Below are 230,686 nucleotides of genomic sequence, written 5' to 3'. Positions count from 1 at the left end.
TCAACCACGTTTGATGGGTTGTTCCCCGTGATTGTCGTATATATGATTCTCTATATGCCCACATTGGCGTTGGTTAATTCTATTTCGTTTCGCCAGATGAAGGATCCGAGCAGGGAATTTTCCAGTATCCGGGTATTAGGTACGATTGGGTGGATTATTGCAGGACTGATCATTGGTTGGTTGGGCTGGGAACAAGCTAACCAACTTGCATTGACTTTTAAGATGGCAAGTGTGGCTTCTCTTATCTTAGGTCTATTCAGCTTTACGTTGCCGTCTACACCCCCGGTTAAAAAAGGTGAAAAAACTTCCATAAGTGAAATCCTGGGATTGGATGCGCTCCGCTTGCTTACGCATCGATCGTACCTGCTTTTCTTTCTCTCCTCCATCGCAATTTGCATCCCACTTCAATTCTATTATACATTCGCTAATCAGTTCTTCAATGAGGCCGGTATGAAAGCTGCGGCTGGCGTTCAATCGCTGGGGCAGGTTTCCGAAACATTGTTCATGTTGTTAATTCCGGTATTTTTTATCCGGTTAGGGGTAAAGAAAATGTTAGCCATAGGAATGCTTGCATGGGTACTTCGTTATGTGCTCTTTGCTTATGGCGATGCCGGCGCAAACTATTGGATGTTGATTACGGGAATTGCTTTACACGGAATTTGTTATGACTTTTTCTTTGTTACCGGTCAAATTTATACCGATAACCTGGCGGGTGAGAAGTTTAAATCTGCAGCACAGGGGTTGGTTACGTTAGCCACGTATGGAGTGGGTATGATGATCGGAGCTTTTGTGTCCGGTCCAATTGTGGATGCCTATACGATTGCTGGCGGCCATGACTGGAAGACGATTTGGCTAATTCCGGCAGGAATTGCATTGTTGGTGACCATTTTGTTCTTGCTTCTCTTTAGAGATAGCCAGCAAAACGGGAAAGTTATTCAACAAGCTTAATTCCGCAAAGTAACAATAAAAATTGAACAATAACGTCATTAATAGTACCTTTAATAAGCTAAAGGAAACAAATAAAGTAACTAAACAAAACTATAACAAACTATGGCAGATAATGTATATGATGCGATTGTTATCGGATCAGGAATTAGTGGCGGTTGGGCTGCGAAAGAATTAACGCAGAAGGGATTAAAGACCATTATGTTGGAACGTGGGCGAAATGTGGAACACGTAAAAGATTACCCGGCGGCAACGAAACATCCTTGGGAGTTTCCACACCGTGGTGGGCGCACGCAGCAGATGATCGAAGATTATCCGGTTTTGAGCAGAGATTATCCGCTTAATGAGAAAAATCTAGATTTTTGGGTCAATGAAAAAGAAAGCCCTTACGTAGAAGTAAAGCGTTTCGATTGGTATCGCGGATATCACGTCGGCGGTCGTTCGCTGATGTGGGGTCGGCAAAGCTACCGGTTTAGCGATTTGGATTTCGAAGCTAATCTGAAAGACGGACATGGCACCGACTGGCCTATCCGGTATAAAGACATTGCCCCATGGTACAGCTATGCGGAAAAGTGGGCCGGTATTAGTGGTAATCGTGACGGGTTGGATGTGCTCCCCGACGGCGATTTTCTTCCGCCCATGCAGATGAATGTGGTTGAAAAGGATCTCGCAGCCAGGATCAAAGAGCATTACAAAGGAAAACGCCATTTTATTATGGGGCGCGTAGCTAACCTCACTGCGCCTCACGAGGGACGGGTTAATTGCCAATACCAGAACCAATGCTGGTTGGGGTGTAATTTTGGCGCATATTTCAGCACACAATCGTCTACGTTGCCGGCAGCTGTGGCAACAGGCAACCTCACGCTTCGCCCATTTTCGATCGTTACACGTATCCTATATGATAAGGACACCAAGAAAGCCAAAGGAGTAGAAATACTGGATGCGGAAACCAATCAAACGTACGAGTATTTCGCAAAAATCGTATTCGTTTGTGCTTCTGCTTTTAATTCAACGTGGGTTTTAATGAATTCGGCCACCGACGTGTGGGAAGGCGGATTAGGTAGCAGCAGTGGCGAACTGGGACACAATGCCATGGACCATCATTTCCGCTGTGGCGCGAGAGGGCGGGTTGAAGGATACGAAGACAAATACTATTATGGCCGAAGAGCCAATGGACTTTACATTCCCAGATTCCGTAACGTTGGTGATGACAAACGCGATTACGTCCGCGGATTCGGTTATCAAGGATCTGCCAGTAGGGGCCGTTGGAGCGGAGAGGTCGCAGAGATGAGCATCGGGGGTGAATGGAAAGACGCGATGTGCGAACCAGGGGACTGGTCGGTAGGCTTTACAGCCTTTGGAGAAACCCTGCCATATCACGAAAATCGTATCTTCCTAGATAAAGAAGTGAAAGACAAATGGGGGTTGCCTGTGCTTGCAATGGATATGGAGATCAAGGAAAATGAGCATAAAATGCGTAAAGATATGATGGACGATTGCGCTGAGATGCTGGAAGTGGCTGGTGTAAAGGATGTTGCTACCTATGATAACGGATATGGTTTTGGTCAGGGTATTCACGAAATGGGTACGGCACGGATGGGAAGAGACCCCAAAACTTCGGTACTGAATGTCAATAATCAAGTGTGGGATGCGCCGAATGTCTTTGTGACAGACGGTGCTTGCATGACATCTGCAGCGTGCGTTAATCCGTCGCTTACTTATATGGCGCTAACCGCCCGGGCAGTGAATTTTGCAACACAAGAATTGAAAAAGGGAAACCTGTGATGCGTACGATATAACGCATGATAAAATTAGACATTAAAAATAAACAAGCATGAATAGAAGAGAAGCTTTGGCAAGGGTGGCATGGATCATGGGAGGAGCCGTTGTCGGTGCCAATTTATTTTTGGAAGGATGCACCCGCACCGCCACCAAAAATGTAGAGAGTCTATTTGATCCAGAAACCGTGGATTTTCTTGGTGATGTAGCTGACACCATACTACCCCCTACAAGCAGCCCGGGAGCAAAAGAGGCAGGCGTAGGGGCGTTTATTCCCGTTATGGTAAGAGATTGCTACACCAAAAAGGAACAAGATACCTTTATCAATGGCCTTAATAAAATAGAAGAAGCTGCTAATGAGAAATTTAGTAAGAAGTTTCAGGAATTGAATAAAACCGAACGTACTGAACTGTTGAATTCCATTGATAAGGAAGCAAAGGAATATCAGAAAAGTAAGGACGAAAAAGATCCCAATCATTATTTTAACTTGTTTAAACAGTTGACATTGCTTGGGTTTTTTACATCAGAATTAGGTGCCACCAAAGCGTTGCGTTATGTGCAGGTTCCAGGCAAATACGATGGTGATTATCCTTATAAAAAGGGAGATAAGGCTTGGGCAACTTAAAAAAAAGAGTGCTAAAGCAGATATCATGTAACTGCAATTTTTCACGTCCTTGATTGTAATTCAGCAAGTATTTTAGTAGTATTGTTGATCGAAATCAACAATCAATATGATAGGTGCAGAATTAATACCCAAGGAAGATATCCCGAAGTATAAATTGACACGGGCATCGGAGGATCATTCAATGGAATTGCTAGATAAATTGAGAGGCGCACTGCGCTTGGGAAATGAATTTAAATCAAAAGCAACCATCACATTCCAGACGCTGGATGGACCCAAATGTGTAGAAACAACCGTTTGGACCCTTACAGAAGATGCATTGCAGATTAAAAATGGCGTAGTATTGCCCTTGGGTAGCCTATTGGATATCGATTATTGACAGCGATGTATTCGTTGATACCTCGTAAAAAAATAAGGTAAACCCTATACAACAAATCGAACGTGAATGCGTTAAAGAGTTAGGTTTAGGTTGATAAAAAACATTTTGTTTTTACCGCGCTTCCCAAAGGCGCGGTTTTTTTTGTTTATGTCGTTCATATACATTTTTTTGTTGTTTGCATGCAATCGTTTTTCGATCCCTGTTTAACCGCGTAATTTTGAACCAAAAGCAGATTTTGAACCAGAAGCAGATTGATAACGGGGTGGAATTAGCATACATGAAACAGAATATTTTTTTGACGTATTGCCATGAAATCGTCGGCATTGCTATGAAATGGTTGGTGCAGCAGCATTTTCCCCTGTCGGCCATCAGCGAAGCCCAGAGTTTTCAGACGGCGCTCAATGATCTACCCAAAAAGCCGTACGACTTGGTTGTCTTAGACGCAGAAATTGGAGATAGCGTGCATGTATTAGGCACAGTCAAGCATATCAAATCTATTAGTCCAGCAACCCGCATACTTATTTTTTCCGAATTGGACGAAGCTGTATACGGTCCGAAATACCTAGCGTTTGGTACAAATGGTTTTTTGGCTAAAAAGGCCGATATCGGGAGCATCATTTTAGCGATAAAGACAGCACTTAGCGGTGGTATCTTTTTTGAAAATCAACGGGATATTCCATTATTTGCCACAGAAGCAGAGCTGGGCAGAGATAACCCGTTGGACATATTGTCAAAGCGTGAGACCCAAATTGTCGAACGACTCGTCCGAGGAGTGTCCTTGACTGAAATAGGCAGGAAGATGAATCTCAAAGAAACGACCATCAGTACCTATAAAAAACGAATCTTTGAGAAAGCAGGTGTTAAGACACTTTCTGACCTCATTGCGATTTGGAAGATCTATCGATAGCATCCTGTTGTAGTTTTTCTTCTACGAAAACTTCTGTTCACATACATTTTCCTGTCGTTCATATACACTTGGTTGCCTATCGTCCGGTAAATATTTCTCTTTGTGCGTCGAAAGAAAGCAGCATTGCTACCTGGAGACACGCAGGCATCTATTGATTATTCTTAACGAGATAGACTTAGAGTTTCGGAAAATGATCAGCCATAAAGTATTGGCTGTCAGGGTAATTTATGAGTATTGGATAATTGTAAATCGATATGAGAGATATTTTACGTATTAGTAATAGCAAACTTTTGGGTATATTTATACTGTTGGGATTGCTTCTTGGAGCTACCCAGAGTTTTTCCCAAACACCGAGCTTGGGTGACCCCCTTTTTTTTGAAGATTTTGGCACAGCAACAACCGGATCGGGGGGGAATGGAACGACCTATTCATTTAACGGCTATAACGGTGAAAATACAGTTACTTTTAAAAATGAAAGTATCGATTACATCCAATCCTTGCTGTTCTATACACCAGCTCACGTGCCACCTGAATACGGTACTTGGGGGGATCCGAACTGGGGGCCACGATTCATCGATTATAACGCTAGAAAGGGTTCGTATTCGATTGCGACCAATTCTTCTGGATATAAAAATTCTTACTTTTATACCGGCTATGATCACACGACGAACACCGGCAAAGGGTATATGCTCTTAGTAGATGCTCACTCGTCGACAACCTTGTATTTTGATCGTGTCGTTGAAAACCTGTGCGCCGGTACTAAGTTCCAATTTTCGGTATGGATCAAGGATATCAATAGGGAAAATAATTTACCAAAGCCCAAAATCACCCTGGATATTTTCGATAACGATGCCTATGAGCAAAGTGGAGGTGCGGTTTCTCCGATCGCAACGCATACCACGGATGATTCCGATATATTAAAAAAGAACACTTGGTATGAATTGAAAATGGACTTTGATATGCCGGCAAATGTCAGCACGGTTCGATTGCAAATCAGGAATGCCGTTGAGGAATATCGTGGGAATGATTTGGCAATGGATGATATTACTTTCAGGCCAATGGGGCCACCGATTACCCTTGTAAGCAATTATTCTGAAGCGGTTTGTGTCGGATATGAGGTGGCGTATGATGTTGAAGTAAGTCAGGGTGCTTATAATCGTTATTATTATCAATTGCAACGTCGTAAAATCAATGCCGAGGGAAACGATCTGGAGGGCAATGATTTTGAGAATGTCGGAAATGCCGTGGGACCGATCGCTGACAACCAACAGACCTTTACCTTTCCTGCTGCTTTAGCGGACGATAATTATGAGTATCGCGTGATTGCAGCAGGCGATCCTTTGACGCTTACGAACAAAAATTGCCGGACGGTGTCCAATGCAATTTTATTGCGTGTACACGATCATCTTCCAGTCATTGCAGCTGTACCACTTACGGTATGCGCGGGCGATGCATCTGCGCTCGAAGCGTCTATCATAAACGGAACGGATGCAGGAGATTATGAATATCTCTGGCAATATGAGAATATTTCTACCCACGGAGAATGGGTGACCATTGAAAACGAGTCGAGTTTCACATTGAATACCGGGCCATTGCAAGAGACAACCCGGTACCGCGTACAAGCCATTAAAGATAATTGTGTGGGACAAGGGTTTTCGGATCCGGTCGAGGTAACAGTAACCGTCGCACCTCCACCGACTGCTTCCGAACAAGTTCAGACCTTTTGTGCGATGGAAGCTCCTACGGTCGCCGATTTGATGGCTAATGGAGCGGATATCCGGTGGTACGATGCTTCCGGCACTGTGCTGGCTCTCACTGAAGCGCTGCTTGACGGCGAATTATATTATGCCACACAAACCATTGACGGTTGTGAGAGTGTGGAACGCCTTGCTGTAACTGTGAAAATCAATGATGTGAATGCCGGTACCATAGGCGGTAATCAAACCACTTGCCTAGGTGCCGTTCCCGCGATCCTTGCGTCTACTGTGGATGCAAGCGGGGCTGGTATCGTAGGCTACCGTTGGGAAAGCAGCATAGATGAGACAGCCTGGGAGGTTATTGACGGAGCTACAGACGCCTCATATGCACCCGCGGCTGTAGACCAAAATACATTTTTCAGGCGGGTAGCCGTTTCTACGCTAAATGGATTGGAATGTGAGGGGTATACGGAACCTGTTTCCGTTTTGATTGCGGACGACTGCGATTTGACCAGTCAAAAAACCGTTGTAGATAAAAACAACGACGGATTGGCGCAGGCGGGCGAACAATTAACCTATAGCATTCAGATTAGTAATGCCTACGATCGGGATATCGTGGCGACAATAACCGATGAAATTCCGCAGCATACCGTGTTCTTCAGCAGCGAAGGTAATTACGATGGTGTTAGCTTGATTACTTGGAAGGACATAAAAGTTCCAGCCCATTCGCAGGTAGCTGTTGACTTCGTTGTAGTAGTTACGGATAACTTGACAGGTATCGATCAAATTGAGAATGTAGCCACCGTTACAAGTGCCGAATTAACTGATCCGCAGCGACCTTCTGTACGTATCGATACAGACCCGGCGAAGTCATTCACAGCTACCAAGGCGGCCAACAAGGAATCCGTGAAAGCAGGCGAGGAGCTGACCTACACGATTACGGTTACCAACACGGGCGACGTGGATTATGCGGGTATCACGGTGGAAGATGATGTTCCGACGGGAACAACCTACAAGGAAGGCAGTGCGAGCGAGGGTGCCACAGTTACCGGTAACACATTGACCTGGACAATTGATGCCCCCTTCGGCGAAAGCCGGGAGGTGAGCTTCACGGTTGTGGTGGGCGATAACCTGACGGATATTGCCAGTATCCGCAACGTAGCAAAGGTAACGGGCGAAGATCCGGAGACCCCGGAAGAACCGGAAACCGAAACACCGACGGACCCTGCGAAATCATTCGCGGCGGACAAGGCGGCGGACAAGCAATCCGTGAAGGCAGGCGAGGAGCTGACCTACATGATTACGGTTACCAACACGGGTGATGTGGACTACGCGGGCATCACGGTGGAAGATGATGTTCCAACGGGAACCACCTATAAGGAAGGCAGTGCAAGCGAGGGTGCCACGGTTACAGGCAACACATTGACCTGGACAATTGACGTTCCCTTCGGCGAATCACGTAAAGTCAGCTTCACCGTAGTGGTGGGCGATGACCTGACCGGCATGGAAAGTATCCGCAACGTGGCGAAGGTAACGGGCGAAGATCCGGAAACCCCAGAAGAACCGGAAACCGAAACACCGACAAATTCCGGAAAGCAATTTGAATCCGTTAAAACCGTGTCAGACGCAACAGGAGACGGCAACGCACAAGCGGGCGAGGAACTGACTTATCGCATCAGCGTAAAAAATACAGGCGCTGAAGACTACAAAGGAATCACCATTGAAGATGAAATTCCTGCTCATACGACCTATGTAGCAGGCAGTGCAACCCATGGCGGCGAATTTGCTAGCGGTACACTGAGCTGGACAATCGATGTCCCATTTGGAAAAGAAGTAGCGGTGACTTTCAACGTACAGGTAGTCGAAGAACTCGAGGGTGTGGACGCAATAAGGAACGTAGCTGTAGTAACGGGGGGCGACCCGGAAAATCCAGAAATAGAGCATCCGGAATCCCCCGAAGTTCCTGTGATTACTGGCCCGACAGCCAATGATGACCAAGGCAATACCAATCAAGGTGAGCCGATAACGATCGCGGTATTAACAAACGATACCGAGGGTAGTAGTCCATTGGTTCCGGGGTCTGTCCGCCTGATTGATCCAATAACTGGTGATCAGGTAACCACGGTGACGCTGGCAGGAGAAGGCACGTATACGGTAGACACGGACGGAAAAGTAACCTTCACACCGGATGCGGATTACGTCGGAAATAGCTCGGTAAATTATGTCGTCGAGGATGAAAACGGACAGGAGTCAAACGAAGCGGCGATCGCAATCATCGTTGAGGGTGTGGCCGCTGAAATCGCACCGACCGCGGTAGATGATCATGCCTCTACACCCTATGGACAAGCTGTAACCATTCCGGTACTAAGCAACGATCAAGCGGGCAGTAGTCCAATCGTTCCGTCTACGGTCAAATTGATTGATGAAGCCGGCAACCGGGTAAGTACGGTTACCATCGCGGGAGAAGGACGGTATTCCGTAAATGCCCAAGGAGCGGTCACGTTCGAGCCTGCGGAAAGTTTTACGGGCACTAGCACATTAACGTATGAGGTAAGCGATGAAAATGGTTTGGTGTCAAATGTGGCAACGATCACCGTTGAAGTAAATGCCCGCCAATTTAAGATTCCGAATGTGTTTACACCCAATGGTGATGGACGTAACGATGTCTTTGAAATTGTAGGAATTGAAGGCTTTGATCGGGTAGAAATCACGGTGGTGAACCGTTGGGGCAATGAGGTGTACCGCAATCGCGATTACCGGAATGACTGGGATGGCCAAGGGCTGAATGAAGGTACTTATTATTACGTGATCATCACCCACGACGGTGGAACCCGGGAACGGCACGCAGGATGGGTATTAATCAAACGGCAATAACATCGATTTGCATAAATAAGGATTCGATTCTAAAAACAAAGCTATGAAGCACATTATAAAATCGGTAGTGTTCGCAATTGGTATCAGTGCAGCGTGGAAGGCGCATGCCCAGCAAAACATCCAATTTACGCAATACATATTCAATTCGATGAGTGTCAATCCCGCGTACACGGGATACAAGGAAGAGTGGTTTGGTCAATTAGGACTGCGGAGCCAATGGGTGGGGCTTGAAGGCGCCCCCCAAACGGGGCTGCTATCGATAGACGGAGTTGCCGATCCGATAAACAAACGACATGGTGTCGGGATGCAGATCACGGCAGACAGACTGGGACCGCAATCTGCGACTTCGGCCTATGCAAATTATGCCTTTCGCTTGCGATTAAATGAAGAGGATACCCAGCGGTTGAGTTTTGGTGTCGCTGCTGGTGTGACGCAATACAGCCTCGATGGTTCACTGCTTGATCCCGTCGAGGGAGGAGATCAGGTACTGCCAGCAGGTAAAATAAGCAACTGGGTTCCGGATGTCCGTTTCGGAGTGTATTATTATAATCCGAAATGGTATGCGGGTGTTTCCGTAATGGACCTGCTTTCGGGCGACCAAAGCAATAATATTTTCCGGTGGGACAATACAACCACGGACAATATACGTCGCAAGCGGCACCTGTATTTCATCGGTGGAGCACTGTTTGATCTTTCTAAGGGACTCAAGCTAAGGCCGAGCTTGTTGGTGAAAGAGGATTTCAATGGGCCAACAAGCTTAGACCTCAATGCAATGTTTATTTTCGGTGACCGTTTTTGGCTGGGGGCTGGATGGCGAACCGGCGTGACAGTTTTCGAACGCGAATATAACCGTGTGAGTGGAAATAGCCTCAATGGTCGTAACTCGTTTTCCGCGATCACTCAGATTTATGTGACAGACGTACTACGCATTGGGTATTCATACGATCATATTGTTAGCCGTCTTTCGAACGTCCAGAACGGATCGCATGAAATCACGCTGGGAATCACTTTCGGTCCGAAAGCACAGCGGGTACTAAGTCCACGATTTTTCTAAAGCAATTGATGGGACATTTTCTTTTAATCCATAAAGATATGAACAAGAGATACTCAGGGATGATAATCGGTATGCTGATGCTGTTCGCTGGCATCGTTGTTGCTCAGGAGCAACCCAGCCTGCGGGATCGAGCGGACGAATTATATAGTCGCTATGAATACGCAAATGCGGTGAAACTGTATACCAAACTTGTCGATATTCGCAAACCTCGTTTACACGACCTTGAACGGTTGGCAGATAGTTATTCGAAAATGAATGATTACGAATCGGCCGAAAATTGGTACGCCCGCGTTGTACAACACGCCGATGGCTCACCCGAAAATCTACTCCGGTATGGAGAGATTCTCAAAATGAACGGAAAGTACGCAGAGGCAAAAAAACAACTGGAGAAGTACGCAAGTCAAACGGGTAACGCTCCATTTGTTGCGGTGCAGCTAGCAGGATGTGATTCGGCATTGCGCTGGATGTCATCGCCTACATTGCATCGGTTACAGAATGAAGCGTTGGTGAACACCGTAAATGCTGAGTTTTCTGTTTTTCCCGTGGGAAATCAAGTGTATTATACCGGGGAACCCATGGATGAAGCCGTTGGAAAAACCTACGGCTGGACGGGCAACGCATTTTTACGGGTGTATACGGCACCGCTTTCATCGGAAGGCAATCTCGGACGTCCTTCGTTTGCTGATTCAGACCTCAATAACGGAAAATACCACATCGGACCGGTTGTTGCCGAACAAGACGGTAAAACATTGTATGTAACACGGACGTATACCGGCAAAGAAGGTGAACAACAGAAAGTAGCGGGACATAGATACCGTACTCAGCTATTGGAGTTGTATCGCTATCAACTGGAAAATGGAACATGGGTTTCCGAACCGTTTGCGTATAACAACGTAAAGAACTATTCGGTAGGTCACGCTGCTCTTTCAACCGATGCAAGCATATTGTATTTTTCAAGTGATATGCCCGGAGGCCATGGTGGCACAGATATCTGGTATAGCGAACGGCAGGCTAACGGGACGTGGGGTGATCCCGTCAATGCGGGAACAATAATCAATAGTGCGGGTGACGAGCTGTTTCCCAGTATAGGGCCAGATGGAACACTCTATTACTCAAGTGATGGTTTCCCGGGTATGGGCGGTCTTGATGTTTTTCGGTCGATGGGCAGTAAAAGCCAATGGAGTAGCCCTGAAAATCTAAAGTATCCGGTCAATAGCGCCTCCGACGATTTCGCCTATCTGGTTTACGAGGAAGATGAAGCCGGTTTCCGTGGATTCCTCGCTTCCGATAGAAAAGGTGGTAAGGGAGGCGATGATATCTATTCATTTTCGTTCTCCAAACCAAAGATTATCATTATTCTAAAAGGTACCACATCAGATAAAGCCACTGGTAATCGGTTGCCTGCCACAACAGTAACACTGTACGATGGTGCGCGAGCGATCGTAGCCAAACAGCGGAGCAGCGGTAACGGAACATTTGAATTTGTTCTTGACCGTGACAGGGATTACACGGTGCTGGGACAGAAGGAAGGATATCATGCGGATTCCTCGAAAGTGAGCACACAGGGAATTACGCAATCCGACACATTGGAAGTCGCGCTCTTGTTAGAACCAATATTCCAAGTAGGACAGACATTTGAACTGGAAAATATTTATTATGATTTTGATAAATACAACATCCGTCGCGACGCGGCAGTGATATTGGACGAACTGGTCCGTACACTGCGCGATAACCCAACCTTGAAGATTGAGCTTTCCAGTCACACCGACAGTCGTGGCAGTCATGCCTACAATGAAATATTGTCGCAACGGCGGGCACAATCGGCAGTAGATTATTTGGTAAGCCGGGGAATAGAACGCGCTCGGATGGTGGCCAAAGGATATGGGGAAACGCGGTTGGTAAACCGGTGTGCGGATGGAGTTGAGTGTTCGGCGGCCGAGCACCAAGCCAATCGAAGAACCGAGGTAACGATATTGGAATATTGATATTCCCGTTTAACCTGAAAATGAAGAAGTCGTCTCAAGCCAGTTGAGGCGACTTCTCTTTGTAAAATACATCCGTCTTATTTGAGAATTCTGCGGATTTTGTTCGATTTCTTAATCAATTTGTGGAAGGCTTCATAGTCTTCCTCGCTGAGTGCTTGTTGGATATTCTGTAATTGTTTGATGTGTTCCTGCAGGACTTCAAGTACGTTATCTCGATTCTGTTTGAAAATAGGGGTCCACATATCCGGCGAACTTTTGGCGAGCCTAACCGTGGATTCGAATCCAGAACCTGCTAATTCAAAAATTCGGCCCTGAGACTTTTCCTTTTCCAATACGGTAAGTGCCAATGCAAATGACGTAATATGTGAAATATGAGATACGTAAGCGGTATGTACATCGTGTTCATGTGCCTCCATAAATGCGGTACGCATCTCCAATTGTTCAGTAATGGCATCCACCGTATCAAAGGCATCTTCATCACTATGCATAACGTCGACATAAACCATCATCTTACCCTTAAATAATTCGGGAATGGCTGCTTCCGGACCGGAATATTCGGTGCCGGCCATCGGGTGGGCAGCCACTAATCGTCCGCGGTTGGGATGGTTAGCAACGGCTTGTAAGATTCCCTCTTTGGTTGATCCCATATCGACAACCACTTGGTGTGTGATGCGGTCCAGAATAGAAGGCAATAACTGAAGGATGGCATCTACCGGTATCGTGAGAAAAATAACGTCACTCCGATTGATTGCTTCCTCAAGCGTAGTCTCCTCATCAATGAGTCCCAATTGGAGTGCTTTTTTTAAGTTGGTGTCGCTTTTGTCGACGCCAATAATCTTAGAAACGGCTTTTTTTTCTTTCAGAGTGATGGCGACAGACCCTCCAATGAGTCCGACGCCAACAATGGCTATGTTCATTGTCACTTATATTATGAAATGGATGAATCGTTGTCAGCCGCAGCGGCGAGGACAACACGTTTGTAAGCTTGGTCCAAGGTGGACTCCGCCGCACAAAGGCTTACGCGGATATACGACATGCCAGCGTCCCCAAAGATACCACCAGGAGTGATAAACACCCTTGATCGATGAAGCACTTCGTCACTCAGTGCATATCCGTCTGCATACGATTTCGGTATTTTGGCCCATACAAACAGACCGACCTGTCCTTTGTCATAGCTGCACCCCAACGTATCCAATAACTGGTATACTTTTTCCCTTCGATTTCGATACGTGCGGTTCAGTTCGCTGTACCATTCGGGGCCTAACGACAGCGCCTTAGCCGCTGCCATTTGAGCGGGAAGAAACATGCCGGAATCCATGTTGCTTTTAAAACGGATAATCTCCTTAATACGTGCTTCTGCGCCAACGAGCATCCCGATACGCCATCCTGCCATATTAGCGGACTTGCTCAGCGAATTAAGTTCGATTGCTACATCAAAGGCCCCTTCAAGCGCCATGATGCTTTGCGGATGGTCGTTAAGTATAAAGCTATACGGATTGTCATGGCAAAGCAAGATATTGTGTTGTTTGGCGAAAGCAACAGCTTCCCCGAAAAAAGTTCCGGTAGCTACAGTTCCTGTAGGCATATGCGGATAGTTGAGCCACATGATTTTTACACGACTCAGATCTGTTTTTGCCAACGCATCCAAATTGGGTAGCCAATTGTTCTCAGGGGTCAAGGTATATGGAATACCAGTAGCCCCGCTTAGGCGTATGGCTGCTGAATAGGCCGGATATCCCGGATTCGGAAAAAGTGCTTCGTCTCCGTCAGCTAGATAAGTCATACAGATGTGTACAATTCCTTCTTTTGAGCCAATAAGTGGCAGTACATTTTTGTTCGGATCTAAAGACACCTCATAATACCGAGCGTACCAGTTGGCAATTGCTTCTCGAAGCGGCAAAATCCCCTGATAGTTTTGATAAGCGTGAGTATGGGGAAGCAGTGCATATTCGTGCAGTGTTTCTACCACGGAAGGATGGGGGGGCAAATCAGGGCTTCCAATGCCTAAATTGATAACTTTTTCGCCCGACTGATTCAGTGCTTCAATTTCACGTAGTTTTCTTGAAAAATAATATTCTTCGGTATGCTGTAACCGTTTGGCAACCTGTATTTGCATTTTTTTACGTTTAGGCGACTAAATTAAGTAAAACCGAGCAATATTTAGCTTCGTATTTTTCGGGTGGCCTTTCTTTTTTTGGTAACTTTGCCGCTTGCTTAGTGCTTGATGAAGACATACTTTAGATTACTTTCGTACGCCAAACCTATCGAAAAATTTGCCATTCCCTACGTTTTTACTACGTTATTGAGTGTTGTATTCAGTGTTTTAAACCTCGCATTGGTTATGCCGCTATTGCAAACATTGTTTAATACCGGAGAGGGATTGACCGAAGTAGCAAAGCCAGCGCACTGGTATGACATGAAAGATAGCTTCAATTACTACGCTACACAAGCGGGGCTAATTTATGGTCCGTACGAAGCATTGAAAAGAGTGTGTATTATTATCGTCATATCTGTGTTCCTCAGTAATCTTTTCCGTTATCTATCACAGCGTATTATGGAAAACCTCCGTATTCACACCTTATTGAATCTGCGTAAGGCGGTGTTCGATAACGTGATGGATTTACATGTTGGCTATTTCAATAATCAGCGTAAAGGTGATATCATCTCAAAGATTGCGTCCGATGTACAAGTCGTACAATTCTCGGTTACGGGGACGTTGCAAGTCGTGTTTAAGGAGCCGCTTACGCTGATTTTTTACATCATTGCACTGTTCCTAATTTCCACTGAATTGACCCTGTTTGCCGTAGCGGTGATTCCAGTCTCCGCATTCGTAATTTCTCGGATCGTAAAGCGCCTCAAGGCACAGGCTATTCGGGCACAACAAGTTTATGGCAATATGATCAGCTACCTGGATGAGGCACTGTCAGGAGTGAAGATCATCAAAGCCTTCAACGCAACTGACTTCATCAAGAAAAAATTCAACGATGAAAACGTTTTGCTGGCAAAGATCAGTCGACGGATGGTGCGTCGGCAACAGTTGGGATCGCCCGTATCCGAGTTGCTGGGGGTGGCGATGGTAGCCGTTGTGTTACTTTATGGAGGCAATTTAGTGTTAAGCGGTTCTGGCGAATTATCTGCAGCAGCCTTTATTACCTATATTGCGCTGTTCTCGCAAGTCATGCGTCCGGCGAAGGCGCTGACCGATTCGTTCGCCAATATCCATTCAGGAATAGCCGCCGGCGAACGGGTACTGGATCTCATCGATCAGAGAAATGAGATGCCCGATGCACCCGATGCACAATCACTTACCGAGTTCAACCAGGGTGTTTCACTTGCCAATGTCAGCTTTGCATACGGCGATAGGCAGGTGCTCAAACACGTCAACTTCCATATTCCTAAAGGCAAAACGGTCGCACTGGTAGGGCCGTCGGGCGGTGGTAAGTCTACATTGATGGATTTGATACCCCGATTTATTGAAGCCCAGGAAGGCGAAGTCCTGGTTGATCATATCAATGTAAAGCAACTAAAAACAACTGATTTGAGAGAGTTGATTGGTTTGGTCAATCAAGATTCCTTTTTATTCAATGATACGATCTATAACAACATTGCTTTTGCAACGAAAGATGTAACCGAAGAAGACGTCATAACAGCGGCAAAAATTGCAAACGCGCACCAATTTATTCTTGAAACAGAGGCTGGCTATCAAACCTATATTGGTGATCGTGGAATTAAATTATCAGGAGGGCAGCGCCAACGGATTTGCATAGCGCGGGCTGTCCTGAAAAATCCTCCCATTTTGTTGTTAGATGAGGCAACGTCCGCATTGGATACCGAGTCTGAAAAGCTAGTACAGGAGGCGTTAGCCAAACTGATGCAAAACCGGACAACCCTTGTTATCGCCCATCGCCTTAGCACCATCCAAAATGCGGACCAGATCATCGTACTTGATGCTGGGGTGATCGTAGAACAAGGTACTCATCAACAGTTGCTGGCCCGCGATGGTCTATACAAAAAATTGATTGATATGCAGCAGTTTGGCGAATGAAGCGTATGATAAAAACTACCTATAATTGCAATTGAGGGCAAGTTTAGCTAAATTTGCTCACTAAGAGTTCAGGATATGGATGCCGAAAAAAAACTCACTTTCCTTCTTGAAAACAAGAATCTGGACGAGGAACTGAAAACCATCGCTACGAAGGTTTACCACGGACAGCGGATCTCCGAAGCGGAAGGAGTGGCGCTGTATGAACGCGGTGAACTGGGCTATCTCGGCGTATTGGCAAATTTTATACGGGAAAGGCTCCATGGTGACAAGACGTACTTTAACCGGAATTTTCACATCGAGCCAACCAATCTGTGTGTATACGATTGCAAGTTTTGTTCGTATTCACGGCTGATTAAACAGCGCGAAGATGGGTGGGAAGCGACAATGGACGAAATGCTCAGTCAAGTGAAATCGTATGACAATGAGCCGGTAACAGAGGTGCATATCGTAGGAGGGGTGCTGCCGCAATACAACATGGCATTTTACATGGATTTATTCAGCGCCATCAAACGTCATCGTCCAAGCCTTCATGTCAAAGCACTTACACCTGTCGAGTACCATTATATTTTTAAGAAGGCTAAAGTGGATTATGCCACCGGCATGGCCATGATGAAAGACGCTGGCTTGGAGTCCATGCCAGGAGGGGGAGCAGAGATTTTTCACCCGGAAATCCGCGAACAGATCGCGAAAGACAAGTGCAACGCGGAGCAATGGTTGCAAATCCACGAAGAATGGCATAAACTGGGGATGCACTCCAATGCGACCATGTTGTACGGCCATATCGAACAGTATTGGCACCGCGTGGATCACATGGAACGATTACGGCAATTACAGGATAAAACGGGAGGTTTCCAGACCTTTATTCCGCTTAAATTCAGGAATAAGGATAACCAGATGTCGTACGTGGCTGAATCAACCGTGGTGGAAGATTTGCGAAACTATGCCATCAGTCGCATTTACCTTGATAACTTTCCGCACATAAAAGCCTATTGGGCAATGATTTCCCGCCAAACTGCTCAACTGGCGCTTGGATTCGGAGTGAACGACATCGATGGAACACTTGACGACACGACGAAAATTTATTCCATGGCTGGAGCCGAGGAACAGCATCCGGCAATGACGACAAGGGAGTTGGTTGAATTAATCCGTAACACCGGCAGACATCCCATAGAACGGGACACCCTTTATCGGGTCATTACGGACTATAAGGATGTAACCTTTGCGGATGAACATGCCGATAAACAACCGAAATATTACCAGTTACCCGTACTAAACGACAAATAGCAGCATACGTTCTTGAAAAAATTACTCTATATCATTCGCCATGGCCAAACGGATCTGAACCTCAAAGGAATCGTGCAGGGGCGCGGGGTGGATGCTCCTTTGAATGAAATGGGCACGATGCAGGCCGGGGCCTTTTATGCCCATTATAAAGACGAACAGTTCGATAAAATCTATACATCTACGTTGCTGCGGACTCACCAAACGGTAGCCCCATTTCTTCAGGCCGGCTTGCCGATGGAACAACTGCAGGGACTTGACGAGATCGGGTGGGGGATTTACGAAGGCAAGGAGCAAACTCCTGAAGTGATGGAAGGTTTCTCCAATCTGATAACCCGATGGCGCAATGGCGAACTGGACATATGTGTAGAAGGAGGAGAAACCCCTAATCAATTGGCCATACGGCAGCGGGATGCACTCAACTACATCCTTTCCAAAAAAGAGGAGGAAAAAATTCTGATTTGCATGCATGGCCGGGCTATGCGTGTATTCTTATCCATACTCATCGATCGCGACATCGCACTAATGGACGATTTCCCGCATACCAATACGGCTTTGTACAGAGTTCGATACGATGGACACGCATTTTCTATTGAAGATGCATACAACATTCAACACCTGGAAGGGTTATATACAGACTAATAAGCATGGAAAAAGTTCGTGTATCCGCGGTATCTTATACCAATACGCTACCGTTTATCTACGGATTACAGCATTCACCCGTCATCAGCCAGATCGAATTGAGCCTGGATGTGCCAAGCAGTTGTGCACACAAGCTAATTCACAACGAGGCGGATTTAGGTATTGTGCCGGTAGCAGCGTTGCTGGAGATTCCCCAAGCGGAAGTTGTTTCAGACTATTGTTTAGGTGCCTCGGGGGCGGTTAATTCGGTGTTTATTTTCAGCGAAAAGCCGATTGAAGATATCGAGTCGCTCCGGTTGGACGGTCAATCCCGAACATCAAATGGATTGGCGCAGATTTTACTGCGGGATTATTGGAACCTTGAGGTGCAGGTAGTAAAGGAAGGAAAAGCCGATGCATACGTGGAAATCGGCGATCGGACATTTGGAAAGCAATATGCGCATCCATATGCCTATGATTTGTCGTGGTATTGGCAGAAACTGACGGGACTTCCGTTTGCTTTCGCCGCTTGGGTTGCCAATAAACCATTGGAGGTTTCATTCATCGAATCATTTAATGGTGCATTGGCTTATGGATTGACCCAGCGTGATGTGCTCATCAACCAGTTGCCCAAACGACTTGATTTTGATTATCGCCAGTACCTGATGGAAAGTATTGACTATCGGTACGACGAAGGAAAGAAAAAAGCGGTAACAGAATTTTTGAGATTGATGAAAACATTACATCGCGAACCAATAAATCCGTGATGCCTGTTCCATTGGTAAAAAATGTTTACTTTTGAGCCGAATCTACTAAATTGTTAGCTTATAGTTACTTAATTTGTCTTCGGAGAAATGATGATTCGAGTGACAACAACTAACAAGCAGTTCGACGAATACAGGAAAACTAAATAACTATACGGATGAGGATCGAAGACGAAATACAAACACGTAAGTTTCGCAACGAACAACATAAGGCAACCGTAAATATCGTCTTTACCAGTAATTGGATTACCGGTATTCTGGAAAAACGTGCCAATTTGGAGCAAATTACGTTGCAGCAATTCAATGTGCTGCGCATATTGAGGGGGCAGTATCCGAAGCCGGCTACCAACAGTTTGGTTAAGGAACGTATGCTGGACAAAATGCCCGATGTTTCGCGTATTATTGATCGTTTAGTTGCCAAGGAACTGGTGTCTAGAGGTAAATGCAGTACAGATCGACGGGCTGTGGATGTGATGATTACGCAAAAAGGACTGGAAAGGCTGGAAGCGCTTGAGGAAAGTATGATGATGATGGATATACTTCAAAAAAATATAACCGACGATGAATGCCGTATTCTTAATGGATTGCTGGACAAGCTCCGCGGGTATCAGCCGTTGGCGGCCGATGATCACTGAGAATAATTTCTCAGTGCGTATGTGCATCAAATAAAAAATTCAGCAATGAAACCGCGATGCCTAATCCGACAGCCACCATTTTCTTCTTGTTAAATTTATGATGATCGGCTGAACCGGATTCAAATAAGATCGTCGTGGATATATGGAGAAAAATACCAATAACCACAGCCATAATCCGATCGAAATACTGCTCGATATGACCAATCTCCCCTTTGCTGATGGCCCTGCTGAATAAATAACCCAAGGGAGTCATAAATGCAAATACGGCCAACAGCAGGACAATGTAACGCTTCGATAGCGATGTATGGAGTAACAAACTGCCGAGCGCAAAGGCTGCCGGAACATGGTGAAGTGCGATACCGAATGTGAGCTGGGTTTGATGGTGCGCAGCCAAGGGCATCCCTTCCAATAGGGCATGAAGACATAAACTAAACATGATGCCAAACGGAAAAATAGTAGTTCCTGATTGATGCATGTGATGGATATGTCCATGTTCAATTCCGTGCGAAAACTGCTCCAGAATCAGTTGAAACAAGAAGCCAAGTAATACAAATAGACCAATCGACTCGTCCGTAGTATCGTGGGTATGATACACGTGCGGAATCAAATGCAATACTGTGATAGCAAACAAATAAGATCCACTGAAGGAAAGTATAAGTTTAAGTGCGTTCGCATTATCCCGTTTCACAAAAAATACGGAAATTCCACTTGCAAACGCCGAAACAAATAAGATTGTAATAATTACCGTGGAACTCATGATACGCCTTTTACAGGTGCAAAATCAGGAACAATCACGCGGAAAACCAAACCGGTTGTGTAACCGATCGCGCAGCCCAATAACGCTCCGGCGATAATGTCTAACGGATAGTGAACCCCTACATATACCTGTGCAATGCTGACAAGTGCTGCCCAAATAAGCGCTAACCAAAGGATATGCTTCCAGCGCCTGTAAAAGATCATGATCAGCACCGTCGAAATCGCAAAATGGTTAGCCGCATGCGACGACGTAAAACTATAACCGCTGCCGCATCTAACCCGTACAGCAACTTCCTCTTTAAACTCAATATCATTGCACGGCCGGATACGCTTGACCGATTTTTTGATTACCGACGACGACAACGCATCGGCAATACCGAAGGTGATCAATATAAAGAGTACGATAAGCAACCCTTTATTCCGGTAATTCCTGATGCAAAAAACAATGATGAAAAGATATAAAGGCGCCCATGTGTAGGGATTACGCAAAACAGGCATCAGCCAATCGAAGAAGACATTGCTTAATCCCTGGTTAATCGCCAGAAATGCCTCCTGATCTAATGAAACGAGTTGATCGATCATGTAAATTAAACAAAGTTGCAACAAAAATAAGAATAAATCCGAATTTTCAATTCGAATGGGTGAATTTAATTATCCAGAACAATATTCCTATTTTTACCGCTTCGAAGATAGCAATATAAAAGTAGTTGACCATTTAGCAATCAAAAATAACGACATGACGTTAATTAAATCCATCTCAGGTATTCGGGGTACCATAGGGGGTAGGCCAGGAAAAGCGCTTACACCGGTTGATATCGTTAAATTTACGGCAGCATTCGGACGCTTCATCCAAAACAAAACCGGAATCAATAAGATGGTCTTAGGACGGGATGCCCGTATTTCGGGTGATATGGTCCGTAACCTGGTCGTCGGTACGTTACAAAGCATCGGAATGGATGTGGTAGACCTTGGGTTATCCACCACGCCAACGGTAGAAATAGCGGTGCCCGGCGAACAAGCCGGAGGGGGCATTATCCTTACAGCCAGTCATAACCCTGCGCAGTGGAATGCATTGAAACTGCTGAACGATAAGGGGGAATTTATCAGCGATTCCGAAGGGAGGCAAGTGTTGGACATTGCAGAAAACCTGGATTTTGATTTTTCGGATGTCGATGCATTGGGCAGGGTAACCTTTACGGATAGCTACCTGCAAAAGCACATAGACCAGATATTGGCACTTCCATTGGTGGATACCGAAGCCATACGGAAAGCCAATTTTAAAATTGCCTTGGATGCTGTCAATTCAACGGGTGGTATTTTTGTGCCGGCGCTGCTGGAAGCCCTAGGTGTTCAGACGATTTATAAGATTCATTGTGAACCGGATGGCCATTTTCCGCACAATCCGGAACCACTCGCAGAAAACCTAACCGATTTATCCGCATTAGTTATCGCGCAACAGGCAGACCTGGGAATTGCCGTGGATCCCGATGTCGACCGGCTTTGCTTCGTTATGGAAAATGGCGAGATGTTTGGAGAGGAATATACCTTAGTAGCGGTTAGCGATTACGTACTCCGCCATACACCGGGAAACACCGTTTCCAATCTCTCATCTACAAGAGCGTTGCGCGATGTGACGGTCGCCAGTGGTTCCCAATACCACGCCGCCGCAGTAGGCGAGGTGAATGTGGTGACCAAAATGAAGGAGGTGAATGCGGTAATCGGTGGAGAAGGTAACGGCGGCGTGATTTATCCAGACAGTCATTACGGAAGGGATGCATTGGTCGGGATTGCGCTTTTCCTCACGCATTTAGCCGGAAGCGGTAAACGCATTTCGGAATTGCGCACGGGCTATCCTTCGTACTTCATGTCCAAGAATAAAATCACACTGACGCCAGCGTTAGACATCGATGGATTGCTGAAAACGATGGAACAACGGTATGACCAGGTGCCTCATAGCACCATCGACGGACTGAAGATCGATTTTGAGCACGGATGGGTGCATCTTCGTAAATCCAACACCGAGCCGATCATCCGCATTTATTCAGAAGCACCTACTCCGGAACAAGCCTCGGAAATTGCGTTGAATATTATGGAAGAAATCAATGACATTATCGGCAGACAACCGGATTAACGTTTCCTCGGAAGTAGGAAAACTGCGGAAGGTACTTATACACAGTCCCGACAGCGGTTTGGGGAAAGTAGTGCCCTCCAAAGCGCAGGATTGGTTGTTTGAAGACATCGTACATTTAAATACCATCCGGGCGAACGAGTACGACTATTATGTCAAGCTTCTACTGTATTTCCTGGATGAAACGAAAATAAAGGGCCGATTGACCCAGATCGATGCACCTGCACATTACCGAAACTTTTATAAACCCGATCACCCGGATTTCTACCACTCACAACAGGTCGTGGAGTTGCAGGTATTACTCATGGATATCCTGGAAGATAGGGCGATCAAAAACCAGTTGGTTGCGTCGGTGTGCGCCATAGAGGCCTGCAGTTATGAGGTGCAACGCCGGTTGATGGAATATTCACCCGCGGTGTTGGCCCGGGTATTCTTCAGCGGAACGTCCGACGAAAGTGAATTGATCTTTCCGCCGATCCCGAATTTTATCTTCACCCGTGACATTGGCATTGTCATCAACGACCATATTCTACTCAATAAACCAAGAAAGGAAGCTCGCAAACGAGAGGCACTAATCGCCAAGTACATATTTTTCCACCATCCGCTCTTTGCCCACTATCGGGACAACATCATCGAGCTGACGGATACGCAGCACCACTTTTTACTGCCCAATGATTCGGAAACAGAGAAAGTGACCTTGGAAGGCGGCGACGTCATGGTGGTCAGCAAAAACCATGTGCTGATAGGCATCAGTGAACGCACGAATTCGGAAGCCGCTGCTCAGGCGGTAAAAAAACTTTTCGAAAAGAACGTAGTCGATAAGATCACCGTGATTAAAATCCCCAACAAGCGGGACTATATGCATATCGATACCGTATTTACACAGGTAAAGGACGAGGTGTGGGTGATGCTCGGCGTTTTTTCCAATAAACATATGAAGGGATTGCAGACCGATGAAGTCCACCGTGTTTTAGGTGTGCAGCCCCGTACCGCCCAGGAACTGCAGATTTTCCAATTCAGGAAAGAGGACCCTGCAACGACGCGTTTTTTTGCTTCGTTGGAAGATCTCTTGATAGACATCAGTGTCGTCGACTTTGGATGCGATCCCGAGCATGTACGCATCCTTTTGTCAGGCAATAACCAATTTCCGTATGACGCACGTGAGCAGTGGACCGATAGCTGCAATTTACTGGCGCTTGGCAACGGGGTAGTACTGGGTTACGACCGGAATGATAAAACGATCGAGGCATTCCGTGAGACCGGGTTCAGCGTGATGGATGTAACGGAATTGCTGGTGCAACTTGAGGAAGGGAGTATACGGGCAAACGAATTGAAAGATACACTTGTGCTCATGCCTTCCGCCGAATTGTCTCGTGCTCGGGGCGGCTTCCATTGCATGAGTATGCCCCTGCTGAGAGACTGAAGTTACAGGAGCTGCCGATTAACTGAACAAAGTTGCTATGACGCTATTAATGATCCGACCGGTGCTTTTCGGCTACAATGCGCAGACAGCGGTAAACAACGCGTTCCAGGTGCCCGAAGCAGGTGATAACGTGGAAATACAACAGCATGCGGTCAGGGAATTCGACGCATTTGTTGAAAAACTGCGCAGCAACGACATGGATGTCCACGTTGTGCAGGATACAGAAATGCCCCATACTCCGGACAGTGTGTTTCCGAACAACTGGATATCGTTTCATGAAGACGGTTCACTGGTTTTATATCCGATGTTTGCCGAAAATCGACGCTTGGAACGTAAACCGGCAGTGTTTGAATCCATCCAAAAACGTTTTGTTATTCACCGTACGTTGGATTATACCCCTAATGAGGCAGAAGGAAAATTTCTGGAGGGAACGGGAAGTTTTGTGCTGGATCGTGTCAACAAAATAGCTTATGCATGCCGCTCGCCACGCACGGATGAATCGCTTTTCCGGTTATTCTGTAAACAAATGGGTTATCAACCCGTGGTGTTTGATGCTTTTGACGAGCGGGGACAGGCTATTTATCATACCAATGTAATGATGTGTATAGCGGATCGGTATGCCGTAATTGCGCTGGACAGCATTGCCCCATCCGACCGATCGTCCGTATCCCAAATACTCGAAACGTCGGGAAAAATACAGATACCTATCTCGATGCGTCAGATGAAGGCATTTGCTGGCAACATGCTGCAGGTCAAAAACAGACCGGGTAAACGGTTTCTGATCATGTCGACGCAGGCGTACCGTTCATTGCACACCGAGCAGCTTGAACAATTGACGGCATTCAATCCCATTCTTCATACATCGCTGGATACGATTGAGCGGAATGGAGGGGGGAGTGCACGCTGCATGATAGCTGAAGTTTTCCTCCCGGAACGTGCGGGATAAAATGGTTACCTTTGTTTAAAGATACCTTTGTTATGGATCGTAAGCTTTATATGTTATTAGTGGGATGCAAGCCGGAAGGTCGGCACACCGAGCAACATGATATCTTCTTCGGTATCGGGACTTCATTGAAGGAGTTGGTGCCGGAAATTCTTGATTTTTGGCCCGAAGCCGGTGGCAGAATACATATCGACGCTTGGCGGGAAGTGACGGTCGTGGATGGCTACACGATACGCGTGAAACAGCGGAAAGATTGGAATAGAAGCCAAAAAGACCGTAAGCTGTTTTTTGTCAATCTGGGAGGTTATAAAGAAAATGATTTCGAGGAATACCATTATAAATGTCTGTCTGTAGCCGCTGATGCGGCGGAAGCCGTCCGGCAGTCGAAAGATCAGGCATTTTGGAAGCATACTATCTCATCCCATATCGACGATAAATATGGGGTTGATGTGGATGATATTTATGAAATTGACGATGTGCTCACGCCGGGAGCGAAAGAACAATTTGTCATTGTGATTGAAAAAGCAGAACGGGCAGTTGCCGACGAACTGCATCCCGGGTACCTTAAACTAAGCAAGCTTATGCATGAATCCACTTGAAGCGATAATGCTGTTCCGGCATTTTCATCCGGTCGGCCAGTCGTAAAAGGCGGTCCGGCAGTCGTACCAAGTAATCTCTGGCGCGTTCACCGGCTTCATTCAGCTCCTTAATCGATTCAACGTTCCATTCACGCAACAGTTCTTTCAGGATATCCACATAGTCAATAGCTGTGTATACACCCAGTCGTTGTGCCGCATCCGAGAAATGAGTAAAGGCTTCACCTTGTGGTTCGCCTGATTCCCTTAGTAAATGAGCTGGCATGACGATCTTTTTACGCATCATGTCTTCAAACGCCACCATCACCTCGCTGGCGTCAACTTCCATTGCCTTGGAAATAAATGACATGTACGCTTTGGCATGTCTCGCCTCGTCAGATGCAATGACACCACACATTTTGGCCAACAGTTTATCGCCATCTTTTTTTGCTAATCCGGCTACCCTTCTATGGGAAACGTTGGTGGCCAATTCTTGGAATGAAGTATAAATAAAGTTGCGGTAGGGATCATTTCCCGTACCAATCTCAATGCCATCTTGAAGCAGATATTGCGTAGATATTTCCATCTCCCGCATGTTTACGCGCCCCGAGAGATAAAGATATTTGTTGAGTAAATCACCGTGCCGATTTTCTTCGGCGGTCCAGGCACGTACCCATTTCATCCAGCCACCTTGTTCATTTTTGTTGACATTTTCAACCATGGTGAGCCACGATTCATACGTAGGCAACGCTTCTTCGGTAATCGTATCACCGATCAATACAGCTACAAGGTCATAGGACAACTCGCGTGCACTCTCTTGCAAATCTTTAATTTCGTTAAAAAAGGTGTCGCGTGAAGCGTCGGGCAGAAGATCGGCGGGCTGCCACATTTCTTCCACCGGCTTCAAGTATTCGCTCATTTCGTTCAACATAAATGGCTCTAGGTAAGCCATTACCTCTTTTCTCGACCCTTCCGGAATTTGTTGTGTTAACGCTTGCATATTTCCACAAAGGTAGTTAAATGCACCGAAAAAATTTTTTTAACCAACCGATTATATTTAAAATATGACAAGAATCATATTTTTACGCCTATTCTTCGGCAGCGAATATACAGCAATAACCGTCGAAGCTTTTGTATTGTTTTAAATTCACCATCAAGAAATGGATGTATTCACGCTACGCGTATATGGATTTTTGGTTAACCATAACAATGAAGTACTCGTTAGTGACGAACGGGAGTTGGGGTTGGAGTTCTCTAAATTTCCGGGGGGTGGCCTGGAGTATGGAGAAGGCCTGCTGGAAGGCCTCAAACGCGAGTTCAACGAGGAGTGCGGTGTAGCAATCGAAATTTTGTACCATATCCATACCACCGATTTTTTCGTGAAATCGGCGTTCAATGACAGTCAGGTGGTTGGCGTATATTACCTGGTTCGGAACAAAGGGCCGTTGCAAGGACGGTTTAGCAGAAAGCGTTTTGATTTTGAAGATGGGAAGGACCTCGACCAGGTATTTCGTTGGGTGCCTGTAGATCAGTTACAGGTACAGGACCTTACTTTTGAAATGGATCGGGCCGCTTGGCGTGCATTTCTGTCGGAAAAGAGCCACGGTTTGGAATTTTGATAACCAATCGGCTGATGCCACAGGCTAAAATGAGCGGTAAATACCTACATTCGTGCCGGGATTTTTGTCGATAACCATGGAATTTCTGTTTTGGATCAGCTTGTTAATTATCTTTTACACGTTCATTGGATACGGAGTCGTACTATATACATTGGTGTTGGGTAAGCGCTTAATCGCGAAACACCAACAAATTTCTCAGGTAGATTACAGAACCTTACCATCCTGTACAGTAATCGTAGCAGCTTACAACGAGGCATCTATTATCCGGCAAAAGATAGATAATACCCTCGGTCTGCGGTATCCGTCGGATAAGATCCACTATGTTTTTGTGACAGACGGTTCTACAGATGAAACGCCGGCGCTTGTGGGCGAATATCCGGCAATCTCGTTATTGCACCAGCCGGAGCGCACTGGCAAGATCGCCGCTGTGCATCGCGCCATGCGTGGCGCAACTACCGAGGTGGTCGTTTTTACCGATGCAAATACATTGCTCAATGCCGATGCACTGTTGGAGTTATGCAAGCACTATGATGACAAGCGGATCGGAGCTGTTGCCGGAGAAAAGCGTGTTTATGCGGGAAAAGAGGCTGACGCGAGTGCAGCAGGAGAGGGGTTCTACTGGAAGTACGAGTCGGCACTCAAAAAATGGGATTCGGAACTGTATACCGTCGTCGGAACGGCGGGAGAGCTGTTCAGCATCCGGCGCAGCTTATACGAAAGCGTGCCATTGGATACCGTTTTGGACGATTTTATGATATCAATGCGCATTGCCGGAAAAGGATATCGTGTTCGATACGAACTCCAAGCCTTTGCCACGGAAATGGCTTCTGAAAACGTAAAGGAAGAGTTGAAACGGAAAATCCGGATTGCAGCGGGAGGAATCCAGTCTATCATTCGTCTTAGGCAGCTGTTGAATCCCTTTGCCTACCCAGTTCTCGCGTTCCAGTACATCAGCCACCGGGTACTGCGGTGGACCGTTACGCCGATATTGCTCCCCATTGTGTTGGTTATCAATGTGTTATTGCACCTTAGCCATGCTGGGGCCATTTATACCGGTTTGTTATACGGACAGTTGGCTTTTTATGGACTGGCCTTCCTAGGCTTTTTGCTGGAGCGCCGGGCACTAAAAATAAAAGTTACGTTTATCCCGTATTACTTCTGCATAATGAATTATGCAGTCATCGCTGGCATGTTTCGCTATTTCAAGGGCGGACAAAGTGCGGTTTGGGAACGGTCAAGCCGGAAACAAGCATTGAAAGCGGACTATAACCGATAAAAGGAGCAACGAGTGATCGGCGTGGGGCTGGCAAAACACCCGATGAAGCCCTCCGTCACGGAAAAAGAGTAAAGGTAAACGGTATCAGGAGGTTGTCCGCCGATGACTCGCTTTTCAGCGTGGCGCACGCCATCCAGCACTTCGAAATAAGGGAGGTGTTCGCCAATGCCTTCACCGGTAAGTTTCAGGATGGCTTCTTTCCGTGTCCACAATGTAAAAAAACGCCGATGTACTTCCCTTTTTTCTGCGGAGATAAATGCGATCTCATTTGTTGAAAAACAAGCTTCTACCATAGTTTCAATATCCAACGGTCGCTGCGACCATTCGATGTCAACCCCGATGGGCTGGCCCGAGCTTAATCCAATCATCGCCCGATTTTCTGTGTATGACAGGTTGAATTGAATATCGGTATTCGCGGGTACTACCAATTTGGGCTTGTTATGATGGCCCTTTTCGAACCGAAGAGCTGACGGGTCCGAAACGGTTGCGTAGCTTAAAAGTAATCTCAATGCAGTGTGCGCAGCGCTAAAACGAAGTTTGTGATCCGTTTGGTGGAAGCGCTCAGCCTTAGCGGTTTCGTCGTCGCTTAGCAGTTGCCCGTCGTGTTTCGGCAATCGATTAAGAAATGGCTTGGGATCGATTACCCACAGGCTCGGTCGTTGGATGTCTATGCCTTCTTTCATCGCCTTCCATCCGTCAGACCACTGTATGCTGGGTAACCAAGTGGAGATGATTAGGGTATGGTCCATATCCAGGGGCTAAGGGTGGGTTTCGATAGAAGCTATTAACGTATCAAAATACTTCTCGAATGCAACGTGCGCAATGCCCTTGGCACCCGCTTCGGCACCGAGCTCTGAAAGCGCCACATTAGCCATATTCTTAAGCTGCGTCATGCAATACGTATTAATGGCCTGCTGAATGGGAATGGTAATATATTGGTTTGCTTCAGCGATTTTTCCGCTCAAAATAATCAATTCCGGGTTGAAAAGTTGCACAAGAGTGGCAATCCCTTTTCCAAGTTTTTCGCCGATGAAAGAAAGGATGCTGATGGCGTATTGGTCACCTTTATTAGCAGCTTCAATCACTTGGTGAGGCTCGATGTTTTCGATTTCCTGTTCAGACAGCTCGTTGAGTAAGGAGTCCTGGCCAGATTGGATCCCTTCTTTGGCCATTCTTACCAGCGCAATTCCCGAAGCGACGGTTTCCAGACAACCTTTTTTTCCGCAATAACACAATGTCCCGTCCTCCACAAACGGCATATGGCCCATTTCACCTGAAAATCCGGCTGTGCCATTCCGTAGTTGCCCATCCATAATCACTCCCAACCCGATACCCCAATCCATCAAAATAACCAATACGTCTTTTCGCCCCTTTGCCAAACCAAACTTCAATTCGGCTATTGCCGCACTTTTAACATCGTTGATGAGGAAGGTGGGTTTGCCAAATTGAGTTGAAATGTACGCTTCTAAGGGCATGTGTTCGTCCTGGTTCATCATGTAGGTATGATTACGGCCGCTGTTGGTGTTTATAAGTCCCGGCATACTGATACCAATGGCGAGTATGGACGACCAGGCAATTCCCGATAACTGAATGAAATCCGCAAGCAGGCGGTTTAATTCGATAGCAGATGACCAGTCTTTGGTAAGCAAAAATGAAGAAGAGCTTGCATATACAAAGGTGTTCGTGTTGTCGACGATTGTCATTTTTATTCTGAATAGTTCGACTTCTACACACAGAATAAAAAACGTATTGCTTTTTAACTTATTTAAGATCGGTTTTCTGCCACCGATAGAGCTCCCTTTTTCGTTTTGCTCCAATATACCCGATTCCGCTAATGTATTTATCAGTTCAAGGGTCTTCGGCGCACTGATTTTAAGATGTTTGCAGATTGCAGCATTGGTCATTCCATTGGCGGCAATCAAGGCTTTAACCAGTTTCAGTTTGAAACCTTGGTTTTTTCGCTCAATCTTTGACTTGTTTTTAACGTGGTCTTTACTTAAAAACGGCGGCGGCATAATGATTTTAATTAGCATACAAAAATAGATATATTATTACTAATTGTTGTACATTTTGCTACATATTTGCACATCTGGTATTTCTTTTGAAAAAAAATACAAAAAGTTTTTGCGTTGAATAGGGAAATAATAAATTTGTGACTGCAAGACCGATTTGGAATTCAAATTAAATCATGGAAGAAAAAAACACATCCCGTCGGGAATTTATTAAAAAAGCGGCGATTGGGGCAGCAGCGTTTAGCATCGTGCCTCGTTTCGTATTGGGAGGACAGGGTTATCTGGCTCCTAGTGACCACCTTACAAAGGGAGTAATTGGCGTCGGTGGAATGGGCCGTGGCCATTTTGCTTATGCTGGAACAAAGACGGTCGCAATCTGTGACGTAGACACGCGTCATTTAGCCTTGGCGATGAAGCAGCTCGGTGACAGCGGCGTTAAACAACTTTCGGATTTCCGCGAGTTGATCCAGTTGCCGGAAGTAGACATTGTTCATATCGCTACCCCTCCGCATTGGCATGGTCTAATGGCGGCAGAAGCTGCACGTATGGGTAAGGATATTTGGTGTGAAAAGCCAATGACACGCACAATAGGCGAAGGAAAACGAGTGGTGGAAGCTGTAAAACAACACGGGAACATTTTTCGATTGAATACGTGGTTCCGGTTTAAGGATAATTTTTACGGGATGAACGTGCCGGTAAAGCGGATTAAAAAGCTGGTAGATTCTGGCATGTTGGGTTGGCCGCTTAAGGTAACCATCAGCAAGCACACCGGATTCGATTGGAAGTTCTATTGGGTAGGTCATGAAAATCTTCCCGTTGAGCAGGTTCCGAAAGAACTCGATTATAACATGTGGCTGGGCCCAGCACCTTATAAACCTTATAGTACGCACCGTGTACATACCACATTCAGGGGGTATTGGGATTACGATGGCGGTGGGCTAGGAGATATGGGGCAGCATTACATAGATCCTGTTCAATATTTTTTGAATAAAGACGATGAAAGCCCGATCTCGGTGGAAGTGGATGCGCCCCAGCAACATAGTGACGCAGTAGGCACCTGGCGCCGTATAACCTACACCTATGCCGATGGTTGCCAGATTGTTCTCGATGGCGAAGGAAAGGATGTTGGGATGCCTTATATCGAGGGACCCAATGGCAAGCTCTTCCGCGGCTTCAAGTCGGATATCCCTAACCTGGAACGCAAGCTTGCCGCTTTTCCGGATCCGGAGCCACAGGTAACCGATTTTGTCGACGCCGTGAAAACCCGTAAGAAATTTGCGCTCAATGAGCAAAACGGTTACCGTTCCTGTACGATTGTCAATATGGGATCGACGGCACTGCGTTTGGGACGGTCGCTCAAATTTGATCCGGAAAAACAGCTGTTCATCGACGACGAGGCAGCCAACCGACTGGTTGATCAACCGATGCGCGGACCTTGGGCAATATAAAGACAATTAATGATAATTATTTCTGATGAAAAGATTGATATATGCGCTTTTAGCGTTGCTTATACAACAAATGCCCGTATCGGCTCAACAGAGCGATGTTCGGACTACGACGACCAAGATAGCCGACCTGCTGGCGTTGCAACCTTCCGAAACTTCCGTACGCTTTCGAGAAGCGATGGGCCAGATAGAGCGGTTTACCGCGTCGGATATTGCAGCACTTCTTAAGCAGCTAACTCCTCCGGGCGAAGGCAATAATGCAGGAATCGAATATGCTGCCAACAGCTACAGCTATCACGTGGTATTACCAGGTAAGACCAGCCAACGCGCTACGTTTATACAGGGAGCCATCGAAGCATTGAAGGCATTGGACAATAGAGACAATAAGGGATTTGTAATCCAGCTATTGCAGAACGCGGGAGATGACAGTGCGGTGGATGCACTAAGCTTCTATCTTACCGATGCATACCTCAGCGAGAAGGCCGCCCGTGCGCTTTCCCGGATCGGAACAGAACGTGCAGGTGCTGCATTGCTGCAGGCGCTAGAAAGATCTGAAGGAATTGCAGCGGTTAACATCGTCGATGGACTGGGCTTTATGTCCTATTCGCCGGCGGAACAGGTAGTTTTGGCCAAAGCAAATACGTCGGATAGAGCGCTTCGTAGGATCTCTTTGTATGCACTTTCACAGCTGGGAGGAGCCGCTTCGCAAACGTTATTGGCAGATGCCGCAAAATCGGCCGACTATAAATACGACCCGACTGAAGCGACGGCTGCATATATTAACTACCTGCACAAACAGATTGCTAACGGTGAAACTGCGGCCGCGAGCAAGGCCGCTTCGAAGTTAGTTAAGGAGGCCGAGCAAGCAGATCAGGTTCATACACGCATTGCGGCTTTGAGCTTGCTAACCGAAATCAACAAGGAGCAGCAGGTGAAAATGCTACTGAAAGCGTCACGGGACGAAAACCCCGTGTACCGAAATGCCGCTTTAGGGTTGCTTTCACCCTACCTGAACAGTACGGTTTCAAGCAAACTGGTAAAACGACTGGATAAGGCTGAGGAACAAGTGCAAGTGGACGTACTGCGATATGTTGCAAATCACAAGCAAACAGAAACACTCCCTGTGGTACGGAAAGCGTTGGGATCGGCCGCGCCCGCAGTGCGCGTCGCTGCTGTCAACGCACTGCACCAACTGGATCCGGATGCTGCAGATGGCGAACTGATTGCCTTATTATCCGGAAGCGACGACCAAACCCGCCAGGCTATCAAGCAAGTGTTTCTTACTTCAAAAAACAAGCAGCTTACGCAGCAGGTTATCACTGCGTTAAAAAATGAAAAGAATGCAGACGTGCAAGTCCTGTTGATCGACTTCCTCGGGCAGCGGGGAGCAGGAGAAAGTATGCCAGCGACACTCGATATCATTGGAAGCAATGCATCGAAAGAGGTTAAAGCCGCAGCTTTCAATGCGTTGCCGCAGATTGCTCGTTCCGAAGATCTGGATAAGCTGCTGGATTTGTTGACGGATGAAAATAAAGAATATGCAGGGGCCATACAGGCAGCCGCTGTAGCCGCTGTTGAGTTTGGTGAAAACCAAGAGACGAAAACACAATCCGTAATTTCTCGTCTTCAGGCTGCGGACGCAACGCAAAAGCCGTTCTTTTTTCCGGTACTATCAGGAATAGGTGGAAAAGACGCCTTGCAGGTTGTGGCAGGTTATACGGACCAAGGAGACCCATTATTACGTGGCGCCGCTACTTCTGCGCTCGCAAACTGGACCGGAGAAGAGGCTTTGCCTCAATTAATTGCATTAAGCCGTAAAAAGGTGACAGACTCGGGTCAACTGGACGCAATAATCAATGGATTGGTCCGGCTAATCGATGGAGCTGATATTCCTGCGGATCAGAAAGTGCTATACCTAAGGGATGCGTTTGAAGCCGCACAGACGGTCGAACAAAAAAAGTCTGTATTACGGGCGTTGGACGCCAACAAGACGTACAATGCCTTACTATTTGCAGGTAAATTTCTAGACGACGAGCAATTGAAGTCGACAGCTGCCAATACGGTGATGAATATCGCATTGGAAAACAAAGGTTTCTATGGCGCAGACGTAGTCCGTCTGTTGAATCGAGTAATTGAACTGCTTTCGGGCAGTGAAAGTAGTTACCTTCGTGAAGCAATCCAAAAGCATCTCAACGAACTACCAAAAGGACCCGGATTCGTTTCGTTATTCAACGGCAAAGATTTGACAGGCTGGAAAGGATTGGTTGCCAATCCCATTAAACGCGCAGCTATGGATGCCAATACATTGGCTGAAGCACAAGTCAAGGCCGATGAAACGATGCGCGGTGGCTGGTCTGTACAGAATGGTGAATTGTTTTTCAACGGGCATGGCGATAACATCGCAACGGTAAAGCAATATGGTGATTTCGAAATGCTGGTCGACTGGAAACTGGCCAAAGATGGAAAAGATGGTGACGCGGGGATTTACCTGCGAGGTACTCCACAGGTGCAAATCTGGGATACATCACGTGTGAACGTAGGCGCCCAAGTTGGTTCTGGCGGACTATATAATAACCAGAAACACGAAAGTAAGCCGCTAAAAGTTGCTGACAATCCGCTGGGGGAATGGAATACGTTCCGTATCCGGATGGTTGGCGATCGTGTAACCGTATACCTTAACGGTGAATTGGTGACAGACAGTGTCGTGCTCGAAAACTATTGGGATCGCAGCCTTCCAATATTCCCCAAAGAGCAGATTGAATTGCAGGCTCATGGAACGCACGTTTTTTATCGGGATGTCTACATCCGTGAATTGCCCCGCAAAGAAGTGTTTACACTGCCAGAAAATGAGAAACGAGAAGGCTTTAACGTGTTATTCGATGGGACGAACCTGGACGCTTGGAGAGGCAACACCGACGCTTACAGTATAAATGACGAAGGTGCCCTCGCGGTCGTTCCAACCGAGGGATCTGGGGGAAATCTGTTTACGAAGGAGGAGTTCTCCGACTTTGTATACCGCTTTGAATTCAGGCTAACACCGGGGGCAAACAACGGGATCGGAATCCGCGCTCCCTTGGAAGGTGACGCAGCGTACGCAGGCATGGAAATTCAAGTCTTGGATGATGGGGCGGAGATGTATAAAGACATCGCTGAATACCAACACCATGGTTCTGTTTACGGCGTTATACCGGCTAAACAGGGGCATTTGAGACCGGTTGGAGAATGGAACGAAGAAGAGATCTACCTAAAAGGCAACAAGATCCGCGTGACACTGAATGGTACGGTAATCGTGGACGGCGACCTGGCAGAGGCTTCTAAAAATGGAACGCTTGATCACAAGCAACATCCGGGATTGACCCGTAAATCCGGCCATATTGGTTTCCTTGGACATGGGTCGGAAGTGTATTTCCGGAATATCCGGGTGAAACGTTTATAGTCAGTTCAGAGAAATAACCGCAGTAAGGCCGGTATTCGTAAACAGATACGATACCGGCCTTACTTATTTACTTACAATTCGTTATGGAAACGTTCAATAGTTTGTATGTTTGTTAAATGGATTTGTTCGGTCAAAAAACAGAATCACCAAAGTAACTATTGACACGATATGGATTTCTCTACAATTTTGGGACTGACGGGTGGCCTGGCATGGACGCTGGCATACATTGAAGCGATTCGTTTGGGCTTTATACAAAAGACTTTTGCGATTCCGTTTTGGGCATTAGCACTCAATTTTTCTTGGGAATTTATGCAGTCTGCGTATAGTGTACGTTACAATAGTTTTAGTCCGCAGTCCTATATCAACATCGTTTGGCTACTATTCGATATACTTATATTGATCACCTATTTTTTATATGGCAAAAAAAGTTTTAAGAACTATGTAAATCCGGCTTATTTTATGCCGTATAGCATGATTGTGCTCCTTATTTCGATGTTCATAGAGTTTGCGTTTGTTAAGGAATTTGGAGGTACCGATGGTGCGATTTATTCGGCTTTTTTACAAAATGTATTAATGTCGGTATTGTTTATATTGATGTTAATTGAGCGAAAAAGCAAGCGTGGCCAAAGTCTTTTACTGGCAATAAGTAAGGGCATCGGAACCGCTGCCAATACCGTTTTATTTGGTGTCATAGGTCATGCTGATCTGACTAATTTGGTGCTCGTCCTTGGAGCCATCTGCTTCTTTTTGGATGTAATCTATAGCTATATGCTATTTAAAATAAAAACTCCAAAGTTTCAATCAACATAGTAAGCCGAATACATATTGCTTTTGTCGATCAACCAACTACCTTTTTTCCATAAAACGGCCCATAATGTCCGGTTATCATTCGCTATAACTGACTCGGTTACCGCTGTCAAGATGAAGTTTGCATTGTAGTGGATTCGCTACAAATGAATTGATTTGCAGGTTTTTTTGTCTTTTTTTATGAAAAATCATAGAGATTTGTTCCCGAAATATAGCTTCTGAATTCCCTTTAACGCATGAAGAAAAAAATACTATTAGTAGAAGACGAGCCAACCATACAGCGACTGCTTCATTTCATATTATCGAAGGAGTTTGATGTTCAGGCCACTGCCAATGGCTATGAGGCGTTTCTTTGGTTAGAAAAGCAAGAAATTCCGGATTTAATCATCATGGATTGGGTAATGCCACAGATGGATGGTAAATCATTCCTCAAGTGTCTTAAGGTAAGCGGACTATATTGTGAAATCCCAGTGATTGTGCTGTCCGCTTCCGAAAATATTATTGAGGAAGTGGGGGGGCTGCCTTACACCGTCAATCAATGTCTTCATAAACCCTTTGATCCACTCGTACTAAAGGAAACTATCGTAAGCATATTTAAAACGCCGACTTATGGATTTGTTAACTGAGACTCGTCAGGAGAATAAATTTTTAACAATTTCAATAGCCTACTTAGGCAGCAAATTTATAGGGGAGTTAGATAAGACGCTGCATAAAGACATCGATATTATCCAATTTGATAAATTGGAAGTCTTAGCAGGATATTTAAAGAAACAATCGTTATTATCGATTCCAGATATTCTATTATTGGAAATTGAAGATAATATTGGCCCGTTGTTTTCTTTTGTATCCGAATTGCGTAACAGTTCGGCAAATAAAGGTATAAGTATCATCTTGCTTGCTTTTAAGAATAATAAGGAAGCCATCTTGAAGACTTTTTTTTCCCGCGTCAACGATATCTACTTTTACCCATTTAATGTCGTAAATATTCAGGAACGCCTTAGGTTTATTGTCAAATTTAAGCTATTGGATGATAAGTCAAGAACAATAACAACTAATAAGGTTCATGAGGAATACCGGATGCCATTGTCTAAGCGTTTGTTTGATATACTGGTTGCTGGTAGTTTGTTGCTGGCCGCGTGTCCGATTATGATATTGGTTGCGATTTTAATCAAATTGGATTCTCCAGGACCTGTTTTTTACGTTAGCAAACGGGCCGGATCCGGTTATAAAGTGTTTAATTTTTTTAAGTTTCGGTCAATGCGTGTAGACGCAGATAAGAAATTGGCGGAACTTGCTTCGTTAAATCAATATGCCAACAACGGATCGCCAACGGCATTTGTAAAGATCAAAGATGATCCACGCGTAACAAAGCTTGGCTCTTTTCTGCGGAACACCAGCTTAGACGAGCTCCCGCAGCTACTTAATGTACTAAAAGGCGACATGTCCCTGGTTGGTAATCGCCCATTACCTTTATATGAGGCGCAAATGCTTACTTCGGACGAGTGGTCAATGCGATTTTTGGGACCTGCAGGTATTACCGGACTATGGCAAGTGACCAAGCGGGGAAAAAGCGATATGTCGGATGAAGAACGAAGAAAATTAGACAATTATTACGTTAATAATTTTTCGTTCTGGATGGATTTTAAGGTTTTCATGAAAACCATTCCCGCGCTCATTCAAAAAGAAAAAGTATAATTAGCTATTCGTCGCCGTTGTTTAAAATAAACTGATCAATAGCGTCCAATATTTTGGCGTCGTGAAGGGAATTAAACTTCCTTGCGTATAGTTTATCCGAATTAACTAATGCATCCAAGTCCTTATGGGTTAATGTTTCAGGACTTGACTTTCCATCTACCCATTCAATATACCTTAAGTTATCGTTTATAATTTCGTTTCGATAGCGGGAGCTGAACAAGATGGTTTGAAAAAAAAACTCATCGGGTCCCCAAGTATGTTTGAAAAACCGGATGATTTTTGGATTTTCAGCTACAAATGACATAATATATTTCACGTGTTCAGCGGATAGCGTCATCCATTGAGAACGCCCGGTAAATACCAAGCCCGAGGGAATCGTTCGCCTAGGGGTAATCGCATTTATTAATCGTTCTGCTAGGTATTTACCTGGGAAGCGGTAGTTAACAAGGTGGTATTTTGCGATTTTCACCTGGGCCTCTTCCCACCAGGGCGAACCCATGAAATGCAGTTCCATAAATGATCTTCCTAAGTGGTGCTTAAAGAAGCGATGTATAGCAGGTGCACTTTTCAACGGATAATCGGATTCGCTTAATAGATTAATGAAATCACAACGCGGACAAAGAGAAAGAATTTCGGTTATGGCGTTTAACGTAGCCTGTACCATACTATAGCCGCCCCAAACGACCGGTATACGTTTTTTAACAAACCTAACAGGAGGATAGGGCGCTAATTCACGAAGAAACTCATCAAGCGCGGATCTCTTATCAATATGAATGAAAATTACGGCGTCCGGATGGATAATATTTCGTACTAATCTAGCCAATTGGTTTGGTCGGCAATGTCCAAGAATCAGGTGAGCAATGGTTGGCATGGCACGAAACGGGTTGTCATTTTTTTTCTACAAAACCAAAAATGTAAACTGTTTTCCAGTACGGATAATGTAATTTATATTAATCTTTGCAAAGATACAGTATAATACTTGTTTCGCCTATGTTTTCTTTCAGTGTGTGTTGTGCCCTTTAAATAGAGGGAGTTTGGATAAGTTGTCGTATCTAGAATTTACAATTTTACAAATAATTGATGTTTCGTACCAAGCTTGCTTACTATCTCGGTCGGTTTTCTGATCTAAGGTTCGGCAGAACGCTAAAATTAGTATGGTCCATAGCACCCGGTATGACGGTGATGGTCATCTGTTTGATGGTTGCATCTACCGGACTGCTATTTGTGTCGCTATATGCGTTAAAAGTATTGGTGGATGTCGTGTCAAGTTTTGAAATTGGATCGGCAGTATATAGGCAACGTATCATCGAGCAGGTAATTATAGCCGGTGGTGCATCCGTACTCCATGGCATAGTCAATTCGTTTTCTACCTATTTTTCGGAATTGCAATCGACTACGATCTCCGAAAAAATAGACGATAGGATTCATCGCCATACAGTTGGTCTAGATATGGCTTACTACGAAAATCCGGAATATTTCAATACCCTGAAACTAGCGAAAGAGGCTGGCGGTAGTCGGCCCAATGCAATTATTATGGGACTGATCAATGCGATGAACGGTGGGCTCAAAATCGTTGCGGCATCTACGGTCATTATCACGATCGACTGGCGGCTCCTTCCGATCCTTATCGCATTTATTGTCCCCATGTTCTTAGTTCGCATTTATTTCTCAGAAAAGCAAAATGCACTTCGTATAAAGAATACACCGCTTGAACGTCAGGCTTCTTATTATGGGCAGCTCATTACATCAGAGGTTTCCGCAAAAGAGGTCAGAAGTTACAATTTAGGTGACTACTTCAAAGATAAGTATTTCGGTATCAGAAAGAAGCTGGTCGCAGAGCGATTGCGGATTAGTCTGCAAAGTACTTTTTCAGAAGCCGGCCTGGGCTCCCTAACCAGCTTGAGTTTTTTTATCTGTATCTATTTCATTGCAATGGGTGCAATCGACGGCCGTGTTTCGTCTGGCGATATTGCTATTTTTCTGTTGATGTTCCCCATGTTTTTTGGTTACCTCCAAGAAGTAATGGGAAGCATTACCACCGTGTATACGAATAATATTTATGTCAAATATATCTTTGATTTGTTTGATTTGAAAAGCGAGCTGCCTGAGCCGGAATCGCCACAACCTATACCGGATGTAAAAGACGGTGAAGGGGTACTACAGGTAGAAAACCTGAATTTCAAGTATCCACATGCAGACAAGGATGTATTGAAAGACGTTTCCCTAGTTATTCCGCAGGGTAAAGTCGTGGCGTTGGTGGGCTTAAACGGTTCCGGAAAATCAACCTTGATTAAATTACTTGCCCGGCTGTATGATCCTAACTTCGGAACGGTCCGGCTCAACGGTGTTGATATCACCAACTTTTCACTAGCGGAATACCGGCGGCAGATCAGTATCGTATTTCAGGATTTTTACAAATACAACGTAACGGCCTCGGAGAATATTTTCCTCGGCGACATAAGACGGCACCAGCACGACCACAGCGATATTGTTCAAGCGGCAAAGCAAGCGGGCGCACATCAATTCGTTGAGGAGTTTGAAAGTAAATACGACACGATGATGGGGAGAGTGTTCGAGGGGGGACATGAGATCAGTATTGGGCAATGGCAGAAGCTGGCTACTGCAAGGGCCTTTTATAGTCCGGCCCGCTTCTTCATATTGGATGAAGCCACCAGCGCGTTGGATGCCCGCTCCGAACATAGTCTCTTTGACGCGCTTAAAGCAAACCTTGGGAACAGGGGGGCGCTGATCATTAGCCACCGGTATTCGACGGTTAAGCATGCCGATTATATTTATGTCCTATCCGATGGCGAAATCGTCCAAGAGGGGGCTCCCGAGCTGCTGGCTAAGATTAACGGTGCGTATGCTGAATTATTTAAAATTGACATGTTGCAAGAAAGTGTTTAACGAATAACCATACTATTGACCAGCTTTTGGATCTAAACTATGAGTGTTGATAATCAGAAAGATACCGTTGTTATTGTCTCTACCATCTTAACAGCGTGGGGCGGATGTGAAGATTTGTGGTCAGCGACCGTTCCGCTGTTGCAAAACCGGGGATATCACGTGGTTGTTTGTAAGCAACAAATTGATGACGACCATCCAAAAATAGTTTCACATATCCAACAAGGTGTCGAGTTCCTGGCAACATACCGAAGGAAATCGCTGGTAATGCGGGCCTGTCAAAAGGTGGTTCGGAAGATGAAGCAGGTATTACACATCGGAACCGCACCTGCCAAATATAGTTTCGGCTACTCCGACGAGGCGTTGACCTTTGCAAATTACCTTAAGGCTTACCGTGTTAAGCTTGTACTGATATCGCAGGGAGCAAATTTTGAAGGATTGGGATACGCGTATGCCTGTATGGTCAAAAAAATACCCTATGTTGTTGTTTCCCATAAAGCAATAGATTTTTATTGGCCGCCCGTTGACCATCGTATAGGCATGCGTGAGGTGTTGGTCAATGCGCGCGGGTGCTATTTCGTATCGCAACATAACAAACAGCTTACCGAAGAACAGTTCGGGATTCGTTTACCGGATAGTCGGGTAATCTTCAACCCCGTTAAGCCAACGGAATATATTCCCTATCCGGCTACGGAGGGCACTTTTCAACTCTGCTGCATCGGTCGGCTATTTCTGGTCGAAAAAGGACAGGATATCCTCATCAGAGCATTAAGTCAAGCGAAATGGAAAAACCGTCCGTTGCGTGTGGTGATAGTAGGATCCGGCCCGGACGAATTGGTGCTGAAACAGATGGTGGAGCTGTTGGGAGTTGAGCAGCTATCGTTTTTGGGAGAGGTGAACAATATTTACGAAGTCTGGAGAGAGTCGCATGCACTAGTGCTTCCGTCTCGCACAGAGGGCTTGCCATTGGTTATTGTGGAAGCCATGATGGCCGGCCGACCGGTTATTACAACAGATGTGGGTGGCAACAAAGAATTTCTTGAAGAAGGCGTTACGGGGTTCCTCGGTTATGCGAGTGACAGGTCATTCGAAGAAACCTTAGAACGGGCCTGGCAGCATCGGGAGCGGTGGCGCGAGATGGGTAAGCAGGCAGCGGTGTCCATCCGGAATAGAGTTCCCGGCTCGCCTGAACGGATTTTTGCAGATTTATTGGAACAACACATATATGGGTAAGCAACTTGTATCGGTAATTATACCGACCTATAACAGAGCAAGTTTGATTTTAAAAGCTATTCACAGCGTGTGGAACCAAACTTATCCGCATGTACAGTTGATCGTGGTGGACGACGGTTCCGAAGACAATACAAACGCATTGATCGGCAATCTGGAGGGATTGGAATACGTCTTAATACCGCACGGGGGGCATTCTGTTGCAAGAAATACCGGCTTGGCCCGTGCCAAAGGCTCGTTAATTGCCACGTTAGATTCCGACGATACCTGGCACCCTGATTTTCTGGAAAAATGCGTGGGTGCGATCGAACAATATAATGCTGATTTCGTATTTGCCAATTGGTATCAGGGTTGTCGAGATGGAAACCCACAGGATTTCTTGTTAGGCGATCCGTTTATCAGTCCTTTTATAAAACCGCACCTAAAATTAAATACCAGTTCCTCATGGGTCGTCCTATCGGAAAATAAGCTGAGACGCTTGTATCTGTTATCGTGCCCTTCTCCCTCGTCGGCGGTCGTGATGAAGCGGTCGTCCATTTTGACCGGTTGGAATAAGAAGTTGCGAATAGGTGAGGACTGGAGCTTATATCTTGATATGATATTCAAGAAAAAAGGATGCCGCGCCGCGTTTACAATGGAAAAACTGTGGAACAAACATGTTCATGAGCACAATATATTTGATGGTAAAAAACGGGAAGAAGTATTGGATACGGTGGTGGAGGATGATCTGGAACTGATTCATATATATCGTGAATTCTTGACGGTTGAAGAGTTGAAGATACTCAGAAAGAAATACGTATTGGATGCGATGGAACTGGCTAAGTATGCGCTCATCCGGAACTGGAATGTGAAGAAAACATGGAAATTTGTTCGGCTATCGTTTGCTGAAATGCCGTTTCAAGCATTTAAAGAGATTTTTAGGTTATTGGGAGTAGCGATAGCCAATCGCTGGCGTGCAATTAAATGGAGAGTAATCAGTGCAGTTTCCACTACCAAGATGCAGCAGGAAGGAACATGATTAAAAATACACAAACGTCATGGATTTGAAAGGAAGAATCGATCATTCATTGGGGGCAATACGCGCACATGACTGGTGGGATCACAAGCTGCCCGTACTGCTATTTCCCGCTTATGCAACCACTTTTGTGTATGGAATCCCACTTTATGCAGTTGCCCCTTATTGCCTTTTTCTACTCATGGCTTTAGCGGTCGGTGCCGCTTACGTCAGTTTAATTAATGATATTACCGACATTGATGAAGACTTGGCAATTGGTAAGCCTAATAGGATGGCCAAAATCCACCGGAACGTGCGCTGGATGTTTCCCATTGTATGTATTGCGCTGGGTGTGATAGCCATGGTACTTTTAAAAATGGATACGATATCCATTATTTTTTATTCAATGTCTTGGCTCGTCTTCAGTTTGTATTCCCTACGTCCGTTCCGATGGAAGACAAAAGGTGTGTTGGGCGTATTGTGTGATGCATCTGGTGCCCACATGTTTCCCTCTTTGCTAATGGTTACAATGGTTTGCCACGTCGCCAACGTACAAATTAATTATACATGGCTTATATCGGTTGCCATTTGGTCGTTCGCCTTTGGCCTTAGGGGCATTTTGTGGCATCAGTTTATGGACAAAGCCAACGATATACAGACGAATACCCGGACCTTTGCTAGTAAAGTGGATACAGCTGGATTTCGTCCGGTTGCCACAATTATTGTAATCACCGAGTTGGTTGCTTTTGCCGTGGTGCTCGTGTATATTTCACAACCGATTTTGTTCTTCCTTCTTCCTGTATATTTTGCATTGGTTGGCATACGATTCAAAAAATACGAGCAGTACCCCATCTTCATACTCGCTCCACAGAATAAGCCCTGGCAAATAACGATGCTTGACTTTTATCAGTTTTTCTTGCCGGTGGGATTATTGGTTTCGGCGGCATATACGCAGCCATGGGCATGGGTAGTGTTGGTTATACATACCTTACTGTTTCATAAAATCGCATTCATAGCCATACGAGATTTCTCTATGACAGTAAGATGGGGATATTTTAAATTGCTGGTCGCGATAAAACGTATCGCATAACACATAGGTTGGCGTTACTTTTTCTGGTCTCTACGAAATTAGGAGTTTCGGTTGCCGTCAATTTTACCCTTCCGTTTACACAAATTTGCAGCACTATCGTGGAGAAGAAAAGATGGCAACCTCGTAATGTCGGATTTGACCGTTACAGGTTGACAAACCTACGTAAAATGCTCATTAATTTCTAATTGCGTGAATAAAATCAAACCGAATACATCGCCAATAAATGATTTTGGCGCCATCCACGCTACATGTAGTTGTTCTGCTACATAATTAAATAAAGAGGCTGTAAGGTTCGACTATATTTTTTGATTAGCTATACTTTTGCGTGTCTATGAATTTATAGTCATGTACTTAGCAAAACAAATCACTATTAATTTAAGTGTATCTCTGAAGCGGATATTAAGAAATCAAACTATGACAAAGCGAATATTGATATTATTACCACTGTACCTTCTCTGTTTTGGGAGTCAAGCCCAGGAATCTCTTATTAGAACGTTGGATTATGCGATGTTAGATAAATTGATTGAATTGGCAAAGACTAACTATCCCAAGCGGAAAATTAGCCAAGAGAATGAGAAAATGGCAAAATCTACAGTCACCATGGAAGCCTTGGGCTACTTGGATTTGGTTAACGCGAGCTATATTTATCGGCCGAATAACAGACCTTCGATCAATCCAATAAATCCCTATGTGTACAACGGGTTTCAGGTAGGTGTCGGACTAAATTTAGGTAGTTTCATTGCCAGGCCATTCCGTATCCGTCAAGCTAAGCAGCAGTTGAGGATCGCACGTTTAGAGAACGAAGATTTTGATAACATACTCGAGAATGATGTAAAGGCCAAGTACTATTTATATGTTCAACTGACCAGTGAGTTAAAGAATAAGACTTCTGCTGCCCAAGATGCGAAAAGTCTGTTTGATAGGTTACAGGGCCAATTTGAATTGGGAGAACTCGATCTCGATACCTATTCGACGGCCCGGGCTAATGTCGCAAGCACTAACTCTGCCTTGATTCAGACAGAGGTAAACTACTTGATGGCTAAAGATGCCCTTGAGGAGCTCGTCGGCGTGAAATTAGAAGAAGTTAAGTGATCTTTAAGTGATATAGTTATGTTTGATATTCCCAAATTGCTCCGTTATTACAAACGCTATAGCTGGCTGATTATATTAGTTCCGGCGGTTGCGGTTGCGGTTACTTACTATTTCGTTAAGGATTTGCCAGACGTTTACCAGGCACAGACCGTAATATCCACGGGAATGACCGATGCGGCCAAATACGGCGGATCGGAATTAGCCAGTCAGTCGCGGCAAACTTATTCGAATATGATGGGTATGGTACGCATGAAACGGGTTATGGACAAGGTGTCTTACCGGCTGGCGTTGCATGATCTAGAAAATGAAAGTAATCGATTCAGACGCGAAAATCCTGTGTTAGAAACGATGACTGCTTCAGAGAAACAGGCACTCATTTCAACGATCAGGAAGTGCCTGGCAGAAAATATTCCATTGGTGCCGAGCGATCCCGATGTTAAACCGGTTTTTGATTTTATCTCCGCTACGGGCTATGATCGGGGGTTTCTTACCAATAGCATGCAGGTGAACCGATACGGAGAAAGCGATTTTCTGGGGATTACCTTCTTCGCTGAGCAGCCGGAACTTGCTGCGTTTGCCGCCAATACGTTAGCTTCCGAGTTTATCAATTATTACGAACACGTAACGTTTCAGAGCAGCCATCAGTCGGTTTCGATGCTCGACTCTTTGCTGAAAGAAAAGGAACGCGTCATGCAGGAAAAAAACGACCAGCTACGGGACTATCGGGTAAACAGTGGAGTACTGAACTCCTCCACACACTCGGGTATGCTTTACCAGCAAGTATCCTCGATGGAGGCAAAAAGATCGGACAAATTAGCGGAAATTGAATCCATTCAGGGGGCGATCGCAGATATTAATAGGCGACTGAATGACCCAAATGGTGGATATTCGCTATCAAATACTGTTGAATATAACAATGAGATCATTGGATTGGATAGGCAGCTTGACCTCGCCAATAAGCGGTATATCGATAACAATTTCCAGGAACGTGATAAGCAGCGGATAGATTCCTTGCAGGAAGCCAAAAGACGTGTAGTAGCTAATGCGGCAGCAAGCGGATCATTCGGAAATCCGCGCGAGAGCCGACAGGTGCTTCAACAGCAAGTCATGGAACTGCAAACGCAGCTGTCTTCGGCTCGAAGTAGTATCCGGACAATCGATGCTGGACTTACTTCCGCTCGGGCTCGATATAGTGCAATGGTCCCAACGGACGCAAGCTTGCAAAATTACGAGCGCGCAGCCGAGTTGGCCACAAGCGAATATATGGAAGCATTGAACCGTTACAATCAGGCGGGCTTCGTATCAGACGTTGGTACCCGTTTAAACATTGTTGAACTTGGGTTGCCTGGACAGGCCAGTAAATCGAAAAAAATAATGTATATGGGGTTGTCGGGCGTATCAACACTTTTCTTCTGTTTGGCAGTGCTGACGTTGCTTTGTCTTCTTAATCGGCGTATACACAATTCGGATGACCTCAAGCTGATAAGTGGTATTGATACCATCGTATCTCTAAATCGTGTGAAAACCAAACGGACGAACATCCGGCGCATTTGGGAAGAGGCGGCGTCGAATCCCCAATATGAATTTTACAGAGACCAATTACGCACGTTACGGTTTGACTTGAATAAGGAACTGGAAAAAGGGAAATGTGGCATTTTGGCGATCACAAGCCTGGGGGTTGGAGAAGGCAAGTCATTTGTGGCAGGCAGTCTCGCTTATGCGTTTGCAATGATCGGCAAAAAGGTGTTATTGATCGGTGAAGATACAAAAGTGTTGCATGACGTAAACGATCCATCGGATAAGCCCAAGAGCAATGAATCGCCCGCCGAACAACAGTTTGAAACTTTTTTGATCGAGCGTAAGATTCAAACGGAGGATTTAATAACGAATTTGCAGCGTAATCGGAATAATAGTTCTATTCTTGAAAGACAAGACAATGAAAATCTGGTTGCAGGTTTCAAGCTATTACGGGAGCAATTCGATTTGATCATTATCGATGTTGGTAGTTTCACCAGTATCAATCAAGTAAAAGAATGGCTGATGTTTTCAGATGTGAGCTTAGCCGTTTTTGAGGCTGGGCGGACAATAGATAATTCTGCCATAGGTTATTTAGGGTATTTGAAGCAATATCCGGGCTTTAAAGGATGGGTGTTGAATAAGGTAGAGACGGATTTCTCACCGAAAAGCGCTTAATTAAACCCATTATTGTATAATATTATGAGGCAGGTTTCAGATAGTAGAACCGATTCTCTATTCTATAAGATAACCTTCTGCGGTGTACTGTTATCCGGTGCGATAGCCGTCGGCTACTTGACTGCTTATGTTGGTGAATTAGTGCCACTCTTGACCATATTCATTTCGGTAGCAGTGGTGTTCTTGACGGTTTTGTTTCGTAGGCCGATAACTGGTTTGTTTTTTTTGCTAGGGTACGGTTTCACATTGTTTTTTTTTTCGAGGGAATTAGGTTTAAATATCCAATGGGGTATCGGTCAGGAACTGTTGCTTTTATTGACATGGATAGCTACTGTCTTCTATCGCGATAAAAATGAATGGACGGTTTTGTCCAGTGATATTGTTTGGTTGACGGTTGCTTGGTTTGGACTAAGTGTGCTTCAAATCGCCAATCCATCGGGCGTTAGTGTAATGGGGTGGCTTAATGAAATCAGAACAACTGCGTTGGTTCCTTTGTTAACCATTCCACTCACAATGTTACTTTTCCGTAGCCAGAAACATTTGAATACATTTCTTAAAATTGGTATCATTTTTTCGCTATTAGCAACATTAAATGGTATCAAGCAACTCTATTTTACATTGTCGCCTGGCGAAATGGAGTTTTTGACCGAGAACGCTCGAACCCATATGATTTTTGGTCAGCTCAGGGTATTCTCGTTTTTTTCAGATGCCGGTCAGTTCGGCGCTTCTCAAGCGCATTTTGTGTTGATTTGTTTTATCCTAGCCATCGGGCCATTTGCATATTGGAAACGTGCCCTCCTGGTAATAGCAGGTGTCGTCTTGTTTTATGGAATGATGATCTCCGGAACACGGGGTGCTTTTTTTGTGTTAAGTGGCGTATTAGTTGGTCTTCTACTGACCAAAAATTTTAAGATCTTAGCAGTTGGGTTGGTGATGTTGCTGTGTTTGATAATGTTTCTAAAGTATACATCATTTGGTCAGGGTAATTATCATGTTAGAAGGTTGCGGACTGCTTTGAATCCGACAGAGGATGCTTCCTTTCAGGTGCGTATGAATTCACAATTGGCGCTACGGGATTATTTGCAGGACAAGCCATTTGGCGGTGGATTAGGCTCAATTGGTGCAAATGGGAAGATCTATAATCCAGGAACATTTCTAGCCAATGTCGAGCCGGATAGTTATTGGGTGAAAGTATGGGCCATGTATGGTCTGGTAGGGCTTACTTTGTGGTTTTGTATGATGCTATATATCATTGGCAAATGCTGTGGCATCATATGGAACATCAGAGACCCAATATTAAAGATTAAGTTGATTGCGCTCGTTTCCGGTGCGCTAGGGGTATTTATCTCAAGCTACGGCAATGAAGTCATCAATCGAGTACCGGCTTCATTAGTTGTATTGATGTCATGTGCTATTGTCTATATAGCCCCTAGGTGGGACATGAAGCCAGATGAAACAGGTAGTATAACATCTGTAATTAAACAGTGATATTTTTACAACATGCCGTTTGAGTATTTTATTTTGCCAGGAATAGTAGCTTTTATCCTGGGGATTTATAACGGACGAAAATCCGGAGAAAGTAATCGCAGAAAATCGGGACATTCAGGTCAATGATGTGTAATCGAAATATCGTTATTGTCGGACAGCAATCTTGGGATACAACGCTTGGAAGTAATTGTAAGGATATAGCAATGGAGTTCAGCAAGCAAAATAAAGTATTGTATGTCAATTCGCCATTAGACCGGTATACGTCGGTCTCGCTTGGAAAAACCCCCTGGGTGCAACAGCGCTTACAGATTATAAAAGGCAAGGAATCAGGTTTTTTTCAGGTAAAGGACAATTTATGGACATTATATCCAGATTGCATCGTGGAGTCCGTTAATTGGTTAGACAATGTGCCCATCTTTAATGCAATTAATCGGATAAACAATAAACGTTTTGCAAGGGTCATCAACTGGTATCTCAAGAAATTGGGCTTTGACGATTTTATTCTTTTTAATGACAATGAAGTTATTAAATGCCATTACTTACAAGAATACCTAAATCCTAGCCAGAGCGTATATTACTCGCGTGATTTCATCGTTGCGGCACCTTACTGGAATAAGCACGGCAGCCGTCTCGAACCACTTGTTATCAAAAACGCGGATCTATGCGTGGCCAACTCCGTGTTTTTGACAAATTATTGCAAACAGTATAATGACCATTCGTATTTTGTTGGTCAAGGCTTTAATGATGATTTGTATGTGAGTTTTGATCGAGAAAAACCTGCTGAGCTGAAAAAAGTGACTGGTAAGATTATCGGGTATGTGGGGGTACTGCATAGCAGTCGACTGGATATCGAAGCGATGGAATATATCGCAAAGAAAAGGCCCGATTGGACGCTGGTTTTGGTGGGACCTGAAGATTCCGAATTTGTACGAAGCAAACTCCATAACCTACCTAACGTCTTGTTTTTAGGAATGAAGAGCAGTTCCGATTTGCCGCGTTATATTAACTGTTTTGACGTATGCCTAAATCCCCAATTTCTGACGCCATTAACCGTCGGTAATTATCCTCGGAAAGTCGATGAATACCTGGCAATGGGTAAACCAGTGGTTGCGCTACAGACGCATGCTATGGAGATGTTTTCATCGGTTACCTACTTAGCAAACAGCAATGAAGACTATCTCAATCTGATTGACTTGGCCATTCGCGAGGACTGTAACACACTGCAGGAAGAACGTAAGGCATTTGCTCGTGAGCATACTTGGGAAAATTCTGTTAGCGCTATCTATCAGGCACTTGAAAAAGTAAGAAAATGAATATCGATAACATACTGCAATACGAACGAGATTTGTCAAACGCAACAAACGGATTGCTTATGCGAATCATGGCGCTATCAATGCAAAAAAACAAATAGAGAGAAATAGAACGAGTAAATACAGATCGTAACAAACCTGTTTTATGCGATGACAAGAAGGAGAATTATCATCATCTTACTGTTATTGGCAGCCTCGCTGATGTGTTGGCTTGCTAGCAAATGGTGGCTACTTACAAGGCGAGGGCCGACGGATCTGGCGTCCTTACAGCAAAGTGGTAATGCCATAGCTGCATTAGCCGAGACCATACTACCCCGTACAGATACACCTGGCGCGAAAGATGTACACGTAGAAAAATTTATCATAGATATGGTGATTTACTGTATGTCTGACACCGAGCAATATACTTTTATTAAGGGTTTGGAACGGGTTCAACAACACAGTTTGAATTGGTTTAATCGGTCCATTCCTGTCTGCTCTGACGACGAATGTGTTAAATTGATGCGGTGGTTGGAACAGCAGGACAGCTCATTGATAGACATACCATTGCTCAACAAAGTTAGGAGAAAACTATTCGGGAGAACATTCTTTCAACTATTGAAATCGCTAACTGTAGAAGGGTACTGCACATCGGAGATTGGTGCTACTCAAGGGTTGGCATTTGATGCAATACCTGGCAACTATACACCGTGCCTTACGATCAATAAAGGTCAGAAAGCGTGGGCGACAACTTGAACGATAATAGGAATGTATAAAAAATATAACGATGAGGTTAGATTTTGTGTTTGTAAGTCTGCAACGGATTAATACCGATCGGGAGTCGACTTCGACCAGTATTGCTAAGGAGTTATCACGACACCATCGTGTACTCTATGTCAACCCGCCGATAGATCGTAGGACGTACCTTTTTGGTACGTCTGACAAGTTTGTGAATGATCATCTTCAGTCTGTTAAAAAGCATAAGCGGAGCCAGCTGTTGCAGGTTACTGAAAATTTATGGACGTTATATCCTGGAAAGGTGATCGAATCGATCAACTGGATTCCTAACACGACGATTTTCCAATTTTTTAATCGGCGGAACAACCGCAAGTTTGCCAAAGAAATTAGGCAGGCAATAGACGAACTTGGCTTTGAGGATGTTATCTTGATTAACGATAAAGACATCTACCGGAGCTTCTTTCTTAAAGAATTACTTAAACCATCCGTAAATGGGTACCTTGACCGGGACTACATTATCGCAATGGATTATTGGAAGCGACACGGTAGCGTATTGGAACCATTACTGATGGCTAAATCAGATTTGATCCTATGCAACTCACCCGGATTTACCAAACGTGCTTCGCAATACAATACCCATGCATATTACATTGGTAATGGATGTGATATTACGTTGTTTGACGCCAACGTATCGCATCCAATCCCAGATGACCTTTCGCAGATTCGTTCAAAACCCATTGTCGGTTATATCGGGGCGCTTATAGCGTTGCGACTAAATGTTGATTTATTGGTTTATTTAGCACAAAACAAACCGGAATGGAATTTTGTATTTATCGGCCCTGAAGACGAGGCGTTCCAACAGAGTAAACTTCATACACTCAATAATGTCCATTTTCTTGGAAAAAAGGACTCCATGCTGGTTCCCGCTTATGTGCAGCATTTCGACGTTTGTATCAATCCACAGCAAGTCAACGAGATTACCGATGACAACTATCCATTGAAAATCGATGAGTACCTCGCTATGGGGAAGCCTATAGTGGCCACAGCTACGACCATTATGCAAGAGGTTTTTCATCAAGTCGTTGGTTTGGCAACATCCAAGGAAGAATTTTTAGCTAAATTGGAGGAAGCACTGGAAAGCGATACGGATGAAAAACGGAAACAACGCATAGCGGTGGCAGAGACGCACAGTTGGCCAACGATCACGCAGCACATGCTTGGTATCACCAAAGAATATATTCGTCAATCGTAGCATGTCAATAGATCAGCATACAGCAAGGCAAGCGCGTAATTACGACGCAATTGTCATAGGATCTGGTATTAGTGGGGGATGGGCAGCTAAAGAGCTCTGTGATAAGGGCTTGAAAACATTGCTGTTGGACAGGGGAAGGGACGTACGTCATATTTTGGATTATCCTACTGCAAACCTCCAACCCTGGGATTTCCGGTTTCGCACCAATACCACACGGGAAGAGTGGGCAGCCGACCCCGTACAAAGTTCTGGCTACGACGAAGGGAATCGGCATTTTTATGCGCGGGATGCCGAAAGTCCTTATGTGCAGCAGCGGCCATTCAGTTGGTTTCAAGGAAATCAGGTTGGAGGCCGATCGCTGACGTGGGGTCGACAGTGTTACCGGTTGAGCGATCTTGATTTCGAAGCGAATGCAAAGGAAGGAGTGGGGGTAGATTGGCCTATCCGGTACAAAGAGATCGCACCATGGTACGATTATGTGGAACGTTACATCGGCGTGAGTGGCCGCAACGAAGGACTTGCTCACCTTCCGGATGGTGTGTTTCTTCCACCTATGGAGTTGAACTGTATAGAACAACACCTACGCAATCGTATACAGCAGGATTTTGGCCGAACGCTTACCATAGCAAGGGTAGCTAATCTTACCAAAGGATGGAAGGGAAGAGGCCCTTGTCTATATCGTAATTTATGCTCACGTGGCTGTCCATTCGGTGGATATTTCAGTAGTAACAGCGCTACCATACCGCAGGCTATGGCTACTGGTAACCTCACCTTGCGACCGTTTTCGTTGGTTAAGGAGGTCATCTTTGATGAGCGTTCGGGTCGGGCTACCGGTGTCCGTGTGATTGATACGGTAACGTTAGATGACACTGAATTCAATGCACCGCTTATATTTATCAACGCTTCTACCATTGCTACAGCGGCGATCCTGCTTCGGTCTACGTCTAGCAGGTTTCCTAATGGGTTGGGCAATGATAGTGGGCAGGTAGGGCTCAACCTGATGGATCATCATTCATCTGCAGGTGCTGCAGGTGTACACGATGGCTATGAAGATCGGTATTACCGCGGTAGACGTCCATGCGGCTTTTTGATTCCCCGGTTTCGTAATGTCGGCAATGATAAGCAAACACAGTTTACAAGAGGTTATCAAGTACAAGGCATTGGAAAGCGTATGGGTTGGCAGGAGCAGAAGGATAGCCTTGCGGGTTTTGGAAGATCATTTAAGAACGCAGTACTTTCGCCCGGTCCGTGGACAGTGTGGATGGGAGGATGGGGAGAGTGCTTACCATCGGCCACGAATCGGGTGTACTTGGACACCTCGCTTACCGATAAATGGGGGCTGCCAATGACGGTGGTCGATTTCGCCTTCGGGAGGAACGAAGAAAATATGCAAGTCGATATCCAGGACAGTTGTGCCGAGATGTTGCATAGCGCTGGATTTAAGCAGGTAAATACATTCAATTATTCGAAACCGGGAGGAAGTACCGTGCATGAAATGGGAACGGCACGGATGGGACATGACCCGAATACATCTGTATTAAATGCATTTAATCAACTGCATGCGGTGAAAAATGTATTTATCACCGATGGAAGTTGTATGACTTCTTCGGCCTGTCAGAATCCCTCGTTAACGTATATGGCTCTCACTGCGCGCGCTTGTGCGTATGCTGTGGATCAGTTGAAAAAAGGAGAACTTAGATGAAGTATAAACCATTGGAATTACCCCTGTACTTGCGCGATTATCACCGTTATCGTCATCCGTTGGTCAAACATAAATTGGTTTGGTTCCGCAAATTTCGGGGGCGGAGATGGATATATGGGCAGAATTTCGGTGATTATCTCTCGATCGTGGTGGTCGGTGAACTGTTGAGGCGGGCGAGTACATTGAATACGTTGCCTCCTGTAGACGGACGAATGCTTGCAATCGGTTCGATTATCCATTTTGCACAAGACAACGATATCATCTGGGGAAGTGGTGTAAACGGTAAAATGGATCGTGCGGATCATCGATTTAGCAACCTGGACATCCGTATGCTCAGGGGGCCCCGGACCAAACATTTTTTAGAAGAGATGGGTATCCGGGTCGATTGCAATGTCTTCGGTGACCCAGCACTGTTGATCCCTCATCTTTTTCCTAAGCTTAAGTATCGGCCAAAAAAAGACAAACATATTGTGATACCAAACTTAAACGAACTTGAACAGGTACAGAAGTTGGTGCCGAGCGAAGTCAGATTGGTCTCACCCGTTGGCTATTGGAGGAAAATTACTGAAGAGATCTTGACGAGCGAGTCAGTCATCACATCTTCGTTGCATGGGCTCATCTTGGCGGAAGTCTTTGGAGTTCCTGTACGATTTGTCCATCCGATAGGCGGCGAAACCCTTTTTAAGTACGAAGATTACCTCGAGGGTACAGGAAGGGTGATGTCAACAGTTCCTCCATCGTTTGAGAATGGGTTCTCCTTGGAAATGGGGGTGTCATTTCCCAAGCCCCAGGTCGATATTACGCGGATGTTGGAGTCTTTCCCGTTTTTATAATTGGTCCGGTTTTGTTATCAGCACAGATCATGAAAGTTGCTTTTTATCCCGAGGCTTTGAATGAAAACCCTTACCTGGATTTGATTCGTAAGGCGCTGGATGGCCAAAATGTTGAGTTTATTAAGGTGAATCAAGTATTCCGTGACGTAAAAACCTTTAAGTCTGTCACAGCGGTACACTTTAACTGGTATGAGAACATCTCTGAAAGGAAACGTTTCAAGGCGTTTACTGAGTTTCTCTGGAAATGCTCGGTATTACTGGCGTTGCGGATCTCGGGAAAACGTATCGTGTGGACCATGCACAATAAACAGGTGCATGATAGCGTTTTTAACGGGTATAACAAGTTGATTACCTGGCTTTTTATACGATTATCTGCTGTTATTGTTATTCATTCTAAATTGAGTAGTCAGTTACTGATTGATCAATATGGTAAGCGCATCACAAAAAAAATACATCATATTCCCCATCCCCACTACATAAATGTCTACGGGAAGACAGTGCCTGAGTTGCGAAAGGCTGAAGCCATGCCTTTACGCTTGCTGTTTTTGGGAGCTGTCAGACCCTATAAAAATATCGAGTTGCTCATCGATGTCATCCAAAATTTAGGCGACAATGTCTCCTTCACGGTTGCCGGAAAGCCGTTGAATGTCAACTATGGAAAAGCGATAACCGATCGCTGCACTCACTTGCAAACTGTTGAATTGCGGTTGGATTTTATTGAAGATGAGGATATTCCTCAGTTAATGGGATCGCACGATCTGTTGGTGTTACCTTATGATATCAATAGCAGCCTGAATTCGGGTTCGGTAATTTTGGCGGCTTCCTATGGAAGATCGGTCATTTGTCCCGAAATCGGTACCATTTTGGATTTTGAAGATCAGTCCTGTCTGTTGACGTATCAGTATTCGGATCCAAACGATCATTTTGATAAACTGACCCAGGCCATTTTGAAGGCCATTGTCCTGAAGCGAGAACAATCTGATGTTTTCGTCGAATGGGGTAAAGCATTGTATGATGACGTGCGACGGAATCACGATGAGGGGTTAATTTCAGCTCGTTTACATGATGTTTATAGCGGAAAAACGCAAGGAGCCAAAGTTGATGATTTTGTAAAATTAGATTAAAAATGCGTTGTTATGATTAGTTTTGTTATACCTTCCTATAATAGGAATGCCTATTTGATACAGTTACTCGATTCCATTTTGGCCCAAGACTACAAAGATGTCGAAATTATCGTGATAGACGATAACTCATCCGATAACACCCCGGATACTATGCGGGTGTATACCCAACGATACCCCTTTGTTAGGTATTTCCGGAATCAGCAGAATATGGGCTGCGGATACAACCGGGGGTTCGGTTTTAACCAAAGCAACGGTCAATACGTGATTTTTGCCGACGATGATGATTATTATACCGACCCTCTTTTTTTAACCAAGGCCGTGCATCTGTTTGACCAATATCCTGCACTCGCATTCGTCGGAGCAAACGCCGATATAAAGATGGAAAAAAACAATATCTTCAGGCCATTCAAAATGAATGTAAGTGGATATTTGGATAAGAAAGACTACTTGGATAACTTCAATTTCAAGTATGATAAACCGGTATCTACATTTCCTACGGTATTCAGGCGAAGTGCCTTGGTCGATAGCCAAATCGGTAGCATGAAAATGGTAAATGACGCCGCGATATATATGCGGTCGTTGTTATACGGCGATGTCTATCTAATGAATGAATCCATAGGCGTTTACCGGGTACATGATAGTAATATCACTAAATCGCTTTCATCCGATTTCATTATTGAAAACATGGAGGAAAAAAAATACATCAACAACCAAGCGGTCCGTTTAGGTATTTTGACCGAACCCGATTGGCTGAAAAAACAATGGATGCTGACGGTCAACTACTATTTCCGGTCATCAAAGTCTACCTTGGGGGACCTCATTAAACTGGTAAGCTGGGCGAAAGCAAACGGCATATCCGATGGTACTCCAGAAACCGTAAGGCATTTCATAAGTGGTAACTACAAGCGATTCAAAGCATATGTAAAATCGCTTTTGAAACCACACTAACTTTCAGCTGAACCGGAAGGACATCCAGATGGATCACAGATCACATCATGCCGGGGCACTATGGCTTGTGATTGACTTTAGTTTTCTATACGTCGACAAGACGAAAGGAAAAAATCTAATTAATAGAATTTTTAGTTGGTGTTTTTTTGTAAACGTCCAATAATCAAGTTTTACTTCCTGTTTAATCTTGTCGGGAATCTGGCGTAGGTGCACAATGTCTAAAATGAAAAATAAAGTTCTCATCTTTCGCTTATACGTCACATCATACAGCGTGTCCAACCCGTGTCGTTTACTGAATTTTAGTCGGACTCCTTCTGCTTCCAACAGGTCGGTTTTCCGCTTCAATAGCATATCGCCCTTTGAAGTCATAATACTGTTTTCCCTTCGGAAATAATAGTACAAAGGGAGCTTTATCCTGCATATTTTTTTGGCTGAATAAAATACTAAATGGAAGACAAACTCATCTTCGTGGTATTTTCCCTTTGGATATCTCAAATTCTGCCAGATTTCTTTTTTATATAGTTTATTCCAAGCAACGATGTATTCTATGTTATATGAGCCGTTTAAAAGGTCTGTGCCTGCATAAGAATATACTTCATGGCTGGAGAAATCTGTTTTTATTTCGCTTTCTTCGGAGAAACTTTGAAATCCGCAGACAGCAAAATCGCTGCCGGTTTGTACGATTCCCTTATATAACGATTCTATAAATTGGGGATGTACAGCATCATCGCTATCAACGAATGAAATGAATTCACCTTTTGCGACATCCAAACCACTGTTTCTGGCTTCCGACAATCCACCATTTTCACGATGTATTACCCGTATCCGGTTATCTTTTCTAGTATATTCATCGCAAATAATAGGACAGTTGTCTGGCGATCCGTCATCAACCAAAATAATCTCCAGATTTCTATAGGTTTGGATGAGAATCGAATCGACGCATCTTTCCAAATAATCTTCTACTTTGTAGACGGGAACAATAACAGATATTAACGGGTTAGCTTGCACGAATGACATCAATTAATGGTTGGTACTTAAATTTCAGTGTATCGGAAGAATATGATTCATAGGATGGCAGTTCTTTCAATTCTTCAAAAGCACTTTTGGCTTGCTCGAAGGTATCGACAAATTTTATATATGGTAAATCTTTAATCCAACGATGAGTTCCAGATACTTTCTGGTTATAGTTGGAAAATACGATACAAGGTGTCCCGGTTACGGTTGCGAATACCATGCCGTGCAATCGATCGGTGATCGCAAGTTTTGCCCGGGCAAATTGCCGGAATTTGTTTTCGACAATTGGTGCACGCTGCTTGCTCGTATACGCCTTACCATAATTTTCTATGTGCATATCAGAAACGATGACTTCTTCAAAATTATCTTCCAACAAAGTATGGATTTCATCTTTCGCTCGATTGCTCAAAATAGACTCTTGGTCCGCACGAATAACTTCTAATCCATATTGTCGTTCGAAAAGATAATTTTTCGATAGATATAAGACAATGTCAGGCGTGAGGATTACCTTGTTGGTAGGGAAATACGTTTTCATCAAATCGTAAGAAACCTGCTCCCTTGCCGTCAATATGAGCTTTTTATGGTTAATGAATAGTTCTTTTGTTTTTTTCAATTCCGATTTGCCTAGTTCATCTTCTGAATAATAAATCGTTTGAGGGAAAATAACAATCTTGTTTTCTGGAAATTCACTCACAACCATTCTTCGTAGGTTTTCCTCCCTCATGTATTCGTTTCCAAAATTTCCGCCACCATGCAAAACAAGTATATCGGAGGCCCTGATGAATTGCTTATATTTTTTAATAAATTCAGGCATAAGCGTCTGGTTTATCTCAATATAACAGTAGTCGGGGAAATTATCGGAAATAAATAGATACTGTGCTTCGGCGATGGCATGGTCCCCGATATTGGAATGGGTCGGGGTTTGGAAAACAATGATCCGTTTTTCTGGCGTTTTTTTAAACTGCTCAACGACATCACCTGTCCAACGTTTTATTTTTAGCGGGAAAAGGATCTTCTTCCTAAGTTCTTCGCGTATGAAATTTAACATATACTTTTTTTTAATTTTTTTCAACATAAACGATTACGAGCACTGACAGTTATGATAGTAAATGGTACAACTGTCGAGCTAACGTTTGAATTTTGAAATACGTTTCAAAACGGCTTGCTTTTCTTGTTTATCCAATAGTATCAATACCATAATAACAACAGAAATTAAACCAATTGAAACTGCAAGAATAATGAAATCAAACCAACTATCAGGGATAACATTAAACCAATACTTAACGAGGTAACATAATGACATCACGACGATACTACCTAACAACGCTTTCGATATATTTCTGTAAAAAGTATGCCATTTTAGGTTGAGGCACCGGGCTGCATAGATCGGCGTGAAAATTAAGTTACGAAGCAATCCTGTAGCTAAGCCTACAATGGGTATGACAAAAATGCCCCAATCCGTCGTTTTAAAGGCAAATAAAACCAATAGCGTATTGATGGTGCCAACGGTAACCCATACCAATGCAGGTATTTTCAATTTATTTGTAACCGTATATACGTTGAAAAGTGTGTTGATGCTTCCGGTAACCAACATGGGAATCAATGCAAGATTTGAAAGCTTATGCAATAGCTCGGTATTTTCATTTGGAACCCATAATCGGAAAAAAGAGTCGCCATAAACAATAAGGAAACTAATAGGTATAAGTGCAAACATACCAACTAGTTTTATCGAAAAGAAAACCTCCTTTAAAAGTTCTTTGGTTTTTCCTTGGCCAAATAATATGACGAAAGTTGGAACAAATACAGAGACTACAGTGCCAATCAACATTTGAATAAAATTTGGGATGATTTTAGTCAGAGAAAATTCACCCATGGCATGTGCGTTCAGGAATATGTTTACCAGCATTAAATCCAATTGCGTAAGCAAAACGACACTTAGTTGGTTGACAGAATTCCAAACACCTGAAGATAAAATTTCTTTCACCGCTTTTTTGTCAAACAAGCGGATGTTGAGTTGCATTTGCGGTAAAAACCGCTTGGTTAACCTAAAATTGGCAATTGCTAAATATATTGCGGAGACGATGCTTGATATACCTAAGTAATAGAGCTTCGGAATAAAAAAATAAAATAGCCCAAATATGGTGGAAACACGCAATACATTACTTATGATTGCCCTTAAGGCCGCCGCATCCTGTCTATTAACGGCAAAGGTGCAAACACTAAAGACAGAAAACACCAAACCGATCAACATGCTGATAAACGTAAACGTAAATAACAAACGTACATCAACATATAGATTGTTTGGTATATCAAAAATACGATCAAGAAAGAATAAAAAGCCTGTACATACGATCAGTAGGATACTTGAAAGAATAATATTCGCCACAAATACGCTATTGAAATACACGTTGGCTTTGTCAATATTCTTCCGTTCAAGTTCAATCGTAATAAAGCGGCTCGCCAATGCATTTAATGCAACTGTAGCAATGGATATATAACTGATAAAATTTGCGGACAACGGGAAGAAACCATACGCGGTTGCTCCCAATGTTCTTACAATATATGGTGTCAGCAGAAAAGATATCCCTAAACCAACGGCGCTAGCGAATAACGTAGATGCAAAATTTAATACAAATTGTTTTTTCCCCATTTTAGTTGATAGTCACTATGTAATTTGTGTTGTCGGGGAAAGCCTTGCAGATATGCCTCATCTTCGAATTTCATTAGCGGAATTAACGGTGTCAAAAGTAAGGAAAGATGCGGAGGTCGTAAACGTAATCTACTCCAAAATACCTATTTGTAGAGTTCCTACTACACCTCCTTAAGAAGTTACCGCGGAAATTGTATTACATTTGCCGCCAGAAAATTACGTTTGGTTATGCTATCCAAAATAGGGTTATTAGCGTTACTTAAACTTATTCGCTTACTTTTATTCAGGACGGGATTGATCTTAAGTTATGTTTAATAGGGAAATGATGAATGTGTTGTTTTATATATTGTTATTGGTGCAATTGTGCCTAATGTTGCAACTCCTCATGCCTTTGTTTCTCTTTATCCTAAGTTTGTTTAAGAATAGAAGAAACAATCAAGATGTCCGGGCGTTATCATCACCTGATTATGCCATAATTGTAACTGCCTACCAGCAAACCGAACAGTTGCCCGATGTAGTGGATTCCATATTAAAGCTCAATTATGATAATTATTTGGTGTATGTTGTCGCAGATAATTGTGACGTATCAGCGTTAAACTTCAACAGCAATAAAGTTATCCTTTTGCGCCCCCCGGAGACACTGGCCAGTAACATCAAATCGCATTTTTATGCAATCAGGAATTTCAGAAGACATCATGAGCTGCTTACCATTATTGATAGTGATAATTTGGTTGACGAAGAATACCTCAATGAATTGAATGTTTTTTTCGACAACGGTTATGAAGCCGTCCAAGGTGTAAGGAAAGCAAAAAATCTGGACACACGGTATGCTTGTTTAGACGAAGCTGGCGACATTTACTATCGGCTCATCGATCGTAAATTATTGTTCGAAGCAGGATCCTCGGCAGCGTTGTCCGGATCTGGGATGGCTTTTAATACGGATTTATATCGGCAATGTCTCGAAAAAGAGGAACTTGCGGGGGCTGGGTTTGATAAATTGCTTCAGTATCAGCTACTGATTCGTGATACGACCATAGCATTTGCGGAACATGCCATTGTTTACGACGAAAAGACATCCAGGACGAACCAGTTGGTAAAGCAGCGATCCAGATGGATAAATACGTGGTTTAAATTTGCTTATCTGGGACTTAAAATGCTGTTTTCGTCTATCTTTCCGCCAAATTTGAACCGCTTTTTGTTTAGTCTGATGTTATTGCGTCTGCCGCTGTTTCTATTGCTGGGATTGTCTTTTATTTGTTTAGTGGTCGATGTACTCGTGAATCCCTGGCTTGCCGTCGGCTGGGTATGTGTTTTTCTGGTTTTTGTGATTTTTTTTGTATACAGCCTTATCTATTTCAAAGCAGATTCAAGGATTTTTCGATCTTTATTATCAGCGCCGAGATTTGTTTTTTTCCAGGTATTGGCACTACTAACTTCCAGAAAAGCGAACAGGATATCGGTCGCGACAGAGCATTACCATGGCGGTAAACAGGCTGAGATCAAATAGTCTAAAAAGATTATGCGAATGGTATTTTCGAAAATGTAGATTAAAAAGATGGGGAAAAGGATTGGCATAGAAGTTCAACGATTGTTTCGGCCTAAAAAACACGGGATGGAGGTTGTTGCATTGGAGTTGATTAAGGAGCTGCAACAGGCTGAAACGCCGCATGAATATGTGGTTTTCGTAAAAAAAGACAAGGATTATTGCATAACGCCATCACACAATCTGCAAATCAAGGATCTGGGGAGTTGGCCATATCCCATTTGGGAGCAAGTCGTTTTCCCCTTGGCCATCAAGAATATGCGGCTCGATCTTTTACATTCGACTTGCAATACGTCGATGTTGTTTCCCTCACTGCCGTTGGTGCTGACGTTACATGACATTATCTATTTGGAAAAATTGGATATGGCAGGTACACTGTATCAAAATTTTGGTAATATCTATCGAAAATATGTGGTGCCGACTGTCGTAAAGAAAGCCAAAGCAATCATAACGGTATCAGAATTTGAGAAGAAAGTGATGATGGATAAGTTAAACATACCGGACCACAAGATTCAGGTTATTTACAACGCTGTAGGAAAGCAGTTCAATAATCGCTATTCCCATGAGCATGTTGAGGCGTTCCGAACATCGATTGCTCTGCCAAATGAATATATACTTTTCTTAGGAAACACTGCGCCCAAGAAAAACACAAAGAACACGATTTTGGCGTATGTAAATTATGCGAGTAAAGCTAAATCACCGCTTCCTTTAATTGTTTTGGATTATTCTCGTGACCTCGTGCTTGATCAGTTACGTGCAATGGGGGAAGAGCGGCTGATCAGCAATTTTGTTTTTCCTGGATATATCCGGGCTCAGGATATGCCATTGATGTATAATGCTGCTTCATTATTTCTCTATCCTTCAATCCGTGAAAGTTTTGGACTCCCCATTTTAGAAGCCATGGCTTGCGGGGTGCCCGTCATTACTTCGAATACTTCTTCGATGCCAGAAGTTGCAGCAGGAGCGGCATGGCTTGTTGATCCGTTGGATGTGACCGACTTGGGAGATGCCATAACGAGCTTGTCAAGCGATCAGGAGAAAAGAGCCGTTTTGATGGAAAAGGGATTAAAACGTGCGGAATATTTTAGCTGGAAGAACGCTGCGGAACAATTGATAAATGTTTACGAAAGTGTGTGTTAGCCGGTAATCGGTAAATCGATGGGACAATATATGAAATTGAACAAAATCATGTTTGTAGAATTATTTATTTATCTTCTGGTGATTTGTGTAAACTTTTCAAACTGCACGGGGAACCCAACCTCCAAGTCGACAGATGATGGAAATATTGAAGTCCTGTCCAGTACAGACAGCATTCCATTTAGGAACATGATTGGGATTAATGGTTTTGATTGGGAATATACCAATGGTACTGCATTCAATCAGCAAAAATTCGAATTGATTAAGACGTTTACCGGGTTTAGACAATACTTGGATTGGGATCGTATAGAGGTACGGGAAGGGTTCTACCGGTTCAGCTACGATGATATCTATCGGAAAAATAAACAGCAGGGTATCGTAACGTTGACCTGTTTGCAAACTATTCCGCGCTGGTTCAGAGAAAAGTATTATTCCGACGAGTATGACCGTAAAAAAGCGTATGGCAGTTTAAGAGATTATATAATGGTACCTAAGGGGGCTGACAAACGCGATCCCGCCTCTTATGTTGATTTTGCTAAATTGGGGTTTCAAGTTGCGGCCAGATATGGTAAAAACGCAAATATAAATCCTACTCTGGTGAAAGCAGTCACATGGGGCGACGTGCCAGATGTCAAAATAGGTTTGGGCACATTGGAATATATAGAATGTGGCAATGAACCTAATAAAGACTGGTCAGGCCCCAATGCCCAGCAAACACCAGAGGAATATGCCGCCCAATTGTCTGCTTTCTACGATGGCCATATGGGTACACTCGGGGAAGGTGTGGGTGTGAAAAGTGCAGATCCATCCATGAAGGTAGTTATGGCTGGAATCGCATCTCCAGATCTAAAATGGGTGGATAGGATGATTACATGGTGCAAAGAAAATCGAGCAAAAGATGGCAGCTATACCTTGTGTTTTGATGTAATCAACTACCACCAGTATTCTTCCGTACGAGCTGGGCAATATTGGGGGAATAACCCCGATCTGAGCAAAAACCATGGTGTAGCTCCCGAACTTTCGAGTGTCGGAAAAGCGGCAATCGATTTCATTAACCTGAGTCGTGAAAAAGCCGATGGCATTGAGGTGTGGGTTACCGAATGTGGGTTTGATGTCAATGAAAGAAGCATAAAGCGAGCATTGCCGATTGGAAATAAAACTACCATTGACACACAAGCTGACTGGATTTTGCGTACGGCGCTCCTGTATTCCCGCGTGGGGATAAATAGAGTGTTCTTTTATATGCTTAACGATGTAAGTAAAAATAGTCAGGTCCAATACAATTCGTCAGGGTTAATTGAGGCCGGACGTAGGAGACCATCAGCTGACTTTTTACTACAAGCTAGAAACTTAATAGGTGATTATTTTTATAGTGGTACAATCAATAACGATCCCATCGTAGATGTTTATTCCTTGGAGGACGAAAAAATATACGTGTTGACCGTTCCAGATCAAATAGGGAGAGAAGAGGATTATACCTTAAAGCTTCCAGGCATCTCCGAAGTAAGGATCCATCATCCCCAACAAGGATCGAATGAGATGATGACTGAAAGTAGAGCGATCGGCGATGATGGTCTCCAATTGAAAGTAACAGAAACCCCTGTTTTTGTAGAAGTGGTGCGATAATAATACGATACTTTACCTAAAAGGCTCCTATTCCCTGAATCTTCGATTTAAAATCAGAGATATTGTTTACAGCTTCTTGTTGCGAACTAGCGTAATGGTTGTTTTTTTTGACAATAGGAGTCTTGCTCATGTTGTTAATCATATCTGCAATAACATTGCTGCTAACTAACTCAAATCCGAGGTTATTATAATATTCAAGGGAACCGCCCCGCAAATCATATAGATCCAATAATTGCCCGTCCCAATCGTTGGATGTGTTCATCCTACCAACTGTGTTATTGTATACTTTCGCGTTGACATACGTTGTTTTCCCCGGAATGATATTCCGGTCAAATGTCTGAATTTCAAATGCACCGTACTTTCGCGTATTGTAGCATATGTTATGGTGGATTTCCACGGTTTGTGGTGAAGTCCCCCTGGAAAATGCCCACATTCGTATGGCATTCCCTTGGTAGTTGGTCAGTTTATTGTTGTGGAATTTACCGCTGCCCACCATGTAGAACACACCATTGTGGTTATTGTTGGTTTGGTTGACATTATTAACTGTATTATGGTTTATGTTGTAGTTTTCGACATTAAGAAATTCGCATATTGTACCAATGTTCATATTAATGAACGTATTATACGCAATTTCTACATTTCTAAAATAACCTCGATCAGTACTTTTATCAATCGCCCCTCCAAAAGAAATCTTTCCAACATTATCAAACTCACAGTTTACTATTTTAAAGCCATCAGTTAGGGTGCTATTTGTACCGTCATATACTTGGGCTTTGTTTACGCCATGCCCCGTTATGCAGTAGTAATTACTAGAATTTTTGAACTGCATATTTTGCAGTACCACACCATTTAACTGACCGGCCATATCAATAGCACTAAAACGAAAATTCAAAAATACGAATCCATATTTTGTATTTGAATCACCATTCCCAATGATATGAATGTGATTGAGGTTTTCCGTCTTCATATTTCCCTTTACCATTACTACCTTGTTGTTCCGGATAATAATCGGTTTGTCTTTAGAACCGCTCATATTGCGGATTGTAATGGAATTGTAGGTGCCTCCTACTATGCTGATCAGTATACCTTCCTTGATGTCCAGTGCTTTGCCGTCAATAATTAAATCGCCGCCGTTGCTTGATCCTACGACGATATCCGCTTGTTTTTGTTCCTGTTTGTTTTGGTCAGTCTGCTTTTCTGCAGCTATGCTAGTTCCTGGGGCGTCAACATTTGAATAAATGTCTTTTTTGCATCCCGAAACGAGAAACGTGATAAATAATAATACAAGTAGACAATCTTTGGTGACCCTTACGGTTATCAGGTGTTTCATAGGCGAATTAAGACGTACCTTTTCTCGATGGCGATGATTGTAATGCAGTCGTAAAGCTGGCGGGTGCCAGCTTGGCTGCTTTCAATGACAAGAATAGCTTTTTTTTATAAGAAAAAAAGCACGACATCAAACTTACCAATAGTGGCAACAATCGAAGTTCTGGCAACATTTTGCTTTATCATGAGGTAGAAAAAACTTTTTTGTAGTAAATGCGCTACAAAAAAAACAAAATATTGCTGCTAATGCAAATTTTTATTGTTTTTTATTATAATAATACCGATACGTTAACTTCTTTGAGATTTTGATTTTTGATCCTAAGCGATTAGGCTACTCCGCTGCGTGTTGTCTGTCGAATTGTTGTTAATGACTATAATCTCATGCGGAATGCTTGTTTCAAGTGCAGACAAGCTGGAGATGCAGTTCAATATATTTACCTCCTCGTTCCACACAGTAATCAGAATGGAGACCACCGCACCATACCAATCTCGAGAAAGATTGAGGCTGCCATAGGTGTTGTGGTAGACTTTTACATTCGCGTAGGTTTGTTTTTTTCGGGATCATGAAACGCTCGAAAGATTGAGTTTCGAAAGCAGAATACTTCCCCGCGATTCGACAACAATATTATTGAATATCTCTACGGATTTCGGAGTATCGCCTACACTAACCACCCAATCCCGGAGGGCGTTGCCTTGGTGGTTGTTAATGCGGTTGTTGTAGAATTTGCCGTTGCCAACGAGAAAAAACATACTATTATGTTCGTTGTTTTCCGTATTTATGTGCGAAAATGTGTTGTCGTGTACATCGTAATCTTGCACCATGCCCACGGAAACTCCTTCGTAAGCAAGATAACCAAACGTATCGACAATTCAGAGCACAGACGCTCTCTGACATATTGGAATTTCAACTTCCATTCGATAAATATGTAATTTTATTACTTAGTTATTTTAATAAAGACCGGTATTTCCGTACATTCAATGGTATAGCTAGATGCTAACGGTAAGTTAGTACCGCTAACCACGGTGGTGTCCGTCAATGTATATAAAGTAGCGGAGCTATGTATAGGTAGGCTATCCAGTACATAATTAATAGTATCGCTCTGTTCTATTGGTAGCCAAAGAGCATAAATTTCCTCATTGTCTTTAACTAACCTAATGACTCTAACAGGGTCTACATCTTTGTCTCCATCATATAGAAAGCCATTTACAATAGGTCTTAATTGCATAAAATATTTTGTTATTAACCTGGGACTTTGATCTGTCTTTTCATTCATACCACTTGTTTGGTATGTAGTACTGGTGCCATCGTCATCTACAATTTCATAGAAAGTTACCCAATCTATCCCTACTCTTATAGCTTCCAAGGCCGTCCTAAGCATCCACATGGCTTGTATTTGAGGAATAGTGTAGCTTCCCCAAGGTACAGGGGCTTGTTGGCTATTAGGATGCCAATCATAACCTGTCTCACCTAATATCATGGGCATATCCCCTAAATATTGGTAAGCTAATTGCCTTAATCTAAGTATATCGTTATAAAACCCTGATGGTTCTGGGGCCATTCCTTTTCTAGTAGCGCCGGAATGTTGTTCAGAGCCTTCAGTATTTCTGTAACTATGAAAATTAATGAAATCAAATGGTAAATCTACGGAACCATCTTCCTTAAAACCCCTATGTTCCATACACCAGTAAATTATCCCCATAAAATAATTATAATGCAAACCGGCTAATCCGGATGTGGTTACCAACATATTGGGGTCTGCATTTTTCACACCAACACCCGGGCCCATTGTTCCTTTATGACCATCATAAAAGGCACTTAAATTGGCGGCATGTTCCCGCGGCCCCTGATAGCCCTTTTTACCTTTCCAATTTTTATTGTTTTCATTTCCGCATTCGATTATATTAAGCGTATTTTCTCCTATTTTAACTGAATTTAACACATCGTTTGTCCATCTTTGATGTACTCTTACTTTCACCAATTCCTGCCATTCACCGTCTTTCCAAGTAAACGCTTTGGAATTAACGGTTTGATTATTATTGCCCAATACTTCTTGAAGATAATAAGTGTCATTCTCGTTGGCGGAAACAGGTAAATTAGCGATATCTGTTATTGTATCTATTAGGTTGAATGCAGCTCCGGTACCGTATCTCGCTGCTAGCTGATATCCCATTCTAGCTTGTTCGACGTATCCCCATATGTTTGTGGGATTTGAACCATATCGATTGGGTCTATTTTCCCTATCCCGCTGTCCTTCTGGCCATTCGTTTCGCATCCAATTGGGAATAACCTGCAAACAAAGTATAGATTGTATTCCGGAATCTTTTACCGTCGCTAAATAGGTATCTAATCTCCAGCTTCCTCCATTTGTTGGATTAAATGTATAAAGCCCCTCTTGGTGCTCCAATTCGTTCCAGTCGGCATATACTCTTACTACATTATACCGCTCAAACATCGCTTTTTTACCAGCAGGCACCGTCATTTGCGGTATGTCAAAGAGATACCAGATATGGGTATTCGTTCCCATCATATTTGTTAAGGGGACTGGCTTTGCAGGAACGTTTACAGGCGGTAAATTTAAATTAACATATTTCCCATACACTTCAAATTCAGTGGTCCTATTGGTAAAACCAACATACCCGCCCGTGAATATGAGATACTTCACCTTTATTGGGGGAAATGTTAGTGTTTTCCATACATTATAACCGGATGTAACGAAAGCACCTAGGTAAGTCCTACTGTAATATTCATCCACGCCATAAACATTTATTGTGATTTCTCCTGCCATGTCTCTCACCCTCATTCGTGAAATCACAACATCATCATAACCTCTGAAATCATACACCGTACGCCTGTCTGCATTATCTAATACGGATACACCATATTCAGGAGGGTCGAACGTGTTTAAATCTCCGTCTACCCATAAATAAGGTATTTGATTAGAGCCATCTAATCGTATGAAATTTTCTGCCTTCAAAGGTATTATTACCTCATTTTCAACGGACTCTGTTGGCTTATCTATCTTTAAATTTACGAATACTTCCATTATTCAGGTATAGCAGTAAATGTTATTAATTTGTCTGAATTCATAAGCACATCCATGGAGCTAGGGGTAAATGTATAACCTGCTAATACAGGCGTTATATCATTAACTTGGGTATTTGCTGGAAAGGACATGGTATTGTTAGGTTGTACCTCTTCATTATATACGATATCGGGATTTTCTGAAGTACCGTTTATCTGAATGGTAAGGTTAAAATTGCCTTGTTCAACAATAGCAATAGTTATAATATAATAATCTGATGCATAACCATCTTGTGTATACCTAATATAAACTGGTACCGCAGCAACCGGATTATCTGTGTTAGGTGGCCCAAATGAAAATGAATCGGTACCTTCGTATATAAATACACCTGTGCCCTCAGGTCCTCCCGCATACCATTGTGACATTGCTCCTTGTGGATGGTTAGTTAATTCGATAGTTTCTGTACCACCAACGTTCACGATGTATTCGGTTTGCGATGATATTGGTGTGGGCAAATCCGGCTCCGGTTGTGATAGCGGCTCGTACGCACCGATTGTAGGTGGACTTGCTCTTTCTGTACCAGCTATATCTGATAATACGGGGTAGCTAATGTTTTGTACCCCTTGCCCAACAATAGGGCTATCGGAATAGGGAATGCCCTGTGGATTAATTTTTGCTGCAAAGCGATCGGCAAACGTTTGATTATACAGATTAGTGGTGGCGGCTGCCCCCCAAATTAATGAAGTATTACCTGTATTGGGGAGCACATTGACTCCGAGGTTGTTTTCAAAATAAACATTTGCCCCCCCAATACCATAATTGTCCAACACGATAGCTTGCCAGAAATCAGGATCTTCCCATGCTCCAAAATTAATGGCAGTGTTAAAGAAACAATAATAATCAGAAGCTACCCAATTTGCTGCGCCACTCATACCCGAAGTAACCTGACATTCAAGCAATGAATACTTAAAACAGTCTTTACCTAAATTATTATATGAATAGGTAGCACGTCCAGATTCTTTAGCATACAACCATTGCCTCCCAAGCTGTCCTCTATATTTTTCAGCTCTATTATTTCTAATAAGCCCCCAACCGCTAGCAAAAATCATCGCGGTATGATTTTCCGGCCGCATAATTTTATAAAACGTATTTCCATCAAAGTCGTAGTTTTCGGCGTTAGTCACATTGATAAAATAGTTAGGGGCAACAGAAGAACCATCCGGTGCTTCTCCATCCAACCAATCATAGTTACCATTCCTGTTACGGCAGATATTATTTTTAAAAACTAGATTAATAACCCTCCCCGTGTCGTCATTTGGGCTTCCCCCGAGTTGAAACTGGGGGCAGTTTACAAATTCATTGCTATCAAATGTGATATTTTGTAAGGCGGTAGCGTCAGGATTAGATGGATTATACACTTGGGGGTTCTGATGTCTAACAGAAAATGACGTAGCACCCGTAAAGGATAGACCTCTAAAAATAATATTTTTATAAGGTAGTGCTGATGAGCCTCCGAATCTAATATTACTTTGTCCTCCTCCAACTAAATCTATATTTTCAATTATTGCCCCTATTAATCTGTAGGGCGCGATACTGGCTGCCGTTATTCGCCCTGTTTGGGGTCTAACTGTGGCAAATCCTGAAATTATATTGAAATCCTGTATAGTAATAACATTATAAGTCCCAGGAACTATTTCCACAACGTCATCAGCTAATAAGCCTCCGCCTATAACAGAACCATTAATAGTTAAGTTTCCACTCCCGGTGCCTACTTGAAATATTCTGCCCAAAACATGACTTGAATTATCAGCGTTTTTATTAGCAACTGATCTGATTTCGTTAAGTCCTTCCTTTGTAAAGCTATTTCCGGTTTGTTTTACAGGTGTACTTTCGATCTTTGTCATTTTAGTGATAGGTTTTAAAGGTAAGGTATATTTTGCCTCTTCTTATATTTTTTGAAGGCGCCGTTTACCTAATTGATTCCACTTTTAAGCGTTGATAGTGCTTTTCGCACCGAGAAATTGGTCAATAAATTAGTTTTGACTAAAATAAAGTCAGTTGTTTTGATATTGCAAATTTATTTTGTAACTTTTTAATGAGTATTACAGTATTCGCCAATTTACGAATCTCCTTGTGTTGCATTTAGTTTTGACAGATGACAACGATCGATTCTGCTCTACTGTTCTAAAAGATGGGGCGGATTCACCGCCCCCTAAAAAATGCATCCGCGCCTCACTTGTTTCCAATAGTGGAATCAAAGCACACTGATCTGCCATGTCCAAACAGAAAGTAGCCCGTAAGACCCGGATGCACGAAGCACGGCAACTGGAAAAGCTTGCGTGAGCGTTAGGCAAACTCAGTTTCTGCAATCCGTTCAATATATTTTTTCCAACTGTCGTCGATTCCCTGTTGTATTTTTTCCGCAACATCGGAGACAGACTCGGGAAAAAATAATTGAGTGTGCACATGTTTAATGGGGATGACGGTTAGCTGATCACCGATTACCGGTCCCCATCCGTTGGTATCGTAATCCGCAAGGCCCGACACGCCGGGCTCGTCCGGACTTCTGAATAAGTACGCATTCGCTCGGTAGGGAGTTGCGTTGTATTTCCGCTGAGCCAACGCGTGGATAAGCTGTGCTTTGCTTCGCCAGTAATCGGCTGGGAACAGCCTTTTATACCGCCGCTGATTGACTTTGCCGAGGGTGTTTTTTAACAACGCATCCACCAAAAGCAAACCGGCGAATAGGAAAGCCAGTTTCGCAGTATACTGCTTGATCCCCTCTTTGATCACCACGGAATAGAAGCCGAACCAGCTCGTGAACCCGCCAAATTGGAGCTTCGGCGTAAACGTATCGATCAGTCCTAAAAAATGTACCTGTTTACCGAGACCTTCGAGCTGTTTGGTCATTTCAAACGCCAATAAGCCGCCCGATGAGAAGCCGGCAAGTGCATAAGGACCCTCCGGATTTTGTGCTAGGATTGCCTTCACATAATGTGCAGCTATTTTTTCCACGGTGCCGGCCGCTTCGCTTTTTCCGCTAAGCCCCATGCCCTGTATGCCATACAGCGGCTGGGCAGGGTCGAGGTAGGGGAGTAAGTTTCGTACATAGAGAATGTCCAAGAGCGCACCATGCACAAAATACAGCGGCGGTTTATTTCCTTCTTTTCGTATCGGTATCACGCAATCCCATTGCATGGGATCTTGTTTTTCATCAATCAGCTTCGCTTGCTGTTCAATAGTTGAGTTTTCGAAAAGACTGCCTAAAGGGAATTTAATTCCGAAGTTCCGATGGATCTGCGACATCAGCTTCACGGCGACAAGCGAATGACCACCCAATTCAAAGAAATCATCCCGGATCCCGATGTCTGTCGCATTCAGGCAGCTGCGCCATAGCTGAACCAATTTTTGCTGCGTGTCTGTTTGCGCCGCAATCTTGTCGTCCGCATGCGGTTTTTCCACGGATGGCGCGAAAGCTCCCAGCGCTTTTCGGTCAACTTTTCCACTTTTCGTAAGTGGCACAGCTGGAATGATTGCCCAGACCGTTGGTATCATGTAGTCGGGCAATTCTGTTTTTAGCTGTGCGATAACCGCTTGCCGTTCAAATACGCCGTCGGACTGCAATACCAGGTAGGCGGCGAGCTGTTTGGTACCTGTGTCTTCACGCAGCATGACCACGGCCTCCTGTATCCCTGGTTGTTTGGTTAACACATGTTCGATTTCGCCCAATTCGATGCGAAAGCCGCGTAACTTGATCTGGGAGTCCTTCCTGCCAATGAATTCGATGTTGCCATCCGGCATCCGGCGGGCCAGATCCCCGGTTTTATAGATGCGCATAGCCGGATCGGAAGCCGCCCCACGAAATGCTTTAAATCGCTCCGCCGTTTTCGACGGTGCATTCAGGTAGCCGTCGGCGAGCGCCGCTCCTGCAACACAAAGTTCCCCGATAACACCCGGCGGCTCTTCAACGAGCTGCTCATTTAAGATAAATATAGGTGTATGGGGAATAGGCCGCCCAATAGGAGGGAGCACTGGCCATTTATCCGGATCTTCGGGCAACCGAAATTGGGTGACCACATGCGTCTCCGTTGGGCCATATTGGTTAAAAAGGGTAGCCCCGGTAGTTTTGAAAAACGAAGCAATCTGCGGGGTTATTTTCAACTGTTCGCCAGCGGTCATCACCTCTTTCAACGACGATGGAACCGGGTTGAAGGTCATGGCATGGTCTGCCAGCGATTGCAAGGCTACAAACGGAAGAAACAGGCGATGGATGGAATGGTTGTGGATGTGTTGAAGCAGTTGACCGGGATCCATGCGTGCTTCGTCAGCAATGAGTGACAGCGTACCTCCGGTAAGAAGTGTTGAAAAAATCTCCTGAAAGGATACATCGAACGTAAGCGGCGAAAACTGCAGCGTATTGAATCCAGCGGTGGCCGCGGATGCTTCCATTTGCCATTTCAATAGATTGACAAGTGCACGTTGACCCATGCAGACACCTTTGGGCGTGCCGGTCGAGCCGGAGGTATGCAGGATGTAGACGATTCGATCCGGGTCCGAAGGTACGTGGGGAGCCGCAGCATCAACCGCTGTGCATTGAGCTAGCAATGATTCGATGGTAACGTGCTTTTCCACGGTCGGAAACGTAAATGGACCCTGTTTTTCCGCAATAACCACCTTCAGCAATGCTCCGCTCACGATCTGATTGATCCGTTCCTGTGGATAGCGGAGGTCAAGCGGGAGATAGGCCGCGCCGGATTTGACGATGGCAACGAGGGCAACAATCGCATCGATCGATCGGTTCAAGGCCATGCCTACCGCCTCTCCTGGCTTTATTCCATTTTTTATCAATACGTTTGCGAGCCGGTTGCTTCGCAAATCCAGCTCCCTGTAGGTGATTTTTTCACGCGTTGATGAGAGTGCGATTTGATCGGCATGCCGATCAACCGCTGCTTTCAGCAGTGTTTCCAGACGGTCGTCATTCCGGTAAGGGGAGGGTAGGGCGCTGCCATTTCGCTCCGTTGGCAATAACAGCGATACCTGGTCAATTTTGAGGCCCTCGTCTGCCCCCAGTTGGGAGATGACCTGCTCGAATCGATGCTGAAAGGCCGCGATGGTTTCTGGTTTGAACAGTGCGGTATGGTAGTCCCACCTCATCCGCATACCATCGGCATGCTCAATCGCATCCAATACGATTTCAAAATTTTCAAAGGATTTCGGAGCATCTTTTAAGTCATTTCGCAGGCCGTGGAACAGGGTGGTACCGTCATCCAACCAGACGCCGGTATTCATCACTACCGAGATCAATGGGGGACGGGATTTATCCCTGGAGATATTCAACCGCGGCAGTAAGGTGCTAAATGTTATTTTCTGGTGACTGAATTCTTCCAACAATTGGGCTTTCCTTGTCTTCAGATAGTCCGGAAAGGATGTATTTCCATCAATCTGCGTGCGTACCGGTAGCATGTTTACACAGTGCCCGATCAGATGCTCTCGGTTTGTTAGCAACTGGCCCGCAACCGGCATTCCGGTAATGATATCGACTTGCCCCGTCATCCGATATAAAAACACCTCCAGTATGGACCGGAGGACCATCGCCACGCTGCAGTTTGCTTTCTTGCTGATTTGCTTCAGCATATCAAACCTTTCTGCGGATAGGGAAAACGAGGCCCGGCTGCTGTGATACGTACGTTGTTTAGGACGTGGGTAGTCCGTGGGTAATTCAACGGGCACGAGCGCTCCGTCAAGCCTTGACAACCAGAATTTCACGACCGCCTCGTGCTCGCTGCTCTGGTAATAGGCATGCTCTTCCGATGCGTAGTCACTAAATTTGGGTGCTATACCGATTTTTGGTGCCGTGTTGGTAACAAAGGCGGAATAAAATGCCCCCAATTCCGTCATGGCAGCATTATACGACCAACCATCGAAAACAATATGATGTGTGGTGAGGATAAGGTGATGCTGTTCCTCAGCCACTCGGTACAGTGAAACGGTGAAAAGCACATCGTTTTTGAGGTCGAAGACCCTATTGGCCTGTTTTTGGACTTCTTTTTCGATGAACGCAGCCTGCTCGTCCGCGGTCCTATCAGATAAGTCCCGGAAGGTCCAATCCACCGCCGCACGATGCTTTATGATCAGTTCACTGCCATCGTCGCTGAAATTAGCACGAAGCGTCTCATGCCGATCGACGAGCTGCTGCGCGGCCTTACGTAACGCCTCCGGATGAAGCGGCCCAACCAATTCTTGGTCAAACGTAATGGTGTAGGCATTGTTCGCGTTGTCGCCGCCCAGCTCGCAGGCCAGCCAGATTTCCCGCTGGGGTTCAATAGTCGGTATGATACGGAAGGGAGCATGTGCTGCTATCGCCGACATGTCGTTCGGTTGCATGGATGCTGTTTGCTCCTGCTGTTCTTCGGGGTTATCATCGATCAATCGGGCAAGTTTTTCGATCGTCGAATTTTCAAACAGCGAGGTAATGGGAAGCCGCTTTCCCGTTTCGCGTTCGATAGCGAGCATTACTTTGACAGCAATCAATGAGTGTCCGCCCAATTCGAAGAAATTGCTCGTCGTACTGATATCTTTCACCAGTAGCAAGTCCGACCATATCGTCGACAAGAGACGCTCCGCATGGGTTTGCGGAGCTTTATAGCTTTCTGTTACCGCATTTTCCAGCGCCTCCGCAGGCTTGGGTAGTTTTGTTCGGTCTATTTTTCCGTTTGCAGATAGCGGAATCCGGTTCAGCACCATGTAAAAAGCCGGAACCATGTAGTCGGGCAGGGTAGCCTGCAAGGCACTTTTCCACCGCTTAATTTGGTGTTCCGGGAACCTCACCACCTGAACGGCTTCCTCGGACTGCCAAGCATGCGTGCGGGCTGGTGAAGTTTCCGAAAGCTGTGGTTTTTCGGGGATCACAGCCAATCCTTTCGGGATGAATACCGCTTCAATGCAGCCGTCGGAACCATCGGAAGACCACCTGACGTGCGCGGCATATCCCTGTTGTTCGCCGATGGCCCACAGATCAGACGGATTGAAGCCGGACACGGGTATCGATTGCATCCGATCCTTTAATGCCTGGATGTGCGTATGATTTTCCGATTGGTTGATCAATTGCTGCAAGGCAAAATCCCGGCTCAACCGGCTGTTCGGTATCTGTGTAACACGGACGATCTGGTCAGGATACGTAGTGAGCTGTTGCTGTAGCCACTGTGCATCCGAAGCGGAGTCCCATGTGAGTTCAATATGGGGGGCGGCGGCCTTTGGCGCCGTATCTCCCACGTACAACCAGATGTCATAGTGGCATTTCGTCCCTTCATTGAGGTAGTTTCCGCCCCGTATCTGGACGTCGACACTGCTTATGGCAGGAATTATCGCTGGCAGGTTATAAAAAAACTCCGGATCAACGCTCAGTTCTTCTTCTTTCTTTATCCGCAGCTCGGTCACCTCCCTGAATGTTTCAATCGGGGTTTGATCGCTCGTAATAGCGAGCTGATCGAGGTAGAAGTGCATCGCAACCGCGCCGAGCGTCTGCATGTCGCCGATGTAAATGCAACCGCCCGCTTTCAGCGCCGAAGTGGCTTTCCGGATCACGTTCTCCAGGTATTGCAGGCTGGGAAAATACTGGGCAACCCCGTGCAGGAAAACCAGATCATAGGCCAGGGGTTCAATTCCCGTGAAATCGTCGGCCATCGCGGTATATGCCTTGACGTGCTGCCATTTTTCGGGATGGATGCTTAGTTTTTCTTTCAGCTTGTTGATGGCAACCTCAGAATAATCAGTTGCTACGTATGCTTCAACATCAGCCCCCAGGGCAAACAGCAGGTGTCCGCCACCCGTTCCCAGTTCGACGATTTTTTTTGCGTTCAGCGCTTTCAGACGTTTCAGGCCTTCCTGGGTCCACTCGACTCCTTGTTCTTCGATGTCCGCTCCCTGGTAATATTGGGACACAATGGCCAGGTCTAAATTCTGGTCCAGTAGGGGAAGCGTTTCTTCACTTTTCACACCCAGTGTATATAAGTCTTCCCAGCGATCTTTCCAAAGCGATGCGTCGTTTGCATCCGGGACAATGTATCCAACCAGGGTTTTGTCGCCCTTTTGGTCGTCTACCGCGTGTACCACCGCATCTTTTACTCCGCTTTGTTGAAGCAGACATTGCTCGATTTCCTGCAACTCGATCCGATGACCCCGGAGTTTGACCTGCTGGTCCATTCTACCTACGTACTGGATTTCGCCATTTGGCAGGTATTTCCCCAAATCGCCGCTTTTATACATCATCGCGTGCGATTCAGCGGCATGGGGGGCGGGTACAAATGCATGGGCGGTAAGCGCGGGATCGCCGTAGTATCCCTCACTCACGCAGTCGCCGGAGATGCACAGTTCACCAACTTGGCCAATGGGCACGTTGTTTCCATGGCTGTCAAGCAGCTGAATTTTAGTATTTTTTAGCGGCTTTCCCAACGTAATGGGTGCATCGGCAGTCACGATCTGCTTGTTTAAAACCGCAATAGTGGTTTCGGTCGGACCGTAGACGTTCCACAGCGACGTACAGCGTTCCAGCAATTGGGCCGCCAGTGCCTGACCGAGCGGCTCGCCGCCACTTTGAACGATCATGTCCAGGCGGGTATCCCATCCCGAATCCAGGATCATTTTCCATACAGTGGGGGTGGTAGCCATCCAACTTACCTGATGGGCGATCATCATTTCATGGATACGGCGCCCATCGCGGATCGCCTCATCATCTGCGATGATCAGCGCTGCCCCGGCAATCAGGGGCAGGAATAACAGCATGGCGGCATCAAATGATATCGGCGTGATAAACAGGAACCGGTCATCTGCCGTCATACCCGGCTCTTCCTGGGTGCTGATGAGGAAATTAACCAGGTTGGAATGCGTTACTTTCACACCTTTGGGGGTTCCGGTTGAGCCTGAGGTAAAAATGATATAAAGCAAATCTCCGCCCGCAATCTCCGCAGTTATCGCTTCTTCGTGGTAATGCCGCGAAGCTGCCGCAATCTGTGCGGTCGTAAGGGTCTCGCCAGCCGTATAGCTGAAGGGCTCGTTGACAATCGCCAGCTTAGCTTCGACCGTATTCAGGATTTGCTCGATCCTCGCCTGCGGCAAATGCGGATCGATGGGCACGAACACGCCCCCCGCCTTCATGGTCGCTAGCAGTGAAACAATCAGGTCGATGTTTCGGAAAAGCACGATGCCAATCCGGTCACCTTTTTTTACACCACGATCAATAAGATACCGTGCATACTGGTTTGATTGCCATTCCAGCTCGGCATAGTCCATACGCCTGTCCTCGAATACGATCGCCGTTTTCCCGGCATGCCGCGCAGCGGCTTTTTGGAACATCCCGTGTACCGTCTGCGACTTGTCGTACGTAAATGTGGTATCGTTCAGATGGTCGATAACCGCCTGCTGATGTGCATCAATCTGTGTATACGTACGGATGGTATCGTGTGGATGCTTCAATACGTCCTTCAGTAGGTGCAGAAATCCATTAGCCATCCGGTCGATGCTGTCGGGATCAAACAGCCCCGTATTGTATGACCATTCCAACACATATTCGCCTAATGACTGGGTAAGGTTTACGGAAAAATCGAACACATCAAATTTTCTGGGGTTTGATACGATCGCATAATCCAATCCCTGGAAAATTATCTTTTCGCTAATGCCGAGGTCTACATTGAAAATCGTGGAAATCAGCGGCAGCGTGGATTTTTGCCGCTTGATCTTTAAGGCTTTTAAAATTGCACCATACCCGACGAGCTGATGGTCGTAGTCATTCAGCAACTCATCCTTTCTTTTCGCCAGGTAGGTCGAAAACGACTGTGCTGGATTTACCGTGCTTCTGATCGGCAATAAGTTGACACAATGCCCCACCAGGTTGAAGTTCCCGGTAGCCAGTTGGCCGGAAGTCGGCAACCCGAAAGCGAATTCCTGCTGGCCGGTTAATTTATGGAGGTAAACTTCAAACAGGGCAATTAATACATTCACCATACTGGTGTTGGTCGATTGCCCGAGTTCCTTTATTTTTTTGACGATAGCTTGGTCAAGGCGGCTATCTTTTCGGAAGCTGGCATAGCTGCGGCTGGCAGCGCGCGGGTGGTCGAGCGGAAGGTTAATTTCAGGAATTTCATCCGTGTATTTTTCAACCCAATACGACAACGATTCGTTATACGCCGCGGTGCGTTCATATGCGCTTGTTTCCGATGCATACGCACTGAAACCGATTGCGGGTTCAAGCGCTGCGGGTTCACCTGTCACATATGCGGTATACAGCGCACCCAGGTCTTCCAGGATAATGCCAAAAGACCATCCGTCGCAAACGATATGATGTGCCGTCAACCGGATATGGTGTTCCTTTTCGCCCAATTTGAAAATGGCAACTCTGAATAGAGGGGCATTTTTCAGGTCAAAGGGCGTCTCTGCATCACGGATTCCATAATTTTCGAGGGATACCGCTTGTTCAGCGGCAGGGAGTGAAGATAGATCTTCGCGGTGTAACTCGATACGGTGTTCCGCATGAATGCAAAGGTGCTCGCCATTCGCACTGATTGTGGCGCGTAGCGCCTCGTGCCGGTTGACAACGGCTTGCAATGCGTGGAGCATCGCCTCGTGCTGGAAATCTCCGCGAAGAATCAGCGACAGCGATTCGTTGTAGGAGCAATTGGCCTCGGTACCCCCGATGATACATGCCGTCCAGATTTCCTCCTGTGACTCGGTTAGGTGTATCGTTTTTTCAATCTCGCCTTGTGCGAAAGGGTCAAAGTCGACGGCAATGGTGGTGTAGTTATGTGGTTTCACGCGATGTAATCTAATCCGTTATGACTTGTAAATATTTCCCCGGATTCTTTTCATCGGCCACAAACCAGGCCGGATTGCCATCCCGGTCTTTGCCCAGCCGTGCGTTGGGCGTAGGAGGTACAGGCGTTTCGATGTCATCTTCCGGGGTAGGAATAAAACCCGCTTCAACTAGCTCTTTGACACTTGCTTCAAACGCCTGTGCGATCGCTTCGATATCGCCATCGGTATGGGCAGTGGTCAAAAAGCATGGAAACCCATCCTGGATATGGATACCCTGCAGTCGCATAGCGGCAAATAGCAGTTCGCTGTAGGGGTACTCTTCCCGATATTTTACCTTCCACAACGATCCAAAATGAGCAATGTATAGTGGTGTGCGGTAACGTTCGCATATCCGGTTAAGATGATCCACCAGCGTTTTTGTGCGCTTATTAACAGTCTCCTGCAGTTGCGGCCCTTGTTCTTTCAGGTATTCGAGCGATGCTTTGGTGGTGGCCAGCGCCAATGGATGCCGCACAAACGTGCCGGCAAAATACGTTACACCAGCTTCCGGCGCAGAATCATCGCCAAAAGACCAAAAACCGCCATCCAATGCATCCATATAGGGGGTAGTGCCAGCGATAATCCCAATGGAAATGCCAGCGCCGGCTACCTTGCCATACGTAGCAATATCTGCTTGGATGTCAAACAGGCCCTGGGCACCCTGTGGGTGGAACCGGAACCCGGATATGACCTCGTCGAATATCAGTGCCGTGCCCGCATGGGCCGTGATCTCCCGCAGCTCCCGCAGGAATTCAACAGGTACAAATTCAGGCCTCCGGCTTTGGATGGGTTCTACCAGCACAGCCGCCAGTTCATGCGCCCGTTCCCGGATAATCTGAAGCGACTCTTCCGTACCGTAATCAAGAATCAGCATGTTTTGTACCGCTTCGGGCATAATGCCGGGCGCAGCCGGAAAAGTCTTCAGCTTCTTGGTACCCCGAGCGATCACTTCATCCATGATTCCATGGTACGAGTTCGTAAAAGCCACGATGGTCGACCGGCCGGTAACCGTCCGCGCGATACGCATGGCACCCAAAACGGCCTCCGACCCCGTATTACATAATGCGGCCCTATCAAATCCGGTAAATTCACATATTAACTTGCAAACTTCGCCCGACTTCTCGTGCTGCGGACCGATTTCGTACCCTTCTTCTACCTGCTGTATCAGAGCCTGTTTGATTGCTTCGGGTTGATAGCCCAGGAAGTTGGAACCAAACCCATTCAGGGCGTCGATATACACATTGCCGTCAATATCCCACAGTCGGCAATCCTTGGATTTGTTCACCACGATGGGGTAGACGATTTCCTTGGTTTCAGGTTTGAAACCCGATACGACACGGGGATCAGCCATGTGTTGGCGGTGCTCCTGAGTATAAGATTTACTTTTGCCGGTTTTCTCGGTATAGCGTGCTACGAAGCTGTCCAGATAGGCTTGTTGGCCCGAGGTAAGCATGGAAGCTTTTTTTTCAATCCGGGCCGTGGCTCCAAATGGTTTTTTCAATTCGGAGGTTTCCTCGGCAGTGAGGTCACTCCAAGGGCTTGGTTGACCCGGTTGCTCAACACGCGGCCGGCTGTCGGCGGGCACCGCGTTAACGACGGGTGGTGTTCCCTGCTGGAGCAAAGAGACCTGCTGAGACAACAACGCGATCTGCTGGGAAATCAGTTGGATGGCGTTCAAGTCAGTGGCTCCCTGAGCCCCCTGTTGCTGTACGGGTAACACAACCCGGTCGGCGGCTATCGTGTTCGTAACGCGATACGCATCGGGCTCCAGGGTCTGGTCCAAGTATTCGGCAAGCGAATCCAGCGTTGCGTAGGTTTGGCTCAGTCCCCTGAACGTAACGGGTACGCCAAATTCCCTTTTCATGCTGAGGGCAACTTGGGTCAGAAGTAACGAATCAAGGCCAAGCTCAGCGAAGTTGGAGTGGGTTGCTTCCGGATTGATCTCGATGCCTGCGGCATCTTCAAGCAAGGTCCTTACCTTATCAATGAGTACGGTTTTTCTATTCATATGGACTGCTGTCATATTTTCTTTGTAGCTGCCGTTGTTTGCCGTTTCCACAGGCGCTTCGATTGCGGGCATCTTGGGTGATAACCAATGCCGCTTTCGGTCAAAAGCATACGTGGGAAGCCCGGCCAGTTTGCCCTGTCTCCGGTTCACACGGTCCCAATCCGGCTGTATGCCTGCAATCCATAGTTTGCCAATTGCGGCATACAGGTTGCGAAGCGCATCAACCGGTTGTATACCGCTGATAACGTTCGGCGCAATAAGGCTGCCGTGCTGTCTCGCCAAGGTTGCGGTGACTGCGCCGGGGCCCACCTCCAGAAAAATCGGATTCAGCTCCTCCTCGATAAAGAGCAACGCATCGGAAAACCGTACGGTAGCCTGCACATGGCGTACCCAGTAATCGGCATCGGTGGCTTCCTCATCCTTCAGCCAGGTGCCGGTCACCGTAGAGACGATCGGCTTGTTGGGCGTGCGGAGTGTGATCCCTTCAAAAACATTTCTGAACGCTTCCAATACCGGCTCCATCATGTCCGAATGGAACGCATGGCTGGTCTCCAACAGCTTGTTGGCGATTCCTTGGGCATCGAGATCAATAGAAAAATCCCGGATTGCCGGTGTTTCGCCTGCTACCACGCATAGAGATGGTGCGTTTATCGCCGCCATGGATATACCCGTTGGCATCAACTGGGCGATATGGCTCGCATCGCCTCTTACCGAAAGCATGCTTCCCGGGCGGAGGCCAGCGATCAGGCGTCCGCGGATCGCTACCAATTTCAGTGCATCGGCCAAGGAGAAAACTCCGGCCAGATGCGCAGCGACGAATTCGCCGATGCTATGCCCGATGAAAGCGGTAGGCAGCACCCCCCAGCTCATCCATAATTTGGCTAAGGCGTATTCCGTGATAAACAGGGCCGGTTGCGCATATTTTGTATTCCTTAGCTTTTCCTGGGTATCCGGATCAATGGTTTCCACAAAAATTACCTTCCGAATATCTTCTCCGAGTATATCAAACAGTATCGTACTGCATTCATCGATTGCTTCCCGGTATACGTTTTCAAGGGCATACAGTTCCTTTCCCATGTTTGGAAATTGGGAACCCTGTCCCGGAAACAGGAACGCGACCGCTTCCCGGTCTCTGCTGGCTTTGTGTATTTGCAGCGGATAGGTGCGTAGGCTGTTAACCAGCTCACTGGCGCTGGAAACGATCGTAACACTCCGGTAGTCCAAGTCTTCCCGCCGTTGCTGCAAGGTGTAAGCGATATCTGTGATCGTTATGCCGGGATGACGATCGAGAAACACCGCTAATTTGTGAGCATATTGCTGCAGGGACGTTTCGCTTTTGGCCGATAGGTTGATCACGTGGAGGCCGGAAGTACCCTTGCCTGATTCCGCCGGGATGATGGCATCCGTAGGGGTGTCGTGTTCTTCCAGAACGACATGCACATTGGTCCCACCTACGCCAAAGGAGCTTACTCCGGCGATCCGTCTTTCCCGTCGGGGTAGCCAATCGCTCAGTTGGTCGTTCACGACGAAGGGGCTTTCTTCAAAATTGATTTCCGGATTCGGCCTGCGGTAGTTAATGGAAGGCGGGAGCTTCTTGTGATAGAGAGACATCGCTACCTTAATTAATCCCGCAACACCGGCAGCGTGCGTCAGGTGGCCCAGATTACTTTTTATCGAACCAATTTTGCAGTATTGATGTTCTGCTTGATCTCCAAAGGCCAACCGGAGTCCCTCAATTTCTATCGGATCTCCCAATGGCGTTGCGGTTCCATGCGTTTCTACATAGGAGATGTCTGCGGGATCCACTTGTGCATCCCGGATAGCCATCTCAATACAATGCGCTTGACCCCCGGCGTTTGGAGCGGTAAAACTTCCTTTTACACGGCCATCGTTGCTGATGCCGACACCTTTGATCACCGCGTAGATCACGTCGCCGTCTTCTTCTGCCTGTTTTTTGTCTTTCAGCACCACTACGCCGGCACCGTCGCTGAACAGGGTACCCCGGGCGTCCCGGTCAAACGGACGGCAATGGCCGTCGTTGCTCAGCATGGCGCCTTCCTCATACAGGTGCCCGCTGTTGATGGGGCAGGTGATCGATACGCCACCGGCCAGTGCAAGGTCGCACTGACCGCTTCGGATACTTTCCGCGGCTTGCGCCACGGCGAGCAACGACGTGGAACAGGCAGACAGCACGGTAACGGCCGGCCCTTTCAGATCCAGCGAATAAGCCACCCTGCTGGATAGGTAATCCTTGTCGTTTGCTGTCAGCACTTGCATCCCGCCGGATTTCTCCAGCAATTCACCATTCGCCCGCACATGGTTGGTGAAGTACGTATTTTGGGCACAGCCCGCATACACCCCGATAAATCCGTCGAATTTCTGGGGCACATACCCCGTTTTTTCGAGCGCCTCCCAGCAGATCTCCAGAAAAACCCGGTGCTGGGGATCCATTAATTCGGCTTGTGCGGCATGTATGCCAAAAAAAGAAGCGTCGAAGTCGGTTGCATGGTCAATGACGCCACGGGCTTTGACATAATCGGGTGACATCCGGTCTGCCAGGGGAATAGATGGGTCCAGTTCCTCCTCGCTGAAGAATCGGATGGTTTCCTTCCCGTTGACGAGGATATCCCATAATTCCTCACTTGTATTGGCGCCGGGAAAACGGCCCGCCATACCGATGATGGCGACATCCTTATCCCGGTGTATTACCGGATTCGTGTTCCTGATTTTTCCGCCCGGGGAGGAGCTGTTCTTTCCATCCAGAAAACGAGCCAGTTCCCGCACGGTAGGATATCGGTATAGGTTAATCACCGTACTATCGATACCGGCCTTTCTTAATTCAATGGTTGTTTTTTGTGCCAAGAGGGAGTTGCCCCCAAGTTCAAAGAAATTGTCATCCCGGCCGATCCGTTCGATAGTTAGCACGGTTTTCCAGCAGGTAGCGATCGTACGCTCGGTTTTGTGTTTCAACGCCACATAGGTACGGGTTGACAATTGAGACCCATCCGGGATGGGCAATGCTTTTTTGTCCACCTTGCCGTTGCTTGTCAAGGGAATATGGTCGACTTCCACGAGCAATGGAGGTACCATGTACTCCGGTAGCCGGCCGCGCAGGAACTCGTTTATGGATGATTTGCGCAGCGGTTGTTTGGCTACATAGTAACCAATAAGTTGGGTGTCGCCATTCTCCCTTTTTGCCGCAACGACAACGCCGTGTACAACTTCCGGAATTTGCTGCATGGCGTGTTCAATTTCCCCGAGCTCTATCCTGAACCCTCGTACCTTCACTTGTTCGTCTATACGGCCCAGGTATTCCAATGTGCCGTCATCCGCTTGCTTCACCAAATCACCGGTACGGTAAAGTTTAGCTCCATCGCTACGGTAGGGGTCCGCAATAAAACGTTCGGCCGTAAGTTGTTCGAGGTTCAGATAGCCCCTGGCTAAGCCATCGCCACCGACAAAGAGTTCACCGGCCGTATTCGCCGGCACCGCGCGGAGGCTCTCGTCCAAAATGTAGGCGTAAAGCGTAGGGATAGGCTTTCCGATGACGCTGGTCGTTTCATCCAGGTGGTTTTTTTCGATCTCCTGATAGGTTACGTGTACGGTCGTTTCCGTGATTCCGTACATATTGATCAGGCGGCAATCGGGGTAGCGTTCATGCCAGGCTGTTAATTTGGCGGGATTGAGCGCTTCGCCGCCGAAGATCACATACCTGACGTGCAGCGGTAAAGGCAGCGTTAAGGAGGAAATCTGGTCTTGCAGGATGTAGAACGCAGACGGTGTTTGGTTTAATATAGTAACACCTTCATCTGCCAATAATTGGCAAAATAAGCTTGCATCACGCGCTACGTTTTTCGGAACAATCACCAGCTTCCCGCCGAACAGCAACGCACCATACATCTCCCAGACTGAAAAATCAAAGCAAAACGAATGGAACATCGTCCATACGTCCCTTTCATCGAAATCAAAAAGCGGAGTGTCATTTACAAACAGCCTGACGACATTCCGATGGCTGATCATCACCCCTTTGGGGCGCCCTGTCGACCCCGAAGTATAAATGATGTAGGCCAGGTTATCCCCGGATAATAAGTTTGCCGACTCGGGCAAGGTGATTGGCTGGCCAACGTAGGAGTCCGGCTGCGATAGGTTTAAGATTGTGAATGCCTGATCACTTGCTTTACTAATGGATTCGAAGAGTCCGATGCTTTCATCGGCGGTCAATACAACGCTGGCGTTTATGTCTTTCAGCACATAGGTTATGCGGTCTTCGGGATACGCTGGATCGATGGGAACGTACGCACCACCGGCTTTTAAGATAGCCAGCATACCGACAATCATTTCCAAAGACTTTTCGAGGCATATCGCAACAAGCGTTTCTTGGGTTACACCTTTTGCGATCAGCAAGTGGGCTACCTGGTTCGCCCGTTCGTCCAATTCGCGGTACGACAACGACTGATGGTTAAACACCACCGCTGTGCGGGATGGCGTTTTTTCCACCTGTTGGCGAAACAGATCGACGAGGGTAGCAAATTTCCGTTTACCTAGCATTTGTAAATGCTTCAAAATTACACCTGATAGTTAATATGTACCGCTAAATCCGCCGCCATATTTTACGTTTGTAGCGTATATGCTACAGGTAATTGTAGGATAAGGCCTACAAGCTTTACCATTATTAGGGATAGCGATTCAGGTTATCGGGAAAAAAGATAGTTTTGCAGCACAATTTACAAACAGATGGAAACGAAGGTATCTATCATTACCGTTAATTACAAACAGCCGGCACTTACTGCTGATTTTCTACGTTCGATCATTGCACATGCACCCGATACCGCCTTCGAGGTCATAGTCGTGGACAATGGAAGCCAAGTGGATAATCGGGATTTCTTTCAAACGGTATATCCGGAAGTCATCTATGTGCAGTCAGCAGCAAATCTTGGTTTCGCGGGCGGTAATAACCTCGGTGTCCGATACGCAACAGGCGATTATCTACTCTTTTTGAACAATGACACGGAAATAACCGCAGGCCTTGTTCCTACGATGTGCAGCGAGCTGGAACGCCATCCGGAGATCGGCTTACTTTCCCCGCTCATCCTTTACCACGAAGATAAGCGCAAAATCCAGTATGCTGGGTTTACATCAATGAATTACCTGACTGGCCGTAACAGCAGCATCGGCTTCCTGACAGATGATAACGGGCAATACAGCCATATCACCGCTGAAACGGGCTATTGCCATGGAGCGGCCATGATGTGCCGAAGGTCGGACCTTGAGCGGGTGGGGCTGATGGAAGAACATTTTTTTCTCTATTACGAAGAGCTGGATTGGTGTGAGAAGTTCAAGCGCGCGGGTCTTAAAACAGGCTTCACCGGAAAGGCAACAATTTACCACAAAGAATCGATGAGCGTGGGGAAGGAGAGTCCATTGAAGACCTACTTTATGGTACGCAACCGCTGGTTATTTATCCGACGGAATACGAAGTGGACTACCGCATTTGCCTTTAGTTGTTACTACCTGCTGATTGCCACGCCCGTCTTGCTGGTCAAGTACCTGAGCAAAGGCCGGTTTGATTTGATCCGCGCGGCGTTGCGCGCAATCGGATGGAACCTCACACATTCCACCGATAGCCGGGAATTGGGCATCAAGTTGCCCGATGCCTGAGTCTATTATAGACCTCGCCGTAGCTTTTGAACGCATAAACCAACGCGGCACCGGTACGTACACCCAGTATTTTTTTCAGGATCAATTGTGTGGCGACAAAAAGGATCAGGTAAGAAATCAACATGGCAACTGCGGCGCCAACAATCCCCCAATGGCGGATAAATACATAGTTCAATAGCGCATTGAGCGCAACGGATACAACGGTAACGTAAAAATTTAATTTCACCCCGCCAATGGAGTCAAGGATGGTCCCGAACTGTTTGGTGAATGGGATGAAAAATGCAGAAACTAAGGTGATTTGCAGCAACGGTATCGACTCCGGATAACGGTCATCTCCAATGAAATGGATGACAGGCCCAGCAAATAAAGATGCGATAATGATAGCGGGGAAAAGCATGGCCAAAACAGCCCCAACTGATTTCTCATAGAGGGATTTTACGGCATCATTTCCACCATCTTCGAGTCGTCGTGCACTTTGTGGGAAAACAATGGTGGCTGCCGCATTGGTGGGGATGTTGATCATGTTGGTAACACGCACGGCAATGTTGTAAATTCCCGCAGAGGTCGCAGACACCAACCCGCCGATCATCATCTGGTCTATTGAACTGGAAACTACCGCCATCATCGACGTGCCGAAAGAATATTTACCATATTGAAGCAATTGTTTCAGCCAGTACTTGTCCAGCTTTCCCCATAGCTTGAATGTGCCGCGTACTAAATAGTGCGACACAAGCGTCGCTGCCAAGGTACCCCAGGTCATTACCTGTACCAATGCGCTCAATGACGTATGCCGATCGTTGAAATACACGTATAAAACGAAAGCCAGCAGCGTACCTTGCCGGATAAGGTTCGAAAGAAATACACCCCGGAATTGCAACTGTGCCTGCTCGATGGCTTGGTACTGTAGCAGGAAACCGGAGATGACAAATGTCACGATATACAGATTAAACAACGGGACAAGTTGCGGACTGTCCCACAGTTTGCCGAATAAGGGAGCTAATAGGTGGCAGGCTGCAGCCAGCACGATCGTAAGTGATAGGTTAACGGCGAAGGACGCCGTAATGATTGAATTATGAGCGTTGCTTGGAGCTGAAGACAAATAGGTAATCAAGCTCTTGCTGATCAATCCGGTCCTCGCGAATTCCATGATCGACACTGCGGACATGAATAATACCCATACGCCAAAATCCGTTTTGTCCAGCGTCCTGATCAGGAAATAAAATGAGCTAAATGAAATGATTAACGTCAGTGCGTTTTGAAGCAGATTGATAGATCCCGACCTCAACCAATAATTTGAGTTTAAAGATGATATAATTCTCATGTAGTTACGTTCAAACGAGAAGAGCTAGCCACACACATCTTCATCTCAAAGTACATTGTTTATCATTTCCAAGGCAGTAAGGCAGTAACTTCACGCCAAAAATAAGTGGATTTCTTGTGCCTACATGAAATTTTTAGGGTTAAAATTTATTTTGTAGGTGTTGTGCTACAGCATGAAAACGAGGCAGTCGATTTCGGTGCCGGTGAAGATCGACGCACATGCATACGCCGATCTTTTAAGAGGGATCTAATTTTTTTTGAGGATTAGGTGTGCGCCGGCACACCCAGCGTCATAAGTTCTCGTGCGATGTCATCCGCGGTATGCGTACTGATTTTTACCAAAGGCAACCGGACCATCGCCCCGCAGATTCCCAATTGATGAAGAATGGTTTTAACCCCCGCCGGATTACCTTCAATAAAGCACAATTCGGTAATCCGTATGAGTTTACTATGCAGCTGCCGTGCCGCTTCAAAATTGTTTTCCAAGCACATTCTAGCGAGCGTTGCTACCTCAGCGGGAAATGCATTGCCGACCACCGAAATCACCCCGGCTCCGCCCAGCGCCATCATGGGCAACGTCACCGAATCGTCTCCTGAAATAAGCAGGAAGTTTTCAGGTTTATCACGCATAATTTTGCCGAATTGGTCAAAATTGCCCGAAGCTTCTTTGGTTGCTACGATGTTTCCCACTTCTTTGGCCAATCGCACGGTAGTTTCTGGGCTGACGTTACTGCCCGTGCGGCTCGGCACATTGTATAAGATTACGGGTAGGGGAGAAGCGGCTGCAACCGCCTTATAATGCTGGAAGATACCTTCCTGGGTAGGTTTGCTGTAATACGGGCTTACAGACAACACAGCAGCATATCCTGGGATGTCAAACTGTTCCAGCTGGCGGACCAGCTCAGCCGTATGGTTACCGCCAATACCAGCTACCAACGGGATGCGGCCTTTTACTTTTTCAGCAGTAAATGTCCAAACGGCTTTTCGTTCACTTTCGGATAAGGTAGCTACCTCGCCGGTAGTACCCAAAGAAACCAAGTAATCCATGCCACCGCTGATCTGATGTTCGATCAGTTTTTCCAGACCCTCGAAATCAATCGTTCCGTCCGAATGAAAGGGGGTCACCAAAGCTACCCCAGCGCCGTAAAGCTCGTCCATGTTGTTATCGTAATTTTGCCTATTCGTGTTTTATCTATTTTGATCTAATAGGTGGCCAAAATTAAGGGAAATAAATGATTTATTGTACTATGATCCGATCAATTGCAATAATTCCTGTTCGGAAATAATGGCGATCCCCAGTTTTTCGGCTTTTGCCAGTTTCGAAGGCCCCATTTTGTCGCCTGCCACAAGGAAATCCAGCTTGCCAGATATACTGCTCAACAGTTTCCCGCCATGGCTTTCAATCAATGCAGTAAGCTCTTCCCGGCTGAACTGCTCAAATACACCGGAAATGACGAAGCTTTTGCCGGTCAGCGAATCGCCCAGCCGCTGTATTTCCTTTTCTTCGATTGCCAATTGGACGCCGTATTGGCGCAGCCGCTCAATCTGTTGTCGGTGCAACGCAATGGCGAAATATTCGGTTACGCTTTCGGCGATCCGCTCACCGACTTCGTAGACCGACTGAATTTCCTCCTTGGATGCCGCCATCAAGGCATCGATGGTTTTGAAATGATTGGCCAGTTTTTTGGCTACGGTTTCGCCCACATAGCGGATGCCGAGTGCAAACAACACCTTCTCAAATGGTTTTTCCTTTGATTTTTCAATGCCAGCGATCATATTGTCAATGGATTTCTGGCCGAAGCGCTCCAGCTGAATGAGCTCGTCCTGTTTATCTGTGAGCGTATAGATGTCTGTGATATTGTGGAGAAGGCCCCGTTTGAAGAAAGTTTCGATCGTTTCATCGCCCATGCCTTCGATGTCCATGGCCTTTCGGCCGATGAAATGCTGCATACGGCCCACGATCTGTGGCGGACAGCCATCTTCATTGGGACAATAGTGAACCGCTTCACCATCCTTGCGCACCAGTGGCGTTCCGCATACCGGGCAGAGAAGCGGATATAGAATGGGCTGTGCATCCGGCTGACGTTTCAAAAGGTTCACACCCATAACTTTGGGGATGATTTCTCCGCCTTTTTCCACGAATACCGTGTCGCCTTCCCGCAAATCCAACCGCTCGATTTCGTTGGCATTGTGCAGGCTGGCCCGTTTGACGGTCGTGCCTGCCAGCAACACGGGCTTCAGATTAGCCACAGGGGTCACTGCACCCGTACGTCCCACTTGGTAGCTGACCGACTGAAACAAGGTTTCTACCTGCTCGGCTTTGTATTTATAGGAAATCGCCCAACGGGGCGACTTGGCCGTAAAGCCCAGTTCTTCCTGTTGGCCGTAGTCATTTACCTTGATGACAATGCCGTCGATGTCATAGCTCAGGTTGTAGCGCGCCTCGTCCCATTTGGCAATAAAGGCAAGTACTTCCTCGATGGAGGTACAAAGTGCTGTATGCTCGGATACGTGAAATCCCCAGGATTTGACCGCTTGGAGGCTATCCCAATGCGTATTGAACAGCCGGTTGCGATTGTCGCTATACAAAAAGTAGAGAAAGCAGTCTAACGGACGACGAGCTACTTCGGCCGAATTTTGCAGTTTGATTGTGCCTGCCGCAAAGTTGCGGGGATTCGCATAAGCCATCTCGCCGTTTTCAATCCGTTCGTTGTTTAGCCGCTGGAAAGCAGCGCGATGCATGAGAATTTCGCCCCGTATTTCGAACAGATCGGGGAATCCGTCGGTCTTCAGTCTGTTGGGTATTTTTTTGATGGTACGCACATTCGTGGTCACGTCGTCGCCCTGAATACCGTCTCCTCGGGTTACTCCTCGTTTCAGTACCCCGTTTTCGTAGGTTAGACTGATGGAAAGCCCATCAAATTTCAATTCGCAAACGTATTCAAAGTCATTCCCGATGGCCTTACGTACCCGCTCGTCGAAATCACGTAATTCCTGTTCGCTGTACGTGTTACTGAGCGAAAGCATCGGCCAGCGGTGACGAACCGTATGGAAACGCTGGGTGATATCGCCACCTACCTTCTGTGTGGGCGAGTCGGGGTCAAGCAATTGTGGGAATTGACGCTCCAATTCTTCCAGTTCCTTCAACTTCTGGTCAAAGTCGTAGTCTGAAATGGTAGGCGCTGCCAATACATAATATTGGTAATTGTACTCATTAAGTTCCCGAGTTAGCTCTTCAACCCGGATCGCTGCTTCTGCTAATGACATGTCAGCGAAAATACAAATTTTATGGTGGTTGCTTTTTCGTTTTTTTGCTTTTTCATTTTTGATCACCGATCCCTCATTACTTACTGCCGATCACTCACCATCAACCACCGATCTCTACTCTTCCAGCTTGTCCCAAATTTCATAAATCGGATCCCCCGCAGAGCTCAATCCGGAATGGTGCCATGAGCCATTTTCGATTTTGCCATCGAAAGACAGCGATGCTCCCACACGATCGTTGTCGCGCGAAAAGAATTCGATGTTTTCAGTATATTTTCCGTTTTCAAAGGTATAAGTACCGCCGCCAGTACCCGAGAATTCTCCGGTTTTGATGTTGATGGCCACCCATTGAAAACGGGTGCCACTCAGTATTTTGAGCGTTCTGCGATCGCGCAAAGGCATTTGCCCCATTTCGTCTCCCTGTTTCCGTCCGGTGATGCGCCACACACCTGCCATTGGGCCTTCATTGCTATCAATCCGTTGCCAAGTAGCCCGTGTGCCTGATAGGTCGGTAGATAGCGTATTTCCAGGGGCCACATCAAATGTGCTGGACTGGCCCACCCACGTATCGGCTTGTACATTGCTGGCCGCTTTGTCGGTATCGTATTGCCAGGTCACTGTCAGCTTCTTCCCGTCAGTGGTATACGTGCCGCCCCTCGTGGAAATAAACTTTTTGTTTTGAAGGTCATAGGTGCTGTGCGACAGGTATCCGTCAACGAATACGGCAGTTTGTATAACATCGCCTTGCTGTGTCTGCCAGGCTCCCGACAAAGCATCCTGCTGGTAAGCCCAGGTACTCGGCGTTGCCGCACAAGCAACAAGTAAGGAAAGAATGATCTGTTTCATGATTCATTATATTGGTTTGTAATCCACGTCATCCGTGTTCTATCCGGTTAACGTTTCTAAAATAACAACTAATCTGCCAAAAAGTTGTCGTGTAGCCAGTATTTTACAAAAATCGTTTGGAATTTAATAGGTTGAAATGTGTTTTCCGTTGAACGTAAAATGCCCAGATGAAGCTGCCTTGGTAAATCCCTTTTTTGCCAAACGATCGGTTGTAGCGTTTGCGCTTTCGGGCGGTCTTGAAAAAGTCAAGAAAAAAGCGTTGATGTGAGCGACTGATGGCCCAGGCATCGCTGAATTTACCCTGTACCATGAAGTGGATAAGCGCCACGAGATCAATCCACATGCGGGCGAACACGACCCAGCATGCGTCCATCAACGGCAGGTTTTTCTGCATCATGAACAGGCTATTGCGGAAATTGAGGTAGGTCTTCGTGGGGTTAGCCGCTGCCAGCGTACCGCCGCCCACATGATAAACGACCGATTGGGGGCAAACCCCGATCCGATATCCCATCAGCTTGAGACGCCAGCAAAGATCCACTTCCTCCATGTGGGCAAAGAAATCCGCATCAAACCCCCCGGACGCCTCCCAGCAATTACGTTTGATAAAGAAAGCGGCTCCGCTGGCCCAGAACACCTCGCAGGCATCGTCATATTGTCCGTTATCTTTCTCCACCACCTGCAACATCCGCCCACGGCAGAAAGGAAAGCCGTAGTAATCGATGAATCCACCAGCAGCTCCAGCGTGTTCAAAATAGCCCCGCTGGTAGTAAGAACGGATCTTGGGTTGTGCCGCAGCCATATCGGGTTGGCTTTCCAGCAGTTCGATAACCGGTGTGATCCAATAAGGAGTTACCTCGACATCCGAATTGAGCAGCACGAAGTAATCGGCCTGTACATGTTTTAATATTTCGTTATATCCCCCTGCAAACCCCAGATTGCATTCATTGCGCAGGATACGTATGGCCGGATAGTTAGCCGTTACGAACGCCACCGAATCGTCTGTGGAACCGTTGTCGCCCACGACAAATTCGATATGGGGATAATCGGTGTTATATACCGAAGGGAGGAATTTCTCCAGAAAGAATCTCCCATTCCAATTCAATATGACGACAGCTACTTTCGGATAATAGTTCATACTTTAGGTTTTCGTTTCCAGCGTCGGTGTGACCAAAGCCACCACTCAGGCTTTTGACGGATAATGTCTTCTGTAAACCGGTTGTGAATATCGGTGATGCCATGGCCGGGCACTTCGGCAGGGTTTTCTACCAACGTCGTAAACGTGCAGCAATAATAGCCGCGCCGGAGTCGATCTATGTGACAAAAAACCACTGGAAAATTGGTCTTTTTGGCGATTTTTTCCGCACCGGTGTAAACCAGCGTATCTTGATTCAGGAATCGGATAAAGTAGTCGGAATCCCGGTGCATCGGCGTCTGATCGGCTACAAAAACGCTGATGTGAGGTTGCTGCCTATACGCGACAATTTTGCGAAGTGTTTGCTTCATGGGTACCATGACGGCACCGAAACGGCTTCTAACCGAGTTATAAATGGTATCAACGGTCTTGTTGTGCAGCGGTTTATAAATAATCAACACGGGGTTGTCCGTCAATAAGCTTAGTCTGTGGATACCCAATTCCCAGTTGGCATAATGTGCCGTAACGCCTACGACTCCCTTACCGGCCTCGAAATGGCGCTCCAGCTCTTCAATTCCATAAATGGCGATCCGCCTTTTGGCTTCCTCGGCAGATATGCTTCGCATCTTGATGGACTCCACAATCAGGTCAGGAAGAAACCGGTAAAACTTTCGTGCAATCTGCCGGCGTTCATTCTCCGACTTTTCTGGAAATGCATTCCGGAGGTTTTCACGCACCACAGCTTTCCGATATCCAGCCACATGGTACAGCAAAACATATAAAATGTCCGAAAGCCTGTAAAGCACCCAGAAGGGAAGTAACGAGACCAGATAAACAAAGAAATTCACTACGGAAGACTTTCGCATTACGGCCATTGATGGTGCATGAAGGTGCAAACTTAGATAAAGTTACGTTTATATGCAATTTAATCCTAAGCCATATAAACGTAACTTATCGATCGCCTCGCCGCCGCTGAGAACAACTTGAAAGCGGGAATATCCTTAATTTAAGTTACTTTTACAGCACAAACTTATATTTCTTGCGTTACATGGACAATCACCTTATTTTACCAGCCTTTTATCTGCCACCGGTTTCCTATTTCCGTGCCATTCAAAGCACTGCGTTGCCCATCCTGATCGAACAATATGAGCATTACCCGAAGCAAACGTATCGTACCCGTGCGTCCATCTGTTCGGCCAACGGCAAATTGGACCTCATCGTACCGGTACAAGGGGGAAATAAAGGACATACCCAGATGAAAGATGTGAAAATCAGCTATGAATGGGATTGGCAGCGATTGCATTGGATGAGCTTGCAAACGGCCTACCGCAGTTCGGCCTATTTCGAATATTATGAGGATGATTTTTTACCGTTTTACCAGCAGCGCTACGAATGGCTGCTTGACTACAACGTAGCCCAGTTGGAATTGCTATTGCGACTATTAAAAATCGAACGTTCACTGGGTCGTACGGAAAGCTATTATCCGGATTATGCACCCCAGCTGGATTTCCGCAATTCCATCCACCCGAAACGGGCAAACCCTACAATTACAGACAAACCCTATTACCAGGTTTTTGAAAATAAACACGGGTTCCTTTCTAACCTGAGCGTGGTAGACTTACTGTTTAACCAAGGGCTGCAAAGCAAAGGGTATCTCTGAAAAAACGAAAACTTTTTGACAGCAACCCTGTTTTAGTGTCACAATAATTGAAAGGAAGATATGAGCACACCATCTTTACGAATTGTGTTTTTTTTGCTTTTAGTAACAGGGACCGCTCGGGCGCAGTTGGGCGCAGACACCATTCATCATCAAAAGATCTTTGTGGTAAGTGGTTTGGGATGGGGATTTGCATTGGGGGAGACCAGTGAAGTATTGCAGGCAAAGTTTTCAAACAGTTTGGGGCTGGATATTTCCCTTGCAAACCGCCATTATTTCCTCTATCCGTCAGTCGATTTTCTCTCCTATCGGTACAATCAACAACTGCATGATCCGGATTATCAGCATGATTTGGAAAAAGGGAGAAGCAATTTTTACATGTTGAACTTGGCTGGAGGTGTCCGGAGGCAACTTGAAAAGCTCAATCTATACGCGTATGCCGGACCTGGAGCCGGTGTGGTGGTTGAGCCACGCGCACGGGTATCCGAGGAACGGCAGCGGGTGATTATCGAAAACACCACTCACTTAACGCCAACCTTGCGAGCAGGCGTAGGAGCCGATTATAAGATAGGTGGGTTTTTTCTGATGATTGAAGCGGGGTGGCTACATAACTTCCGGAAGGTACAGGATCGCCAGGTCAATCTCCTGTCGTTATATGGCGGATTGAAAACAGATGTAACCACGTTGAAAAACAACGTGGCACGCGTAATGGGGATACAATAAAAGCAAAATTTATTTTCGGGAAATGTTCAGCTCAACCACTTCCACATCGATGGAGTTGAAGAGTTTGTGTGATGACTTCAATTCTGCCTCGGGTTTTATTTCATCTAACGTCCGCACATCCACGCCCCGTTGTTTCACGATGTCCAGTTTACCCCCTAGGCAGGGATAGTTAGTTTCAATGTCGCCACCATTGAAGCCGGTAATGATCGCAAATCCATCCAGGCTATTGTAGAAATTCGTCATGGATATCGGCATGAAGTTGTTATACTGCTTGAGATCATTCAGGGTCGAGCCTACACGCAGGCCTTCGGCGGTTTGATAAGGGCCAAAATTATTAGCTACGGCGATTTTTGTGACCGTAACATAAGGTTCTTGGCTTTCTGCCCAATAAACCGTTATTTCTTCCGCTTCATTGGGAAATACTTTGGTAATGTGCACGGTTTTACCGTCGACTTGTGCCGTTCCATTTTCCAGCTTATCTGCGCCGATGGTACTATCTAAAGACGCATAAGAATCACTGAGTTTGACGGGACCGATACCCGCGCAGGTAATCGCGTTGGGGTCGGCGGCAGGTGTTTCTTCTTTCTGTTGTTTTTGGCTTTGCTGGCAAGCGATGGCAAGTGATCCAACAAGCGCTATACTAACTATAATACGCATAATTTAAATTGCTTTATTCGATTAAAGGGGCTAAGATAGAAAAAACAGTTCAATTTCTGTATTTCAAAGCAATGCACTACATTTGACTGATAGACCTCTTGTTTGTTAAATAAATCTTTTGAAATAAAACAGTATACATATGCGGCGGCTTTTTATCTTTCTTGTCATTTTAGTGGTCAGCGGTTGTGGAACCACCCAAAAAGTACAACATAGGGATGTTTCATTTGATGAAGGTATCCAGCAGATCAAACACTTGGTGGTGATCTATATGGAAAATCATAGTTTCGATAATCTCTATGGAGAATTCAAAGGGGCAAATGGCATTGAAAATGCCAAAAAGGGAAATTTTGTTCAGGTGGACGAGGAAGGAAATCCGTATCAATACCTGCCTGAAATTCCGCGGAACAACTCATTTCCCACCAACCTGCCCAATGCGCTTTTTAACATTGACCAGTATGTGCCTTCTGATAAAAAGACACCGGATGTGACCCATCGTTTTTTTCATAACCAGCAACAGATTAACGGTGGAAAAATGGATAAGTTTGCCGCCTATAACGATTCCAAAGGACTGGCAATGGGCTATTATTCCACGGAAAAGCTCCCGTTGTATCCGATCGCCAAAAAATATACCCTGTGCGACAATTTCTTCCAGAGCGTCTACGGTGGTTCCTATTTTAACCACGTCTTCCTGATTGCTGCCGCAGCTCCGGTGTGGCCGGATGCTCCCGCATCCATGGTTGCCAAACTGGATGCCGATGGCAACCTCATCAAAGATGGCGTTGTGACACCGGACGGCTATGTGGTGAACCATGTGCTTTCCCGCAACAAACCGTACCCTGCCAAATCGGATACCTCCAAACTCCTGCCTTCCCAGACGATGCCAACCATTGGCGACCGGCTGAGTGAAAAAAATATATCCTGGGCTTGGTACTCGGAAGGGTGGGACGATGCCGTGGCTGGAAGGAAAACTAATTTCGCCTACAACCACGAACCGTTCCTGTATTTCAAGCAGTATGAAGAAGGGACGGAAGGCCGGAAACACCTAAAAGATCAAAACGATTTCATTAAAGCCGCAAAAGAAGGCACCCTTCCCAGCGTTTCCTTTGTAAAACCCGGTGGCGGGAACGACGAACACCCCGGCGGGTCTGCTGTATATCCTTCCGAACAACTGGCCGTAAACCTGATCAATGCCGTGCTGGAAGGTCCCAATGCCAAGGACGCATTGGTGATCCTTACCTACGATGAATTCGGTGGCTTTTTTGACCACGTTGTTCCGCCCGTGATCGATAGGTGGGGCCCCGGAAGCCGTATTCCTGCAATTATTATCGGGCCATTTGCTAAAAAAGGCCATGTAGACCATACCCAATACGAAACGGTCAGTATTCTTTCGTTTATCGAGCACAGATGGGGAATAAAGCCCCTGGCCGAGCGGGATAAAAATGCGGATCCTTTCCGGAATGCGCTGGCGTTTAATTAACCCTGTTAATCGGGGTATTGGGGTATGTATAAGAAGATTGTAGTAGCGACATTTCTGTTTACAGGGCCACTAATTGCAAGCTTTACCCCCTTTTTTTCGGGTCCTGAACATGCGGAAACACATGCTGGCCTGCGTGAACGCAACGTACGGAAAAGGATCCTGAGCCAGATCGTGTCTTTCCGGGATTATGTCAAAGACTCACTTTTTTATGAGGTCAGTAAAAATGAAACAAACGGCGAAAGAGTCCGTCAGGTCGTTTTGACCGCAAGACTGTTGTTCAAGAAATTTGAGTGGGGGGCGACTTATTTTGCGGCTGATCTAGCCGAACGGCTAAACGGACCTCCCGTACCCGAGATCGAGAATGCCGACTTGTTGGACCCATCCCTGGCCCGGGCCATCGACCCGGTGGGCCTGCAGGTGATTGAGGAACTCATCTACCCGGAAAACAATGCTTCGAACAGACAGGAGTTGATCGATCAAGTAGCACATTTGGTAACGAACACTGACTACCTGATCGCTTACTTCACCGATCATGAACTTGCCGACTGGCGGATTCTGGATGCAGCAAAACTGGAGGTATTCCGGATCATCACCCTGGGAATTACGGGGTTCGACAATGCGCTTTCGTTGAACAGTATGGAAGAATCGTCGGTATCCCTTCAAAGCCTACACGATGTGCTGTCGCGCTACGTACCAAAAAAGAAAATGGCGCCGTTACTGCAACAGCTGGATGCCGCCATCGCTTATCTTCACCGGCATCCCGATTTTGATTCGTTCGACCGGGCAGCTTTCATTACCCGTTTTGCCAACGGGATCAGTGCCGGCATCGCGCAACTGGAACAAGACTTGCCGGGGCCAAAAATTAAGTACAACCGGATGCTGAACCAAAATGCCCGTACCTTATTCGATCCGGATGCATTTAATGTGAATGCGTTTTCTCCCGGCCCTGAATTTCATGTAACGGCAGCCAAGGTGGCGTTGGGTGAAAAACTCTTTTACGATGCCGCGCTATCCGGTACCGGTACGAGAAGTTGTGCTTCCTGCCACAACCCAAGCTTAGCCTATGCCGACGGGTTGGTTACCCCTGCGGATCTTCGTGATCCAACAACACAGTTGACAAGAAATGTTCCCACACTGCTTAATGTAGCCTTACAATCGAATTACTTCTACGACATGCGGGCGCTGACGTTGGAAGATCAGGTGCGCGATGTGATCCGCAACCCACAGGAAATGGGCAATTCAATGGCGGCGATTATTCGATACCTTTCGGCGGATACCCCGTATCTGTCGTTATTTACCAAAGCTTTTCCTGCAAAAGACAAAAACGAAATCAGCAGGAAAGAGATCATCGAAGATGAAGTGGTCAACGCGCTTGCGTCCTACTTACGCAGCCTGACCAAACTCAACAGCCGGTTCGATGCTTATATGCACAGCAGGGGAGAGGGGTTACGTAAAGAAGACATCCTGTCGAAGCGGGAACTGAACGGCTTCAACTTATTCATGGGAAAGGCGAAATGCGCAACCTGCCATTTCCTGCCGCTGTTCAATGGTGTAACGCCTCCAAAGTACGTAAAAGGAGAAACGGAGGTATTGGGCGTTCCCGTTTCGGCGGCCGACTCCACGCTCGATCCGGATCGGGGATACTATGATATCATCGGCATCGATTCATACCAGTATGCCTTTAAAATCCCCACCGTCCGAAACATTGCTAAAACAGCCCCGTATATGCACAATGGAGCCTTTCAGACCCTAGATGAAGTAATGGAATTTTACAATAACGGAGGGGCCGCGGGGTTAGGGATAAACCTGCCCAACCAAACGCTTCCCGAAGAAAGCCTTGACCTTACAGAAAGCGAAAAACAAGATATTATCGCCTTCATGAGGAGTTTGGAAAGCAGATGAAACATGAATTTTGCCGATATCGGCAAATAATAAGCATCTACGCTTTTATTTGTTGTATTTTTGCCGATAATGGCATTTGCTTTAAAACTTTGCATTAAAACATGAATTATATCTCTGTAAGCGAATTTGCAAAAAAATGGAATGTCCCGGAAAGAACAGTCCGGAATTATTGTGCTACGGGAAAAATAAAAGGAGCCTTTTTAACCGGTAAGACTTGGAATATTCCATCCGATACTACATTACCCGGACAAGGAAATAAACGTAAATTTAGCAGAAATCCTTTGCTCAATCACCTCAAAGAGCAAAAGGATATGAGGCTGAAAGGTGGAATTTACCATCGTACGCAGATTGATTTGACTTATAATTCCAATCGTATTGAAGGCAGTAAGTTAACGCACGATCAAACCCGATACATCTTCGAAACTAACACCATTGGAGTGTCCACAGAAAGTGTCAATGTAGATGATATCATCGAAACAACCAGCCACTTTCGTTGCATTGATTTAATTATTGACAAGGCCAATGCAAAATTAACTGAGTCATTTATTAAAGAATTACATTTTCTGTTGAAATCAGGAACTTCGGATAGTCGAAAAGACTGGTTTAATGTTGGCGAATACAAAAAGCTTCCTAACGAAGTTGGCGGGAATGAAACTTGTCCGCCCAAAGAGGTCGCTGCGAGAATCAAAGAATTGCTTTCCAATTATCATCGTGGTGAAAGAAAGACCTTTGAAGACATTATCGACTTCCATTATCAATTTGAAATCATTCATCCATTTCAAGATGGAAACGGTCGTGTGGGGCGGCTGATTATGTTTAAAGAGTGCCTTGCGAACAATATTATACCTTTTATTATAGATGAAGATATAAAACTGTTTTATTACAGAGGCTTACAGGAATGGCCTCGCGTGAAAGACTACCTTTTAGACACGTGTCTCACCGCTCAGGATAATTATAAAGCCATTTTGGAATATTTTGAAATAGCGTTTGAATGATATTGGCGGGGGTACTTATAAACTTGCCAAACTCCCCTCCAGTAACTTAATTTTCGCTTCGGCGTCTGCCTTCTTATTCCGCTCGTTCGCAACAACCTCCGGCTTTGCGTTTTGTACAAACCGCTCGTTGGATAGCTTTGCATTGACCGATTTCAGGAAGCCTTCCAGGTAGGTGATTTCTTTACTGATACGTTCCCGTTCGGCTTCTACATCAATGTTCTGTGCTACGTCGACGTAAAATTCATCCTTACCCACCAAAAAGCTGGCTACGCCCGAAGGCTTTTGAACGGCAAACGTAATCTCAGAAATAGTTGCCATTTTCTGGATGCTTTCGGCATAACGAGCGAAGTCGATATCCGAGGTCGCATGTATGGCAAGCGGAAGTGCCGTTTTGGGTGACAATTGCTTGGTATTTCGTAAGTTGCGGATTTCAGAAATCACTTGCTGAAGGGCAACGAAGTCCGTGAGCAGCTTCTCGTCGTATTCGCCTGCTTGCGGATATTCTGCCACGATACAACAATCGCCTTCGGCACGTACCCCAAATAACTCATCGTGCCATAACTCTTCGCTGATGAAGGGCATAAAGGGATGAATCAGTCGCAATACCGATGCAAAAAATGTCTTGGCTGTTTCAAAGGTTTCACGGGCAATGGGCTGCTGGTAAGCAGGTTTTGCCAGTTCGAGGTACCATGCGCAGAAATCGTCCCATACCAATTTATAGGTAGCCATAAGCGCGTCCGAAATGCGGTACGCTGCAAAGTGTCCTTCGATTTCATGCAGTGCCTGGTTAAACCGGTTTCCAAACCAGCGGGCGGCTTCCTGTTGTGCAGAGGTAGCCGGTATATCGGCTATTTCCCATCCTTTTACCAATCGGAATGCGTTCCATATTTTGTTGGCAAAGTTGCGGCCCTGCTCGCAGTAGGCCACGTCAAACATCAGGTCGTTGCCAGCAGGAGAGGAGAGGAGCATGCCCACACGTACCCCATCGGTGCCATATTGCTCCATCAGTTCAATAGGATCCGGCGAGTTGCCGAGCGACTTCGACATTTTTCGTCCCAGCTTATCGCGTACAATACCTGTGAGGTATACGTTTTTAAAAGGCGGTTTGCCGGTATACTCGTGACCAAAAATGATCATACGAGCTACCCAGAAAAACAGGATTTCGGGCGCGGTAACGAGGTCGTTCGTCGGGTAATAGTATTGGACGTCCGCATTATCCGGATGGCGGGTGCCGTCGAACACCGATAGGGGCCAGAGACCCGATGAAAACCAGGTATCCAATACATCATCTTCCTGCCGGATGCCATCAGCCGATTTACCTTCCGCCTGAAATAGCGATACCGCTTCTACTTCGGTTTTGGCCACCACCCAGTCGTTTTGGGCGTTGTACCACGCCGGGATGCGTTGTCCCCACCACAGTTGGCGACTGATGGTCCAGTCTTTGATATTCTCCATCCAGTGGCGGTAGGTATTGATAAACTTATCCGGAATCAGTTTCACATCACCGTTCAGCACGTATTCCAGTGCAGGTTTCGCCAATTCCTGCATGCGGCAAAACCACTGCATGGATAACTTTGGCTCAATAGCCGCGTCGGTACGTTCCGAAAAACCTACTTGTGATTGGTAAGGCTCCGTCTTTTCGAGCTGTCCGGCTTCTTCCAACAGCTTGGCCACGGCTTTCCGCGCTTTAAAGCGGTCTTCGCCCACCAGGATTTCGGCCTTTTCGTTGAGTGTACCGTCGTCGTTCAAGATATCGATCACCTCCAGGTTATGCTTTTGTCCCAGTTCGTAATCGTTCAGGTCGTGCGCCGGAGTCACCTTAAGACACCCTGTGCCAAATTCCATCTCTACGTATTCATCCTCGATGATGGGGATCTCACGGTTAATCAGTGGCACGCGGGCGGTCTTTCCCTTTAGGTGTGTATACCGCGGATCGTTAGGGTTGATGCAGATCGCCGTATCGGCCATGATGGTTTCCGGCCGCGTAGTCGCAATGGTCAGGTAGGAGGGAGCCCCGTCGGCATTGCCCGTTACTGCATAGCGGACGTAGTAAAGCGTTTGGTTAACTTCCCTGCGGATCACCTCTTCATCGGAAAGGGCCGTCCGCCCCTGTGGATCCCAGTTGACCATCCGTACACCACGGTAGATATATCCCTCACGGTATAACCGGATGAACGTGTCGATAACGGCGTCGGATAGGTCAGGTTCCATCGTAAAACGTGTGCGATCCCAATCGCACGAAGCCCCCAGTTTTTCCAGCTGCTTCAGGATGATGCCCCCATACTTTTCCTTCCACTCCCATGCGTATTCAAGAAACTGTTCACGTGTCAGCTCTTTCTTATTGATACCTTTCTCTTTAAGCATTGCAACTACTTTTGCTTCCGTCGCAATGGACGCATGGTCTGTACCCGGCACCCAGCAGGCATTTTTGCCTTGCATACGCGCTCGGCGGATCAGCACATCCTGGATGGTGTTGTTGAGCATGTGCCCCATATGGAGTACGCCCGTGACGTTGGGTGGGGGCATCACAATGGTATAAGGTTCACGTTCGTCTGGGATCGAACGGAAAAATCCATTTTCCATCCAATAGCTATACCATTTATCCTCGGCTTCCTTGGGGTTGTATGTCTTCGCTATGCTCATGAAACAGTCTGCATTTTAAGGGACGCAAACTTAGGGAAAGTTGCGAATTAAAGCAAGGGGCCGGCAGCAAATCCCGTGGGTGACGCGTGGCGGCCGACTAGCCAATAGTGGTAGAACCGTTTACACTAACCCTAACTTATACATTGTGTTAATTTGTGTTTCATTCGGAGTTTATTCGGGGTTTACTCGGAAATTAACCGAATAAACTAAAAGTAAAATATAATTAATAGTCGTCTGATTTAAAATTTATTAGTAGCTTTGGGATAAACTTAACTAAGACCAAGCAATATGGCGATATTGACTGACGGTGTCAATGGTCCGGTAACCGGGCGATTGGGGAATGTGATTTTTTATCAGGTAAAAGGCCAAAACCGGGCGCGCTCGCTTCCGCGTATTCCTAAACGCGGACGTAAGCCGAGTCCGGAACAGGTTATGCAGCGGAGCAAGTTTAGGTTGATGCAGCAATGGTTGAAACCTATGAAACGGATCGTGCGCATCGGCTTCGGACGCTTTGAACCGCCGAAAACGGGCCACAATGTGGCGATGTCTTATAATATGCGGCACGCAATTGTGGAAACGGAGAATGGATTTTCTGTCGACCCGCAAGCCATCCGTTTTAGTGCAGGACCACTCACGCCTCCGGTGAATGCACAGGTTCACCAGGAAGGAGAGATGCTACATTTTTCATGGGATAAGCCGGATATCCATGCGGTATTGGGCGATGCCCGCACGGTGCTATTTGTACACAATGAACGGAACGGATTGGGCTGCGATAAGCTATACGGCTCAGGTGCCGACGATTGTTCGGATGCGTTAGCTACCCATTTTCTGAGCCTTCTCCCTGGCGATGTCTGCCATGCCTACATGGCTTTCGTCAACGCGGAAACCGGCGAAGTGTCAGACAGTGTGTATGCGGGTCAGATTGTCGTAGTTATCGAATAGCTAAGGTTCCATGATGTACGTGCTTTTCAGCGTCGTGTGCAGTGTCACGGTTTCCGTGATTCTCAAATTGGCGCGGCGCTACGACGTAGACACCATCCAAATCATCGTTTGGAATTACCCGATGGCTGTGCTATGCACCTGGCTTTTTCTTCAGCCGACATGGACCTCCAAGGTATGGAGTGAGGCTCCGTTTGGACTATACGGGGTCTTGTCGGTTTTACTGCCTGGCATTTTCGTTGCATTGAGTGCCTCCATCCGCTATGCCGGTATCGTCCGTACAGAAGTAGCACAGCGGCTTTCGTTGTTCATTGCCTTGGTAGCCGCCTTTTGGCTGTTTGGCGAATCGCCGGAAACGGGGAAACTCGTCGGCGTCGCCGTAGGGGTTCTTGGAATTCTATGCAGTATCGGCTGGCATCGCGGTCGTAACCAGTACGGTGCCAACCACCGCATGTGGAGTTTTCCATTGGTGGTTTTCTGTGGGTACGGTATGATCGATATTTTATTCAAGCAGGTTGCTCAGCATACAGCCGTACCTTATGTGACGTCGATGCTGATCGTATTCATGATGGCAATGGGGGTAGCATTCCTGTATCTTGCTTATTACCTGATCGGGGCAAAAAAGCGCTTTTCCGTACATGCTGTTTTTTGGGGTATCGTGTTGGGTGGTTTCAATTTTGCCAATATTCTGTTTTACATGCGGGCGCACCGCGCATTACCTGATAACCCTTCTGTTGTTTTTACGGGCATGAATGTAGGCGTCATCGCACTCGGTGCAGGGATCGGCATTTTTCTTTTTCGGGAAAAACTGTCGTTTATCAATAAAATTGGGATATTTTTGGCGATAATATCCGTGTTGATTACCGCATATCTGTGAGTTTATTTGAAGATACTTATAAAACCATCGCTTCTTCAAGTGAGGGGATAGTTAAAAACAAGGGCAGCAAATTCATTGCATATGCCTATCCGTTAGCGAACGAGGATCAAGTAAAGGAGCTGGTGGCCGGATTGAAATCCGAGCATCCCAAAGCGCGACACCACTGCTGGGCATACCGGCTCACGTCCGACCGTTCCGTGTACCGCATGAACGACGACGGAGAGCCATCGGGCACCGCGGGGCGTCCGATTCTCAACACGCTGCTATCGCATGATCTTACCAATATCCTCGTCGTGGTCGTCCGTTATTTCGGGGGTACGTTGCTCGGGGTACCCGGACTGATCCATGCCTATAAAACGGCTACCCAGGAAGCACTGCAGGCGGCCCAAGTGGTGGAATTAACCGTTAACGACATCTATCGCGTGTCGTTCGGTTATGAACAGCTAAATGACGTCATGCGTATCGTGAAAGATGAAGGAATCGGTATACGGAAACAGATACTCGACAACCGCTGCTTGCTCGAATTGGAAATCCGCCAGCAGCAGACGAACCGGGTGCTCGGAAGACTGCAGCAGGTGGATGGAGCAGAAACAGAATATGTAGGGACTCGGTAATTTTTATTTTTATTCTACTATTTCTATATACTTTACGTATATTTGTCGCATGAAACAAGTGAGCGTTCAGGAAATGTGCAATTGTATGCCCCTCGAATAACGGTGGCTGTTGGGATAACGTATCCAATAAGATAAGATATAACGGCCTCCACTAACTGCTTTAGGGAGGTTTTTTATTATTCATGTAACTAAACAACACTCATGCAGAGCTTTAGAACCGAATTAGAAAACCCGGTTGTAGCAAAAGAAATCATTGAGCTCGAACGCAAAATCAGGGCGTATCGCGAAGGAACAATGGTTGAAGATAAATTCAAGAGCCTACGCCTGGCTCGGGGAATTTATGGACAACGGCAACCGGGTGTACAAATGGTGCGGATCAAATTACCCTTCGGCAAAGCAACCTTCAAGCAATTGCTGCGCATTGCGGATATCTCGGATGAATATGCCATTAGGAACCTGCATTTTACAACCAGACAAGATATACAGATTCACTTTGTGAGTTTAGACCGCACGCCGGAGCTTTGGGCCAAGTTGGCAGAAGACGACATCACCATCCGTGAGGCTTGCGGCAACACGGTGCGTAACGTAACGGCTTCTCCCCAAGCGGGTATTGACCCCGATGAGCCTTTCGATGTGTCTCCGTATGCCCATGCAACATTTTCTTATTTCCTGCGCAATCCGATCTGCCAGGAGCTGGGGCGGAAGTTTAAGTTCGGCTTTTCTTCCAGCACGCGGGACACGGCTTTTGCCTTTGGGCAGGATTTGGGTTTCATCCCCAAGGTCAGAACAGTGGATGGCGTTGAAGAGCGCGGATTCCGCGTGATTCTGGGAGGTGGCTTGGGTGCGCAGCCCATGGCAGGACACCTGGTGCATGAGTTCCTCCACGAAGACTTGTTGATTCCGTATTCAGAAGCCGTTTTGCGGGTGTTTGATCGGTATGGCGAACGGAATAACCGGAATAAAGCGCGTTTCAAATACCTGATTCAGAAATTCGGATTGGACGAGATAAAGCGGCTGATTGAAGAAGAACAGGTAGCCAGCAAGGTGAAGATATTTAAAATTGACCGAAATGCGGTACCCCAGCCCGAACCGCCCCAGGCAATGCCTATTGAAGAAGAAGCTGTATCCGATCAGCTGGCTTATGAAGTATGGGAGAAAACCAATGTTTGGGAGCAAAAGCAAACCGGTTTCTATGCGATATACATTAAGGTGCCTACCGGCGATATGCCTACCAAAGACGCGCGCGTATTGTTGGATGGAATCCGCGGACACGTGGCTGACGAAGTGCGGATCACCCAAAACCAGGGGCTGATGCTCAAATTCGCACGGAAGGAATCACTGCCGCACATTTATAAGGTATTGAAGGAAATCGGGTTTGCCAAACCGGGTTTTGACAGCGTGGCGGACGTGACCACCTGTCCGGGTACCGACACCTGCAACCTCGGGATTTCCAATAGCACGGAAATGGCAAGGGTGCTCGAGTCGTTGATTTACGATGAATACGAAGACCTTGTTTTTGACCGGGATCTTAAAATTAAAATAAGTGGTTGCATGAATTCATGCGGTCAGCATGGGATTGCCAACATCGGTATCCATGGCAGCTCATTGAAAGCCGCAGGCAAAGTGATTCCTTCTGCACAGATTATGTTGGGCGGGGGCGTTTTGGGCGACGGCCTCGGCCGTGTGGCAGAACGTGTGGTTAAGGTTCCTTCTAAGCGCGTTGTGAGTGCCGTTCGGTTGCTTTTGGACGATTATGCAGAAAACGGGCTTCCCGGCGAGCGCTTCCATGATTACTATGAGCGGCAAACGAAAGACTATTTCTACCGCATGTTGAAGCCATTGGCAGATCTTACCAACTTGGTCGAAGAAGAATATGTGGATTGGGGGCATCAGGAAACTTACCAGCAGGCGATTGGCGTGGGTGAGTGCGCCGGGGTGGTCATCGACCTCGTTTCGGTACTGCTTTTTGAAGCAGAAGAAAAATTGACTTGGGCAAACGAAAGCTATCAAGCAGCAGCGTATGCCGACGCAATTTACCATGCGTATAGTATGTACATTAGCACCGCCAAAGCGCTATTGCTCGACAAAGGAGTCCACAGCAGCACCCAGATTGCGATCATCAGGGATTTCGATACCCATTTTGTCGAATCGGGTGAATTTCTTGTTCCGGGAGGTTTCGCAGGTCAGGTGCTCGAAATTAACAAGCAGGAGCCCTCGGAAGAGTTTGCCCGCCAATACCTGGCCGGCGCGATCGACTTTTATCAATCGACAGTCGCCAAGCGATCGGCCCCAACGGAGGTGAATAGTTAATCTGCCACCATGTTGGCGATACAGGTTAAAAAGAGAAAATGAAATGAACACTTATCCCAAAATAACGTTAGTAGGAGCCGGGCCGGGGGATTCGGATTTAATCAGTCTAAAAGGGTTGAAAGCATTGTCGACAGCCGATGTAGTACTTTACGACGCGTTGGTAGACGATGCCTTGCTTGAATACATCCCGAAAACGGCGCTTCGCGTGTTCGTAGGCAAAAGAGCCAGTCATCATGCGTACAGCCAGCTGGAAATTAACCAGATGATGGTGAATTTCGCACGTTCACACGGGCATGTGGTTCGGCTGAAAGGAGGGGATCCCTTTGTTTTCGGAAGAGGGGGGGAAGAATTGGAGTACGCTGCTCAGCACGATATTCCCACTTCGGTGGTACCCGGTATCTCCAGTTCCATTGCGTTAGCCGGTTTGCAGGGGATTCCGTTGACATATCGAGGAATCAGCGAAAGCTTTTGGGTGATTACCGGCGCGACAACTACGGGGTCTATTTCCAGAGACATTTATACAGCAGCTCAAACGGCTGCCACAGTAGTCGTGTTAATGGGACTCAATAAATTGGCGGAAATCGTCCAAATTTACCAGGAAGCGGGTAAGAGAAAACTACCCATCGCGGTGATCCAAAATGGATCATTGCCCAACGAAAAAGTGGCTTTGGGCACGATGGATACGATCGTTGCCCATGTAAAGGACCGGGGGATCGGTGCGCCGGCAGTCATTGTCATTGGTGAAGTGGTAGCTAAACATAAACAATTCGGGCTGGAACAGACCAATGCCATCGCTGTATGAAAGAGATCACCGGTAATCCGTTGTTTCCTGTTTTTCTGCAGTTAAACGAACTGCATGTACTCCTTGTGGGAGGCGGAAAGGTAGGCTTGGAGAAGCTGACGGCTTTGCTGGAAAATAGTCCAAAGGCGACGGTAACTATTGTTGCCCGCGAAATCAGCGCCGATGTGCGCCACTACGTTGCAAACTATCCAAGGATTCAGCTGCTTGAACGCGCTTTTGAGGAAACCGATCTGAATGGAGTAGACTTGGTAGTGGTGGCTTCCAACAATCCGGAACTGAATCTGCGTATCCGGAAAGAATGCCGTAGTCGCCACCTATTAATCAATGTAGCAGATAAGCCGGATTTATGCGATTTTTACCTGGGTTCGATTGTAAAGAAGGGAAACTTGAAACTGGGAATTTCAACCAACGGAAAGTCGCCTACGATTGCAAAAAGAATGAAGGAACTGCTGAACGAAGCATTGCCGGAAGAAATTGATGAGACGCTGACTTACATGAGTCAGCTTCGGGATTTACTGAAAGGGGATTTCAACGACAAAGTGAAGGCGTTGAACGCGCATACGGCTTCGTTGCTATCAAAAGAGGGAATATGAACGTTTTGACAGATGAAATAAATGCATTGGTGCATGGAAAAAGCTCGCTGGACGCGTTGACGGCCTTAACCGACAGGTTTCCGGGTAAGATTGTATTTTCCACGAGTTTTGGTGTTGAAGATCAGGTTATCACTCACTTTATCTTTAGCAACAATTTACCCGTTAGGGTATTTACATTGGAAACGGGTCGATTATTTCCAGAAACGTATTATGTGTGGAATCGTACACTGGAAATCTATAACAAAGACATTGAAGCTTATTTTCCGGATACACATGCGGTGCAACAGCTGATCAGCCAAAAAGGGCCCTCCAGTTTTTACGAGTCGGTCGAAAACCGAAAAGAGTGCTGCCGCATCCGGAAAATCGAACCCTTACAGCGGGCGCTGGAGGGTGCGGAATGTTGGATCACGGGCATTCGTGCGGAGCAGTCGGGCAACCGGCAGGGAATGACACAGGTGGAATGGGATGAAGGAAACCAACTGATTAAGTTCCATCCCATCTACGATTGGTCGTTGGATGATGTCTGGAAGTATGTCAAAGCGAATCATATTCCCTATAATCCATTGCATGACAAAGGGTTTCCCAGCATCGGCTGTGCCCCTTGTACACGTGCCGTAAGGGAAGGAGAGGACTTCCGGGCCGGCCGGTGGTGGTGGGAAGATACGAGCAAAAAGGAGTGTGGACTGCACGCTACATAGGGCTAACGCGCCGTTAAAAAAAATACCGATCACGACGAAAGAAATGCAGCTGAATGCTAACGGCTAATATCCGAAAGCGCGGATGGCTGAAACAACACAATAAACAACAACTATGGATTATTTAGACCATTTGGAAGCGGAGGCGATTTACATCCTACGGGAAGTGGCGGGCCAGTTTGAGAAACCGGCGTTGCTATTTTCCGGAGGCAAAGATTCGATTACGCTGGTTCATCTTGCGGAAAAGGCTTTCCGGCCTGGCAAATTCCCTTTTCCGCTGGTGCATATCGATACGGGACATAACTTTCCGGAAACCATTGAATTTCGCGATCGACTCGTAGCGAGGTTGGGTGAGAAATTAATTGTAGGCCATGTACAGGATAGTATCGACGCCGGAAAAGTCGTCGAACAGAAAGGGAAGAACGCCAGCCGGAATCCGCTCCAAACCGTTACCCTGTTGGATACCATTGCGGAACACGGCTTCGATGCGTGCATTGGCGGAGCGCGAAGGGATGAGGAAAAGGCACGTGCAAAAGAACGTATTTTTTCGGTACGCGATGAGTTTGGGCAATGGGATCCCAAACGCCAACGGCCGGAGTTGTGGAACATCTACAACGGACGGATACACAAGGGGGAAAACGTGCGCGTGTTCCCGATCAGCAACTGGACGGAGCTGGACGTGTGGAATTACATCCGCCGCGAGAACATTGATCTGCCCTCCATTTACTTCTCCCACGAACGGGACGTCATCACCCGAAATGGTCAATTAATGGCGGCAGCAGAGTTTCTGAATATGGATCACGAAGATGTTATAGAATATCGCAAAGTACGGTTCCGGACAGTAGGGGACATGACCTGTACCGCAGCGGTGCCCTCCGAGGCGTATCACATTGACGACATCATCGAAGAAATCAGGCAATCAAAAATCAGTGAGCGCGGCGCTAGGATGGACGATAAAGTCTCCGAAGCGGCCATGGAAGACCGTAAAAAAGGCGGATATTTCTAAGAAAGTGAGAAAGTAAAAAAGTAAAAAAAGCCAAGAACAAAAATCCGAACATGGATCTATTGAAATTTATCACAGCAGGAAGTGTAGACGACGGGAAAAGTACGCTGATCGGCCGACTGCTTTACGATACCAATTCAGTGCTGGATGATCAACTGGAAGCCATACAACGTGCTAACCGGAAGAACAACGACGGTACGCTGGATTTAGCGATATTGACGGACGGACTAAAAGCCGAGCGTGAACAAGGTATCACCATTGACGTTGCCTATAAGTATTTCCAGACAGAAAAGCGGAAATTTATTATAGCAGATGCTCCCGGACACATCCAATATACCCGGAATATGGTAACCGGAGCGTCTAATTCAGATTTAGCCATTATCCTGATCGACGCACGAAAAGGGGTGATCGAACAGACCCGTAGACATTCGTTTATTGTATCATTACTGGGTATTCCGAATGTGTTAGTGTGTGTAAACAAAATGGATATGGTCGATTACGACCAGGCAGTGTTCGACAAGATCAAATCGGACTACGAACGGCTCGTACTCAATCTGCGTATCAAACAAGTGGATTACGTTCCTGTGAGCGCCTTGAAAGGCGATAACATTGCGTCAAAATCCACGAATACATCTTGGTACAGCGGAAAATCTCTGTTGGATTTCCTGGAAACGGTGGAAGTAAACCATACGACAGCAAATAAACAAGCTCGTTTCCCGGTGCAATGGGTAATCCGCCCGCAAAGCGAAGAATTACCCGATTACCGTGGCTATGCAGGTAGGGTGGTAGGGGGCACATTTGCTGTGGGCGATCGCGTAGTAGCGTTGCCTTCGGAAGTTAGCAGTACGATTACCCGTATTGAGCTGGCTGCCAATGATTTAGATGTAGCGTCAGACGGTGCGTCAGTAATTATTCATTTGGCTGATGATATCGATATCAGTCGGGGAGATATGCTGGTAAAGCAAGATGAACAGCCTTCAGTATCCAAGCAGTTTGAAGCAGAAATCTGCTGGATGGATTCTAAACCGCTGGATATCAATCAATTTTATTTGATTCAGCAGCACGGTAAAACGGCTAAGGTTAAGATACAGGATATTATTTACCGGGTAAACATAGAAACGCTAGAACAATCGGCTGCCGTTGACCTTGGATTGAATGATATTGGTAAGATTCAATTCAAATCAGCAGACTCGTTGGCATTTGATAGCTACGTGGCCAACAAAACCAATGGCGGCGCAATTCTCATCGATCTACGCAACAATCTGACGGTGGCCGCATTGATGATCACCGAATCCCTCGATTAACAGTAACAACGCGAAAGAGTCCTCGAAGGGGACTCTTTCATAATTCTATTTAACATAACGTCAATTATGGTATTATTGATGCGTTTGTTTATTCTTGGTATCTGCTAAGAATGAATATAAAATGTCACTTTTCTTTGATAAATAGCTAACGAAATCTTATTTATCTTAAAAATTTTATAAATTTGGCGCAAAACTTATATTAAATTTTTAACGCATGCCGAATTATTTTCAATCGTTTATCGAAGACGTTGATAAGCGCAATCCAAATCAACCCGAGTTTCTACAGGCTGTCAGAGAAATTGCCGATGATATTGTTCCGTATGTTGAAAAATATGCGCCGGAATTCATTGACCTGAAGTTACTTGAACGGATGGTGGAACCGGAACGGACGGTTTCTTTCCGGGTAGTTTGGCAGGATGATCAAAACAACATACAGGTCAACCGCGGCTACCGGGTGCAGATGAACAGTTCATTGGGACCCTATAAAGGTGGTCTGCGCTTTTCCCCAACCGTGAATCTCAGTATATTAAAGTTTCTCGCTTTCGAGCAAACTTTTAAAAATAGCCTCACCGGGTTGCCATTGGGAGCTGGTAAAGGCGGTGCGGATTTCGATCCCAAAGGCAAGTCAGACAACGAGATTATGCGATTCTGCCAAAGCTTCATGACGGAATTATACCGACATATTGGTTCCGAGACGGATGTTCCCGCTGGCGATATTGGCGTGGGTGAGCGTGAAATTGGCTATTTATTCGGTCAATATAAACGGATCCAAAATAATTTTACCGGTGTGCTGACGGGCAAAGGCCCTACTTGGGGCGGCAGTTTTATCCGACCGGAAGCGACCGGGTTCGGATTGCTTTATTTTGTGGAGCGCATGCTCTATGAAACTGAAGATTCGTTGAAGGGCAAAACCGTTTCGATATCAGGTGCAGGCAATGTTGCCTATTATGCTGCGATTAAAGCGATTTCGTTGGGTGCGAAGGTAATCACGGTCTCTAATAGCAACGGAACGATTTATGACGAAAGTGGTTTTACCGTAGAAAAGCTTGATTTCGTAAATTCCCTTAAACGTAATCTGCAGGAATATACGACACGTTATGCTGGCGCAACGTATCATGCGGGCAAAAAGCCTTGGCAATTTAAATGTGATATAGCACTCCCCTGTGCAACCCAAAATGAACTCGACGAAGACGATGCGAAGCAACTAATCAAAAATGGGTGTATCTGTATTGCTGAAGGCGCTAATATGCCCAGTACCGAAACTGCTGTAAAGGAAATATTGAAATCTAAGATCTTGTATGCTCCCGGTAAGGCTGCAAATGCCGGCGGTGTTGCCGTTTCTGGCCTTGAAATGTCTCAGAATCGCATCGGCCAGCAATGGAGTACGGAAGAGGTGGATTGCAAGCTTAAGAAAATCATGCATGACATACACGATACCTGTCTGCATTACGGTAAAGACAAAAACGGTCGCATCAATTATATGAAAGGTGCCAACATCGGCGGGTTTGTGAAAGTAGCCACGGCGATGCGGGCACAGGGCTTGGTGTAAATAGAGCTGCACCCCATGAGAACGATCGCGGAACTCCCCCACCCTGACTTCAAAATCACGCTCTTTGCGATGAACCAAAAATTCATCCTTAAATTTGAGCAAGGGACACTTGAACAGGTTTATAAAATAGCAGAGGTTGATCTGACCGATGGAGCCAATGGGGTGTTGCAGTTGATTGATGACGACTTTACGAAGTCTGTTTCCCAACGCTTTGATGAAATGCGTCAATCTTTCATCAGCGCCTATAAACGTCATGAATATTGACCGTTTAGGCCAATAGCTTTTCTACGATTTTGGGGACGGCGATGGTAGCTTTGTCATCAAAACAGATGATGTCAGACTGGCGGGATAGCGTGGTCGCCTGTGGGTCGACAAAATATTTCACAGCGTGGGTCGGCACTTCGTCCAGTAAACCTGCTGCAGGATATACCTGTAACGATGTGCCGACAACAATAAATATATCCGCCTGACGGCAAATACCGATTGCCTCCCCCATCGTAGGGACAGCTTCGCCAAACCATACGACGTGGGGGCGCAATTGACTACCCAATTCGCAAAGCTCGCCCATGCGGATTTCATGGCTTGCCAGGGAATACACCAACGTGGGGTCTACACTTGATTGTGCCTTTGTAATCAATCCATGAAGGTGGAGTACGTGGCTTGACCCTGCCCTTTCGTGGAGATTATCGATGTTTTGCGTGACGATCGTTACTGGATATTTTTCTTCAAGTTTTGCCAATGCCAGGTGAGCAGTGTTGGGTCTGGCTTCCAGCACGGCTTTCCGGCGGACATTATAGAAATGCTGCACAAGTTCCGGGTTTCGTTCCCACGCCTCCGGCGTAGCTACCTCTTCTACCCGATACCCTTCCCACAGTCCATCCGCCCCGCGAAAGGTCCTGAGTCCGCTTTCGGCTGATATACCCGCGCCCGTAAATACCACGATTCGTTCCATCGTACAAATTAACCAATTTCTCAAGTAATTACGGAACGATTTTGCCCGGAATGGTTTACCTTTGCCGGCGATGATCGAACTGTATACCGATGGTGCCTCAAGTGGCAATCCGGGACCCGGTGGATACGGTGTTATCCTGAGGTCCGGGCCTCACTACAAAGAAATATCCCAAGGTTTCCGGAAGACCACCAACAACCGTATGGAACTGCTTGCGGTAATTACCGGACTGGAAGCGTTGCGGAAACCCGGCCAGGAGGTGGTGATTTATTCTGACTCAAAGTATGTTATTGATGCCGTGGAAAAAGGCTGGGTGTATGGCTGGGTACGGAAAGGTTTTGCCGGAAAGAAGAATAAGGATTTATGGATGCGTTTTCTTCAAGTTTATAAACTGCACCGGGTGCGGTTCGTCTGGGTGAAAGGCCACGCAGGTCATCCCGAAAACGAACGTTGTGACCAGCTTGCGGTGCAGGCCTCGCTTAATTCAGTACACTGGCAGATTGACGGCGTATTTGAATCGGGAGATTCGTAAAAACCGCTCTGTAAATACCTATTTTGGTGTATTGCCAGCGCACGTCTTTTTCTCGATGTTTGTGACATTGTAAAAATAACGTTTTAAAAAAGACCTGTTATGAAAGATTCAATCCATCCAAAAAAAAGTAAGTTAAACCTGATTTCTGTAGAACTGGCACAACACATGGTTAATGCTTATAAGGAACAGCGCGGTGCGCCGGCAGCCAAAATGCGCAGTAAAGAATTGGGTAAAAAAGTCGAAGAACCCCGCTCATTTTGGGTGAGCAAAGAAGCACTGCTCGAACTGATGACCCTTAATAAGGCCGATGGCATCCGGTTTTACTACGCGATTGCGGATGATTATCCGGGCTTCCCCTTAAAAAAAACAAATCATAAAAAAGCACATACGGTGGTGATGGTAGCTACGCGATCTAAAGATCCGGATAACCCTACCATGGAAAACAGTACCGATTGTTTGAACATGCCCCAAAAGTCGGAAAGTGCCGTTGGAAATGGTGGCAAGGTTGGATCTGTTATTTTTCCGCTTGCCCCTTCACGAGCCGGATTACCAGCTGATGAACTGGACCTATGCCCTCCTCCATCACCCTCAGAAGGGCTTATGCTATAGTCGCGGCTGAATCCAATCACCCCTATGAATGCTGCTACCCTTATCCTGCTGGGACTGATTTTGTTTGGTGCGGCGATTGGATTTTATAGCCGGAAGAACCTGGAATTGCCTGTTCTTAAGCTATTCCCCTATTTTTTGCTGTTTCAGTTTGCGTACCAGCTTGCTGCATCGTTGTATTCTTTTGTGTTCACCGATCATGCGTCCAACCATTTTATATTCAATTTGGCGTTGCCGGTTAATATTCTTTATTTCGGCATGTTGTATCATGGCATCATCCGGAATCCGGCTAAGCGGAAACTAATTTTCGTTGGCACCGCATTGAACTTGATTTTCTTTGTCATTAACCTGCTTTTCATTCAGGAAATCTCGTTCTTGATGACGTATTCGCGAACGGCCATGTCGGTCTCGTTGATCGTGTATAGCTTATTGTATTTCCACGAGATCGTCACCGACGATTACATAGAAAATATCAATCCGGTTCGCAATGCCTCGTTTTGGATCATCACCAGCATATTTTTTTTCTACCTGAGCAGCACATTGACGATCATTTTCTGGAATTACTTCGTTGTCAATAACGAATATGTTGGAAGCGTAATGATGCGGGTATTTGCTTTCCTCTTGTATTCAATGTATATTGCTGGCATGCTACTACATAGATCGACCGACGGTGATTCATAGTACAACGATATGGATGCATCCAATATTGAAGTGATTATTGCGGTTCTGTTCGGGAGCCTGATACTTGCTTTGATCGGTGTCTTTATGTTTGTGATGGTCATTGTTTATCAAAAGCGGAAAATCAGGAACATCCGCGAACAGCAAAGGCTGATTACTGAATATGAACAGGCTGTACTGAAGGCGAAGGTAGAAATGCGTGAAGAAACGCTTAAGTACGTCGGTCAGGAATTGCATGACAATGTGGGGCAAGTGTTATCATTAATCAAGCTTTACCTTTCGCGGCCGGAACTACAGAAACAGACGGATAGTACTCAGTTAATTGACCAGGCAATTCTCGACATCCGCTCCTTGTCTCAGGATCTCAACATCAACCGTGTCGAACAATATTCGCTCAATGATTTTATCGAGCAGGAACTCAACAAGGTACATAAGTCGGGCCTCGTGAAAACATCCTTTGAAAGTGAGGGGACCTGCGAGCCTTTGAATATACAGCCCAGATTGATGATCAGTCGCATTTTTCAGGAATGTATCAGCAATATCTTGAAACATGCAGAAGCAAAGCATATATTTGTGAAGCTGTTGACAAAAGCGGGAAGTTGCACGTTGTCTGTGCGGGACGATGGTGTGGGGTTTGAAACGACTGCCGTGCAACATGGATCTGGGTTGATTAATATGTGTGATCGCGTGAAGCTCATTGGTGGCGACATAGAGATCATGTCTTCTTTAGGTGCTGGAACGGAAATAAAGCTTCGGATTCCCCAAAGCTGACAACTTGCGGAAAACTGATCAGATGATAACAATTGCCATAGCCGATGATCACAAACTGATGTCTGAAGGGATTGCTTCTATTTTGCAATCTGATCCGGACTTCTCGGTAACCAAAATCTGTACCAATGGTAAAGAGTTGGTCGAATATTTAAAAAACCATGTTGTCGACCTGGTATTGATCGACCTGAATATGCCGGTATTAAATGGCCCGGATACAATCCGGATCTTGCGAAATAACTGCATACCCGTGAAAATCGTTGTACTGAGTATGTATGCGGACGAAACGATTTACGCAAAATGCCGCGAATTGGATATCAACGGGTATCTGCATAAGGATTCGGATGCACAGCATCTTATCGACACCATCAAAGTTATATCAGCGGGCGAAAACCGCTACGACTACGACCACCCGACCAAATCGTCGTCTACGGACAATTCACTCTTTGAAGATAAGTTTGTAAATAAGTTCAAACTATCCCAGCGCGAACTGGAAATCATACAACTAGTACGAAATGGGCATACCAACCAAGAGATTGCCGATATCCTTTTTCTATCCATCCATACCGTCATGACTCATCGGAAGAACATCCTTCATAAATTGGGGGTACGCAATACGGCGGAAATGCTTACGCTGATAAGCAGTAATTAGGTGTCAACGCCAACGGGTGTAGGACTGTAAAGGTAGCGTATCTCCTCCCGCAAATTGTAACGGGAAGCCATTACCTCGCCATATGCTCCGGCTGTACGGATCGCAATCAGGTCGCCGCGCTCGCACTTCGGAAGCAACACTTCCTTACCGAAACAATCGCTGCTTTCACAGATAGGACCTACGACGTCGTAACGCAGTTGTTCCGCATCCCCTTGCGCGCCTGCGTCGCCATCGAGCTTCTCGATCTGATGGTAAGCTTGGTATAATGCCGGTCGCATCAGTTCTGTCATCCCGGCATCAAGAATAAGAAAATTCTTCTTGATACCATTTTTGACGTACAGCACCCGGCTGATCAAACTGCCACATTGCGACACCAACGCCCGACCCAATTCGAAATGTACTTCTTGTCCCGGTTTGCGCTCAAGGAAATCGGCAAATACGGAAAAATAGGATTGAAAATCGGGGATCGGATGGAGATCAGGTTGATGGTAGTCTACACCGAGTCCCCCCCCTACGTTTAACACCTGTAGCCGGAATCCCCGTTCGTCAAACCAGTTGTTGAGCTCGTTGACTTTTACGCATAAACTTTTGAACACATTCAGGTCGGTTATTTGCGAACCGATATGAAAATGTATCCCGATTAATTCGAGGTGTTCCGATTGCCCGAGTGTCTCTACGGCTTCCCCAAGTTGCCAATGGGCGATACCGAATTTGTTTTCATCTAATCCGGTGGTGATGTACTGATGGGTTTGTGCATCTACATTCGGATTGATCCGCAAGGCCACGCGCGCTTTTATTCCCTGTGCGGCGGCCAAGGTATTAATGACGGTTAGTTCGGCTATGGACTCGACATTAAACGCAAAAATATCGTGATTCAACGCCTCCCGAATCTCCCTGTCGGATTTGCCTACGCCCGCAAACACAATATCGTTGGGCCGAAAACCGATCTCGATCGCTTTCTTTACCTCGTTACCGCTTACGCAATCTGCTCCGAAGCCAGCGTTCCGTATTAAGCTGAGTATCCGCTCGTTGAAATTGGCTTTCAATGCATAATGCACATGGAATCCATGCTTGTCCGCAGCCTGTTTTGCTGCGTCCAATGTTTGTTGCAGGAGCAAAAGATCGTAGTAATAAACCGGCGTTTCCTGATGGGAAATGGCTTCAATGAGTTGTTTGCGATCAAACATAATCTAATCAGTCACCCGTTATTGAGTTAAAAAAGTCTGTTGTGCAACGATCGCAAGGCCTCCACCTTGTGTTCAGTCTGCACTAGCACGGATATGTTATAGTTACTGCCGCCATAGGAAATCATCCGTATGGGAATGTGCTTTATGGAATCCAACACACGGGCGGCATATCCATGGGTATTAAACCCGAAATCGCCCACGACGCATACGATGGTTTGATCGCGGTCTATTTCAACCGAACCGAAGTCTTTGAGCTCCTTTTCGATATCGGATAAATATCGGATATCGTCGATGGTGAGCGATATGGCCACCTCCGACGTGGTAATCATGTCGATGGGTGTTTTATAACGTTCAAATACCTCAAACACCCGCCGTAAAAAACCATAGGCAAGCAACATCCGCGAAGAGTGGATACGAATTGCCGTGATACCGTCCTTTGCTGCAATTGAACGTACAACACCCTTAGCGGCACCTTCTTTATTGATCAGTGTGCCCGGAGCGTTGGGTTCCATTGTATTCAACAAGCGTACAGGGACGTTATAACGTTGAGCTGGAAACACACTTTGTGGATGTAGAATCTTTGCACCGAAATAGGCCAATTCAGCTGCTTCGTTAAAACTGAGGTTAGCAATGGGGGTGGTTCCCTTCACGATACGGGGATCGTTGTTATGCATTCCATCGATATCCGTCCATATCTGAATTTCGTCGGCGCTGATGGCCGCACCGATCAGCGAAGCTGTATAGTCGCTTCCACCCCGACGGAGGTTATCAATTTCACCAAATGCATTACGACATATATACCCTTGAGTAATAAAGAGATTATGGTCGCTTGATTGAAGTAATAATTCCGTTAAGTTTTCGCGAATGAAATCTACTTTCGGCTCGTTATCCTCATCAATTTTCATGAAATCGAGGGCCGGCAGCAGTTTCGACCGGATGCCTAGCTCGGTCAGGTGAAAATGAAAAAGCGTGGTGGAAATCAGCTCACCCTGTGCAAGAATGATTTTCTCTTCGATCGGCGTAAAAAGTTCGTTAGCGAAAGAAGCAATGAAGTTAAAATGGTAATCAATCAGTTCTTTTCCATTCTGGAGCCCCTCTTCGGTACTAAAAAGTTCAGCGATCAGCGTGCGATAGCGGCTATGCAGGGTCTCGATAAGGGAGGAAGCCCGATCTTTATCCCCTTCGGTAAAGGCCTGGGAAATTTCGACCAATGCATTGGTCGTACCGGCCACCGCCGAAAGCACAACGATTTGGCGTTCTTGCGGGTGGATGATATCAAGTAGTGCCTTGATTCGTTCGGCATTTCCGACAGATGTTCCCCCAAATTTCAATATTTTCATCTCACCGTATCTCGCTAGTTATTTCTTTAGGTGTTCAATAATCAAATTGGCCAATTCTTCACCGATGCGTTCTTGGGCCTCATTGGTCGCTGCGCCGATGTGCGGCGTCAACGACACCTTGGGATGGGTAAGCAGCTCAGTTCGTGGGGTGGGTTCATTATCAAACACATCCAAACCCGCGAACGCCACTTTTCCACTATTAAGCGCTTCAAGCAGCGCCAACTCATCGATCACGCCCCCCCGGGATGCGTTGACAATCCCAACTCCCGGTTTGACTTGTGCAAACTCAGCCGCTCCGATGATAGGCTTATCGATGAAAGGCACATGCAACGAAATAAAGTCAGCACGTTCCAATAAGTCTGCGATTTCAACCTGTTGAATCGGAATGTCTACGGTAATGCCGCCAGACAACACTAGGGGTAGGCTCTTGGGCGCCTCAAATAGGTCACTGACGATTACGTCCATTCCCAAACCCAACCCGACTTTAGCCGTTTCGCGACCGATCCGTCCGAACCCGATTACACCCAGTGTTTTTCCACGTAGCTCCACTCCCTTAGCATACGCTTTTTTGAGTCCGCCGAAATTGGTAGCACCCTCCACGGGCATTTTGCGCTGTGAATCGTAAAGGAAGCGGACCCCTCCTAATAGATGGGCAAAGACCAATTCAGCTACCGATAGTGAAGAAGCAGCCGGGGTATTGACAACCGCTATTCCTTTTGAGCGCGCATAGTCTACGTCAATATTATCCATGCCTACTCCCCCCCTACCAATGAGCTTGAGATTAGGGCATGCATCAATCAGTGCTGCGCGTATTTTCGTCGCGCTGCGTACGGTAATCGCATCGTAAGCTTGCAATCGTTCTGCCAGTTCTTCTTGTGGTATGTGCGTGGTATCCACGGAAAAGCCCGCATCTTCGAGCAATTGTTTTCCCAAGGGATCTATTCCGTCGTTTGCTAATATTTTCATTTTTTTAGATTTTAGATAGGAGATTTTAGGTAGGAGACAATCTCATACCTCATACCTGGCGTCTCCTATCCTATATTACGAATTCTTCTCTTCAAATTCCTGCATCGCGTCCACCAGTGCGTTGACACCTGAGATGCTCAATGCGTTATAGATGGAGGCTCGGAATCCTCCTACGCTCCGGTGTCCCTTGAGACCAATCAGTCCCCGTTCTTTTGCCAGGTCGAGGAAAGCCGCCTCATGGGCTTTATCTTCGGTAACGAACGTTACGTTCATCCGTGAACGGTCTTCTTTAACAGCGGTACCTTTAAACAGCGGGTTTCTATCGATTTCGTCGTAAAGTGTACGAGCTTTGATGATATTTTCCTGTTCAATCACTTCTACGCCGCCTTTATTTTTCAGCCAACGAAGGTTGAGCATGGATACATAAACCGAGAATACCGGAGGGGTGTTATACATCGAACCGGCCGCAATATGGGGCTGGTAATCGAAGATGGTGGACAATGTGCGTCCTGTTTTCCCCAATAATTCGTCTTTTACGATTACCAGTGTTGCACCAGCTGGTCCCATGTTTTTTTGCGCACCTGCATAGATGAGTCCGTAGTCGGCTACATTGATTTTTCGGCTTAAGATATCCGACGACATGTCAGACACCAACGGGATGCTGCTTTGGGGCGTTTCGAAGACTTCCGTACCGAAAATCGTATTATTGGAAGTATAATGAAAATACGCCGCATCTGTCGGAACGTCGTAATTCTTCGGTATGTATGTGTAATTGGTGTCTGCGGAAGAAGCCACCACGGTTACGTCTCCAATTTTCTTCGCCTCTTTAATGGCCTTACTAGCCCACGTTCCCGTATCCAGGTAAGCCGCTTTTCCGCCTTCGGGAAGGAGATTCAACGGTACCATGGCAAACTGCGTGCTTGCGCCTCCCTGCAAAAACAGAATGGAATATCCCGTCGGTACGGAAAGTAATTCGCGTACGAGACGTTCTGTCTCAGCCATTACGGCTTCAAATTCTTTACTACGGTGTGAAATTTCCAGGATAGACAACCCCGTGTCATTGAAATTCAGTACCGCTTGAGAAGCTTCCTGGAAAACTTCCTGGGGTAGTATGCACGGTCCCGCTCCAAAATTGTGTTTCATATACGCTTATTTGTTAACTTCACGATCGCTCGTGTTCATATTGCTAAAAGGTGTATGCTGTTTAATTAGCCGCAAAAATAATAATTATTTATTGAAATTCATTCAATAATTATTATTGTTTGTTGCGAATAATTCAATGAGTGTCGACTATTCGATGCCGTATTTTTCCATTTTGTTGTACAACGTCTTTCGGTCTATGTTGAGCATTTGGGCTGCCTTGCTTTTATTATACTTAGCTTTCTGCAATACGTCCATGATCAATTTGCGTTCGTGGGCCTCGCTGTGCAAGCGCAGGTCGGGGTTATCGGAAGACGGCGTGGGATTTGCAGCACTATCCGGGTTTTTGATGGCGAACACCATTTCTTCAGGAAGGGCGGAAACCTCTGCCCGGGTGCCGGGCGAAAGTAATACCATCCGTTTGACGACATTCTTCAATTCCCTGAGGTTACCCGGCCAGTCGTAGGCACCGAAAATCTCCCTCACTTCATCGGCCAATTCATTCACTTGCCTACCGAGTTCCACATTTGCTTTACTTATAAAGAAGTCAACGAATTGCTGGAAATCGCCTCGTCTGTCGCGAAGTGCGGGTACAATAATTTCAAATTCATTGATGCGGTGGTAGAGATCTTCCCGGAATTTACCCGATCCAAGCAAGTCCTCATTGGTCGCCGCGATGACCCTCACATCCACATTGACAGTCTTATTCGCACCTACGGGCTGTATCACTTTCTCCTGCAATGCCCGCAACAGTTTCACTTGTACATCGTAGGAAAGGTTGCCAATTTCATCCAGGAAAAGCGTGCCGCCAGACGCTTCCACAAACTGGCCTGTTTTATCGTTTAGGGCGCCGGTAAACGAGCCTTTTACGTGTCCGAATAGTTCACTGGAAGCCAGTTCCTTCGAAAGTGTACCGCAGTCAATTGAGACAAATGGCTTATCAGCACGCTTGCTCATCTGATGGATCGAGCGCGCTACGTATTCTTTGCCGGTGCCGCTCTCTCCACGGATCAATACAGACATGTCTGTAGGCGCAACCAACGCAATGTAATCATGAAGTTTACGAGCCGCGGTACTCGTGCCCTCCACGAAGTCTGTTTCCATCGTGGTTAGCATTTCATTGGGTTGATTATGCAAAGCGGGCCGTTCCCGTTCTGTCGACTTGCCCTCCAGCGCTTCGTTCACAACCATGAGTAATTCATCCGGATTGACCGGCTTGGTAATGTAATCAAAAACCCCTTGGCGGATGGCTTTTACTGCCGTACGAACGTCATTGAAGCTGGTCATGATGATGGACGGAATCGCTTTGCCTTCCACGCGGAGGGCATCAACAATATCGAGCCCGATGCCGTCACCGAGTCGGTAGTCCAACAGAATCAAATGGAATGTGTCGCGCTTGAGCGCCTCGATGCCGCTTTTTACACTGTACTTTACCACGACATCGAAGCCTTTTTTCTTTAGAAAGTTTTCGAGTATCGTTGCAAACGTTGTATCGTCTTCTACCAACAGAATATTGGCCATGTATCAAAGATTAAAAAGTTGACTGCCTGTTTTAGTATATCGAACGGCCAAAGCCGTATTTTATTTTGCTAATTACGTTAACTGTCTCGTTCTTTAGTGAATATACTCCCTATCCCCCGCCCGATCCGCTGAAAAAGCGGAGTCGTGGGTACCTCTTCAAATTCATCCAATGAACGCCCTCCCCTTCTTCGTGGAAATACAAGAATGCGATTATGTAAGTGATAAACTTTGTCCAATTTTTTAGGAATCCGATCAAACGAATATCGATAGGAAAGTTCGCCCTGCCTGGCAGAAATAAACACGATGAGATCGCTGTCGTTTACGAATTTACGTAAATCCCGAAGTTCATCCCAGTCGTCATGAATGGAGAACACGATTTGAACACTACTCTTAAACTTGGCTAAATATTCGTTTATAGCCGCTTTTGTACGTTCTGTACAGATGGTGTGAATGGGGATGCTGAGTTCTTGCGATAGCCGCTGGATTTTATCCATACAGAAAACAAAGCCTAATTCGGTTTCCGCAAGAGGTGGACAAAATAAGGTTAGGCGCTTATGGGAAACTAAAGGCCGATTTACCTGACACATAAATAAATTGGTGTCCGTTTGGTTAAGGATGCTCTCTGTTTTTTCACCTACCAATTTCTCGATAATACCAGGCTTACTGGGCCATCCTAACAAAATCGCGTCTGCAGATGTTTCTGTTGCCGCTCGACTGATACCATTGGGTATGTTATAATCGATGGTAGTCATGATGGTCACCTCGGTCTCCGTCCCAGCAGCATATTTAACCGTCGAGTCCAGGTTTTTGCGGGCCTTTTGCAAATTTTGTTCCGCTAGTTCATCGTTCGGCACGACCGTCAGCACCGTCAACGGGTGTGGCGATTGCTTACTTTTGATCAACGTCGCAAAATCCAGCAATGCTTCCATGTTATTCAAGTTGGCAATTGGCAGAATCAATTGTTCTTCTTTGGCAATGTTACGCTTTGATACGACGACATCCTGTTCGCCAGCAACCACTATTTTTTTGGACGCAGATTCGGTAACCAGTGAGGCAACGATACAACTGGCCAATATGAGAATAATGGTTCCGTTCAACGCATTCTCTCCCACAATTCCGTATTCGTGCCCCACCATGATGACCGCCAACGTAGCAGCAGCATGGGCGCCACTGAGGCCATAGATTACCTGTCGCTGGACGTTGGAATACTTGAATAGTACTTGTGTTAATAACGCGGCACTCCATTTGCCGGTCATGGAAATGCCGATTAAGGTACCAGCAATCAGTAAGGCTTCCGGCTTTTCGATCAAAATCCGGACATCAACGATCATCCCCACACTGATTAAGAAAAAGGGAATGAAAATTGAATTGCCAATAAACTCAATCCGGTTCATAAGCGCAGAGGAATGAGGAATCAACCTATTCAGTGCTAACCCAGCCATAAAAGCTCCGATAATAGGCTCCAAGCCTGATATCTCAGAAAGGAATGCTGCAAAGAAAACCACACACAATACGAAGATATAGTGCGATGTTTTTTCTCCTTCCACTTTTTGGAAAAACCATTTGGCAATCCGTGGGATCACCCCAAACATGATCAACAGAAAGACGGTGAATGAAATGCCGAAACTCCACCAGAATTGCGTATTTAAATTGTCATAAAACGCGGCAACGATGACAGCAAGAACAACCAATACGGCTGTGTCGGTCAAAATCGTTCCGCCGATCGCAATCGCAACTGCTTCGTTTTTCGAAATCCCATAGCTGTTAACAATGGGATACGCCACCAACGTATGGGTTGCCAACATGCTGCCTATCAAGATACTGGGTACCATATCGTATCCCAACAGGTAATAGCAAACAGGAAAACCGATTAAAATGGGTACAGAAAACGTAAGAAAACCGAACATGATGCTTTTGTGCCGTGTTTTCCGAAACTCCGTCATATCCAATTCCAGACCGGCAACAAACATAATGTACAATAAGCCGATGGTTGAAAACAGGTCTACTGCCGAGTTCTTCTCCAATAAATTCAATCCGTTTGGACCGATTACAATCCCCGAAAGGATCAATCCAATAATACCTGGAATTTTTATCCGGCGCAACAAAATGGGTGACAAAAGGATGATGAACAGGATCAAAGCAAAAACGAGCACGGGATTGCTCAAGGGGATATCAAATGCGTGACTAATATGGTCGAAAAAGTTTTTGATCATAAATTAAACAAGTTTCCTTCGTCGCCGCAATGTAACAAAGATTCTCTTAAATACCGTCAAAACCCGTCGGAAATTATCATTGAAACCGGATTGCTTTAATCGGACTGATTTTGCCGATCAGGTACGATGGGATCAGCAAGACGGCTAATGAAACCACGGCAACACCGATGTTGAGTAAAACCACCTCCATTAACCCGATGCTGACGGGAATATAGGAAATGTAATAAGAGGCTTCGTCCAGTTTGAAATACCGCGTTTGCTCCTGAAACCAATACAATCCTCCACCCAGCAGGTTGCCAAACAACAAACCCAATCCGATTAAATAAGCAGCCTGGTATAAAAATACTTTTCGAATGCCACCATCCGTATAACCCAACGCTTTCAACAGGCCGATCATCGAGGTACGTTCCAGGATCATGATGAGTAAAGCCGATATCATATTTACGGTGGCTACGACCATCATGAGAATCAAGATAATCACGGTATTGACATCCAGCAGGTCCAGCCATTGAAAAATCTCCGGCAATTGGTCGCGTACGTTTACCGCGTCTACCTCGACAGGCAGTATATCTTGTATTTCGGTGGTCATCTCGGTCAATTTATTAAAGTTGCCGATGGCCACTTCGTATCCACCCACCTGGTCTTTATCCCAGTCATTTAATCGCCGGATGAGGGAGATAGCGCCAATTACGTACGTTTTATCCAATTCTTCCACGCCGGTGTGGTAAATACCCGCAATCTGAAATTTACGCAGCCTTACCGGTTCCTGGACAAAATACATGATAAAATCGTCGCCAACCCTTAATTGCAGCCGATTGGCTGTATATTGCGAAATCAGAATCTGCCTGGCTGCTTGGGTACTGTCGGAAAAATCGATGGTTTGGCCCTCCACCAATAGCTCGTTCAGGAAATGTGGATCATACGAGGCATCTATGCCTTTGAGCAGGACACCCTCTACTTCACTGTTCACATTGATAATTCCCGGTTTTGTGGCAAAATAGCGGATTGACGAAACATCGGGGAGTTCTTTCAGTTTCTGCACCTCGGATGGGGTGAGGACAAACGGTGTCGGTTCATAAGATACATTGAGGTCGTAGTTGTTGAGCACAATGTCGCCGAAAAATCCCCGCTGTTTAGCTGTTATTTCGCCTTTGAACCCTTTGAGTACGGCAATGGACAATAGCATCGCGGCCACGCCGAGTGTGATGGCTCCAATGGCCACGCGGACAATGAGTCCCGAAAACGTCCGCTTGCCGCTGACGGCAGCCCGCTTTGCCAAAAAATAGGGAAAATTCAAGCCTTTCGATATATTTTGTACCTTTGCAAAGGTAAGACACGGGATTAGAAATACGAAATCAGAAATTCAAGATGCGCATTATTTTCATGGGAACGCCGGAGTTTGCCGTAGCCTCGCTGGATGCGCTGCTGAACGCCGGAGAAGAAGTGGTAGCCGTAATCACGGCACCAGACAAGCCAGCGGGCCGCGGACAGAAACTTCAGCAATCGGCGGTGAAAGTATACGCTGCCGCTCGCGGGATCCCCATTCTTCAGCCTGAGAAACTACGTGATCCCCAATTTCTGAATGACCTGAAATCGTTTGAAGCCGATCTGCAGGTGGTCGTAGCCTTCCGAATGTTGCCAGAAGTTGTATGGAGCATGCCCCCGCTGGGTACCGTTAACCTTCATGCCTCCCTCCTGCCCCACTATCGCGGTGCGGCTCCCATCAACCATGCGGTAATCAACGGCGAAACCGAAAGCGGGGTGTCTACGTTTCTTTTACAGCATGAAATTGACACCGGCAACATCCTGTTCTCCCAAAAAGTAACCATCGGTCCCGACGATACGGCTGGCGATCTGCATGATCAGTTAATGACTGTCGGTGCAGGACTGCTGGTAAAAACCGTGAAAGCCCTTGCGGCCGGAAAAATCACCCCCATTCCGCAGGAACGCCTGGCGGGGGATGCTGTACTGAAACACGCTCCGAAAATATTCAAAGAAGATGGTAAAATTGATTGGCATCGTCCCGTTGATGAAGTACACAATCTTATTCGCGGATTAAGTCCGTATCCCACGGCATATACCGAACTGGATGGGCATCCCTTGAAAATCTTTAGGTCAGTCAAAGAAAGGACATCGGTCAGTCATCCGATAGGTACGTATTATACCGATGGAATGACTTTTTTGAAATTTGCCTGTCCGGATGGCTATATTGATGTTCGCGACGTACAACTAGCCGGAAAAAAAAGAATGGACATCCGGGCATTTTTGAGGGGATATCGCCCCCGTTCTGTCACAATTTTCACATAATGGGTCGGGTAATTGCCTTCCATTTTCCGTTAGTTTTCTGGTAAATAACTCTAATACAGATACTTATTGTTTATGCGTTGGGGATTCCTGCCATACTGACATAAATTATTTGGAACACTTTTTGATAAATAATTTATTAAAAAAAAATCCGATAATTTCCTCTAAATCAGACAACTTTTTCCGAAAAAATCAGTTAATATGATGGAGAAAAGTCGTATTTTTGCAAACTTTTTAGAAAGGAAGGTACTAATATATTAAATGAGACAGCTCAAAATTACACAATCCATTACCAATCGGGAGTCACAGTCGTTAGACAAGTACTTGCACGAGATTGGTAAAGTAGACTTAATTACAGCAGAGGAAGAGGTTGTCCTTGCCCAAAAAATCCGCGAGGGCGATCAAGCTGCATTGGAGCGGTTGACCAAGACGAATTTACGTTTTGTAGTTTCTGTAGCAAAACAATATCAAAACCAAGGACTTACCTTAGGAGATTTAATCAATGAGGGAAACCTGGGGTTAATCAAGGCTGCTAAACGGTTTGACGAAACAAAGGGGTTTAAATTTATCTCCTATGCGGTTTGGTGGATCCGTCAATCCATTCTTCAGGCTATTGCCGAGCAATCGCGTATCGTACGCCTTCCGCTGAATCAGGTAGGTTCACTCAGCAAGATCAGTAAAGCCTTCTCCAAACTGGAGCAGGAATATGAACGGGAACCGTCACCAGAAGAATTAGCGGATATATTGGAAACCACCGTAGACAAGGTATCCGATACGTTAAGCAATTCAGGTCGCCATGTATCCATGGATGCCCCGTTTGTACAGGGTGAAGAAAATACATTACTGGATGTATTGGAAAACAGTGACCCCGATACGGATAGCACCCTGATTGACGAATCGCTTTCTGAGGAAATAAAACGGTCATTAGCTACCCTTACCGAGCGTGAACGAGAAATCATCGTGTTATTTTTCGGCCTGGGATCTAACCATCAGTTGTCATTGGAAGAAATCGGTGAGAAATTCAATCTTACCCGCGAACGCGTCCGCCAAATTAAGGACAAGGCGTTACAGCGGCTTCGTCACACTTCACGCAGCCGGATATTGAAATCCTATTTAGGTTAATTATTTATTATTGTCAAAAAAAAACGCCCTGTTTTACAAGGGCGTTTTTTTTTGGTGGTGATGGCTATTTCGTTATTCAGCCGCTGGCATTAATACGAATTTGAATAAGCGGTCCTCAACGAGGTACTTATTCGCCACGGCTTTTACGCTTTCCGCGGTTACGTTACGCAACTCATCCACGTAATTGAGGATATACGCCGGATCTTCATTATTCTGGTACGAACCCGATAAGTGGCCCAGCCAGAAACCATTTTCCCTCAGCTGTACTTCCAATACACGCTTCTGTTCGCTCACGAACTTATCGATATCGACCTGTTCAGGTCCGTTTTGTTTTATTTTGTTGATTTCATCGATTGCAGATGCCATCAACGGTTCTACCTTTTCTGGGCTGGTACCATACGCTACACTGAATGAATAGCGATAGCGGGGATACTTCGCATACGACGCACGTGCCGATACACCGTAAACGCCACTCTCAGCTTCCCGGAGCCGCTCAATCAATTTAATATTCAAGATGCTTTCCAACGCATCCAGCTGCATGTTTTCGTCTTCCGAATAATCGTAATCGCCGAAATAATACATCCGCACGCTGGATTTCTGCTCTTTGCCACGGAATACGGTGCGCTCCAGCCCCTTCTCCGGCGGATAAATCCCTAGGTCGGGCGCTTCTTCTTTCCGCCCTGTATTCGGCAAGCCTCCCAGGTACTGTAATATGATTGGCATAATTTCAGCTTCTGTGAAGCTGCCCACCACGGTAAATGTAAAATCAGAGGCATCCGCAAAGCGATCTTTGAAGATGTCGTACGCACGTTGTGGGTCAATCTGATCCACTTGTTCGACGGTCATGCTCGTACGCCGGATGTTATTGTTATACAAAACGGCGTTGATGGTATCGGCAAACACCGCATCGGGATCATCCGATCGATTGGCCAACGATGCCTTTATCCGCTTCATATACCCGTGAAAAACATCCGGATCCAATCGCGGAACCGCAACGTATGCATAAATGAGCTCGAAAGCCGTTTGCAGGTCTTTCTTACCGCTGGAGGCACGGAAGCCTTCCGTACGCTCGCTGATGTAGGGCTGCACGGAAACGTTCTTGCCACTTAGGTATTTGGTAAGTTGTGTTGCATTGTACGGACCAAGGCCACTGCCATTCACCACGGTCGCGGCATAGGCGGCAGAGAGAAAATCCGTATCGCTGTAAAGCGAAGTGCCGCCGGGACTGAAGGCGGTGATATCGATTTCATCGTTTTTGAAATCCGTGGGCTTCAACACGACTCTTACCCCGTTGCTTAGTTTCAATTCGGTCACTCCCAATTCGGGCTTTTCAACTCGCTTTTCAACCGTGCCGGCCTGTGGGGGTGTTTCCAGAAGCGGTACATCCTGCATATTGTCGTCATAGGGTGCAATATCAGTGCCCTTGATTGCTGCTAGCCAGCTATTAACCGCCGTTTCATCCGGTAGGTTGCCTTTGTCTTTATCGGGTGCCAAAATCAGGATGTCCCGATTGCTATCTACGTAATACTGTTTGCCCAACGCATTGACGTCTTGCACGGAGATGGTTGCCATGAGCTGTTTGCCCAGGCGATATCGATTTTCGTTGCTCAATGCACTTTCTCCTTCCAGGAAATGGTTCAGGTAGCTATCCACATAGCTTTCCGATTTACGTTTGTCACGTTCTGCGTAGGCCGATTCCAAACCGGTCAGAAAGTTGTTTTTAGCACGTTCCAGCTCGGTCTCCGTGAAGCCATGACGGCGAATACGTTCAAATTCTGTTACGACCGACTCGAATCCGCGTTGGATTTCACCGGGTTTGGCGACCACGTACATCGTGAAAGCATCCAATCCTCGTAAAAAGCCACCGATGCTCCCTCCCCCTTGGATGAAGGGAGGATCTGATTGACGTGTGAGTTCCGCAAAGCGCGCCCCCGCCATCTGATTGAATAACGACTTGGCTAGTTGCGTTCGGTAGTCTGCCACCGTTTTAACTTTCGCTTCCGGGTGCTTGACAACCACCTGCACCACGGTTTGGGGCATTTCGGGGTCTGTCACTGCCAGAAACTGGTTTTTGCCCGTAAGCGGAATCTCGTATTCGTTGCGCGCTGCCTCTTGCTCCGGATTTTTCAGGTCGGAAAATAGGGTTTTGATCTGAGCTTCCATTTCGGATACATCAATGTCGCCTACGATGATGAGCGCCTGTAAATCGGGCCGATACCATTTGTGATGGAAATTGCGGAGCGTTTCATAACCAAATCCTTCAATGCTTTCCTTGGTGCCGATGGGCAGCCGCTTTGCATAGCGCGATTGGTTGAGGATCATTGGCAAGTACTGATCGCGCATGCGCTGTTCAGCGCCACGGCCTCCCAGCATTTCGTTGAGTACCACGCCGCGCTCTTTGTCAATCTCGTCGTCGCTCAGCAGCGCATCCTGTGCCCAATCGCGCAGTACCTGCAACCCGTTTTTGAGCAACTCGGGGTCATCAGACGGGATCGGCAATTGATACACCGTTTCATCAAAACTGGTATAAGCGTTCAGATCCGATCCGAAACGTACGCCGGCCTTTTGCAGGTAATCCACGAGTTCATGCTTGGGGAAGTTTTTCGTTCCATTGAATTGCATGTGTTCGAGGAAATGAGCCAGACCCAGTTCGTCGTCCGTTTCGAGTATGGATCCGACCTTCGTTGCCAGGTACATCACCACCCGGTCTTTGGGTTCCGCATTGTGACGGATGTAGTAGGCAAGTCCATTTTCGAGTCGGCCCTGGGTTACTCCGTCGTCCATCGGAAGCGTGTCCGTAAGCGGAAGATCACCCGCTTGTTCAGCATGTTGGCCCATTGAAGCCTGGATGGAAAGCAACAGGAACAGGAGTGGAAACACCACTGCGCTGATCAATCCGTTTTTAGTATGCATACGATTAAATTTAGTTCAAAAAGGCTTTTTACTGAGGTTATCTAGGGTGTGAGATATAGTTAGTAATGCCCTTTTAGTGAGTACACGATAAGTTGTTCGGCTTCGATTTTGTAGACATAACGGTCAACGTGATTGATTCTCCGCGACCATTTCCCGCTCAGGTCATATTTCAGAGGCTCCGGTTTACCGATACCCGTATAGGGTGACTCGATGATCGCTTTGGTCAATTGTGAGATTTTTTTGAGAACAGGTTTATTCCCTGTCCTTTGCCAGTAAGTCAGATCATCGATAGCTTCAGGTAAAAAAATTACTTCCACAACGCATCAAGCTCCTGGAGTGTGATTTTTTTACCTTCACCTCTTTGTAAGGCTTCATCTCCCCTTTTTATTTTTGCTACAAAATCCGCGTTATAAGGAGATTCGTCGGCTTTCCAAAATGTAACATCCAAAGCCTTCAATACAGCCTTAATAGCAGCCAACTGCTTTTTATTGTGAGCCTCTACAATCAAAGTTTCCATTGTAGCAAATATACAACTTCCTATTTATTTTGCAATTAACACAGACCGACCAATTTGTCGGCTTTCGGCGATTTATAGCCATTTGTATTTGACGCAAGTAGGAATTGACTTTACCCATTTAAATCATAAAACTTTCCCATCATTCCATAAAACTTCCGGCGGTTTAACACCGACATTTGTAGTGTTCAATCAAAGAAAGTTATGGAACACACAAATGATACGATATACCTGCCACTCGAAAACGTTGAAAGCGAACATTGCGCATTAATCGTGGACAAAGGGTTGGCAGATGTGCCGGAAATCAGCCACCACCGTGTCGAACTGAACAACCGGCGTGCGGCGATCACCGCGGGCAATGCGATCACTGCTATACCCGAGGCCGTAAAGAAAATCCGCGACCTAGGGTACGGTGTAACGACCGTAAAACAGTCCTTTCCAGTGCTCAACCTCTCCTGTGCTTCGTGTGCCAATAGCACGGAAACCATCCTTACGGCTCAGCCGGGGGTGCTTTCCGCAACGGTCAACTACGCCAACGCCACTGCACAGGTGGAGTACGTACCGGGCATCACGGACGCCCAGCAATTACGAGCAGCCGTGCAGTCCATCGGATACGATCTGATGATCGATGAAACGGCGGAAGCCGCCGAGTCGCTGGAGGCGCTGCAGCAATCCCACTTCAAATCATTGAAAAAGCGTACCGTGGGTGCCATCCTTCTGGCGATTCCCTTAGTCGTCGTCGGGATGACCCCCGCATTGATGAATCAGGGGTGGGCCAACTACGTGATGTGGTTGCTGGCTACACCTGTGGTATTTGTATTCGGCCGCCAGTTTTACATCGGCGCATACAAGCAGGCGAAACACCGTTCGGCCAACATGGATACCCTGGTGGCCTTAAGTACCGGTGTCGCCTATCTTTTCAGTGTATTCAATGTGCTCTTCCCCGAATTCTGGCACAGCCGCGGGCTGCATGCACATGTCTATTTCGAGTCGGCCGCTGTGGTCATTGCCTTTATCCTATTGGGTAAGCTGCTCGAAGAACGGGCAAAGGGCAACACGTCCTCGGCCATCAAAAAACTGATGGGGCTGCAGCCCAAAACGGTCACCGTGGTTCATGCAGGGGGGCATCAACAGGAAACCCCTATTGCCAACGTGGCCGTGGGCGACACGTTGCTGGTGAAGCCCGGCGAAAAGGTTGCCGTGGATGGCACCGTGGTTTCCGGCAATTCATACGTGGATGAGAGTATGATCAGTGGCGAGCCCGTGCCTGTGGCCAAACAGCCGGGGGCGGCGGTTTTTGCAGGTACCCTCAATCAGAAAGGTAGCTTTCAGTTTAAAGCGGAAAAAGTGGGTGGTGCCACCTTGCTGGGCCAGATCATCAAAATGGTGCAGGATGCCCAGGGCAGCAAGGCACCCGTACAGAAACTGGTGGACCGGATTGCCGGAATTTTTGTGCCCATCGTCATCGGTATTGCAATCCTCAGCTTCGGGTTGTGGATGATTTTCGATGGCCAGGAAGGATTTACCCATGGCCTGCTGGCGCTGGTTACCGTGTTGGTTATTGCTTGCCCCTGCGCGCTCGGATTGGCCACTCCTACCGCCATTATGGTGGGTGTCGGCAAGGGCGCCGAGCAGGGTATCCTGATCAAGGACGCCGAAAGCCTTGAACTTGCCAAGAAGTTGGATGCCATCGTCCTCGACAAGACGGGCACCATCACCGAAGGTAAGCCGGAGGTCGTGGCGTTGCACTGGGAAGTACCGGAGACGGACGAGCTGCGCAACATCCTGTACAGCATCGAGCAGTCATCCGAGCACCCCTTGGCCGACGCCGTCGTAAAAGTGCTTGATGGTCAGGCCGCATTTCTACAGGACATGGCTATTGAAAACATCACCGGACAGGGCATAAAAGGCAGATACAATTCGAAGAATTACCTGATCGGCAACGCGGCATTGCTGAAAGCGCACCACATTACCGTCAGTGAGCAGACCCAGCAATGGATCGACGGGCAACTGGATCTCGCCCATACGGTCATCCATTTTGCGGATGAATCCACCTTGCTGGCAGCCGTTGCCATTGCCGATAGGATCAAGCCTACCTCAGCGGAAGCGATCCGTAAATTGCAGTCGGCAGGTGTAGCCGTGTATATGCTAACCGGCGACAACGAGCAGACCGCCAAATCCGTTGCCGGGCAGACAGGGATCAGCCACTTCCGGGCAAACGTATTGCCCGCTGAAAAAGCAGATTTCGTAAAGGACCTGCAGGCAAAGGGGCATGTTGTGGGCATGGTGGGCGACGGCATTAACGACAGCAATGCGCTTGCCCAGGCTGATGTTGGTATCGCCATGGGCAAAGGCAGCGATATTGCGATGGACGTGGCCAAGATGACCGTCATTTCAAGCGACCTCACCCGGATTCCCACGGCCATCCAGCTTTCGAGGAAAACGGTAGCCGCCATCAAACAAAACCTGTTCTGGGCGTTTATTTATAATATCATCGGAATACCGATTGCCGCCGGGCTGCTGTATCCCATCAATGGTTTTCTGCTGGATCCAATGATTGCCGGAGCAGCCATGGCCCTCAGCAGTGTGAGCGTGGTGAGCAACAGCTTACGGTTGAAATGGAGTTGATCCGTGGGAACATGGATGACCGGATTCAGCGGATTTATACAGATTTAATACGATAACACATAAAAACAAAAACAACACATATGGAAACTACACGCAAATTCAAAACAACCATCAATTGCGGAGGCTGCCTGGCAGCTGTAACCCCTTCCCTCAATCAATCCGTTGGCAAGGGAAACTGGCAGGTAGACATTGGCAACCCCGATAAAGTCCTCACCGTAAATGCAGATGCTGCCGATGCAGACACGGTCGTTGCTGCGGTCAATAAGGCCGGGTTCAAAGCGGAATCCATCGAACCGTGAATTTAATGGAACAGTCAATCAAAATTAGCTTATCATGAAAATTACGTTTTTAGTACCGATGTTGCTCCCTATGTGGGGGATAGCCTCCGCACAGCTCCCGAATGCAAGGACCGAAACCGTTCGCATCGAAGGAAACTGCGACCAGTGTAAGCAGACCATCGAAACAGCGGGCACAAAAAAGGGCGAAGCCACCCTCTCCTGGGATGCAGACACCCACCTTGCGGAGCTTACCTACGATGCTACGACGACTTCCGCCGATGCAGTATTGAAACGTGTGGCCTATGCCGGCTACGACAACGAGCGGTACCTCGCTCCTGCCGAAGCATATGCGGCGCTGGATAACTGCTGCCAATACGAACGCGCTCCGCAAGCCGCGGCGCTGACAGCGGACGGACAGGGCACAACCCATGGAGGACACCAACCGGTAGCCACCAGTCAGCAGTCGCCGATCGATGGCGTGCTCCACGCCTACTTCAAACTGAAAGATGCGCTCGTCGCCGGCGACGCGAAAAGTGTGACTGCCCCCGCAACTGCACTCGCCAAGCAACTGGGAGAACTTTCTGCACCGGCAGCCAAGCAGGCAGCTACCCACGCGGCAGCGGTAGCCAAGGCGAAAACCCTTGATGACCAGCGGAACCGGTTTGTCCTATTATCTGAGCATCTGTATAGCCTGACGAAAGCAAACACACCTTCGTCCGCCGTCTATTACCAGCACTGCCCGATGTACAACAAAGGAAAGGGCGCCAACTGGCTGAGCCAGGAAAAAGCCATCCGGAATCCGTATTATGGAGAACAGATGCTGACTTGCGGCAGTGTTGTTGAAACACTGGGTGGCAACGGTGCCGAACCACATTCACACAACTAATGGGTATTCAGCGCATACACGGGGTATTACTGGTGCTGTTGATGGCGGGTACACTGGCAGCTACCGCACAGCGGACCGTTCGTTACGACCTCAACGTCACCGATACGGTGGTCAACTACACCGGAAACGCCCGGAAGGCCATCGCCATCAATGGACAGCTGCCCGCTCCTACCCTTCATTTCACTGAAGGTGATACTGCCGAGATCCACGTGCATAACCACATGCACCACGAAACGTCCATTCATTGGCATGGCATTCTTTTGCCCAATGAACAGGATGGCGTCCCCTACCTGACCACAGCTCCCATCAAGGGTATGAGCACCCACGTATACCGGTTTCCCATCCGGCAGAGCGGCACGTACTGGTACCATTCGCATACCATGCTGCAGGAGCAGATCGGTCTGTACGGTGCATTCATCATCCATAAAAAGGACGAGCGCCCGGTGCATGAGGAAGTGATGCTGCTCAGCGATTGGAGTGATGAGAACCCACACCAGATTGAGCGCTCACTGCACCGGGCGACCGACTGGTACGGCATCCGGAAAGGAGCCACCCAAAGCTACGGAGAGGGACTGCTGTCCGGACATCTCGGCACCAAGTTCATTAACGAATGGAAGCGGATGCATGCCATGGACGTAAGTGATGTCTACTACGAACGTTTTCTTCTGAATGGTGATGCCGAGCAACAGCGCCCGCAATACCGTGCGGGTGATAAGGTGCGGGTACGCGTCATCAATGGTAGTTCATCCACGTACTTCTGGCTCACCTATGCAGGCGGACCGCTCACCGTGGTCGCTTCCGATGGCGCGGATGTGGAACCCGTAACCGTGGATCGGCTCATCGTGGGGGTATCCGAAACCTACGATGTCGAGGTGACCATTCCGGCAGACGGTGCCGCCTATGAGCTGGTGGCCACTTCCGAAGACCGTATCGGCCAGGTTTCCCTGTGGCTCGGTGATGGCGTAAAGCAGCTCAAGCAGCCCCTCGGCAAGCTGGATTATTTTGAAGGGATGAAGATGATGAACGACATGATGACCGTCGGTGGCGACATGAAGGACATGGGGATGGACATGAGTTTGCAACAGATGGACATGAATGCGGTAATGTATCCCGAAGGAAATGGACCCAAAACACTCAACTATGCCATGCTCCGGTCGCCCACGCCCACGGCATTGCCAGACAAGCCCTTCCGGACACTCCATTTTGAATTGACCGGCAACATGAACCGCTACGTATGGACCATCAACAATAAGACGGTATCTGAACGCGATAAAATCTTGATCAAAAAGGGTGAAAACATCCGCATCATCCTTACCAATAATTCCATGATGCGGCATCCCATGCACCTGCACGGTCACTTTTTCCGGGTAGTCAACGGGCAGGGCGACTATGCACCGCTGAAAAACGTACTGGATATCATGCCTATGGAAACCGACACACTGGAATTCAATGCCTCCGAGGAATACGGCGACTGGTTTTTCCATTGCCATATCCTCTACCACATGATGAGCGGCATGGGCCGGATCTTCACCTATGAAGATTCGCCGCCCAATCCACAGATTCCCGATCCGGAGGAAGGCCTGCGCAAGGTATACGCCGACGACAGGCGTTTCTACCTCGGTGCCGAAATCGGCATCGAGTCCAATGCAAGCGACGGCGACGTCGTACTGGAAAATACGCGCTGGGCGTGGCAAACCGATTGGCACCTTGGTCCCAATAAGCGGCGCGGGTATGAGGTCGATACGCGTTTCGGCAGGTATCTCGACCGCAATCAATTCCTCATGGCCTTTGCCGGAGGTGAATGGCGTTACCGTGAAGGCGGACATGCCGACCGCAATTGGTTCGGGCAGACCAACACAAAAGATGACCGCACGGCATTTCACATCGGCCTGCAATATACGCTTCCCTGGTTCATCGTGGCCGACCTACGTGTGAATCACAACGGGTATGTGCGCCTGCAGATTGAGCGCGACGATATTCCGGTTACCGCAAGGTTGCGGCTGCGCGGTCTCTATAACAGCGACGGGGAATATACCATCGGTGCGAAATACATCCTCACCAAATACATTTCACTGTCCAGCCACTACGACAGCGATATGGGCTTGGGCGGCGGATTAACCTTTACGTACTAGTTCGATCAAAATATGCTACTTTTGCGCCATGGACAACTACGCAGTCATTTTTGACATGGATGGGGTCATCGCTGATACCAACCCACACCATTCCGAAGCATTCAAGCAGTTTTTTGATAAATATCACGTTCCCTATACCGAGCAGGAATTCGAGGACCACATGTATGGCAAGCATAACGACTACATCATGCGGTATTTTTTCAAGCGTGCGCTCAGCGAAGCGGAAATCAGGAGCCTGGCAGCTGAAAAAGAAGCGCTGTTCCGCGAAATTTATCGTGAAAGTCTGACACCGATCGCGGGGCTGCCGGAATTCCTCGCCGCACTCCGGTCCGAAGGGTTCCGCATCGGTGTGGCTACATCGGCGCCGCGTGCGAATCTTGATTTCATTCTCGATGGCCTCGCCTTACGGCCGCTGATGGATTCCATCCTCTCCAGCGAGGACGTAACGGCCCACAAGCCCGACCCCGAGATCTACCTGAAATCGGCACGGAATCTGGATGTCCAGCCGCTCGACTGCGTGATTTTCGAAGATTCTTTCTCCGGCGTATCGGCCGCTATCAATGCGGGTGCGAAAGTGGTAGGTGTGCTTACTTCACATACCAAAGATCAGCTTCCCCCCTGCCAGCACTACATCCGGGATTATCACGACATCGATGTGACCGGCGTCAAACAAATGCTGGCAACGCACTATGCCTGATTTTTCCAGCCTGCTTCACGGACCGGGTACGTGGGCCCTCTTTTTCTTTTGCGCCATGCTCATCGGCATGTCCAAAACGGGTGTCCAAAATATAGGTACGGTAACCATCCCCCTTTTTGCGCTACTTTTCGGGGCTAAGCATTCCACAGGTATCGTATTGCCGATGCTCTGTATGGCCGATTTGCTGGCCGTTATTTATTACCGCAAAAAGTTTCATCGGGGTTTGGTCATCAAGCCCATGCCTTGGGCATTGATGGGACTGGTCGTGGCACTGATACTGGGCGATAGGGTGCCCGAATCGAGCTTCAAAATCATGATGGGTGGTTGCATCCTGCTGGGTGTGGTGACGATGGTCGGAATGAATCGTTCCGAAAACTTGGACAAGATCCGTGCATCACGCTGGTTTGCACCGCTGATTGGTTTTGTTCTGGGTTTTTCCACGATGATTGGGAATGCCGCAGGCCCCATCTTAACCGTCTACCTGTTGGCCATGCGGCTACCCAAATTTGCATTTGTGGCAACCGGTGCATGGTTTATCATGATCCTGAACTACCTCAAGATACCCCTGCAGATTTTTGTTTGGGATAATGTGTCCTGGGCAGGCTTTCTGCTCAGCCTTACCGCTCTTCCCTTCATTCTGCTGGGTGGTTTTATCGGGATTAAGATCGTCCACCTGTTGCCTGAACGGCAATTTAAGCTGCTGATGATTGTGTTGACGGTGGTATCAACATTGTTTTTATTGATTTAATTTTGTTCCCGCCCAAATTTTGTCTATCATTGATAGGTTTACAAACGGGATGGATTTGCTGTCAGAATTTGCGGAAACATTTACGATATATTCCTTGTGTGAATATGCGGTTACGCTTGAATTTGACGACGAAATAGCCGCAAAAACCTTGGATCGTATTGTTCGGTTCAATACACAGCTGAATGAGCATCCTTTTGATGGATTTCGGACCACGGTACCGGCTTATACGACACTTAGCGTGTTTTTCGATCCGATACAGGTGATGCAATCCTCCCAGCTTCGGGGAATTAACTGCTTCCAACGGGTATCCGATTATTTGAAGGAGCTTCGGTATATGCCGGGGAAAACCGCCGCATACCCTAGCAACGCCGTGACCATCCCGATATGTTACGGTGGGGAGTTTGGTCCCGACCTCGATGAGGTAGCTCACCGGAATGGCCTAACTCCAGCGGAGGTTGTCCAGCAGCACAGCACGGCATTGTACCACGTTTATCTGATTGGTTTTACGCCCGGTTTTCCTTACCTCGGCGGATTACCGCAACAATTGGCTACACCCCGAAAACCTACGCCGCGCCCGTTGGTACCCCATGGTTCGGTAGGCATTGCCGGGAAACAAACCGGTATCTATCCACAGGATACACCGGGCGGCTGGCAAATTATCGGTCGCACACCCCTGCCCCTGTTTGATGCAACAAACAGACCGCCTGCCCGGTTAAAAGCGGGCGACCAGGTTGTCTTCCAACCCATCTCTCCCGAACAGTTCTATACGAATAGCTAACCCTATGCAGATACGGATCGATAAAGCCGGCATGCTCAGTACCGTTCAGGACCTGGGGCGTCCTGGCTATTTATCGCAGGGTGTGCCCGTTTCCGGTGCGATGGACAGGTTATCTGCCCGAATAGCCAACCAAGCATTGGGCAATGATATGCATGCCGCCGTGATCGAATTCGCTTATGGAGGAGCCGTTTTCCGTGCCGAGCGTGATTTGCTGATCGCGTATTCGGGTGAAGGAGCTTTGCTGGAAGCGGATTCACGGCACCTGCCATCGGACAGGCCGATATTTGTGCCAAAAGGAACTGAAATCCGGTTAATGGATACGTCGAAAGGCTGCCATACCTATCTTGCCATAGCTGGTGGCTGGGACGTGCCCGAAGTACTGGAAAGCAGGAGCACTTACCTGCCGGCAGGAATCGGTGGTGTACAAGGCCGCGCACTCTGCAAGGGAGATGTACTGAAGGCGGCAGATACGCCTTCTGCAAGGACAAGGCAACTGTTCAACCGATTAATTAGCGATGCGATCAACTACCCCAACTGGGGAATTGCCCGCTGGTTGTTATTGCCAGCTGACCGGAGGGTGGTACGTATCGTCCCCGCTCAGGAGTTTACATGGTTTGAAGGCCAATCGGTGGTAGACTTCCTGTCGGCCCCCTTTCGTATCACCCCGCAGAGCAATCGGATGGGATACCGGTTGGAAGGCCCGCCCATGCGCAGCCGTACCAAGCGCGAACTGCTATCCACCGCCGTTGTTCCGGGAACGGTTCAGGTGACGGGCGACGGCAAGCTCATCTTACTGATGGCGGACAGCCAGACCACCGGCGGTTACCCACGCATCGCGCAAATAGCCGCGGTAGACATGCCCCTATGCGCTCAATTTAAGCCCGGAGATGAAATTTTTTTCCGGGAAATAAGCCGGAACGATGCAGAAAAACTATATCTTCATCAAGAAGAGCGATTGAAGAAGCTGTCGCTAGCTTGGGGAATGGATGAACGAATGAACTTATGAGGATTACAGTCGACTTGAATTGTGACATGGGCGAAACGCCGGGGAACCAGCCGGGGTCTTCCGACGAACTGCTTCTCCCCTGTGTCACATCGGCCAACATCGCCTGCGGTTTCCACGCAGGTGATGCTTTACGCATGCAACTGACCGTACAAGCAGCATTGAACCACGGCGTAGCAATTGGCGCCCATCCCGGTTTGCCGGATCTGGAAGGCTTTGGCAGGCAGGAACGTCCCCTCTCTCCGGAGGAGGCTTACCAGATCACACTTTACCAAATCGGTGCGCTATACGGCTTCGTTCATGCGGCCGGCGGTAAGCTGCACCACGTAAAACCACACGGCGCATTGTACAATATGGCGGCACGCGACGCGAAGCTGGCGGCAGCGATTGTTGCAGCCGTGTATGATTTTGATGCGGCACTCATCTTATACGCGCTAGCCGGCAGTAAGATGATCCAAGCGGCGCTTGACCGGGGCATTGCCGTGGCTGCCGAAGGATTTATAGACCGTACTTACCAAGCAGACGGTACACTGACGCCGCGTACCCATCCCCATGCGATACTTACTGAGGTACAACAGATGATTGATCAATCGCTTATTTTATCAGAAAAAGTGGATACCTTATGCATCCATAGTGACGGGCCTCATGCCGTTGAGGTAGCCCGTGCAGTACGCCGGGCACTTACGCAGGCCGGGATCCAAATCAACATTCCATCCAAATAATTTTCCGTATCTTTGGTGGTACTTGCTAGTAGTTACCGATGAATGATAAGCAACTGACATCCATTCTAAATGCGCGTTCGGTTAAACCGACCGCCATGCGGTTGTTGGTGCTCGATATGCTCGCACAACAGGAAGCCGCCAGCAGCTTGTCCGATCTTGAAGAACAGTTTGATAAGGTGGATAAGGTTACCCTATACCGCACCCTGAAGACCTTTGAACAGCATAAAATCATCCACAGCATTGACGACGGTACTGGATCTGCAAAATATGCCTTATGCAGTGAAGGATGCGAATGCAACCCGGGGGATCTGCATGTGCATTTTCACTGCCAAGTATGCAAACGCACGTTCTGCTTGACCGATTACACCATACCGGCCGTAAATCTGCCGCATAAATTTGTATTGAAAGAGATGAATATGGTCATGAAAGGACTTTGTGAGGACTGTGCAGGGTAAACTTTGCAAATCGGTTGCATGTCTTTTCGGAGTATCTTTGTTTTGTTATGGATACAAAGACTCAAAACCATACAGCATCTTGCTCCTGTTGCGCATCGGAAGACCACATTCCTGACCCCGTATATGCCCATGGAGACGGTCATGACCACGGACCGGTCCAAAGCGGCACACCGTCCATCGTTCGTCTTTTCCTACCGGCCATCGTTAGTTTTGCGCTGTTATTAATAGGGTTAGCCGTTGATAATGCGTGGCTTCCGCGGCCTTCTTTCTTTGAATACTGGACACGTTTTATCTGGTATGCGGTAGCCTATGTGCCGGTGGGCGGACCGGTCGTGTTAGAAATGCTCCAGGCCTTCCGGAAAAAAGAAATCTTCTCGGAATTTACGCTGATGGTCCTAGCTACATTGGGTGCTTTTTCCATCGGCGAATATCCGGAAGGTGTGGCTGTCATGCTGTTCTATACCGTGGGCGAAAACCTTCAGGGCTTGGCCGTACGCAGGGCAAAGGGCAACATCAAGGCGCTGCTGGACCAGCGGCCGGACGAGGTGACCCTTTTGGAAGCGGGCCGTCCGCGCACCATCCGTGCCAAACAAGCTGCCATCGGACAAATCCTGCAGCTTAAACCCGGTGAAAAGCTGGCGTTAGATGGTGAATTGCTTTCGGACCGTGCCGCATTCAACACCGCAGCGCTCACCGGCGAGAGCAAACCGGACACCAAGATAACGGGGGATGCAGTACTGGCGGGTATGATCAATCTGAATACCGTAGCACAGGTACGCATCACCACGGCCTATAACGATAGTAAACTCAGCAAGATCATCGCGTTGGTACAGGATGCCACGGCACAAAAAGCGCCCACCGAACTGTTTATCCGCAGGTTTGCCAAGGTGTATACGCCCATCGTTGTATTGCTTGCCGTACTCATCACCACCTTGCCTGTATTGTTCGTAGCCGATTATGTGTTTACCGATTGGTTGTATCGAGCGCTGGTCTTTTTGGTTATCTCCTGCCCCTGTGCACTCGTCATCTCCATCCCCCTTGGCTATTTCGGCGGTATTGGGGCAGCCAGCCGTCATGGCATTCTGTTCAAAGGAAGTAATTTTCTGGATGCGTTGGCTACCATCCGACAGGTGGTTATGGACAAAACAGGTACACTTACCAAAGGTGTGTTTACAGTACAGGAGGTGTTTATTTCCGAGGGTTTTGATCGGGCTGAGGTACTCGCCTGGACCCATGCGCTGGAGCGCAACAGCACCCATCCCGTTGCTACCGCCATCCGTGAATATGCCGGACCGGTTGATGATACGCTGCGACTGGAAGCGGTGGAGGAAATCGCGGGATATGGCTTGAGCGCCTTGTTAGATGGGAAGCAGCTTCTGGTTGGCAATTTTAAATTGCTCGACCGATTTGGCGTTAACTATGACGCTGCTGCCGGCCATACGACACAAACCGTCGTAGCGGTGGGGTACGACGGTCGGTTTGCCGGTTACCTTACCATCGCCGATGAACTCAAACCCGATGCCGCTAAGGCCATCGGTGAATTGAAAACAATGGGCATTGTACCCACCATGCTTAGCGGCGACCGCACGGCCGTGGTTCGGGAGGTGGCCGACAAATTGGATATACCCCAAGCCTACGGCGATTTGTTGCCGGAAGATAAGGCGGACAAAATCAAGGAATTGAAAGCTTTCAACTACCGGGTTGCTTTTGTAGGTGATGGGGTAAACGACGCACCCGTTGTCGCACTTAGCGACGTAGGCATTGCGATGGGCGGTCTAGGTAGCGACGCCACCATCGAAACGGCCGATGTGGTCATCCAGGACGATATGCCCAGCAAGATACCGGTGGCAATCCGTATCGGCAAAGCGACACGCCGCATCGTATGGCAAAATATTACCCTGGCTTTTGTCGTAAAAGCTGCGGTGCTTATTCTCGGCGCCGGCGGGTTAGCCAACATGTGGGAAGCAGTCTTTGCGGACGTGGGGGTGGCTTTGCTCGCTATTGGCAATGCAATCCGTATTCAGCGGATGGATTTTTAAGGTATCTTTCACTCAAGAAAAGAGGTTTGACGTTGTATATGCCCTACTTTTAAGGTACCCAATCTGCACGGTATATGCACCTATTCCGTACCTGTTATGTACCTCTATAAGGGTACGCAACACAAGGATAAAATTAGTATATCGCTTACTGTACCTCAACGGAAGCGGGACGATAAAGTTGGATATACAGTAATAAAATCGCTTAGCAGATACAACGGCATCCATGTAGCCGGTCCGCTCTTCAAGTCGACGTCATCACCTACTTCACACGAAAACCGGATCCGTGGAAGAATTAAACAGAATAAATATTATATTTGCTAGCAACCAATTTATAATACGATGTACAGCATTAATAGAAAGCAATTCCTTAACACGTTGTCGTTACTGGCGGGTTCAACGTTGATTCCTGCGGCTGCTTGGGCAGTTGGCGACCGGAAGTATGTATCCAAAATGAAGCTTGGACTGGTCACCTACCAATGGGGTAAAGACTGGGACGTGCCGACACTCATCAAAAACTGTACAGCAACGGGAATACATGGCGTTGAGCTGCGGGTAGATCACGCCCATCACGTTACTCCCGAAATGAGCAAACAGGAACGTTTGGGCGTTAAGAAGCAATTTGCGGATAGCCCGGTAGTGGTAGTTGGTATGGGTACCAATGAGCAATACGATTTCCCCGATCAGGACCGGCTCAAAGCAGCCATTGCACGAACGAAGGAATTCATTCAATTAAGTGCAGATATCGGGGGCAGCGGCGTAAAGGTAAAACCGAATGCGTTCCACGAGAATGTACCCCGTGAACAGACCATGGCGCAGATCGGTGCCTCCTTGAAAGAACTGGCGGCTTACGCAGCTGATTTCGGTCAGCAGCTCCGGTTGGAAGTTCATGGTAATGAAACGCAGAACCTACCCAATATCAAGACCATTATGGACCACGCGGACCATCCCAATGCAACTATTTGCTGGAATTGCAATCCACAGGATTTGGACGGTCAGGGATTCCAATACAACTTCGATTTGGTAAAGGATCGCTTAGGTGATACCATTCATGTTCGCGAATTGGACCGAACCGATTACCCATACCCCACGCTTTTGAAAAATCTGAGTCAGTTGGATTACAGCGGTTGGATCCTGCTGGAATGTCATACGAATCCGGAAGATAAAGTGGGATCCATGCGGGCACAACGTGCCGTTTTCGATCGTATGGTGTCGAAGCTTTAACCATCGGCCATCTTTCAAACGACCAGGTCACCGGTATAGTTGCTTACCGGTGACCTGCTACGACTGCGGATTAGTAGTTTTGCACCGCTAATCCGTCACTTTGCGCGAGTAGCTTCGCGTTTTCTGCTAAGCGGATGAATTCCGCCCGGTAGCCTTCGTCGTCTTTACCTTTGGCACCCTTTGCCCGGGCGATTAGTTGATCGTAATCTGCTTGCTGTTTAAAATCGGAATTTCGTAGCAGCATACCCAGTTCCGCCACGGCACTGGCAAAGCGGAAATCCATGCTGGCGCTTGCCAATGCTACCGGCGTATCGGCCACGGCTACTTGCTGCAGTCGACTTTTAGCTCCATCTGGATCTTTGTAGCGGAATTTGACCGTTGCCACCTCCCGGCTGTTACCCACTGTTCGCCGATCTTTCGCCGACTGGTATTTCAACGGATCGACATCGCCGGGATACGCGCTTTCTACCCCTGCTGGTACGATTTCATATAAGGCCGTAACGGTGTGCCCCACGCCCATGTCGCCCCCAAGCTTTTCGTCGTTATTGAAATCTTCCTTTTCCAGCAAACGGTTTTCATATCCTAACAGTCTGTATGCCTGAACCTTGTATGGATTGAACTCCACCTGTACTTTTACATCCTTTGCTACCGTAAAGAGCGTGCCGCCAAACTCCGTGATCATCGCTTTGCGGGCTTCCGTGATGTTGTCGATGTAGGCATAATTTCCGTGCCCTTTGTTGGCCAGCAGTTCCATCTTGCTATCTTTCAGGTTGCCCATGCCAAAGCCCAGCACGGACAGGCTTACGCCGCTTTGCCGCTCTTTGGCAATCAGTTGCTCCATCTCGTTGTCGCTGGATGGGCCCACATTGAAATCCCCATCGGAAGCTAGGATAACGCGGTTATTTCCGTCTTTGATAAAATGTTGGCGAGCGATGCGATAGGCCAACTGCAAACCTGCCCCGCCGGCAGTAGATCCGCTGGCATGGAGTGCATCGATGGCGTCCTTGATGGCGATTTTCTGGCTTGCCGGCGTACTTTCCAATACCACGTCGGCCGATCCGGCATACGTTACGATGGCCACATGATCGTTCCCCCGAAGCTGGTCCACAAGCAGTTTCATGGACGCCTGCGCCAAGGGTAAACGGTTACTCCCCATCATGGATCCGGATACGTCGATCAGAAAAACCAAATTGGATGCGGGCAGTTTATCGGCCGGAACCGACTTGGCTTTCAAACCGATACGCAACAGGTGATGTTTGGGATTCCAGGGTGCTGTGGCCAGCTCGGTATGAATAGCCACCGGTTCGCCACCGGTGGGGCTCGCTAGCTCATATTGGAAATAATTGATCATTTCCTCAATCCGGACGGCATCTGCCGGTGGCAATTGCCCGTTATGGATGAATCGACGGAAATTGCTGTACGAAGCAGCGTCCACATCGATGGCAAAGGTGGATAAAGGCGCATCCAAGGGGTCAGAAAAGTGATTTTCGGCAATTCTTTTATAGGATTCGGTATTTACCGACTGAGGCAGGATCATGAGGGGGGAATAGGTAGCATCCGCAATACCGCGGATACGGATGCCACCGGTATTGCCAACTAAAGCCATGCGGTGTTGTGTGCCGTATCCCGTCATCATCGTTTCCACTGCGGAGACCTGTGAGGGGTTAAGCGGTACATCCAGCGGGTTTTTGTTGCCAACCTTTATCCGCTTGGCTTCATAACCGGTGTGACTAAATACCAGGAACTGCCCAATTGCCGCGGAAATAGCATACCGCCCCAGGGAGTCCGTTTGGGTGGTGGCTAGGGCTCCTTCTACGGTGATAAAAACACCGGCGATTGCCGTACCCGTTTGTTGGTCGTATACCTTACCATGCATGGTGGGCGGCGTGCCGGACCGATATCCCACCAGGGATAGCGTCAGCAATGTTGCAAAAAAGATGATTGGCTTCATAACACTAAATTTTGGCGAAGGATGCGGGGCTTTCCGGATTTCCATAAACCGGAAAAAAAAATTATTTTCACCCGGTAATGGGTTGGTTAAGCAAGTCCAAAAAAAACGTCGATGACGACGACATACTCCTACGGCGCTATCGCGAGACCGGCGATCTGGCTGTCTTGGCTGCACTGTTTGATGCCCATGCCGAAATGGTATATTACGTATGCATGCGTTACCTGCAGGACAGCGAGCGCAGCAAGGATGCCGTTATGCAGATTTTTGAGGAACTTATCCACAAAGTCAATAAGCAGGACATCCAGAAATTTGGCAGCTGGCTTTATGTGCTGAGTCGCAACCATTGCCTTATGCAGCTGCGGTCTGAAAAAAACAGGCAGCAAATTTCGATCGATGAATTTGTGGAATTTCCGCTGCCGGTGCATCCGGAAGACGACGTGGAGGAAAAAGAACGGCAGCTTTCCCAATTGGAGCGCTGCATGGAGCGCCTGCCGGAAAAACAAAAACGGAGTGTCGATTTGTTTTATCTAAACGAAAAGTGTTACAAAGAGATAGCCGAAATTACGGGATATAGCATGAACGAGGTGAAAAGCTACATCCAAAATGGCAAGCGGAACCTGAAACTGTGTATGGAGGGCAGCGATGCAAAAAGGTAAGGTAGACATCGAACGGATCAGACGGTATGTAAACGGGGAGCTCAGCCCCCGGGAGATGTACACGCTGGAGCGGCGGGCGCAGCAAGACCCGGCATTAATGGATGTTATCCTGGGAATGGAGAGGGAAACTCAGGACGTACACGCAGCCAACCTGGCAGCCATTCGCAAGCGTATCGCGGCACGAGCCCAGCGCAGCGGCCTGCGGCGATTGGTTCCGGCCCAACGTTGGGCGATTGCCGCAACCGTATTGGTAGCTTTCACTGTTGGTACCTTGTGGTTCACGCAGTGGCACACCCCGGAAGAAAACCAGCCGGAAATCGCATCGGCACCTGCCGGAACCGAAGCGCCCCGCACGGAAGAACAGGCCATTGCCAGAAAATCCGACGATCAAGCTGAAGCGGATGACACTGCGACCAAGCCGCTGCCCCCATCGATAGCATCTGCTGCTAAAAAGGCTGTACCTCAAACAAAAAAGCGATTGGCTGCGGCTCCAACGACTGCCCCTGCCGAACAGCCGACCGCGAGGGATATCCCGCCGACACGTACAGGGGATACGTCGTCTCCGTCGGTGAGAACCGCCGCAACCTTACGCCCCCCTATCTTGGTTGATACCGCCGAAGTAAGGCAAACAGCACACGTGCTGCGTGACGATACGCCGGAGGTGCGTACGCGCGGTATGCGGCAGACTGCACAAACGGTGTCGCTTGCAGGTCCAGACAGTCTCCCCATTGCAACGCAGCCCGATGCAAGGACACATAGCGAGGTAGCCGGGATGGGATACGGCAACGAGAGCAACCTCGAAATAGGCGACCAGCCCGAACCTCTCGGTGGTTGGCGCGTGTATAACCGGTATCTTAAAAAAGGTATCCGGCAAACCGAAGGTCCCAAAGGTGCAGTGACACTGACCTTCACAATCGATGACGAGGGATCTCCGATCGACATCCAAATTACGCATACAACTCATCCAGCACTTAGTAAAAGGGCCATGGAGCTCGTACGCGAAGGTCCAAAATGGAAACCCGGAAAAAACGGTGAACGGCAAGCTGAGTTGCAGGTGAAGTTTTGAGCCATCACTACCTATCCGCAATTCAAGTATCCACGTTAATGAATGTTAAAAAAAATGAGCAGCCCCACAGACTGATTATCTTTGCAAGCATGAACCATTGTGCACGCTTAGTCATCGGCTGGTTGCTCCTTCTGCCCTCTTTTTTGTTGGCTCAATCGGCTGATGACTGGGGTGCCTTTGCCCAGCGTATCCGGGTGGAAGCACACCAAGGTAAGCATTTCCGGCTGCAGGCAGCGGTAAAGGTGGAACTGATCGATTCAACCGCCGAAGCCGAAATCTGGGCACGGGTCGATAAGAAAGATAAACGGGTGGGATTTTTTTATAACATGATGGATAAACCCATCCGGAACAGCGAATGGCAGGTATATGCCATTGAAGGAAAAATAGATCGGGATGCGGAATTTCTGGCATTTGGTGGACTTTATAGCCGCCAGGGTAAATTCTATTTCGATGATTTCCAGTTGTTTGTGGAAGATGAGAAGGGACAGCTTGTGAAAATACCGGTCCCATCCGGCGGCTTTGAAGGTGATAGCGTAGCGCATCATTGGGGCTATCTACAACAACGCGAGGGATTTACTCTTTCGGGCACCTCCGAATCTCCGTACCTGGGTAAGCGGTCTGCACGTGTGGATGGTTCGGACTTTAAGAAACCGCTTGCCTACGGAAAGAATGACAGTGCCGGTCACCGGGTAACTGTCAATGGCATCGAACTATATTACGAAACATATGGCCAGGGAGAACCCTTGCTGCTGTTGCACGGCAATTCACAGTCCATCCAAGCCTTTACCTATCAAATTCCGGAATTTGCAAAACATTACCGCGTTATCGCTGTGGACACCCGGGGCCAGGGCAGGTCGTCTGAAGATGGCGAGCGGTATACCTACGAACTTTTTGCCGACGACATGAAAGCGCTGCTGGATAAGCTGAACCTCGACAGTGTGAACGTGGTGGGCTGGAGCGACGGCGGGAATACCGGATTGCTGCTGGCGTTGAATTACCCAGCTAAAGTCAAAAAGCTGGTAACCATGGGTGCCAATATTTACATCAACGACAATGTGGTAGATCGCAGTGTGCTTCAAGAGATCGAAAAACGCCGCAAAGCGTGGGAAGCGGACACCAGTGGCACGGCCCAAAATGCCGCTCGCTTGATGACGCTGTTATTAACCGAGCCTAACCGGGTATATGAAGATTTGAGAGCGATCCACTGTCCCGTGTTGGTGATGGCCGGTGAAAACGATATCATCAAGGAAAACCATACCCGTAATATCGCCGCCAATTTACCCAAAGGCACGTTGCACATCGCCTCGGGCGAAGACCACTATTTCCCGGTAAACCATCCAGCGGAGTTCAATGCGATCGTACTGGACTTCTTGCAAAATCCTTAACTAAAAAACTCCAATTCAGGTTTATGGACACCATCTGGTGTCGTGTAGAAGGGCCGGCCCTCAATTACCTCGTGCTTCTGTGGATCGATGCCCAACGCATGGTAAATCGATTGATGCACCTGTTCAATCCGTATGGGCTTCTCGATGGTCTTACACGGCCGTTCGTCTGCGGTCTTCCCATACACAAACCCCTTTTTAATACCACCACCGAACATCAACATGGAACATCCATCTGTAAAATGCCGGTGCATCCCATAATTTTTGATATCGTTGATCACATCGGGCTGGTTTACCTGATGTTTCACCTCCGCGCCTGGCCTGCCCTCCATCACCATATCGCGACTGAATTCGCTGGCGATGATAATCAGCGTACGGTCGAGGTGCCCGCTACGGTCTAAATCTTTAATCAATTGTGCTACTGGCGCGTCAATGAGTTTCTTCATTTCACCCACGCGGGTATGCCCACCTTCGTGCGTATCCCAACCTTTAAAAGGCTCGTATTCGGTAGTTACGCTGATAAACCGTGCACCCTGTTCAATCAGCCTGCGGGCCATTAGGCAGCCTAAGCCGAATCTTCCTGTATTGTAGATGTCGTAGCTTTCCTTCGGCTCATCGTGCAGATCAAATGCTTTAGCTTCCGGAGATTTAAGTAGCATGTAAGCTTGCTCCATGGAGCGCTTGAACGATTCCTTTTGGTAATCACTTCCAAGGTCCCCAACCGCATTTTGGCTGAGCAAATCGTTGTATAATTGATTGCGACGCTCGAAACGACTGAACGACATCCCTGCAGGAGGTTTTACGGCATCCAGTCCCGAAGACGGATCCGGTATCATAAACGGACCATATTCGCTCCCCAGAAAACCAGCAGTGTGGAACGCTTTAAGTTCTTCGGCCTCTCCCACTGTCATTCGCTGACCGATATCGATAAACGCAGGTATCACTGGGTTTTTAGGCCCTAATTCCTGTGCGATCCACGCACCGATATGCGGTGCGGCCACCGTTTGGGGAGGTTCGTAACACGTATGCCAATGATACTGATGGCGTGAATGCAGGATATGCCCCAAATCGGCCGCGACGTACGACCTAATGAGCGTACCCTTGTCCATCAACGCCCCAATGGATTCCAGGCCTTCGGAAAAGTGAATGCCATCCAACGCTGTCGGAACGGACTTGAATGTGCTTAATACCCGATTGGAGTCAAGCCCTTTCTCAAAGGGTGTATATGCTTTCGGATCGAACGTATCGGTATGAGCCATGCCCCCGGCCATCCACAGTAGAATGACTGCGTCGGCACCAGCCTGTTTGCCGGAGCAGGAGCTTAAAAATCCCGAAAGGGGGGCTCCAGCAGCAAGTGCAGCCAATGTGCCTGCACTTGCGGTTTTTAGAAAATCTCTCCTGTTATAATAATGCTTCATGATATCTTATTCAATAAATTGAAATTCAGGCAGCAATATCACTGCCCACAGCAAATCCTGTACCGTATTGGTATCCATACCGTTGTTTAATATTTCATTGGCGATGCGCCGCTCATCCTCCGTTGGAGCACGTCCAAAACTTTGCCTAAATATCGCCTCCGTAAGCAATTTCGGATTTTCATGGCCCGCCACCCATTCCTGGGCACCTGCTATCAGGGTTTCGTTCAGCAGCGCCCCGTTTGTCAGTTCCATCGCCTGTAGCAGTGTACCCTGGTTGTCGCGCACACTGATGATATTTTCACGGCTTGGACGGCCCAGAGCGGTCAAAAAGGGATCGTTCTGCACCAAGGCAGCGCGCACAAAGGAATTGGCATTCGTAAAGGCGATGGAGTCTCCCTGTGGATTGTATTTCAATGCGCCGAACGAATAGATCGGGTGTACGACCATACTGACTGCGTCGGCAAACTGTTCGGCCGTAAGCTTGCGCTTTAACATGCCCGTAAAGACAAATTTATCCGTGTTGATAGTCGCTGGATCTTCAACCGATATCGACGGCAATTGATATGTTTTGGAGGTAGTGATCAGGTGGAGGATCTTTTTGATGTCGTACCCTTGTTCCACAAAATAGACCGCCATCCAATCCAGTAAGTCTTGGCTCCAGGGAGCCTTGTCCATCTCATCGGTAGGCGACACGATCCCCCGCCCCATCAATTGCGCCCATATACGGTTTACCAACGTGCGGTAAAGCCGTCCATTTTCGGGTTGAGTGAGTGCGTTAGCCAATTCTTCTGACTTCTGCTGGATCGTACCCTTAGCTGAAATAGCTCCCAATTCGGGCCATAGTATCCGCGTATCGGCCATTTTTCCGGTTGGGATATCGCAGCGATTGATTTCCAATGGTTTTTCAGAAAAAATATTGGCAAATGCATAGGCATCGTCCAGCTTCCAATCACTTACAAAACTATCGTGGCACGATGCACATTTCAAATTCACGCCCAACAATGCCTGAGATACATTCTGTGCGGCCTGCATGGCGGTGGTTTGGCTGCTGTTTACGGCGCCCCGCCATTCGATGCCCTTAATAAATCCTTTGGACGCCTCAGTCGGAGCCACTAACTCTCGCACAAACTGGTCATAGGGCTTGTTGTTGACAAGGGATCGGTATAGCCAATCGGAGATATTGAAGCGCCCGTTGGTAATATAACCCGGCCCTGTATAGTCGTTGCGCAGCAGATCGTTCCAGAAGGTGGTCCAATGCGTCGCATAGTCACGATCCCGGGCCAGCAGCTCCTCCACAATCAGCTTTCGCTTATCTGGGTTTGTATCCGCTTGGAAATCTGCCAGCTGCTGTGGGCCTGGCGGAAGTCCGATTAGATCAAAGTAGACACGTCTCAGGAATACCCGATCCTCAACAACGGTTGGCCATGGGAGTTCATTCTTTTTAAAATATTCATTGATCCATAGATCCAGTGGGTTTTCCAATCCGGCTACCGCACTGGGCAATTGAGGTTGCCGCGGCGCCAATGGCGCTACCCTGAAAATACCTTTTGCCTGGTCGGGCCAAGGAGCACCTTTTTCGATCCAGAGTTTTATCAGACCAATCTCGTTATCGCTCAATGGTTTGCCTTTTCCGGGCATTGCTTCCTTATGCCCCGGGGGCAAGGTAATGCGGCGCACCAACTCACTATTCTGGACATCGCCCGGAACGATAACCGGTCCCGATTCGCCCCCCTTGAATACAAGTTCTTTATCATCGAGCCTAAGCTCTCCCTCCATTTTGTCACTACTGTGGCATTGGAAGCATTTATGAGCCAGCACTGTCCGGACCGCCAGATTGAGATTCATTTCCTGCTCGCCATCCAAACTATCCAAGCTGGCAAACGTTTGCCACTCAACGGGTGTTGAAGGCCCTTCGATCCCAGCCAGCAGTTCCCCATCTCCCGAAGCCCACGGCGTGCCGCTAAGCAAATAGTCCTGCCCGTGCGTAAGGGAACCCCCATAATGGCCGGCTACCGATACGCCAACCGTGGCAAGCAATAGTAGGGCTTGGTATGCCTTCACAAAGCTCGCACGTTTTTGCCGGATGGCCATCCAGAGAAATACGGCCACCAGCACTCCCAGCGCTGCCGTAGCGATCCCTATCCATTGATGCACCGCAAATGTATCTCCGCCATAACTACCGGACGAAGCCAGTAGCCATCCTAAAAATGCCGAGACAATGGCGCCGCCTGCACCGATAAAAACCAACCAATTGATGCCGGTACGTAGCGATGATTGGAATTTTCGGAAGGTCAGCACCTCCATAATTGCGGCAATCAGCAGCAGTGATACCGGGAAATGGACAATTATCGGGTGGAAACGCCCTAAGAAGCCCCAGCCCCACCAACCTTCATCAGCAGATGCAAGCGTGTCAGCCACCACTGACTCTGCAGAGACACTGGCAATAGACACAATTAAAATACTAATACCTACTATTACCTTCCGATATCTAAAAAATGCCACGTCTTTGTCCTAGTTTATCTGGTTTATAAATATGTAGGTAAAAATACAAAATACTTTTGACAGGGTTATCCTGTGCTTTCCTGTACACAGTGTGTTTTCGACACGTAATATAATGGAACAATAACGATCAGCGCAAAAACGTTATCTTTACAGGCTATGAACTTAAAAAAGACATCACTCGACACATCATACTTGCCAGTCGCTTGGGAGTATCGGGAAGTTATTGAGGAGGAAATCGAGAAAAAGACCACGGGTAAAATCTTCTATTTCTGTTCCGACGAAGGAATTTGTGAGGCAAAAGGCCGTGTCTTGCATATGAAAGAAGAGCGGGGAAACGGGGTGTTCATCACGCTTGATACCGAAACCAAAATCAGAATAGATCGGATCATCACCTTATTTGGTAAGCCCGGTGCTGCCTACGACGAGTACAACGCATATGCGAACGCCTGCATGGATTGCATGGGCGGCTATGAAAAAGATGAGCTTTGAAATACTAAAATAAACGCTTACTTTTGCAGCCCACTCGGAGAGGTGTCAGAGTGGTCGAATGAGCAGTCCTGGAAAGACTGTATATGGGATAACTGTATCGAGGGTTCGAATCCCTCCCTCTCCGCAAAGCGGGGCTTCTTCACGAGGCCCCGCTTTTTTATAACCAGCAATCCCTTTTTACAACTTTTTTGCTTTTTTCAACGCGTCAAGGTATTTTTTCTTTACGCCGTTGTCTTCTTCTTTCTCGCTGAGCGCCTCAATTTTTGGCAAAAGACTTTGGTTGGTATCGGTTTTTAATTTTAATATTTCACCTAGGGCATATGCCGTTGCCCAACGGACAACTGTTCCCGTGTTTACGGTGTTTGACATCAAGTTGGTAATTGACCTGTCTAATGTGGCTTGAAATAACGGGGCTATGTTTCCGATTACTTTCGCACTTTCCCATTTTACCCTCGGTTCGTCGTCTTTCAATGCTGCGGTAACAAAAGTAAGCAGGTTTTCATCTGCTATCGCCGGTGTTTTCTTCGTGGCATATTCGATGGCTTCTATACAGGTTGCTTTGTCAGTAGCGTTTTGTTTTTCCGCATACAGCAATAACTCCTCTAAAGGAAGTTCCCCATTCAGGAGCCATTTTCCGATCGTAGAAACTTTTGCCTTTGCTTTTATCGATTTATCCCGGAAGATCTGTTCGATGGTCATAATTTTACCTATTAGTTGTCTATCAATCAATTATTTATTGGTACAGGCAGGTTCGGTTAGTCAAGTCGGAATCATCCTGCCCGTACCTGCTCCGAAAGTTAATATTATTTCATAACTTTTTAGTCTTCCTGAACGAGTTCGTTGAAACCAAAACCAATATGGTCTGTTATCCTGTGGCACACTCTCCGAACCGGATATCAGGACAACAGCACGAGGGAAAGCGGTATGGCTGCAGGCATGGGAATATTATCAGGGGATTATTCTGTATACGGCATTCTTTTCGCTGCCGGGGCAGTCAGCTACATGATTTCTACGCTGTCCGGCGGAGGTGGTTCGTTGTTGCTGGTGCCTATCTTGAATTTCCTAATCGGCGGACGGGCAACCGCTCCCGTGGTCAACCTGGGTAACCTGATTGGGGAGCCGGTTCGCCTGATTATGTTCTGGAAACATATTAACTGGAAGATTTCGAAGTACTATGTCATTCCCGCGGTCTGCGGAACATTGCTCAGCGCCTGGCTATTCAGTACCGTCAGGCTGGAGTGGTTACGGCTCATCGTGGGGCTGTTCTTGATCAGTACGGTGTTTCAATACCGGTTCGGCAAGATAAAGCGTTCCTTTCCGATGACGTCAAAGTGGTTTGGTCCGCTGGGTTTTGTGATCGGTTTTTTTTCCACCCTCATCGGTGCGGTGGGACCGGTACTCAACCCCTTTTACCTGAATTATGGGATAGAGAAAGAACCGATGATCGCGACAAAGACCGCCAACTCATTTATGGTCGGTTTGGTGCAGATATCCAGCTATACCGCGCTGGGAAACCTACATGGCAAACTGTGGGTTTATGGCTTTGTGCTGGGAGCGGGCGCGTCCGTTGGGAATTGGGTCGGTAAAGCATACCTAAAAAAAATCAATGGTACATTTTTCAGGAAACTGGTGATTGCCGTGATGGTGATCAGCGGCATCATATTGATTATTGACACATTCAGCTAGTCAGATGATCTTGCGGCCGACTAAGTTTACGGTCGCCAGACCACCACCCACCACCACGGATCAACAGGAAAACGCTTCCCAATAGCATGCACCAATCGGTGCGGGCAGCATGCATCATTGCCCAAAAGCCCTCATCGGCGAGTATAACTGTTTTGGTGGTGAATATTGCCACGAGCATAATACATAGCAAAGGGACAGCAGCGAGCCGGGTAAACAACCCCATCAGGACCAAGGCACCGCAAATGGTTTCAAAGGTACCCACAAACGGTCCGAGAAACTCAGGGTCCGGGAGACCTATTTTCTCGAAGCGTCCGGCCCCCAGCTTTTCTGGCAGTAGGAATTTCTGAATGCCTTCGGAGAGAAAAACCGCTCCGACCATCAATCGGATGATGAGGGTCGTTTTTGAATGGTCTGTATTAATTATCCAGCGAAACATGTCGGTTTGTTTATTAATTGTCGGGTTCTCAAACAAAAGTAAGGGGAATTGCGATGGACTCAATGGTTTATTTGAAAATATCAACTTATAAAGGCATCGACGAAACCTAAACGTACTTTGCATTGTTATAAGAGTGAAACCGTAAAAATATGGAAGAGAAAATTAATGAATCGACACCGCAACGCCCGGAGGGGGAACGGACTGTCAATGCAGCGCTGGTAGGCATCGATCTGCCGAAATTCATCGAACAAATCAAAAAAGAGCCCGCTTGGTTGAACGGCCCGAGGAACGCGATTACGGTCTTTAAATCGGAGCGCCTGCGCATCGTGTTAATCGCATTGCATGCAGGAGCAGAAATGCCTACCCACACCGCCGAGGGGATGATTAGTGTGCAGGTGTTGGAAGGTCACTTGCGTTTCGGTACCCAGGAGCAGACGCTGCAATTGGCACAAGGGCAATTGGTTGCCCTTCACGACCGGATACCACATAGTGTATTGGCCCTCGAAGAAAGCCTCTTCCTCCTCACCCTTGTTCCGAATCGGAAAGCTACGTAACCTATCTGATCGTAATGCGCCGGAAACCTTTTATTGATTTTGGTGTTTATCTCAAATAAAACTAAAACGGATATCATGGATAAGTTGAAAAAATTTGAACTGATGGAGAAAATTGTCCGCGAATTGGAAGATTTGAAACGAAGTGGCCAAGCGGTACTGGAGAAAATCGGTAAAATCGAAGTAGATAATATCGAATTAGGAGATAGTCGTTTGGAGAAGATATTGCCTGACATCTATCAGCGAACCGCTGAAAACGGGGATGCAATTACCGAATTGCTGAACGCGTTCGCTGAAAAAACAGATGAATTCGGCGTTAAAAATAATGTGGATCAGCTCCGCCAGCAGCAGGAAATCGACGGAAATAGAAATGCCTAGCGATATTGGATTTGTTTATTTTGTCATAAAATAAGCTTCTTTCATTTTTGCTGGATAATATAATCCACAATTTGGTTAACTTACTCATTTTTTGTGCCCCTCCTGTTTCCGTCATTTGTTCTTATAAAGGTAAGAAATGATGGAAACAACAATGGATATACTCCCCGATCTGGATAACCGGTATGAAATCCAGGGCGAGCAGGTGCAGGAATTTGAACGGAACGGTCACGTACAGACCTTAGACCTACTCAATGAACAGGAAATAACCGTTTATCAGCGCGTGATAAGCAGTGCGGTGAACCGGTTTAATGACGAAAAACGGAGTCTTGCGGAACGTGACACCTATGGCAAAGCTTTTTTGCAGATTATGAATTTGTGGCGTGTGGACGAAAGCGTAAAGAAGTTTGTATTGGCTAAACGTTTCGCTTATATCGCAGCCAAGCTGCTCGGTGTTGAAAATGTCCGGCTGTATCACGATCAGGCACTATTTAAAGAACCGGGTGGCGGCCCCACCCCGTGGCATCAGGATCAAAACTATTGGCCATTGGCCGCCAATAAGACAATTACCATGTGGATGCCGCTGGTGGATATCCCGAATCCGGATATGGGGATGCTTACCTTCGCATCCGGATCCCATCGGGAAGGTGCGGTATCCGACTTGGTGATCTCTGACGAATCGGAAGACGCATTTGAACAATATGTCCGTCAACACCGGTTTCCGTTGGTCAGGCCGGCTGCATTGAAGGCAGGTGACGCCACTTGGCACAATGGGTTTACCATACACAACGCACCCGGAAATGAGGGACAACGGATGCGTGAGGTTATGACCATTATCTATTATGCCGACGGCACCCGGATTGCACCGCCGCAGCACAGCTTCCAGGAAAATGACCTGAAGACGTGGCTTGGCAATAAAGCACCGGGATCATTGGCAGACTCGGATTTGAATCCGTTATTGCTTTAGTGCAGCATGAAACGGCGCCGGTAATTCAGCGGACTGAGCTTCATTTTTCTCTTGAATGTCCGATAGAAAAATGAGACGTCGGAAAATCCGCTCTGGAAGGAGATATCGGACACTGGTTTCTCCGTTTGAATCAATTGTTGTGCGGCATAGTTGATTCGATATTCCATAACTGTTTCCATGAACGTTTTCCTGGTTGTCTTTTTGAAGTATTTGCAGAAAGCCTGAGGCGTCATGTGGGCAAGAGATGCTGCCTCCTCCAGCGAAACTTTGCTCCGGTAATTTTCCACCAGATACGCAAACACCGGGCTTATGCGCTGTTGCGAAGCACGGGGCTGAATCGCCACGGTGTCTTGCTGACTGAAAACCGTGCAAGTGACGTCGTCTGAAAGCTGTTGGAGGACTTCCAGTAATCCGGTAAAACGATAAAATTCCGTCTCCCTGGCTAAGGAATCCAGCCGCTTGCCTATTTGATCCGAAATCGGCGCTGTAAAATAGATACCGATTTTCGCACGTTCGAGAAATTTAGTAACGGCTTCCATCTCGGTCTTGGCCAGCAACGTTGGCCCCAGTGTATCTTCTGAAAAATGGACGACGATAGCTCCTGCATCCGATGAATCGGTAGGCTCCAGTTTCCAGCAATGCGGAATGTCTGGGCCGATAAGGACTAAGTCACCCGGCCCGAAATTGTCCTGGTGGCTACCAATATACCGCTTGCCCCTCCCCCCGGTGATGTAAGTGAGCTCATAGGCAGTATGGAAATGATAAGGTGCATCGAAAGCTTCGGGTCCGAAACTACGCAACAGAAACGAATGGTCGCCTTGCGGATGTAGGTATTCCAGGGAAGCCTTAAGCATGGTACTTTTCTTTCAACTTATTAACAAAAAAGTCCCGGTTGTGTTAACAGCCGGGACCTGTTTAAGTTTATAATTAGTTGGTTTGAGCAATAAATGTATGGAAAATTTATCGGCTTTGTCAAATAATTTATTCAAAAAAGTCATTATTTTTTTACATTCTGATTTAACTGCCTGTTAATCAAATCAAACATATGCATTACGACGAACTCCGCTACCGGCCAAAAAATTCATGAAAATACAGAAGTTGATAACAAATGGATTGTTGCCAATACATCCAATTATGCGCGCCTGGCCCGGTAATATAGGTATGCGGGATGTTTCTGTCTAATAGTTTCCGATGCAGTTGTTCATTAACATGGTAAAAGAAATCGCCTGTGCCACAGTCAATCACCAATGCCAGTGTATCGGGTGTAAGTCTATGCAATTGGTTGATAACTGTATGTGCGTCCCATCTTTCTGGGTAATCCGCATAGCTGCCCAGACGTTCGGCCATATCCCAATTGAGTGGAAATGGACGGATATCCACGCCACCGGCGGTACTGCCTGCCGCACCATAGACGTCCAAATGCCGCATCGCAAGATACAGCGCGCCGTGTCCGCCCATACTTAACCCAGAAATAGCCCGACCCTGACGGCTTCGTAGGGTCTTATAGTTAGCGTCAACCCACTTTACTAATTCCCGGGATACAAATGTTTCGTATTGGAATGAATCGTCTACCGGACTGTCCCAGTACCAGCTGCCGTATCCCCCATCCGGACACACGATCATGAAGTGGTAGCGATCGGCGATATCTTTAATTTCAGGAGCCTTGGTTACCCAGTCGGCATAGTTGCCGCTGTATCCATGCAGCAGATATACAACGGGCAAAGAGTCGAGGGAATCGTAGTCGTCGGGTACAATGACCACGGTTTTAATGGCTTTGCCCATGGCACGGCTGTCAACCGCTATTGTGTCCACTTTGGCGGCATAAACGTCCGCAACATACCACATTGCCAGCAGGCTTATTAAGTAGTTCTTCATTTTATTAGCTAGTTATTGAATCATGAGTTGCTTTGTGAACGGTATCAAAAAGATCGCTGCACTGCGTTTACGGTAATTGATCCCTGTCGCCGGTAAAAGTACAAATTAACATTAAAACCCAGCACCGCTTCACTCAGGGTGTAATAGCCTTGGCCATTCCGCGAAAAGGCGATAGCTTCGCCTTGTGGCTCAGGTCGATAAGGCAACTGGATTGCTGGTCGGCTTAACGTTTGAGGCATCGATTCCCCGGATTTCCGTTGCCAGTAAAAAACATTCAAGAGGTTTTTCATTAATATTTCCGTCCCGTCTGGACTGATGTCGGCCGAAGTGATAAAGGTATACGGTATCGTCCCTACCTGCGTTAAGACCAATGTATCGGCCGGCTTTTCCGGAAGAACCGTTCGATAGATACCCGCGTGGAGTTCCCGTTTGCTGAATAGGTACAGGTAGTTATCTATAGGATCGAAAATTAGCGATTCGGCATCACGCGGACCGTTTTCATACGTCAATACAAACGAGGTAATGCATTCCGCTGGAATCGTATCCACGTATGCGCTCCCCCCCATTGCCACGGGTTCTTCCAGCATATGAACACTAACATACGGCCGGCGGCCTCCATTATCGCCGATATCCCCTACCAGTAGGTAATTTCGCCCAAAGCGTTCCATCGTACCGATGTCTTCCCAATCGCGGGCATCCACTCCCTGCAGGTAATAAGTAGCTTTAAGTTGCGCGGAATCATCAATGAGAAAAATACGCGCTGCATCACCGCTGTCGTTGTGCGTCCAGAGAAAACCCGGATTTGCCGAGGAAGCCACCAAGCCCGAGGCTTCATTGATTTCCGTGTGGGTAATCTTTCCGTTAGTATGGCCGGATGCAAAAGGCATGTTTCCCTGGCCCCAAGCACCGACTACCACCAGGTTGCTTAGTATAAACGCTATAAGTTTGTGATGCCCGGTCATGCGACCAAAATACAAATTAAATTCGCAAAAAACATTTGTCTATCTTTGTTTCCCAAATGCCATGCAGATGAATGTACACAGATTTTACGACGAAGGACTGGCACATGCGTCCTATGCCATCATCAGTAGAAACCAGGTAGCATTGATAGATCCCGGACGGAACCCAAAACCGTACCTTGATTTTGCGGTAAATCACCACGCACGGATATCGGCGATTATCGAAACCCACCCACACGCGGATTTTGTCAGTTCGCACGTGGAGCTATACGAATTAAATGAAGCGCCCATTTATACCAGTAGCCTCGCAGGTGTCGGATACCCCTATATACCGTTTGACGAGGGCGACCGTATTCCACTGGGAAGCATTCAGCTGGAAGCCATCCATACCCCCGGGCATTCTCCGGATAGCATCAGCATTTTGTTGTTGGACGAACACGCGCAACCCCATGCTGTTTTCACTGGCGACACGTTATTTGTCGGAGATGTAGGGCGACCTGATCTTCGGGAGAACGTCGGAAATATCCGGGCCGAAGCCCGGGCATTGGCTAGACAATTGTATCGTACCACACGCGAAAAACTGATGAAGCTCCCACACGACGTACGGGTTTATCCCGCTCATGGGCCGGGTTCACTCTGCGGAAAAAACATCGGAAGTGAACTGGATAGTACGATTGGTCGGGAAATCCGTGAAAACTATGCATTGCAGCCCATGAGCGAGGATGAGTTTGTGGCGCTGGTATTGGATCAGCTTCCTTTTGTACCTAAGTACTTTGCATACGATGTAATGCTTAATAAGCAGGGAGCGGACGCATTCTTAGCGAGTATAGAGGCAATCCCGATACTCGTCGGACCGCATGAGATGAGACCTCAGGTACTTATTGTTGATGGCCGTCCCGCAGAACAATTCCGTTCAGGGCATATGCCGGGAGCGATTAACATACCGGACGGACCGAGGTTTGAAACTTGGCTGGGTTCCGTCGTGGGCCCGGAAGAAACATGCTACCTATTGGCCGCCGACCCCGTGCAACTACGGAAGTTGCTTGAAAAAGCGGCAAAGATAGGCTATGAACGTCTGATAGCGGCAACGCTGGTAGTCACCGACGGCCCTTTGAAGTCGGCACCTTTCGATCCCGAACATTTCGCGAGCCATCAACAGGCGTATACCATCGTGGATATCCGGAATCGTCAGGAGTCGAACACCCAGATAGTTAAGAATGCGATACAGATACCCTTGCCCGAACTTCGCGAGCGCTTGCAGGAAATCCCAACGGACAAGCCGATTGCCGTGCACTGCGCGGGCGGGTACCGGTCGGCCATTGGTTCCAGCATCCTGGCGTCAGCGTTGACCGATACGATCGTGCAGGATATCAGTACGCATATTTTAGATGTTGATCAGGCTAGCTAATGTGGAAATTACTCGCCCTGACGCAGTTGATTTGTGGAAGCCTACAGCAGGATTCAACGATCAATTCTGAATTTGCCGACCGGCTTAACAGTGTATATCGCCACAGTGTACCGGCCGTAACGGTAGGCGAGCTACACACGCTGATAAAGCAGGGCGCTATCTTACTAGACACGCGCGAAGGCGATGAATTTGAAGTAAGTCACATTCGGTACGCACAATCTGTTGGCTACATTTGGTTCGATATGCGGGAGGTTTACAACATTCCGAAGTCCGATACACTCGTCGTTTACTGTGCAGTCGGTACTCGAAGTGAGCGGATTGGTGAAAAGCTTCAAAAAGCAGGTTACCGGCACGTTTACATGCTATTCGGTGGTATATACGAATGGGTCAACCAGGGGAATCCGATCTACAACAGTCAGAATATACAGACTACAGAGGTACATGTGTACGATAAAAACTGGTCGCGATGGCTAGAAGCGGGCTCGCCCGTTTATTGATGTATGGAGTAAGCAAATGCGGTTCGATTATGCAATCGAAAACTCCTTGGCAGCGAGATACCGTTCCGCTTCCAATGCCGCCATACAGCCGGTTCCGGCTGCGGTAACTGCCTGCCGGTATATGTGATCCTGTACGTCGCCACAGGCAAATACTCCCTCAATGTTGGTGCTTGTACTATCCGGTTTGGTAATCAGGTAACCGTTTGTGTCCATCTCCAATATTCCCTGGAACAGTTCCGTATTGGGTTTATGACCGATGGCCACAAAAAATCCGGTAACCGGCAACACGCTTTCTTCCAGCGTTTGATTGTTGTATACCAGCACGCCGGTTACGTTTTGCCCGTCTCCTACAATTTCTTTGGTCTCCGTATTATAATGGATCTCGATATTAGGAGTATTCAATACACGGTGCTGCATTGCTTTTGATGCTCGGAATTCATCTCGTCGTACCAGCATATGCACCTTATTGGCGAGCTTAGCCAGGTAGGTAGCCTCTTCGGCAGCTGTGTCACCTGCACCTACGATTGCTATATCCTGCCCTTTGAAAAAGAAGCCATCGCACACGGCGCAGGCGGATACACCAAAGCCATTGTACTTTTGCTCGCTTTCAAGGCCCAGCCATTTGGCCGTGGCGCCTGTAGCAATGATGACAGTGTCGGCCGTTAAGGTTTGCTCACCGTCAACGACAACCTTATGCACATCACCCGAAAAATCCACCGATGTGATGTAACCAAAGCGTATATCAGTCCCGAAGCGCTCAGCTTGCGCCCGGAAATCTTCCATCATTTGTGGTCCTTGTACACCATCCGGGTAGCCTGGGAAATTCTCTACTTCAGTGGTTTGCGTTAGCTGCCCCCCGGGAACGATGCCGGTATACAATACGGGTTTCAAATCTGCCCGGGCCGCATAGATCGCAGCTGTATAACCTGCAGGGCCTGAACCGATAATCAGACATTTTATATGTTCGTGTGACATGGTATGAAAGTCAAAAGTAAAAAATCGAAAACTAAAAAATTGACAGGCAACTATCGAAATTTAAAACGCACAAAGATAACGGATTCACCGATTCCATTCAACATCCCTATGTCATTTCCCAAACTTCGCTTGTAGATTCTTCAGCATATCATCCGTAATCGGACCGGGCTTTTGTTTCGGCCGGGATTGCTGCTGGCGATGAGGTGTATCGGATTGTTTATCTGGACGCTGAAGCGGTGTTGAGGCATTCGTTTGGGGAGCGACTTCTCTTTGTGTCTGGCGTTGCTCCTTCTGTTTGGCACGAAAGCGCTGCCATACATTATCCACACACTTCTTTGTATATAATGGAAAATCGCCCTGCATCATCCAGGAATAATAGCTGGGTTCCATGGTAAATACCTCTTCAACCGACCGGCCTTTATGCTTTCCAAAATTAAACACCTCTTCTCCCTGTTCATTGAATACCATTCGCCCCGCAAAGTCTACCGGACGGCTCAGGTTGGTGAAACGGTGCAGCGCTTCCACGTCATTAATCACAGGAATACATTTATTACCTGCCTTATCCTCCCATTCCATGTTCTCATACCGATCCAGCTGAGATTTCAACACTTCGTAGGTGGCACGGACGTCATCCTCGGCACTGTGGGCGTTGTCGAGCTCCAAGCCGCAATAAAACCGGTATGCCGCCTTCAATGTGCGCTGCTCCATCTGATGGAAAATATTCTGCACATCGACGAAAAGTCTGCCCTCCAACGAAAAATCTACTCCTGCACGCATGAATTCCTCCATCAACATCGGGATATCAAATTTGTTTGAATTGTAACCCGCCAGATCTGCGTTATCAATAAAAGCAGCAAATTCTTGCGCAACCTCCTTAAATGTAGGTGCATCCTTGATGTCTTCGTCGTAAATCCCATGAAACATCGACGATTCCGGGGGAATCGGAATTCCCGGATTTATTTTCATGGTTTTGACGGTTTCCGTGCCTTCGGGGGAAACCTTTAAGATGGAAATTTCAACGATTCGATCCGTAGATATATTCACGCCGGTGGTTTCCAGATCAAAAATAGCCAACGGACGTTTCAATTTAAGGTTCATGTTTTATCTGCTTTGCGAATACGTTAGGTTTTGATATATGATTAATTGCAATCAGCTCAATATTATAATTCCCAATAGAATACCAACCACCATAATTACATAAAGCAGTATCTCATTTCCGGCAAAACGCTTGTACCTCGTCCAAAAGCTATAGTCTTCTCTTTCCGGTTGTTGGATTCCCATTGTGGGGCAAAGATAAGCAATATTTCTTATCCCGCCTATAACTGGGTGTGCCTTATAATTCGTATTCCAACGGTTCGCAGAAAATCCCCACTGTTGCCAGCAGGCTGGCAACAGTTTCACGTTGAAGACCATGAGCTTCTATTCGAAGAACCTTGTCGCAGTCTTCCAAATCAAACGTCCATCGTTTAATCGACAAAACACGTTCAAAAAGCGCTCGGACTTGTTGAACATGCCCCTGTGTGCTGACGTTGGTCTTGTAGATGAATATTTCCGTCATCGTCCGTACTCTTTAGTTTCATTTTGATTGTCGTTTCCGTTCCACTGACACCACTTGCCACGCATATAGGCTTTAAACCGCTCCTTGTCTGATTCATCCATCCGGTCAAATTTCTGGCGCATTGCCGCGTTTCTCCATCGCGGACCGCCACGCTTCGGCCCTCCCCCTCCAAATCCGAATAATAATTTGCAGAGAAAGAACAACGCCATCGACTGCCACAGGTTGATGGCACTAACGCCAAACAATGCCGGTAAGGTATAATTCCAAAGGTGCATCACCACAAAGCTCACCAGGAAAAGGAATCCGATGGCAAGAATGGGAATAAAAACAAACCGTATTTTACTTCTGAATAATCTTTTCATCTTTGCTTATTTTATTACCTGTTATTTTATCGTTAATTCATCGTAAAAGATCTTCAATCGTTTTCTGAGGTGCACCACCGCATAGTGCTTGCGCGATATCAGCTTGCCCATTGACTCTCCGGTGATTTCGGCAATCTCTGCAAATGAAAGCTGTTCCAGCTCATGCCAGACAAACACTTGTCTTTGCGCCGGTGGGAGTTCATCCAAGGCTCGCCACAACTGTTGCCACGCCATGCGATCCTGATACGCTGTCTCGGGATTATCATCAGCTACCGGCGTAAACTTACCGAATTGCACGCCCTCTCTGTCGGCATCCATGGCGGGATTCCAAGTCAACTCGGATTTCTTACGCCTTTTGTCGATGATCCTATTTTTGGCAACCCGGTACAACCAGGCTCCCAATTGTTCGACCGGCCGCGTATTGATCACTGCACTTAGTTGGTACCATACATCTTGCAGAATATCCTCCGCGTCGGCATCGTTATTTACACGTTTCCTAATGAAGCCGCGCAACCCTTGTCCGTAAGAAGTGACGGTTGCCGTTATTTTACCTTGCTTTTCATTAGTCATTTTCCATGCACTTGATGAAGACCTCCTGATCCCTTGTTTCTATAGACGAACCAACCCAGAAAACATTTCAAAAAAAAATCACTTTTCTTATATTCCGATCTAAAACCGAATCTTCGTACCTTTGTGCCATGCAAGTATATTTTGACAACGCCGCCACTACGGCTCTTGACCCTCAGGTAATCAAGGCTATGGTTGAAACCATGGAGTTGAATTACGGAAACCCCTCGTCTATTCATGCGCACGGGCGACAGGTAAAGACCATTGTAGAACGAGCGCGCAAAACGGTAGCGGGATTGTTGAATACTTCGCCTTCGGAAATCTTTTTTACATCGGGCGGAACCGAGGCCGATAACACGGCAATTGTCAGAGGTATTGTAGACAATGGTATTTCACATGCCATCACTTCACCCCTCGAACACCATGCTGTGTTGCATACGTTGGAGGCGCTTGAAAGACAGGGTACCGTTACACTGACCTTGCTCAACGTAGATGAAAAAGGCCGCATTGATCTGCAACAATTGGAGCAGGTGCTGAGAGACAACCCTCATTCGTTTGTGTCGCTGATGCATGCCAATAACGAAATCGGTACGCTTACGGATATTGAATACGTATCGGCCTTATGTAAGCAATATCACGCGATTTTCCATTCGGATACGGTTCAGACCATGGGACATTACGTACACGACTTAACCAAGCTGCAAATTGATTTCGTAACCGGTGCCGCACACAAATTTCATGGCCCGAAGGGCGTCGGTTTCCTGTATATCAATCATAACACGAAAATAAAGCCTTTTATTTATGGAGGAGCGCAGGAACGTAACATGCGCGGAGGTACCGAAAACGTATATGGCATCGTGGGCTTGGCCAAGGCACTTGAAATCTGCTACGCCGAGCTGACCGGTCACCAACAATACATACAGGGATTAAAAGAGTACATGATTGCCCAGTTAAAGGAGAACATCCGCGACATCCACTTTAATGGTGACATCGCCGCCGAAAATAGCTTATATACGGTATTAAACGTTTCGTTTCCATGTACCGACATCGCCGATATGATGTTGTTCAACTTGGACATCGCCGGCATATCGGCTTCCGGAGGAAGCGCCTGCAGCTCGGGATCCGACATCGGCTCCCACGTATTGCAAGCAATTGGCGTTGATCCCGATCGGCCCAGCGTACGTTTCTCATTCTGCAAAAATAATACGCGTGAAGAAATTGATTTTGTGATAGGTAAATTAAAGGAGTTATGCCTGGAAAAAGCGTAATCCAAGCAAACAATGAAAAAGATTAGCTGTTGTCTTTTATAGCGAATTATGAGTAAAAAGGAGAACAGCGATGGAACGGAAAAATCAAACACCCGTCCTTCCAAAAGAGGACCGGTATCACAAACCGACCGAAAAAAAGAGGAAAGATGAAAACGACGTAGTAGCGGAAGCCGAAGAGGTAACGGATATTGATAAGGAGAGTTTTACCGACCGGAATCATAAGCGGAAACATGATTCTCCTGCCGATATCACTAACCCCGGTACGGTTTAGTTAATCGTCATCGTCATCCATTCCTGTGGCCACACGGTAAGCGGCCTGCAATTCGGACAAGGCATGCATGTCGCGTTTAACTCGCGCGCTGTGCATGCCTTTTTCATATACGGCAATGGCATCATCCTTTCTGCCCAATGTTTCGTAGAGTTTTCCCAAATGATAATACGTGCCTACGTAGTCGGGATGATTGTCTACCAATTTCTCGTAATATTCCAGGGCATCTTGGATATTTCCCAGCTTGAGATGTTCCGTGGCAAGCGCGTAGTTAAGGAACGGGTCATTTGGGTTCTCGGTCAAAAAATCAGTCAATTGCTGCAAACGGTCAGTCATCATAAAGGGACAAATTTACCACTAAATAAGCAACTACACAACCTTCCTTTTGGTTTGCATATCCCCGAAAGTTTATCGATGTTTGTACAAAACCACGTTTTATGAAGATATTAGTTTGCATCAGCAACGTACCGGACACGACGTCCAAAATAACCTTTACCGACGATGGTACGACATTCAATACAGCGGGTATTCAGTATATTATTAACCCATATGACGAAATTGCGCTTTCAAAAGCAATTGGATTAGCCGAAGGCGGCCAGGGCACGATAACGGTTATCAACATCGGGGAGGCGAATACCGAAGCAGCCATCCGGAAAGCGCTGGCAACGGGCGCCGATGAAGCCGTGCGTGTGAATGCTGCTCCCCGCGATGCCTGGTTTGTGGCTCATCAAATAGCCGCATATGCTAAAGATAAGGGCTTTGACCTCATTCTTACCGGTAGGGAATCCATTGATTACAATGGCTCTCAAGTGGCCGCTTTTGTGGGGGAACTGCTGGGCATTCCTTCGGTTTCCACCGCCAAGAAAATAGAAATCGCAGACCATAGTGCGACTGTAGAGCGGGAAATAGAGGGTGGCAAAGAAGTGCTTTCCATTCCGTTGCCGTTCATAGCGGGAACCGCAGAAGGAGTTGCCGAACCCCGTATCCCCAACATGCGAGGTATCATGAGTGCACGTACGAAACCGCTCGAAGTGATCGAACCTATCGAAGTCCCGGTGTTGTCTAAAATCACTCGTTATGAAACTCCCGAACCCCGGGGCACTGTTACCTTTGTGGACGCAGGCGAAGTTGAAAAATTGGTAGATCTGCTGCACAACAAAGCAAGAGTAATATAAATGGTTAATGGCCAATGATTGGCCCGCGGTTAGAAATTTTTACTTTTCACTTTTTACTTAACACCGAATATGTCAGTTTTAGTATATACCGAAAATACCAACGGTTCGTTTAAGAAGTCTGTATATGAAGTGGTTTCCTATGCAAAAGCTATTGCCGACAGCTTGAATACCTCCCTCACCGCGATATCCATAGGCGACGTCGAACAGTCGGCGTTGACCGCATTGGGCAACTATGGCGCATCCCGGGTGCTGAATGTATCCAGCGATCAACTGAAACAGTTTGTCAATCAGGCCTACGCGTCGGTGATTGCGGCGGCGGCAGACCAGATCGGCGCAGACCTCATTGTCCTTTCTAATTCCTTTAGCGGAAAAGGGTTGGCTCCCCGCGTAGCAGCGAAGGTGGAGGCGGGGCTGGCAGACGGTGCTGTTGAACTACCCGATGTCAGTAGTGACAACATCACAGTGAAAAAAGCGGCTTTTTCAGGCAAAGCATTCGCCATCACCGAGCTTACATCGGCAAAAAAAGTGATTGCATTAAACCCGAATTCCTTCGAACTCCGGGAAACCGGCGGCAATACAACGGTAGAAACTTTCCAACCGGATATTCCTGGTAACGATTTGGCAGCCATTATCCAGGACATTGTGCGCACTACGGACAAAGTCACGCTTCCCGACGCCGAAATTGTTGTCTCGGCAGGCCGTGGGCTTAAAGGACCGGAAAACTGGGGGATGATTGAAGAATTGGCAGATGTGCTGGGAGCGGCTACTGCTTGTTCCAAACCTGTTTCGGATGCAGGGTGGCGGCCCCATTCAGAACATGTCGGACAAACCGGAATTGCAGTGAGCCCCAATCTGTATATTGCTATCGGCATTTCCGGTGCCATTCAGCACCTGGCCGGCGTAAGCGCTTCGAAAACGATTGTCGTCATCAATAAAGATCCCGAGGCACCGTTTTTTAAGGTGGCCGATTACGGCATTGTTGGCGATGCTTTTGATGTGGTGCCCAGACTAACAGCAGCCATTAAGGCCTACAAAGGCAACTGATTGTTTGGTTTTTCCCTCGAATGCGGCTAACTTTATGCCGTAAAAGCGCGTTTAGGTCGCTGTATTTTAAATAACTATTCGCATCTTTGTGTCTCCCGTAAGGGAATCGTGTATGAAGAAGATAAAGTTAGATATAGTCGGGTTATCCTATAGCCAAACCCAATCTGGGGCATATGCATTGGTGTTGGGAGAAGTTTCTGGCCGTCGGCGTTTACCCATCATCATCGGTGGCTTCGAAGCGCAGGCCATTGCCATCGAAATTGAAAAAATGACGCCAAGCCGGCCCTTGACTCACGACCTGTTCAAAACCTTCGCGGAAACCTATCACATCCGGATCGATGAAGTAATTATTTACAATCTCGTCGATGGCATCTTCTATGCGAAGATCATCTTCAACGACGGACATAAACAAACCGAAATCGATGCGCGGACATCGGATGCCATCGCATTGGCCGTGCGGTTTAAGGCACCGGTGTATACCTATGAATTTATCTTGGCCTCCGCAGGTATCGTCATCGAAGGTAATGATTTTGTGTTTCTTGAAAACATTGAATCGGCCGGAGCCAGTGATCCGGAAGCAGTGGCCTCCAAAGATACATCGTCCTTCACATCGATGACCGATGACCAGTTGCAGGAAAATCTTTCGAAAGCCCTGGCCGACGAGCTGTACGAGAAAGCTGCCCGCATCCGGGATGAAATCAGCCGCAGAAAATCATCGTAGTTTTGTGCTATGCCGATAAAGGTCAGACTTACCGTGATGAACTTCGTTCAGTTTTTCATCTGGGGGGCATGGCTAATTTCTCTCGGCGGTTACATGGGCAGCCAGCTGAACTTTTCCGGTCTACAAATCGGCTCTGTCTATTCAACCATGGGCATTGCGTCAGTATGTATGCCGGGCTTGCTCGGCATCGTGGCCGATCGGTGGGTGAACGCCGAACGCGTATTTGCCGTTGCACATTTTATTGCAGCCGGAGCATTGATTGCAGCAACAAAAGTTGCTGACTTTCAGACTTTTTATATCCTCATGCTCATCAATTCACTGTTTTATATGCCTACCCTGGCATTGTCCAATTCCGTATGTTATAATGTGTTGACCCGGAAAGGATTTGACGTGGTAAAGGCTTTTCCACCGATCCGGGTATGGGGTACTGTCGGTTTTATCGTTGCCATGTGGATTGTTGACCTGCTGGGATGGACCAAGAGTACCGGCCAACTCTATCTCGCCGCCGGTGCCGGTTTGTTTCTCGGTTGCTATGCGTTCACCGTACCGCCCTCGCCTCCTTTTCTGGGTGAAACCCGTGAAAAATCGTTGGCTTCATCGCTCGGATTGGACGCCTTTGTCTTGTTTAAAGAGAAAAACACTGCTTTGTTTTTTATATTTTCACTGTTATTGGGAGCTGCCTTACAGATCACCAATGCCTTTGGCGGTCCGTTTCTGGACGATTTCAAAGCTACCTATCCGGATTCGTTTGGCGTTCAGCATCCCAATCTATTGCTTTCCATTTCGCAGATTTCCGAGACCTTTTTTATCCTGCTGATTCCATTTTTTTTAACCCGCTTCGGTATCCGTAAGGTTATCCTTTTCAGCATCTTCGCCTGGGTACTGCGTTTTGGTCTTTTCGGCCTGGGAAATCCCGATGACCGGCTGTATCTACTGGTCTTATCGATGATCATCTACGGTATGGCTTTCGATTTCTTCAATATATCCGGTTCGCTCTATGTCGAAAAAGTTGCGGAACCGAAAATCCGTTCCAGTGCACAGGGGCTCTTTATGATTATGACCAATGGCTTTGGTGCCATCATCGGGGGCTATGGCAGCGGTTGGGTAGTAGATCACTTTACAAGCACTATGGGTATTCGCGATTGGCCTAGCATTTGGTTTACGTTCTCCGGCTATGCGCTGGTGTTGGCGGTGCTTTTCCTCTTGGTCTTCCGGGATAGGCGAATTGAAACCGCATCGGCCTCTATCCCATCTTGATGCGAATGAGACGACTGTCTACCGGCAGTTGTTCTACCGATCCAACAGTTACCAAATCGTGATAGCGCGGAAACAGCGGATTCAATAAACAATTGTATTCTTTGGGATTGACTGCAGATCGTACCCGGATACCGAGGTAGTTGGCTTCCCGCATCCAGTGGTCACCGAGCCGCTTGTTCTCCAGATGCCCCAATCGGGTCCAATGTTTCGGATACGCCGAGTCCGGTGGTGTATGGATCAGTTCCGGTTCACCGCCTACTTCAATTTCCATGATAAAGAGCTTGGGCGGAATAATGTCCGAATCGAAATGCACGAGGTTTTCTAGATAAGCCAGTGAGCTGTTTTCACTGGTATAGAGCATATAGCTGCCGGGGTTGTTCCAGCGGCCACCAAATCGATAGGCTCCCATCCCCGAAAGGTCGGCAGCACGTTGCCTTGATTTGGCAATGCGGTACAGCAGCATCAGGAATATACCCCCTCTTCAATGCGCCCCAGCACGGTGTTGACAAGCGCCAATCCCGTGGGCATATGAAACAGCTCCAGTGGGCGCATCCCGTTTATGGAGCGATTGGGCGTAGCCAGCCAATCACGTACCTTATCTTCGTCTTCAAAGACGGACACGGCATGTTCTACCACTTTAGCAATTTCGATTAAATGCGAAGACGTATGCCGGTCCAGCCGATCATCGCTCCGCTTGCGCTCGATGGTTTTGATCGACATATCCAGGACGCTTTCTACAAATTGCTTCCGGGGCACGCCTAAAAAGGAAATAAGCGCATCGAGCGACGAGCGCTTCAACCCTTCATTGCTTAAGGCAATCAAGTCAAACTCTGTTTTAATGCCCATGCCGAGCACATCCCTACCCCCTAAGAGCGATACCACATCCCAGTAAACCTTCGTCTCTTTTTTATTGCTTGTAGCCATATGCGACATTTTCTCCAAAGTTACGGATAATTTGTCGTTTTTCAAAAGATAGAATTTACTTCTTCGACGTGGCGATTATCGTTATTTCAAATGATAAAAAAACTCCATTTCCTATGACAACAATTTTTTTAAATAGGCAGGATAACTCTCTTTGTCGACCGATCCATCTCCTTTGGTGATACTATCTCCAAAACAAACAATCCGGCCGGTAGGAAGATCGTTGTCTCGTATATATTGACTCACTGCAAGCGCAATAAATCTGTAGCCATTCGGAGTTGGGTGAACACCGTCCATCTTTCCACTGTTTATTTCATTCTGTAAAAGCGAGTCGTTATCTTCTCCTATTTTACCGATTTTTTCAATGATTTGTCCTACGTCCAAAAGATGAGAATTGGTTTCCGACGCGATGCGTTTTATCATTTTATTCAAGGATCGCCAACGTCCCGTGGGGCCTTCCGGCTCGTAAAATTCTTTCGGATGCCTTTGGAGAAGATAAGGCTCGAAAAAGGGCAGTGTGGTTAATAGAAGTAAATTCGAACCCGTTGCTTTTATTCGACGAATGATTGTTAACACGTTCTGCTTAAATTCGTTTGGGGGTACGTGTTTCGCGGAATTCATGTCATTGGTACCTGCCATGAGAATAACCAAATTGGGCTTGTGAGATAAACAATCTCGATCGAGCCGATTTAGCAGATCCCTACTGTTGTTGCCACCGACTCCCGCATTAACCAATACGCGATCCGTCGCAAAATTCGGTTCGCTCAAAAACGGTAAAGCAATTATTAAATCAAGAATAAATGTTTTTCTGTCCATGATAAAATTACGTGTCATGCAGCTCTGATTACAAAGAGCTGCATGGTTAGTATGTATTCGCCGTGAATTGTTTGCCTATTTAGGCATGGGTGGTAATGTAAAGCCGTTTTTGTAGGGCCGATTTATCCATTCTTCAGCCGCTTGGGCAGCATTTAACGTAACCGACTGACGATTAAACCGCGGGTGCCCATCGATTACGTTAAACTCATCAACCGATACGACTTTGATCTCGTCATTTGGGTTAATGTTCGTGAATCTCATGTTTTCACCATCCCATAACAACTCCCTGTTCAACCCCTGTAGTCTGACGGCAAGAACGCCCATAACCACCATTTCATTGAACGGGCCTGCAAATTGGAAATTAGAACTCGCTTCAGTCCGATTTGCACGAGACTCTTTGGCCGCGCGAATCCAATCCTGCTCGTGGGCGTTCGTTGTCCAGATATCCCCACTCCCCCCTTTGATTCTCGGGAGCCATGGCGTTGGCTTCTTGAAATCGTTCATTTTTTCAACAGGAAGAAGCGTTGCGTTCATCCCGTAACACCCCGTCATAATTTTTCCCTTTTTCCCGATAAAAATAATGCCTCCATTTTCATCGCCCATCATCATTCCGGGAGCAAGCTCTTGGGGACGATCAGGAAGCAATCCGCCGTCGTACCAGTAAACGTCTACTTCGGGCATTTTAACTTTACCCATCTTCTTACGGGCCGGAAAAGTATATTTCACAATTTCAGCATGCGGCGGCGAATAAAGATTACTTAATGTCGAACTGCCATTGACCTTTGTCGGGTATTTTAACCCCAATGCCCAGTAGATCGGATCCATAATATGACAAGCCATGTCGCCCAGTGCACCGGTACCGAAGTCGTACCATCCCCGCCAATTCCAGGGTGTATATACAGAATGGTACGCTCGGTATTCTGCAGGCCCTAAAAACAGATCCCAATCCAGGTTTTCGGGGGTTCGCTCGCCCTCTTTTGGTTTCATAAGACCCTGAGGCCAAATGGGCCGATTTGTCCAGCAATGTACTTCATATACTTCGCCAATGGCGTCAGACTGTATCCATTCGGTTATTTCGCGACACCAATCAAATGAGTTTCCCTGGTTTCCCATTTGAGTGGCCACACCGTATTGCTTCGCGAGCTTCGTGAGTAACCTGGATTCATAAACATTGTGGGTCAGCGGTTTTTGCGTATAGCAGTGTTTCCCTAATGTAAGGGCATCTGCCGTAACACCTGCGTGTGTGTGATCAGGCGTTGCGACCATCACAGCATCAATGCTTTGACCGATTTCATCAAACATTTTTCGCCAATCTTTGAAGCGTTTCGCATTTGGGTAATCGCTGAAAGTCTTCGAGGCATATTTCCAGTCTACGTCACAAAGGGCAACAATATTTTCTGTTTTCATATTGTTTAAATTTCTTCGGCCGACGCCCCCGACACCAATACCGGCGATATTCAATTTATCACTGGGTGCAATATGCCCGAATTTTTTACCCAGTACTGTGTTGGACACTATTGTGATCCCCGTTAATACACTGGCATTTTTTATGAAATCTCTTCTTGTATTCTTCATAATGAATTTATTTTATTGGCCGTACTCTAATGTTTTTAAAACACACCGGATTTCCATGGTCCTGTAGACCGATTTTTCCCTTCGCTACTTTTGCATATCGTAACTGAGCAAACTTGCTCCGGGCAATCTCTTCGTTCAACTGTTTTGATCCAATTTGATATTCTAAAATTAGTGACTTGTTTAACCAATGCTGAACCTTTCCGTTATGCGCAACTATGCGTGTTTTGTTCCATTGACCAGCTGGTTTCGAACGAGATTTGCTGGGAGCTAGTACATCAGACATTGAGCCGGTTTTTTGCTGTTCTGTTAACTGTTGAGGATAATTTTCATTGTCAATAATTTGGAATTCAGGGCCGGATTGATACATACGTTTATTGTCAGGATGTTCAACAACAAAGATGAAAATCCCGCTATTCCCTCGTTGTTCGATCTTCCACTCCAATTCAAGTTCGAAGTTTTCAAATTCCTGATTTGTAACAATATCACCGTTCTTTCCACTTGTAGAAAGAACACCGTCGTCAATTTTCCAGCCTTTTATTTCAGCACCCAGATATAGATGCCAGGAAGCAAGGGAGTTATCAGCTAAAAGATCGATCCAACGTTCTTTTTTCTGTAATTCAAATGCGTTCGCAATCAATAGACTAAAAACGGTGCTACCTAGCATAATTGAATTTAACATTGTGTTATATGTCTATTTAAAGTTTAACAAAAGTGTTCGATTAAATCCCTTTCCAAACCGTTTCGATTCCCTGATTTTGAATGAAAGTTTGAAAATCACTTAACTTTTTCTTGTCATTTCTTACTTGCTTTGCCGTTAATTTATGCTTGTCAGTATACGCAACGAGTAATCCCACTGCTTCACCAATGCTCCATTCTACTGGGTGCAAACGATAACAACCATTTGTAATATGGGTGGTTCCGATATTTTTACAGGCGGGAAACAGGTTATTTACCCGTTGTGGCAACAATGCACCCAAGGGGATTTGGAAGGGTAAAGAGGAAAAATCAATGTAATTATCCCCTTGATTACTTGGGTGAAGATCGATGTGATAATATCCCACGCCTACCGAATCAGGAAACTGGTAGGCTTTTTTACCTTCTTGTTCTCCCACTATCAGCTTTCTGTTTTCGACACCGACGTGCTCTTCTAATATCGTATATTGTGCTTTAATACGTCGGGACTCCCTGATATAGGGGTATTTCGCCATACCATCGAGGGTTCCCATTACATCGCCGCGAAGACGGAGCCCTTTCCACCCCAGTCCCCCATCTAATCGCGGCGCCTCCGTCTGTAGCCAATAGAATAAAGAGCGACTCAGATTTTTTGCATCTTCCACCGTTTTTTTGAATTCTACCTCAGACACGTCGATCAGGTTGCCCATCATGTAATCGTTTTGCGGCCAATTAACCAGGGTGATATCTCCCGGATAAAAGCCGGAATCAAAATTGTCCTTATGGATCATTCGCCGATAATTGAAGAGGTTTAACATCCCCGGCGTATCCACACCCCGGGGATCAAATCCCAATGGCTTTGGCGCTAGTGTCTTCGGGTTTGAGTAGGAAAGATCAAGGAGATTTCCCGACCACTCCGGGCTTAGTTTCGGAACGTAATTCTTCCACTTATCGTAATCCGTTGGTTTATCAATCGTATTATCCACCCCTTCCTGATAATCCATTGCAAAACAAACCGTAAAGGCTTGATGGTTTTGAGGGCGGTTGGTGTCAGCGGCATGCAATTCCTTGGTTTCTTTTTTAGATTCTGTCCCGGTTACGTATTCGGTTCCAGTGATCGGGAGTAAGTCTCCGCATTCGGTCGCATCGACAAAGTATTTTGCTGTTACATGAATGCTGTTATCGCCGTCAACCGAACGAATAGTCATATTTTTGACATCGTCTTGATGTGTTTCGGCGGTATTTGCCTTAAAGCCTAAGAATATCTGTAACTGTCCGTTACTCAAATAAGGCAGTAACATTTCATACAATACAGCTACTGAAACATAGGGTTCGTGGCAGATCCTGGAAACGGAGCCACTTCCCGGATTCAGGTTATCACGGTTCTTTGCTTCCTTCGTCAGGGGATAATTCCGTTTGTAGAAATCGCGGATCCGGTTGCGGTAAGCGCGATAGCTAACGGGAGCTCCGTGAGTTTCAATCCATTGATGTTCATCCGGTGGTACACCTTGTTGCGAGACTTGACCGCCAATCCAATCGGTTTCCTCCGTCATAATCGCACGAAGGCCGTTCCGGCATATCGCCAAGGCGGTCGCACACCCGCCAAGACCTCCCCCAATGATACACACATCGGTTTCAAGCTCATTTCCACCGTTGTAGCTCGCTGTGGTTTTTTTCCGTTCCAAGCCGCCCGCAAACGTAGTTGAAGCCGTTAAGCTGCCAAAACCAGCCAAGGCGGCTACATGTAAAAAGTTTCTTCTCTTCATGTACTTTCTCGTGAATAAAGGTTAATATCCGTCGTTCTGACCTAAAAGCGGTGCCAGGTCCAGTTCTCTTTGCGGTATCGGAAATAAATAAAATTTATCGTTCCAGAAACGATTTTGATCCCTAACTTTCAGTTTGGACTTATAGGTGTCGTAGTTAGCCATGTCATTCAAGTCGTGACGGGCCGACTTCTTAAAGTTAGGCACCATGTCTGGCGTTACCATATCGTAACCTTCTTGCAATACCCGGCCATCCGTGGCGAGTGTCGGTAAGGGGTAGCCGTAAGATGGTCCTTCATTTTCCAGATCGCCGATTTTCCACCGGCGCATATCACCAAAATGTATACCTTCTAAGGCGAGTTCGACCTTTCTTTCGCGTCGAACCAATTGGCGCATTTTCTCCTGATTACCAATGCGATCTGTGGAAATATTCGGCATTTTTGATCGGTTACGCACTTGATTAATTGCCTCGTAAACCGAATTATCCAATTCGTTTAATTCGATTTTTGCCTCGGCATACGTTAAAAGGATTTCTGCATAACGCATCAAAATGGAGTTACAGGTTTGCGTACCGATGGATTCTATTTTTTCATAGCTGTACTTTTTCCATATATATCCCACACCGGCGTTGGCAAAGCTGGTCCATGCGGCACCACTGTTAATGTCTGCATTGGTTCCGATCTCCCAGGTATTGGTGGTGAAATTATAAAATTTGGTAGTAGGCTGATACAAATCCAGAATAAATTTTATGCGTCCGGATTCGGTGCCGTTGGTATTACCTTCTACGGTATCTTTATGCATCCACAGTGTATAACCAAAACGGGGATCCCGATTCGCCCATGGTGTTTTTGGGTTATATAGCGGCGATTCATCAATTCGCAAGCCATCTGTACATTCATACGTGTCTGCCAAGAGTTGCGAAGGATGCCGCCCGGTTTGCCCATAGTTCCTTGATACCTGGCCAAAGCCAATCCAATGGGTCTTTCTAACGCCTTGGTCGGAATAAATAATTTCAAACAGGGCTTCGTTCCGAACGTCTGCTTTTTGTTGACCGGCTTTGTTAAACAAATCTTCAAAATTGACGGCTAGTCCGCGTTGCCCTATCACGTTATTTGCCGATTCAGCCGCTATTTTAAAATATTCCGGGCCTTTTCCACCATAATTTAAACTTCCGCCAAGTAAGGCCAGGCGGGATTTTATCCCATAAGCCACGCTACGATCTACACGTCCACGGTTCTCCGCCATCCAAGGCAGATCGTTCAAACAGGCATCTAAATCACTTAAAAGAAAATCGATGATAACGTGTTCGTCGGTTCTTGTGCTATTGTACTCTTCCGATGTTACGGGCTTCGTGAACAATGGAACTTTTCCAAAAGCGGTTAACAGATTACAATAGGCAAATGCACGTAACACGCGGGCCTCAGCCAAATACTGCTTTGACTTACCTTCCAACTGATCTAAATAGGGCTCAACTCCCGTTAAAACCCCGTTGGCATTGGAAATGATATTAAAGTTCGCACCCCACCATTGTGAAATCACCGCGTTATCGGGATTAAGGGATCCTCCGGCACCAATGCTTGTGTTCTCTGCCCGTTCAAAGGCCAGACCGGTCCAATGATCTAACATAATATTGAAGGGAAGATTGGCGGCTAAATTGATGTACAGTGACGAATAGATTCCCGATACCCCATCTTCTACAGCTGCTTCGGATTTATAGAATCCACTGGAAGAATAACTGGTAGGTTCACGATCCAAAAACTCACTACAGGAAGCGCTAATGCTTAGAAAAGCAATCGCGACGATATACTTGATACTAGTTGTCTTCATAATTTTTAGGTTAGAAATTAACATTCAGTCCGAACGTAAACGTCTTCATCAGTGGGTAAAAACTCCCTCCTGAAACGGCATTTTCCGGGTCGTATCCTTCATACGCATTCGAGAAGGTTAGCAGATTCTGCGCATTGACATAAAACCTGACCTCCTTCGTATTCAGGCGACTTCCCAACGTTTTAGGTAAGGTATAGCCCAAAGTCACGTTTTTCAGTCTTAAAAAAGCACCGCTTTTCATCCAAAAGTCAGAAGGAATGTTGTTGGGGTTGTTTCCAGATCCGTCAATTAAAAGGATGGGGAATTCCGCGTCCCTATTTTCCTCAGACCAATAATCCAATTGGTATTTGAACATGGAGCGCCCAACTAAAAAGGGTCTTACGCCTGAACCTTCGTACAACAGATCTTTTTTTCCAATTCCCTGAAAAAAGAGATTAAGGTCAAATCCTTTCCAATCGGCTGATAGGTTCATGCTATACTCATACCTGGGCATGTTGGATCCCAATACGGTCCGATCGTAGCTATTGATCACACCATCCGGCGTGCCATCGGGACCACTTAGATCGAGATAGCGTACAAAGCCGGGTTTGATATTTTGCTTCTCTCCGAATACGGGGGAATTGTCAATTTCTTCCTGTGTTTGAAATAAACCGTCAGAAACATAACCATAATAAGAATACAGGGCCTCACCCTCCCGGGTAACTGTTGACGTCGCAATGTACTCGTTTCCATAAAGATTTAACACTTTATTACGGATATCCGTAACGTTGGCTGTAATGGCATAGCTAAAATCATTAACCTTGTCGCGCCAGGTGGCAGAAATTTCCCATCCCTTGTTTTCGATGTCACCACGGTTTTCCCAGGGAGGGGTTAATCCAACAAAACTTGGGATCGGGAAACGCTGTAACATATCAAAGGTTTTTCTGCTGAATATATCGACAGTCAGCGCTAATCGCGAGCGCAGCAACAGCGCATCTAACCCAATGTTAAATTGACGTGATTTTTCCCAGGAAATGTTCTCGTTGGAAACTTCGTCCTGTGCAACGCCTGTTCCAAGATTATAATCAAACCAATAACCATGTCCGGCGTAAATGGCGGCAGCGTACGGATAATAACTGCCGATCGCCTGGTTGCCCAACGTACCGATGGATCCACGAATCTTCAAATCATTAATGTCATTTTTGATAGGTTGGAAAAAGGCCTCCTCCGAAATGCGCCAACCAGCGGAAACAGACGGAAAGTAGCCCCATTTGTTATCGCCCTTAAATCGGGTAGAAGCATCCCAACGACTATTGAATTCAAACAAATAACGTTCGTTGAAATTATAATTGATTCTTCCATAGTAGGAAAGCATTGCCCATTCCGAATGGGTACCGGCATTTGTTGCAGAAAGCACATCCCCATTATCCAAATCTTCGAATCCGTCGTATTTGAAATATTTTCTACCTGCCGAAAATGACTTATTGAGAATTTCCTCGGTTTGCATACCACCCAGAATATTGAAGTAGTGCAAACCTAAATTACGCTCGTAAGATGATTGCACATTGAACTGATTTCGAATCGTTTGACTCCAGGATTCTGACTTTGTATTTCCGGTAGTTGGAAAGGTTACCTTGTAAACACCGGTTTCATAGGTGTCCCAGGGTTTTAGGAAATAGTCACCCCGGGTTTCTAATCGATTGGAACTGTAGTTCGAAAATACTTCAAAACCTTCAAAAGGTCGTAAGGATAAAAAACCCTTTAAGGCAAGCTCTGACGGGCGATTTGTGGAAATTCCCGAAGCTTTCGCAGCAGCAATCGGGTTGTCGCCATTTTGCCCGTAACCCCACGTACCGTCGGAATTTACGGCAGAAAATACAGGGACGAAAGTAGTTATTTTATTAAAAATTGCTTCAGGAGAGTCGTAAGCCGGCCGGGTGTCTTTGGATTGCCGGATATTTAAATCAATACCTGCCCGGATCCAGTTTGTAATCGTGATATCGTTGTTCATTTTCAGCGTGGAACGGACGAACTTATTATTGGGAATATTGCCATCTTGGTAGTAATGACCCACATTTGCAAACGTCTTGATGCGCTTTGAACCGCCGGAAAAACTGAGTGAATTATTATGGGTCAGTGCATAATTGTTTACCAAGAGATCTTTCCAGTTGCTATCGTAATAGTTGAAATTATCAGCACCCTGATTACGGTATATGTTCAGCACATCATCGCTGTATTGCGGGGTTTGACTGTTGTTTTTCCTCGCTACGTTGATCGCTTCCATATATTCCAGCGCACTGACGGGTTCGGGAAAATTGGTCGGCACGTTAGTTCCGACATAACCACTGTAACTAATGTTCAACGCATCATTAGCACCCCGTTTTGTGGTCACCAGAATAACGCCATTGGAAGCTCTTGAACCATAAATAGAAGCCGAAGCTGCGTCCTTTAGCACCGTTATGCTTTCAATACTGTTTGGATCAAGGAAATTCATATAGCCTTCTACCCCATCAATGAGCACCAAAGGGGAGTTTTCCGAATTTAGCGAGCCGGTTCCTCGTATTCTAATACCTGCTCCGTCATATCCCGGCCTTCCGCTGGTGGTCGCTACCGATACGCCTGGGATCAGTCCCTGCAAGGCAATCGACGTATTGGAGGCATTCCTTTTTTGAAGATCTTTACTTGAGACTTGCGCCACCGATCCTGTTAAATTCACCTTCTTCTGCGTTCCGTAGCCAACGACGACAACTTCGTCCAACCCGGAAATATCTGCTTTTAACTGGACGTCCAAAACCGTTTTTCCATTCACCGGAAGTTCCTGCGCGATGAAACCCATATACGAAAAAACCAATATCGCGTCAGGTGCTACTTCTAAAACGTATCGGCCATCCACATCGGTCGATGTCCCCGCGGCGGGATTGCTTTTTAGGGTAACGGAAACGCCTGACAAGCTATTTCCCACCGTATCGGTTACCTGTCCACTCACCGTGTGCTGCGCTGGCCGCGCGATTACCATCGGGCGATTTGCCAACAATTCCGATTTGGAAGTTATAAAAATTGTCTTTCCCTTAACTTTGTATGTTAGCGGAAGCGATTCAAAGAGCTGCCCTAGGAAATCCACTAATGGAACACCGGCAGCTTGAATCGTAATAGGCGCTGTCTGATCCAATAGTCCTTTTTTGAATGCAGCAGCATAACCTGTTTGTTCTTTCACCGTAGAAAGCACTTCTTTCAGGGGCTGAGCTTTTGCATGCACCGTAACGGTTTGGGAAAGGGAATGCGCACTGAGATGAAGACAACCAAGGATTATAAAGAATGAACAGAGTTTCATAATTCGCATTACCGTTTTAGTAAGCAATTTTATTTTCATAATTTTGGATAAAGTTTGAGTAATAACCCGTTTCTCGAAAACGGACTTTCGGTTATTTACAGACTATTTGAGGGGAGTGACGCAACCACTTCCCTTATTTTTATGACGCTAGCCGACGTCTGTGAGACTGTTGTGCTGTTTTCTATTTTTTCTCTTTCACAATTAGTGTTCTGTTATTGGTTATTTCAAATAGTAAACCTGAATCCTTAAAAAAGTCAAGCAGGTCTTCCAGGGTAACGTCTCTCGTGACTTCCCCTTCAAAACGAATGTGAGACAAGTTGCCTTTGTACTTGATATCGATCTTGTACCATCGCGACAACTGGCGCATCAATACGTCAAATGGAACATTGGTTAAAGACATTAATCCGTTTTTCCAAGCGGTCTCGGCATAGGTGTCTACCTTCGCTACGGTCAGGGTACCTGTGTTGGTTAATATACTCTGTTCGCCTGGGATCAATTGCGTGTTGCCGTGGGAAAACGACATCGGCTTGACGCGTACGGACCCGTTGACGAGTGTTGTTTTCACTGCTGGTTCATCGTCGTACGCCGAGATATTAAATTCCGTACCCAGTACCTCCACCACTTGTCCGGCCGCCTTAACAATGAAAGGTTTTTTACTATCCTTCGCCACAGCGAAATAGCCTTCTCCCAAGATTTCGACAACGCGTTCCTTGTCGGTAAAACGGGAGGGGTACTTCAGTGTTGACGCGGCATTGAGCCAAACGATGGTACCATCTGCAAGCGTGACCTGGTAGGTACCACCTTTGGGCGTGGTAAGCTCCAAAGGTACGCTGACATCATTGAAATTATCCATCCGTAAGATTGCCTTCTCAATGGGCTGATTGTCCGTATAAACAATGCGCTCACCATCCACGGATATGCCGGATTGGTTGCTGTCCAATTGCAGGGATTGGCCACCTGCCACAGTTAAGGTGGCATAATTACCACCCGGCAAAATAGGTGAAGTAGTGATGGTTTGCACAGGATCAGCGGGTTCAGGCAGAAAAAAGTAAACGATTGATAGCGTCGCTAGCAACACTGCGGCAGCAGCATAGAACGGCCAATGCCAATTCTTTTTAGCTACATCAGGCAATTGGGAATCCGATATGGATTGGATGAGACGTTCGTGGGCTTGCGCATAGAGATGGGCATAGTCTGCGTCGACCAGTGAATCTCCCTGTTGCTTCGCAATGCGACGGTACCAGGCTTCCACCTGTGTAGCCTCTTCGGCGGTGCATTTACCGTCGGCATAACGGGCCAATAACGCTTTTACTTGCTCTTTTTCCATAGCTGGTTAGTTAAGAGTATAAGTCAGAAAAGAAGGCTTGGTATTAGTTTTTCTTTCAAAAAAATCCTATAAGGCTGAAAAACAGCAACAAAAGATATAGTCCAATGCGTATCTTTATCCTTCGGAGCGCATTATGAAGTTGGGATTTAACGGTATGCCCCGAAATGCCGAGCTGTTCGGCAATCTCTTGGTGTTTCAGGTTTTCGTTCCGGCTCAGGCGAAATACTTCCTGCATGCGCGACGGCATCTTATTCACTTCATCGTTAATCAGCGCGATCAATTCGGATTCGCTAACATGGGAATCGCTGGCTTCTCCAGCAAGATTAATCGTCTTGGCAAAGTCGGCCAACAGGTCCGACCGGTGTTTTTCCTCGGCAATGATTTTAACGATGCGGTTTCGGACGATCCGGTATAAATATGCCTCAACGCGTGTATCTAACGGCAGTTCCGGAATTCGTCGCCAAAAAGCGAGGAATGCTTCCTGCAAAACATCCTGACAAGTTTCCTCGTTACGTAACATACGCATGGCATGAAGAAACATGGGAGGCCAGTACCGTGCAAAGAATTCGGAGAAGGCACGCTCATCCCCTGCCTTCACGATTCGTAAAAGATCGGAGTCACTATATTCACGAAAATCTCCTGCCATAATCGATTAGTCAAGAATATAAGTCAGAAAAGAAGGTATGGTATTAGATTTTTTTGAAATAATATGCAACGTATTGAAATACAGTAAGAAAAAATCTAATACATGATTTTCGAGTCTATTTTAAAGCAAGGATAATGAATTGAACCATGGGATGCAAGCCATTTTTAACCTAAACTTAAAGCAACTTCAGCAACCCTTCCCTATCCAGTGTCCGGAAAAACGACACACCATTACGTACCAATCCATCAGCCAATGCACGTTTGGTATCCTGCAATTGCATCACTTTCTCCTCCACGGTACCTGGCGTTACTAACCGGTAAGCCACCACTTTTTTATTTTGGCCGATACGGTGCACGCGGTCAATGGCCTGGTTCTCCACAGCTGGATTCCACCATGGGTCCACCAGATACACCACCTCGGCAGCGGTAAGATTCAACCCGGTGCCCCCGGCCTTTAGGCTCACCAGAAAAACCCGTATTTCGGGATCTTCCTGAAAAGTATTGACCACCGGTTCCCGTGCACGTGTGCTGCCCGTAAGGCTTACGTGGCCGATCCCTATCTCATCCAGCATTTGCCCGATGAGCTGCAGCATGGATACAAACTGAGAAAAGATAACCACCTTATGGTAAGGGGCTTTATCCTTTATCTGCTCTTTCAGCAGTTCAACCTTAGCCGACACCGCCGTATTCAGCATTCCGTCGGGCAACAGTGCCGGCGAATCGCAGATTTGCCGGAGCCTCGTTAAACCGCGGAGCACATGCATCGGACTGTTATCCACTTCATCGCCGGACAAGGCTGAAATGAAATCACGGAATTCCTTTTCGTAAGCATCGTAGATCTTCCGCTGCTGCGTTCCCATCTCGCTATACAGCACCGTAGTGACTTTTTCGGGCAAGTCGGATGCTACTTCTTGCTTAGTGCGGCGCAGGATAAACGGCTGGATTTTCTGTTGGAGTTCTTTGCGTCGTTTCTGGTTCTTGAACTGGTCAATGGGTTTACCATACACATCGCGAAAATACCGTTTATCTCCCAACAGACCGGGGCAGGCAAACGATAGCTGACCATACAGGTCAAACGAGCTATTTTCAAACGGCGTGCCGCTGATGGCAATCCGATTGCGTGCTTGCAGCAGCCGTACAGCCTTGTAGCGCTGCGAATCGGGATTTTTAATGTTTTGGGATTCGTCGAGGTATACGTAGTTGAAGACAAAATCTTTCAGAAAGCGGATATCGGCCAACAGCGTGGTGTAGGACGTCAGCACCACGTCATACCGTTCAATTAACTCGGCCGATCTCGCACGGCCGGTGCCATACAGCGTCAATACCTTCAACGAAGGTGCCAGTACAGTCAGCTCCCGCTGCCAATTAAAGATCAGCGTGGCCGGTACTACGACAAGGTCGGCACCAGTACGTCCCTTCTCCCGTTGCGACAGCATAAATGCGATGATCTGCACCGTTTTACCTAGACCCATTTCATCCGCCAGTATCCCGCCGAAGTGGAAGCTGTCCAAAAAACTAAGCCAGTCCAATCCCTGCCGTTGATACGGACGCAGTTTCGTCTTCAAACCGGAAGGCTCGGCAACAGCGGGGACCGATTCAACCTGACGAAGCCGTTCGCGGAGCAGTTGTATTTCCTGCGACGTGGCTTCATCCAGCATCGCCGCTTCGTAGAGGGTTGTCACCGTCTCAAAATTGGATTTGGCATAACGGATGGTGTTATCATCGGCTACTTCCCCAGCGTGGAAATACCGGGCAAACTTTTCGATCCACTCCTTCGGCAGGATGCCCCGTGTCCCGTCATCGAGCTCCACGTAGTTGCGCTTATTACGCAGGGCCGCTTGGATTTTCTTCAGAGATGCACGCTTCCTGCCAAAGCGCACATCGTGCGTCGCATTGAACCAGTTGATACCGCTGATTACTTTGATAGTGATCGTTACTTTATGAGGGTTTAATTTATTGCCAATCAATTCATTGAATCCAAACACCTCAATTCCCGATTCACGCCACGTGTCAAATACGGGGAGAAACCATTCTTCATCGAGGAAGTACTTCTTATGGAGATAGAAATAATACAATTGATTATCCAACTGTTCGAGCAAATACGGATGTTGCTTGATCAGTAAAGAAAGGAATGCCTGCTCAAAACCGTCGTCTCTGGGCACCATGAAATCATTCCCCTTGCTATCCGACGCCTTCACTTGCTTTTCAGTGCGGATAGCCACTTCAGCCTCACCGTAGCGCACGACGGGAATCATCATCACATGGGGACCGAAATCGGACAGGTAGATTAACCGTTCGGGCGGTGTCGCGAATCCGGTTTCAGCCAGTTGCTCCGGTGTACCAGACTTGAGATCCGGATATTCTAGGCGGATGCTTTCCGACAGTTTATCCAGCAGCTGCCGCTGGAAGTCGCGGTATTTGCTGGCATGGATTAGTAGTCTACCTCCCTGCTCGCGCAGCAACGCTACGATGGAAATCAACAGTGCACTGCTTGCAAGGTATAGCTTGTTTTTCAGTAAGAAAAAACATCCCAGTTTAAGGGGAAGTTCATGTAATGCATAGGGTTTACCGTCCAACGTAATCCGGCCAATAATCGCATAAAACGCACCCTCCGCACGGATGGACAGGCTGACGGTGTCCGGCATCAGCGCTGCTTTTGCCGGCACCAGGGATTTGGAAGAAAAGTTTTCACCAAACTGCTCATCGTGGTAATATAGCGGATAATCAGAACCGCTTTTGATTACGGTATGCAAGGCCGTCAGATCCGAGGCCATACGGTCGCCATTCTCCACTTGTTGGAGCTGGGCAATCGCCGCGTAAAATTTTGCTTCGTCTACCCCGGTGGCCATCGCAAGCTGCCGAAGGGGTTCGATACGGTTAAAGGGTGACTTTAGGCGGCCCGACTTGGTACGTTCGGCAACAATGAGCTCCACTACGGGATTGCGGTAATATTTATGTCGGCTGATGACCAAAATGGCCTGTTCTGCCAATGACCCATCCAACGCTTGCGGATGTTGTTGATTGCTGACCTGCTCTCCCAGTTCGCGTAGCTTAGGTGATGTAAGTGGCAGCAATCCTGCCAAACGGGGTTGGACGATGAGTCGCCCATCGGCAACCGCAGGCATCAGGTAACGGTCAAGATCGGGCTCATGCTCCAGTCCATAGGCAGTGGCTGCCTGCCGCAGTTTTCTGGAGCGGAGCGACGCCAGAAAAAATACCCCCAATTCCTCCCTCCGCAGCAGCGCAACCAACACAGTGGCGGAAGCCACGGTGAGGATTCCCACCGGGCCGGGCAAGTCGCTGGATACCGTCAACTGTCCGTTTTCCTGGATCACGCCGACCGTTGCCTCCCCACCGTCCGGAAGGCGGCAGGTAAATGTCCCCGCGTCTACCTCCAACTCGGCGGGATGTACCGATCCGACGGCCTGGGAATCCGCCCAGAAGCCGCGTTCAGCAGCAGACACAATACGGGACTCGGAAAGCTGTTCCATCGCCGTATCGCGGAAAATAAAAATATGGGTTCCTCGGGTTTCCAGCATCCGCAAATATAGTGATCACAGATAACGCGGAACGGTTTTGGTTGTTGATATTTTGAAATTGCATAAATGTATGTAAATGACTATTTTTGTTTGCATGAAGGTATTGTTGGATATAACGGAAGATAAAGCCAATTTCGTGATGGAATTACTGCGGAACTTAAAATTTGTCAAAGCTCAGACGCTGTCTTCCTATAAAGCGGATGTGCTGGAAGGTGTTAGAGAAGGGGTCCAAGAGGCTATACAGATTCAAAAGGGACACTAAAGGGCATTCCGGCAAGAGAGTTATTGGATGAGCTTTGAAGTAATCGCAACACCACGCTTTAAGCGTGACGTTAAAAACTTACACCAAAAATATCCATCAATCAAAGCAGACTTCCTAAATCTCATTGAACTTCTTGAGCTGAACCCGGAACAAGGAAACCCGCTTGGTAATAATGACTGCGCGCTTTAATCCATTAACCATCGATCTGCCGATCACCGAATCCATCCCGCAGGTAAGGCAGCTTCTTTCAACCCACAATACACTCATTCTCAGTACGCCGCCAGGCGCAGGCAAAAGCACCATCGTACCCTTGGCATTGCTGGACGAACCGTGGCTACAGGGCCGGAAAATCGTCATGCTCGAACCACGTCGTCTGGCGGCCAGCAGTATCGCCCACCGCATGGCCTCCCTTTTGGGCGAAAAGGTCGGAGAAACCGTGGGCTACCGCGTCCGCTTTGAAAACCAGACTTCTGCCCGCACGCGCATCGAAGTGGTTACCGAAGGTATCCTTACCCGTATGCTCCATCACGACAATGCACTGGAAGATGTGGGAATCGTGATTTTTGACGAGTTTCACGAGCGGCGCCTGCACACCGATCTGTCTATGGTACTGTGTCGCGAAAGCCAATCGGTATTACGGCCCGATCTCAGGTTACTGATTATGTCGGCCACGTTGGATACCGATCAGCTCGCGACCCTCCTGCAAACCCCGGTGGTGGAAAGCCAGGGGCGTATGTACCCGGTTGACATCATCCATACCGAAGAACCGGATATACGCCAACTTTCTCAGGAATGCGCCCGTGCCGCTATCCGTGCCTTTCGCGAAAAACAGGGCGATATACTCGTCTTTTTGCCGGGTGAAGCGGAAATACGCACCTGTGAGCAGCTGCTCCTTGCCAATCCAACGGGTGCAGCCATCCATCCACTCTATGGGCAACTCTCATTGGCCGAACAGCACGCCGCCATCCAGCCCAACCGCCACGGCCAACGGAAGATCGTGCTGGCCACCTCCATCGCGGAAACAAGCCTCACCATTGAGGGTATCGCTGTCGTTGTCGATTGCGGTTACACGCGCACTGTGGTATTCGATCCGCCGTCGGGCTTATCACGTCTCAAAACCATCCGCATCTCGCGGGATGCGGCCGACCAGCGTGCCGGCCGTGCCGGCAGACTCGGACCGGGAACCTGCTACCGCCTGTGGACCAAAGCTACCGAACAGCGCTTAGCTGCCTACCGTACACCGGAAATCGGCGAAGCAGACCTCACCTCCCTCCTGCTTGATACCGCCCAATGGGGCATACAGGACCTCAGGCAGCTAAACTGGCTCACACCCCCGCCCGCTACGGCGGTAGCACAAGCCCATGATCTGCTGAATAAACTGGGCGCACTTGACAACCGGAAGATTACGCCGCACGGCAAAGCCGTCCATGCGCTGCCCTGCCATCCCCGCATCGCTCACATGCTGCTGGAAGGCAAGCGGCTGGGAATGGCCAGCCTCGCAACCGATATCGCGGCACTCCTTGAAGAGCGCGATCCCCTGGGCCGTGAAGCAGGTACCGACATCACCTCGCGTGTCGAAGCATTGCGCAGGTACCGAGCCGGAAACAAGCCCGGCAAACGCTTGGAAAATATCGAAAAAATAGCCCGTTCTTATCGAAAGCTGCTTGGTACAAAAGAAGATAATGGGATAGCAACCTCTTTTTCGATCGGGCTTCTCTTGGCGTACGCCTATCCCGAACGAATCGCCAAGGCTCGAAACGATGGCAAAGGGACCTATCAACTAGCCAACGGCAAACGGGCCATCGTACCGCCCGGTGACGACCTTGCGCACGAACCCTGGCTGGCCATCGCCCTGCTGGATGCGCGCGATGGGCTGGGCAAGGTATTCCTTGCCGCTGCGGTCAATCCGGCCGAGCTATCGCCGTTTGTCCAAGCTTCGGAGCGCATTGCTTGGGACAGCCAAAAGGGAAACATAGTCGCCTCCAATGACCGCCGCATCGGCAGCATCACACTGGAATCGTCGCCACTGCCGACGCCCGACGAAGCAACCGTCATCGACGTGCTATGCGACGTCATCCGCAGCGAAGGCGAGCAGTTGCTTACGTTTACCGAGGCAACGGAGCAATGGCAAAACCGGGTGAGCAGCCTTCGGCATTGGCAGCCTGAAGCAGGTTGGCCGGATGTATCTACCGAGAACCTGCTTCATCATCTGGAACAATGGCTCACCCCCTATCTTCAGGGGATCCGTAAAGCTGAAGAATTGAAAAAACTAGACCTACTCAACATGCTTACCCGCAGCTTGTCATATGAACAACAACAGGCACTAGGTCGTCTGGCCCCCACCCATTTGGAAGTGCCTAGTGGCTCAGCGGTGAAACTTCGTTATTCATCAACCGGCGCTTCCCCCGTATTGGCTGTACGCCTGCAGGAAGTGTTCGGCCTCCTTGATACCCCGCGGATCAATGACGGCAGGACACCTGTGGTATTGCATCTTCTTTCGCCGGGGTTCAAACCCGTACAGGTGACCAAAGATCTTAACAGCTTCTGGCAAACCACCTATTTCGAAGTGCGCAAAGAACTCAAAAGACGTTATCCGAAACATGCCTGGCCCGACGATCCGTTGAATGCCGAGGCCGTTAGAGGCGCAATCCGGAGAAATAAATAAATTCTACTATATTTACCCCTGTAAACAAAAAAACATCGTAAAAGCATCTACCCAGTAATGAAGCGAATTTCCTTCGCCCTATTTTTTTTATACTTTTATCTACCCATCCTTGCGGCCCCAGAGCAACTGCCGGTTGATTCAGATGGTTTAACGAATGGGTTGGAAGATTTCCCGCCCCCACAACGCGTCATCCAGATTACCCGCTGTGTGGACAGCCTCGAAGAGCGCAAAACACCGCTGCTGCGATTGAGTGAATTTCTGGATGATATGCGCTCAAAAGCGAGGGCATGGAACGACCAACCGTTACTCAAACACCTTGCATTCTACCACCGGATAAAGCGTATCTATCAGCCGATCACGCAGGAGGAATTCATGAACATCCTCGAGTCGACCATCAACTATTATGAAGACAAGGGTATTCAGCGTTATGTAGCCGTTTGCCACTTCTACATCGGCAATCGGTTTTACGAGCAAGAACAATACGGAGAAGCATTTTATCACCATGCTCGGGCGCTTGCCCTGTTTGACAAAGTAGGCATACAACATATACCCGAAATTGGAAAATACCTTCATCGCATTTCCCTAAATTACTATTACTTCCGCGATTACGAACGCGTGGTCGAGCTGATGCGCGCCTCCATCAGTCAACCCTACTACAATACCAACCTGGTTGTGCAGCGCTACAATACATTGGCGATGGCCTATCTGCACCTCAACGAGCTCGATAGCGCCATCCGGTATTTCAAACATACTCAAGAGGTGGCCAACTCGCTGCACAACGAGACATGGATAACCATCTCCGCGGGCAACCTGGGGCGGGTTTACCTGAAACAGGGACGTTACGAGGATGCACTGCCACTACAAATGCAGGATTACCTGTATAACCGGAATCGTGAATACGATCCGATCGTTGCCCGAAATGCCGCGATCAACGTAGCTTCAACGTTGCAAAAGCTGGACAGGCAAGATAGTGTGATGTACTACTTGGGTGAAAGTGAACGATTGAATCGGTTGGTGAAAAGCGGAAACCCCATGTGGGGGCAACAACGCGACGAAGAGTTTTACATCACCTATTACGGCGTGCTGCATGATTATTACAAAACGAAAGGGAATACCCTCGTGGCTTATCGTTACCTCGATAGCCTCACCAAACTCACCAATGAGACCAATCTTACATATAACAAGATGACTGCACAGGTGGCCGAAGATCGTCTCAAGATACAACAGCACGTGGCCGACCTCGCCATCCAGCAGGCTGATAAAGAACGAATCCGCTTCCGCCTTCTAGGAGTGATCGGCATCGTTGTTTTATTGTTGTTTATCATGGCAATGCTCTATTACCTACTGCGTTTGCGCCGCTCCAAAGAGAGACTGCATGTTGAAAAAGAACGAATCATACAGCAGGCTGCACAGGAAAAGGTAGAAGCTCAATTGGCACAGGCAACGCTCGAATTAAAAGAATATATGCATCGCCTGCAGGAAAAAAATGAGTTGGTAAAAACTTTCAGAAAACAGGTTGAACAACTACGTAACCATACGATGAATCAATCGCCGCAACTGGACGAACTGACCAATCGCCTGGCGGAAACGAAACTGCTTACGCCCGACGATTGGAACAACTTCCGCCAGCGGTTTAACCGGGCGTTCGGCGGCGAACTCGATCAACTCAAACTGAAGCACAGAGATCTAACCAGTGCCGAAGAACGCATCTACGCCCTGGAGAAAATGAATGTCTCTACTAGCCACATGGCCTGGATGCTCGGAATATCACCCGAATCCGTCCGGAAAGCACGCTACCGCCTGCGAAAGAAAATCGATTTAAGCGTAGCTTGACGGCAGTTTTCTTTCGTTGTCCACGTTTTTGTCCACGCCCATTTTTTGGTCGCGGCTAAGTCATCTACCGATATTAGCTGTCGGATAAAAACAATACTACACTACCCATGATAGTACGATCTACCAAGAAAGCCTTTGGGCAATTCGCAGCCCTTTTGCTTGTCCTTTGTTCTTTTTGCATCCACTCTGAGGCGCAGACCATCCGTTACGTACGCGAAAATGGCATCGGCGACGGCCTATCGTGGACTACCGCTGCGGGCGACCTGCAGGCTGTGATCAACGCATCTGCCGTGGGCGATGAGATCTGGGTGGCCGAGGGCACTTACCTCCCTACGCGGCCGGCGAATAACTTGGGCGTTGTGGTACTTAACGATCGAAACAACGCCTTCACGTTTACCAAAGACCTGACGATATACGGGGGCTTCCCCGCCATGGGCAACCCCGGTATGGCCGACCGCGACTGGGAAGCACACCCCAGTGTGCTCAATGGAAACCTCGGCGATCCGGACACGCATACCGACAATGCATACCACGTAGTGATTACCGCAGGGGCGTCCGTAACCAGCGATTTCTTCATGGACGGCTTCACCATAACAGGTGGATATGGGAATGGCCCAACAACAATTACCGTAAACGGTCAAACCTCTCACCAGTCGGAAGGTGCCGGGTGGCATAATGTCGCAGCCTCTCCGACAGTCAGCCACCTGCTGGTGACGGGAAACGTAGTTTACGGATCTGGAAATGGCGGAGGATGGTACAATAACCTACATGCCCGAGTAACCATAACGCATTCTGTCATACGCGGCAACGAGGCCGGGTTAAGTGGTGGCGGCCTGCATGCGGGAAATAGTTCCGATGTCATCCTAAGAAACGTGACAATCAGTGACAATAGCGCTTTCCTGGGCGGCGGAGCAAGCATTGAAGGTGGTTCATCCGCATTCACCAATGTGGCCTTCAGCGGGAATATAGCGAATGATGGTGGCGGTCTACGAAATGCGGACGCTTCGCTTGCGCTGGCCAATGTGCTCATCAGTGGGAACAAAGCGAATAGATACGGCGGTGGTATGTATAACGACGATGCTTCATCGATATTGACCAACGTTACCGTCAGCGGCAATACCGCCATTCAGGGCAGTGCTATGTATTGCACCGGGCTTTTTATTCCTCCGCCTACCATCATTCGAAACAGCGTTATTTGGGGAAATAACAGCACGATTTTTAACCCGTTTCTACTTCCAGCTGTAAGTCACAGCATCCTACAAGAGGAGGCAGGTGATGCCACCAATATTGTGGGGGTGGATCCGCGGTTTATTGGTGCCCCAGAGGCTATCGAAGCTCCGTTTACGCATGGAGACTACCGCCTGCAACCCGGTAGCCCGGCTATCGATGCCGGAAACAATGCCCTATACTCGGGTGATTTGGCTGCTGATGATGATTTGACGGGTAACCCCCGGTTGACAAAAAGCACCATCGATATGGGGGCGTATGAATTTAAGTTGGCCATTGCGCCAGGAGCGGGAAACATTGCCTATGTTTCCAAAGACGTGGACCAGACCGTGCCGGGCTATAAAGGGGATGGTAGCAGCTGGCAACATGCTGTGCCCGAATTGGCCGATGCATTGACATGGGCGAAAGCGAATGCGACCAATTGGACGGAAACAAATCCACTGCAAATCTGGGTGGCGGCTGGCATATACATGCCGCCTGTGGGTACCTCCTTTGAAATGGTAGACCACGTAGCAATTTACGGGGGGTTCAAAGGCAACGAGACATCGGTAAGCCAACGTGTGATCGGCGACTATCTATCGACCCTGCAAGGCCGGGGCGCGTCGGTCGTACACAACCCCGAAGGGCTTACACTTTCCCGCGAGGCAAAGCTGGATGGATTCTTGGTTAAGGGAGGTGAAGCTCCCATCGGAGGAGGGATATTGAATTATGGAGACGCAACGTTTACCCACCTCTACATCGCAGAGAATGCCGCGACCTCGTTGGGAGGAAATGTGTATAACGCAGGTTCTCCATTGTTTCACGATGTGGTGATTAATTATGGCAGTGCGGAAAAAGGTGCCGGATTTTACAATGCATCGTCGACCAGTGCCCCCGTACTGGTCAATGTTTCGATTTTGGCCTTTACCGAAGACAGTGAGGATTTTTACCTGGAGGCGGGCAATCCGGTAATCCGGAATTCTATTATATACGGGAATGGGGTTTTCGGAATTACCGACGACACAGATATCCAATACAGCTTGGTGGAAGGTCGGATGAATACCGACAACGGCAACATTACCCATGAAAATTTCCCATTGCTGGAACCCTCATCGGCAAGTTTTGAGGTGTTTGCCTACCCGACGAGCCGTACGATCAATGCGGGGAGTAACCAGGCTTATATCGACTTGGTCGGTCCGCTGGAAGATTGCAGTGACGTGTCTGGGTTACCTCGTTTAAGACGAAATACCATCGATATGGGCGCATTCGAAACGCCGTATTGGAAAGCAATAACACCCGATGTCAATCACATCGTGTATATCGATAAACATGCGAATCAAACCGTGCCCAGTTACCAAGGTGATGGAAGCAGCTGGGAACAGGCTGTTCCTGAGCTGGCTGATGCGCTATTGTGGGCACGCGTCATCGCGCAATTTGATCCGAGTTCGACAATCTGGAACCAAAGCAATCCTTTGAAAATCTACGTGGCGAAGGGCACCTATCTGCCGCTGTACCATGCGGGGGACGGGCAATTTTTGTCTGACGGCCAACGGGATAACGCTTTTGTTATGGCGCCAAACACCCGGCTATACGGTGGGTTCGACCCCACAGCTGGAATCCTGAAGCTGGAGGATGCACGCATACTGCCCACGGATGAAGGTACGGACGCGACGGACGGTACCATTCTCAGTGGAAATATCGGCGACCCTGCTATGGAGACCGATAATACCTACCATGTGGTCATCACGGTAGGCAACCAGATTGATGAACATTTTCTGATGGATGGTTTTACCGTAACAGGCGGTTATGGCAATTCAGGTGGCGATATTGCTGTGTATGGACAGCCCGTTTTTAAGGTAAACGGTGGTGGTTGGTACAATGCCGGAGGCAGTCCACGGGCCAATAACCTACTGATTGCCAACAATACCATTGGGGTAACGGGTTCGGGAAATGGGGCGGGCTGGTTTAATTTAAATGGGAGTCCAGTATTAACGAATTCGATTATCCGTGGAAACACAGCATCCCTGAGTCACGGCGGTGGAATGGCGAATTTGGATAATTCCCACCCGCTGCTGACCAATGTCCTGATCAATGGCAACACCGTAGTTAACCACGAAGGCAGCGGCATCTATAACTTTAGGTCGTCAGCCACCCTGAACAATGTCACGATCACGGCAAATACCGAAGATGGTAATGGCGGCGTGATAAGTAATTACGAAGGTACCGTTGACATCGCCAACAGCATCATCTATGGAAACAGCGGCGGCATCAGCGGTTCTCCAGCGCTCACCGTGAGCCATAGCCTGGTTCAGGGACTGGATGGCGGCAGTAACGGCAACCTCGACGGTGCGATTGACCCACTTTTCGCAGATCCGGATAATGGGAATTTTACACTGCAGATTGGCAGCCCAGCCATCAATACGGGTAATAATGATGCTTATCCAGGAGATTTGGCTGCGGATGTCGATTTAGTAGGTAGTCCACGATTGATCGCCAGCACCATCGATATCGGTGCATTTGAAAGTCCGTATGCCGACATTGTGGCATTGGGTGCCCTTGCAGTTATTACGGTACCGTATGGTACTGAACTCGCTAATATTCCGATGCCTGACCTATTCAGCGTCGAGGCAACGCTCGACGACGGAACGACCGTAGAGATTGCACTGCCGAAGGACCCGACGCAGTGGACACTGGTAGCTCCTGCGGGAGCGAATTTTGATGGCCATGCAGCAGGCACGTATTCATTTGAAATAACGATAGCGGACGATGCGGACGAAGGATATGGCAACCCACTGGCTTTACGTGCTACTGTAGATGTGATGGTCGAAAAGGGGGTGCCGGTGATCTCGTGGGCAACTCCAGTGCCCATTACTTATGAAACGCTACTGGATAGTGACCAGTTGAACGCGACGGCCGACGTTGCCGGTACATTTACATATGACCCGGCATGGGATGCGGCATTACCAGCAGGCAACCATACACTGGAGGTCACCTTTGCCCCGGATGATGATGCTAACTATACCACCGCAACCGCAGAAGTGATGCTGACGGTGAATAAAGCCCAAGCGGTGATCACAGCGGATGCGGTGCAGACTTACACCTACAACGGTACGGTTAAAACGACAGCGGCCAGCCTGAACCATACGGAAACGGCCCTGGGTTTTGATCCGCAGGCGGGATACACCGATGTGGGCAGGTATCTTATCACCATCACAGCGGCTGAAACAGCCAATTATGAGGCAGCTAGCGGGCAGGTAGCCGTGGTAATCACCAAGGCAGATTGGACAGGCACACCGGTCACTTTCCCCGATAGCGATCCCATCGGGTACGACGGTGAGCCGCACGAAATTACCGCAGGGCCCATTCCAGCAGGAAGCGAGGTATCCTACACCGTTACGGATAGCGATGGAAATAAACACCCCGGCAACGAAGTGACCGATGCGGGTGAGTACACCGTTACCGTAACCATCCGGCAGGATAACTACGAAGATATCGTCGCAACCACCCCGGTAGTCATTATCAAATCCACGCCTGTCATCACCTGGAGCAATCCGGAGGCTATCACCTACGGCGCAGAACTTGGCGGCGACCGGTTGAACGCTCAGGCTGATGTTGCCGGTACGTTTGTGTACACCCCGGTTGCGAAAACGGTGCTCGATGCAGGTGAACATACCCTGAAAGCAACCTTTATCCCTCGTGATGATATAAACTACCATACGGTCACGGCAGAGGTGATCCTCTCCGTACATAAGGCCGAAGCCCTCATCACAGCAACCGAGGTACAAACCCGCTACTATGACGGTACAATCAAACATACTGAAGCGACCTTGAATCATGACGAAACCACATTGGCTTATAGCCCGCAGCAAGGGTACATCGAAACGGGTGAATACACCATTACGGTTTCGGCACCTGAGACCGACAACTATCAGGCGGTATCCACAGAAGTGATCCTCCGTATCCAAGAGGCAATATGGGATGGTACGCCGGTTACTTTCCCCGCTAGCGATCCCATCGGCTACGACGGTGAGCCACATGAAATTATCGCAGGCCCTATCTCGGTAGGAAGTGAGGTATCCTACACCGTTACGGATAGCGATGGAAATATACGCTCCGGCAACGAAGTGACCGATGTGGGTGAGTACACCGTTACCGTAACCATCCGTCAGGATAACTACGGGGATATCATCATAAGCACCCCGGTAACGGTCCGTCCGGCTACCCGCACGATCAACTTCCCGGCATTGCCGGAGAAAATGTTTGGCGACGACAATTTCCTTCCGGGTGCGATAGCCAGCAGTGGGGAACCCATCAGTTATGCCAGTGATCAACCGACAGTTGCCACTATGATAGACGGCCGTATTCGACTTATCGGCGCAGGGATAGCAACGATCAGCGCAACCGTTCCACAAAACAAAAACTACGCGAATACGCCTGTGGTACACCAAACCCTCATTATACATAAAGCTCCACAGCAAATTACGCTGAATACACCGCTTACGGTGGATCGTAGCACGGAAACGGTAGCCGTGCACGCAGTGGCCTCGAGTGGATTACCGGTTACGCTTACTCTCGACGATCCCCAAGTGGCCACATTGACGGGAACAACGTTGAACATCCATCGCCTCGGCACCGTACAGATTACCGCTACACAGTTGGGCGACGAAAATCACGAAGCTGCGGACACCGTAATTGCCACGGTACGTGTAATTGATCCCGACGCGGAGCTTCCGATGCGGGTAAGCAAAGTGGTATCACCCAATAGTGACGGTATCAATGAATACCTGGTCATTGAAGGCATCAAAGACTATCCTGAAAATAAGGTAACCGTTTTCAACCGCAATGGAACCATCCTATATGAAGCCAAAGGCTACAACAATGGGTCCGTAGCGTTCCGCGGCATCAGCACCGCTCAGCTGCCCCTGCCCGCCGGCACGTATTTCTACGTGGCTGAGATACGGGTAAACGGAATTTGGAAATATGAAAAAGGATGGTTTGTACTTCGCTATTAATTAGGACAGCTTGCCGATAAAACAGACAACGATGAAACAGCTACTGATAATTACATTGCTGATTACGGTTATCACAACTCACGCCCAACAGCCACTCACGTATACCCAACACGGGCAAATCCAGACAGCCATCAACCCCGCGGCGTCGTTATTACAACAAGCGGGTGCCATCGCTGTGATCGGCCGACGTCAATGGGTGGGTTTGGACGGTGCACCTACGGTCTTCTGGGGTAGTATGCACTTCGGCTTGCAGGCCGCCGGCGCGACAGCAGGTATCAACATCCGTCAGGAAAGCCTGGCGATCGAAAAACTCACGGAAGCCGCTGCATTTTTTGCCAAAAGCGTGCGGATCTCAGCATCTGAATACCTTGCTCTTTCCTTAAACGCAGGAGTAAGCTACATGAACGGCAACTATTCGAGCCTCGATCCCCTTGATCCCACTGTGCGCGAAGACGTCCGCGAGACAGATGCACTTGTCGGTTTCGGACTACTCCTCTACCGTCCGGAACGCTACTACGTGGGGCTGTCGCTCCCCCGGCTGATGTTGGGTAATCTTGGCGTTACCGGCGACGCACGTTATAATTTCCGGAACATTTACCACCTCCATGCCGGTGCGCTTTTCGCCCTCGGTATGGATTTCCATTTCCGGCCATCGCTGCTGGTTACCTACTCCGAAAGCCTCCGTCCGCAGGTTGATGCTTCCGCAATGTTCTTCATCAAACGCGCTTTCGGTATGGGTATGAACATACGGAGCTATGGTGAATTGGCAGGAATGGCGCAATTTAACTTCGGCGGATTCGGACTCGGCTACACGTACCAATTCAACCCGAAGAATGAGCCCCTCAATCGCAGCATGAATAACAGTTCACATGAACTCGGGCTTACCTACCGGTTCGGTAAGCAACGTTCAATGCTTTAAAACATACGTTTGTAAAAAATCAGCGCAATTAACCTCGGGAACAGCAGCAAAGTAAAAATCGTCGCGGTCTTCCGTAACAATGACTTCGCACGGTGATTGTAATGCCGAATAATATTCCCGCCCATCCTCGAAAGCCGGTAGATAAACACCGTTAGCCGGGAAAAGCTCCTCCCCGGATGTTTGCTTTTGCAGGTGAGTTTACCTATGTTTGGCAAGCATATTTTTTGACCCATGAACAATCCATTATTGAGGCCTTTTGGCACTCCCTTCGATAGCGTACCCTTTGATCGCATTACGGCCGCGCATTTCAAGCCGGCTATTTTGCAATTGATCACCGAAGCCAAAGCAGAAATTGACACCATCGTCACCAATCCGGCTCCGGCAGATTTCGCCAATACCATCGCTGCCATGGAACACGCCGGGAAAAAACTTAACATAGCCTCTGCGACGTTCTTCAACCTCGACTCGGCCGAAACCAACGATGAAATCCAACAACTAGCCCAGGAACTTTCACCGATATTAGCCGAATATGGCAACGACATTATGCTGAATGAAGAGCTTTTCCAACGGGTGAAACAGGTGCATGATGAAGCCGATGAGTCGACGCTGACCGACGAAGAAATCCGCCTTTTGGACAAGACCTACAAAGGGTTTGCACGCAACGGAGCGCTTCTATCTGCCGAGAATAAGGAAAAGCTGCGTGAGATTGACAAACAACTGGCCACCCTTACCATGAAGTTCTCGCAGAACGTGTTGCAGGAGACCAATGCATACCGCCTGCATATAACCGATAGCGAACAGTTGACCGGCTTGCCAGACTCTATTTTAGCTGCCGCCAAGGCCGAAGCGGACAAGCGTCAACTGGATGGGTGGGTGTTTACGCTGCATTTCCCGAGTTTCGTGCCGTTTATGAAATATGCAGCCAACCGCGACCTGCGCCGGGAGTTGTACCTCGCTTCATCTACTCGCGCACTAAAATCCAACGAATACAACAACGAGGGCATCGTGCGTGATATCGTCTCGCTGCGCAGCGAACGGGCCAAATTATTGGGTTTCGGCACCCACGCCGACTTCGTGTTGCAGGAGCGCATGGCCTCCTCTCCCGCCATCGTACTTGATTTCCTGAACGATCTGCTGGTAAAAGCTAAACCCCATGCACAGCAGGAAATTGATCAGCTGAAAACATTGGCGCATGAAGATGGCATTGACAAGATGATGCCTTATGACCATGCTTATTACGCGGAAAAATTGAGAGAAGCCAAGTTCAATTTGTCCGATGAAAAGCTCAAGCCTTATTTTCCTTTGCAGCGCGTATTGAATGCGGCCTTCGATGCCGCCAATCGTCTTTACGGCTTAGTCTTCAAACTCCGCGCGGATATCCCTAAATACCACCCTGAGGTCGATGTATACGACGTATTGGAAAACGGTCGTCACAAGGCGTTGCTATATACCGACTGGCACCCCCGGGAAGGCAAACGGGCAGGTGCATGGATGACGACCTACCGTGGACAGTGGAAGGAAGAAGACGGCGAACAGGTACGCCCGCACATTTCCATCGTTTGCAATTTCGCCCGGCCCGTGGGTGATACTCCCTCTTTGCTCACCTTCAATGAAGTGACCACCCTTTTTCACGAGTTTGGACATGCCTTGCATGGCATGCTGGCAGATACAACTTTCGAAAGCCTTTCCGGTACCAACGTGTATTGGGACTTTGTGGAGCTCCCCTCCCAGTTTATGGAAAACTATTGTTATGAAAGCGAATTCCTGCGTTCCTTTGCCCGGCATTACCAAACAGATGAATCTCTTCCCGAAACCGAAATAGATAAAATTGTTGCTGCAGCTAACTTCATGGAAGGTTACCAAACCCTTCGCCAGCTGGGCTTCGGGCTGCTGGATATCGCATATCATACCGGTAAATTTGATGACGAAACCTCGGTTGAACATTTTGAAAAGAATATGACCCGCGATACGCAGCTCTATCCCGATGTACCCGGTACCGCACAAAGCGCCTCGTTCTCCCATATCTTTGCCGGGGGGTACTCCGCAGGGTATTACTCCTACAAATGGGCCGAAGTGCTGGATGCTGATGCATTTTCGTATTTCAAAGAAACCGGCATCTTCAATGCGGAGACCGCAGCTAAATTCAAACGCCTTCTCAGCAGTGGTGGCACCGTGGATCCGATGGAGCTGTACATCCAATTCCGCGGCCGGAAGCCCGAGCCGGAAGCCTTGCTGAAACGGGCAGGGCTGGTTGGGTAGTCTCTTGTCAAACTGGATACATCCGTTGTCTAACGATTAATCTTAACCCTAGACAGCTAAAAGATAAACTCCTCTGACAGGGCAACCGCGTTTAAAAAGCGGGTGATACCTCCGATCGTGCGACGACGGCTAAAGCAGGATAAAGAAGCAGATTTGAAACATTTTTACCGGGAAATCGATCCATTTTCACTGGGTCGTTGTCGGATCCGCTTCGGTATTTTTGCAACATCTTGCACCATCGTCTTATAATTATGATCGTCTTCAAAAAACTAACCTTCGCAGTAAGCCTATTAATGGCCATTTGCTTCAGTGGAAAAGCCCAGCAACTACCGGAAAAGCAACAGATGCTACAGCAGCTCCGGCTGGCCAATCACTATTTTATGGAGAAGTGGCCCGATGCCGGAAAAACCATTGTCACAAACCGCGAGCGCCCGGCAAATATCTGGACACGGGCCGTGTATTACGAAGGATTGATGGCACTCTATGAAATTGACCGAAGCCAACGGTACATTGACTACGCACATCAGTGGGGCGAGAAACATCAGTGGCTGCCCGCCCGGGAGCGTTTTACCCGCAACGCAGACAACCAATGCTGCGGCCAGACCTACATCGACCTGTATCGCATAAGCAAACAGCCCATACAGATTGCCGGCATCAAAGCAAACATCGATGCCATGCTCGAAACGGATCGCGCAAATGACTGGACGTGGATTGATGCCTTGCAGATGGCTATGCCCGTGATGGTCAAATTGGGCGTAACCTATAGCGACAGCCGTTACTTCGAAAAAATGTATGCAATGTATCATCATACGAAGTACCAGGAGGGCGGCCACGGGCTGTATAACGCGGAAGACAACCTGTGGTGGCGAGATAAGGATTTTGTACACCCATACACTGAACCGAATGGCGAGGATTGCTATTGGTCCAGGGGGAACGGCTGGGTTGTGTCAGCCCTGGTGCGTGTGCTGAACGAACTACCCGATACGGATCCGCACTATAATGAGTATAAGCAGGATTTGCTAAATATGCTGGCCGCTCTAGCGCCCCTACAACGGGCCGACGGTTTCTGGAACGTTAGTCTGCACGATCCGGAGCATTTCGGTGGGAAGGAAACGACGGGCACGGCACTCTTTGTATATGGTATGGCTTGGGCAATAAACCGGGGCCTTGTTGACGCCGCCGTCTACCTGCCTGTAATCAACAAAGCGTGGCATGCGCTTACCACAGAGGCATTGCACAAAAATGGCTTTTTGGGATACGTGCAAGGCACGGGTAAAGAGCCAAAAGATGGGCAACCTGTAACGCATACGAGCATGCCGGATTTTGAGGATTATGGATTGGGATGCTTTCTGCTTGCCGGTGTGGAAGTTTATCAGCTGAAACGTTGACAAAGCCGTTGTGAATTACCAATGAACCAATTTCGCCGGTAATTTGCACCAATTTTACTGATTTCCACATCCGCTTCACCCTAGTTTTGTATTATATTTTTTGTTGGCTTACCGTAAGCCCTATCCAATTTTCAAACTATTTAAATCCTATTATGATGAATGTAAAAATTACATTTTACCTGGATTGGCGAAACACGCTCATTGTATTAATCGCGATCTTGTTTACGGTCGTTGCGGGATATGCGCAACCGATTACCGTTTCCGGCAAGGTGACCAGCGAAGGTACGGGTGAACCACTCCCCGGTGTTTCGGTATCCATAAAAGGCGAACAGGCTACGACGCAAACGGACAGTCAGGGCGATTATCAGATGGCGGTGCCCCCGGGCACAACGCTGATATTCCGGCTGATCGGCTATACCGATCGCGAGCTGGTTACGTCGGGCTCGACTTTGAATGTAACGCTTTCCGAAACCAGCAGCGAACTCGAAGAGGTGGTTGTCGTTGGGTATAATACCGTTAAAAAGTCGGATTTAACGGGCGCCGTTGCCAGTATTGGTGCCGAACAGGTACGAAGAATGCCCGTAGCCAATGCCTTGCAGGCAATGCAGGGGATGGTTTCAGGAGTAGACATCACCTCGAATGAACGGCCCGGCGAAATGGGAAGTATACTCATCCGCGGTGCCCGCTCATTGAGTGCCAGCAATTCCCCGCTTTACGTAGTTGACGGAATTCCATTGGCTGCAGGTGGCATTGAAGCACTCAATCCTTCGGACATTGAATCAATAGATGTGTTGAAAGACGCATCGGCAACTGCCATTTATGGTTCGCGAGGCGCGAATGGTGTGATCATGGTAACGACAAAGCGCGGCAAGGAAGGTCGGCTTTCGCTGAATTACCTGGCCGTGACCACCATCGAAAACATGCAAGATCGCATGGAAATGATGAATGCCGCGGAATACATCGAGTTCAGGCGCGACGCGTATCGCAGGCTCCCCGAAACAAACGCCAACCGGTACCCGGAGATTCCAACCCAGCAACAAGATGAGCGAATCTTCGGTAGCGATAGCTACGGATGGGCAAATGTAGCCAAGGGATGGCAAAACGGGACCTGGGATGGCAGCTTGGTGCCGACCACTAATTGGACGGATATGGTCTTAAAAACCGGAGTTACCCACGATCACTCGCTCAATGCGAGCGGTGGGACGGATAAGATGCAGGCATACGGTTCGTTTGGTTACCTCAATCAGGGCGGCACCGTACTCGGTCAAGACTACCAACGTTATACGGGGAAATTCACGGTCGACTTAACTCCCGTGAGCTGGTTTAAATTCGGCGGTAGCCTGGCAGCTACACATGGCGACCAGAACTACGGCTATCAGGGAAGTGGATCAACGGGGGCAGCCAATCTGTACTTCGCTGCACAGGGCATGCTGCCCTACGCGGTGCCCTTCGACGACAACGGGAACAGAATCAACCTGCCGGGTGGCGATGTGAACATCAGAAACCCTATTGGCGATGACAAGTACACCATCAATGAACGGCGGATACTGCGTACGCTTGGCAACGTGTATGCCGAAGTAAACCTGTTGGAAGGGTTGAAATACCGCATGAATTTCGGTCCTGACTTTTACCAGTGGCGGAATGGCCGCTGGATGGACGAACATGCGGCAGAGCGCGGTGCTGGCGAGCCCGGATCGACCAATTATGCGCAGCTGAACAACACAATGCGGTTTTCCTGGACACTCGATAACCTGCTATATTTTGACCGGGTCTTTGCCGATAAGCACAACGTAGGCATCACATTGTTGCAGAGTGCTACGGCAAACCGTACGGAAACCTCTACCATGACCGCCACGGATCTGCCTTGGAACAGCCAGCGGTGGTACCAGCTGAATTCGGTCAGTGAACTGGACGGGTTTGGCAGCCACCTCACCGAATCGCAATTGTTGTCGTACATGGCCAGGGCCAACTATGGTTTCAACGACCGGTATCTGCTGACCGCCTCCATACGCTGGGACGGAGCATCCCAGCTTGCCGAAGGCAATAAATGGGACTTATTCCCTTCAGCGGCTGTCGCCTGGCGCATGGACCAGGAATCATTTATGGAATCGGTGGATTGGATAAACCAATTCAAATGGCGCATCGGATTTGGCAGCACGGGCAATGCAGCCATAGACCCCTACTTTACGAAAGGGGGTGTGCAGACCTTGTACTACACATGGGGAAGTCTGGTTGAACCCGGTTATGTATCTTCGGATGCTTCCTTAGCCAATCCGGCACCCATGGCCAACCTCGACCTGGGCTGGGAACGTACCACACAATGGAACTTTGGACTGGATTTCGGCTTCTTCCGCAGCCGGATCAATGGGGCGTTGGATTTCTATTTGTCGCGAACCTCCGATCTGCTGTTACAGATGTCCATCCCTTCGCTAACCGGCTATACAAGCACCTGGGCCAATGTTGGCGCAACGGCTAATAAAGGCGTGGATCTGACATTAAACACCGTCAACATCGAAAAGCGGGATTTCCGGTGGACTTCGAACCTGAATTTCACGGCAAGCCGGGATCGGATTGTCGAACTTTCCAACGGAAAGCTGGATGACGTCAACAACTTGTGGTTCATCGACGATCGGCTATCCGTGTATTATGATTTTGTGAAGGAAGGGATCTGGCAGAATACGGCAGAAGATCTCGCCGAAATCGAAAAATTCAATACAAATGGCCATGCCTTCCGACCGGGAGATGTACGGGTTGCCGACCTGGACGGTGACTACCGCATCGATGCCAACCACGATCGGCAGATCGTTGGGCATTCGGCCCCACGATGGACGGCGGGATTTAACAACTCATTAAGCTATAAGAACTGGGACCTGACATTTTTCATATTTGGCCGTTTCGGCTTTACTACGCTGGGCGGAGGTGAGTACCTGCAGGGCCGCTTTGCGCAACGGCGTCTCGATTACTGGAGGCCCGATAATCCGACCAACGAATATCCGGCGCCGAACTATGGCAATGCAGGGGGAGATCCCTATCGGACATCCATGAACTATCAAGACGGATCGTTTATCAAGCTAAGGAACGTTTCATTGGGTTACACCTTACCTGCAACAATCAGCAACAGGCTCCGGCTCAACACCCTCAAAATATACGCTCAGGCAATGAATCCGGGACTTTTATATGCAAACGTCGACTGGATAGACCCGGATTTGGGCGGCTCTACATTTAACAGAGGTATTGTATTCGGTCTCAATGTAGGCTTCTAAACACCCGACGAAAACTTTAAACGACAAAATCATGAAAAAGATAACGCGTATCATCACATATATGGCACTTCTGGGGTGCGCCGCAATGACCCCTTCCTGCAAAAATTTTTTGCACGAAGACCTGATTACGGCCAGAAGCACCCAGGATTTTGAGACCAAAGAAGGATTGGACGGGCTGGTAACAGGGATGTATCAAAGCCTGAAGTTTCACTTCAATTACGAATGGGCATATACCACGACCAATTATGGGGTCGATGAATTCAGCGTGGGCGGCGACCGCGGCCAGCAGGTTTGGAATTCGTACGATGCGGGGCTGAATTCGATGACCGGTGATGTGGCCACGATCTGGAACAATATGTATGGGAATATAAACACAGCCAACATTGTCATCACAAATATTCCGCTGTACTACGGCGATGCCCCTGAAAAGGATGTCCGTATCGGTGAAGGGCACTTCATGCGTGCATTCGACTATTTCAAGCTGGTGAAGCAATACGGCGGTGTACCCTTGAAATTAACGCCTTCCACGTTGATCGAATTGGAGTTCACTCGCAATACCGAACAGGAGGTTTATGAGCAGATTATCTCCGATTTCTCCATGGCGTACGACCTGCTCCCTCCCACCCCGGCGCAACCCGGCCGGATCACTAAGTGGGCTGCTGCCCATTTCCTGGCTAAAGTATACTTATTCCGGGCCAGTGAACTGTATAGCAGTTGGAATAGTGCGACGCGCGAATCCGATTTGGAGCAGGCTGTAAACTATGCAGACCTGGTCATCAACAGCGGATATCATAACCTGGCGGAAGACTTCCGGGATTTGTGGAATTTCACCGAGGTAGACGGACCAAACGAAAACCTATCCGAAGTGATCCTCGCAGCCCAATTTTCGGATAATGTAGCTACACAGGGACGGTACGGCAACCAGATTCATTTATACTACCCGTCGGTGTATCAAAACCTAACCGGTATGCAACGTGATATACCCGGCGGAAGGGAATTCCAGCGTATGCGATCAACCGATTATGCATTGGATGTATTCGACCGCGTAAACGACTCCCGGTTCTGGAAAAGTTTCAAGACCCACTATCTATGCAACAGACCAGATAATGCGCCGGGATGGTCAGCGGGATTTGCGCCGAGTCCCGATTTGGTTGGACAACCGAAATTCAGCGGGGGCGAGGAATCGATCCGCTACATCGTAAACGATGCCGGAGACACCCGCTATACCAGTCCCGACCCCCTGAAAGCGGATCCGGATCTACCTACCAACATTGACAGGCGGGCTCCGCATATGTTTGTCCGCTATTTTGCCGGCGAAGCAGAAAACTTACACGGCGGCCATGGTAACTATGAGGCAAGCCGCTTTGTGGCCCTATCCAAATTTGCCGACGGCTCGCGCATCAGTGTGGCGTCTCAATTCGGACAGCGGGATGGCATATTGGCACGTGTAGCCGAAACCTATCTCATCGCTGCCGAGGCGTTGGGCAGGCTTGGCCGCTATGACCAGGCGCTGCCATACATCAACAGGCTCCGTGAGCGTGCAGCGTACAAAGCCGGTGAAGATCGCTCCTTCCACTCGGATGGCGGGGTTGCATACAAAAATAACACAGCCGCCAATACAGCCGCGTTCGTTGCCTATTCCGATAGAAATACGTATTTCGAGTCCAATAACATCCCCGAAACGGACGTGTCGACACTCGACCAACTGCGCTTAACCGGTGTTGCCGATATTTTCAATTCAACGGGGGATTTCTACGACGAATTGGGTGCGGCGTCGGAAGCGGATAAGTTCCTTCATTTCATCTTGAACGAACGGTCCCGCGAGCTCATGGGTGAGCTTATGCGATGGGAAGATCTGGCGCGTACGAAAACGCTGGTGAAGCGTGCGATGCTATTTAACGATGAAGCCCGGCCCCTGGAAAACAAGCATTACCTGCGCCCGATACCGCAAAGTTACCTGGATGCAATCCACCGGGACGGCAGGCCGCTTACGCCGGAAGAGAAAGCTGCCATGCAAAACCAGGGATGGTAATACAGGGGGATAGTGCCGTTGTCAAGGTGACCGGCACTCCTTCTTTACTATTCAGCCACTAACTTCCGCTGCAACCGACTTACAGTATTCTGAGGGTGAGCAGCCGAACTTGCTTTTAAAACACTTTCGGAAATAGTCCGAATCTGTGAATCCAAGCATATACGCGGTCTCCGATACATTGAATTTTTTTTCGCGGAGCAATCGTTGTGCGTGGTTCAGGCGGATGTCGCGGATCGTATCAGCCATACTGGAACCGGTAAGTGCTTTCATTTTCCGATACAGCTGAGCCCGGCTTAATCCTACCTGATCGCCGATGTCATCTACGGACAGCGTGGAATCGGATATTCGATCTTCCACGATGCGCATGATACGTTGCAGCAGCTTTTCGTCCGGGGATACCGGATTAAATTCAGCCGACGGTATCAGGATCCGTTCGGCAAATTTTTCCTTCCAGCGAGCACGGTTGACCAGTACATTTTTGACTTTCAGCGACAATACCGTTAGATTAAACGGTTTGACAATGTAGTCATCGGCTCCTGTTTCGATCCCTTCTATTTCATATTCGATGGGAGATCTGGCGGTCAGCAGAATGACCGGAATATGGCTGGTACGGATATCGGCTTTCAGCTGTTTGCACAAGGATATGCCATCTACGTCCGGCATCATGACGTCACTAATGATTAGGTCGGGAATGTCCTGGATAGCGGCTTCCAGTCCTTCTTGACCATTAGCGGCTTCAATAACCCGGTATTCGGCAGCAAAGTAATCTGTTAAGTATCGCCGCATCTCGACGTTGTCTTCTACCAGTAGTACCGTAGCATTCAGTGCGCGGTAATTAGGTGAAGAGATTGAAGCTTGCTGAAATGGACATACTGAGGTGTTCAGCATGGTTGTTGATCCGGTCGGATTTGCGGTAGCATGCACGGTTGCGCAGACGGGGATTTTGACCAAAAAAGAAGTTTGATTTTGTCCATCCTTCTTGCTTTCGGCATGTATAGTGCCGCCGTGCAGCTCAACCAATAGTTTGCAATACGCCAGTCCCAGCCCTGTGCCGCCAGCTTTTCCGGAACCGCTCTGTTGAAACGGTTGGAAAATACGTACGATATCCGCGGCGGCAATGCCGACTCCATTGTCCTCCACGCATATCACGGCAAACGTTCGGCCGCCTGCTAGGGATTGTTTCAGGGAAACGGTAATCTGCCCCCCGTCATCCGTAAATTTGAATGCATTGGACAATAGGTTGTATAGCACCTTCTCGATTTTATCCGGATCAATGCTGTTCATAAAATGCGCCTCTTCCAAGATCGTTTCTAACCTGATTCGCCGCAACTGCGCCATGGAACGGAAAGAATCCACGGCAACCTTGACGAGGCTGACCATGTCGGTATGTTCGAGTACCAGCTGCTCGTTACCTGTCTCCAACCTCCGGATGTCCAGCAATTGATGGATTAACTTTTGCAGCCGGTCGCCACTATCACGCATCGTGCGTAGCTGCTGTTGGATCGCTGTATGGCCTTCGCTAACCTGCATGAGCCGTTGGATGGGTGCCAGAATCAGCGTAAGCGGCGTTTTGATTTCATGGGAAATATTCGTGAAAAATTGAAACTTCCGTTCGTTGAGTTCACGTTCTTTTTCATGTACCAGGGTCTCGTATTTTAATTGGCTATTCAGCCGTTCATAGCGTATGATGTAATGGTAAAATGCATAAAGTAGCGCCATGAATATCGCTCCGTACATCCAATACGCCCACGTACTGGCCCAGAATGCCGGGGCAACGGAAATATGCAGTTCACGCGGTACCGGATTCCAGATGCCGTCGCTATTGGCTGCCTTTACTTTAAATACATACGTGCCGGGAGACAAGTTGGAGTAGGTTGCAACCCGATGCATTGCATCCGCAGCGATCCAGTCTTGATCAAACCCTTCCAGCATGTAGGCATACTTGTTGCCGATGGGATTTGCAAAATGCAGCGCTGCGAATTCGATGGCGACACTTTTGTCGCGATGTGACAGTTGAATGGAGTCGGTCAGATACAACGGTTTGTTGAGCAATTTCCTTCCGTTGACTTCTTGGTTGATTTCAACCGGCTTATTTAATACTTGGAGTTGGGTCAATACGACCTGTGGCGCAATACTGTTGGTTTTTATGCTGTCGGGGTTAAATGCATTATATCCGTTATTGCCGCCGAAGAACAGCGTGGATGTGTAAGGACTTTTATAGCTCGCACCATCGGAAAACTCGTTGCTCTGCAGGCCGTCCTGCTGTGTATAGTTCCGTATCCACCGTGTTTTCCGGTTGATCTGCGAGATGCCACGTTTATGACTAACCCAAATATATCCATGATTATCTTCCAGGATTCCAGCGATCGTACCCTGTGCCAACCCCGGGGGGGATGTATGAAACCGTTCAAAGGTAGCATTTGTTGGGTCGTATCTGTCCAGTCCGTTGCCTGTACCGATCCAAAAATCATGGTTGAGATCTTCATGGATACAGTAAACCCGGTTATCGCTGATGGTATTCGGTGATGTATGCTGATGATTAAATCGATTGACAATGGTTAAACTACCTGACTGATCTTCCCGGAAAACAACGATGCCGTTTCCTTCAGTACCTACCCATATGCGTCCCTCACTATCTTGTAGGATACACCAGGCATGGGGCTGACCCAGCGTTTCGGCAGGATCGAAATGAATCATGCGATCGGTCGCCACAACGTACTTATAGATGCCGTTCCATGTCGCAAACCAAATATTCGATTCGGTATCTTCCATCATGCCGTAGACGGGACTGTAATGCAAGCCCAATGTATCGAAACGGCGGATGCGGCCTGTTTCCGGATTGTACCGGTCTAGCCCTTTTTTTGTGCCGATCCAGACGTAACCCCTCGAATCACAGAACAGTTTTTTAATTTGGTCGCTCTTAATGGAATTGCTATCGGATGGTTGATGCGTGATGTGGTGTGCCTTGCCCGTACTGTCAATGACGGTGATGCCCCGATCACGGGTACCGATCCACAGGTTTCCGTTTTTATCCTGACAGATTGCACGTACGTTATTGTCGACAATCGAGTTGGGATCGGTCGGATCGTGATAAAAATAGTTGAACGGATTCGCTTCAAGGTTCGCTTTGTTGATGCCATGACTGTAGGTGCCCACCCATAAAATGCGTTGGTCATCCAGGTAAATATCGCTCACATAGGCATCATTAAGCGCCCAGCGGCTTATTGCACTGGATGTGTACTGCTGTTGCTGTCCGGTACGGAGGCAGGTCTCCACCATGCCGTTTGAATTGTGGTCGAGGCTCCACTTGACCTGATCATACGAAAATGAGACCGTTAGGTAATGATCCCTTCGGGATATCCGTTTCTGAAATTCGGGAGAGAGTGAGTCGATGGGAACACGATCAAAATCATCGGACGCATAATTGTACCTGCAGGCTATCGTCTCATCAAAAGGCAACACCCAGATATCATCGGATTCATCTTTGATAATGTTATGAATACGGTTGTTACTGATGCTTCGTGGATTGCCCTGTTCGTAATGATAAATCCGGAAACGATAACCGTCGTAGCGGCAAAGGCCGGACCAGGTGCCGAACCACATAAACCCATATTTGTCTTTGGCGATGCCGTGTATGGTGCTTTGGGGCAGTCCGTTTTCTGACGTGATATGGTCAAATTTCAGGTTGGTGAATTGTCCTTGGCACACTACCGCGAAACCGATCGCCAGCAGCGTCAAAATATACTTAAGCATGAATCATCTTTTTGGTCAAATTGGTCCGTTAATCGATCTTCCGAGTAACAATAACTGTAAAGGTAACGATTCAAAATTCAACTTACAACCTGAGCCTTCATTTGGGAGTTATCGTCCTTCCCTTTTTTTCCCTACCTTTGCCGCATTTAAATTAACATCATGAGTGAGCGTGCCAAAAAGATATTTCTTGCTGTCTGTATTGTAGTCCCCTTCCTGCTGTATTGTTTTTTCTATTACAGCCAGATGTTCAAAAACGCACCGTTCCGTTTTACCGATTTCGAATCGATTGTACTGAAGTATGGTGAAGGAGATGAACTGATTAATCAATTTGATTCGGCAACCGGAGTCTATAAGTATCTTAATACCCGGGATTCGTTGGTAACCGATACGATACGGCTTCGCAGGGATGATTTGCAATACCTACACGGAAAAGCCGCGCAATTGGGATTTTGGAATTTGCCTGACGACATGACATCCGGGGACACCACAGCCGGAAACGACGTCCCTAGGTTCTACCTGCAGTATAACTACAAAGAAAAGAGCAAGGAAGTTACATTGGATGTCGACTTCAATGGAAATGAAAAGATGCGCGACGTGGCCAAAACTATGGTCGACGAAGTGATGCGGGTCATCAACGACGCCCGCGATCGGCAATAGTCGGTATATGCTACCCTTCTCCTTGCCGGATCGGTACACCAACTCCTTTTTCGCCATTCCGCCGCAATACGCCCAGGCTACGGATATCGTCGGACGCAGGAGCTTCAAACACTTCAAGACCGAAGTATTTGATAGACGCCAATAGGTGGTCAAAAATATCCGCCATTGCGTTTTCATAAACCGCCCATTTGGTGTTTGACGTATACATATAGAGTTCAATCGGTAAACCGTATTCCGTCGGCTGGAGCTGGCGGACAACCATTGTATAGCCTTTATGGATCAACGGATGTTGTTCCGTATAACGGTTGATATATTGCCGGTATAACCCTACATTGGTCATTTTCCGTCCATTGACAGGCATCGTCGGATCCGCACCGCTTTCTGCATTATATTGATCAATTTCTGCCCGTCTTTCATCGATATAGGATGCTAGCAACTGTATTTTCTTCAATTGCTCGATCTCTTCCTTCTCAAGATAACGGATTGACGATATCTTGACGTTTATCGAACGTTTGATCCGTCGCCCGCCTGCACTGTGCATTCCGCGCCAGTTTTTGAAGGAATCCGTTACCAGGTAATGCGTAGGTACCGTGGTGATCGTCTTATCCCAATTCCGTACCTTCACGGTATTGAGATTGATCTCAATAACATCGCCATCGGCGTTGTACTTAGGCATTTCTATCCAATCACCTACGCGTACCATATCATTTGTAGAAACTTGTATGCTAGCTACGAATCCCATAATCGTGTCTTTAAAGACCAACAACAGAATCGCTGATGCAGCACCTAATGCGCCCAGAAATGCCCAAGGTGATTGACCGGTTACCATGGAAAAGATAATAATTCCCCCGATAAAAAACATAAAGATGTTTATCACCTGCATATAGCTGTCCAATGGCTTTTCCTCAAATCCCTTTTTAGTTCGGAGGTGATCGCGTATTGACCTGAAAAGCGCTCTGAATAACAGCACCCATCCAACGACCAGGAGTATATCCAAAAACTTCCGTACCGGCCCTATCCACGTTGGGAAATCCGAAAAGATGACCGGAATGAATTGGATCGAAATAATGAGGGGAACCAGCCGGGCTAAATGAGCCATCGCCCTATTGCGTACCAAATGATCGTCAAATTTCGTGGCTGATCGTTTGGCCACGGTGATCAATACATTGACAAGCAGTTTGCGGACGACAAACCCGATTATCCCCAACCCGAGCAGCAGCAATCCAGATAATACCAACAGGTTAATAAGGTTTGCCTGCGCAGCGGGAACCCCCCATTCCAGGAGCTTATCGTGTGTCCATTGATAAAATGTGTTTGACGGATTGACGATCGTAGGTATTTCCATAATCAGTTGTTGCAAATAAATTATCGGATTGTAAAAAGAAGAAATAAGTAGCGGGCAAAGTTAAGGATTCCATGCGGATTTCAAAATCCGACGCGCGGCTGACAGGGTATCGCTCACCGATTTCAGGACACCAAAAAACATTATAGAATCACCTAAAAATTTCTTATTTTCGCATGCGCAATAAGCGAATCCGCTTATATCTGTTTACGCGTAGTGATTTAAGAGAACTGAAAACGTATAATGGCTGAAGAAACAGAAAACGAGAACAACCTTGTTCCGGCAAACGACCGGATCATCCCCATCAACATCGAAGACCAAATGAAATCGGCATACATTGATTATTCAATGTCTGTCATTGTTTCCCGTGCACTGCCCGATGTGCGCGACGGATTAAAGCCGGTGCACCGTCGGGTGCTTTTCGGCATGCAGGAACTGGGGGTGACCAGCGGAAAGCCCTACAAAAAGTCGGCACGTATCGTGGGCGACGTATTGGGTAAGTATCACCCCCACGGCGACTCGTCTGTATATGACACCATGGTACGTATGGCGCAGGAATGGAGTCTCAGATATCCGTTGGTTGACGGACAGGGAAATTACGGTTCGATAGACGGCGACCCTCCAGCGGCCATGCGTTATACAGAAGCTAGATTGAAAAAAATAGCCGAAGAGTTGCTTTCCGATATCAATAAAGATACCATCGACTACCAACTCAACTTCGATGATTCCATCGAAGAGCCCACGGTGCTGCCTACCCGTATCCCCAATTTGTTGGTGAATGGGGCGTCTGGGATCGCTGTGGGTATGGCTACCAATATGGCTCCGCACAACCTGTCCGAGGTGGTGGATGGCATCATCGCTTACATCGATAACCGTGATATTGAGATTGACGAATTGATGCAGCACATCAAGGGCCCAGACTTCCCTACCGGCGGTATCATCTACGGGTATGCAGGCGTTCAGGAAGCCTTCCAAACGGGTCGCGGTCGCGTGGTTATGCGCGCAAAAGCTGAAATCGAAACCACAAAGACAGGTCGTGAACAGATCATCGTGACCGAGATTCCCTATCAGGTGAATAAGTCGGATATGATCAAACGGACCGCTGACCTGGTCAACGATAAAAAGATAGAAGGGATATCCGAAATCCGGGATGAATCCGATCGGCATGGAATGCGTATCGTATACGAAATCAAACGCGATGGCAATGCTTCCATTGTGCTTAACAATCTGTATAAGCATACCGCCTTACAAACCTCATTCAGTGTAAATAATATCGCGCTGGTACATGGACGCCCCATGTTGCTCAACCTTAAAGATATGATTTATCACTTTGTCGAACATCGTCACGAAGTGGTGGTGCGTCGTACGAAGTTCGAACTGGCGGAGGCGGAAAAACGAGCCCATATCCTAGAAGGTTTACTCATTGCACTCGATCACCTGGACGAAGTGATTCAATTGATCCGTGCCTCTGCCACCCCGGAAGATGCACGGGTGGGGTTGATGGAAAAATTCGGCCTGAGCGATATTCAGGCCCGCGCTATTCTCGATATGACACTTCGGCGGCTTACCGGACTGGAGCGCGACAAGATCAAAGAGGAATACGCCGAGCTGATGAAAACCATCGACTATTTGAAATCCGTGTTGGCAGATGAAGGATTACGGATGAAGATCATCAAGGAGGAGCTGGAGGAAGTGAAGGAGAAATACGGAGACGAGCGCCGTTCAACGATTGTCCATTCGGCCGAAGATATGCGGATGGAAGATTTCATCGAAGACGAAGAAATTGTTATCACCATCTCGCACGAAAGCTACGTAAAACGTACCCCGCTGACCGAATACCGTAGGCAGGGCCGTGGAGGCAAAGGGTCGCTGGGTAGCAATACACGCGAGGAAGATTTTACCGAACATATCATCATTGCCTCCGCCCACAATTACATGCTCTTCTTTACCGAAGCGGGTCGGTGTTTCTGGCTTCGGGCCTTTGAAATCCCGGAAGGTACGCGTACCTCCCGCGGCCGGGCTATACAGAACATCATCAATATCCCGAAAGAAGAAAAAATTAAGGCATATATTAAGGTGAAAAACCTCAAGGATCAGGAGTACCTTGAGAACAATTTCATCATCATGTGTACGAAACGCGGCACTATTAAAAAGACGTCGCTCGAAGCCTATTCGCGCCCACGGGCCAATGGTATTAACGCCATTAATATCAACGAAGGCGATCAATTATTGGAGGCTTGCCTCACCGATGGCAACAGCGAAATTGTGATGGCACTCCGTTCGGGAAGAGCTATCCGCTTCAACGAGTCAACGGTACGTCCGATGGGACGGACGGCGACCGGTGTACGGGGAGTGACGCTGGCAGGCCCCAACGATGAAGTTGTTGGCATGATTAGTGTTAATAATTCTGAAATAACCGTCTTGGTTGTATCGGAAAAAGGTTACGGAAAGCGGACGGATATCGAAGACTACCGGGTAACCAACCGCGGCGGCAAAGGCGTAAAGACCATCAATGTAACCGAGAAAACAGGTGAGTTGGTGGCTATAAAAGACGTAACAGACAACGATGATCTGATGATTATCAATAAATCCGGCATTGTGATCCGGATCGCCGTCAGCGAACTGCGCGTAATGGGCAGGGCAACCCAAGGCGTTCGTCTGATTAGTCTGAAGGGCGACGACGAAATCGCATCTGTAACCAAAGTGGAACATGAAGACGAGGAAAATCAGGAAAACATCAATAATACCGATGAAAACACGAGCGAAACGGACGAATCGGCTCAGCCGGAAGAATAAGCTGGGAAAAATAATGGTCATCGCATGTTTGCTGGCCATAGGCACATTGCCCGCAATGGCTCAGTCCAATCTGAAAGAAGGTAACAATAATTTTGCGCTTTACACGAAATCCAAGGATTTCAAACACCTCGAAGCGGCCCGTAAGTTTGCGGACGAGGCGTATAAGACCAAAAGGGATTCCGTCAGCTTCCGGAATATTTTATTGCGCGGTTTGGTGTACAGCACCTTGGCAGTGGTCGATTCAAACCGTACGCAGAAATACACGGCAGATCCCGCCGACATCGGCTTGGCTGCATTGAGACGGCTGACAAACAAGTCGTTAAACGTTGAACACGGACCTGAAATCAGTTACATCAGGCGGTCGCTGGCCAATGCTTACCTGATCAAAGCGAACCGGGCCGTGACGGCAGCAAATTTTGAGGAAGCTTATCACCAATACCGTAAAGTCGATTCCATCAGTGGGTCTGCGATCGACGTGAAACATAATCTTGCAGTGCTGAGCACCAAAATAGGTGGAAACGAAGACGCTATCAAACGGTATCAAACGTTTACCGCCCAGCGGGAAACTTCTTCGCCGGCTTATATTCTTGAACTGGCCAGTTTGTATCGCCAGCAGGGAGATAATCGGTCGAGGCTGAATACACTGCTTGCCGGTAGGGAGCAGTTTCCGAAAGACAAAGAAATCCTCTTCACTTTGATCAATACGTACCTTGCCAACGAGGCCTATTCGGCAATCGTGCCGCTTGCTGACGAAGCGATTGCGCACGAACCCGAAAATGTAAATCTCAACTACATCGCGGGCTATGCAAACGAGATGGAGGGTAACAATGCTGTGGCAAAAGCATTTTATGAGAAGGTTATTAACTTAGATGCTAATAACTTTGAGGGCAATCTGGAATTGGGATTGATGTACCTAAGGGAGTACATCGCCAATCCCGAAAACGAAGAGAAACAAAACAAAGCACAGGATTATTTGTTAAGAGCAAACCAAATACAACCCTCAGAGGTAAGAGCGTTGAAATCTCTTGCGGTATTGTACGATCAGTCGGGGGACATTATTCAGAAAGAACGGGTAAATAGCATATTAAATCAACTCACACAATAGACGAAGATCATGAAAGTGAAATCCATTTTATTAGGTACGCTGGTTCTGGCCTCATCGGCAGCGTTCTCACAAACCAGCAACCTAAGGAAAGCAAAAGCAAGTTACGATAAATTCAATGAAGTGAAGTCCGTGGGTAATTCGGCACTGGGCGTAAGTGACCTGAATACCGCCAAAGAAGCGCTGGATAAGGCCATAGAACATGAGAAAACCATGAACTTAGCAGAGACCTGGACCTACTATGCACTGGTAAATGCCGATTTGGCTTTATTGGATTCCACCGAAGCTTCCGAACAATACGTCCAAAAAGCTGTTGAAGCGCGGGAAAAAGCAATAAGCTTGGACACCGAAAAGGAAAACGAGCAAAACCTCAATATCCTGGGATCTATTCTGGCCCAATATGAGTTGAATAAAGGGGCGAAACTGTGGGATAGCCAGGATTTCGTGGGCGCTTACAATTCGTTTGACAAAGGGCTGACTTACCTTCCAGGTGATACCACCCTGTTGTATTATTCGGGAATGGCGGCTGTAAACGCCCAGGATTATGAAAAGGCATTGGCTAAATACGTAGAACTGGTACCTGTAGATAGCTTTTCCAACAACCGGCAAATTATCCTTGACGTTTCCCGTCTTTACCTTATGCAGGGCGATACTGCCAATGCGATTAAGTACGCCGAAATAGGAACTCAAAAATATCCGGAGGATGGTGAACTGGCTACGCAGCACATCGAGCTTAACCTAATGGCGGGTAACGATGAGCAAACTATCAAGGCTATCAACGATCAGGTAGCAAAAGATCCGGACAATAAAAATCTGCATTATTACCTCGGAATTGCCTACAACGAAACCGGTGACATCGAAAAAGCCGAGGCTTCCTACAAAAAGGCACTGGAAATCGATCCGAATTACTTGGATGCAAATATTAATCTGGGTGGCTTGATTCTAAACAAGGGCATCGATCATTTCAATAAGACAAACAACGCCAATCTTCAGCAGGCTGAATACGATGTAGAAATAAAGAAGGCATACGACATTTTCGATACAGCTCTACCCTATCTGCAAAAAGCAGTAGAGATAGATGGTAAATCGCAGGTGGCTCTTACAAACCTTAAAAGGTACTATGAGATCAAAGAAGATCAAGCGAAAATAGACGAATTACAGGCACGCTTAGACGCGTTGCAGTAGGCTATTGGCTTAAAACTTAGTAGTGTAGCCCACAGTTCTTAATGACTGTGGGCTATTTTTTTGCAGATACGCTTGATCAACGCCGGTCCCTCGTAGATGAAGCCGGTATATAGCTGCACGAGCGCCGCTCCGGCATCCAACTTTTCCTGCGCATCTTCGGGCGTATGGATGCCACCGACCCCAATAATGGGGAGGGGTTGATGAGAATGGGTTGAGAGGTATCGGATTACTTCAGTTGAGCGTTTTGTTAATGGAACGCCGCTTAATCCGCCGGTTTCAGCGGCCAAACGGCGACTGTTTAGCCCGTCGCGACCGATGGTCGTGTTGGTTGCAACAATCCCGGCAATACCGGTTTCCCCGACAATGTCAATGATGTCATCTAATTGGCCATCCGTCAGATCGGGAGCGATTTTCAACAAAATAGGGCGAGAAATTCCTTCTTTGTGATTACGTTGCTGCAAGGCGTTCAAGATATGCATCAATGGTTCTTTATCTTGAAGCGCTCTTAATCCGGGGGTATTGGGAGAACTCACGTTTACGACAAAGTAATCTACCACATCAAAAAGGGCGTCGAAACAACTGATGTAATCTTTCACGGCATCTTCGTTGGCCGTTGTTTTATTTTTGCCAATGTTTCCGCCCACGATCACTGAATGATGTTTTTTTAAATTGCGCAATCGGTTTGCCGCAACGTCTACCCCCTGATTGTTGAATCCCATCCGGTTAATCAACGCTTTGTCATGGACCAGGCGGAAGAGCCGCGGACGGTCATTGCCTGGCTGTGGCCTGGGAGTCACGGTTCCGACTTCAATAAATCCGAATCCCAGCGCATCCATTTCTTCAACGAAAGCTGCATTTTTATCAAATCCGGCTGCCAATCCGACCGGATTTTTGAACGTCAACCCAAAGACAGTCCGCTCAAGCTTTGGATGTTCGTATGCATAGATGGAACGTAATAGACGCTTTCCTCCCCACAACTTGCAAAAAGACCGCAGCCCTCCCGAAACCAAGTGATGCGCTTCTTCCGGATCTAGGGAAAACAAAATAGGTTTTACCAGTTTATACATGGCTACAAAGGTAGGTTTTATCCATCATCCGCGTTCCATCCTTTACCAGAAAAAAGCGTACTTTTGCACCCGAAATGATTGCAATAAACAACCTCACATTTGAGATAGGTGCACGGGCACTGTATGACGAAGCCAACTGGCATATCAAACCCGGTGATAAAACGGGACTGATTGGGGCAAACGGCACGGGTAAGACGACCTTATTGAAGCTGATTGTAGGAGATTATGCCCCTACCTCGGGTACCATCTCTATGGCAAAAGATATTAAAATCGGATATCTTAACCAAGATTTATTGTCGTATGAGTCAGACAAGAGTATCCTTCATGTCGCCATGGAGGCTTTCGAACGCCAAAATCAATTGCATACGGAGATTGAACGGTTACTCAAAAAACTGGAAACGGATTATTCCGACGAGATCATCCAAAAATTGAGCGATAAACAATCGGAGTTTGAGGCGCTGGATGGATATAGCATCGAATACCGGGCACATGAGATACTCGCCGGATTGGGGTTCAGTGACGATGACCAGCAGCGGACGTTATCTCAATTCTCGGGAGGCTGGCGTATGCGGGTAATGTTAGCAAGGATATTGCTCCAGGCGCCTGATATCCTATTGCTTGACGAGCCAACGAATCACCTGGACTTACCGTCCATCAAATGGCTGGAAAGTTACCTGCAAGCGTTTGACGGCGCAATTGTCATCGTATCACACGACCGCTATTTCCTGGATCGCGTTGTGAATACTATCGTGGAATCTAAGCGCGGAAAACTTATCCAATATGCTGGAAACTACAGCTTCTACCTGGAGGAAAAGGCTTTACGTGAGGAAATACAGGGTAATCAGTACAAAAACCAGCAGGCAAAAATTAAGCAGGAAGAACGCTTGATTGAACGATTCCGGGCAAAGGCCAGCAAAGCCAAAATGGTGCAGTCGCGCATCAAAGCCCTGGAACGTATGGAGCGAGTGGAAGACGTGGATGATTATAATCCTACCGTTAACTTCCGCTTCAAATTCAGCAAGCAATCTGGGCGACATGTAGTACGGCTTGAAAATATCAGCAAGTCCTATCCGGGGATACCGATCCTGGAACATACGGATGCTATCATTGAAAAAGGCGATAAAATTGCGCTGATCGGCGCCAATGGAAAAGGAAAATCAACGCTGCTGCGTATCGTAGCGAATGCGGATAAAGATTTTACAGGAACGAGTGAGACAGGGCATAACGTCTCGCAGACATTCTTTGCACAGCATCAACTCGAAGCGCTTCACCTGGACCACGAAATTTTGCAGGAACTGCAAGCCTTTGCGCCGAAGCACACCGAAACAGAGCTCCGTTCGATCTTAGGATGCTTCTTGTTTACAGGCGATGATGCATTCAAAAAAATCCGCGTACTGTCCGGCGGTGAAAAATCACGGGTAGCACTAGCCAAAGCGCTCACAGCAGATGCCAATTTCCTGGTGTTGGACGAGCCTACCAACCACCTCGATATCCAGTCTGTCAACATCTTGATACAGGCGCTGACGCAATTTGAGGGCACATTCATCGTCGTTTCCCACGACCGCTACCTGCTGGACAACGTAGCCAACAAAATTTGGTACATCGAAGACCGGCAAATAAAACAATATCCGGGCACCTACCGAGAATTTGAAGAATGGCAATCCAAACGTCTAGTTAGTGCGGAGAAGGTAGAAAAATCGGATGTCAAAGTCGTAAAATCCCAACCGGCACCCGTGGCACACACAAAGGATGACGATCGCGACAGGCAGGCGAGAAAATTAAATAAGGAGCTGGAGCGCATTGAACAGCGCATTACAGAGGTTGGAAATACTATTAAAGAGACGGAAGCGCTCATGGCACAGGAAACCATCTATGCAGATGCTGAAAAGCTGGAAGAGGTATCCAAACAATACGAAGACCTGAAAAGCGAGCTTGAGGGACTCCAGCAGCAATGGGAAAAATTGGCGGAGGAGATTATTGTTAACGGTTAATGGAAATGAATTTTCAACTTTCAATTATTAACTTCTAACGGTTTGAGGAGACTACTCTTAGTAATTATACTGTCGCACGTCTGTTTGGGGTTGCTTGCCCAGAAGCAGAAAAAGAAACGAGTTTCGCGCGAACGGAGTCCGCAACAGGAGTTGATCTATGATAATATCAATTACTTGCCTTCCATTAAATCGGTTCAGTTTTACCCCGTTGAACAGGAAAATGCCTTTCCGGTTATCGAATTGTTCAGCGAAGATCAATTGATGCTGGCATTTGATGACTTGCGGGGCGATGTCCGCAACTTTTACTTCAGTCTCGAACATTGTGATGCAAATTGGACGCCCAGTAGGCTTTCACCGTTGGAATACGCCGAGGGATACAACGAGGATCGCATCCTGACGTATGGCACATCCGTAAATACACTTCAGCCCTACACGCATTACCGCGTAGATTTCCCAACAGACAACGTCAGGCCTAAGTTGGCTGGTAATTATTTACTGAAAGTTTATGAAGATGCAGATAAAAGCCGTTTGATTATCAGTCGACGCTTTTATGTGCTGGCGCCATTGATGTCCGCATCATCCCAATTGGTTCCCTCCGTGGATGTCTCGAAACGGAATAAAAACCAGAAACTAAACGTAACTGTACAAACCGGTGGACTCACGGTAAATAATCCTTACCAGGATGTCAAAATTTTAGTGATGCAAAACCAACGGCCAGACATCCAGCAATGGCTTACTACCCCTCAATTTGTAAATAACGGAGAATTGAGGTACCATGATAACCGTACGCTTGATTTCGGTGGCAGCAATGAATTCCGGTTTGTTGATTTGCGTAGCTTACGACTGGCATCCGAACGGGTGGCTGCTATCCAGCTAGACAGTAACGTGCGCGTTAATCTCGTTCCCGATGAAAACTACCGCACCGCTTCTTACGCTTCCGTATTCGATGAAAATGGGCAGTTTTTCATCCGTAACCAGGATAAGGACAATGCCGACACGGAATCGGATTATATGTGGGTGACATTTACCCTGGCCAACGATGCGGTGACAGATGGAACCGTTTACGTGGTGGGGGGCTTTAATGGCTATCAACGTAACGACACCAATAAGCTGGTGTATGATGCCAGTCAAAAGAAATGGCAGGGCACGCTTTTGCTTAAACAAGGGTTATACGATTACGAATACGTATATGTTAGTCCTTCGGGCGACGTAGACCCCACTTTTTCCAGCGGCAACCACTTCGAAACCAACAATACGTATCAAATTCTCGTTTACAACCGACGACAAGGTACTACCTGGGATGAATTAGTGGGTTTTTCACAAGTGCGATAGTTGTTCCTGCAGCATCCGCGAAATACGATTGAAATAACGCTTCTGTTTGTATCCCATTACCCACTGTACTCCATGTATGGCATTGGTATGGAATATTTCATCGGCCTGGCTCATAATTGCCGGACTGATCTGGGCTTCGATTACCTCCAGTCCGTTTTCCAATGCCATTTCAATAACCATCTTACGCATGACACCATCGATACACCCCTCGCTGAGGGCAGGTGTATAGAGTTGCTTGCCATACCAAATAAAAATGTTTGAACTCAGGGATTCACACAGAAAACCTTCCTGATTGAGGATCAGGACATCATCCAAACCGTTCTTTTTGCGGTACAATCCAGCCATCACATATACAAGCGAATTGGCTGATTTCAGCTTAGAAAGTTCACTATAAGGTTTCCTGAATCCGGAATAAACATCCACAATTAGTCCGATTTTACGGTGTTTCGCATCGTCCGGATCGAGTCTGGCCACACTCATCACATAGGCAGCCTGATTCTGTTGTGGACTGTATAGCCCCTCTCCGTCCCGGTATACCTGAAGCCGGACCCGTACGTGCTGACCTTCCAGCCCATTCTTTCTAATGAGATCGGCAGCCCGCGAACGGATAAAGTGCGCATCGAAAGCAGCGGGATGTTCCAATTGCAGCAAGCGCATGCCGTCTTGTAACCTTGATACGTGGTGTGACAGAAACCGGATATCTCCATCCATCCAACGCATGGTCTCAAAAAGCCCGTCGCCATAACGGAAAGCACGGTTCTCGGATGTGACAATCGCTTCTTTTTCGGGTATAAACTGTTTATTGAAATCGATATAATGTACCGGCATTGATGTTTTTACAATTGAAAGTTTTTTAAAATTGAAAGTTGAAAATTCATTTCCTTTTTCAACTCTTTTCCATTAACCATTCGCTAACGCGTATCCCTGCCATTTTTCCAGGCATAAGCTAAAATCTGTAGGCAATGGCGACGTAAATTCCAGTTGTTTTTTGGAAGTAGGGTGCTGAAATCCGAGGCTCTGTGCATGAAGCGCCTGGCGGGGAAGCAATGTGAAACAGTTTTCTACAAATTGTTTGTACTTGCTGAATATCGTTCCTTTCAGGATTCGGTCACCGCCGTATACCGCGTCGCTGAACAGCGGGTGACCGATTGACTGCAAATGTGCGCGGATCTGATGCGTGCGGCCGGTTTCCAGTTGGCATTCGATCAGTGTTACATAGTTGAGCCGTTCCAGCACGCGGTAGTGGGTTACTGACCATTTTCCTTTGTCGGGCGTATTGTATACCGCCATTACTTTCCGGTCTTTTAAACTGCGGCCAATATATCCAGTGATGGTACCATCTTCCGAAAGATCGCCCCATACCAGCGCAATATATTTACGGGTTATGGTATGATCAAAAAACTGTTTCGCCAGGTAAGTCAATGCCCATTCATTCTTGCCGATAACCAATAGGCCACTGGTATCCTTGTCGATGCGATGTACCAACCCCGGACGGCCGTCGTTACCGGGTAACTCAGGAAATTTCGAAAAGTGATAAACCAATGCATTAACCAATGTGCCCGAATAGTTGTTGTAACCCGGATGTACCACCATGCCCGCCGGCTTATTCACAATTAACAAGTCGTCGTCCTCGTAGTAAATGTCCAGCGGAATGTTCTCGGGATAAATTTCGGTATCGCGTGGCGGATGCGGCAAGACGACAGAAATGACATCCAACGGTTTGACTTTGTAACTGGCTTTCACCTGCTGTCCATTGACGAGTACCGTTCCCGCAGCTATTGCGTTCTGGATGCGATTGCGTGATGCGTTTTCAATCCTGTTAATCAAAAACTTATCAATGCGCAGCAACGCTTGCCCTTTATCCACCACAATACGCAGGTGTTCAAACAAGTCTTGTTCGTCCGATTCCTGCAATTCCAAGTCGTCAACCATGGCGCAAACTTAGCGAAAAGCTGCCTAAATTCGGCTATGATCGGCGTGCGATCAATGTGCAAATATGTAAAAACAAAAATTTGATTTAAGCATTGAATTAAAAAGTAGAAGTTGTCTCTTTATTAACCCGTGCGATAAGACCACACGTCGCATAGAAGCGTGATGTGGAAAAATGAGTTTTGAAATCATTTTGATATGAAAAATTTCTTAAGAAAAAACTTTTGGATATTAGATATCTTGATGCTTCCGTTTGTATGGATATCTGCTAGGATATTAAAATTACTTAGAAGCCAAGGGATCGCAAACTTTCCCCTATCCAAGAGAACGCTGTTGAATGTTGGAGTTTTTCCAATTAGCGATCATTATTACGAACCTTTATTCAATTCTAAACACCTATTTAAGCCACTCTCCGAGGAAAGAAAACTCCCTGGAATAAACTGGAATGTAGATGGGCAACTAGAAATTCTAAACACATTTAGTTTTCAAGATGAATTTGATCCTATCTCTGACGACTTTGTCAGTGATAAGGTGTTCCACTTCACAAATGGCGGATATGAATCCGGGGACGCCGAATATTGGTATAACATTATCAGATTAAAGAAGCCAAAAAGAATAATAGAAATTGGTTCTGGCCATTCAACCAAAATGGCTCGTCTGGCAATTCAGGAAAACCAAAGACGCGATGACACCTATGAATGTAAACATATCTGTATTGAACCTTATGAAATGCCGTGGCTTGAAAAAATAGGCGTCGAAGTATTGCGAACACGAGTTGAAAACGTAGACCTCAACTTCTTTAAACAACTTGAAGTTAACGATATCTTATTCATTGATTCTTCACACATTATCAGGCCGCAAGGAGACGTTCTTTTTGAATACCTTGAACTACTCCCCACATTGAATCAGGGTGTCATCGTACATGTTCATGATATTTTTTCTCCAAGGGATTATTTACGGGAATGGGTTGAAGACGAAGTGAGGTTCTGGAATGAACAATACCTATTAGAAGCGTTTTTAACATCCAATACTGATTGGAAAATCATCGGTGCGCTAAATTTTTTGCATCATAATCATTTTAATTTAACCCGTTGTGCGGTTTAAACAGCAAGCGCATGTTTCAACCTGTTAATATTTCTGTTGTTTAAAAAGTTCGTGTACTGCAATACTGCTACTGCGGA

At 47.3% G+C, this 230,686-nt stretch carries 177 protein-coding genes and 1 tRNA gene (1 of these 178 cut by a window edge); 111 read left to right on the top strand and 67 right to left on the bottom strand.

The window, feature by feature from the left end:
* The 8 genes from BMZ56_RS18450 to BMZ56_RS18415 form a co-directional block, all read left to right on the top strand.
* Nucleotides 1-948 carry the 3' portion of a nucleoside permease gene (locus BMZ56_RS18450; RefSeq protein ID WP_090629164.1) on the top strand. Its footprint begins 270 nt before the window's first position, so 948 of the gene's 1,218 nt are visible here — the last part of the coding sequence; its start codon lies off the left edge, out of view; its stop codon occupies nucleotides 946-948.
* Nucleotides 949-1,050: 102 nt separating this feature from the next.
* Nucleotides 1,051-2,730: a GMC oxidoreductase gene (locus tag BMZ56_RS18445; protein WP_090629163.1), complete on the top strand. Its 1,680-nt coding sequence runs from the start codon at nucleotides 1,051-1,053 to the stop codon at nucleotides 2,728-2,730.
* Between the two features lie 49 nt (nucleotides 2,731-2,779).
* Nucleotides 2,780-3,349, top strand: a complete 570-nt coding sequence (locus BMZ56_RS18440) for a gluconate 2-dehydrogenase subunit 3 family protein (RefSeq protein ID WP_090629162.1) — start codon at nucleotides 2,780-2,782, stop codon at nucleotides 3,347-3,349.
* A gap of 106 nt (nucleotides 3,350-3,455) precedes the next feature.
* Nucleotides 3,456-3,725: a hypothetical protein gene (locus tag BMZ56_RS18435; RefSeq protein WP_090629160.1), complete on the top strand. Its 270-nt coding sequence runs from the start codon at nucleotides 3,456-3,458 to the stop codon at nucleotides 3,723-3,725.
* Nucleotides 3,726-3,942: 217 nt separating this feature from the next.
* On the top strand, nucleotides 3,943-4,632 hold the full coding sequence (locus BMZ56_RS18430; RefSeq protein ID WP_143072966.1) for a response regulator transcription factor: 690 nt from the start codon (nucleotides 3,943-3,945) through the stop codon (nucleotides 4,630-4,632).
* Nucleotides 4,633-4,886: 254 nt separating this feature from the next.
* Nucleotides 4,887-9,203 carry a DUF7927 domain-containing protein gene (locus tag BMZ56_RS18425; RefSeq protein ID WP_090629158.1) on the top strand — a complete coding sequence of 1,439 codons (4,317 nt, stop codon included), beginning with the start codon at nucleotides 4,887-4,889 and terminating at the stop codon, nucleotides 9,201-9,203.
* Nucleotides 9,204-9,246: 43 nt separating this feature from the next.
* Entirely contained in the window at nucleotides 9,247-10,257 is a 1,011-nt protein-coding gene (locus BMZ56_RS18420) for a PorP/SprF family type IX secretion system membrane protein (RefSeq protein WP_090629156.1), read from the top strand.
* Between the two features lie 38 nt (nucleotides 10,258-10,295).
* The gene (locus tag BMZ56_RS18415) at nucleotides 10,296-12,242 is read left to right on the top strand and encodes an OmpA family protein (protein WP_090629155.1); all 1,947 of its coding nucleotides are present in this window, start codon (nucleotides 10,296-10,298) and stop codon (nucleotides 12,240-12,242) included.
* A gap of 77 nt (nucleotides 12,243-12,319) precedes the next feature.
* Here BMZ56_RS18415 and BMZ56_RS18410 read toward each other — a convergent pair whose 3' ends face one another.
* Both BMZ56_RS18410 and BMZ56_RS18405 read right to left on the bottom strand, forming a co-directional pair.
* Nucleotides 12,320-13,159: a prephenate dehydrogenase gene (locus BMZ56_RS18410; protein ID WP_090629153.1), complete on the bottom strand. Its 840-nt coding sequence runs from the start codon at nucleotides 13,157-13,159 to the stop codon at nucleotides 12,320-12,322.
* Between the two features lie 11 nt (nucleotides 13,160-13,170).
* Entirely contained in the window at nucleotides 13,171-14,358 is a 1,188-nt protein-coding gene (locus tag BMZ56_RS18405) for a pyridoxal phosphate-dependent aminotransferase (protein ID WP_090629151.1), read from the bottom strand.
* Between the two features lie 108 nt (nucleotides 14,359-14,466).
* Between BMZ56_RS18405 and BMZ56_RS18400 the strand changes: the two genes are divergently transcribed.
* The 5 genes from BMZ56_RS18400 to BMZ56_RS18380 all read left to right on the top strand — a co-directional run bounded on the left by BMZ56_RS18400 (nucleotide 14,467) and on the right by BMZ56_RS18380 (nucleotide 19,588).
* The gene (locus tag BMZ56_RS18400; protein ID WP_090629150.1) at nucleotides 14,467-16,287 is read left to right on the top strand and encodes an ABC transporter ATP-binding protein; all 1,821 of its coding nucleotides are present in this window, start codon (nucleotides 14,467-14,469) and stop codon (nucleotides 16,285-16,287) included.
* 75 nt (nucleotides 16,288-16,362) lie between these two features.
* Nucleotides 16,363-17,571, top strand: coding sequence for an aminofutalosine synthase MqnE (gene mqnE / locus BMZ56_RS18395; RefSeq protein ID WP_090629148.1), 1,209 nt, complete (start codon nucleotides 16,363-16,365; stop codon nucleotides 17,569-17,571).
* A 12-nt stretch (nucleotides 17,572-17,583) separates the two neighbouring features.
* Complete coding sequence (locus BMZ56_RS18390) at nucleotides 17,584-18,210, top strand: histidine phosphatase family protein (RefSeq protein ID WP_090629147.1); 627 nt, start codon at nucleotides 17,584-17,586, stop codon at nucleotides 18,208-18,210.
* Between the two features lie 5 nt (nucleotides 18,211-18,215).
* Nucleotides 18,216-18,956: a menaquinone biosynthetic enzyme MqnA/MqnD family protein gene (locus BMZ56_RS18385; protein ID WP_090629144.1), complete on the top strand. Its 741-nt coding sequence runs from the start codon at nucleotides 18,216-18,218 to the stop codon at nucleotides 18,954-18,956.
* Nucleotides 18,957-19,111: 155 nt separating this feature from the next.
* On the top strand, nucleotides 19,112-19,588 hold the full coding sequence (locus BMZ56_RS18380; RefSeq protein ID WP_090629142.1) for a MarR family winged helix-turn-helix transcriptional regulator: 477 nt from the start codon (nucleotides 19,112-19,114) through the stop codon (nucleotides 19,586-19,588).
* Nucleotides 19,589-19,598: 10 nt separating this feature from the next.
* On the opposite strand, the gene BMZ56_RS18375 is transcribed toward BMZ56_RS18380, so the two are convergent.
* Nucleotides 19,599-20,345 (bottom strand): ZIP family metal transporter, encoded by a 747-nt coding sequence (locus BMZ56_RS18375; protein ID WP_090629140.1) that lies wholly within the window; start codon nucleotides 20,343-20,345, stop codon nucleotides 19,599-19,601.
* On the bottom strand, nucleotides 20,342-20,926 hold the full coding sequence (locus BMZ56_RS18370) for a phosphatase PAP2 family protein (protein ID WP_090629139.1): 585 nt from the start codon (nucleotides 20,924-20,926) through the stop codon (nucleotides 20,342-20,344). Before BMZ56_RS18370 ends, BMZ56_RS18375 begins: the two co-directional genes overlap by 4 nt.
* Before the next feature lie 154 nt (nucleotides 20,927-21,080).
* Between BMZ56_RS18370 and glmM the strand changes: the two genes are divergently transcribed.
* Genes glmM through BMZ56_RS18350 form a run of 4 tightly spaced genes read left to right on the top strand, consistent with a single transcriptional unit; the run spans nucleotide 21,081 to nucleotide 25,437 of the window.
* A complete protein-coding gene (gene glmM / locus BMZ56_RS18365; protein WP_090629361.1) occupies nucleotides 21,081-22,475 on the top strand; it encodes a phosphoglucosamine mutase in 1,395 nt (464 codons plus the stop codon).
* Complete coding sequence (locus BMZ56_RS18360) at nucleotides 22,447-23,895, top strand: arginine deiminase family protein (protein ID WP_090629138.1); 1,449 nt, start codon at nucleotides 22,447-22,449, stop codon at nucleotides 23,893-23,895. The genes glmM and BMZ56_RS18360 overlap by 29 nt, the downstream gene beginning before the upstream one ends.
* 37 nt (nucleotides 23,896-23,932) lie before the next feature.
* On the top strand, nucleotides 23,933-24,841 hold the full coding sequence (gene ctlX / locus BMZ56_RS18355; protein WP_245893289.1) for a citrulline utilization hydrolase CtlX: 909 nt from the start codon (nucleotides 23,933-23,935) through the stop codon (nucleotides 24,839-24,841).
* 32 nt (nucleotides 24,842-24,873) lie between these two features.
* Nucleotides 24,874-25,437 (top strand): DUF1543 domain-containing protein, encoded by a 564-nt coding sequence (locus BMZ56_RS18350; RefSeq protein WP_090629134.1) that lies wholly within the window; start codon nucleotides 24,874-24,876, stop codon nucleotides 25,435-25,437.
* Here the strand turns inward: BMZ56_RS18350 and BMZ56_RS18345 are convergent.
* Nucleotides 25,418-26,413, bottom strand: coding sequence for an acyl-ACP desaturase (locus BMZ56_RS18345; protein WP_090629133.1), 996 nt, complete (start codon nucleotides 26,411-26,413; stop codon nucleotides 25,418-25,420). The genes BMZ56_RS18350 and BMZ56_RS18345 overlap by 20 nt on opposite strands.
* A 160-nt stretch (nucleotides 26,414-26,573) precedes the next feature.
* Between BMZ56_RS18345 and BMZ56_RS18340 the strand changes: the two genes are divergently transcribed.
* Nucleotides 26,574-27,032, top strand: a complete 459-nt coding sequence (locus BMZ56_RS18340) for an NUDIX domain-containing protein (RefSeq protein ID WP_090629131.1) — start codon at nucleotides 26,574-26,576, stop codon at nucleotides 27,030-27,032.
* A gap of 76 nt (nucleotides 27,033-27,108) precedes the next feature.
* A complete protein-coding gene (locus tag BMZ56_RS18335) occupies nucleotides 27,109-28,308 on the top strand; it encodes a glycosyltransferase family 2 protein (RefSeq protein WP_090629129.1) in 1,200 nt (399 codons plus the stop codon).
* Here the strand turns inward: BMZ56_RS18335 and BMZ56_RS18330 are convergent.
* Together BMZ56_RS18330 and BMZ56_RS18325 are read right to left on the bottom strand one after the other, a co-directional pair.
* Nucleotides 28,296-29,057 carry a 4'-phosphopantetheinyl transferase family protein gene (locus BMZ56_RS18330; protein ID WP_090629128.1) on the bottom strand — a complete coding sequence of 254 codons (762 nt, stop codon included), beginning with the start codon at nucleotides 29,055-29,057 and terminating at the stop codon, nucleotides 28,296-28,298. The genes BMZ56_RS18335 and BMZ56_RS18330 overlap by 13 nt on opposite strands.
* 9 nt (nucleotides 29,058-29,066) lie before the next feature.
* Nucleotides 29,067-30,341, bottom strand: a complete 1,275-nt coding sequence (locus BMZ56_RS18325; protein ID WP_090629126.1) for an ROK family protein — start codon at nucleotides 30,339-30,341, stop codon at nucleotides 29,067-29,069.
* 155 nt (nucleotides 30,342-30,496) lie between these two features.
* On the opposite strand from BMZ56_RS18325, the gene BMZ56_RS18320 reads away from it, so the two are divergent.
* From BMZ56_RS18320 to BMZ56_RS18300, 5 genes are all read left to right on the top strand, one after another.
* Nucleotides 30,497-31,768 carry a Gfo/Idh/MocA family oxidoreductase gene (locus BMZ56_RS18320; RefSeq protein WP_090629125.1) on the top strand — a complete coding sequence of 424 codons (1,272 nt, stop codon included), beginning with the start codon at nucleotides 30,497-30,499 and terminating at the stop codon, nucleotides 31,766-31,768.
* 25 nt (nucleotides 31,769-31,793) lie between these two features.
* Nucleotides 31,794-35,201 (top strand): DUF1080 domain-containing protein, encoded by a 3,408-nt coding sequence (locus BMZ56_RS18315; protein ID WP_090629123.1) that lies wholly within the window; start codon nucleotides 31,794-31,796, stop codon nucleotides 35,199-35,201.
* A 168-nt stretch (nucleotides 35,202-35,369) separates the two neighbouring features.
* A complete protein-coding gene (locus tag BMZ56_RS18310; RefSeq protein WP_090629121.1) occupies nucleotides 35,370-36,011 on the top strand; it encodes a transmembrane-type terpene cyclase in 642 nt (213 codons plus the stop codon).
* 233 nt (nucleotides 36,012-36,244) lie between these two features.
* Nucleotides 36,245-36,634 (top strand): response regulator, encoded by a 390-nt coding sequence (locus tag BMZ56_RS18305; RefSeq protein ID WP_090629119.1) that lies wholly within the window; start codon nucleotides 36,245-36,247, stop codon nucleotides 36,632-36,634.
* Complete coding sequence (locus tag BMZ56_RS18300) at nucleotides 36,618-37,703, top strand: sugar transferase (protein WP_090629118.1); 1,086 nt, start codon at nucleotides 36,618-36,620, stop codon at nucleotides 37,701-37,703. The genes BMZ56_RS18305 and BMZ56_RS18300 overlap by 17 nt, the downstream gene beginning before the upstream one ends.
* A gap of 4 nt (nucleotides 37,704-37,707) precedes the next feature.
* On the opposite strand, the gene BMZ56_RS18295 is transcribed toward BMZ56_RS18300, so the two are convergent.
* The gene (locus tag BMZ56_RS18295; protein WP_090629116.1) at nucleotides 37,708-38,574 is read right to left on the bottom strand and encodes a beta-1,6-N-acetylglucosaminyltransferase; all 867 of its coding nucleotides are present in this window, start codon (nucleotides 38,572-38,574) and stop codon (nucleotides 37,708-37,710) included.
* Between the two features lie 209 nt (nucleotides 38,575-38,783).
* Here BMZ56_RS18295 and BMZ56_RS18290 point away from each other — a divergent pair, with 209 nt between their 5' ends.
* The 14 genes from BMZ56_RS18290 (at nucleotide 38,784) to BMZ56_RS18225 (ending at nucleotide 56,580) form a co-directional block, all read left to right on the top strand.
* Nucleotides 38,784-40,610 carry an ABC transporter ATP-binding protein gene (locus BMZ56_RS18290; protein ID WP_090629114.1) on the top strand — a complete coding sequence of 609 codons (1,827 nt, stop codon included), beginning with the start codon at nucleotides 38,784-38,786 and terminating at the stop codon, nucleotides 40,608-40,610.
* A 39-nt stretch (nucleotides 40,611-40,649) separates the two neighbouring features.
* Nucleotides 40,650-41,840, top strand: coding sequence for a glycosyltransferase family 4 protein (locus BMZ56_RS18285; RefSeq protein ID WP_090629113.1), 1,191 nt, complete (start codon nucleotides 40,650-40,652; stop codon nucleotides 41,838-41,840).
* A complete protein-coding gene (locus tag BMZ56_RS18280; protein ID WP_090629111.1) occupies nucleotides 41,833-42,855 on the top strand; it encodes a glycosyltransferase family 2 protein in 1,023 nt (340 codons plus the stop codon). The genes BMZ56_RS18285 and BMZ56_RS18280 overlap by 8 nt, the downstream gene beginning before the upstream one ends.
* Before the next feature lie 25 nt (nucleotides 42,856-42,880).
* Nucleotides 42,881-43,921, top strand: coding sequence for a UbiA family prenyltransferase (locus BMZ56_RS18275; RefSeq protein ID WP_177195208.1), 1,041 nt, complete (start codon nucleotides 42,881-42,883; stop codon nucleotides 43,919-43,921).
* A gap of 414 nt (nucleotides 43,922-44,335) precedes the next feature.
* Entirely contained in the window at nucleotides 44,336-45,013 is a 678-nt protein-coding gene (locus BMZ56_RS18270; RefSeq protein WP_177195207.1) for a TolC family protein, read from the top strand.
* A gap of 18 nt (nucleotides 45,014-45,031) precedes the next feature.
* Complete coding sequence (locus BMZ56_RS18265) at nucleotides 45,032-47,206, top strand: GumC family protein (protein ID WP_090629106.1); 2,175 nt, start codon at nucleotides 45,032-45,034, stop codon at nucleotides 47,204-47,206.
* A 24-nt stretch (nucleotides 47,207-47,230) separates the two neighbouring features.
* On the top strand, nucleotides 47,231-48,694 hold the full coding sequence (locus BMZ56_RS18260; RefSeq protein ID WP_090629104.1) for an O-antigen ligase family protein: 1,464 nt from the start codon (nucleotides 47,231-47,233) through the stop codon (nucleotides 48,692-48,694).
* Nucleotides 48,695-48,984: 290 nt separating this feature from the next.
* Nucleotides 48,985-50,007 carry a glycosyltransferase gene (locus BMZ56_RS18255; RefSeq protein ID WP_245893288.1) on the top strand — a complete coding sequence of 341 codons (1,023 nt, stop codon included), beginning with the start codon at nucleotides 48,985-48,987 and terminating at the stop codon, nucleotides 50,005-50,007.
* Between the two features lie 147 nt (nucleotides 50,008-50,154).
* Nucleotides 50,155-50,739, top strand: a complete 585-nt coding sequence (locus tag BMZ56_RS18250) for a gluconate 2-dehydrogenase subunit 3 family protein (protein ID WP_090629101.1) — start codon at nucleotides 50,155-50,157, stop codon at nucleotides 50,737-50,739.
* Nucleotides 50,740-50,770: 31 nt separating this feature from the next.
* On the top strand, nucleotides 50,771-51,973 hold the full coding sequence (locus tag BMZ56_RS18245) for a glycosyltransferase (RefSeq protein WP_090629100.1): 1,203 nt from the start codon (nucleotides 50,771-50,773) through the stop codon (nucleotides 51,971-51,973).
* 1 nt (nucleotide 51,974) lies between these two features.
* Nucleotides 51,975-53,675 (top strand): GMC oxidoreductase, encoded by a 1,701-nt coding sequence (locus tag BMZ56_RS18240; RefSeq protein WP_090629098.1) that lies wholly within the window; start codon nucleotides 51,975-51,977, stop codon nucleotides 53,673-53,675.
* Nucleotides 53,672-54,508, top strand: a complete 837-nt coding sequence (locus BMZ56_RS18235; RefSeq protein ID WP_090629097.1) for a polysaccharide pyruvyl transferase family protein — start codon at nucleotides 53,672-53,674, stop codon at nucleotides 54,506-54,508. Before BMZ56_RS18240 ends, BMZ56_RS18235 begins: the two co-directional genes overlap by 4 nt.
* A 29-nt stretch (nucleotides 54,509-54,537) precedes the next feature.
* Nucleotides 54,538-55,632: a glycosyltransferase family 4 protein gene (locus BMZ56_RS18230; protein ID WP_090629095.1), complete on the top strand. Its 1,095-nt coding sequence runs from the start codon at nucleotides 54,538-54,540 to the stop codon at nucleotides 55,630-55,632.
* Nucleotides 55,633-55,644: 12 nt separating this feature from the next.
* Nucleotides 55,645-56,580: a glycosyltransferase family 2 protein gene (locus BMZ56_RS18225; RefSeq protein WP_090629093.1), complete on the top strand. Its 936-nt coding sequence runs from the start codon at nucleotides 55,645-55,647 to the stop codon at nucleotides 56,578-56,580.
* 45 nt (nucleotides 56,581-56,625) lie between these two features.
* Here the strand turns inward: BMZ56_RS18225 and BMZ56_RS18220 are convergent, their stop codons facing one another.
* The 3 genes from BMZ56_RS18220 to BMZ56_RS18210 form a co-directional block, all read right to left on the bottom strand.
* Nucleotides 56,626-57,597 carry a glycosyltransferase family 2 protein gene (locus tag BMZ56_RS18220; RefSeq protein WP_090629092.1) on the bottom strand — a complete coding sequence of 324 codons (972 nt, stop codon included), beginning with the start codon at nucleotides 57,595-57,597 and terminating at the stop codon, nucleotides 56,626-56,628.
* Nucleotides 57,578-58,642, bottom strand: coding sequence for a polysaccharide pyruvyl transferase family protein (locus tag BMZ56_RS18215; protein ID WP_177195206.1), 1,065 nt, complete (start codon nucleotides 58,640-58,642; stop codon nucleotides 57,578-57,580). The genes BMZ56_RS18220 and BMZ56_RS18215 overlap by 20 nt, the downstream gene beginning before the upstream one ends.
* Nucleotides 58,643-58,720: 78 nt before the next feature.
* Nucleotides 58,721-60,244 (bottom strand): MATE family efflux transporter, encoded by a 1,524-nt coding sequence (locus BMZ56_RS18210; RefSeq protein WP_090629088.1) that lies wholly within the window; start codon nucleotides 60,242-60,244, stop codon nucleotides 58,721-58,723.
* A 307-nt stretch (nucleotides 60,245-60,551) separates the two neighbouring features.
* Here BMZ56_RS18210 and BMZ56_RS18205 point away from each other — a divergent pair, with 307 nt between their 5' ends.
* Genes BMZ56_RS18205 through BMZ56_RS18195 form a run of 3 tightly spaced genes read left to right on the top strand, consistent with a single transcriptional unit; the run spans nucleotide 60,552 to nucleotide 64,550 of the window.
* Nucleotides 60,552-61,751 (top strand): glycosyltransferase, encoded by a 1,200-nt coding sequence (locus BMZ56_RS18205; protein WP_256213840.1) that lies wholly within the window; start codon nucleotides 60,552-60,554, stop codon nucleotides 61,749-61,751.
* 48 nt (nucleotides 61,752-61,799) lie between these two features.
* Nucleotides 61,800-62,927, top strand: coding sequence for a glycosyltransferase family 4 protein (locus BMZ56_RS18200; RefSeq protein ID WP_090629087.1), 1,128 nt, complete (start codon nucleotides 61,800-61,802; stop codon nucleotides 62,925-62,927).
* 30 nt (nucleotides 62,928-62,957) lie between these two features.
* Nucleotides 62,958-64,550: a hypothetical protein gene (locus BMZ56_RS18195; RefSeq protein ID WP_143072965.1), complete on the top strand. Its 1,593-nt coding sequence runs from the start codon at nucleotides 62,958-62,960 to the stop codon at nucleotides 64,548-64,550.
* Nucleotides 64,551-64,566: 16 nt separating this feature from the next.
* On the opposite strand, the gene BMZ56_RS18190 is transcribed toward BMZ56_RS18195, so the two are convergent.
* From BMZ56_RS18190 to BMZ56_RS18160, 7 genes are all read right to left on the bottom strand, one after another.
* Nucleotides 64,567-65,880 (bottom strand): hypothetical protein, encoded by a 1,314-nt coding sequence (locus tag BMZ56_RS18190; RefSeq protein WP_090629083.1) that lies wholly within the window; start codon nucleotides 65,878-65,880, stop codon nucleotides 64,567-64,569.
* A 314-nt stretch (nucleotides 65,881-66,194) separates the two neighbouring features.
* Nucleotides 66,195-66,350 carry a glycosyltransferase gene (locus BMZ56_RS18185; RefSeq protein WP_090629082.1) on the bottom strand — a complete coding sequence of 52 codons (156 nt, stop codon included), beginning with the start codon at nucleotides 66,348-66,350 and terminating at the stop codon, nucleotides 66,195-66,197.
* Nucleotides 66,351-66,437: 87 nt separating this feature from the next.
* Entirely contained in the window at nucleotides 66,438-66,698 is a 261-nt protein-coding gene (locus tag BMZ56_RS18180) for a hypothetical protein (protein ID WP_090629080.1), read from the bottom strand.
* Nucleotides 66,699-66,811: 113 nt separating this feature from the next.
* Complete coding sequence (locus BMZ56_RS18175; RefSeq protein ID WP_090629079.1) at nucleotides 66,812-68,920, bottom strand: hypothetical protein; 2,109 nt, start codon at nucleotides 68,918-68,920, stop codon at nucleotides 66,812-66,814.
* Nucleotides 68,920-70,803 (bottom strand): hypothetical protein, encoded by a 1,884-nt coding sequence (locus tag BMZ56_RS18170; protein WP_143072963.1) that lies wholly within the window; start codon nucleotides 70,801-70,803, stop codon nucleotides 68,920-68,922. The genes BMZ56_RS18175 and BMZ56_RS18170 overlap by 1 nt, the downstream gene beginning before the upstream one ends.
* Nucleotides 70,804-71,245: 442 nt before the next feature.
* Nucleotides 71,246-79,705 (bottom strand): non-ribosomal peptide synthetase, encoded by an 8,460-nt coding sequence (locus BMZ56_RS18165; RefSeq protein WP_090629075.1) that lies wholly within the window; start codon nucleotides 79,703-79,705, stop codon nucleotides 71,246-71,248.
* Nucleotides 79,706-79,715: 10 nt separating this feature from the next.
* On the bottom strand, nucleotides 79,716-86,315 hold the full coding sequence (locus tag BMZ56_RS18160; RefSeq protein WP_218146613.1) for a polyketide synthase: 6,600 nt from the start codon (nucleotides 86,313-86,315) through the stop codon (nucleotides 79,716-79,718).
* A gap of 171 nt (nucleotides 86,316-86,486) precedes the next feature.
* On the opposite strand from BMZ56_RS18160, the gene BMZ56_RS18155 reads away from it, so the two are divergent.
* Complete coding sequence (locus tag BMZ56_RS18155) at nucleotides 86,487-87,410, top strand: glycosyltransferase family 2 protein (RefSeq protein WP_090629072.1); 924 nt, start codon at nucleotides 86,487-86,489, stop codon at nucleotides 87,408-87,410.
* On the opposite strand, the gene BMZ56_RS18150 is transcribed toward BMZ56_RS18155, so the two are convergent.
* From BMZ56_RS18150 to BMZ56_RS18125, 6 genes are all read right to left on the bottom strand, one after another.
* On the bottom strand, nucleotides 87,391-88,695 hold the full coding sequence (locus BMZ56_RS18150; RefSeq protein ID WP_181127811.1) for a flippase: 1,305 nt from the start codon (nucleotides 88,693-88,695) through the stop codon (nucleotides 87,391-87,393). The genes BMZ56_RS18155 and BMZ56_RS18150 overlap by 20 nt on opposite strands.
* Nucleotides 88,696-88,994: 299 nt before the next feature.
* Nucleotides 88,995-89,888: a 4-hydroxy-tetrahydrodipicolinate synthase gene (dapA, locus tag BMZ56_RS18145; protein ID WP_090629070.1), complete on the bottom strand. Its 894-nt coding sequence runs from the start codon at nucleotides 89,886-89,888 to the stop codon at nucleotides 88,995-88,997.
* 87 nt (nucleotides 89,889-89,975) lie between these two features.
* A complete protein-coding gene (gene ligA, locus BMZ56_RS18140) occupies nucleotides 89,976-91,997 on the bottom strand; it encodes an NAD-dependent DNA ligase LigA (protein WP_090629069.1) in 2,022 nt (673 codons plus the stop codon).
* 114 nt (nucleotides 91,998-92,111) lie between these two features.
* Nucleotides 92,112-92,840 carry a DUF2147 domain-containing protein gene (locus BMZ56_RS18135; protein WP_090629067.1) on the bottom strand — a complete coding sequence of 243 codons (729 nt, stop codon included), beginning with the start codon at nucleotides 92,838-92,840 and terminating at the stop codon, nucleotides 92,112-92,114.
* A gap of 103 nt (nucleotides 92,841-92,943) precedes the next feature.
* On the bottom strand, nucleotides 92,944-93,975 hold the full coding sequence (locus BMZ56_RS18130) for a glycosyltransferase family 2 protein (RefSeq protein ID WP_090629065.1): 1,032 nt from the start codon (nucleotides 93,973-93,975) through the stop codon (nucleotides 92,944-92,946).
* Entirely contained in the window at nucleotides 93,972-94,838 is an 867-nt protein-coding gene (locus BMZ56_RS18125) for a lysophospholipid acyltransferase family protein (RefSeq protein ID WP_090629357.1), read from the bottom strand. Before BMZ56_RS18125 ends, BMZ56_RS18130 begins: the two co-directional genes overlap by 4 nt.
* A 182-nt stretch (nucleotides 94,839-95,020) precedes the next feature.
* On the opposite strand from BMZ56_RS18125, the gene BMZ56_RS18120 reads away from it, so the two are divergent.
* Together BMZ56_RS18120 and BMZ56_RS18115 are read left to right on the top strand one after the other, a co-directional pair.
* Complete coding sequence (locus BMZ56_RS18120) at nucleotides 95,021-95,632, top strand: WbqC family protein (protein ID WP_090629064.1); 612 nt, start codon at nucleotides 95,021-95,023, stop codon at nucleotides 95,630-95,632.
* 60 nt (nucleotides 95,633-95,692) lie between these two features.
* Nucleotides 95,693-96,352 (top strand): hypothetical protein, encoded by a 660-nt coding sequence (locus BMZ56_RS18115; protein WP_143072962.1) that lies wholly within the window; start codon nucleotides 95,693-95,695, stop codon nucleotides 96,350-96,352.
* A 9-nt stretch (nucleotides 96,353-96,361) separates the two neighbouring features.
* Here the strand turns inward: BMZ56_RS18115 and BMZ56_RS18110 are convergent, their stop codons facing one another.
* Nucleotides 96,362-97,009 (bottom strand): hypothetical protein, encoded by a 648-nt coding sequence (locus BMZ56_RS18110; protein WP_090629060.1) that lies wholly within the window; start codon nucleotides 97,007-97,009, stop codon nucleotides 96,362-96,364.
* Nucleotides 97,010-97,148: 139 nt separating this feature from the next.
* On the opposite strand from BMZ56_RS18110, the gene BMZ56_RS18105 reads away from it, so the two are divergent.
* The 3 genes from BMZ56_RS18105 to BMZ56_RS18095 all read left to right on the top strand — a co-directional run bounded on the left by BMZ56_RS18105 (nucleotide 97,149) and on the right by BMZ56_RS18095 (nucleotide 101,383).
* Nucleotides 97,149-98,486, top strand: a complete 1,338-nt coding sequence (locus tag BMZ56_RS18105) for an alkaline phosphatase family protein (protein WP_218146612.1) — start codon at nucleotides 97,149-97,151, stop codon at nucleotides 98,484-98,486.
* Nucleotides 98,487-98,510: 24 nt separating this feature from the next.
* Entirely contained in the window at nucleotides 98,511-100,388 is a 1,878-nt protein-coding gene (locus BMZ56_RS18100) for a cytochrome-c peroxidase (RefSeq protein ID WP_090629057.1), read from the top strand.
* 101 nt (nucleotides 100,389-100,489) lie between these two features.
* Nucleotides 100,490-101,383, top strand: coding sequence for a Fic family protein (locus BMZ56_RS18095; protein WP_090629056.1), 894 nt, complete (start codon nucleotides 100,490-100,492; stop codon nucleotides 101,381-101,383).
* A gap of 15 nt (nucleotides 101,384-101,398) precedes the next feature.
* Here the strand turns inward: BMZ56_RS18095 and BMZ56_RS18090 are convergent, their stop codons facing one another.
* On the bottom strand, nucleotides 101,399-104,026 hold the full coding sequence (locus tag BMZ56_RS18090; RefSeq protein ID WP_090629054.1) for a valine--tRNA ligase: 2,628 nt from the start codon (nucleotides 104,024-104,026) through the stop codon (nucleotides 101,399-101,401).
* Between the two features lie 288 nt (nucleotides 104,027-104,314).
* On the opposite strand from BMZ56_RS18090, the gene BMZ56_RS18085 reads away from it, so the two are divergent.
* From BMZ56_RS18085 to BMZ56_RS18035, 11 genes are all read left to right on the top strand, one after another.
* Nucleotides 104,315-104,968, top strand: a complete 654-nt coding sequence (locus BMZ56_RS18085; protein ID WP_090629053.1) for a DUF6266 family protein — start codon at nucleotides 104,315-104,317, stop codon at nucleotides 104,966-104,968.
* A gap of 10 nt (nucleotides 104,969-104,978) precedes the next feature.
* Nucleotides 104,979-105,842 (top strand): EamA family transporter, encoded by an 864-nt coding sequence (locus BMZ56_RS18080; RefSeq protein WP_090629051.1) that lies wholly within the window; start codon nucleotides 104,979-104,981, stop codon nucleotides 105,840-105,842.
* The gene (locus tag BMZ56_RS18075; RefSeq protein ID WP_090629049.1) at nucleotides 105,839-106,456 is read left to right on the top strand and encodes an IMPACT family protein; all 618 of its coding nucleotides are present in this window, start codon (nucleotides 105,839-105,841) and stop codon (nucleotides 106,454-106,456) included. Before BMZ56_RS18080 ends, BMZ56_RS18075 begins: the two co-directional genes overlap by 4 nt.
* Nucleotides 106,457-106,657: 201 nt before the next feature.
* Nucleotides 106,658-108,766: a ferredoxin-like domain-containing protein gene (locus BMZ56_RS18070; protein WP_090629048.1), complete on the top strand. Its 2,109-nt coding sequence runs from the start codon at nucleotides 106,658-106,660 to the stop codon at nucleotides 108,764-108,766.
* A 43-nt stretch (nucleotides 108,767-108,809) separates the two neighbouring features.
* On the top strand, nucleotides 108,810-109,568 hold the full coding sequence (gene cobA, locus BMZ56_RS18065) for a uroporphyrinogen-III C-methyltransferase (protein WP_090629047.1): 759 nt from the start codon (nucleotides 108,810-108,812) through the stop codon (nucleotides 109,566-109,568).
* Nucleotides 109,565-110,161, top strand: a complete 597-nt coding sequence (locus BMZ56_RS18060) for a precorrin-2 dehydrogenase/sirohydrochlorin ferrochelatase family protein (RefSeq protein ID WP_090629045.1) — start codon at nucleotides 109,565-109,567, stop codon at nucleotides 110,159-110,161. Before cobA ends, BMZ56_RS18060 begins: the two co-directional genes overlap by 4 nt.
* Nucleotides 110,158-110,859 carry a phosphoadenylyl-sulfate reductase gene (locus BMZ56_RS18055; protein ID WP_090629043.1) on the top strand — a complete coding sequence of 234 codons (702 nt, stop codon included), beginning with the start codon at nucleotides 110,158-110,160 and terminating at the stop codon, nucleotides 110,857-110,859. Before BMZ56_RS18060 ends, BMZ56_RS18055 begins: the two co-directional genes overlap by 4 nt.
* Before the next feature lie 112 nt (nucleotides 110,860-110,971).
* Nucleotides 110,972-111,862, top strand: a complete 891-nt coding sequence (gene cysD, locus BMZ56_RS18050) for a sulfate adenylyltransferase subunit CysD (protein WP_090629041.1) — start codon at nucleotides 110,972-110,974, stop codon at nucleotides 111,860-111,862.
* A gap of 50 nt (nucleotides 111,863-111,912) precedes the next feature.
* Nucleotides 111,913-113,163: a sulfate adenylyltransferase subunit 1 gene (locus BMZ56_RS18045; protein ID WP_177195203.1), complete on the top strand. Its 1,251-nt coding sequence runs from the start codon at nucleotides 111,913-111,915 to the stop codon at nucleotides 113,161-113,163.
* A gap of 214 nt (nucleotides 113,164-113,377) precedes the next feature.
* Nucleotides 113,378-114,712 carry an NADP-specific glutamate dehydrogenase gene (gene gdhA / locus BMZ56_RS18040; protein ID WP_090629040.1) on the top strand — a complete coding sequence of 445 codons (1,335 nt, stop codon included), beginning with the start codon at nucleotides 113,378-113,380 and terminating at the stop codon, nucleotides 114,710-114,712.
* 15 nt (nucleotides 114,713-114,727) lie between these two features.
* Complete coding sequence (locus BMZ56_RS18035; RefSeq protein WP_090629038.1) at nucleotides 114,728-114,976, top strand: hypothetical protein; 249 nt, start codon at nucleotides 114,728-114,730, stop codon at nucleotides 114,974-114,976.
* Between the two features lie 4 nt (nucleotides 114,977-114,980).
* On the opposite strand, the gene BMZ56_RS18030 is transcribed toward BMZ56_RS18035, so the two are convergent.
* Entirely contained in the window at nucleotides 114,981-115,664 is a 684-nt protein-coding gene (locus tag BMZ56_RS18030; protein ID WP_090629036.1) for an SIR2 family NAD-dependent protein deacylase, read from the bottom strand.
* Nucleotides 115,665-115,734: 70 nt separating this feature from the next.
* Between BMZ56_RS18030 and rnhA the strand changes: the two genes are divergently transcribed.
* The 5 genes from rnhA (at nucleotide 115,735) to BMZ56_RS18005 (ending at nucleotide 118,897) form a co-directional block, all read left to right on the top strand.
* Nucleotides 115,735-116,193: a ribonuclease HI gene (gene rnhA, locus BMZ56_RS18025; RefSeq protein ID WP_090629035.1), complete on the top strand. Its 459-nt coding sequence runs from the start codon at nucleotides 115,735-115,737 to the stop codon at nucleotides 116,191-116,193.
* A 99-nt stretch (nucleotides 116,194-116,292) separates the two neighbouring features.
* Nucleotides 116,293-116,802 (top strand): hypothetical protein, encoded by a 510-nt coding sequence (locus BMZ56_RS18020; protein ID WP_090629033.1) that lies wholly within the window; start codon nucleotides 116,293-116,295, stop codon nucleotides 116,800-116,802.
* Between the two features lie 24 nt (nucleotides 116,803-116,826).
* A complete protein-coding gene (locus tag BMZ56_RS18015) occupies nucleotides 116,827-117,480 on the top strand; it encodes a hypothetical protein (protein WP_090629032.1) in 654 nt (217 codons plus the stop codon).
* 9 nt (nucleotides 117,481-117,489) lie between these two features.
* Entirely contained in the window at nucleotides 117,490-118,248 is a 759-nt protein-coding gene (locus BMZ56_RS18010; protein ID WP_090629030.1) for a sensor histidine kinase, read from the top strand.
* A 22-nt stretch (nucleotides 118,249-118,270) separates the two neighbouring features.
* The gene (locus BMZ56_RS18005) at nucleotides 118,271-118,897 is read left to right on the top strand and encodes a response regulator transcription factor (protein ID WP_090629028.1); all 627 of its coding nucleotides are present in this window, start codon (nucleotides 118,271-118,273) and stop codon (nucleotides 118,895-118,897) included.
* Here the strand turns inward: BMZ56_RS18005 and lysA are convergent.
* The 7 genes from lysA to BMZ56_RS17970 all read right to left on the bottom strand — a co-directional run bounded on the left by lysA (nucleotide 118,894) and on the right by BMZ56_RS17970 (nucleotide 128,561).
* Complete coding sequence (gene lysA / locus BMZ56_RS18000; protein WP_090629027.1) at nucleotides 118,894-120,084, bottom strand: diaminopimelate decarboxylase; 1,191 nt, start codon at nucleotides 120,082-120,084, stop codon at nucleotides 118,894-118,896. The genes BMZ56_RS18005 and lysA overlap by 4 nt on opposite strands.
* A gap of 26 nt (nucleotides 120,085-120,110) precedes the next feature.
* A complete protein-coding gene (locus BMZ56_RS17995) occupies nucleotides 120,111-121,424 on the bottom strand; it encodes an aspartate kinase (RefSeq protein ID WP_090629025.1) in 1,314 nt (437 codons plus the stop codon).
* 18 nt (nucleotides 121,425-121,442) lie between these two features.
* Nucleotides 121,443-122,390 carry a D-2-hydroxyacid dehydrogenase gene (locus tag BMZ56_RS17990; protein WP_090629024.1) on the bottom strand — a complete coding sequence of 316 codons (948 nt, stop codon included), beginning with the start codon at nucleotides 122,388-122,390 and terminating at the stop codon, nucleotides 121,443-121,445.
* Between the two features lie 75 nt (nucleotides 122,391-122,465).
* Nucleotides 122,466-123,533: a 3-phosphoserine/phosphohydroxythreonine transaminase gene (gene serC, locus BMZ56_RS17985; RefSeq protein WP_090629021.1), complete on the bottom strand. Its 1,068-nt coding sequence runs from the start codon at nucleotides 123,531-123,533 to the stop codon at nucleotides 122,466-122,468.
* Nucleotides 123,534-123,680: 147 nt separating this feature from the next.
* Nucleotides 123,681-125,051 carry a sigma-54-dependent transcriptional regulator gene (locus BMZ56_RS17980; protein ID WP_090629020.1) on the bottom strand — a complete coding sequence of 457 codons (1,371 nt, stop codon included), beginning with the start codon at nucleotides 125,049-125,051 and terminating at the stop codon, nucleotides 123,681-123,683.
* A 77-nt stretch (nucleotides 125,052-125,128) separates the two neighbouring features.
* On the bottom strand, nucleotides 125,129-127,264 hold the full coding sequence (locus BMZ56_RS17975; protein WP_090629018.1) for a cation:proton antiporter: 2,136 nt from the start codon (nucleotides 127,262-127,264) through the stop codon (nucleotides 125,129-125,131).
* A 76-nt stretch (nucleotides 127,265-127,340) separates the two neighbouring features.
* The gene (locus BMZ56_RS17970; protein ID WP_090629017.1) at nucleotides 127,341-128,561 is read right to left on the bottom strand and encodes an ABC transporter permease; all 1,221 of its coding nucleotides are present in this window, start codon (nucleotides 128,559-128,561) and stop codon (nucleotides 127,341-127,343) included.
* A gap of 71 nt (nucleotides 128,562-128,632) precedes the next feature.
* Between BMZ56_RS17970 and fmt the strand changes: the two genes are divergently transcribed.
* The gene (gene fmt, locus BMZ56_RS17965; RefSeq protein ID WP_090629015.1) at nucleotides 128,633-129,571 is read left to right on the top strand and encodes a methionyl-tRNA formyltransferase; all 939 of its coding nucleotides are present in this window, start codon (nucleotides 128,633-128,635) and stop codon (nucleotides 129,569-129,571) included.
* Nucleotides 129,572-129,829: 258 nt separating this feature from the next.
* Nucleotides 129,830-130,690, top strand: a complete 861-nt coding sequence (locus BMZ56_RS17960; protein WP_090629014.1) for a sigma-70 family RNA polymerase sigma factor — start codon at nucleotides 129,830-129,832, stop codon at nucleotides 130,688-130,690.
* Between the two features lie 72 nt (nucleotides 130,691-130,762).
* Here the strand turns inward: BMZ56_RS17960 and BMZ56_RS17955 are convergent, their stop codons facing one another.
* Genes BMZ56_RS17955 through BMZ56_RS17945 form a run of 3 tightly spaced genes read right to left on the bottom strand, consistent with a single transcriptional unit; the run spans nucleotide 130,763 to nucleotide 134,120 of the window.
* The gene (locus tag BMZ56_RS17955; protein ID WP_090629012.1) at nucleotides 130,763-133,603 is read right to left on the bottom strand and encodes a M16 family metallopeptidase; all 2,841 of its coding nucleotides are present in this window, start codon (nucleotides 133,601-133,603) and stop codon (nucleotides 130,763-130,765) included.
* 59 nt (nucleotides 133,604-133,662) lie between these two features.
* Nucleotides 133,663-133,920 carry a Txe/YoeB family addiction module toxin gene (locus tag BMZ56_RS17950; RefSeq protein ID WP_090629011.1) on the bottom strand — a complete coding sequence of 86 codons (258 nt, stop codon included), beginning with the start codon at nucleotides 133,918-133,920 and terminating at the stop codon, nucleotides 133,663-133,665.
* Entirely contained in the window at nucleotides 133,911-134,120 is a 210-nt protein-coding gene (locus tag BMZ56_RS17945; RefSeq protein ID WP_090629009.1) for a DUF2683 family protein, read from the bottom strand. The genes BMZ56_RS17950 and BMZ56_RS17945 overlap by 10 nt, the downstream gene beginning before the upstream one ends.
* Nucleotides 134,121-134,321: 201 nt before the next feature.
* On the opposite strand from BMZ56_RS17945, the gene BMZ56_RS17940 reads away from it, so the two are divergent.
* The 12 genes from BMZ56_RS17940 (at nucleotide 134,322) to BMZ56_RS17885 (ending at nucleotide 147,704) form a co-directional block, all read left to right on the top strand.
* The gene (locus BMZ56_RS17940; protein WP_090629007.1) at nucleotides 134,322-136,745 is read left to right on the top strand and encodes a heavy metal translocating P-type ATPase; all 2,424 of its coding nucleotides are present in this window, start codon (nucleotides 134,322-134,324) and stop codon (nucleotides 136,743-136,745) included.
* 80 nt (nucleotides 136,746-136,825) lie between these two features.
* Entirely contained in the window at nucleotides 136,826-137,044 is a 219-nt protein-coding gene (locus tag BMZ56_RS17935; RefSeq protein WP_090629006.1) for a hypothetical protein, read from the top strand.
* Nucleotides 137,045-137,078: 34 nt separating this feature from the next.
* Entirely contained in the window at nucleotides 137,079-137,909 is an 831-nt protein-coding gene (locus tag BMZ56_RS17930) for a DUF3347 domain-containing protein (RefSeq protein ID WP_090629004.1), read from the top strand.
* The gene (locus BMZ56_RS17925; protein ID WP_090629002.1) at nucleotides 137,909-140,041 is read left to right on the top strand and encodes a multicopper oxidase domain-containing protein; all 2,133 of its coding nucleotides are present in this window, start codon (nucleotides 137,909-137,911) and stop codon (nucleotides 140,039-140,041) included. The genes BMZ56_RS17930 and BMZ56_RS17925 overlap by 1 nt, the downstream gene beginning before the upstream one ends.
* Nucleotides 140,042-140,069: 28 nt before the next feature.
* Nucleotides 140,070-140,738, top strand: coding sequence for an HAD family hydrolase (locus BMZ56_RS17920; protein ID WP_090629001.1), 669 nt, complete (start codon nucleotides 140,070-140,072; stop codon nucleotides 140,736-140,738).
* A complete protein-coding gene (locus tag BMZ56_RS17915; protein WP_090628999.1) occupies nucleotides 140,731-141,486 on the top strand; it encodes a sulfite exporter TauE/SafE family protein in 756 nt (251 codons plus the stop codon). Before BMZ56_RS17920 ends, BMZ56_RS17915 begins: the two co-directional genes overlap by 8 nt.
* Nucleotides 141,487-141,535: 49 nt before the next feature.
* A complete protein-coding gene (gene pxpB, locus BMZ56_RS17910) occupies nucleotides 141,536-142,264 on the top strand; it encodes a 5-oxoprolinase subunit PxpB (RefSeq protein WP_090628997.1) in 729 nt (242 codons plus the stop codon).
* Between the two features lie 4 nt (nucleotides 142,265-142,268).
* The gene (locus BMZ56_RS17905) at nucleotides 142,269-143,270 is read left to right on the top strand and encodes a 5-oxoprolinase subunit C family protein (RefSeq protein ID WP_090628996.1); all 1,002 of its coding nucleotides are present in this window, start codon (nucleotides 142,269-142,271) and stop codon (nucleotides 143,268-143,270) included.
* Entirely contained in the window at nucleotides 143,267-143,989 is a 723-nt protein-coding gene (locus BMZ56_RS17900) for a LamB/YcsF family protein (RefSeq protein WP_090628994.1), read from the top strand. The genes BMZ56_RS17905 and BMZ56_RS17900 overlap by 4 nt, the downstream gene beginning before the upstream one ends.
* A gap of 38 nt (nucleotides 143,990-144,027) precedes the next feature.
* The gene (locus tag BMZ56_RS17895) at nucleotides 144,028-144,444 is read left to right on the top strand and encodes a Fur family transcriptional regulator (protein WP_090628993.1); all 417 of its coding nucleotides are present in this window, start codon (nucleotides 144,028-144,030) and stop codon (nucleotides 144,442-144,444) included.
* Nucleotides 144,445-144,491: 47 nt separating this feature from the next.
* Complete coding sequence (locus BMZ56_RS17890) at nucleotides 144,492-146,483, top strand: heavy metal translocating P-type ATPase (protein WP_090628992.1); 1,992 nt, start codon at nucleotides 144,492-144,494, stop codon at nucleotides 146,481-146,483.
* A gap of 339 nt (nucleotides 146,484-146,822) precedes the next feature.
* The gene (locus tag BMZ56_RS17885; RefSeq protein WP_090628991.1) at nucleotides 146,823-147,704 is read left to right on the top strand and encodes a sugar phosphate isomerase/epimerase family protein; all 882 of its coding nucleotides are present in this window, start codon (nucleotides 146,823-146,825) and stop codon (nucleotides 147,702-147,704) included.
* 70 nt (nucleotides 147,705-147,774) lie between these two features.
* Here the strand turns inward: BMZ56_RS17885 and BMZ56_RS17880 are convergent, their stop codons facing one another.
* Complete coding sequence (locus BMZ56_RS17880) at nucleotides 147,775-149,655, bottom strand: vWA domain-containing protein (RefSeq protein ID WP_090629354.1); 1,881 nt, start codon at nucleotides 149,653-149,655, stop codon at nucleotides 147,775-147,777.
* Between the two features lie 77 nt (nucleotides 149,656-149,732).
* Here BMZ56_RS17880 and BMZ56_RS17875 point away from each other — a divergent pair, with 77 nt between their 5' ends.
* The 3 genes from BMZ56_RS17875 to BMZ56_RS17865 are packed head-to-tail and all read left to right on the top strand — an operon-like array spanning nucleotide 149,733 to nucleotide 152,762.
* Nucleotides 149,733-150,311: an RNA polymerase sigma factor gene (locus BMZ56_RS17875; protein WP_090628989.1), complete on the top strand. Its 579-nt coding sequence runs from the start codon at nucleotides 149,733-149,735 to the stop codon at nucleotides 150,309-150,311.
* Nucleotides 150,298-151,377, top strand: a complete 1,080-nt coding sequence (locus BMZ56_RS17870) for an energy transducer TonB (RefSeq protein WP_090628987.1) — start codon at nucleotides 150,298-150,300, stop codon at nucleotides 151,375-151,377. Before BMZ56_RS17875 ends, BMZ56_RS17870 begins: the two co-directional genes overlap by 14 nt.
* A 38-nt stretch (nucleotides 151,378-151,415) precedes the next feature.
* Complete coding sequence (locus BMZ56_RS17865) at nucleotides 151,416-152,762, top strand: alpha/beta fold hydrolase (RefSeq protein WP_090628986.1); 1,347 nt, start codon at nucleotides 151,416-151,418, stop codon at nucleotides 152,760-152,762.
* Here the strand turns inward: BMZ56_RS17865 and BMZ56_RS17860 are convergent.
* A complete protein-coding gene (locus tag BMZ56_RS17860; protein ID WP_090628984.1) occupies nucleotides 152,759-154,177 on the bottom strand; it encodes a DUF1501 domain-containing protein in 1,419 nt (472 codons plus the stop codon). The genes BMZ56_RS17865 and BMZ56_RS17860 overlap by 4 nt on opposite strands.
* Nucleotides 154,178-154,183: 6 nt before the next feature.
* Nucleotides 154,184-156,679: a DUF1549 domain-containing protein gene (locus tag BMZ56_RS17855; protein ID WP_218146611.1), complete on the bottom strand. Its 2,496-nt coding sequence runs from the start codon at nucleotides 156,677-156,679 to the stop codon at nucleotides 154,184-154,186.
* Nucleotides 156,680-156,835: 156 nt separating this feature from the next.
* Between BMZ56_RS17855 and BMZ56_RS17850 the strand changes: the two genes are divergently transcribed.
* Both BMZ56_RS17850 and BMZ56_RS25655 read left to right on the top strand, forming a co-directional pair.
* Nucleotides 156,836-157,168, top strand: coding sequence for a hypothetical protein (locus BMZ56_RS17850; protein ID WP_090628983.1), 333 nt, complete (start codon nucleotides 156,836-156,838; stop codon nucleotides 157,166-157,168).
* 36 nt (nucleotides 157,169-157,204) lie between these two features.
* Nucleotides 157,205-157,292, top strand: a tRNA-Ser gene (locus tag BMZ56_RS25655).
* Nucleotides 157,293-157,345: 53 nt separating this feature from the next.
* Here the strand turns inward: BMZ56_RS25655 and BMZ56_RS17845 are convergent.
* Nucleotides 157,346-157,867 carry a hypothetical protein gene (locus BMZ56_RS17845; protein WP_090628982.1) on the bottom strand — a complete coding sequence of 174 codons (522 nt, stop codon included), beginning with the start codon at nucleotides 157,865-157,867 and terminating at the stop codon, nucleotides 157,346-157,348.
* A gap of 141 nt (nucleotides 157,868-158,008) precedes the next feature.
* Between BMZ56_RS17845 and BMZ56_RS17840 the strand changes: the two genes are divergently transcribed.
* Complete coding sequence (locus BMZ56_RS17840) at nucleotides 158,009-158,854, top strand: sulfite exporter TauE/SafE family protein (RefSeq protein ID WP_218146610.1); 846 nt, start codon at nucleotides 158,009-158,011, stop codon at nucleotides 158,852-158,854.
* Here BMZ56_RS17840 and BMZ56_RS17835 read toward each other — a convergent pair.
* A complete protein-coding gene (locus BMZ56_RS17835) occupies nucleotides 158,847-159,290 on the bottom strand; it encodes a DoxX family protein (protein WP_090628980.1) in 444 nt (147 codons plus the stop codon). The genes BMZ56_RS17840 and BMZ56_RS17835 overlap by 8 nt on opposite strands.
* A 149-nt stretch (nucleotides 159,291-159,439) precedes the next feature.
* On the opposite strand from BMZ56_RS17835, the gene BMZ56_RS17830 reads away from it, so the two are divergent.
* The 3 genes from BMZ56_RS17830 (at nucleotide 159,440) to BMZ56_RS17820 (ending at nucleotide 161,183) form a co-directional block, all read left to right on the top strand.
* A complete protein-coding gene (locus BMZ56_RS17830; RefSeq protein ID WP_090628979.1) occupies nucleotides 159,440-159,844 on the top strand; it encodes a cupin domain-containing protein in 405 nt (134 codons plus the stop codon).
* Nucleotides 159,845-159,919: 75 nt separating this feature from the next.
* Nucleotides 159,920-160,219 (top strand): hypothetical protein, encoded by a 300-nt coding sequence (locus tag BMZ56_RS17825; protein WP_090628977.1) that lies wholly within the window; start codon nucleotides 159,920-159,922, stop codon nucleotides 160,217-160,219.
* A gap of 136 nt (nucleotides 160,220-160,355) precedes the next feature.
* Complete coding sequence (locus BMZ56_RS17820) at nucleotides 160,356-161,183, top strand: phytanoyl-CoA dioxygenase family protein (protein ID WP_218146609.1); 828 nt, start codon at nucleotides 160,356-160,358, stop codon at nucleotides 161,181-161,183.
* Here the strand turns inward: BMZ56_RS17820 and BMZ56_RS17815 are convergent.
* From BMZ56_RS17815 to BMZ56_RS17805, 3 genes are all read right to left on the bottom strand, one after another.
* A complete protein-coding gene (locus tag BMZ56_RS17815; protein WP_090628975.1) occupies nucleotides 161,180-162,037 on the bottom strand; it encodes an AraC family transcriptional regulator in 858 nt (285 codons plus the stop codon). The genes BMZ56_RS17820 and BMZ56_RS17815 overlap by 4 nt on opposite strands.
* Nucleotides 162,038-162,248: 211 nt before the next feature.
* The gene (locus tag BMZ56_RS17810) at nucleotides 162,249-163,058 is read right to left on the bottom strand and encodes an alpha/beta hydrolase (RefSeq protein WP_090628974.1); all 810 of its coding nucleotides are present in this window, start codon (nucleotides 163,056-163,058) and stop codon (nucleotides 162,249-162,251) included.
* A 44-nt stretch (nucleotides 163,059-163,102) separates the two neighbouring features.
* Entirely contained in the window at nucleotides 163,103-164,020 is a 918-nt protein-coding gene (locus BMZ56_RS17805) for a hypothetical protein (protein WP_090628972.1), read from the bottom strand.
* 67 nt (nucleotides 164,021-164,087) lie between these two features.
* On the opposite strand from BMZ56_RS17805, the gene BMZ56_RS17800 reads away from it, so the two are divergent.
* The gene (locus BMZ56_RS17800; protein ID WP_090629344.1) at nucleotides 164,088-165,425 is read left to right on the top strand and encodes an MBL fold metallo-hydrolase; all 1,338 of its coding nucleotides are present in this window, start codon (nucleotides 164,088-164,090) and stop codon (nucleotides 165,423-165,425) included.
* Nucleotides 165,425-165,922 carry a rhodanese-like domain-containing protein gene (locus tag BMZ56_RS17795; RefSeq protein ID WP_090628971.1) on the top strand — a complete coding sequence of 166 codons (498 nt, stop codon included), beginning with the start codon at nucleotides 165,425-165,427 and terminating at the stop codon, nucleotides 165,920-165,922. Before BMZ56_RS17800 ends, BMZ56_RS17795 begins: the two co-directional genes overlap by 1 nt.
* 27 nt (nucleotides 165,923-165,949) lie before the next feature.
* On the opposite strand, the gene trxB is transcribed toward BMZ56_RS17795, so the two are convergent.
* The 5 genes from trxB to BMZ56_RS17770 all read right to left on the bottom strand — a co-directional run bounded on the left by trxB (nucleotide 165,950) and on the right by BMZ56_RS17770 (nucleotide 169,387).
* Complete coding sequence (gene trxB, locus BMZ56_RS17790; protein ID WP_090628969.1) at nucleotides 165,950-166,897, bottom strand: thioredoxin-disulfide reductase; 948 nt, start codon at nucleotides 166,895-166,897, stop codon at nucleotides 165,950-165,952.
* Between the two features lie 111 nt (nucleotides 166,898-167,008).
* On the bottom strand, nucleotides 167,009-167,995 hold the full coding sequence (locus BMZ56_RS17785) for a 3'-5' exonuclease (RefSeq protein ID WP_090628968.1): 987 nt from the start codon (nucleotides 167,993-167,995) through the stop codon (nucleotides 167,009-167,011).
* A gap of 235 nt (nucleotides 167,996-168,230) precedes the next feature.
* Nucleotides 168,231-168,455: a hypothetical protein gene (locus BMZ56_RS17780; RefSeq protein ID WP_090628966.1), complete on the bottom strand. Its 225-nt coding sequence runs from the start codon at nucleotides 168,453-168,455 to the stop codon at nucleotides 168,231-168,233.
* The gene (locus tag BMZ56_RS17775; protein ID WP_090628965.1) at nucleotides 168,452-168,817 is read right to left on the bottom strand and encodes a hypothetical protein; all 366 of its coding nucleotides are present in this window, start codon (nucleotides 168,815-168,817) and stop codon (nucleotides 168,452-168,454) included. Before BMZ56_RS17775 ends, BMZ56_RS17780 begins: the two co-directional genes overlap by 4 nt.
* 21 nt (nucleotides 168,818-168,838) lie before the next feature.
* Nucleotides 168,839-169,387, bottom strand: coding sequence for an RNA polymerase sigma factor (locus BMZ56_RS17770; RefSeq protein WP_090628963.1), 549 nt, complete (start codon nucleotides 169,385-169,387; stop codon nucleotides 168,839-168,841).
* A 128-nt stretch (nucleotides 169,388-169,515) separates the two neighbouring features.
* Between BMZ56_RS17770 and BMZ56_RS17765 the strand changes: the two genes are divergently transcribed.
* Together BMZ56_RS17765 and BMZ56_RS17760 are read left to right on the top strand one after the other, a co-directional pair.
* Entirely contained in the window at nucleotides 169,516-170,652 is a 1,137-nt protein-coding gene (locus BMZ56_RS17765) for a cysteine desulfurase family protein (RefSeq protein WP_090628962.1), read from the top strand.
* 70 nt (nucleotides 170,653-170,722) lie between these two features.
* Entirely contained in the window at nucleotides 170,723-170,923 is a 201-nt protein-coding gene (locus BMZ56_RS17760; RefSeq protein WP_090628960.1) for a hypothetical protein, read from the top strand.
* Here BMZ56_RS17760 and BMZ56_RS17755 read toward each other — a convergent pair whose 3' ends face one another.
* Complete coding sequence (locus BMZ56_RS17755) at nucleotides 170,924-171,259, bottom strand: tetratricopeptide repeat protein (protein ID WP_177195202.1); 336 nt, start codon at nucleotides 171,257-171,259, stop codon at nucleotides 170,924-170,926. It lies immediately after the preceding gene.
* Between the two features lie 98 nt (nucleotides 171,260-171,357).
* On the opposite strand from BMZ56_RS17755, the gene BMZ56_RS17750 reads away from it, so the two are divergent.
* The 4 genes from BMZ56_RS17750 (at nucleotide 171,358) to BMZ56_RS17735 (ending at nucleotide 175,117) form a co-directional block, all read left to right on the top strand.
* Nucleotides 171,358-172,095 (top strand): electron transfer flavoprotein subunit beta/FixA family protein, encoded by a 738-nt coding sequence (locus BMZ56_RS17750; RefSeq protein WP_090628959.1) that lies wholly within the window; start codon nucleotides 171,358-171,360, stop codon nucleotides 172,093-172,095.
* A 69-nt stretch (nucleotides 172,096-172,164) separates the two neighbouring features.
* Nucleotides 172,165-173,139 carry an electron transfer flavoprotein subunit alpha/FixB family protein gene (locus BMZ56_RS17745; protein WP_090628957.1) on the top strand — a complete coding sequence of 325 codons (975 nt, stop codon included), beginning with the start codon at nucleotides 172,165-172,167 and terminating at the stop codon, nucleotides 173,137-173,139.
* A gap of 112 nt (nucleotides 173,140-173,251) precedes the next feature.
* Entirely contained in the window at nucleotides 173,252-173,860 is a 609-nt protein-coding gene (locus BMZ56_RS17740; protein ID WP_090628955.1) for a bifunctional nuclease family protein, read from the top strand.
* A gap of 9 nt (nucleotides 173,861-173,869) precedes the next feature.
* A complete protein-coding gene (locus BMZ56_RS17735) occupies nucleotides 173,870-175,117 on the top strand; it encodes a nucleoside permease (RefSeq protein ID WP_090628954.1) in 1,248 nt (415 codons plus the stop codon).
* On the opposite strand, the gene BMZ56_RS17730 is transcribed toward BMZ56_RS17735, so the two are convergent.
* The 11 genes from BMZ56_RS17730 to BMZ56_RS17680 all read right to left on the bottom strand — a co-directional run bounded on the left by BMZ56_RS17730 (nucleotide 175,104) and on the right by BMZ56_RS17680 (nucleotide 191,512).
* A complete protein-coding gene (locus tag BMZ56_RS17730; RefSeq protein WP_090628952.1) occupies nucleotides 175,104-175,580 on the bottom strand; it encodes an RES family NAD+ phosphorylase in 477 nt (158 codons plus the stop codon). The genes BMZ56_RS17735 and BMZ56_RS17730 overlap by 14 nt on opposite strands.
* The gene (locus BMZ56_RS17725; RefSeq protein WP_177195201.1) at nucleotides 175,580-176,041 is read right to left on the bottom strand and encodes an Xre family toxin-antitoxin system antitoxin; all 462 of its coding nucleotides are present in this window, start codon (nucleotides 176,039-176,041) and stop codon (nucleotides 175,580-175,582) included. Before BMZ56_RS17725 ends, BMZ56_RS17730 begins: the two co-directional genes overlap by 1 nt.
* Before the next feature lie 111 nt (nucleotides 176,042-176,152).
* Nucleotides 176,153-176,854, bottom strand: a complete 702-nt coding sequence (locus BMZ56_RS17720; RefSeq protein ID WP_177195200.1) for an SGNH/GDSL hydrolase family protein — start codon at nucleotides 176,852-176,854, stop codon at nucleotides 176,153-176,155.
* Between the two features lie 75 nt (nucleotides 176,855-176,929).
* Nucleotides 176,930-178,429: a glycoside 3-dehydrogenase gene (locus tag BMZ56_RS17715; protein ID WP_090628948.1), complete on the bottom strand. Its 1,500-nt coding sequence runs from the start codon at nucleotides 178,427-178,429 to the stop codon at nucleotides 176,930-176,932.
* A 7-nt stretch (nucleotides 178,430-178,436) separates the two neighbouring features.
* Nucleotides 178,437-179,108: a 3-keto-disaccharide hydrolase gene (locus tag BMZ56_RS17710; RefSeq protein WP_090628946.1), complete on the bottom strand. Its 672-nt coding sequence runs from the start codon at nucleotides 179,106-179,108 to the stop codon at nucleotides 178,437-178,439.
* A 40-nt stretch (nucleotides 179,109-179,148) separates the two neighbouring features.
* Nucleotides 179,149-180,867 (bottom strand): FAD-dependent oxidoreductase, encoded by a 1,719-nt coding sequence (locus BMZ56_RS17705; protein WP_090628945.1) that lies wholly within the window; start codon nucleotides 180,865-180,867, stop codon nucleotides 179,149-179,151.
* Between the two features lie 21 nt (nucleotides 180,868-180,888).
* Nucleotides 180,889-182,691, bottom strand: a complete 1,803-nt coding sequence (locus tag BMZ56_RS17700) for a RagB/SusD family nutrient uptake outer membrane protein (protein WP_090629339.1) — start codon at nucleotides 182,689-182,691, stop codon at nucleotides 180,889-180,891.
* A 10-nt stretch (nucleotides 182,692-182,701) separates the two neighbouring features.
* Complete coding sequence (locus BMZ56_RS17695; protein ID WP_177195199.1) at nucleotides 182,702-186,001, bottom strand: SusC/RagA family TonB-linked outer membrane protein; 3,300 nt, start codon at nucleotides 185,999-186,001, stop codon at nucleotides 182,702-182,704.
* A gap of 181 nt (nucleotides 186,002-186,182) precedes the next feature.
* Complete coding sequence (locus BMZ56_RS17690) at nucleotides 186,183-187,328, bottom strand: FecR family protein (RefSeq protein ID WP_090628942.1); 1,146 nt, start codon at nucleotides 187,326-187,328, stop codon at nucleotides 186,183-186,185.
* A gap of 55 nt (nucleotides 187,329-187,383) precedes the next feature.
* Nucleotides 187,384-187,974 (bottom strand): RNA polymerase sigma factor, encoded by a 591-nt coding sequence (locus tag BMZ56_RS17685; RefSeq protein WP_090628940.1) that lies wholly within the window; start codon nucleotides 187,972-187,974, stop codon nucleotides 187,384-187,386.
* A 175-nt stretch (nucleotides 187,975-188,149) separates the two neighbouring features.
* Nucleotides 188,150-191,512 (bottom strand): DEAD/DEAH box helicase, encoded by a 3,363-nt coding sequence (locus tag BMZ56_RS17680; RefSeq protein ID WP_090628939.1) that lies wholly within the window; start codon nucleotides 191,510-191,512, stop codon nucleotides 188,150-188,152.
* Between the two features lie 76 nt (nucleotides 191,513-191,588).
* Here BMZ56_RS17680 and BMZ56_RS25455 point away from each other — a divergent pair, with 76 nt between their 5' ends.
* The 10 genes from BMZ56_RS25455 to BMZ56_RS17635 all read left to right on the top strand — a co-directional run bounded on the left by BMZ56_RS25455 (nucleotide 191,589) and on the right by BMZ56_RS17635 (nucleotide 212,351).
* Nucleotides 191,589-191,774: a hypothetical protein gene (locus BMZ56_RS25455; RefSeq protein ID WP_143072960.1), complete on the top strand. Its 186-nt coding sequence runs from the start codon at nucleotides 191,589-191,591 to the stop codon at nucleotides 191,772-191,774.
* Between the two features lie 27 nt (nucleotides 191,775-191,801).
* Nucleotides 191,802-191,963 carry a hypothetical protein gene (locus tag BMZ56_RS25650; RefSeq protein WP_177195198.1) on the top strand — a complete coding sequence of 54 codons (162 nt, stop codon included), beginning with the start codon at nucleotides 191,802-191,804 and terminating at the stop codon, nucleotides 191,961-191,963.
* Nucleotides 191,947-194,439, top strand: coding sequence for an ATP-dependent helicase HrpB (gene hrpB, locus BMZ56_RS17675; protein ID WP_090628937.1), 2,493 nt, complete (start codon nucleotides 191,947-191,949; stop codon nucleotides 194,437-194,439). The genes BMZ56_RS25650 and hrpB overlap by 17 nt, the downstream gene beginning before the upstream one ends.
* A 57-nt stretch (nucleotides 194,440-194,496) precedes the next feature.
* Nucleotides 194,497-196,272 carry a tetratricopeptide repeat protein gene (locus tag BMZ56_RS17670; RefSeq protein WP_090628936.1) on the top strand — a complete coding sequence of 592 codons (1,776 nt, stop codon included), beginning with the start codon at nucleotides 194,497-194,499 and terminating at the stop codon, nucleotides 196,270-196,272.
* Nucleotides 196,273-196,379: 107 nt separating this feature from the next.
* Nucleotides 196,380-202,490, top strand: coding sequence for a choice-of-anchor Q domain-containing protein (locus BMZ56_RS17665; RefSeq protein ID WP_090628934.1), 6,111 nt, complete (start codon nucleotides 196,380-196,382; stop codon nucleotides 202,488-202,490).
* Between the two features lie 31 nt (nucleotides 202,491-202,521).
* Nucleotides 202,522-203,409: a PorP/SprF family type IX secretion system membrane protein gene (locus tag BMZ56_RS17660; RefSeq protein WP_090628933.1), complete on the top strand. Its 888-nt coding sequence runs from the start codon at nucleotides 202,522-202,524 to the stop codon at nucleotides 203,407-203,409.
* 231 nt (nucleotides 203,410-203,640) lie between these two features.
* Nucleotides 203,641-205,668, top strand: a complete 2,028-nt coding sequence (locus tag BMZ56_RS17650; protein WP_090628930.1) for a M3 family metallopeptidase — start codon at nucleotides 203,641-203,643, stop codon at nucleotides 205,666-205,668.
* Nucleotides 205,669-205,919: 251 nt separating this feature from the next.
* Nucleotides 205,920-207,056: a glycoside hydrolase family 88/105 protein gene (locus BMZ56_RS17645; protein WP_090628928.1), complete on the top strand. Its 1,137-nt coding sequence runs from the start codon at nucleotides 205,920-205,922 to the stop codon at nucleotides 207,054-207,056.
* A 152-nt stretch (nucleotides 207,057-207,208) separates the two neighbouring features.
* Nucleotides 207,209-210,319, top strand: coding sequence for a SusC/RagA family TonB-linked outer membrane protein (locus BMZ56_RS17640; protein WP_218146608.1), 3,111 nt, complete (start codon nucleotides 207,209-207,211; stop codon nucleotides 210,317-210,319).
* Nucleotides 210,320-210,350: 31 nt separating this feature from the next.
* Nucleotides 210,351-212,351 (top strand): RagB/SusD family nutrient uptake outer membrane protein, encoded by a 2,001-nt coding sequence (locus BMZ56_RS17635; protein WP_090628927.1) that lies wholly within the window; start codon nucleotides 210,351-210,353, stop codon nucleotides 212,349-212,351.
* A 51-nt stretch (nucleotides 212,352-212,402) separates the two neighbouring features.
* Here the strand turns inward: BMZ56_RS17635 and BMZ56_RS17630 are convergent, their stop codons facing one another.
* The gene (locus tag BMZ56_RS17630; protein ID WP_090628926.1) at nucleotides 212,403-216,104 is read right to left on the bottom strand and encodes a hybrid sensor histidine kinase/response regulator transcription factor; all 3,702 of its coding nucleotides are present in this window, start codon (nucleotides 216,102-216,104) and stop codon (nucleotides 212,403-212,405) included.
* 159 nt (nucleotides 216,105-216,263) lie between these two features.
* Here BMZ56_RS17630 and BMZ56_RS17625 point away from each other — a divergent pair, with 159 nt between their 5' ends.
* Nucleotides 216,264-216,761, top strand: a complete 498-nt coding sequence (locus BMZ56_RS17625) for a hypothetical protein (protein ID WP_245893283.1) — start codon at nucleotides 216,264-216,266, stop codon at nucleotides 216,759-216,761.
* A gap of 10 nt (nucleotides 216,762-216,771) precedes the next feature.
* Here the strand turns inward: BMZ56_RS17625 and BMZ56_RS17620 are convergent, their stop codons facing one another.
* The gene (locus BMZ56_RS17620; protein WP_090628924.1) at nucleotides 216,772-218,106 is read right to left on the bottom strand and encodes a mechanosensitive ion channel family protein; all 1,335 of its coding nucleotides are present in this window, start codon (nucleotides 218,104-218,106) and stop codon (nucleotides 216,772-216,774) included.
* A 240-nt stretch (nucleotides 218,107-218,346) separates the two neighbouring features.
* On the opposite strand from BMZ56_RS17620, the gene gyrA reads away from it, so the two are divergent.
* Genes gyrA through BMZ56_RS17605 form a run of 3 tightly spaced genes read left to right on the top strand, consistent with a single transcriptional unit; the run spans nucleotide 218,347 to nucleotide 223,186 of the window.
* Nucleotides 218,347-220,899 carry a DNA gyrase subunit A gene (gene gyrA, locus BMZ56_RS17615; RefSeq protein ID WP_090628922.1) on the top strand — a complete coding sequence of 851 codons (2,553 nt, stop codon included), beginning with the start codon at nucleotides 218,347-218,349 and terminating at the stop codon, nucleotides 220,897-220,899.
* Nucleotides 220,853-222,004: a tetratricopeptide repeat protein gene (locus BMZ56_RS17610; RefSeq protein ID WP_143072959.1), complete on the top strand. Its 1,152-nt coding sequence runs from the start codon at nucleotides 220,853-220,855 to the stop codon at nucleotides 222,002-222,004. Before gyrA ends, BMZ56_RS17610 begins: the two co-directional genes overlap by 47 nt.
* 9 nt (nucleotides 222,005-222,013) lie before the next feature.
* On the top strand, nucleotides 222,014-223,186 hold the full coding sequence (locus BMZ56_RS17605; protein WP_090628919.1) for a tetratricopeptide repeat protein: 1,173 nt from the start codon (nucleotides 222,014-222,016) through the stop codon (nucleotides 223,184-223,186).
* Between the two features lie 38 nt (nucleotides 223,187-223,224).
* Here the strand turns inward: BMZ56_RS17605 and BMZ56_RS17600 are convergent, their stop codons facing one another.
* Nucleotides 223,225-224,253, bottom strand: a complete 1,029-nt coding sequence (locus tag BMZ56_RS17600; RefSeq protein WP_090628918.1) for a quinone-dependent dihydroorotate dehydrogenase — start codon at nucleotides 224,251-224,253, stop codon at nucleotides 223,225-223,227.
* Nucleotides 224,254-224,327: 74 nt separating this feature from the next.
* Here BMZ56_RS17600 and BMZ56_RS17595 point away from each other — a divergent pair, with 74 nt between their 5' ends.
* Together BMZ56_RS17595 and BMZ56_RS17590 are read left to right on the top strand one after the other, a co-directional pair.
* Complete coding sequence (locus BMZ56_RS17595; RefSeq protein ID WP_090628916.1) at nucleotides 224,328-226,244, top strand: ABC-F family ATP-binding cassette domain-containing protein; 1,917 nt, start codon at nucleotides 224,328-224,330, stop codon at nucleotides 226,242-226,244.
* 42 nt (nucleotides 226,245-226,286) lie between these two features.
* Nucleotides 226,287-227,576, top strand: coding sequence for a type IX secretion system plug protein (locus tag BMZ56_RS17590; protein WP_177195197.1), 1,290 nt, complete (start codon nucleotides 226,287-226,289; stop codon nucleotides 227,574-227,576).
* On the opposite strand, the gene BMZ56_RS17585 is transcribed toward BMZ56_RS17590, so the two are convergent.
* Nucleotides 227,562-228,404 carry an aminotransferase class IV gene (locus BMZ56_RS17585; RefSeq protein ID WP_090628914.1) on the bottom strand — a complete coding sequence of 281 codons (843 nt, stop codon included), beginning with the start codon at nucleotides 228,402-228,404 and terminating at the stop codon, nucleotides 227,562-227,564. The two genes, BMZ56_RS17590 and BMZ56_RS17585, sit on opposite strands and share 15 nt — an antisense overlap.
* Before the next feature lie 72 nt (nucleotides 228,405-228,476).
* Nucleotides 228,477-229,508, bottom strand: a complete 1,032-nt coding sequence (locus BMZ56_RS17580; protein WP_090628913.1) for an RluA family pseudouridine synthase — start codon at nucleotides 229,506-229,508, stop codon at nucleotides 228,477-228,479.
* Nucleotides 229,509-229,703: 195 nt separating this feature from the next.
* Here BMZ56_RS17580 and BMZ56_RS17575 point away from each other — a divergent pair, with 195 nt between their 5' ends.
* Nucleotides 229,704-230,609, top strand: coding sequence for a class I SAM-dependent methyltransferase (locus BMZ56_RS17575; RefSeq protein WP_090628912.1), 906 nt, complete (start codon nucleotides 229,704-229,706; stop codon nucleotides 230,607-230,609).
* Nucleotides 230,610-230,686 lie beyond the last annotated feature (77 nt).

It is taken from the genome of Parapedobacter indicus, assembly GCF_900113765.1.
GTDB lineage: Bacteria > Bacteroidota > Bacteroidia > Sphingobacteriales > Sphingobacteriaceae > Parapedobacter > Parapedobacter indicus.
The sequence above is the reverse complement of the archived record's forward strand: the minus strand, read 5'-3'. Positions and strand labels throughout refer to the sequence as shown.

Excerpts from the sequence above, each read along its gene's own strand:
- BMZ56_RS18445 (WP_090629163.1), top strand. The coding sequence starts at position 1,051 with ATGGCAGATAATGTATATGATGCGATTGTTATCGGATCAGGAATTAGT.
- BMZ56_RS18440 (WP_090629162.1), top strand. The coding sequence starts at position 2,780 with ATGAATAGAAGAGAAGCTTTGGCAAGGGTGGCATGGATCATGGGAGGA.
- BMZ56_RS18435 (WP_090629160.1), top strand. The coding sequence starts at position 3,456 with ATGATAGGTGCAGAATTAATACCCAAGGAAGATATCCCGAAGTATAAA.
- BMZ56_RS18425 (WP_090629158.1), top strand. The coding sequence starts at position 4,887 with ATGAGAGATATTTTACGTATTAGTAATAGCAAACTTTTGGGTATATTT.
- BMZ56_RS18420 (WP_090629156.1), top strand. The coding sequence starts at position 9,247 with ATGAAGCACATTATAAAATCGGTAGTGTTCGCAATTGGTATCAGTGCA.
- BMZ56_RS18415 (WP_090629155.1), top strand. The coding sequence starts at position 10,296 with ATGAACAAGAGATACTCAGGGATGATAATCGGTATGCTGATGCTGTTC.
- BMZ56_RS18410 (WP_090629153.1), bottom strand. The coding sequence starts at position 13,159 with ATGAACATAGCCATTGTTGGCGTCGGACTCATTGGAGGGTCTGTCGCC.
- BMZ56_RS18405 (WP_090629151.1), bottom strand. The coding sequence starts at position 14,358 with ATGCAAATACAGGTTGCCAAACGGTTACAGCATACCGAAGAATATTAT.
- BMZ56_RS18400 (WP_090629150.1), top strand. The coding sequence starts at position 14,467 with ATGAAGACATACTTTAGATTACTTTCGTACGCCAAACCTATCGAAAAA.
- mqnE (WP_090629148.1), top strand. The coding sequence starts at position 16,363 with ATGGATGCCGAAAAAAAACTCACTTTCCTTCTTGAAAACAAGAATCTG.
- BMZ56_RS18385 (WP_090629144.1), top strand. The coding sequence starts at position 18,216 with ATGGAAAAAGTTCGTGTATCCGCGGTATCTTATACCAATACGCTACCG.
- BMZ56_RS18380 (WP_090629142.1), top strand. The coding sequence starts at position 19,112 with ATGAGGATCGAAGACGAAATACAAACACGTAAGTTTCGCAACGAACAA.
- BMZ56_RS18375 (WP_090629140.1), bottom strand. The coding sequence starts at position 20,345 with ATGAGTTCCACGGTAATTATTACAATCTTATTTGTTTCGGCGTTTGCA.
- BMZ56_RS18370 (WP_090629139.1), bottom strand. The coding sequence starts at position 20,926 with ATGATCGATCAACTCGTTTCATTAGATCAGGAGGCATTTCTGGCGATT.
- glmM (WP_090629361.1), top strand. The coding sequence starts at position 21,081 with ATGACGTTAATTAAATCCATCTCAGGTATTCGGGGTACCATAGGGGGT.
- BMZ56_RS18360 (WP_090629138.1), top strand. The coding sequence starts at position 22,447 with ATGACATTATCGGCAGACAACCGGATTAACGTTTCCTCGGAAGTAGGA.
- ctlX (WP_245893289.1), top strand. The coding sequence starts at position 23,933 with ATGACGCTATTAATGATCCGACCGGTGCTTTTCGGCTACAATGCGCAG.
- BMZ56_RS18350 (WP_090629134.1), top strand. The coding sequence starts at position 24,874 with ATGGATCGTAAGCTTTATATGTTATTAGTGGGATGCAAGCCGGAAGGT.
- BMZ56_RS18345 (WP_090629133.1), bottom strand. The coding sequence starts at position 26,413 with ATGCAAGCGTTAACACAACAAATTCCGGAAGGGTCGAGAAAAGAGGTA.
- BMZ56_RS18340 (WP_090629131.1), top strand. The coding sequence starts at position 26,574 with ATGGATGTATTCACGCTACGCGTATATGGATTTTTGGTTAACCATAAC.
- BMZ56_RS18335 (WP_090629129.1), top strand. The coding sequence starts at position 27,109 with ATGGAATTTCTGTTTTGGATCAGCTTGTTAATTATCTTTTACACGTTC.
- BMZ56_RS18330 (WP_090629128.1), bottom strand. The coding sequence starts at position 29,057 with ATGGACCATACCCTAATCATCTCCACTTGGTTACCCAGCATACAGTGG.
- BMZ56_RS18325 (WP_090629126.1), bottom strand. The coding sequence starts at position 30,341 with ATGCTAATTAAAATCATTATGCCGCCGCCGTTTTTAAGTAAAGACCAC.
- BMZ56_RS18320 (WP_090629125.1), top strand. The coding sequence starts at position 30,497 with ATGGAAGAAAAAAACACATCCCGTCGGGAATTTATTAAAAAAGCGGCG.
- BMZ56_RS18315 (WP_090629123.1), top strand. The coding sequence starts at position 31,794 with ATGAAAAGATTGATATATGCGCTTTTAGCGTTGCTTATACAACAAATG.
- BMZ56_RS18310 (WP_090629121.1), top strand. The coding sequence starts at position 35,370 with ATGGATTTCTCTACAATTTTGGGACTGACGGGTGGCCTGGCATGGACG.
- BMZ56_RS18305 (WP_090629119.1), top strand. The coding sequence starts at position 36,245 with ATGAAGAAAAAAATACTATTAGTAGAAGACGAGCCAACCATACAGCGA.
- BMZ56_RS18300 (WP_090629118.1), top strand. The coding sequence starts at position 36,618 with ATGGATTTGTTAACTGAGACTCGTCAGGAGAATAAATTTTTAACAATT.
- BMZ56_RS18295 (WP_090629116.1), bottom strand. The coding sequence starts at position 38,574 with ATGCCAACCATTGCTCACCTGATTCTTGGACATTGCCGACCAAACCAA.
- BMZ56_RS18290 (WP_090629114.1), top strand. The coding sequence starts at position 38,784 with ATGTTTCGTACCAAGCTTGCTTACTATCTCGGTCGGTTTTCTGATCTA.
- BMZ56_RS18285 (WP_090629113.1), top strand. The coding sequence starts at position 40,650 with ATGAGTGTTGATAATCAGAAAGATACCGTTGTTATTGTCTCTACCATC.
- BMZ56_RS18280 (WP_090629111.1), top strand. The coding sequence starts at position 41,833 with ATGGGTAAGCAACTTGTATCGGTAATTATACCGACCTATAACAGAGCA.
- BMZ56_RS18270 (WP_177195207.1), top strand. The coding sequence starts at position 44,336 with ATGACAAAGCGAATATTGATATTATTACCACTGTACCTTCTCTGTTTT.
- BMZ56_RS18265 (WP_090629106.1), top strand. The coding sequence starts at position 45,032 with ATGTTTGATATTCCCAAATTGCTCCGTTATTACAAACGCTATAGCTGG.
- BMZ56_RS18260 (WP_090629104.1), top strand. The coding sequence starts at position 47,231 with ATGAGGCAGGTTTCAGATAGTAGAACCGATTCTCTATTCTATAAGATA.
- BMZ56_RS18250 (WP_090629101.1), top strand. The coding sequence starts at position 50,155 with ATGACAAGAAGGAGAATTATCATCATCTTACTGTTATTGGCAGCCTCG.
- BMZ56_RS18245 (WP_090629100.1), top strand. The coding sequence starts at position 50,771 with ATGAGGTTAGATTTTGTGTTTGTAAGTCTGCAACGGATTAATACCGAT.
- BMZ56_RS18240 (WP_090629098.1), top strand. The coding sequence starts at position 51,975 with ATGTCAATAGATCAGCATACAGCAAGGCAAGCGCGTAATTACGACGCA.
- BMZ56_RS18235 (WP_090629097.1), top strand. The coding sequence starts at position 53,672 with ATGAAGTATAAACCATTGGAATTACCCCTGTACTTGCGCGATTATCAC.
- BMZ56_RS18230 (WP_090629095.1), top strand. The coding sequence starts at position 54,538 with ATGAAAGTTGCTTTTTATCCCGAGGCTTTGAATGAAAACCCTTACCTG.
- BMZ56_RS18225 (WP_090629093.1), top strand. The coding sequence starts at position 55,645 with ATGATTAGTTTTGTTATACCTTCCTATAATAGGAATGCCTATTTGATA.
- BMZ56_RS18220 (WP_090629092.1), bottom strand. The coding sequence starts at position 57,597 with ATGTCATTCGTGCAAGCTAACCCGTTAATATCTGTTATTGTTCCCGTC.
- BMZ56_RS18215 (WP_177195206.1), bottom strand. The coding sequence starts at position 58,642 with ATGTTAAATTTCATACGCGAAGAACTTAGGAAGAAGATCCTTTTCCCG.
- BMZ56_RS18210 (WP_090629088.1), bottom strand. The coding sequence starts at position 60,244 with ATGGGGAAAAAACAATTTGTATTAAATTTTGCATCTACGTTATTCGCT.
- BMZ56_RS18205 (WP_256213840.1), top strand. The coding sequence starts at position 60,552 with ATGTTTAATAGGGAAATGATGAATGTGTTGTTTTATATATTGTTATTG.
- BMZ56_RS18200 (WP_090629087.1), top strand. The coding sequence starts at position 61,800 with ATGGGGAAAAGGATTGGCATAGAAGTTCAACGATTGTTTCGGCCTAAA.
- BMZ56_RS18195 (WP_143072965.1), top strand. The coding sequence starts at position 62,958 with ATGAAATTGAACAAAATCATGTTTGTAGAATTATTTATTTATCTTCTG.
- BMZ56_RS18190 (WP_090629083.1), bottom strand. The coding sequence starts at position 65,880 with ATGAAACACCTGATAACCGTAAGGGTCACCAAAGATTGTCTACTTGTA.
- BMZ56_RS18180 (WP_090629080.1), bottom strand. The coding sequence starts at position 66,698 with ATGGTGCAAGATTACGATGTACACGACAACACATTTTCGCACATAAAT.
- BMZ56_RS18175 (WP_090629079.1), bottom strand. The coding sequence starts at position 68,920 with ATGGAAGTATTCGTAAATTTAAAGATAGATAAGCCAACAGAGTCCGTT.
- BMZ56_RS18170 (WP_143072963.1), bottom strand. The coding sequence starts at position 70,803 with ATGACAAAGATCGAAAGTACACCTGTAAAACAAACCGGAAATAGCTTT.
- BMZ56_RS18155 (WP_090629072.1), top strand. The coding sequence starts at position 86,487 with ATGGAAACGAAGGTATCTATCATTACCGTTAATTACAAACAGCCGGCA.
- dapA (WP_090629070.1), bottom strand. The coding sequence starts at position 89,888 with ATGGACGAGCTTTACGGCGCTGGGGTAGCTTTGGTGACCCCCTTTCAT.
- ligA (WP_090629069.1), bottom strand. The coding sequence starts at position 91,997 with ATGTCATTAGCAGAAGCAGCGATCCGGGTTGAAGAGCTAACTCGGGAA.
- BMZ56_RS18135 (WP_090629067.1), bottom strand. The coding sequence starts at position 92,840 with ATGAAACAGATCATTCTTTCCTTACTTGTTGCTTGTGCGGCAACGCCG.
- BMZ56_RS18130 (WP_090629065.1), bottom strand. The coding sequence starts at position 93,975 with ATGAACTATTATCCGAAAGTAGCTGTCGTCATATTGAATTGGAATGGG.
- BMZ56_RS18125 (WP_090629357.1), bottom strand. The coding sequence starts at position 94,838 with ATGCGAAAGTCTTCCGTAGTGAATTTCTTTGTTTATCTGGTCTCGTTA.
- BMZ56_RS18120 (WP_090629064.1), top strand. The coding sequence starts at position 95,021 with ATGGACAATCACCTTATTTTACCAGCCTTTTATCTGCCACCGGTTTCC.
- BMZ56_RS18115 (WP_143072962.1), top strand. The coding sequence starts at position 95,693 with ATGAGCACACCATCTTTACGAATTGTGTTTTTTTTGCTTTTAGTAACA.
- BMZ56_RS18110 (WP_090629060.1), bottom strand. The coding sequence starts at position 97,009 with ATGCGTATTATAGTTAGTATAGCGCTTGTTGGATCACTTGCCATCGCT.
- BMZ56_RS18105 (WP_218146612.1), top strand. The coding sequence starts at position 97,149 with ATGCGGCGGCTTTTTATCTTTCTTGTCATTTTAGTGGTCAGCGGTTGT.
- BMZ56_RS18100 (WP_090629057.1), top strand. The coding sequence starts at position 98,511 with ATGTATAAGAAGATTGTAGTAGCGACATTTCTGTTTACAGGGCCACTA.
- BMZ56_RS18095 (WP_090629056.1), top strand. The coding sequence starts at position 100,490 with ATGAATTATATCTCTGTAAGCGAATTTGCAAAAAAATGGAATGTCCCG.
- BMZ56_RS18090 (WP_090629054.1), bottom strand. The coding sequence starts at position 104,026 with ATGAGCATAGCGAAGACATACAACCCCAAGGAAGCCGAGGATAAATGG.
- BMZ56_RS18085 (WP_090629053.1), top strand. The coding sequence starts at position 104,315 with ATGGCGATATTGACTGACGGTGTCAATGGTCCGGTAACCGGGCGATTG.
- BMZ56_RS18080 (WP_090629051.1), top strand. The coding sequence starts at position 104,979 with ATGATGTACGTGCTTTTCAGCGTCGTGTGCAGTGTCACGGTTTCCGTG.
- BMZ56_RS18070 (WP_090629048.1), top strand. The coding sequence starts at position 106,658 with ATGCAGAGCTTTAGAACCGAATTAGAAAACCCGGTTGTAGCAAAAGAA.
- cobA (WP_090629047.1), top strand. The coding sequence starts at position 108,810 with ATGAACACTTATCCCAAAATAACGTTAGTAGGAGCCGGGCCGGGGGAT.
- BMZ56_RS18060 (WP_090629045.1), top strand. The coding sequence starts at position 109,565 with ATGAAAGAGATCACCGGTAATCCGTTGTTTCCTGTTTTTCTGCAGTTA.
- BMZ56_RS18055 (WP_090629043.1), top strand. The coding sequence starts at position 110,158 with ATGAACGTTTTGACAGATGAAATAAATGCATTGGTGCATGGAAAAAGC.
- cysD (WP_090629041.1), top strand. The coding sequence starts at position 110,972 with ATGGATTATTTAGACCATTTGGAAGCGGAGGCGATTTACATCCTACGG.
- BMZ56_RS18045 (WP_177195203.1), top strand. The coding sequence starts at position 111,913 with ATGGATCTATTGAAATTTATCACAGCAGGAAGTGTAGACGACGGGAAA.
- gdhA (WP_090629040.1), top strand. The coding sequence starts at position 113,378 with ATGCCGAATTATTTTCAATCGTTTATCGAAGACGTTGATAAGCGCAAT.
- BMZ56_RS18035 (WP_090629038.1), top strand. The coding sequence starts at position 114,728 with ATGAGAACGATCGCGGAACTCCCCCACCCTGACTTCAAAATCACGCTC.
- BMZ56_RS18030 (WP_090629036.1), bottom strand. The coding sequence starts at position 115,664 with ATGGAACGAATCGTGGTATTTACGGGCGCGGGTATATCAGCCGAAAGC.
- rnhA (WP_090629035.1), top strand. The coding sequence starts at position 115,735 with ATGATCGAACTGTATACCGATGGTGCCTCAAGTGGCAATCCGGGACCC.
- BMZ56_RS18020 (WP_090629033.1), top strand. The coding sequence starts at position 116,293 with ATGAAAGATTCAATCCATCCAAAAAAAAGTAAGTTAAACCTGATTTCT.
- BMZ56_RS18015 (WP_090629032.1), top strand. The coding sequence starts at position 116,827 with ATGAATGCTGCTACCCTTATCCTGCTGGGACTGATTTTGTTTGGTGCG.
- BMZ56_RS18010 (WP_090629030.1), top strand. The coding sequence starts at position 117,490 with ATGGATGCATCCAATATTGAAGTGATTATTGCGGTTCTGTTCGGGAGC.
- BMZ56_RS18005 (WP_090629028.1), top strand. The coding sequence starts at position 118,271 with ATGATAACAATTGCCATAGCCGATGATCACAAACTGATGTCTGAAGGG.
- lysA (WP_090629027.1), bottom strand. The coding sequence starts at position 120,084 with ATGTTTGATCGCAAACAACTCATTGAAGCCATTTCCCATCAGGAAACG.
- BMZ56_RS17995 (WP_090629025.1), bottom strand. The coding sequence starts at position 121,424 with ATGAAAATATTGAAATTTGGGGGAACATCTGTCGGAAATGCCGAACGA.
- BMZ56_RS17990 (WP_090629024.1), bottom strand. The coding sequence starts at position 122,390 with ATGAAAATATTAGCAAACGACGGAATAGATCCCTTGGGAAAACAATTG.
- serC (WP_090629021.1), bottom strand. The coding sequence starts at position 123,533 with ATGAAACACAATTTTGGAGCGGGACCGTGCATACTACCCCAGGAAGTT.
- BMZ56_RS17980 (WP_090629020.1), bottom strand. The coding sequence starts at position 125,051 with ATGGCCAATATTCTGTTGGTAGAAGACGATACAACGTTTGCAACGATA.
- BMZ56_RS17975 (WP_090629018.1), bottom strand. The coding sequence starts at position 127,264 with ATGATCAAAAACTTTTTCGACCATATTAGTCACGCATTTGATATCCCC.
- fmt (WP_090629015.1), top strand. The coding sequence starts at position 128,633 with ATGCGCATTATTTTCATGGGAACGCCGGAGTTTGCCGTAGCCTCGCTG.
- BMZ56_RS17960 (WP_090629014.1), top strand. The coding sequence starts at position 129,830 with ATGAGACAGCTCAAAATTACACAATCCATTACCAATCGGGAGTCACAG.
- BMZ56_RS17955 (WP_090629012.1), bottom strand. The coding sequence starts at position 133,603 with ATGCATACTAAAAACGGATTGATCAGCGCAGTGGTGTTTCCACTCCTG.
- BMZ56_RS17945 (WP_090629009.1), bottom strand. The coding sequence starts at position 134,120 with ATGGAAACTTTGATTGTAGAGGCTCACAATAAAAAGCAGTTGGCTGCT.
- BMZ56_RS17940 (WP_090629007.1), top strand. The coding sequence starts at position 134,322 with ATGGAACACACAAATGATACGATATACCTGCCACTCGAAAACGTTGAA.
- BMZ56_RS17935 (WP_090629006.1), top strand. The coding sequence starts at position 136,826 with ATGGAAACTACACGCAAATTCAAAACAACCATCAATTGCGGAGGCTGC.
- BMZ56_RS17930 (WP_090629004.1), top strand. The coding sequence starts at position 137,079 with ATGAAAATTACGTTTTTAGTACCGATGTTGCTCCCTATGTGGGGGATA.
- BMZ56_RS17925 (WP_090629002.1), top strand. The coding sequence starts at position 137,909 with ATGGGTATTCAGCGCATACACGGGGTATTACTGGTGCTGTTGATGGCG.
- BMZ56_RS17920 (WP_090629001.1), top strand. The coding sequence starts at position 140,070 with ATGGACAACTACGCAGTCATTTTTGACATGGATGGGGTCATCGCTGAT.
- BMZ56_RS17915 (WP_090628999.1), top strand. The coding sequence starts at position 140,731 with ATGCCTGATTTTTCCAGCCTGCTTCACGGACCGGGTACGTGGGCCCTC.
- pxpB (WP_090628997.1), top strand. The coding sequence starts at position 141,536 with ATGGATTTGCTGTCAGAATTTGCGGAAACATTTACGATATATTCCTTG.
- BMZ56_RS17905 (WP_090628996.1), top strand. The coding sequence starts at position 142,269 with ATGCAGATACGGATCGATAAAGCCGGCATGCTCAGTACCGTTCAGGAC.
- BMZ56_RS17900 (WP_090628994.1), top strand. The coding sequence starts at position 143,267 with ATGAGGATTACAGTCGACTTGAATTGTGACATGGGCGAAACGCCGGGG.
- BMZ56_RS17895 (WP_090628993.1), top strand. The coding sequence starts at position 144,028 with ATGAATGATAAGCAACTGACATCCATTCTAAATGCGCGTTCGGTTAAA.
- BMZ56_RS17890 (WP_090628992.1), top strand. The coding sequence starts at position 144,492 with ATGGATACAAAGACTCAAAACCATACAGCATCTTGCTCCTGTTGCGCA.
- BMZ56_RS17885 (WP_090628991.1), top strand. The coding sequence starts at position 146,823 with ATGTACAGCATTAATAGAAAGCAATTCCTTAACACGTTGTCGTTACTG.
- BMZ56_RS17880 (WP_090629354.1), bottom strand. The coding sequence starts at position 149,655 with ATGAAGCCAATCATCTTTTTTGCAACATTGCTGACGCTATCCCTGGTG.
- BMZ56_RS17875 (WP_090628989.1), top strand. The coding sequence starts at position 149,733 with ATGGGTTGGTTAAGCAAGTCCAAAAAAAACGTCGATGACGACGACATA.
- BMZ56_RS17870 (WP_090628987.1), top strand. The coding sequence starts at position 150,298 with ATGCAAAAAGGTAAGGTAGACATCGAACGGATCAGACGGTATGTAAAC.
- BMZ56_RS17865 (WP_090628986.1), top strand. The coding sequence starts at position 151,416 with ATGAATGTTAAAAAAAATGAGCAGCCCCACAGACTGATTATCTTTGCA.
- BMZ56_RS17860 (WP_090628984.1), bottom strand. The coding sequence starts at position 154,177 with ATGAAGCATTATTATAACAGGAGAGATTTTCTAAAAACCGCAAGTGCA.
- BMZ56_RS17850 (WP_090628983.1), top strand. The coding sequence starts at position 156,836 with ATGAACTTAAAAAAGACATCACTCGACACATCATACTTGCCAGTCGCT.
- BMZ56_RS17845 (WP_090628982.1), bottom strand. The coding sequence starts at position 157,867 with ATGACCATCGAACAGATCTTCCGGGATAAATCGATAAAAGCAAAGGCA.
- BMZ56_RS17835 (WP_090628980.1), bottom strand. The coding sequence starts at position 159,290 with ATGTTTCGCTGGATAATTAATACAGACCATTCAAAAACGACCCTCATC.
- BMZ56_RS17830 (WP_090628979.1), top strand. The coding sequence starts at position 159,440 with ATGGAAGAGAAAATTAATGAATCGACACCGCAACGCCCGGAGGGGGAA.
- BMZ56_RS17825 (WP_090628977.1), top strand. The coding sequence starts at position 159,920 with ATGGATAAGTTGAAAAAATTTGAACTGATGGAGAAAATTGTCCGCGAA.
- BMZ56_RS17820 (WP_218146609.1), top strand. The coding sequence starts at position 160,356 with ATGATGGAAACAACAATGGATATACTCCCCGATCTGGATAACCGGTAT.
- BMZ56_RS17815 (WP_090628975.1), bottom strand. The coding sequence starts at position 162,037 with ATGCTTAAGGCTTCCCTGGAATACCTACATCCGCAAGGCGACCATTCG.
- BMZ56_RS17810 (WP_090628974.1), bottom strand. The coding sequence starts at position 163,058 with ATGAAGAACTACTTAATAAGCCTGCTGGCAATGTGGTATGTTGCGGAC.
- BMZ56_RS17805 (WP_090628972.1), bottom strand. The coding sequence starts at position 164,020 with ATGACCGGGCATCACAAACTTATAGCGTTTATACTAAGCAACCTGGTG.
- BMZ56_RS17800 (WP_090629344.1), top strand. The coding sequence starts at position 164,088 with ATGAATGTACACAGATTTTACGACGAAGGACTGGCACATGCGTCCTAT.
- BMZ56_RS17795 (WP_090628971.1), top strand. The coding sequence starts at position 165,425 with ATGTGGAAATTACTCGCCCTGACGCAGTTGATTTGTGGAAGCCTACAG.
- trxB (WP_090628969.1), bottom strand. The coding sequence starts at position 166,897 with ATGTCACACGAACATATAAAATGTCTGATTATCGGTTCAGGCCCTGCA.
- BMZ56_RS17785 (WP_090628968.1), bottom strand. The coding sequence starts at position 167,995 with ATGAACCTTAAATTGAAACGTCCGTTGGCTATTTTTGATCTGGAAACC.
- BMZ56_RS17780 (WP_090628966.1), bottom strand. The coding sequence starts at position 168,455 with ATGACGGAAATATTCATCTACAAGACCAACGTCAGCACACAGGGGCAT.
- BMZ56_RS17775 (WP_090628965.1), bottom strand. The coding sequence starts at position 168,817 with ATGAAAAGATTATTCAGAAGTAAAATACGGTTTGTTTTTATTCCCATT.
- BMZ56_RS17770 (WP_090628963.1), bottom strand. The coding sequence starts at position 169,387 with ATGACTAATGAAAAGCAAGGTAAAATAACGGCAACCGTCACTTCTTAC.
- BMZ56_RS17765 (WP_090628962.1), top strand. The coding sequence starts at position 169,516 with ATGCAAGTATATTTTGACAACGCCGCCACTACGGCTCTTGACCCTCAG.
- BMZ56_RS17760 (WP_090628960.1), top strand. The coding sequence starts at position 170,723 with ATGGAACGGAAAAATCAAACACCCGTCCTTCCAAAAGAGGACCGGTAT.
- BMZ56_RS17755 (WP_177195202.1), bottom strand. The coding sequence starts at position 171,259 with ATGATGACTGACCGTTTGCAGCAATTGACTGATTTTTTGACCGAGAAC.
- BMZ56_RS17750 (WP_090628959.1), top strand. The coding sequence starts at position 171,358 with ATGAAGATATTAGTTTGCATCAGCAACGTACCGGACACGACGTCCAAA.
- BMZ56_RS17745 (WP_090628957.1), top strand. The coding sequence starts at position 172,165 with ATGTCAGTTTTAGTATATACCGAAAATACCAACGGTTCGTTTAAGAAG.
- BMZ56_RS17740 (WP_090628955.1), top strand. The coding sequence starts at position 173,252 with ATGAAGAAGATAAAGTTAGATATAGTCGGGTTATCCTATAGCCAAACC.
- BMZ56_RS17735 (WP_090628954.1), top strand. The coding sequence starts at position 173,870 with ATGCCGATAAAGGTCAGACTTACCGTGATGAACTTCGTTCAGTTTTTC.
- BMZ56_RS17730 (WP_090628952.1), bottom strand. The coding sequence starts at position 175,580 with ATGCTGCTGTACCGCATTGCCAAATCAAGGCAACGTGCTGCCGACCTT.
- BMZ56_RS17725 (WP_177195201.1), bottom strand. The coding sequence starts at position 176,041 with ATGGCTACAAGCAATAAAAAAGAGACGAAGGTTTACTGGGATGTGGTA.
- BMZ56_RS17720 (WP_177195200.1), bottom strand. The coding sequence starts at position 176,854 with ATGGACAGAAAAACATTTATTCTTGATTTAATAATTGCTTTACCGTTT.
- BMZ56_RS17715 (WP_090628948.1), bottom strand. The coding sequence starts at position 178,429 with ATGAAGAATACAAGAAGAGATTTCATAAAAAATGCCAGTGTATTAACG.
- BMZ56_RS17710 (WP_090628946.1), bottom strand. The coding sequence starts at position 179,108 with ATGTTAAATTCAATTATGCTAGGTAGCACCGTTTTTAGTCTATTGATT.
- BMZ56_RS17705 (WP_090628945.1), bottom strand. The coding sequence starts at position 180,867 with ATGAAGAGAAGAAACTTTTTACATGTAGCCGCCTTGGCTGGTTTTGGC.
- BMZ56_RS17700 (WP_090629339.1), bottom strand. The coding sequence starts at position 182,691 with ATGAAGACAACTAGTATCAAGTATATCGTCGCGATTGCTTTTCTAAGC.
- BMZ56_RS17695 (WP_177195199.1), bottom strand. The coding sequence starts at position 186,001 with ATGAAACTCTGTTCATTCTTTATAATCCTTGGTTGTCTTCATCTCAGT.
- BMZ56_RS17690 (WP_090628942.1), bottom strand. The coding sequence starts at position 187,328 with ATGGAAAAAGAGCAAGTAAAAGCGTTATTGGCCCGTTATGCCGACGGT.
- BMZ56_RS17685 (WP_090628940.1), bottom strand. The coding sequence starts at position 187,974 with ATGGCAGGAGATTTTCGTGAATATAGTGACTCCGATCTTTTACGAATC.
- BMZ56_RS17680 (WP_090628939.1), bottom strand. The coding sequence starts at position 191,512 with ATGCTGGAAACCCGAGGAACCCATATTTTTATTTTCCGCGATACGGCG.
- BMZ56_RS25455 (WP_143072960.1), top strand. The coding sequence starts at position 191,589 with ATGACTATTTTTGTTTGCATGAAGGTATTGTTGGATATAACGGAAGAT.
- BMZ56_RS25650 (WP_177195198.1), top strand. The coding sequence starts at position 191,802 with ATGAGCTTTGAAGTAATCGCAACACCACGCTTTAAGCGTGACGTTAAA.
- hrpB (WP_090628937.1), top strand. The coding sequence starts at position 191,947 with ATGACTGCGCGCTTTAATCCATTAACCATCGATCTGCCGATCACCGAA.
- BMZ56_RS17670 (WP_090628936.1), top strand. The coding sequence starts at position 194,497 with ATGAAGCGAATTTCCTTCGCCCTATTTTTTTTATACTTTTATCTACCC.
- BMZ56_RS17665 (WP_090628934.1), top strand. The coding sequence starts at position 196,380 with ATGATAGTACGATCTACCAAGAAAGCCTTTGGGCAATTCGCAGCCCTT.
- BMZ56_RS17660 (WP_090628933.1), top strand. The coding sequence starts at position 202,522 with ATGAAACAGCTACTGATAATTACATTGCTGATTACGGTTATCACAACT.
- BMZ56_RS17650 (WP_090628930.1), top strand. The coding sequence starts at position 203,641 with ATGAACAATCCATTATTGAGGCCTTTTGGCACTCCCTTCGATAGCGTA.
- BMZ56_RS17645 (WP_090628928.1), top strand. The coding sequence starts at position 205,920 with ATGATCGTCTTCAAAAAACTAACCTTCGCAGTAAGCCTATTAATGGCC.
- BMZ56_RS17640 (WP_218146608.1), top strand. The coding sequence starts at position 207,209 with ATGATGAATGTAAAAATTACATTTTACCTGGATTGGCGAAACACGCTC.
- BMZ56_RS17635 (WP_090628927.1), top strand. The coding sequence starts at position 210,351 with ATGAAAAAGATAACGCGTATCATCACATATATGGCACTTCTGGGGTGC.
- BMZ56_RS17630 (WP_090628926.1), bottom strand. The coding sequence starts at position 216,104 with ATGCTTAAGTATATTTTGACGCTGCTGGCGATCGGTTTCGCGGTAGTG.
- BMZ56_RS17625 (WP_245893283.1), top strand. The coding sequence starts at position 216,264 with ATGAGTGAGCGTGCCAAAAAGATATTTCTTGCTGTCTGTATTGTAGTC.
- BMZ56_RS17620 (WP_090628924.1), bottom strand. The coding sequence starts at position 218,106 with ATGGAAATACCTACGATCGTCAATCCGTCAAACACATTTTATCAATGG.
- gyrA (WP_090628922.1), top strand. The coding sequence starts at position 218,347 with ATGGCTGAAGAAACAGAAAACGAGAACAACCTTGTTCCGGCAAACGAC.
- BMZ56_RS17610 (WP_143072959.1), top strand. The coding sequence starts at position 220,853 with ATGAAAACACGAGCGAAACGGACGAATCGGCTCAGCCGGAAGAATAAG.
- BMZ56_RS17605 (WP_090628919.1), top strand. The coding sequence starts at position 222,014 with ATGAAAGTGAAATCCATTTTATTAGGTACGCTGGTTCTGGCCTCATCG.
- BMZ56_RS17600 (WP_090628918.1), bottom strand. The coding sequence starts at position 224,253 with ATGTATAAACTGGTAAAACCTATTTTGTTTTCCCTAGATCCGGAAGAA.
- BMZ56_RS17595 (WP_090628916.1), top strand. The coding sequence starts at position 224,328 with ATGATTGCAATAAACAACCTCACATTTGAGATAGGTGCACGGGCACTG.
- BMZ56_RS17585 (WP_090628914.1), bottom strand. The coding sequence starts at position 228,404 with ATGCCGGTACATTATATCGATTTCAATAAACAGTTTATACCCGAAAAA.
- BMZ56_RS17580 (WP_090628913.1), bottom strand. The coding sequence starts at position 229,508 with ATGGTTGACGACTTGGAATTGCAGGAATCGGACGAACAAGACTTGTTT.
- BMZ56_RS17575 (WP_090628912.1), top strand. The coding sequence starts at position 229,704 with ATGAAAAATTTCTTAAGAAAAAACTTTTGGATATTAGATATCTTGATG.